This is a genomic window from Microbacterium songi (genome assembly GCF_042747925.1).
In the GTDB taxonomy this organism is placed as follows: Bacteria; Actinomycetota; Actinomycetes; order Actinomycetales; family Microbacteriaceae; genus Microbacterium.
Window position 1 is genome coordinate 1 of record NZ_JBHZIE010000010.1, and the last position, 230,686, is coordinate 230,686.

Consider the following 230,686-nt stretch of genomic DNA (forward strand, 5'->3'; position numbering starts at 1 on the left):
TGCGCCGTCAGTCACACCGAACCGCGCAGCAGTACCCGCGATCGTCCACGCACCACCCTGATCCGCCGTGCCCCAACCACTGACAACCGTCCGATCGAACACATCACGAGCCAACACATTCGACACCGACAGATCGACCTGTGACGTCGTCGTTGCGACGCCGCCGCGGTTGTCTGTGACAGTGAGGGTCACTGTATAGATGCCCGGGGCCGAGTAGGCATGGGTTGCCAGCGCGCCGGACGCGGAGGCACCATCACCGAAGTTCCACGCATAGGACGCGATCGTCCCGTCCGCGTCTGCGCTGCCTGCGCCGTTCACGGAAAGCGTCAGATTCGACACCGTCTTCGTGAATGCCGCAGTCGGCAGCACGTTGGGCGCCAATGTCACCGTGACATTCTTCGAGACGGTCGCGACGCCGCCTCGGTCGTCGGTGACGGTCAGCACGACCGTGTATGTTCCGGCCGTCGAGAAGGAGTGCAGTGGCTGCGCGCCGGTGCCATTCGTCCCGTCGCCGAAGTTCCACGCGTAACCGGTGACGGCGCCGTCGGAATCTGTACTACCCGTCGCATCCAGCGCGACGCTCATGTTCGTCACCTGCGACGTGAACGCCGCGGTAGGCAGGACGTTCGCGGGCAGCGTGACGCTCACATCCTTCGAAGAAACGGCGGAGCCTCCGCGATCATCAGTCACCGTGAGGGTCACCGTGTAGGTCCCTGCCGCGGCGTAGGTGTGCTCCGCGGTGGAGCCGGAGCCGGTCGTTCCATCGCCATACGCCCACGAGTACGACGCGATCGCGCCGTCCGCGTCGGAGCTCGTGCGGCCATCGACTGACAGCTTCAACTTGTCGGCGGCGGTCGTGAATGCTGCGGTGGGCGCCGTGTTCGGTGCCAGGACGACGACTTCCTGCGTCAGGCTCGCACTCGCACCGAGCTGGTCGACGGTCTTCAAGGTGACCTCGTACGTTCCTGGCGTCGCGTACGTGTGAGAAGGGGTCGCTCCGGTCGCGCTCGCGCCGTCACCGAAGTTCCAGGTGAACGAGGCGATGGCGCCCTCAGGATCCGTCGACGGCGTGCCGTCGAAGCTCACAGCCAAGTCGTTGACGATGCTGCTGAAGGCCGGCGTGGGCGACTGGTTGACGAATCCCAGGCTTCCCTGCTGGAAGTGAGCGAGCACCTGAGAGGCGCTGAGCGGGGCCGCGTAGACGGCGACCTCGTCGATGCTGCCCTTCCAGTACGTGTCGCCGTCCCAGCCGCTGTCGCCGCCGACACGCCAGTACCCGTTGTAGGCATTCACCGTGGTGTTCGCGTTGGAACCGGCGAGCACTCCGTCGATGTAGAGCTGCATCCCGGAGGACGACATCTGACCGACGACATAGTGCCACTGGTTGTTGTTGTATGCCGTCGGGCTCGTGATGACGACCCTGTTGCCGTTGTAGACGCCGAAGTTCACCTTCCCGTCCGCGGACATGTAGATGTGACGGTCATAGCTCGAGCTCGTGCCCGTACGAGCATTACCGAAGCCGATGAGCTTTCCGCCGGTGGTGGTGTTCGTCTTGAACCACCCCTCGACCGCGAAAGTGGTCGGGTTGGTGTAGGCCTTGTCGCTCGTCACACCGGTTTGGTTCCACGTCGTTCCCGTCTTGGTCGGTGCCAGCGACGCGGCAGTGTTGGTCACTCCGGTGACGGCCCCGGCCGCTCCCTTCGTCACGCTGCCGAAATAAGTGCCGGTCTGTCCATCGAGTCCGGAGTCCGCCGCAGTCGAGCCAGCGCTCTCGCCCAGACGCCAGTAAAGAGTGGGCGCGAGATTGTAGATCGCCTTCCCGTATGCGTCCGCAGGAGCGGAAGGCAGAACGGATGTCCGCCCGGACGAGGTCCAGTGGGCGTCTACCTGCGCGCGGGTCAAGGCGGAGTTGTAGATCGCGACATCTGAGATGGACCCGTTCAGATACGCCGTGCTCGACGGGTTGGGCCAGCTGCCCACGGTGTCGCCCCCCACTCGCCAATACCCGGTGTAGGTCTGCGCGGATGTGGTGTCAGCGCGCGTGCCGACGCGGGTCCCGTCGACGTACATCGTCATTCCGGCTGAACTGAGAGTGCCCACCACGTAGTGCCATTGACCGTTGTTGAATCCTGTTGACGTGCTGATCGTGCGCGCGACGCCGGGGAACACGCCGAACGTGACGCGCCCGGCCCCGTCGATATAGATGTGACGGTCGTAGGTCGTCGAGCTGGTCGAGGTCTTGTTGCCGAAGCCGACGATCTTGCCGCCCGTCGTACTGCTGGTCTTGAACCAGGCCTCGATTGTCAACGTGTCACTGCCGCTCTCGCTGGCAGTGGTGGCGGCAAAGGATGTGGATCCGCCGAGGAACTGCGTCGCCGTGGTCGGAGTTGCGGCGTTCGGGCCCGCGACGCCGCGGGTGGTGTTGTTGACCGCGAGGTTGCTGCTTCCGCTCCAGTCCGTCCCCACCGTCCCACTTGTCTCGCTGAGCGGCCAGTAGTGCACCGCGCCGTCGTCGATGACGTTGAGGCTGTAGTCGGACGCAAGGTTGGTCGACGCAGCGGTGACGGCGGTCCACGAGCCCGTCACCTGGTTGCCCTGCGGATCGATCGCGCGCACGCGGTACTGGTACGCCTGACCGGGTACCGCCGTCTTGTCGACGTAGGTCATGCGCGGCTGGGTCCAGAAGTTCGAGTCGCCGGTGGTCGTGTAGATCGGCGTCGATCCCTTGTCTTGACGCAGCACCTGATACGTGAGCGTCGCGTTGTCGCGATCGGTGTTCGAGGTCCACGAGAGACGCACCTCGCCGGCTCGCAATGACGCCGCCGTGATCGGGAACGCCGTTCCGCTCCGCTCAGGGCCGGACTTGTTCGTGGCGACGCCCTTTTTGGCGAACCGCACGAGGCCCTGCTGACCCTTGTTGTTGACTTTGAGGAACTCACCGCCGTACACGACATAGTCGTCATTGGCTGCGATGTCCCATGTCGCCTGCCCCTTGCCGGTGTAGGTTCCGACCTGCCAGTCGGGGAACCAGTGCAACAGCGTAGGTGCGGGCTGCCCTGCGTAAGACTTGTAGCCGTAGATGTCGGGAGTGAGGACCGCTCCGTGATAGTCCTTCGCCAGCGCCAGCGCGTGGTGGAATGTCCAGCTCGGGCTCGTCTGCGGGAATCCGCCGATGTTGCCGCAATAGTGGTCGTGACTCGACGTGTATACCACGCCAGAGCTCACCGCCACCGAGTAGTTGTCACCGTGGCAATCTTCCATCCAGACGAGCGAGCCGTCGGACCAGTTCGCGCGGAAGGTGCCCTCGAATCCATCTTCCGCCGTTGCACCCGTGTAGGAGTACCCCGTGCCGTATACGCTGTCTCCGTCCGAGGTCAGCGCTGTCATCGCAGCCTTGTTGCCGGCGTCTCGGATGAGCGAATTCACAGCCCACGGAAGCGAGGCGCCCGTGGATGCGTCCAGAGCCGCCATTCCGCGACCAGGGTTGGTCGACCCGTTCACGCTGGTGAACGAGCCGGCCACGACGAGCTTGTTGCCCTCGGGGTTGACCACCATCGAGGTGACGCCGTATCCGCCGTCAATGGAGGCGGTCAGAGGCAGCAGCGCCCCGGTGGAAGCCGTGACGGCCGCGAGGCGGGTGCGCACAGCACCCCCGAGGCTTGTGAAGTTTCCAGCCAGGTAGACGGCATCACCGCTCGTGGCGATGGCCGACACCTGTGCGTTGGAGTACGGCGCCCACGGCAACAGCGCGCCGGTCGCGGCATCGAAGGCCGCTACGCGGGTACGTGCCTGACCGCCGATGGTCGTGAAGCTTCCACCCACGTAGATGCGGGAACCGTCCGGCGAAGCGACGATCGACTTGATGATCGCGTTCGCGCCGGGGTTCCAGGAGGTCATCTCTCCCGTAGTGAGGTTGTACGCCATCAGGTTCGCACGCGGCTGAGTGTCGACGCCCTCAGCCGCGCCGGCCGGGCGAGCCGTGGTGAACTCGCCACCGACAAAGACGGTGTTTCCGACGATCGCCTGTGTCCAGACGACGCCGTCGATCTGAGCGGTGGGGAGCGGGTCGGCCGTGACCGTCTCCTCCACACCCACGGGTGGCGTCGTATCGGCCTGCGCCGCCGGCGCCACGAGGGCTAGCCCGCCAACGGTGACCACGACCGACGTCGCAACAGCGACGACACCGCGCCATAGACGGCGCGCCCCCCGCTCCGAATCGGAACGAACCCCAAATGGACGGTTGAATGTGACAACCACGATTGATCCCCAGTCAGCTCGACCCCTCGAGCACAGTGATACGCATGAATGCGTACGTCTCCCCAGACTCTTCAGATGATAGGGCAGGGATACCTTCGACGCAAACTGAGGGTGCACCTGCGAACGAAAACGGCCCGGTTGCTGCGCCAGAGCGCTGCAACCGGGCCGACGTCATCGTCACATCAGGGGATCGTGGGGTCGATGACGCTGATGTTGTCGAACGTGACCAACACCGGATTGGAAGCGGCCGCTGAGGACGGAAGCCACGTGAAGAGTCCCACCGAACCGGAGGCCTGAAGCGTTGATGCGGCAGCAGCCGAGTCAACGCGCGTGAGCTGCCACGTTGCGGGCTCGGCGTCGCTGGACTTCCAGATCTTCGCCGAGAGGGTGGTAGGAGACGCGCCGGTGACCTCGAAGGACACCGAGTACTTTTCTCCCGCAGCCAATGTCATCCCGGGAACGAGGAAAGATGCCCCGAGCGCCGTGGTGTCGCGCAGCACGTAGAGGCGAACTCCGCCACCCGCCTCCGGCCGCGCTCGGAGGATGTACTGGCTGGCGCCGACCTGCCGGCCGACCACCGAGATGTACTGGCCCTCGACGAGTTTGTCCACAGAGAACTGCGCCGTCACGCGGGTGTTCGCGCTGGACACCCCGGCAAGGTTGATGTTCTGAGCCTGGCCGGTCGACACCGAGACAGTACCGACCCCACCTGCGACGGCGAAGCGCGAGGGAGTGCCCACCACGGTCCATGCCCCGCCTTGATCTGCGGTCCCCCACCCGCCCGCCGTAGTCCTCCCGAACGTGTCGGCGGCAAGAGTGCGTGCGCCGGCCGGCGGGGCGGCAGTGACGGTGACGGCTTGGGTCTTCGCGTTGGTCGCACCCTTGTCGTCCGTCACCGTCAACGTCACGTTGTACGTGCCCGCTGCCGGGAACGTGTACGACGCCGTCGCACCCGTCGCCGTACCACCACCCTGGAACGCCCACGCATACGACGCCACCGAACCATCCGAATCCGTACTCGACGAACCGTCCACCGACACCGTCAAACCCGACGGCGTCGACGTGAACGCCGCCACCGGAGCAGCATTCGGAGCAGGCTGTCCGGTGACAGTCGGGTCTGTGACGGTGATGTCACTGAACGACACCTTCACCGGGTAGGAGTTCGCGGATGTCGGCACGTAAGTGAAGACGCCTACCGATCCCGCCGCCTGGAGAGCTGACGTGGAGTCCGTGCGTGTCGTCTGCCATGCGACAGGCTCGGAATCCGTGGACTTCCAGATTTTGGCGGACAGGGATGTCGGAGACGTGCCCTTCACTTCGAAGGCCATGGTGTATCTCTGACCGGGGATCAGGACGAGGCCGGGAACCGGGTAAGACGCTCCCACGGCAACGCCGTTGCGGAGAGTGAACAGCGTGACGGCGCCGTCGGCACCGACCCGAGCCCGGAGGATGTACTGATCTGCACCGATCTGCCGGCCGACCAACGCGATGTACTGCGCGGCCGCGATCTTGTCGACGGAGAACGTCGCCGAGGTCCGTGTATTCGAGCTGGACACGGATTTGAGGTCCGCCGCCAGCGTCGTCGAATTCAGCAGTGTGATCGATCCGACACCACCGGAGACGGCGAAGCGGGCAGCGGAGCTGGAGAGTGTCCATGCGCCGCCCTTGTCTGCCGTGCCCCACCCGGAAGTCACGGAACGCGCAAAGGTGTCTTTGGCCAGAACGTTGGTCGCTGCGGCGGTGACGGTGACGGCTTGGGTCTTCGCGTTGGTCGCACCCTTGTCGTCCGTCACCGTCAACGTCACGTTGTACGTGCCCGCTGCCGGGAACGTGTACGACGCCGTCGCACCCGTCGCCGTACCACCACCCTGGAACGCCCACGCATACGACGCCACCGAACCATCCGAATCCGTACTCGACGAACCGTCCACCGACACCGTCAAACCCGACGGCGTCGACGTGAACGCCGCCACCGGAGCAGCATTCACCGGCGCCGTCACTGCTATGCCGCGGGTGACCGCGTTGGTGGCTCCCTTGTCATCGGTCACCGTGAGAGTCACGTTATACGTGCCCGCTGCCGGGAACGTGTACGACGCCGTCGCACCCGTCGCCGTACCACCACCCTGGAAAATCCACGAGTATGACGCGATAGAACCGTCGGAATCCGTGCTCGACGAACCGTTGACCGTGACTTTCAGCCCTGCTGTGGTCGACGTGAAGGCCGCCACCGGAGCCGCATTCGGAGCCGCGGAAACCGTGACTCTCTGGGTCGTCGAGGCCGAGCCTCCTCGGTTGTCGGTCACGGTGAGCGTCACGTCGTAGTCACCGGCCGCCGCGTAGGTGTGTGCAGCATTCACTCCGGCGCTCACTGCGCCGTCGCCGTAGGCCCAGGAGTAGTTCGAGATCGTTCCATCAGGGTCGGTGCTCGCAGAGCCGTCCGCTGTCAGCGAGAGGTTGGAAACCGCGGGGGTGAACGCGGCAGTCGGCAGCTGGTTGGCTGCGACCACGACCACCTCTTGCTCGAGCGACGCGCTGGCGCCGAGGTTGTCGGTCGCCGTCAGCGTCACCGCGTAGGTCCCCGCCGTCGCGTAGACGTGCGTCGGCGAGACGCCTGTGCCGGCCTGACCGTCTCCGAACGTCCAGGCGTACGAGGCGACGCTTCCATCACTGTCAGACGTCGTGGATCCGTCGAATGCGACGCTCAGGTCGGTGGCGATCGCAGAGAACGCGACAGTCGGCGCCTGGTTGACGAATCCCGCCGTGCCGAGCTGATAGTGCTCGTCCACCTGGGCTGTCGTCAAGGCCGCCGGGTAGATGGCGACCTCGTCGACGGATCCCCGCCAGTAGGTGTCGCCTTCCCATCCGTTGTCGCCGCCGACTCGCCAGTAGCCACTGTACGACTGAGCAGACGTGTTCGCGCTCGTCGCTTTGAGTGCGCCGTCGACGTAGAGCTGCATCCCCGATGACGACAACTGAGCGACGACGTGGTGCCACTTGTTGTCGTTGAATCCGGGATCGGTCTCGACGATCTGTGTCGAGCCGGTCCACACGCCGAACTTCACGCGGCCGTCACCCGACATATAGAGGTGCCGATCGTAATTGTTGCTCGTGCCCGTCTGCGCCTCACCGAAACCTATGATCTTGCCACCGCTGGTCGAGTCGGTCTTGAACCAGGACTCAAGGGCGAATGACGTCGGATTGTTGAAGGCGGCGTTGCTGACGATGCCTGTCTGGTCGCCGTTGTTCGGCCAAAGCGAGACGCCGGACGGCGACGAGCTCACCGCGCCCGCCGTCCCCTTCTGAACATTGCCGACGTACATCCCGGTGTTGGAATCCATCCCCGAATCGGCCGCGGTACTACCGGCCGTCTCGTCCAGGCGCCAGAAGAGTGTCGGCGCGAGGTTGTACACCGCTTGTCCGTAAGCGTCCGTGGGGGCGGGGTTGACGGTGGACGTCCGTCCCGAGTTGACCCAGTGCTGGTTGATCTGCGTGCGGGTCAGAACGTCGTCGTAGATTGCGACGTCCGAGATGGCGCCGACGATGTAATTACTGCTGCCCGCGTTGGGCCATCCACCGATGTTGTCACCACCGATTCGCCAAACGCCGTTGTAATCCTGGCCCGACGTCGTATCGCCTCGATTCGCCACGAGCTTGCCATCGATGTACAGCTTCATTCCATCCGCGCCGAGGGTCGCCGAGACGTAGTGCCACGCTCCGTCGTTGTACCCGGTGGCGGAGGTGATCGCCCGTACGTCGTTCGGATAGACACCGAAAGTGATCCGCCCGGAGCCGTCCATATAGACGTGACGGTCGTAGCTGCCGGAGTTGCCGGTGGTGGCGTTGCCGAAACCTACGATCTTGCCGCCCGCCGTGCTGGTGGTCTTGACCCACGCCTCGATCGACAGGGTGTTCTTGGCCGGCTCAGCCGTGCTGCTTGCGGCGAACGACGAGTCAGAACCCCCGAACTGCGTCGCCTTACTGGCCGTTGCCTGGTTCTGGCCGGCGACGCCACGTGTGGCGGAGTTCACCACCAGATCGTTGCCGTCGGCCCAATCGATCGCGGAGGTGCCGCTGTTCTCACCCAGCGGCCAGTAGTGCTCGGCTCCGTCATCCAGAACGCCGATGCTGTAACTGGATGCCGGTGTCGATGTCGCGGTCACGCTCGACCATGCGCCCGTGGCCTGGTTGCCGTTCGGGTCGATCGCCCGCACGCGGTACTGGTATGTCTGTCCGGCGCTGACGGTCTTGTCCGTGAACTTCAAGGAAGGCATGTTCCAGAAGTTCGAGTCGGCCGTGGTCGTGTAGATCGGCGTCGATCCCTTGTCCTGGCGATACAGCTCGTACGTGAGCGTGGCATTGTCGCGATCTCGATTCGCGCTCCACGAGAGTCGCACCTCACCGGCGCGGATCGACAATCCGTTCACCGGGAAGGCTGCGCCGCTGTCTTGAGGGCCGGATGCGTCGGGAACAGTGGCCTTCTTCGCGAACCGCACCAGACCCTGCTGCGAGACACCGTTGACGGCAAGGAATTCGCCACCGTACGCCACGTAATCGTCTGTCGTGGTGATGTCCCACGTTGCCTGGCTCTTGCCGGTGTAAGTGCCGACCTGCCAGTCCGGGTACCAGTGCAGAAGCGTCCCCGACGGCTGGCCGCCGAAGGAACGGTAGCCCAGCGGGTCGTTGCCGACCACAGCGCCCTTGTAGTCCTTCGCGAAGGCGAGGCTGTGATGGAACGTCCACTTCGGGGACGTCTGCGGGAAGCCGCCGACGTTTCCACAGTAGTGATCGTGTGACGCGGTGTAGACCACTCCTGCGCTGACGGCAACCGAGTAATTGTCGCCGTGACAGTCCTCCATCCAGACCATGGATCCGTCCGACCAGTTGGCGCGGAAGGTGCCCTCGAAGCCGTCCTCGTCCGTACCGTAATAGTCGTAGCCGACGCCGTAGACGCTGTCACCGTCGGACGTGAGCGAGTTGATTGCGGCGTTCTCGCCGCCATTGCGGATCAGGCTGTTGACCAGCCACGTCTCGGACGTTCCGGACACGGCGTTCAGCGCGGCCATGCCTCGCCCGGGATTGGTTGAGCCGTTGGTACTCGTGAACGAGCCGGCGATCACGATCTTGCTGCCGGTGGGGTTCACGACGACGGCCTTGATGCCGTAACCGCCGCTGACTGCCGCAGTGAAGGGCAGTAGGGCACCTGTTGTCGCGTTGACGGCCGCGATTCGCGTGCGCGCACCACCGGCGATGCTGCTGAAGTTGCCGGCGATCCACACCGTGTTGCCGAAGGCGGCGACATCCGTGACCGAGGAGTTGGCCCCGGGGTTCCACGCCAGGAGCGCGCCGGTTGCGGCGTTGAAGGCGGCGATGCGGTTGCGAGGCTGACCGGCAATAGTGGTGAACGAACCGCCGACGTAGATTCGAGAACCGTCGGCGGATGCCACCACGGTCTTGATCGCACCGTTGGCGCCGGGGTTCCACGACGTCATCACGCCTGTGCTGAGGCTGTACGCCATCAGGTTCTGCCGAGGCGACGTGTTCACGCCGGCAGCGGCTCCGGCGGGCCGCGCATTGGTGAACTCGCCGCCGACGTAGACCGTGTTGCCGGCGATCGCCTGCGACCACACCACACCATTGATCTGCGCGGTGGGGAGCGGATCACTGGTGACCGTCTCCGGCAGCCCTGCCGGCGGATTCGTGTCAGCAGTCGCGGGTGCCGCTGCGAACGCGAGACCCCCGGCGACCAGGCCCAGTGCCGCGGTGGATGCGACGAATGCTCTCAGCAGACGCCGACGGAAAGAGGCAGCGTCGATGCTGCCGGACGTACGACGTTCCCCAGATACCACAATGACTCCCCAGTCAGCTCGCCCCCGCGAGCACCACGATTTCGCGCACGACGTGCGCCGATCCCCAATAGCTGAACAATACGGGTCGGGTCGGCACCGACCAACCGCGTACAGGAAATTCTCAGGGTTACGGTCTCCCGGAGCCGATGTGCCTCAAACGCGCGTCACGGCACTTGACCCTGGAAGACGATCGCGCTCTTGCCGGGGTTGAAGTCGACGATGAAGGTGACGTCACCACGCTGATCTTCCGGGATGCGGAACAGATAAACGCCGGTTGCGGTGCCGCCCGCATCGAGGCTCCCGCTCACCGGCTGGCCCCCTGGCTGCTGATAAGTCTCCACCGGCGTCCGTTCTGGGCCAGTGAAAGCGTTCATGACGATCAGATCGAGGTTGAGCGGATCGTCCGTCTGGTTGGTGATCGACACCGTCACGCGCACCGCAGCACCGGCAACCTCTCCCGGTACGACCACCTCGCCCGTGACACTTTCGAAGTTCGTCAATGCGACTTCGATCCCCTCGCTGCTGACCGTCTCGGTCGGAGCGACAGGAGCGAGTTCGGGCAGCTGATCGGTCGGCGCGGTAGTGGTTCCAGAGGTCGAGTCACTCGTCTCGGCCGGCCCGGCGCTGCTCGAGGGATCGCTGCTCCCGCCAGGGGACGCCGACACTGACGTCGACGTCGGTGTCGAGGCGGACGATGAGGGCCTGGTGCTGACGGCGACGGCGATCACGATGGCGACCACTGCGACGACTGCCACGGCTCCGGCGATGATCCACCAGCGCCGGCGCGCCGTGGTCGACGCTCGCTCATCCGATGCCGCCGGTTCGTTCAGCTCGCTCATGATGCCCCCTTGACGCGATACCGCCCCCGGGCTGCGCGCCGAAGTGAGAGCTTATCCCCTCGCACCCGGCTGCGCGCTGTGATTTCGCCGGAAGACGGGAAAGGGCCTGCCGTGGTGCTCGGCTACGATGACAGCGGCAGGTGCGACACGGGGGGGGTGGGCAATGCATCGATCGTCGACGTCCGAGCGTCATTATCTCGTCGCTCACCCGGGCGCCGAGATGTACGGGTCGGACCGGGTGATGCTCGAAAGCGTGATCGGCATGGTCGAATCCGGCGCTCGGGTGACGGTGGTGCTGCCGCAGAGCGGACCATTGGTCGACGAGCTGCGGCGTGCGGGTGCGGATGTTGAGATCGTCCCCACGCTTGTTCTGCGGAAGAGCCTGCTCAAACCGCGGAATTGGGGCGCACTCGTCATCGGAACCGTTCGCGGATTGGGGGCGGCCCACCGCGTGCTCCGCTCGGATCGCCCGGACGCCGTCTATGTCAGCACGGTCACCCTGCCGCTCTGGTCGGTCAGTGCCAAGCTGCACCGCCTCCGATGCCTCGTGCATCTTCACGAGGGGGAACAGGGCGCTTCGCGACTTGTGAAGATGGGGATGTACGCTCCCGTACTTCTTGCCGACATAGTCATCGTCAACAGCGACTTCAGCCGTGGTGTGCTTCGGCAGGCGTTCCGTTCCGTTGCAGATCGGGCTGTTGTCATCTACAACGGTGTGGCGGGGCCAGAGTCGGTCGCACCCGCTCGCACCACCCTCACGGAGAACGTTCGACTCGTCTACGTAGGGCGGCTCTCCCCGCGGAAGGGACCCGACCTGATTGTGGAGGCGCTCGCCGAGCTTCCCGGAGACATTCCTGAAGTGCATCTCGACATCGTCGGAAATGTGTTTCCCGGGTACGAGTGGTTCGACGAACAGCTCCGCGATCGCATCAACGCCCTTGGTCTGAACGAGCGTGTGCGGATGCTCGGCTTCCGACCGGACATCTGGTCGACGGTGGAGGCCGCGGACGCGCTCGTTGTTCCGTCCCGGTTCGACGAGCCGTTCGGGAACACCGCGGTCGAGGGTGTGATCGCTGGCCGAGTCGTCCTGGTAAGTGATACGAGCGGATTGCGCGAAGCCACGGCCGACTGCGACACGGCTCTACGCTTCGTCCCCGACGATGCGTCGGCCATCGCCCGCACGATCCAGGACGCTGTGTCGCGGTGGGCCGAACTCGCCCCTCGCCTCGACAGGAATCGGACGCAAGCCGCTGAACGCTTCTCACCGCGGCGCTACCGCCTCGAGATCGCGTCCCAGATGGCCGCAGTCACGAACTCGAAGTGACCTGAGCCTGCGCGTCGACGTCTCGCATCTCACGAAACCATTTCACGGCCGCGAGCGCGAGGAATGCAGCGCAGGCAACGCCCACGAGACCGTAGACGGCGAGGAAGATCACGGGGAATCCCCACAGGACGAAGACGAGGCAGAGCAGACCGTAATCGGTGGGTAGCAGGACGAGCGAACGCAGCGCGCTTCCGCCCCCGCGCGAGTGGGTCGATGCGACCCCTCGCGCGCCTTTGAGGAGGTCATTCAAGAGCATCCCGAAGAATGTCACTGTCGCGACGACGCTGAAGGCGATGGGTACGAGCAGCCAGCCGGGTTCCAAATCAGTGAATCGGAAGAGTCCGATCAGTACGGCGAGGTGAAGAGAGGCGATCTTGAAGGCGTCGACGAAATGGTCCAGCCATTCTCCGGAAACGCTCCCGCCGCCGCGAAGACGAGCGAGCTGGCCGTCCGCCGAGTCCCATGCGTAGCCCAGAGCGAGAAGAAGGGCTACGGCGACCCCGAGCAACGGCGTCATCGGAATGGTTGCAATCAACGCGATACCGGCGAACGTGAAGAGTGCGCTCACGGCCGTGACACCGTTTGGCGTCATGCCCCAGACATAGGCAGTTGCGGCCAGGACGCGGCCGATCTTCCGGTTGACGTACACCGAATACGCCGGCGCCCCCCGGGCATGCCCCTTCTGCGCCGCTCCCAGTCGTCGCAGCGCGTCGCCCCAACTCTCAGCCATCAGACCCGCCCATCCCCGAAGCGCTCGCGATGTCGCCGAACATCCAGGCGTCCGCCGCGAGGCGTCCGTCCTGAGAAGGCAGCGACGCCAGAATCAGCTCTGACCGATCACCGGCGTCGAGCTGATTGATAATAGCCTGCGCCAGAGCCGAGGCATCGGAGGCTACCGGCACGACCCCGTGCCCGTGATCTGCGAGCCACGGAGCGAGACCGGTTTCGGTGGTGGTGACAATGGCGCAACCCTGCTCTAGGCCTTCGACGATCGGGAGCCCGACCTGCTCGCGCCACGTTGGTGAAGCCTGCGAGGGAAGCACAAGCACGAGCGACCGCGCGAGGGTCTCCCTGATCACCCCTCGTGGCGGATCCTCGACGAGGTCCACGGAGTCGTGAGCATGCGCGAATCGCCGGGCGTCATCGAGGAGCACACCCTTTCCCAGAAGCGCCAAAGTCGCTTCTGGTCGCGCGCGGAGAACCTCCGGCCATGCGTCGATCAGAAGCGGAAGACCCTTCCGGGCCACGAACGCTCCTAGGAATACGACTCGCAGCGCCCGATCCGTCTTGGGGGGTGCCGACCGTGCGGGCAGGGCCGGGATGAGCGTCTCGCGCACCCCCGGTCTGGGGGGAAGCGCATCGCGGTACACATCACGGGCACCCGGCGTGCCGTAGGCGACAGCATCCGTGCGCTTCCAGACGTAGCTCGCGAGCATCCGCTCGACCGCCCACCGCGCCCGGCGTTTCAGAGACGGGGAAGGCGCGGAGAACGGACTGGCATTGCCGATCACATAGGTCACGATGCGCGGGCGACGTCTGCGGGCGAATCGCACCGCGAAGACCGCGAGCGCCGATGCCGGCAGGCTGGACGCCATCAGGGGCTCATTGATCTCGAGGGCGTCCAAGCGCGCTCGCCGGAGCAGGAGTGCCGCCGCGAGGGGGTTCGCCTGGACGAGCTCGAGTCCGGCTGCGAGCGACTCGTCGAAGTCGTACCGTCGCACCCGATAGACGATGGCGGCGGGGACGAGCTCGCGCGCCCGCTCCAGGTGCGCGGTGCGGATCGACTCATATAACCGCGCGCGCCGTGAGACAAGTCGCATGAGCGGACCACTTCCCTTCCGGCGCCAGGAGTTCCATCCTGACAGACCGCCGCCGGTAAGCTCGCAACGCACCGATCGGGGGGATCATCGTGGTCGCGAAGGCTGTTCAGCTCGACGTCGGCGTCCCCGCGGAGAGGTCGATCGCGGAGTGGGAGCGTCGCCACGCCCTGGGAGAGGTGCCCGGCGTGTGGCCCTACGGGTTGGACGGCCTTCAAGCGTTCGCCCACACCCGGGCCATCGATCTCCCCGCGCCCGCGCGCGTGGATCGGCTCCGATCCCGCGCGGGGCTCGGTCCGCGCGTCGAACGCGGCGCCATCGGTATCACGTGGGATGAGAACGCCGCCCTGCGCATGGCGATCGCGAAGCCGCACGACCCCCACGTCAGCGGAGTCATCTGGCTGACGGATGCCGCGGCCCGCGGTCGCGATCTCGGCCGACTCCCCCGGATGCTCGAAAAGTGCCGCGCTCTCTGGGTCTTGAGCGAGGCGCAAGTTCAACCCCTCGGATTGCTCGCCCAGGGGGTTCCGGCTGAATACGTTCGATTCGGTATCGATCATCGGTTTTTCACGGAGCAGCCCTATCCCGCGCGACCTCGTGTCGTCAGCGTCGGGGGTGATCGGGATCGGGACACCGATACCCTTTTCCGGGCGATGTCTCTGATCCAGCGTCGGCGACCCGATGTGGAGCTCCTCGTCCAGACGACCTCCGAAATCCAGCCGCCCGCAGGCGTTCGGAAAGTACGTCACATACCGCATCTGGAGTTACGAGATCTGTACGCCTCGGCGAGCGTCGTGGCCATTGCCACACGTCCGAATCTGCATGTGTCAGGCATGACTGTTTCACTGGAATCGATGGCGACCGGGCGTCCGGTCGTGGCGACACGCACACCGGGAATGGACGATTACGTGGCCCACGGCGACACAGGCCTGCTGAGCGAACCCGGTGACCCGGACGCGCTCGCCGCCCACGTCCTCGAGCTCCTCGAGGACCCGGAGCGGGCGAGGGAGATGGGGCGATTCGCCCGCCGCACGGTGGAGACGCGATTCACCTCCGAGCAGATGACGGCAGCCATCTACGACATCGTGCAGCGCTTCTCCTGAACACTATTCGTCACCGGGCCGGTCCGGTCTCGCCACGGCGGCCGTCCCTGAGCCCCTTACGCAGTGCGCGCCACGGTGCGGCGGAGGTCAGAAGCTGCCTCCTCCCCCCCTGGAGGAGGATCCCCCACGAGACGGCGAGCGCCGAGCGACGCCACCGACGGACGTCGTCTGCGCCGAGGCGCATTCTGGCGAACAACAACCGGTTGCGGATGTTGTAGTAGTAGAACGTCTCCGACTTCGCCCGACCGGCCGCCCGGTCGTCGTGGGTACCGCCTTCGTCATGCACGGCGACAGCTTCCGACAGGACCGAGACCTGGCCTCCCACCTCCAGCACCTTGCGGGAGAGGTCTACGTCCTCCCAGTACAGGAAGTACTCGTCGTCGAATCCACCCACCCGATCCCAGAGCGAGCCGGACACGGCGAAGCATGCGCCCGACACCCACATCATCCGGGGGCGCCCCACATGCCGATGACGGTGTCGCACACCAGCCATCGTGCCGTTGTCGAGGTAGAGATCAGTGCCCTCAGTCCACAGCGAACCGTCGGGGCGGCGGATCAGCGGAGCGATCAGTCCCATCGGCTGAGCGGCGGCAGCAGCCACGAGCGCCCGCGCATCGGGGGCGGGGAGGATCGCATCAGGATTCAGGACCAGGAGGACCGATGCACCTCGGTCCCGTGCGACGGCGGCTCCGCGGTTGACACCCCCACCGAACCCGGCGTTGTCATCCAGCAGGATGGCCGTCCACCCGCGGCGTCCGCAGGCATCTCGCACCCGCTCGCGCTCTTCCACACTCGAGAAACAGTCGACGACGAGGATCTGCAACTCCGGCCACTCCGTGGCGAGTTGACTGACGTTGGCCTCGACAAGACCTGCCGAGCCGTATGACACGACGATGAGCGCAGCAGTCCCCGAGAATTCCACCCGCGCCTCCTTCCCTCGCTCCACCCTAGGCAATCAGCAGCCTCCCCGTTCGCTACTCTGGGAGCGTGGCCAGGGGAGCCGCGGAACCGGAGACGCGATGCCGAAGCGCCGACCACGCGTCATGCAATCGTTCAGGCCGCCACGGCCCACAACGAATCCGTACATCACGATGCTCGATCAGTCGCTCGCCGCGGAGCCGAGCATCGAGCACCTGCCCTTCTCCTGGCGCACTGCCCTCCTGACCCGCGTCGACGTGCTGCACCTGCACTGGCCGGAAGTCATGCTCGAGGGGAACGCACGGTGGAAGCGATGGGGTAAACGCGTTCTGATGCGCGCCCTGCTCGTGAAGCACCGCCTCACCGGCGGGGCGATCGTGAGGACCGTTCACAACATCGAATTGCCCCAGGATGTCGACCGCTCGACCCGTCGCATCCTGGTGTTCATCGAAGACCGCACCGATCACCGCATCGTGCTGAACGACTCGACGCCGACGACAGACCCTACGGCGACCTCCCTCATTCCGCACGGGCACTACCGCGACTGGTTCGCTCCGTATGAGCATGCGGATCGCGTCGCCGGCCAGATCGGGTACTTCGGCCTGATTCGCCGCTACAAGGGCATCGAAACCCTGCTCGCGGTCTACGAGGATGCACTTCACCAGGACGACACGCTCAGCCTGCGTGTCGGGGGGCGTCCCAGCAGCCAAGAACTGGCCGACGTCGTCACCGCAGCGTCCGCTCGGGTTCCTCGGATCTCGACGACACTCCGCTTCCTCGAGGACCCAGAGCTCGTGGAGATCGCAACCTCATCTCAGATGATGGTGCTTCCGTACCGATTCATGCACAACTCCGGTGGTGCTCTGGCGTCGCTGTCGCTGGACCGACCGGTGCTCCTTCCGCGGAACGACGTCAACGAGGCGCTCGGCGCTGAGGTGGGCACCGGCTGGGTGCACCTGTACGACGGCGAACTCACATCCGAAAGGCTCAGGGCGGCGTTAGACGCCACGCGCACCCTGACCGGCTCGCCGGATCTATCGCGACGCGAGTGGAGTCCCGTCGGACGGCTCCACGCCGACGTGTACCGGCGAGCGCTGGCGCACCGTGCGACGCCGATCGATCGACGTGGCCGTGGCTGAACCCCGCATCGTCGTCGCGGTCCCCACGTTCCGTCGCCCGAAGGCGCTCGACTCGCTGCTGACGGCGTTGCGCGATCAAACGCCTGCTCAGACCGCCCGCGTGCTCGTGATCGACAACGACCCCGCGGGATCCGCGGCCGAGGTCTGCGAACGACACTCGGTCGACTACGTCTGCGAGCCGTCGGCAGGGCTTGCCGCTGTGCGCAACCGCGCCCTGGATGAGAGCCGGAACGACGACGCCCTCGTCTTCATCGACGACGACGAATTGCCCGCGGCCGGGTGGCTCAGGGCATTGGTCGATCGGTGGGAGAGCAGCCGGGCGTCGGCTGTGTCGGGACGAGTCGAGTCTCGATTTCCGGAAGGCTTCTCCGATCCTTGGATTCGCGCCGGTGGCTTCTTCAGCAGAGTGGCCTTCGCGGACGGCGCTACTCAGCCGTTCGCGCCGACGAACAACCTCTTGCTGGACCTCTCGTTCACGAGGTCGAAAGGTTTGCGCTTCGACCCCGCCTTCGGGATGAGTGGCGGAGAGGACATCCTCTTCACGACGCAGATCGTCGCCGCGGGGGGCACGATCGTCTCCTGTCCAGCGGCTCTGGTCTACGACGACGTCGCCGCTGATCGGCTCAACCGCTCCTGGGTTCTGCGCCGCGCCTACCGCGTCGGCATCAGCACTGTCCGGGCCGATCTCGTCGATCGACACGGGCTAGCACGCCGTGCGCGTTGGATCGCTCGGGGTGCAGCGCGCCTCGCCGCCGGATCAGGTCGGTGGCTGTGGGGTTCGCTGTCCCGCTCCGACAAGCATGAGGCGCGCGGCGCTCGTGCCGCAGCACGTGGTGCGGGCATGGTGATGGCGGCGTTCGGAGCGGACTACGCCGAATACGCTCACCGTCGCTGAGCGGCAAGATTCCGCGCGCGAAGAGGCGGCGTCAAGACGTCACATCGGTGTAACACGTATTCGCGCTACACTGATGGTCTGGGAAGCGAGCTGGGGAGTTCGCTACTGATCTCTGGGGGATCAATTCATGACGCTTCGCGTTGGCTATGCCGCTGGTGCTTTCGACCTTTTTCACGTCGGGCACCTCAATATTCTTCGTCACGCCAAAGAGAACTGTGACGTGCTCATCGCGGGAGTGGTGAGCGACGAGATGCTCCGTGAGGTCAAGGGCGTTCAAGCCATGATCCCGACGCATGAACGCGCGGAGATCGTCCGGCACATCTCCTACGTCGACGCGGTGCACATCGAGACTGTGCCCGACAAGATGGACGCCTGGCGAGATGTGCATTTCACGCACTTCTTCAAGGGTGACGACTGGCGCGGCACCGAGAAGGGTCTGCGGCTCGAGCGCGAGTTCGCCGAGGTCGGTGTGGAAGTCGTCTACTTCCCCTACACCGCGCACACGTCGAGCACCCAGCTGCGGACCGCCATCGACATCTTGAGCCGCCCGATCGGCACTGAGCTGCGCGCCTGACTCCAGCGTGCCCTCTGAACGTCCCTACGTCGGCGAGATACCCCCGGTACACGACAGGGCCGACCCCTGATGGAGGTCGGCCCTGTCTGGGTGCCGGAGATCAGTCCGTAAGGAACGTAAGACCGGTGAGTGTCTTCTTGTCCAGAGTCGCCCCGTTTTCCGGTGCGTAGACGCGGGTGCTGATCGTCCCCGCCACGACATCGAACTCGGACAGTCTCACCGGGTTGTTGAAGTTGGAGTGCAACGTCTGAAGAAGGTAGGCGACCTTGTTGCCCTTGGCGGTCGTGACCACCTTCGACGCGACGCTGCCCACGTGGCCGCTCGTCACGACCTTCACGTTTGCGTATGGAGCGACCAGCCGGTCGTACAGATACTGGGGCGAGGCATCGCCGTAGTGCCAGCGCAACAGCGACTGTCCCGCACCATCGATGTCCCCCGCAGAGTTCAGGTACGAGTGGGTCTGGATGATCACGTTGTCACCGCTGTGAGAAGTGATCACCTTCTCCGCCCAGTCCACCACTCCGGCCCGCGGCCAGGTTTCGAGGTTCAGCACGAGCCACGTGGCACCCTCCGCAGAGAACACCGAGTAGGTGTTGTCGACCTTGCCGTTCTCGTACGCTCCCGCCACCGCGCCATAATCGGCGGCCTTCCAGAACTGATTGAATGTCGCCGTTGTGCGCAGGTATTCACGCGTCCTCTTCGAGTCGCGAGCACCCCCGCCAGGGCCCGTCGCCATCGCATCGTGGTTACCGATACTCAGCTGGTACGGAATCCCCGCCGCTTCCAGCGGGTCGAGGCCAGCCTCGGCCTTCACGAACTGCTCGTGCGCAGGGGTGTCCCAGTTCACGACGTCGCCCGTGTGGGCGACGAAGCGCAGATCGAGAGCATCCTTCTGCGACACCAACCATTTGGTCCGGTCGAGGAGACGGTTTCCCGACCAATTGAACACCTCCTGCTGCGTATCCGGATACGTGGCCAGGGTGAATCGGCCGTTCCCGTCACCCGGCTTCGGAACGGTGGGCTTCGGCGTCGCTGTCGGCGTAGGCGTGGCGGTCGGCGTCGGCGTCGCAGTGGGCGTCGGCGTCGCTGTCGGCGTGGGCGTCACAGCCGGCGTGGCAGTCGGCGTCGGCGTCACAGGCGGCGCCGCAGCCGCGACAGACGGTGCGTACCAGGAGTACTCCAGGCGGTAGCCGGCCGCCACATCGCTTCGCTCTTCGGTGTCGCCGAACGCCACGGTGTGCAACGCTCCCTTCACCGCTCGGGTCATCTTGAGCGCAGACGTGCAATCTGTCAGGGGTTTCGGCGACACGTAGCCGACCGCTCCACGGCCTTCCCAGCCGGCGGCCAGCACTCCGTCATATTCTGCCTGCCACAGCATCCACGCGTGGTTCTTCGAAGACCCCCGGTAGGCGTCGTACAGCGGTACCAAACCATTGGCGGGCTTGCTCGATGCTGCGAAGGCCTGACCCGTCGCAGCGAACCCCGCCGCCTTGGCCGCGGACTTCTGCTGGGCGGTCGAAGCGAACATGACCACGCCGCGATCGTCCTGCCAGCGCTCCACGGTGATGTCGGTGGCGAAGCAGCCGGTCGTGGCTGCCTGCGCGGAAGCACTCATGACGACCACCGACCCACTGGCCACGAGCGTCGTCGCAAGGAGGGCGGAAAGGTACCCCCGCCTGCGTCGGCTCTTCATTGCTTTGCGGGTCTCTGAACGTATGGTCATGGTCTCCCTCTCGCGGTTGGTAAGCACGCGTCAGGCACGCGTCGGGCGGTTGGTTCACCCGTGAACACGGTGAACGCCGGCCGATTCGGGTGGGCCGATGTTCCCGCAGGCTAAACCTTAGTTGCGGTGTGTTTCGACCTTGTACCCGGTGAGAGCATTCTCACGCATGCAAAGAACGCGCCAATAGAGCCGAAGGTCCCGTGGAGGCGCTTCGTCTCCCGCTCGACGATCGGGGCGGCCGGCCTACAGCTCGCCCGGCGAGATCGCCTGGGTGTCGAGATCCTCGACGAACTCGCGCAGCGGGCTCTTTCGGGCACCGGCGCGCTTGGGCGCGTAGACGACGAGCGCGTGGAACACGAAGCGCACGAAGAAGGCGATGACGAGGGTGATGGCCGCCGCGATCACGCTGGAGAAGTGCCACGAGTGCACCATGAGCGCGACCACGGGGATGCGGACGAGCAACTCGGCATTGTTGAAGGTGAACGACTTCGCGAAACGCGACCAGACGCCGGATGCCGCGCCCTTCATGTCTTGGAACACGAAGCGCTCGATGAGCACGAAGTTGCCGATGATCGTCAGCTCGGAGGCGATGATCATGCCGGCGATGTAGCCCATCCCGAAGTGGGTGAAGAGCCACAGCAGCGCCAGGTTCGCCAGCGCGCCGAGGCCGCCGATGATGGCGAAAAGCGACATCTTGCCGAAGCGCAATGCCGTCAGCTGCGCGATGAAGTTGAGCCCCTCGAGGAAGGACGCCTTCGACTCGCCCGCGTGACGGCCCGCGAACTCGAACGGCACTTCGCGCACGCGCAGCGTCTTGCGGGCGAGCATCTCGAGCAGGATCTTGAAGCCGCGCGGGGCGAGGCCCTCGATGTCGATCGCCCGACGATCCACGAGGAAGAACCCCGTCATCGGGTCGGTGACGTCCTTCAGACGAATGGGGAACATCGACTTCGTCAGCGCGGTCGAGGCCTTCGACACCAGCACTCGGGTGTTGTCGGCCAGGCCCGTGGCCCGTCCGTTCCCGACGTACCGCGACGCGACGACCATGTCCACACCCCCACGGACGTAGTCCGCGTAGAGCGCAGGGATCTCCTCGGGCGGATGCTGCAGGTCGCCGTCCATCACGATGCACACGTCGCTCTGAGCCGCGGTGATGCCTTCGACGACCGCGCCACCGAGTCCGCCGGCTCCGTGCGTGCGGTGGATCATACGGACGGGAAGGGACGCGGACTCTGCGACATCTGTGATCGTCTGGGGCGTGGCATCCGTGCTGTCATCGACGAAGATGATCTCAGCCTGGATGTCGCGCACCGCCTGCGTGACACGACGGACGAGCTCCGCGATGTTGGGAGCTTCGTTGTACGTCGGAACGACGATCGAGAGTTGCATCACAGAAGATGTTCCCACGCGGGAAACCCGGGAATCCAACCGTGGACGGATTCCATAGCGTACCCACAGCCATATTCACCTGCTGTTCAGGCTCCCACGCCTCACTCAGTCAGGATCTCGTAGCCTTGAACCATGTCTGATTCCACGATCACCCTGTTCGGCGCCGCCTGGTGCAGTGACTGCCGTCGCACCAAGAAGCAGCTCGACGGACTCGGTCTCGACTACGAGTACATCGACCTCGAAGCCGAGCCCGCCGCCGCCGATGTGGCGCGCGAGATCTCGGGTCGCACCCAGATCCCCGTGATCGTCTATCCCGACTCCACCCACCACGTCGAGCCCACCAACGCCGACGTCGAGTCGAAGCTGCGCGAACTCTCGCTCATCTGATCTCGCGATACGCCGGCCTCATGGGCTGGGTCTGGTGAGACTGATGTTGTCGAACGACGTCGTGACCGGCGATGTCGCTCCGCTGGACATGTAGCTCCATACAAGAGGTCGGCCGTTGGTCTGCATCGATGCCGTGGGGTCACTGGCGGTCACCTGCCAACCCGGCTCAGCAGCACCCGCCGGATACAGCTTCGCCGCGAGCTGCGTGGTCCCCGCAACGGTCACAGCGCGGACGACCACGGTGTAGGACGTACCCGGCGCGATCACGACAGCGGAGAGCACCGACGCGAGCGTGGTCTGGGCTCCGCTGGTCCGGCGGACGAGGTCGAGACGTGGCCTACCCGTCGAACCTGCGTAGAGAGTCAGGCGGTAGTCGTCAGCCGTGCTCGTCGCGCGCGGCGAGAATGCCGCGTAGAGCGCGCCCGGCCCGCTGTTCCGGCTCCACGCGACGTCGACGCGGAGTTCGGCGTCGCGAGCGGCGACGGCGTTCAGGGTCGCCTGCGCCGTGGCTCCGGGCGTCGTGAGGACCTGCAGACCCGACCCGGACTGTACGCGGTACATCGACGACGAGCCCGACGCCGTCCACGCACCGCCGGTCTCGGCTGCGCCCCATCCCGCCGAGGTCGTGCGGGTGAACGTGTCCGCCGCGAGCACGGACGGTGGCGGAGGCGGGGGTGCAGCCACGGTCACCGTCGTCGTCGCCACGTGGGTCGCACCATCGTCATCGGTCACGGTGAGGCGGATCGTGTAGGTGCCATCGACGGCATACACATGCGATGCGGTCGTGCCCGCACCCGTCGCGCCATCTCCGAAGTCCCACGCCCAACCGGTGACCGTCCCATCGGCATCCGTCGAACCCGACCCGCTCACCGACACGCTCCGGTCCACCTGCGAGGTCACCGAGATGACCGCCACCGGCGGTGTGTTCGGCGGAGGCAGGACGACGCCCCCGATCCGGGTGACGGCGAGGCGATCCACCGCCACGGTCGATGCGGACGCGGCGGCGCCCGAGACGTAGAAACTCAGCCCGACGCCGCCCGAGGCGACCTGCAGAGCCGGAGTCGAGTCCACGACCGTCCTCTGCCAGGCGGTGGGTTCGGCCGAACCCGTCCAGACCCTCGCGCGCAGCGTCGTCGGCGATGACCCGACTGCTTCGAATCGCAGCATGACGGACTCGCCCACACTCGGCGTCTGCGTCATCCGGTACGTGGCCATGACGGTCTCGATCGCGCCGACCTTGCGGTTCAGGGTGAGATCGGGCGCACCCGCCGCGCGGAAGGTGATCGTGGCGCGGTAGTCGCCGCCCGTCGAAGAGCGCATCCACGCGGAGGCATACGTGCCCGAGCCCGTGACCGCAGGCGTGACTGCGAACGACGCGGTGAGGCCGGCATCACCGGCGACCACGGCGTTCGGAACGACGTTGCGACGGGCGCCGGGCGCGACCGATACCTTTCCCGCGCTTCCGTCGACCGAGAACGACGTGACCGGGGCCGACGCGCCCCAGGACTGGCCGGAGGTCGCACTCCCCCAACCGGCGCTCGTCAACCGGGTGAAGTCGTCTCGCAGCAACTCGTCGTTCGTCGGCGTGCGTGTCGTCCAGGTCGCCGAGGTGATCGAGGTCGTCCCATCGCGGACGACGGCGCGCCACTCGTAGTCCTTGTCCCGGTCGAGCCCAGCCCACGTTGCGGATGCGACGGAGCCGGATGCCGCGGTGACCGTGGCGATCGGCTGGAACGGCGCCGGTTGTGGTGCCCCGATCGCAAACGGCACGGTGAAGGCCGAGTCCGCATCGGTCTCGAACCGGCCGAGATAAGGGGAGTAGGTCGATGCCGTCAGCGTGCCCGCCGCGGGATCGATTCGGTAGGACCGCAGCCATCCGTTTCCCCCGTTCGCACGGGCTTGATAGTCCGACATGATCTGTTGCACGGGCTTGCCGCACGCGTTGTCGTCGACCCGGCGTGATTCGCCGAGATCGCCGTTGTGCTCGTGTCCGTTCAGGACCAGCCGGATCTGGCAGTGTGTGCGCACGAAGCTCTGCCAGGTCGTCTCGGGCGGGGTCCCGCCTGGGCGCTGGGCGACGGTCCGGCGGGATCCGGACAGATTCACGAAGGCATGCGTGAACATGACCACCTGCCTGTCGGGGTGGGCAGCGAGAACACGGTCGGCCCACGCCAGCACGTCAGCCGACGCCTCCCACTCGAGCCCGAGCACCAGCCAGTCCTGACCGCCCGCCGTGAAGAGGGAGTAGTTGTTCATATTCTGACGGTCGGCAGCATCCTGCCCGAACTGGTTCTGACCCATGTAGCCGCCGTATCGCGCGGAAGACGGCGTCCACGTCGCGTCGGCGTAGCGACTCGGCGGGAACCACGTGTCGTATGCAACGTGCGCACCCGTGGCGTTGTCGAAATCGTGATTTCCGGGCACCACGGCGTTGGGCACGTGATTGTCGTCCAGCACCTTGAGGCCGGCAGATGCATAGGGCCAGTGCCCCGCGAACGCCCAGTCGCTCACGAGGTCGCCGAGCTGCACCACGAACTGCGTGTTCATGGCGGCCCGGTTGTCGACCACCCACTGGGCCTGCTGCGCGATGATCGGCGCCCGCGCTGCCGACGTGTAGTTCTGGATGTCCGGCAGTGCGACGATCGTGAATGGTTCTGCTGCCGCCGGGCCGGCTACGGTCGCGCCCTTGACCCGGCCCTCGAAGGTCACGGCGAGCGGGTCTCCGTCGGGGTCGCTGACCCGTACGCTCAGCCTCGGATCCGCATCCGGTGAGACGGTCCCATCCACCGGGCTGAGCAACGTCGCAGGATCTGGTGGCGCCGCATTCGCCGGAACAGCGCCGGCCAGCGGCACGATCATGGCCATCGCTGCGACCGCCGCGACGAGCATCGTTCGACGGCCTCGGCGAGCAGTCATCGTCGACCGACGCATGGCACCTCCCAGTTGGTGCGTTATAGGGCGGAGTATTCCACCGGAACCCCGGCTCGACAAGAGGGGTCGCCGCCGTCGTGCCGGTCAACGGCTCGCGTGCAGCCCTAGGGTGAACGGGTGGAGTCAGGACGAGCACTCGAGCGGATGCCGCGGCCCGAGCTCGTCCACCTCGCGGCGATGCTCGAACCGGACGCGAGGCTGTGCCGTCGCGCGCTGACCGGCGAGACCGGGGTCGCCCTGCCGCCGTTCACGGATCACCATGTGCACCTCCACCTGATCGATGAGCGCGCCCTTGCCGCGCACGGGATCGCCGGCGTGGTCGATCTCGGGGGCGATCCCGAGTCGTTCGCGCGTCGGCCGGCCGCGGGCCTCCCTCATGTCAGGTATGCCGGCGCCTTCCTCACGGCGCCGGGTGGCTACCCGGTGGGCCGCTCATGGGCGCCCGCGACGATCACCCGCGAGGTGCGGAGCGCGTCACGAGCTCCGGGCGATCACGCGGGTGCGGCCACAGCGGTCGACGAGCAGGCGGAGTGTGGAGCATCCGTCATCAAAGTGGCGCTGAACGCGGACGCCGGGCCGGTCTTCGACGCCGACGTGCTGGGTGCGATCGTCGCCGCCGCCGTGGCGCGGGGGCTGCCGGTCGTCGCGCACGCGCAGGGTGCGGGCATGGTCGAAGCCTCACTTGACGCCGGGGTCGCCGCACTCGCGCACACGCCTTTCACGACCGAGCTGCCGGATGCGGTGATCGAGCGCGCAGCCCGCTCGCAGGCGTGGATCTCGACGCTGGCGATCCACCGCGGAAGAGCTCATGATGCGGCCCTGGACAACCTCCGCCGCTTCGCCGCCGCGGGCGGGCGCGTGCTCTACGGCACCGACCTCGGCAACGGCGACCTCCCGGTGGGCGTGAACGCCGATGAGTTGGCCGGCCTCCACTCGGCGGGAGTGCGCGGCGGCGCGCTGGTGGCAGCGCTCACGGACCCCTGGCCCGGGGCGGACCCCGGCGTCGACGCCGGGGCGGTCGGCACGTTCATCGCGGGCGATCCGCCGTCCGCGGTCGACGACCTCGCGAGATGGCTGGCCGGGGCGACCGTCGTCACCGCCGAGGAGCTCGTCCACGACGACGGGTGAGGTGCGGGGGCCGGCGCCCGGGGCGGGCGAGGGCGCCGGGGGCGGGGGTGACAGTCAGACCGCGGCTGACGGGCGAGGCATCCGTCTCCAACTCCGCAAGATCGCGCGACAAACGCAGCGTTCGGAGACCTGACTGCGAAGTACGCGCGAATCTGCGGAGTTCCGGGCGGAGCAGACCTCAGGCCTCGTCGAAGAAGGCCACCGCGCTCTCGCGGAACACGCGCGAGCCCGGAGTGTTGAAGTGATGCCTTCCGGGGATCTCCTCGAACCGGCCCTTCGGAACAGCGGCGGCCAGCTGACGCGAGGCCTCGAGGATCGCGTCGTCGGCGCCGGTCGCGAACAGCACAGGCTGCTGGGGCGGATGCTGGGGGTCGGGGTCGGCATCCCCTATCCGCATGCCCTCGGCGAGCGCGATGATCGCCCGCAGATCGTTGCCGGGCACGCGCTCCGCGAGGGTCACGTAGTTGCGGGTCACCTTGTCTTCCACCGGGATGCCGCGCTCGGCGTAATCCCGCGCCTGGTCGATCTGCAGCCGGGCGAGGGGTCGACCATCGGGGATGCCACCGAGCACCGCCCGCGAGACATGCTCGGGGAAGTCGACGAGGAACTGCCAGCCGACCCGGGCGCCGAGCGAATAGCCGGCCAGCATCACGTCATCGAGCAGATAGGTGTCCAGCACGATGAGGAGGTTCTCGACCAGAGCCTTCATCGAGTAGGCGACGGCGTCGTGGGGCTTGTCGCTCGCGCCGTGACCCAGCTGGTCGACGCCGACCACACGGAAGCCCGCCCGGAGCAGGTCGCGGACCCAGCCCGTGTCCACCCAGTTGTCCCGGCAGCTCGACGCGAAGCCGTGCACGCACAGCACGGTCTCGGCATCGGGGTCCCCCCACGAGTACGTCGCGAGCCGGTGCCCCTCGGGCGACATCACGAACTGCGGGGCGGGCATCTCGGTGCGCACCGAGGGCGTGACATCCATGCGCTCCATTATGGGCGGAGCGCGATCCGATGCCGAGGCGCGCTTCCGTCGTCGGGGCGCCGGGTCAGTCGCCGGGGCGCGGAGTCAGTCCTCGAGGTCACGGCCGATCGCCGAGGCGCGGAGTCAGCCGACGCAGCGCCGGGTCAGCGACGCAGCGCCGGGTCAGCGACGCCGCACCGAGTCAGTCGTCGAGATCGCGGTCGAGCTCGTCCTCGGTGAGGCGGTCGCCCGGCTGCGGCGTGCGGAACGCGGGCTTCGTATCGGACTCGTACGGCGCGTCGGTCGACTCGGCATCTTCCGGGTCGACGATCACGTCGGCGTCGTGATCGATGTCACGATCTGCGGCACCCGACGGCGACGGCGATTCGTGAGCGGGCATGAACGGCTCGGCGGAGGACATGCGCGCATTATGCCGCACGAGAGTGAACGCCGAAGGAACCGTCTACGTCAGCGCGACCTCGGCGGCGGTGGCGACCTCGGCGGTCTTCCCCGGCGCCGACTGGAACCCCCAGTAGAGATTCGTGTGCGCGATCACCGCGGGGGCCGGCGGGGCACCCCACTCAGACTTGTCCATGGCCGTGTGCGCGTCGCTGACCAGGACCGTGTCGTAGCCGCGCGCGAACGCGCCGTGGATCGTCGACCTGATGCAGGCGTCGGTCTCGGCGCCCGCCACCACCAGCCGGTCGACGCCCAGGCCGGCGAGCACCTCGTGGAGGTCGGTGCCCTCGAACGAGTCGCCGTGCTTCTTCTGCACACGCGCCTCCCCTTCCGCGGGCACCAGGTCATCGACGAGCTGCCAGACGTCGCTGTCGATCGGCATGCCCTCATCGGAGTGCTGAACCCACACGACGGGGACCGCCTCCGCCCGGGCGCGCTCCACGAGCGCGACGATGCGGTCGATCACCGGCTGCGGCTCCCACGCGGCAGCCATCACGTCCTTCTGCACGTCGACAACCAGCAGGGCCGTTCCGCGTCGATCTTCGAGAGTGGCCATCGGATGCTCCTATCCTGTCGTTGCCCGGAACGGTACTCCGCTCCTCGGACATCGGCGACGGGCATCCGCTCGACGTGGCGAGTCAACCCCCAGGCCCTCCGCGCGACCCCGTCCTACGCTGAAGGCATGACCACTCCCTCCGTTCCGAACGTCACCCTGAACAACGGCATCGAGATGCCGCAGCTCGGGTTCGGCGTCTTCCAGATCCCCGACGACGAGACCACCGCCGCCGTCACCACCGCCCTCGAGGCCGGCTACCGCAGCATCGACACGGCCGCGGTGTATCGCAACGAAGCCGGCGTCGGCCAGGCCATCGCCGACTCGGGCCTCGCCCGCGATGAGCTCTTCGTCACCTCCAAGGTGTGGAACTCCGAGCAGGGCTACGACAGCACTCTGCGCGCCTTCGACGAGAGCCTCGGCAAGCTCGGACTCGATCAGCTCGACCTTTACCTGATTCATTGGCCGAGCCCGGCGCGCGACCTCTACGTCGAGACCTGGCGTGCGCTCGAGAAGCTCTACAGCGAAGGCCGCATCCGCTCGATCGGTGTCTCGAACTTCGAGCCCGACCACCTCGACCGCTTGATCGCGGAGAGCTCCGTCGTGCCCGCGGTCAACCAGATCGAGGTGCACCCCGCGCTGCAGAACCGAGCCGCCGTCGCAGCGAACGCGCAGCACGGCATCATCACCGAGGCGTGGAGCCCGCTCGCACAGGGCGGAGTGCTCGGCGAGCAGGCCATCGTCGACATCGCGGAGCGCCACGACAAGACGCCCGCGCAGGTCGTGCTGCGCTGGCACCTGCAGCAGGGCCGCGTCGTCATCCCCAAGTCGGTGACGCCCGCGCGCATCGCCGAGAACCTCGACGTGTTCGACTTCGACCTCACCGCCGACGAGCTCGCCGCCGTCGATGGGCTCGAGAGCGACGGCCGCACCGGCCCCCACCCGGCCGAGTTCAACCGCTGATCGCTCCGCGCGGCCCCGGGTTACCGAACGCGATGACGAAAGAACGAGGGACGGATGCCGCGGCATCCGTCCCTCGTTCTTCGTCAGCACCCTGATGGGGCGCGGTGTGTGGCGCCCGTTGTCCCGAAGTTCTGCAGACAACGACGCGCACCGCGGTCGCGGCCCGGATTCCTGCGACCGACCCCGCAGGGATCGCCCGCTCTGCAGAAGCTGGGGACGCCGAAGCGGCCCGCGCCCGTCGGGCGCGGGCCGGACGCCCTACGGCGTGGGCATCCCGCCGTTGACGTTGAGGGTCTCGCCGGCGATATAGCTGGACTCGGGAGAGGCCAGGAAGACGAAGGCCGGGGCGAGTTCGGCGGGCTGGCCCATGCGACCGAGGGGCGTCTCCTCGCCGAACTCGGCCAGCTTGTCCTTCGGCTGGCCGTCGGAGACCTGGAGCGGCGTCCAGATCGGTCCGGGGGCGACCGCGTTCACTCGGATGCCCTTCGGCGCGAGCTGCTGCGCGAGCGCCTTTGTGAACGTGTTGATCGTCGCCTTCGTGGACGCGTAGTCGACGAGGTTCTCGGACGGCGAGTACGCCTGCACCGACGTCGTGTTGATGATCGTCGAACCCGGCTTCAGGTGGGGCAGCGCGGCCTTCGTGATCCAGAACATCGCGTACACGTTGGTCTTGAACGTGTCGTCGAACTGCTCGTCCGTAAGGGTGGTCAGGTCTTCGTTGAAGATCTGCTTGCCGCCGTTGTTGACGAGGATGTCGATGCTGCCGAGCTCGTCGACGGCCTTGGCGACGAGCGCCTGGCAGTAGTCCTTGTCGCGGAGGTCGCCCGGGAAGGCCACGGCCGTGCGACCGGCTTCCTCGATGAACCCGACGATGCGCTTCGCATCGACCTCTTCCTCGGGGAGGTAGGACAGGACGACGTCTGCTCCTTCGCGCGCGAACGCGATCGCGGTGGCCGCTCCGATGCCCGAGTCGGCGCCCGTGATGAGCGCCTTGCGGCCGCTCAGACGGCCGGTGCCGCGGTAGGTCTCCTCGCCGAGGTCGGCCTTCGGGTCGAGCTTCGCGTCGAGGCCGGGCTCGGGCTGGTCCTGCTTCTCGGGCTCGATGTCGCTGTAGAGCTTGGTCGGGTCGGCGAGCGTGTACTGGTCTTTCGACATAGGGGTCTCCTTCTCGTTTCGGGGAGCGAGGGCCGCGTCGACGCCGGTGGCAGGTCCGGTGCGGCGATCGGCTCGCTCGTGCTCTTCACGCTACGGGCGTGCCCCCTGGAGACGAGGGGGTTGCGCTGGCGCGGGTTGTCTGCGACGCGTGTGCCGCCCGCCGACTGCGAGACCGCTGCGGCGCGCTGCAACCCACGTCGTCCGCCAGGGTCTCGACGCCGGTCGAGGGTCTCGAGCTCCGCAGAGGTTGCGCGCCACCGAGAGCGCGGCACCCGCGATCAGGTCGCGGAGTGGGCCTCGAGGATCGCGCGGATACGCCCGAGACCCGCGGAGAGGTTCGAGCGCAGTCCCTCGGTGATCATGGGCTCGACGAACCGCATCATGCCCGCGGGGGTCGCCTCGATGGTCGCGCGGAGCTCGGTTCGGTCGCCGGCCGCGGTGAGCGCGAAGATCGACGTCGTCTCCAGCGGCCCGTCGGTGCTGGAGACCACCATGCGACGGGGCGGATCGAACGCCGTCACCCGCCAGTCGAAGTCGATGTCCCGGCCGATGACGTGCAGCCGCGAATGGATGGTGCTGCCGACCCGGACGGGCGGCTCGCTCGTGAGCTCCTCCGAGACGACCGTCGTGTCCCACCGCCCGCGGTTGCCCGACTCGGCGATGAACGCGAAGACGTCCTCGATCGGGTGGGCGATCGACACGGACTCGGTGACGGTGATCATGGGACTCCTCGCAGGCGCGGTCACCACAAGCGTCACACAGGATTCGTGCGTGGGCTCGGGTACACGCGCCCATCTCGTCCACACTGGACACATGTCCCACGCGCCGACGACAGCACACGCCCGGAGGGGTCCGCTCGGACCGGTCGCCGCGGAGCGGGTGAGCGCCGGATGCTACGGCTCGCTCGTCGCGGCATCCACCCTCATCGGGCTGGGCGAGGCCGAGATCGGGTGGCTGATCGCCGTCGTCATCCTGACGAATGCGATCTACTACGCCACCCACGTCTTCGCCTACACGGTCGGCGACAGCAGCGGCGACAGCCCGCTGAAGGTCGCCCGCCACCACCTCCGGGTGAGCGCCCCGATGATCTCCGCCACGTTCGGACCGCTGATCGTGGTGCTGCTCCTCCTGCTGATGGGCGTCGGACAGGAGGTCGCGGTGTCGATCGGTGCGGGCGCCGGACTGGCGACGCTCGCCGCCGTCGCGACGACCGGCGCGGTCCTCCGCGGCGCGCGCATGTGGGAGGGCGTCGCCGTGGCCGCGGTCACCGTCGCCCTCGGGACGGCCTTGATCATCTTCAAGTTCGAGCTGCACTGACGGTCCGACGCCTCGCCGGGCAACCCACGACCCGCGGATAGTCTGAAGGGACCAGCATCCCTCGACGTCGGACACCCGTGACCACTCCCGCACCGCCCGCACCGTCGTGGCGCGCCTGGGTGATCTGGGGCGTCGGCGCCGCGGCCTACATCCTCGCGATCACGAATCGCACGTCGCTCGCTGCGGTGGGCGTCGACACCGCCGACCGATTCGATGCGGATGCCTCGACCCTGTCGATGTTTGCGGTGCTGCAGCTCGGCGTCTACGGGTTCATGCAGATCCCCGTCGGCGTGCTGCTCGACCGCTACGGGGCACGCCCGATCATCACGATCGGCATGGTGCTGATGGCCGTGGGGCAGCTGGTGATGGCGTTCTCGCCGACGGTGGGGATCGCGATCGCGGCCCGCATGCTCATCGGCGCCGGCGACGCAGCGGTCTTCCCGAGCGTCCTGCGCCTGATCGCGACCTGGTTCCCCGCCCAGCGCGCACCGGTGATGGTGCAGCTGACCGGGATCTTCGGGCAGTTCGGACAGATCATCGCGATCATCCCGCTGGCGGCCCTGTTGAAGGCGACGACCTGGTCGATCACCTTCGGCAGCATCGCGGGACTCGGGGTGCTGTTCGCGGTGCTGGTGTTCGCGGTGATCCGCAACCATCCGCCCGACCGCGCCGCCGACGTGTCGGTCAACACCGACACGGGGGCGATCACGGTGGTCACGTCGGCGATCGACAACCGTGTCGGCATCCGCGCGGCGTGGTCGCATCCCGGCACCCGGCTCGCCTTCTGGTCGCACTTCACCACCCCCTTCGCGGGAACGGCGTTCATCATGCTGTGGGGAATCCCGTTCCTCACCGCCGGGGAGGGCCGCACCCGCGCCGAAGCCGCCGGCATCACGACGGTGCTCGTCCTCGCCGGCATCCTGATCGGCCCGTTCATGGGCGCCCTGTCGAGCCGCCTGCCGCACCTGCGATCGCGGGCGCTCGTGCTGCCGACGATCGCCGTGCAGATGGTGGCGTGGCTCGTCGTGATCGTCTGGCCTCAGCCCGCGCCGCTCTGGCTGCTGCTCCTGCTCGTGATCGCCCTGGCGACCGGCGGACCGGCGTCGATGATCGCGTTCGACCATGCCCGCACGCACAACCCCCGTCATCGGCTCAGCACCGCGACGGGAATCACGAACTCCGGCGGCTTCCTGGCCGGCCTGCTCGCGATCTTCCTGATCGGTCTGGCCCTCGACCTCCAGGGCGCGGGCACGCCTGCCACCTTCACGCTCGAGGCATTCCGCCTCGCATTCCTCACCCAGGTGCCGCTCTGGCTCGTGGGTGCGTTCTTCATCGCCTATGAACGCAAGCGCATCCGCATCCACATCGGCCTCGACCAGCCGAAGCGACCACAGCGGGGCTGAGGACGCGGCATCCGCTCCCGTCGCCGACCGGTCGGGACCTAGGCTCCCTGGTCGGGGTCGATCTGCGGTCCGCCGACGACACCGATACCGACCGCTTCATGGTCGGGCTTGGGGTCATCCGGCTTCTTCGCCTTCGGCTCCTCGCCCGGGTCGGCCTCCGTGCTGGGGGCGACCAGGTCGTCGTCGTCGGGCATCCGCTCGTCCTGCTCGCGGCCCTTGTCCTGTGCATCGCTCATGCTGAATCCTCCGTCTGCTCGTCGGTGTCCCCCCAGCGTCGTCCACCATCCGGGGTGCCGCCAAGGGCTTGACCCCCGTGGCGATCCGGCGTACTCGGCGGGGTCGTCACGGGCCGCTCTGCTCCTGGGGAACCTCGATCCGGACGATGCGGTCGTCTCCGGGCCGGGGGTCGGCGCGGCCGTTCGTGTTGTTGGTCAGCACCCAGAGGCCGCCGTCGGGCGAGGCGATCACCGTGCGCAGCCTGCCGAAGTCTCCGGTGAGGTAGTCGGTGTAGGTCGAGGTGTCGGCCACCGGCACCGCCCGCAGACGTTCGCCACGGAGGTTCGCGATGTAGACCGTCTCGTCGACGACCGCGATGCCGCTGGGGCTCGCCTCGCCGGGCGACCACTGCTGAACCGGGTCGGTGAAGCCGTCACGCTGAGCCTTCCCCTCGACCGTCGGCCATCCGTAGTTGGCGCCGGGTTCGATGACGTTGAGCTCGTCCCACGTGTCCTGCCCGAATTCGCTCGCGAACATGGTGCCGTCCGCCGCCCATGCCAGGCCCTGCACGTTGCGGTGGCCGTAGCTGTAGACCGCCGATCCGGGGAACGGATTGTCGGCCGGGATCCCGCCGTCAGGTGTGAGCCGCAGGATCTTGCCGCTCAGCGCGTCCAGATCCTGCGACGACGACCGGTCACCGGCGTCACCCACCCCGGCGTAGAGCATTCCGTCAGGACCGAACGCGAGCCTGCCGCCGTTGTGGAAGCTGGCCTTCGGAAGGCCGTCGATGAGCGTCGCGACCTCGCCCAGCCCGTAGGAGCCGGCGGCGCCGGTGAGATCGATCCGCTGGATGCGGTTGCCGTCCGCGCCGGTCGAATAGGCGTACAACCGATCCTGGTCGTCGACCGCGAGGCCGAGCAGACCGCCCTCGCCGGCCGGCGTCACGCCTCGGACGACGCCCACCTCGCGCGCGCTGCCGGCGGCGTCGAGTTCGAGGATCCGCCCGGTGTCTCGTTCACTGACGAGCGCCGTCTCTCCCACGAACGCGATCGACCAGGGCAGTGCGAGGCCGGTGGTGACGTCGCGCAGGTCCTGCGCAGGAACATCGGATGCTGCGGACGACGTCGCGGGCGAGGCATCCGGCGTCACCCCCGCGGTGGGGGCGCACCCGGCGAGGACCGCGATGACGCCGAGCGCGGACGTGAACGCCACCGGCCCGCGGCGACTCTTCACAGCCGCACCTCCCGGCGCCCGACGGCGGTCAAGAGATCTCCTTCTGCGCTTCGGCCTCGGCGCGCGGAGCGGTCGTCACGCCGGTCTCGTCGGCATCCGGGCCGGCCTCCTCGGCGGGCGCGCCGACGGACGTCACGCCACGGTCTCCGCGGGTCTTGAGCAGGCTCGCGACCGTCGCGACCGCGATCGTCGTCCCGATGAACAGGAGTGAGAACCAGATCGGGATCTCGGGTGCCCACAGCATGGGCTCGCCGCCGTTGATGAACGGGAGCTCGTTGACGTGCATGGCGTGCAGAACGAGCTTGACGCCGATGAAGGCGAGGATGACGGCCAGGCCCTGCGCGAGGTAGACCAGACGCTCCAGCAGTCCGCCGATGAGGAAGTACAGCTGACGAAGACCCATGAGGGCGAAGGCGTTCGCGGTGAACACGATGTACGCCTCGTTGGTGAGGCCGTAGATCGCGGGGATCGAGTCGACCGCGAAGATGAGGTCGATGAAGCCGATCGCGACGATCACGAGGAACATCGGCGTGACGAAGCGCTTGCCGCTCTTCTTCACGGTGAGCTTGTCGCCGTTGTACTCGTCGCTCACGGGAAGGTGCCGACGCACGAAGCGCATGAACTTCCCGTCGGCGGGGTTCGAGTCGCCGTGAGCGAATGCCTGGCGGTATGCCAGGAACAGCAGGAGCGCGCCGAAGATGTAGAACACCCACGAGAAGTTCTCGATCAGCCCGGCGCCGATCGCGATGAACGCGCCACGCAGGATCAGCGCGATCACGATGCCGATCATCAGCACCTTCTGCTGGTAGATCTTCGGGACCGCGAAGCCGGTCATCAGGAGCAGGAACACGAAGAGGTTGTCGATCGACAGCGCCTTCTCCGTCAGGTAGCCGGCGAAGTACTCACCGCCGAAGGTCCACCCCGACACCATGCCGATACCGACGCCGAAGAGCAGCGCCAGACCGATGTAGAAGGCCGACCAGCGGGCGGACTCGCCGACGGTCGGCTCGTGCGGTTTGCGGACGTGGGCGAAGAACTCGTACACGAAGAACAGGATCGTGATGGCGATCGTGATGATCCAGATGAGGGGCGTGACCTGCAACGGAGACTCCAAGGGTGGCGTGATGAACATCGACGTCAAGGTCTTCTCCATTCCAGCTGCGCTGGAACCGGTGGCCCGGGATGCGATGCATCCGTGATGACGAGCCGGCCGTACCGGAGTACTCCCCTTGGTGGGTTCCGATCTTATTCATTCGAATGCGTGCAACCTGAGAGATCGCCCCATCGGGTGCGTCCGGCGCCCCGTGGCTCACGAGTCCCCGGGTGTGCATCCGGGGGGCTCGGAGTTGCCGCTGATGACGAAGTCGCCGCAGGTGAGGAAATGCTCCTGGTTCACGCCCAGCGCGTACGACCCGATCACCACGCCGAGAACGACGAAGATGATGAGCCACTTGGTGCGCGGAAGCGTTTTGTCGGCGAAGTCCGGCCACATGATCCGCACCAGCACCCAGAGCGTGAAGGGGATGCCGACCAGTACGGCCAGCAGCGCGGCCAGATCGAGCAGGGCTATTCGGAGGTCGGTCGTGTCGTCGTCGGCGACGAAGTTGAGCAGCAGCCACACCGAGGGCAGGAGCAGCACGAGCGCACGCGCAAGACGCGCGCCCACGGGGCGACGCTCGACCAGCACGTAGACCAGCGCCGCGGTCGACGCCGCCCAGAGCGCCAGGATGTCGTCGAAGAAGATCTCCCCCCACGCTCCGAGCGTGAAGGCCGGCCACCACGCGACCACGACCATGCCGACCATGATCACTCCGATGGGCACCTCGCGGCGTCGGCGCTCGTCATCTGATGTCGCATCTCTGAAGTCGCTCACCCTTGCACGCTAACGGCGCTCGCACGCTCGGCGGTAGCGCGCAGACGAGTCGCCTTCGGCCGAAGCCCCTTTCCCCGGCGTCCACTAGCGTGGCGAAAGGATGTGTCGTGCGAAGGAGCCCTGTGGCTGATCGAGTGGCGTTCGTGCTCGGCGGCGGCGGCCTGCGCGGCGCCGTGCAGATCGGCATGCTGCGGGCGCTCCTGGAGCGGGGGATCACCCCGGACCTGATCGTCGGGACCTCGATCGGTGCCATCAACGGCGCCATCGTCGCGCAGACACCGACGGTGGACGCTCTGGATGATCTCCTAACGGCCTGGATCTCGCCCGAAGCCGCCTCCGTCTACGGGGATTCGTTCGTCACGCAGTTCTCACGGCTGATCCGCACCCGCACGCACCTGAACTCCCCCGCCCCGCTCCGGCGACTGTTCGAGCAGATCCTCGGCGCCGACACACGGTTCGAGGATCTGGCCGTCCCGCTGCTCGTCGTCGCCGCGAGCATCGAGCAGGCCGCCGAGCGCATCTTCGATTCCGGACTGCTGGTGCCTGCGGTTCTCGCGTCCTCCTCGGTGCCGGGCCTCCTGCCGCCGACCAGGATCGGCGACGAGACGTTCATCGACGGCGGCATCGTCAATTCGATCCCCATCAGCCCGGCTCTCGCGGCAGGTGCGACCGTCGTCTACGTGCTGCAGGTCGGTCGTGTCGAACAACCGCTCGCCCCTCCGCGTACGGCGATCCAGACGGCCCAGGTGGCGTTCGAGGTGGCTCGCCGACATCGGTTCGCCCATGATGTGGCGAGCATTCCCGCCGGTGTGAGCCTGCACGTGCTGCCCAGCGGAGGTGCGCTCGAGGGTGACGCGTCCCTGTTGTCGTACCGCCGCGCCGACACCGTGCGCACCCGCATCGACCTCGCCTACCAGGCATCCGTCGACTATCTCGACGGCCTCTCGCAGACCAGGGACGTTCGCGCATGACCCGTCTGCCTCCGGTGTGGGTGCGGCGCGTGCTCCTGGCTCCGCTGGTCGCCGTCGGCGGACCGCTCCTGATCGGATTCACGCCGCTGATCCTGATCGCCTTCGTCATCATCGCGTCGGCCATCCCGCGTCGATTCCGCTGGCCACGTGCTGTGCTGATGCTTCTCGTCTACGTGCTGTGGGACGCCCTGCTGCTCATCGTCCTGTTCGCGCTGTGGATCGGTTCGGGATTCGGCTGGAAGGTGCGCTCCCCGGCCTTCGTGCGGGCCCACTACGCCGTGGCAGCCTTCGCGCTGCGAGCGCTGTTCTGGGTGAGTCGCGGGGTGCTCAAGGTGCGCATCGCGACGGAGGCCGCCGAGGAGACCGGAGCTGGCACCGCCCCTGCGTCGTTCGAGCGGATGTTCCGGCCGGGGCAGCCGCTGGTCGTGGCGAGCAGACACGCCGGCCCCGGGGATTCGTTCATCCTTATGCACGCGCTGCTGAACCACGTGAAGCGGATGCCGCGGGTGGTGGTGAAGGACACGATGCAGTGGGACCCCGCCATCGACGTCCTCCTGAACCGGCTGCCCACCCGTTTCATCACACCGACCGGCTTCGCCGCCCCGCCCGGCGCGGCCCCCCGGACCGGATCTGCACACCCCGCGACCGAGATGATCTCCGACCTCGCCAAGGGACTCGGGCCGGCCGACGCCTTCGTCATCTTCCCCGAGGGCGGCAACTACACCGAGGCCCGCCGCACCAGCCGCATCGACCGGCTGCGTCAGGGCGGCAACGAGCCTCTCGCCGCCCGCGCGGAGGCGCTGCAGCATGTGCTCGCTCCGCAGCCCGGCGGACTTTATGCCGCTCTCGATTCGGCCCCCGATGCGGACGTCGTGTTCATCGCCCATTCCGGGCTCGACGAACTCGCCACGGCCGGCGACCTGTGGCGGGCGCTACCGACCGAGAAGCGGATCGTGCTCCACGCCTGGCGGGTGCCGCGCGCAGAGGTGCCCACCGACCGCGAGGACCAGGTGATCTGGCTGTTCGAATGGTTCGCCCGCATCGACGCCTGGGTGGGAGGGCGTTCCTCGCTACCATGATCTCGTCGTCCCCTCGTCACTTCGGAAGGCCACCCATGCGCGTCACCCCTCGACCGTGGATGGCCTTCGTCATCTGGTTCGGCTATTGCGTCGTCATCGTGACGGTGACACTGCTGAGCGGGATCCCCTTTCCTGAGGTCGGGACGACAGCGGATGCCACGTGGCGGGGCGCCGTCATGGATCTCGCGGTCGCCGCCGCGCTGCTCGTCATCGTCACCTCTCTGCTGGGATGGTGGCGGCCCGCTCTCTTCGAGCAGAAACGGGCGCAGCGCACGTGGCCGGTCTTCGTGCCGATCGTCATGGCGATCGCGGCCGTCCTCAACCTGGCGAACACGGACTGGTCGCAGTTCGACACCTCCTTCCTGCTGTCACTGATCGCCCTCGGTGTGCTGGTCGGATTCAGCGAGGAGATGATGGCCCGAGGCCTGGTGCTCACCTCGCTCCGGTCGCGGCTGAGCGAGGGATGGGTGTGGTTCATCTCGAGCGCCCTCTTCGGGCTCATGCACTTGTCGAACGTGATCCTCGGGGCTCCGGTCTCCGCGTCGGTCCTTCAGGCGGTGCTCGCGTTCGCCTCGGGCACCGCGTTCTACATCCTGCGCCGCGTCACGGGCTCGCTGGTCTGGGCGATGGTGCTCCACGGACTGTGGGACGTCTCGGTCTTCGCCGTCGGCCACGCGCCGATCGGCATCCCGCTCGGAGCCGTTCTCGGACCGGTCGTCGGGGTGCTGGCGCTCGCGACCGTCTTCTGGGTCATCAAGGGCACGGACGAGAAGCCCGCCGTCCGAGTTGCGGCGCGCTGACCGGGCGGAATCAGCCGCGGTCGTGACGCAGTGATCTCCGGGTGCGCGGTGCGTCGACGAAGGTATCGCGTCGAAGAGTGGTCGGCGCGACGGTCGGCACCATCGCCGGCGTCGGTCGGCGGCGTGCCGCGAAGACCAGCAGGAGGAGTCCCCCGCCGAGAAGCATTGCGGCGACGACCGGAGTGACGCCCACGTCCACGCCGCTGGCCGCCAGGCTCGGACCCTCGGGCACGATCGCCCTCGGTGCGATCACGACGGGAACCTCGGCGACTACGACCGCCGGCGAGATCACGATGCGGTACGCCACCGTGACGTCGGGCAGGATGCCGTTGCTCACGGTGATCTCGACATCGTAGGCGCCTTCCGCCGTGGGCTGACCGGTGATGGCGCCCGTGGCCGAGTCGAGACCGGTACCGGTCGGCAGCGTTCCCCCGGTCACCGCGTACGTCGGAGTGGGTGTGCCCGAAGCAGTGATCGTGTGCGAGTAGCTCTCGCCGATGCGGCCGGCCGGGGGCGCGCTCGACGTGATCTCAGGACTCGACGTGACCGTGCCGGGCGTCGATTCGCACCCGACCGGGGCGGTGATCGTGTTGGTGTCGAGGGTCACGGCGGCGGTGCGGGCGAGCAGTCGTCCCGTCACGGTCGCGCCGGTCTTGGCGCTGACCGACTCGTTGGCCATCACGGTGCCGACGAACTGCGCGCCGGGGTCGAGCGTGGCGGAACTGCCGACCTGCCAGAAGACGTTGCACGCGCTCGCTCCACCGGTGACAGTGATGATGGCGCTCGAGCCGACGGTCAGGGTGGACGCGGCCTGGAAGACCCAGACCGACTGCGCCGTGCCCTCGAGGGTCAGCGCGCCGGTGACCGACAATTCGCCACCCGAGTACACGCCCGGCGTCAGAGACAGTCCCGTCAGGTCTTCCAGTCCGCTCTGCTGGGGCGTCAGGCTGGCCGCCACCCCGTATGCCGTCGTGAGATCGTTCTGGGCCGTGGCGGCCACCGTGTCCGTGGCGTGAATCACGCCGTTGATGACGCCCGGCGGGAAACCGGTGATCGACGTGCCCGGGCTCAAACCGACGTCGCCGTTCAGGACCGACAGTCCGGTGTTCGTCACGGTCGACGCTGCCAGCACCGAGAACGGCGCGGCCGTTCCCAAGTCGATGGGGCCGTCGATGGAGGTGGCCGCGGATGCTGCCGACAGCGGCATCACCGCCAGGGCGAGAGCAGCGGAGGCTGTGGCGAGGGTGACGACGACAGAGCGGACACGTGCGGATTGCTGGACCAAAGTTCGATCCCCTTCATTAGGGAGGAACAAGGATTGCGACCGAGAGTCGACAGCAGCTGCGCCTGTTGCCAGTACTAGCACGCCGCGGGTGACTGCAGTCCGTTCTCTCCGAAGCGTGTACCCAACCGTGACCTACGGGTGGCGGATGAGTCGCGGTACGAGCGCGACCATCATCACCATCGCGACGAGCTCGACGAGTGTCTGGGTCACCACCACCAGGGGAGTGAGGGCGAAGGATGATGCCGGGAGCGCCAGGGCGAGCGGGAGGACGACGAGCGAGTTTCGGGTCACCCCGCTGAAGATCACGGCGCGACGGCCGGGGGCGTCCATTCGGATGGCTCCTCCGACCAGCATGCCGAGCACGGCGGCGATCGGGACGAACACGACGAACAGCGGCACCGCCCGCAGCAGTTCAGGCAGGGAGCCGGCGACGGCCGAGATCTGCGAAGCGATCACGATGGCGAGGGTGACCATCATGAGAGGCACCATGACCGCCGTCGATCCCCGTGCGACGCGGCGCCCGACCTCGGCCCGTTCCGCCAGCACCTGGGTGCCCACGGCGAGGACGAGGGGCACCACGATCAGCAGCAGGAACGCGTCGACAAACGGTCGCGCGTCGAATGCCGCCACGACCTCGCCGCCCGCGATCACCCAGAGGAAGAGCGGGAGCAGCGCCACCTGCACCAGCATCAGCAGGGGCGTCGCCGCCAGGAGCCGGTCGCGGGCGCCGCCGGCCAGCCCCGCGAACACGATGACGTAATCGACGCACGGAGTGAGCAGCACCAGGAGTACACCGACGAGGACGGCCTGATCGTCGGTGACGAAACGGGTGAGAACGAAGACCACGGCGGGGACCAGCACGAAGGTCACGACGATCACCGCGCCGAGGAAGCGACCGTCGCGGAACCCGCGGAGCATCGACGGGAAAGGCACGCCGAGGAACGTCGCGTAGAGGAGGAGGCCCAGGGCGGGGGTGATCGCGAGCTCCAGCGGATGCGCCCATGCGGGTGCGATCAGTCCCAGCCCGGCGCCGGCGGCGATCGCGGCCAGATAGAGCGCGATCTGATGGCGCTCGCCCCACTCCACCGCTCTGCCCATGCCATCCAGCATGGGCGCTGCGGGCGCCACCCGCTTCATCTGTCGCGGTCGCCGCGGATCATCGACCTTCGGGCTGACACGACGGGCACCACCAGGTGCGCCGCTGCTCGGGATCGAGGGGCCGCTCCGCGCGCACCCGGATGACCGTGCCGCATCGCAGACACGGCCGACCCGCGCGGCCGACGACCCAGTGCGATGAGCCCTTACCGGATCGGCCGGTCGTCACCTGGTAGAGACCCGGCGTGGTGGCCGACAGGCGCAGCGCCCGCGCAGCCGTGCCGACCAGGGGATCGAGGTCGACCTCGCCGATCGGCCGGAACGGGTGGATGCCGCGTAGGAACGCCACCTCGTTGACCCACAGGTTTCCGAGACCCGCCATGTTCCGCTGATCGAGGAGCGCGGCGACGAGCGGGCGGGTGGGATCCTCTGCCAGCCTGCGCACGGCCTCTTCCGCGTCCCAATCGGATCGGAGCGGATCGGGTCCGAGATGACCGATCACATCGGACTCGCTCGCGGTCGGAACGCGTTCGACGACGGGAAGGTCGATTCCCCACAGAGTGACCCCGCTCGTCAGCTGCAGGCGCACCCGCACGGAGGGCTGAACGGCACGCGGGAGGGCCTTGCCGCGGCCCGTGATGCTCCAGCTGCCCTGCATCCGCAGATGCGTGTGCACCGTGGTGGCGTCGCTCAGCCGCATCAGCAGGTGCTTGCCGTGCGTCGCGTACTCCTCTATCCGCAGCCCGGCCAGTGAAGCGCCCGCGGCATTGCCCGAGCGGAGTTCTCCGGCGACGATGACCGCGCCGTCGGACGCACGGCGCAGCCGCTCCGCGAGGCGATACACACTGTCGCCTTCGGGCATACCGTGATCGTAAGCGTGGCCGCCGACACGGTGGCGCCCGTCTGCGCAGGCCTCAGCCGTGCCGCTCGTAATGGCGCACGCGCTCGTCTCGAGTCAGGAGGAATCGGTCGTCTTCGGGATAGAAGACCGCGGTGTCGACGTCCTCCCCCGCGAACGCCGCAACCGCTTCGAACGATCGCCATCGTGACACCGTGGTGATCTCCGTGGTGCCGTCGCCGACGTCTCGCGTCAGCAGCCAGGCATCGAGATTGCCCGGCGTCCGCCGGTACTGCGCCATCCCGGTGCGCTCGACATACTCCGCGTACACATCTCGATCCCGGGTGCGCACGGTGCCCGACCACATGCGGACCACCTCGTGATGATCATCCATAAACTGCTCCTGTCTGTGAGAGTGAGGCATCCGTCGCCCCCGTCGTCGGCGCTCGATCGAGGGCGATGTCATCGAGCCGCCGCACCGTGCGCAGGGGTGACAGCGCAACCCAGGCGATCGTCGACAAGCAGAGGACGGCGCCGACGAGGATGCCGAGACGGGCGCCCAGGACGTCGCCGACCAGCCCGCCGGCGAGGGCTCCCAGGGGAATGGTGCCGTAGGTCACGCAGCGCATCGTCGCATTGACGCGGCCCAGGAGCTCGTTCGGGGTTCGCAGCTGCCGGATCGTGATCAGCAGGACGCTGGAGAGCGCGGTGCCCATGCCGTTGACCGCCATGAGGACCGAGAGGACCGCGACGCTGGCGAACGCTTCCCACGCAGGATCCACGACGGGGATCAGCAGCAGGGCAGCGCACTCGACCGTCGCGCACATCACCATCACCGCTCCGACCCGCGATGAGAGCCGTGACGCCAGCGAGGCGCCGGCGAGCGCTCCCACCGCTCCGGCGGAGAAGACGATGCCGACCTGAGCGGCAGATAGGCCGAGCTCCCGGACCGCGTAGAGGGTGAGCAGGAGGGTGACCCACTGTGCAAAGGGGTTGTAGATGGCCGAGAAGCCGACGTTCGCCCGGAGGAACGGATCGCGCATGACGTGCCGAGCGCCCGCCCGCAGTTCGGAGAGGAAGTTGCGCCGATCGGCGATCGGCGCGACCTCGCTCGAACGCATCGCGATGAGCGCCACCGCAGATAGCACATAGGTGACGGCGTTGACCGCGAGCGTCGCCGTGACTCCGAAGACCTGCAGCAGCAGCCCGCCGAGTCCGGGACCCCCCACCTCGCCGGCAGCCGCCGTGGCCTGGATCCGCGAGTTCGCGACCCCGAGCCGTTCCCGCGGTACGAGAGCGGGGATCGCTGACTGATGACCGATCTCGTAGACGACGGTGAAGGTGCCCAGCACGATCACCGCCACCAGGAGCATCGGAAATCCCAGCACGCCGGTCGCGGCGGCAACAACGAGTCCGATCGTGAGGATGCCGCGGCTGAGCTCGGAGACGATCAGCATCGTCCGCCGCCGGTGCCGGTCGATCACCACGCCGAGCGGGAGCGAGAGAAGGAGGAACGGGAGCCACTGAGCGGCGCCGAGCACGCCGAGATCTATGGATGAGACATGCAGAACCGAGACGGCGATCAACGGGACGGCGAATTCCCTGATCTGGTCGCCGGTCACCGACGCTCCCTGCGCGAACCAGAACAGCCTGAAGTCGCGACGCCACCCGCGAGGCGGGCTGCTTGTAACGCGTAATCGGTTGTTCATGCATTAGACCTTCGCGCATCTCTAATGCGATAGCAAGTCGTAGACCATTAGACTGATGACATGGATGGCGAGGCGGAGACGGCGGGGAAGGCCGGCCATCGACGCGAGTTCTCCCGGATCGCCGGGCACCGCGCCCTCGACTTCGTCAACACGGTCGAGTGGCGGCTTTCGCCGTCTCGATTCGAGGAGGACCTCAACGAGTACGCCGATGTCCTCCGGTGGTCGACGCAGCTCGATCTGATCGGCGAGCGTGACGCCGACGACCTGCGGCGTGCTGCGGAGGCCTCCGTGGCTCCGTCATCCGGACCCGGTACCGGCGCCGATCCTGGAGCGGAGACGGCCCGTGTGCGACGACTTCGTGAGGCGATCTATCGCGTCCTGTACGCGGCCGCCGACCCGGAGCCGATCATCGCCGAGTACCGGGAGGCGCTCGACCGCGGACGCCTCGAGTGGGTCGGCGGGCGCTGGTCCTGGCAGTTCCCGATCGACCTGGCACTGCCCCGTCGGCGGATCGCGCTGGAGGCGTTCGATCTCCTGTCCCGCGACGATCTCGCGCAGCTCGCGCAGTGTCAGGACGCCGACTGCGGATGGGTGTTCCTCGATACCTCCCCCCGGCACAATCGACGTTGGTGCGTCTCGGCGGACTGCGGGAACCGCAACCGGGTGCGGGAGTTCTACGAGCGGACGAAGTCGACCACCTGAGAACGTGACCCAGGTCCCGCAGACCTGAGCATTCACGGGGCGACCGGACCTTCTCCGTGGAGTTCGCCGGTGTCATACTCATCGCATGCGCAGCCTCCCCGCCGCGGCCGCGCTCGCCGCGGCATCCGTTCTCCTCGTCGCGTGCACGGCCTCCACTCCGCCGCCGACGTCCACGGTGTCGGCGGCCGGTTCCGTCGCCGATGTGCCCGACGACCGCTTCACCCCCGTGATCGGCGAGGTGATAAGCGTTCCCCGGGGCGTTCCCACGACCGACGGTCGCGTGCACATCGCCTACGAGCTTCATCTCCGCAACGTGACGAGTCAGACCGCCACGATCGCCTCGGTCGACGTGCTCGATCAAACCGGATCGTCACTCGAGCGTCTCGATGGGGACGACGTCCTGCCGTGGGTGCATGTCTCCGGTGCCACCGCGGCGACGAGGACCCTCGGGCCCGGCCAGGGGGCGCTGGTGTGGCTCGACGTCGTCGTCGATTCGATGGACGCGCTGCCCACGACGCTCGCACACGATGTGACGCTCCGGTTCGACCCCGGCGCGCTGCCGATCATTCCGAACGAGATGACCGAGCGTCTGGCGGTGACGACGGTGGATGCCGCGCCGGCGGTCGTCATCGGCCCGCCGCTGGAAGGAGCCGGCTGGTTGAACGGGAACAGCTGCTGCACGGTCACCCCGCACCGGGCGGCCGTCAATCCGATCAACGGATCGCTGCACGCACCGGAGCGGTACGCCATCGACTACGTCAGACTCGATGATGAGGGTTCTTTCCGTGACGGACCGGCGGATGACCTGAGCAGCTATCCGTACTACGGCGCGAGCATCCTCGCCGTCGGGGACGGACCGATCGTGTCGATGCGGTTCGATCTCCCCGAGCAGACGCCCGGCGCGAATCCCTCCGGCCTGACCCTCGACGAGTACGGCGGCAATCACATCGTGCAGGATCTCGGGAACGGCGTGTACGCGTTCTACGCCCACCTGCAGACCGGCAATCCCGTTCAGGTGGAGGTCGGTCAGCAGTTGAAGAAGGGGGAGGAGATCGCCCTGCTCGGCAACACCGGCAACACCGACTCGCCCCACTTGCACTTCCACCTCATGGACTCCCCCAGTCCCCTCGGGTCGAACGGCATCCCCTTCGTGTACGACTCCTTCACCCTGCAGGGATCCATCACCGCCGACGACCTCGATGCCGGCATCGACGAGGGCGGCCCCTTCACCATCGACTTCGGCGACGCGGGATCGGAGACGGACCTGTATCCGATCTGGCTGAGCGTGACAGATTATCCGACGCCGGCGAAGTGATCCCGACCTCCCGTGGATGCCGTCCACCAGACTGAAGGCATGAGCGACGAAACCCGCCGGTGGGTGCTGCACGTCGACATGGACCAGTTCATCGCGGCCGTCGAGGTTCTTCGGCATCCTGAGCTGGCGGGCCTTCCGCTCATCGTCGGCGGGCGAGGGGATCCGACCGAGCGCGCCGTCGTCTCCACGGCGTCCTACGAGGCGAGGAAGTTCGGTGTCGGGTCGGGAATGCCGCTGAGGATCGCCGCGCGCAAGGCGCCGGACGCGGTGATCCTCCCGGTCGATGCCCCGGCGTACACGGCCGTGTCGATTGAAGTGATGGAAACCCTGCGCGAGCAGCCCGGAGCTGTCGTGCAGGTACTCGGGTGGGACGAGGCGTTCGTCGGGATCGAGGCATCCGATCCCGAATCGTATGCGGCACATCTTCAGAGCGCGGTGCTCGCACGAACCTCGCTGCACTGCAGCGTGGGCATCGGCGACACCCTGGTGAGGGCGAAAGTGGCGACCGGTTTCGGAAAGCCTCGAGGCTCCTTCCGCCTGACCGCGTCGAACTGGCTCGAGGTGATGGGACCACGCCCGACGATCGAGCTGTGGGGCGTCGGCACCAAGATCTCGCGGCGACTCGAAGGCCTCGGCGTCCGCACCATCGCAGAGTTGGCCGCCGCCGACGACGCGAAGCTCGCGGGGGAGTTCGGCCCGCGAATGGGTCCGTGGTACGCCCAACTGGGGCGTGGCGAGGGCTCGTCGGTCGTCGATGACACTCCCTGGGTGGCCCGCGGACACGCGCACGAGACGACGTTCCCGCGGGACCTGACGACACCGGAGCAGATCGACGACGCGATCCGCGATCTGCTCTCGCAGGTGCTCGCCGATGTGGCCGCCGAGGGGCGACCCGTCGTCGGCCTCGCGCTGAAGGTTCGCTACGCCCCGTTCTCCACCAAGACCTTCACGAAGAAAGTGCCGCCCACGGATGACGGGCGGGAGGTGCTCGCCCACGTGATGGCGCTCGTGGCGAAGATGGAGCCCGACCGGCCCGTCCGCCTCCTCGGTGTGCGCGCCGAGATGGCGATGCCCGACGACGCCCGCGAGGGGCACACGCCGACGCGCGGGGGGTGGTGACGCCGCGCGATCGCCCCGCGCGTGTCGGCGAACCCCATCGTCACGCATGCCTCGGAGCAGGGCACCTCGGCCCGTGCGAGCATGGGGCCGTGAAACCGTACTCAGACTTCGCGCCGCGCCGAACCCGGCAGGTCCTCGCCGATGTGATCGCCCTCGTGCTCATCGCCTGCTGGATCTGGCTGGGGGTCGCGGTTCACGCGCTGATCAGCGACCTGGCGGCGTACGGCGAGCAGATCGAGGACGCCGGGGCGGACTTCCGCCAGAGCATGACCGAGGTGGGCGAGACCCTCGGCGGTGTTCCGCTCATCGGTCAGGGCATCCGGGCGCCGTTCACCGGGGCGAGCGACGCGGGCGGGGTGCTCGAGGCAGCGGGTCAGAGTCAGCAGGAGTTGGTCGACCAGCTGGCGGTCACGCTCGGCGTCGGCATCGCGACCCTGCCCGTCATCATGATCCTCGTGGTCTGGCTGGTGCCGCGACTCCGTTTCGCCGTGCGCGCCGGTCGCGCGCGGTCGATGGTCCGCGCCGGGGTGGGCATCGATCTCCTGGCCCTCCGTGCGCTGACCAACCTGAAGATCTCGACGATCGCCCGGGTCGACCGCGATGCCATGGGCGCCTGGCGTCGGGGCGACGAGGTCGTCATGCGCGCGCTGGCGGCGCAGGAGCTCGAGCGTTCAGGCATCCGTCTGAGTCGGTGAGTCCCGCGCGAACCCTGTCGCGGCGACCGGCGGTTCGTGTCGGCAACGCGCCCGGCGCGCGTCAGTCGGGGACGATCACGACCGTCTCGATGAGATCGCCGCGCAGGGTGAAGCGGAACGGGCTGGTGCCGTTGAACCCCGCACCGGTCACCGTCAGATGCACCAGGTAGGTGTCGGGTCCGTCTTCCGCGATGTCGACGAGCTCGAAATGGGACTGCTTGCCGATGTTGTCGGTGCGATCCCACTCCCGGATGCCGCGGTGGCCCCGCGCCACACGGCCCCAGTCGTCGAGCGACCCGTCTTCCGCGAAGGCCGCGACGAAGGCGTCGGAGTCTCCGGCATTCGTCGCATCGATGAAGGCGGAGATGGGGGCGGGGATGTCGGTCATGCCCCGATCCTTCCGCGTGGGCGCGGCCGCGTCCAGGCTCGGGTCCGCTCAGCGTGCGGGCAACCACCCGTAGTTCAATTCGTAAGTCTTCGCTATCGATAGCAGCCGGTCATCTTCGAAGTGCTTCGCGACGAGCATGACCCCGACGGGTAGGCCCTCGTACTCCGCCGCCGGCATGGAGAGGGCGGGATGCCCTGTCACGTTGTGGATCGGAGTGTTGCCCGTCATCGTCCATCCGCGGCGACCGACTTGTGCGCGAGTGGCGTCCGGGTCGATCTTGTGCGCATAATGCGTCGCTGTCGGCATCGCGACGACGTCGACATCCGCCAGAGCTGCGTCGTAGGCCGCCCGCAGCACCACGGTCGCGTTCCGAGCCTCCCCGTAAACAGCGCCGTCGAAGCGGTCTTTGACGAGTTCACCCGCGGTCACCATCGCCTGATAGGTAATGGGGGCCAAAGCCCCACGCTCCTTGAAGCCGCGCGACATCGCCTGCGCGAACTCGGGGTTGTACGTGCCCGTCCAGTTGTGCGCCTCACCGTTGGACCAGTGGTTAGCCGCAATGCCCTCGATGAGCGCGGCGAACATGACGTCGCCGGCCAGCACCTGCTCGGGAATCGAGATGTCGACAACCTCCGCCCCCAGGTCGGCGAGACGGCCGATGGCTTCGAGGAACGCCGAGACGGTCTCGGCGCGACCCTCGTGTCCGTCGTCCTCGATCTGCAGGGCCTCGGCCACAATGCCGATGCGAACGCCGTCCAGTCGGGTCGGCGCCCCAGCGACTGCCGCTGCGAAGTCGATGACAGGCTGGTCGACCGCCTGACGCGGGTCCGAGGGATCCGGTCCCTCCATGACATCCATCATCAGCGCCATGTCTTGGACGTTCTGGGTCATCGGACCCGCGTGGTCCACCGAACGGTCGAGCGACGCGATGCCGGTGTACGGCACGAGCCCGAAGGTCGGCTTCAGGCCCAGGTAACCGCACCAGGCGGCCGGCAGCCGCACCGACCCGCCCTGGTCGGTGCCGATGGCGATGTCCACACCGTCATACGACAGGGATGCAGCGGAACCGCCGGACGAGCCGGACGCCGCACGCGTGGGGTCGAACGGATTTCGCACCGGCCCGAACGCGCTCGTTTCGCCGCCGCCGGAAAGCGCCAGGTTCTCGAGGTTGGTCATCGCGACGATCGTCGCGCCCGCGGCGAGGAGGCGCGCGATCACCACAGCGTCTTTCGACGGTGCGTAACCGGAGGGGATCTCGGAGCCCAAGGTCATCGGCACCCCTGCGACGGAGAACAGGTCCTTCACCGCGAGGCGCTTGCCCGCGAGAGGGCCTTGGGCCGCGCCCTTCACATCGACCCAGCGGACTACCGCGTTCAGCGGATCGTCCTCGCGGGTGGCGAGCCGACCGGGTTGCCGCGGTGCGATCGTTTCACCGACGGGTGCGGCGAGGAGCTCGGAATTGGCCCGGAATCGCTCGACGCTCTCGTACACGAACCCGACGAGCTCGTGGAGCTCGTCGATGTCGATCTCCTGGACGGGGAAACCGGCGCGTGCGGCGTAGTCGACGATGTCGTCTCGGGTGACAGGGGCGGTGGATGTCGCTACAGTCGTCATCTTTTCCTCCATAAGGTCATGCGGGTGCGGTTCACAGTGCGGGCCTTACGACGTCGTACACAGGCGGGTCGGCAGGCAACCATCCCCGGGACATCTCCCATGTGCGCGCGTAGGCGATGAGTTCGTGATCGTGGAAGTGCTTGCCGACGATCATGATTCCGAGCGGCATTCCATCCACTTCCGCAGCCGGAATCGACAGAGCCGGGTGACCGGTGGCATTGTGCGTGGCGGTGTCGATCGCCATCGAGAACGAGTGCACCTGGGTGTCGTACATGGATGCCTCGGGGGTGCGGAGCATCGCGGTGGTGGGCGTCGTGGGCATGACGATCGCGTCGACGTGCTGCAGCGCGGCGTCGTACGCGGCCCGCACGGCGGGGATGGCATTCTGCGCCTGGGCGTAGACGGTGCCGTAGTAGCGCTGGCGCAAGAGTTCCCCTAGCGCTGCCGACACCCGGTAGGCGGGCGGCATCTCCGCACCGAAGGCCGCCAGACCCTTACCCACGGCGAGTCTGGTCTCGACCGAGTGCGCACCCGCCCAGTGGTAGCCGTCGCCGAACGACGTGAGGGTCGTCGCTACGGACTCGACCATCGCCCCGAAGATGATGGATCCGCCGACCAAATGCTCCGGGATCGAGATCTCGATCACTGTGGCGCCGAGGTCCTCGAGCCCCGCCACGGTGTCGTGGAAGGCGGCGAGCGCGGCCTCACGCTCCGGCGTACCGTCGGAGTAGTCGATCGCCTCCTTGAGAACACCGAAGGTGACACCGTCGAAGCGGGTCGGTGCAGTGGCCCACGCATCGACGAACGGAAGATCAGGCGTGCCGGCGACCTGGCGGGGGTCACCGATCGACCGCCCCGAAACCGCGGACATGGCGAGCGCCAGATCCTCGGTGTTGCGCGTCATCGGTCCGACATGATCGAACGTGAATTCATGGGAAGCGATGCCCTGGTACGGAACGAGGGCATGCGTGGGTTTGAGGCCGAGCACCCCGCACCACGATGCGGGGAGGCGGATGGACCCGCCCTGGTCGGTCCCGAAAGTGATGTCGATGCCGTCATAGAAGAGGGCCGCCCCCGAGCCTCCGGAAGAGCCGCCGGTCGAACGCGCAGGGTCCCACGGATTCTCGACGGCCCCCCACCGGCCCGATTCGCTACCGCCGCCCCACGCCATACCCTCCAGGTTGGTCATCGCGACGATCTGCGCTCCGGCTTCGAGTAGCCGTCGTGTGACCGGGGCATCCTCGCGCGGGACGAAGCCGTCGAAGATTTTATTGGCGGCGCTCAGTGGCACGCCGGCGACACTGATGAGGTCCTTGAGGCCGATCCGCTTGCCAGCCAGCAGATCGCTGGTGACGGCATCCGCGACCGCTTCCACATCGACCCACCGCACGATCGCGTTGAGCGGGTCGGTATCCACCGCAGCCTCAGGGCCCGAGACACGCACGGCGCGGACCGCGTCGAGCGAGGGTTGAAGGGGGGCAGCCACGATGAGAAACTCGTCGACCTGCGCCGCCATCCACTCCGCCAGCCGGGTGATGTCGACTCGCTCGAAATCTCCGAAATCGGTGCCGATACGCTGAGCCGCGGCGCGGAGTTCGTCGTACTCGAATTCGATCATGTTCGTCCGTCCTTCTTTCAGTCTTTGCCGGACCGGAACACCGGCGCGTTCGCGGGAAGCCAGCCATAAGCCTTCTCCCAGGTGCGGGCAAGGGCGATCAGACGGGCATCGTCGAAGAAGCGCCCAACGAACGTCACACCCAACGGGAGGCCCTCCGACTCCGCCCCCGGGAGCGAGAGGGCAGGGTGACCAGTGGCGTTGTGCGCGGGCGTGTCCTGTGTCATCGAAAAGCTCCGACGGTGCATCTCGTAGACGGATGCCTCGGGCTTGAGCCGCATCGCCGGAGTTCGTGTCGTCGCCATCAACACGACGTCCACTTCCTCGAACGCGCGATCGTAAGCGGCTCGCAGGACGGGGATGACGGTCTGGGCGGTCGCGTACACCGTGCCGAAGTATTTCGATCGCAGGTGCTCGCCGAGAACGGCGGCCGTCTTGTAGGCCGCCTGCAGCTCGTCACCGTGCGCGAGCAGGCCCTTGCCTACGGCGCGACGGACGTCCACCGAATGACCGCCACCGCGGTGGTATCCCTCGCCGTTGCCGTGGAGGGTTGCCGCTACGCCTTCCAGCATCGCTCCGAAGAGGATCGAAGCCGCCATGTCATGCTCCGGAATCGAGACCTCGACGACCTCGCCGCCGAGCGCCCGGATCTTCTCGACCGCGTCGGCGAACCCTGCGAGCGCGGCCTCGCGCTCAGGCGTGCCGTCAGATGCGAGTGCCTCGGTCAACAGCCCGAATCTCACGCCTTTGTAGGTGTCCGGGGCATCGGCCCAAGCCTGTACGAAAGGAAGATCGGCGGGCGTCGCAGAATCCTGGCGCACGTCGCTGATGTGCGGACCTGAGATCGCCGCCATTGCGAGCGCCATGTTCTCGGTCGTCCGCGTCATAGGCCCGACATGGTCGAAGGTGAGGTCGTGGGACGCGATCCCCGTGTAGGGGACGAGCGAATGCGTCGGCTTGAGGCCGAGCACTCCGCACCACGACGCCGGCAGGCGGACGGACCCTCCTTGATCTGTACCGAACGTGATGTCGATCCCGTCGTAGAAGAGCGATGCCGCCGATCCGCCGGACGAGCCGGATGTGGACCGAGTGAGGTCGAATGGGTTCAGGGTTGCGCCGTAGATGCCCGACTCGCCTCCGCCCCCGAACGCAACGCCCTCCATGTTCGTCATGGCGACGATGTGCCCTCCGGCACGCAGCACGCGTTCCGTGACCACAGCATCCTCCCGAGGAACGAAGCCCTCCAACAGCAGAGAGGCCGCGCTGATCGGGATGCCGGCCACGGCAATCAGGTCCTTCATGCCGATCTTCTTGCCGGCGAGCAGATCGCTCTGGACTTCGCTCGCGACGGCGACCACGTCGACCCAGCGGACGATCGCATTCAGCGGGTCCTCCGCGTGAGCCGGCGTGGCTCCCGAAACGCGGACCGCGGGCACAGCTGAGGGCGCGGGGACGAGGGCGCGGCTCACCTCGAGGAATTCATCGATGGTGGAGGCCATCCACTCTGCGAGCTGTACGACGTCGTCGCGCTCGTAGTCGTGGATGTGGGTGCCGACGCGATGCGCAGAGTTCTGCAGGTCATCGAAGTCGAACTGGATCATGGTGTCTTCTCTCTCGATGTGGTCAGGACCCTGAGCGGGAGCTCCCTATCAATTGGTAGCACCGAATGCAGTTCACTGGGTGTCTGGCCCGTTGCTCTCGTATTAGGGGCATGTAACCGAGCACACGCCTTGCGCGCATGATTTTGCCTCGCAAATACCTGATCAAAAGGAGAAACATCGCTCACAGGCCTCGTTTCGTGTTTGTAAAGTCTTCCAATTCGTTTGCATACGACCCCTGTGTGTGCCCCAATCTGGACCTACCAATTTGCTCCACAGACCCAATGGCGGCTGCACCCGGCGGACGCCACCCATTCCCGCACCAGGAGGATCCACAATGAGAACTTCTTCGGCAACATCACGGCGGCGCGTCGCCCTCGCCTCCCTCACCGTGCTCTCGATCGCCGCGGCGACTGGATGTGCGGCCACCCGCGAGGCCACTCCGGCGGCGCTCTCGTCCGCGGGCGCTGCTCGGACATCCTGCGACGAGAGCGGCAATTCGCAGGGCATCACCGCGACCACGATCAAGCTCGGATCCTTCACGCCGCTGACCGGTCCGGTCGCGGACCCAGGTACCAGCGGCCTCGCGGGCCTTCAGTACGCCATCGACGAAGCGAACGCGGCAGGTGGCATCGACGGCCATCAGGTCCAGCTCGTCGTCGAGGACGATCAGTACGACGCATCCGTCGCGTTGCAGGCGGCACGACGACTCAATGAGAGCGACGAGGTGTTCGCTTTCGCCGGCGGCATCGGCACGCCGAACTTCGTGGGCGTCCTGCCCTATATCAAGGAGAACGCGATCCCTGCGGTCGGTCCGTATGCACCCTCCAACCAGGTCGGCGTGATGGAGAACCCCGACGTCTTCATGATCTGGCCCAACTTCATCGACGAGTTCGACGTCGCCGTGTCGTGGATGATGGAGAACGAGCCGGTTGAGTCGATTTCGCTCGTCCAGCAGGTCGGCGACGTGGGTGACGACGCTCTCGCGGGTATCGAGAAAGCGCTCGACGGCACTGGCGTCGACCTGACCACGATTCAGACCGTCGAGCCCACCACCACCGACTTCTCCGCCATCGCTCAGGCGCTCCGCAATGCGGACACCGAGATGGTCATGTTCATCGCCGGACCCGTCGTCGTAGGCCAGGTCATCCAGGCAATGGCCCAGATCGGCTACACGCCGCGTCTTCTCGGACAATCAGACATGACGGACGAGTCCTGGCTGAGCGAGTTCGGCGGTATCGGCGAGGGCATGATCGTCGCGACCAAGGTCGCTCCGTTCGGATCGGAAGACCCGCTCGTTCAGCAGTTCGTGGATGAGTGGACCGCCTCCGAGGGCTCGGCTCCCAGTATGTGGAATGCCGCAGGCTACACACAGGGCCTCGTGACCCTCGAGGCGCTCCGCACCGCTCCCGCCTTGACGCGCGACTGCTTCGAGTACGCGCTTGAGACGATGTCGGGCTTCGAGACCGGGCTCATCCCGCCAGTCTCGTTCTCGTTCGATTCGCGTCAGGGTACGAACGCGGTGGGCGTGGCGAAGATCGAGGACAGCAAGGTCGTTCAGGTCGCCCCGTTCCAGCTCGTTTCAGGCGAGTGACCTGAGCTACCAGGAGAAAGTCGGCGATCGTGAATCTCAACGGCCTCACCCAGATCATCGCGAGCGCCATCGCGACGGGTGCGCTCTACGCCTTGCTGTTGTTCGGCATCCTGATCGTGTATCGGGTCAGCAAAGCTGTCAACTTCGCACACGGCGCGCTCGGAATGATCGCTGCGCTGATGACCTACACCCTTGCGGGTGAATCCGGGCTGCCGGTGTGGCTCGCGATCGCCGCCGGACTCGTCGTTGCAGCTTTCATCTCCTTCGCGACGGATCGGTTCATCCTCGAGCCGATCAGTCGCAAGGCAGGACGAGAAGGTCTCGACCTGGTTGTGACGCTCGGCATACTTCTCTTCCTCACCGCGGGGGCGGAGGCGCTCTTCGGAACCTCGACGAAGTCCTTCCTCCCCCTTGGCACGGATGTGCCGGTGGTGATCGGCGACCTGTACCTGAACATGAACCAGATCGTCGTCACTGTCGGGGTCCTGCTGCTCTTGGCCGGCTTCGCCTGGTTCCTCAACAAGACGCCGTCCGGCCTCGCGATGCGCGCCGTCGCCTCCGACCACTCGCTGGCTTCCAGCGTGGGGCTGAACGTCAGCACCGTGCGCGCTCTGACGTGGGGCTTTGCAGGTCTCACGGCCGGAATCGTCGGCATCGTCGTGGCCAGCCGGCTCTCGCTCGACGCCTACTACATGACGCCATTTCTGATCAAGGCGGTCATCGCCGGCATCATCGGAGGACTCGACCGCTTCGTCGCTCCGCTACTGGTCTGCTTCGCCCTCGCAATCTTCGAGGGGTGCGCGGCCTTCTTCCTCGGCACGAACTTCGCCGTTCCGGCGGTGTTCGTGCTCGTCATCCTGCTCCTGGCAATCCTGCCGAAGCGGTTCCTTTCCGAGAGAGGCGTGGTACGCGCATGACCGCTACGACACTCGAGACGTCGAACCCGACGCCTGCACGCGACAGCTGGGTGCTGCCCTTCACCGAACGCGCCAAGACCCTCGTCCGCCGCTCGCAGTTCGTCTCGCGTCGGCAGACCCTGATCGTCTCAATCGTCACCGGCGGTGTACTGCTGGCCGGGCCTTTCGTCCTCAACAACTATTGGCTCTATCAGGCCTCGATCCTCGTCGCGTACTCGATTGCCGTGATGGGCGCTCGGGTGCTGTTCGGCATGGCAGGAATCCTCTCGCTCGCGCAGGCGACATTCGTCGGCATCGGCGCTTATACCGCAGCGATCGCGGCGAGCGTGTACCAGCTGATCGGCATCTACGAGCTTCTGCTCGTCATCGCTGTGTCGATGCTCGCGGCGCTGATCGTCGGCATCCCCGCTCTCAGGGTAAGCGGTCTGCGTCTCGCCCTGCTGACACTGGCGGTCGGCGAACTCTTTCAATGGCTGCTCGTCCAGGGCCGTTCGATCACCGGAGGCGCCCAGGGAATTCCAGTCGCCTCGTTCTATATTCCCGGGGTCGATACCACCGACCCGGTGTTCCTGTACGGCATGTGCGCGGTCTTCGCCGTGGTCGCCACCGCCACGCTCGGACATCTGCCTTTCACTCAGCTCGGACGCAATATGGCGGCGGTCCGCGAATCGCTTTTCGCGGCGCGAAGCGTCGGTGTTGCGGTCAACCAGACGAAGCTGATCGCGTTCGTGATCGCCGGGCTCTGCGCCGGCATCTCTGGATTTCTGGTGGCTCACACCTCGCAATCCGTAACACCGACGAACTACGACATGTTTTCGTCGGTCTACATCCTCATCGGGGTGATCCTCGGCGGAACGAGCTCGACCTATGGAGCGTGGCTGGGTGCGGCATACGTGTCGATCGTTCCGCCGATCTTCGCCGCGATGAACGCCGACCGTGTGTATGTCCTCCTTTCCGGCGCCCTGCTCGTCGCCCTGATCTACGTACTGCCCGGCGGACTCGTGCAGCTCGGGCACCTGACGCGAAGGTGGGTGACGGCCGCTCGCGGGCGCGGGCGCAGAGAGACCGTCGCTGTGGCGGCGGCCACTCCGAGCGGAGTAGACCGATGAGCGCGGTCATGGAGGTTACGTCGCTCGGTATGCGCTTCGGCGGTCTCGTTGCACTCCATGACGTGTCTGTCACGCTCGAGGGCCAGCAGGTCATCGGGCTGATCGGACCCAACGGGGCGGGGAAGAGCACACTGCTGAACGCCCTCTCGGGGTTCGGCACCCCTACGGAAGGCTTCGTGCGTCTGGACGGCGAGGAGACGACGAAGTTCACGCCACAGCAGTACGCAAAAGCCGGGCTCGTTCGCAGTTTTCAGACGGCTCAGCTGCTCGAAGACGAAACGGTCGTGAGCAACCTGCTGCTGGGCCGCCAGCGCTTCACGAAGGCCGGGCCGCTCCGGCAGATGTTCGGGTGGCCGACCCACGCGAGAGCGGAGCGGGCTTGGCTCGACCAGGCGTACGCCACGCTCGATCTGCTGGATCTCCTCGAATTCGCCGAGGCCAAGGCATCGTCGCTCTCTTCGGCGACGCGGCGCCTGGTCGAGATCGGTCGCGTACTGATGGCCGAGCCGCGAATCGTCTTCCTCGACGAGCCGGCGGCAGGGCTGGATGCATCGAGCCGTGAGCAACTCGCCGAGGTACTCCGCAGCCTGCCCGAACGAGCCGGGTGCTTGATCGTGCTCGTCGAACACGATGTGAACATCGTACGAAAGGCCTGCGGTCGCTGCATCGCCTTGTCAGCCGGTCACATCCTCGCCGACGGGCCCACCGAGGAGGTCCTTGATCGTCACGACGTACGCGTCGCCTACTTTGGAGAGTCGAATGCTGTCGCTTGAGCATGTTCAGGCCTGGTACGGCCGCACCCAGGCACTGTTCGACGTGTCACTCGAGGTGGTTCCCGGCGAAGTGCTCGCGCTCGTCGGCACAAACGGTGCCGGCAAATCGAGTACGATCCGTGCGACTCTGGGCTTGATCCGCTCCAAGGGTACGGTGACGATGTACGGCACCGACGTAACGGCCTGGTCGACGCATCGACGGGTGCGCGAATTCAGCATCGGCGTTGTGCCCGAATCCAAGAGCCTCTTCCCTGCCATGACCGTGCGCGAGAACATGCTTGTTGGTCAGACGCGCACGAACGCGCGCAACCTCGACAGAGCGATCGGAGTCTTTCCGATGTTGGAATCGCGGCTGTCGACAGATGTCGGCGCTCTCTCCGGGGGACAACGACAGATGGTCGCCCTAGCGCGAACTCTCATGCGTACGCCGCGGATCCTGCTGCTGGATGAGCCGGGGCTGGGACTCGCGCCGGTGATCGTCGACGACATATACGCGCGGATCCGACAGCTGCTGAACCCGGACCTGGCCGTCGTGCTCGTCGAACAGAGTGCTGCGCGGGTTGCGAGTCTCGCCGACCAGGTGCGCCTGATCTCCATCGGCCGCAGCGGTGATCAGGTGGCCGCCTCGGACGCAGAAGGACTCCGGCGCCTGGAAGCGATCGCGTTCGGCGGGTGATCACCTATTGCCCGGATCTGCGGTGAATGGTGTTACCATTTTGCCACTCCACCTGACTGCAAGGACCACGTGATCGAAGAGGATGCGTCTATGGCTCCCACCACCGTCGACTCCGCAATCACTGGCAGTGCCGACGCTTCGCTTCCAGAATTAGACAAGCCCGCGGCGTCGACGTCTCGTCCAGACGATGAAGGTGCCAACCCCGGCCGCTTCGACGATGAGATCTCGTCGGCACTGCGGGAGTTGGTCAACGCGCTGGAGCCTGGCGCGCGTCTGCCGAACGAGCGCGAACTCGCCGAAGATCTCGGCGTGAGCCGCAACGCCCTCCGCGATCGCGTGCGCCTTCTGGAGGCGGTCGGCGTGCTATCGCGACGACAGGGCTCGGGGACGTATGTCGAGAAATCGTTCAATCCTGATGGGCTCGTCTTCGCGATGGATCTTCTGGTCACGACGGGGCAGCTGAAGCACGCCGACCTGCAGTCCGTGCGTGTCGCACTCGAGCGTCAGGCGGCAGTGCAGGCCGCGAGCGGCGCGGCGGCACCCGAACTGATCGCCGAGATGCGCTCGGCTATCGCGGCACTCTCTGACAAGTACGACACGCCTGAGATGGTGCCGGAAGACGTACGCTTCCACCGCGCGCTCGTCCGCTCGGCGAACAACCCGGCGCTCTCCTTTTTCGCGGATGCCCTACGCGGCGTGCTGGTGCGCGCCACAGAACAGGGCTCGATCAATTGGCGCGAGCAGCGGATCGGCAGGCGACTGCTCGTCGCTGTGCACGAAGACATCATTGACGCGATCGAGGAACGCGATCCCGTCGCAGCATCCAATGCCGTCGACGAGCATTTCGCACTGCACGAGCGCGTCGTCGGTCGAGCGGGCTTCGGCACCTAGATCAGCGCCCACAGCTGCAGCCTTGCGATCAGGCGGGATGAGGGGGCGCGCTCGTTCGATGCACGCGGCGATGACTCGTGACCAAGGATGCCGCCAGCATGAGTGCCATCTCGCAGAGGAGGCTTCCCAGGGCAGGCACAACCGCCAGAGGGCCAGCAACCTGCAGAGCCGTGGATGCCGCCAGCGCGTCATTCTTATAGCCCGCGGCCAGCGCCGCCGCGGGCCGCAGCGAACGCGCACGCCCGACGAACAGCACCCCCAGCCCGACACTCAAAGGCACCCGCGACGCGCCGGCCAGTAGGGCCAACAGGATCACGCCCGCTGACACGACCCCACCCGTCAGCGCGGCGTTGATCGCGCTGCCGAAGACGTACGTGGTGATGGTCATGCTCACCGCGACGATCGCCGTACGAACGTGCGCGGGTACGCGCCGGATGAGGCGTCCGAATACTATTCCCAGCGTGCCAGGAATGATGAGTCCCACGAGCATCGCGACGATCAGGCGCCCGATGTCGGTCGCTCCGCCGAAAATCACCACAGCGAGCACAGGGGTGATGATGAGACCGCACAGGTAAGCCAGAAGAGCGAAAGCCGTGATGGTCGACGGAGCCGTGCGGGCCGCCGTCGCATAGGCGGGCAGCCCCGCAGCGGTTGGCACGATGGCGAGCCAGATGAGCCCGATCGCCAGCGGGGTGGACTTCACTGAGTCGGGAAGGAAGATCCACGCTGCCAGGTAAGGAACCGTCGCTGCCGCGTGATGAACCACCAGCAGCCTCACGGCATCGGAGCGCTTCTTCGTATTAGTGAGCCAATCCGGGCTGAGGCCGCCGACAGCGGCCAGCGTCTGCGCGAATATGGCCGGCCAGAGGATCAGATTCGTGTCGAATCCGGCGGGGATGACGAGTCCGGAGCCGAGCCCCATCACCATTGCTGCAAGCAAGATGAACGTCGCCATGAGGCTTTTCACCAAAGACATGCGACCCCCGAGTGGTAGTACCAATCACTCTAGAGCCTCGGTAGCGAGAATGCTATTCGGCGATCAGCTCGACGGACACGTCCCACAGCCGAGCCGCGGCGACGGGGTCGAGAGCGTGCGGCACGACCCCGTGCAGGCCATCGACGATCTGCGTGACGATCGCGGCGGGGTGGCAGTCCTCGAAGTAGACCGGAGCGCCCGGGGTCAGCGGTGCCCGGGTGGCGACGAACACCGACGTCGCAGCCCCCTGCGCCGCCGATTTCGTCGGATAGCGTCGCTTCATGTCGGCGAGCACCGCCGGATCCCAGTGCCGCTGGAGGTTCGTCCAGATTCCGCCGGGCATGACGGCAGCGGCCGTGATGCCGTGAAGCGCCCATCGCTTCGTCACCTCGAGTGCGAAGAGGACGTTGGCCGTCTTCGACTGCCCGTAGGCGAGTCCGGCGTCATAAGGATCTCTGTCGAAGAACATGTCGTCGAAACGGATGCCGCTGGAGGCGTGACCGCTCGAGCTGACGGAGACGATCCGGGCGTCTCCGGCCTCGATCAGAGCCGGGAGCAGAGCCGTCGCGAGCGCGAAGTGACCCAGGTGGTTGACCGCCATGTGCATCTCCCAACCCCTCTCGGTCCGGAGTTCGGGGACGTGCATGATTCCGGCGTTGTTCACCAGCAGACCCAGCGGTCCGGACCATCCTGCGGCGAAGTCGCGCACGGAGACGAGATCTGCCAGGTCGAGTTCCGCGACGCGCACATCGCGGTTACCGGTCGACGCGCGGATGGACTCTGCGGTGCGCTCTCCTGCCGAGATGTCCCTCACCGCAAGGGTGACGGTCGCGCCTGCGGAGGCCAGCGCTCGTGCGGTCTCGACGCCGATTCCTGAACTGGCACCGGTGACGATGGCGGTCCTGTCGCGCAGATCGAGCCCGTCGACCACTTCCATCGCCGTGGAGTCAGCCCCGTAGGCAGCGGACATCAGCCGACTCGCGTGCTGGCGATCCCGCCATCGACGTCGAGGACCGTGCCGTGCACGAACGCCGCCTCGTCCGATACGAGGTAGCGGACGCCGAAGGCGATGTCCACCGGTCGGACGGGCTGTCCCGCGACCGTGACGGCGGTCATTGCGGCCAGTACGTCTGCGCTTCCGGCGTTCCCCGGCGTGCTCGTCACGCCGGGCGCCACCGTGTTCACACGCACCCCGCTGGGGCCGAATTCCGCCGCCCAGGTGCGGGTCATCTGCTCGATCGCGGCCTTCGACCCGGTGTACATGGCTCCGAACGGAACGCCGACCCGCGACATCCACGAGCCGATGTTGACGATCCACCCGGCTCCCCGGCCGGCCATCGCGGGCGCCAGTTCCCCGACGAGCACGTGGGGCGCGCGCACATTGATCGCCAGCACGGCGTCGAGGTCGGCATCGCCCAGTTCCGCGGTCGGTGTCGCGGGGTAGATGCCGGCGTTGTTGACGAGGATGTCGACGCGGCCACCGAGCAGTCGCGTCGCTGTGGCAGCGAACTCGCGCACTTCCTCGTAGCTGCCGCCGAGATCGACGGTCACGGCGTGAGCGACGCCACCCGAAGCGGTGATCCGGTCCGCCACGGCCCGGGAGCGAACCGCATCGCGGCCGCTGATGATCACGGCGGCGCCCGACGCCGCCAGCATCCTGGCGATCGCCTCGCCGATCCCGCTGCTCGAACCGGTGACGATCGCCGTTCGCCCGGACAGGCGATGGTCGGTGGGGAGGGACGCGAGGACTTCTTCGTTGGACTGCATGGTCCATTCCTATCACACGCTGGACCGAACGGTCCATTCGTCTAGAGTGGGGTGATGGACGGGACGAAGATCACCGAGCGGGGCCGCCTGACCCGCCAGCGGATCATCGAGGCCACAGGCGAGCAGATCCTCGCTTCGGGAATCGGTGGCACCACGTTGGACACGGTGCGGGCTGCGACGCTGACCAGCAAGAGCCAGCTGTTCCATTACTTCCCCCACGGCAAAGCCGAACTGGTGCGCGAGGTCGCCGAATGGGAAGGGCGGCAACTCTGGGAAGCCCAGGAACCCGAGATCGACGATCTCGGCTCATGGGCGTCGTGGGAGCGATGGCGCAGCAGGCTCGTGGACTACTACATCGGCCGCGGCCGCTGGGCGTGCCCCATCGGATCACTCGCGACCCAGGCCGCCTTGACCGACCCCGACCTGGAGCGCGCGATCGCCGCAAGCATGCAGGCCTGGCGCGAAGCGCTGGCCGCCGGGGTGCGCCGCATGCAGGAGGCCGGCACAGTCGACAAGACCGCCGATCCCGACCGGATCGCGACGGTCATCCTCGCGGCGATCCAAGGCGGGCTCATCCTGAGTCAGCCCGAGCGGTCGGCCTGGCCCCTGGAGGCGGCTCTCGACAGCGCCCTCGCGCCGCTCCACATGGCGATCAACCACGAAAATCGGTGAACCGCCGCTGACCCGACGACCTCACTCGCGATGGAAGCGGCGATCGTCGTTCGCGTAAGCGTAGTAGAGGCCGATCAGGAGCCCTCCGCCGACGTAGTTGCCGAGCAGGACGATGCCGAGGTTGCCGAGGGCGGGTCCGACGTCGATACCCTCCTGCAGCCCCACGATCGAGAACAGGACGGTGTTGGCCACCGAGTGCTCGAAGCCCACGAACGCGAAGACGAAGACGCTGGCGATCATCACGAGCATCTTGCCGACATCGCTCTTGATCAGCCCGTTGTAGACGAGCAGCATCGCGAGATTGATCATGAAGTTGCAGAAGATCGCGCGCACGAACAGGTCGCCCCATCCCGCGACGCCTTCGGCGAGATACGACAGCTTGTGGTCGACGGCTTGCATCATCTCGACGCCGACCTCGCCGTCGCCCAGCGTCGAGAACCTGACCAGGACCGCGACGAACAGACCACCGACGATGTTGCCGGCGTAGCAGAGCACCAGGATGCGCATGAGGCGCCACCACGCCGCACTCCGGTAGTACGCACCCACCGTGACGATCATCATGTTCGACGTCAGCAGTTCGGATTTGCTGTAGTAGATGAACACCAGCGCGAACCCGAACACCACCGCGCCGACCATGTGACCGATGCCGTCGAGCTCCCCTCGCGCAATGTCGTCGAAGGCCGCGAGGACCGCGTAGTAGGTCAGGTACATCACGCCGATGATCGCGCCGGCCATGGCCGCACGCATCAGGTAGATCCGGATCAGGGCACCACTCATGACCGTCTTGGTGTCGAGCGCGGTCAGCACGGTCGAAATGAACTGCTTGCCGGGGAACAGCTGACTCTGGTCGGTCATGCGGCTAGGTTGTCACGGATCCGGAGACGCCTGCGGGTGTTCCTGAATCGGGAGAAGACGGGATCGTCGTTCGGGGCGGCGGTCGAGGCGGTAGTGGCGCGTCAGGTCACGCCGTTGCGTGCGCGGGCCGATAACGCAGGGCGATCGCACCTGACCGGAACTCCCGTCGATCCACCAGCTCGAGCTGGACACGTTCCTGCAGACCGGCGAGCAGAGTCGGCCCGTGTCCAGCGAGGACCGGCTGCACGACGAACTCGTACTCGTCGATGAGGCCCCGCTCCGCCAGCGCGAGGGGGAGTGTCACTCCCCCTACCCACAGACCCGCGCCGGGCTCCTGCTTGAGCTGCCTCACTGCTTCACCCACATCGCCTCGGAGCAGGTCGGCGTTCCAATCCGGTGCCTCCAAGGTGCTCGACACGACGTACTTCTTCGCCCGGTCGATGGCCTCGGCGAACGGGACCTCCGACTCCTTCATCCAGTCGGGCCACACGCCCGTCGGCGGCTTCCGCCACGCCGACTCCATCATCCCGTAGGTCACACGGCCGAAGAGAAGAGCATCCGCCCGTTCCATCTCCGTCGTCCAGTGGCGCATCGACTCCGCGTCCGGGGAAAGACCCGCCTCGTGGTGGACGCAGCCGTCGAGAGTCACGTTGATCGAGTATCGAAGCGGTCTCATCCCGTTACCCCGTTCCACGGACGGTCGCGTGCCATGGCGAAAGATTATCCCCGCAACGGAGCGTTCGAGCCGCCAGATGAATAGGTACGCCTGCGGGCTGAGCACGGAACCGCCGAGTGGCAAGCGGGCCTGTCAGCAATCAGGTCACCGTTTGGACGGGTCGGTCGCCGAGCGGCGCGGCTTCTTCGCCGCGCGGTGCCGAGCGGAGCGCCCTGCTCTCGTGAGCCACAGCTGCAGCAGTTCATCGTCGTCGATGTCGGATGGCGCCAGCGTGACGTAGGTCTTGCTGGGCGGGTCGGTGGGGGTGTGCCGCATGGGTTGAGCGCCGGGCCGAGCGAGGAGTTCATCTCTTTCTGCACCCTCGACCTTTATCCCGAACCCGCCCGGCGACAGGGAGACGAAGGGCAGTTCGTCGGCGTACCCGATGAAACCGCCCATCATCGCCCGCGTTCGTACGGGGAACGGCAGAGTGTCGCTGATCTCGATGAGACGCCTGCGGAGCGCGTCTACGGAAGGGTCGGTCACCGGCCCGGGCCGTCATCCGTGTCGAGCGGCGCAGACACGTGTTCGTATGTGGGGTTCTCGATCACGCCGAAGATGGAACCCCCGACTTCGGTCACCGTCGCGACCCGGATACCTCCTCCGACATCGGTTGCCCCCTCGCGCACCTTCGCTCCCTGCTCGAGCAATTGCCGCAGTGCGATGCCGACGTTCGCGACCCCCCAGTATGTGATCGGGCCATCCTCAGCCGATGCTGCCGGACGGAGGGCGAGTTCGTATCCCTGAACGAGGAAGCCGACATAGAAGGACTCGTCGAAGTACGGGTCGTAGCCCAGCAGCGCCGACCACCACTTCTTCGACTCAGCCAAGTCCGGCGCAGGGTAGATGACCGTTCGAAGGCCGAGAAGCTTCATGACAGCCTTCCTCTTGCAATGACATGATCGGCGAAGCGAAGTCAGTCGAACTGTAACGCCGCGGACCGACATCGGCCGCGCCTCCGAATACTCATCTCAGTGATCGGGCTACCGCGGTAACGAGAGCGGTCGCCCGTGAACATCCGCTGCGTAAACGGCAGGCGACGCCGGCTCACACGTGTTGTAGGGATCGCTCGATGATGTCTATCGCCTGGCGATGATTCCGGCATCTCGACGACGAAATGTCCGCGGCGACTAACGGCGGGCCGCGGGGGAAATGTCCAACGAGGGGCCATTGCCACCGACCACGCGCAGATTCAACAATGGTCGGCGGCAACCAGCGAACTCATCCGACAGCGATCACGTTCCACTGCACCCCGAGATCGCGCGCGATGGTGGCGAGTTCTAGCGACGCGCGAACCGCCGCGCGCTCTCTAGTTGGAACTCTCTTCAAATCTTGTTCCATCGCTCTGTCTTCGACGTCAGCGCTAGCTCGATCTCGAGCACCAAGTTTGGACTTCCGCGAATCGACGATGGTGCGGACGCTCTGCACCTCCGTCGCCTCACGCAGTACAGCTTGCGCGTAATCCTCAGATCTTGGCGCGTGGAGAGCGGCTGCTTCGGCGCGGTCCATGAAGTCCTCACCGCCCTCTGCAGGTGTGAGGGTGCCGCTTGGGTTTGGCTTGCCGGCGTCGGGGCGACTCCGTTGGAATGTCCATCGACGGTGGTAGGGGTCGACTCCGCTCGGGTCAACCAGCTTCTTTGGTTCCACAAAGACTGAGTTCTCCAGTAGCCGGTCAGCGCCGAACACTCCGTACAAATCGGACTTAGTCCAGACCGTCGGGCATGCGTAGCGCACGAGCGCGCTCAGGCCAAGAGACGTCGCCAGGTCATCAAGGGCGGTGATCTGATCAAAGTGATAACCACCGCCCTTGACGTTGCTCTCGGAGACGGTGAAGCGAAGGAACTCCTCTTTTCGCGGCCACAGCGAGGATCGGTGGCCGGGTTTGAAGTGTTCAGGACGTTTGTACTGCAGGAACGTGTTCAGAAGTCGAGTCGACGGAGCGAGAGGCATCTTTAGTTGGGCTAACTGGGCAGGCGTCGCTCCCGGTGCGCCAGGTGTCGCGCCGAATAGCCTCCTGTGGAGGCGGGTGTGCGGCCCGACGTGGGTCGCAAAGTCGAATCCGAGTGTCTTCTCTAGGACTTGCCCGGGGCTGAACACTTGGACACTGCGCCTGCGAACGATTTGCTCGGTAACAAGGGCGACGTTCGCAAGCGTCTCGAACTCTTTCTCCTCAAACTCCGACCACACTGCCATTCGCGCGCCACTCCCTCGGGCGGGGATGCCCGCGAGAGCACGCTATCGCGCGGGAACCGTCCGGAACGCCAGTCAGAGGCTACGAGACGCCACCCGGTACGTTGCTAGAGAAGCAAAAGCATCGGAGGGGTCATGGCGCGATTCGGCGGGAACTCTGACACGAGACTTCGACTCGAGATCTCATCCGGGGGCCCGGGCCAGCTGCAGTACGTCGCGTTCCCGCTGAGAAGAACCCAGGTCTCACCCACAGAGTACGTCGAGACGACAGCTCGGCACGTCCTGCTCGAGCGGTCAGCATCGGAGGGACTAGTCACGACCTACCCGCTGAATACCCTCGAAGGTAGCGAGCGCTTTTTCCAACCGAAGTACTCCAAGCTCGAAAGGATCACCTTCGAGCATTCGTCGGCCGGGTCGGTCGATAACCCGTTTGAGGAACCGGGTGAACCGAATCTGTTCGGCCCTGAGACCTTTGACGTTGACGACTTCTTGGAGTCGCTCCCGCCTGGGTTTGTGAAGGACCCTCAGTACGGCCTGGGGCTGCTCAAAGACAACAATCGGCTAGTGCGACTGATGGAAGATCACAGTCAGTGCACGGAGCTGAGGATTGTGCCCGGGGCAGCCATGAAGGTCGATGGGCACGTGTTCCGCATGGGGCAAGATGCGTGGGACAGCCTCTGGTCCGAGATCGTTCGGATCAATAGTCGAGGCAACGTTGCGGCGAGTCGCGTCAAGGACTCTTTCGTCAATAACCATCTTGCGGATGCCCTCGGGCTTAAGCTGTCCAGACCGAGCCTCGGGCGACTTGCAATGACCAAGCTGATGACCAGAGCGGCGAACGGTGAAGACACCCTGTCTGATGAGGATCAGGTAGAGCTTCTGGCAGTGATGCAGACTCAAGCGCGCGTGGCGGCCGAGGTAGCGCCAGATACCGTAGTCGCCCTTCAACGCGATCTCGAATTGGTGAACCTCGACCGCCTAATCGAGCGCTTCGAAGTTGATCTCGAGAAGAAGTACGGCGAGGAACATTGGCAAGTGTTCTTCGAAGCGAACGCCTTCGCGCTCCAACAGGTCTTCGGCTCCCCGGTAGTCAGTGTGGTATCGAAGGCATCCGTCGGTGGGACCAAGCTCGACGGCACAGGAAACAAGATCGCTGACTACCTCGTCAAGAATCCGTTGACGGCGAACGTCGCGCTAGTTGAGATCAAAACCCCCGCGACGAAGATCGTGAAATCCACCGCCTACCGGGACGGTGTCTTCGGCATCACTGCCGAGCTGTCGCAAGCCGTCACCCAAGTCTTGGACCAGGCGCATCAACTGAAGTTGCACTTCGCGAACGTGAAGAGCGATTCACGCCAGTACGACCTCGAGGCTTACTCGATAAGGTGTTTCGTTATCGCTGGGCGTCTGCCGTCGTCAGATCAACCCGACAGAACGAAGTCTCTTGAGCTTTTCCGGGGGAACTCGAGGGCTGTGAGCATCGTCACCTTCGATGAAGTGCTCGCGAGCCTCAAGCTCTTGCGGGATCTGCTCACTGAAGAATCTCCCGAACCACAGCCGGACGCCCCGGCAGCCTGACAGAACGTCGTTTCTGTCTGGCGGAAGTACGCGCACTCGACGAGGGCGCAAAGCCTCCGCCCGAAGCGCGGCGAGGGCTTCTCACCTAACCGCACATCATTGACCGAGCTGAATCACGACTGCGCTCCTGCCAGCGTTGTCGGGGCAGTTTCGGTTCTCGAATCGCCAGGGTTGAGAGCGCGGACTGTTGGCACCTCAGCTTCTGGGAGGCGCATGAAGCTCGCCACGAGCTCCGCCATCTGGTTAGCCGCTTCGCGGGCCTCGCCATTTTTAGCCCACGAAGAGAACTTCAGGGTGAGGTCGGAGTCCTTAGTGATCACGTCCACGGTTGGCGCTTTATCTCCTCGGTCAGGCCGCCGAACGTATCGAATGTCGTCGACATCGAGCTCGATGTCGATCGCGCCCACTCGGCGCAGAGAATCCTGCTTGGTGACCAGCACCCGGCGATCCGTAATCGCCACCCAGCCAGCGCCGAGGCCAGGCACGTTCCAGCGATCGCACGTTGCGTCCGCAAGGGCGAGTACCCGCTCGCCGTCCTCAAGCCGCAAGGGCAGGATCCGAGTCAGCTCGTCGGGGATGTTGTCCTCGAAGACGGTAATTGCCGGTAGCACCAGCGGAAGGGGCTCGCTCGGGGCCTCCTGACCACGGATTGCCGCCAGCGCCTGCTGCAGCTGACGCACCATCCTTGTTGCGTCCTTCGCCGCGCGCGCGGTGCCGCCGATCTTGAAGGTTCTCTTGCCCGGCAACTCGTCGATGACCGCGAATTCGCGAGCGAGCTGATCAAGGAGCCAGTCGGTCTCATCGAGAGTCTTTTCATGAAGAGCCTGTGTGTTTGCGACCAGATTCTTCAGCAGCTGCGCGTCCTGCGGATCGGACCTCGCACTCTTCAGCAGGTGTCCCGCGCGCAGGGCTTGGTAAACAAACCACGACGTCTGTGCGAGCAGGAGCGCCTGTACGTCCGCGATGATTGCCTGCCCATTGTCGGTCAGGTACTGCTGACGTTCCTTGTGCCCAACCTTCGACCGCAACTCCGCGACGTGTTGGCGGGCCGCCTTCTCGAACACATCCCACTGAGTCGACAGCTCCCCTTGGTAGCCCCGGACCTCGGTGAAGACGGCATCTGTGACCTCACCGATCTGGCGCGCGTGGTCAAGCTCTCTCATCAGAGTGTTGTGATAACCCGTCACCGCCGACCACTGCTCCTGCCGGACTACCTGCAGCACCTTCGATGTGAGCTCGAGGTTGTGCTTCGCGACGTTGGCGATCTGATTGAGCTGAACCTGGATCACCATAAGCGTGATCGCAGGTCCCATCGCAGCCACGACTGACGCGGTAGTCGCCGCGGTCGCAGGTAGCCATCTCACCTGAGCGGCGAACTTGCCTCCGCTGGCCAGGGTGCCCAGGTTCCACCCGTCCTTGACTATTGGGGCGGCCGTCTTTAGCGCCTGAAGTGTCTGCGGAGCCAACCGGACGAGTCCTTGTGCTTGCATCGCGGCGTTGACTCCCTGCGCGGCGATGTTCCCGAAGCCAACGGCGGTCCCGGCAGCGGTTGACACGGCACTGCGCGTTGCGGGATCCATGAATGAGAAGGGAATCAGATCGACACCGACAGGCACGTGGTCACCGAAAAGCACGGCGAGGCCGGCTTCGAATTCGATGAGGGCCGTCGACGGCAAGTTCTCCGCGGAGGGCTCCTGTTTGCCCTCGACGTCCGACCGCACAACGACTTCGTCACTCATATGTGTCCCGCTCCGCTCGCCCATTGATAGCGCCATCGTCTCAGACTCTTCAGACAATGACGGCAGCCGGCAACTGAGTGCGCCGGGCTGCCTCATCAACACTGGTGCGACCGAGCAATCTCGTGGGTGCCATGCCGCGCCGGTCTTCTCAGGACGCTTGCAAGGTCAGGGCGTACCGTCAGTCTTGAGCGGAGGCAGTCAGCTCCATCATCTTCCGCGAGTACGTCTCGCCATCGATCTCACCCTCGTTGTATTGACGCATGAGTTCGTCAATCTTCGACTTGAGCTCTGCTCGTTCCATCTCTGACTCCGGGTTCCTTAGATTCTTTCGACCGTCAACGTAGAGCAAACCCTGTCTCCTTGGCACGCGAGTATTGCGCTCCGCGTCGGATCTGGACTAGTCGTTCATCTCGTCCTCTTGCTCGCACCAGTGTTCGCCGTCATGGCCAACCCCCAGCCGGCAAAACACTCCGCCATACTTCTTGCGGCCTTGCGGGAAATACAAGGCGTTGCACCAGTCGTCTGAACCAACCACGGATACTCCCATCTGCTCCAGCTCGGGGTCTACGACAGCATCCGGGCTTCTTGCAGTAGCGATGGCCCCGGTCCAAGCAGAGCCGAGCCTATTCCACTCAGTGGATTCGATAGGTCCGGCGGGGGCCGCCAACCATCGACGGCGCAGGCGAAGTCGGCAAGATGAGTTCCTACGCGGGTATTCGTGCATAGCGAACCAGCGGGGACTGCCATACCAACTAGGCCATATTGAAGTGGGATTCTGGCGACGGCGAAGCGCACCAGACCAGAGGACGCCTCCTGAAGCGACTGAGCGGGTTAGCTATCCACGAACCTGGGGCTGGCCCGGGCGGCTTGTCACCTTCTAGTCTTTCTTCCGCCGCGGAATCAGAGCGTTCCACTCTCGACCATCCACAGTCCCGCTCAAAGCGAGTGCGGTGAGCGTGACTGTCGGAGTGTTGTAAGAGTTGGTAAGTAGGAGCGCATAACCGCCGTATCCGAGTAGGCGCTCTTCGATGAGCTCGGGCTTGGTGTCGTCGGGCAACAACTGCCGACCGATTCGTCTGCATTCTTCGACGAACGCTTCGACCTCGTCGTTCTCGACCCCGTCGAGTGCACTCCAGACTGTGGGAAGCGACTCTGCTCTCGTTCGAATGTAGGTCGTGACGTCCGAGATCCCGAGCTCTCGGAGAACATCGGCCGTGGCGGTCGCACCAGCTTCGAATCCGGTCTCCCAAACCAACGCCACCTTGCGCGCCTTCAGAATCTCGCGCTCGTCCTCGGTGAGCGTGACTGTGCGCCTCTCATTCGTCTCTTTGCCGCCGTCCAACCCCATATAAGACTGGAAGATCCCCTTGGATGAGCGACCCAGCCCGACGAAGTCATCAACGAAGACGATCGGCTCCGCCGAGCGAAGCGCGTTGACGATGTCACTCAACTCGTAGCCGGTGTCGGGTTCGGAGTCCCGCTGGAAGTAGCCGAGAACGGCGGATCCGTCTTTGTTCTCACCCATCGGGACGTAATGCGCGCCGGCGAATTCGGGATGAGCTTCTTCAAACTCTCGCAGTGCTTCATTTGCGGCATCTCGATCGATCATTCGGATGCTCTCCGCAACTCGCAGAGCGTTCATGTGGTGTCGCTCGGGGAACTGCGCCGCCCAGCCGAGGATCCGCGTCTCATTGAGAGTCGAACCGCTGGGACCGGGCGACGTGACTCGATGCGTCGGCCCCATGTACCCGCGAAGATTGGTCAGGGTGCGTGCGACCCGCTGCTTGGCTTCGGCAAGCCCGAAGATCGTCGGTAGCGGTGCGAGATCCCTCGGGAGGTCTTCGAAATAGCCTTGGGCCTCGAGCTGGCGCCTCGTGTTGGCAAGCGCTTCCCCGCCCATCTTCGCGTAGTTGTGCATCTGCTGCGGGATGCGAACGTCGTAAAGCATCCTCGCCGTCACCTCTGCCGCGATGTGAACGAGACTGGCGATCTCGCGTGGGGCGAATACGTAACCCACGTCCTTGGTATTGACGTAGGCGTCCGCCCACGGACGGTTTTCAGAGCGTTCTTTCTCCACCGGAATGAGATGGTTGCTCTCGTCCACGAGGTACGCACGCGATTGGTCGTACTGAGACCCGCGCCCCGCTGTTGAGGGCGGGTCGACTCGAATGTAATGGTGCAGGTTTCCCACGCCGATCAGGTCGATCTGTTGCCGATCGTTCAACAGGGTCCCAATCTTGTCGACCTGCTTCACCGTCGCCGCGACGAACGCCGCACGTTTCTCGGGCTTCTGATCGAGTTCCCTAATGAATTGTTCTCTTGCTGCCTCATGAACGGTGTCGTCACGATACGCATCACCCGGCATCGTCGCGGCGAATGCGAATGCGCGACTAAAGAGGTGTCGATCGCGGATGCGGCCGAGGATATCCCTGGCCACATCCAGATCGGGACCACCGACCGGGTCGCCCGCGTCCCGGTTCAGGCGTTCGAGGTCCTCGAGTGTGAGTTCGACGAATTGGTCGTCCATCATCTTCAGCGGCATCAGTGCGACATCAGGACCCCAGACTGGGAGGAGAATCTGCACGGTCGCACCGACCATGGCTTCCACGGCGCGTACCTTGTGGTGACGGTAGACCTTATCGAACATAAGGCTCCTGTTGAGCGAGACTTCATCGAGCGCGCTGGCCCCCGACCGTGCGATGCCGAATACGTTATGGCCGCCAGCAGACTCACGAATTCCGGATGCCCGCGCCATTTGCTCGGGGAGCTTGTCGGTGGAAACTGTGACGGAACGAACCTTTTGTGTGAGCCGAACGACGTCGGTCACTACCGGAACGCCACACATTCGGGCGTCCCGGGGCATGTAGTCGAGCTTGTCCGCATCAAATGGTCCGCTGATGAGCTCGTGCAAGATGGGCAGCGAGTTGCTGACCCTCTTGCCCGCGACGATTCGGGCGATCGTCCCGCCAAGGTTGGTCGGCGGCTGCTTTGACGTTGCGCCGTAGGCGGCTGACAGCAGTTCTTCTACGGCGGGACTGGCGATCATGAAGTAGGCCGCCATCTCGGAAAGTTGAGGCTTTGATGACCGTCGGATCTGCTTACCAAACTGAACACGAAGGTCTTCCGTTGAGTCCTCTCCCCAGAGCGCGTTCTCAACCACGTGCGACATCAGCCCATGTCCGACGTCATGAAGGAGGCCTGCAAGTCGCAACGTGTCCGTCTCGTCTCCACCAATGACCGACTGGCCGTCCTCGGACCGGTTGATGCTACCTACAAGCTGAGAAACCTGGTGCATCACTCCGAGGCTGTGTTCGAAGCGCGAGTGGTTTGCGCCGGCGTACACCAAGTGGACAACTCCAAGTTGCCTAATGCGCCTAAGCCGTTGCACTAGCGGACTATCTAGGACCACGACCTCTTGTGGCTGAACGACGATCGTTCCCCACACGGCATCGTTGAACTGCTTGGCTGACCGGCGACCTGACCCAGGGCCTTGCAGCCAATTGAGGTAGGGCCGCAGGAGTTGTTCCGACCACTGCTCGATAGCGCATTGGTATTCAGCTACGTTGCCGCTGAAATCGATGGTCTCGTCGGAATCGAACGACGTCATCGGGACTACGCGTATGCGTGATAGAGCTTCTTAAACCGCGCAGCGAGACGCAGGTATAGGTCTGGCCCTCCTGGGAGTGACTCCAGATATGGTGCGGCCTCTTGTGGAGTCGACAACTTCATCCGCATGTTCTCGAACGTTGGGTTGTCCAAGCTGATGAGTCGTCTCTGCTGAGCGCTGGTAATGCTGTCCCTGATGTCCGGTGAGTCGCCGTGCAGCTCATCGACCATCAGCCAAAATCTCACGTCCACGTTGCCCTGGTCCGCGGCCCACTGCTCGAGGTCGCCGAACACGGCAACAACTGCCTCGTAGAAGTCCGTGTCAGTGATCGTGACAACGTGGATGCCCTCGGCGGCGAGCCCAGACAGCAGCCCGGTCATGAAGTCATCCAAAGTGATGCGGACCCGTGCCGCGGGACGTTCGAGGGTGTTAGGCATGGTCACCGTTCTTCCAGTCGAGCCACATCAACGAGGCTTCTACGAGATGGGTGGAGGGCACCGCGGAGCGTCGTTCTTGCCACCGTAGCTTCTCCTCCCGACAATGCATAGCGTCCATCCATGGAACTAAGACGCTCTCTTCTGCGCGGACTCCGTGCCGCGGTCTGGCAGCGGAACCACCTCACCGAGCAGCTCCTCAGCCCAGGCATCCACGGGCAAGGTCACCATCCGAAACGCCTGCTGGCCAGGGTTCCGAACGATCGCCTGAAGATCGTCCCACTCCCCGATCCTGAACAGCTCCGCGCCGTCCCAGAACAGGTGGTTAGTGCCAAGAAGGGGGCGCCACTCGCTGTCCAGAAATGCCTTCGCTCGACGTAGCACCGAGACCGGGCACCCCGCGTCACGCAGCACCTTGATGGCGCGCGCGAGTACGGCGTCTTCGATCGTCCAGAGGCGAGAACGCCGTCGCCCCGGGTTGTCGCGGACCGTCGGTGTAACCAAGCCTGTGCGCACCCAGTAATCCACGGTCGACTTCGGCACGCCCGCGATCCGGCAGATCACGGCGGTCTCGATACAACCATCGGGACGAATCTGGGACACACTCCAGTGTAAAGGCTAAGCCAGGTTTAGTGATATAGCCCCGCCGAACAAGCGCGATGGGCGCCGGCGGAAAGGAGCGCACAGCGGTGAATTCCGATAGCTCGACTCCGATCTGGGGCGGTGTCGGAGTCTTCTGCCACTCGGCACTGAAACGAGGCAGTTCTCACCCCGCGCTGATCTGGGGCTATGCAGCTGAGTGGAGGACTGATCGATTGGGGCCAGCATGAGCAGCATCGTTGGTGAGCGAGGAAATGCCATCACCGTCGCGAGCGCGAGTACGCCGGCGGGACCCGTGCCTCGCTAGCAGAAGCTGCGGTGTTACCCACTGGGCGGGAGGCGCCGTGCTTCAGACGCGTAGAGCAAGGACGCATCCCGCTCGAGGAGGCCGACGCGGAACTTTACCTGCGCTGTGGAGTGCCTCGAGGATAAATCGATCTGTTCGTCAACTTTGATCCCAGGCCTCCACGAGATACCAGGCTTCGTCCTCCAAGGCCGAGATTGCTTGGACTCCAGCCCCGGCAAAGTTGGTCTTGATCTCCGCCCCCTGAGCGTAGAACCGATACGGATAGCCGCCATCCTGCAACATCCGTGCCCGCCCTTCCTCCGAAGCGGTGAGCAGATGATCAACCCAGGTTCGGTACGGAACGTGCGCAATCTGCCGAGACGTCAGCGTGCTGACGAAGTTTTCGCGCTCCTTGAATGGGAGATTGCCGATCCGTTGAAGGTCTGCCTTGCTGACGTTGGGGGCGAGTTCGTACACGCGTGCGTCGTATCCAAGCATCAGCCGATCCTCTCCGATCGATATAACGGTACCGACCGACGGGGAGGACATGGCTTGTCGTTGGAGATGACCAAATAACCGCTAGTACGCGTGGCTACGGCGACATGAGCCGCGAACATGATCCGGCTTAATCGCGCATCGCCTCAAGCGCGCCATTGATCGCGTGGGTCGCAGCGACGAGCTGCGCAACAGATTGATCGGGCGCCTTCACGTATCGATAGATGAAAGACGGAGCGAAGTGACCGAATCGGTCACGCGGCATGATTCGCCCGTCGGAGGACGCCAGGATGTCATACAGGGGCGCGAAGTCGAACAGCTCCGGGTGTGCGGTAGCGAACGCTTCTCGGGCGCTCTTCCGCTCATCAGAGCGTCCCTCCAGATGCGGCAAAACCGCGCAAAGCCGGAACTGGCCCTCCTGGTATTGCCACCCGGCTTCGATCTGAACGTCTGCGACTCTAACGTGACGTCGCCATCCGACAAGGGGCTGGCTATGGCTAATGTCCGACTCAGTCCATCCCACCCCCGGTCCCTCGTCTTCGAGCACGGTCTGCACGCGCCGCGCTCGGAGCTTTCGCAACGCGGTGCGGGTCTGGTTCGAATCGATCTCGGCCAGCTGTGAGCTGTCCAGCCATGCGGATTCCTCACGGGAGTGCACAACTGTGGTGTCAAGCAGCGCGCTCAGCAGTCTCACCACCCGCGAGTAGCGCCTGACCGTCTCGACCTCGTATGCGCTGTCGTCGACCTCAGCGAGCGCGAGATCGATGCGTTCGGCGAGCTCTTGATAGCTCAGGTAGGTCCAACCTTCGACATCCTCCCGCGGTGGGGACATGCTGAGCAGCACATGCTGGGCCGTGGCGCCCTTCCAACGTGCCGTCTTGACGCGGTACTCATCAAGCTGTGCTCGTTGAGGGAGTGAGAACACCTTGTTCTCAATCACCAATGGGGCCGCGCTCGGCCACCGGAGGACGAGGTCGAGATTCTCGCTCTCTCGCTCGACGGTCCGCGCGACCCCGTCAGCAGTGGCATCCGTGACGGTGAGATCCCGGAACACCGGATCGGCGAGGTCCGGAAGCGCGTCAAAGAACCAAGCAAGAAAGTTGCTGTGAAACAACTCGCGCTGGCCGTACATGATTCGGGCAAGCGGCTCAAGATTCAGCTCGCGCGCGATTGCTCGGACCGGCTTTTCCTGAGTCGGCGGAATCCCACCGAGGTAGAGACGTACCGGATTCGCCGCGCCCCGTGGCGGGGCAAGTCGCTCAATGCTCGTGCCGACGACGCCGAGGTCCGGCGCTGGGGCCCCAGTGAAGCCCCAGCGCCCGTCGTCACCGCCCGGGTGCCAGCTCTCGATTCGATACGCGCCGCGGACCACTCCGCCTGCTACGCCGAGCGCATAGACCGCGCGCGATCGGGTCTCAGCGCCAACACGCCAATTCTTTCGGGTGGCTTCATATGTTGCCTGTTCAGCAGCACCCGGCGACCATGCTCGGTTGATCACAAAGATCACCGTCGGTTCGAAGATTGCGGGAATCGGATCGAGGGCTCGCACGATCGAAATCTAACTGCTCGAAGCGATGACGCGCCGCGCAGGCGTACGCACGGAGTACAGCGCGTGGCTCGCCCATGCTCGCGCCTCCGTAGTCCGTTGCGTGTACGTGCGGTAGTTGCGACGCTTGAAACCAAGGACGACGCTGTGGACATGCGGTTCAAAGTGGTGGTGACACGCGTTGAGACGGTAGAGCGGTGGGTACCCGCGGCTGACGAGGACAGCGCGATGCGGAAGGTGGAGGAAGAGTTGCGTCGCCCTTTCGCTTTCGTTGGGCAGTGGGAAACGCAGGCCGCTGAGGTTCGTGTCGTGGAGGCTGCGCAGACCGCGGCAATCCAGCCGATTGATCCAGCCGACCCGCCAGCCCGCTTGCTTGCGCTCAAGGACGCTGCGCGATCGCTCGGGATCAGTTATTCGACGCTGTACAACCTGGTCAGACGAGGAGAGGTAGAGCATACGAAGGTCGGCTCGCGATATTTCATGTCACGTGAATCTATTGACTTGTTCATCCGGACGAACACGACCAGCAGATGACGATCGGATAGTCTGCCGGTAGGACGGAGCTGCTCGGGCCTCGGGGTTATCCCCGGGGCCCACTCTCTTTCCCGGGCAGTCTTGATCCACCCGTAGAATTGGATTAGCTGGCCTCTGTAGCTCAGTGGAAGAGCCACTCCGTCCTAAGGAGAGGGTCGGGGGTTCGAATCCCTCCAGGGGCACAAAATCTGGTGCGGATCAGGGCTTTAATCGGTCGACTAACCGCGGGACCTGCGCTTCAGTTACGTCCCCTTTTCCATGGTTCGCTGGGCCACGGTGTGTCAGCCATCGCCTCGTTGAGTCTTGTCGCGACCATGTCTAGATCGTCATCGAACAAGTCGGCGTAGGTGTCGAGGGTCATCGCCGCGGAGGCGTGCCCGAGCATGCGTTGCACGGCCTTGACGTTCGCTCCGGCGCTGATCGCGAGGGATGCCGCCGTGTGACGCAGATCATGCGGGGTCAGCCGAGGCATAGACGGATCCATAATGTGCGCACGGCGAACCGCTGTCGCAAACCAGCTACGTTCGCCACTCTCCTTCTTCATATGCGTGATGCCGTTGCCAAACAGGAGCCCTTCAGGCCCTTTTCCCGCGCACGCGGCATTGATCATCGGATCGAGCTTCGCGGGATAGGGAACCAAACGGCGTTCGTGCGACTTGGGAGTGCCGACATGAATCTCCCAGCGCACCAACACGGCGTTTTCCTCGACGTTGAGCCGGCGGCGCGAGGCGTTCACACTACGGACTCGCAATGCCGTTGCCTCACCCCATCTCAAGCCGGTGTAGGCGAGCACGCGGACAAGGGTCGGATGCGCCGAGCATTCCGCGAGGATGCTCACCTGTTCGTGCGTGAGATAGACGCGGCGCTTCCCCTGCGTGCGTCGCGGCAGGTTGCGCACATTGCGCGCGGGATTGCCGCGGAGCCGGTGGTCGTCCACGGCGACATCGAGGATGCCTGCCAAGACCCCGAGCGCGCGGAGCACAACTGCCCGCGACCGGCGAGATGCCAGTTCAGCGACCCACGACTGCACCTCCGACCGCTGAATGGAGCCGAGCTCGCGGTGAGCCCAGACCGGGGCGACGTGGGTTCTCCACGACTGCTCGAGCCCTGCGAAGGAAGAGGGCTTCAGCATCGGCGGTCGCTTCGACCTCAACCAGCCATCCGCGAGGTACCCCACGGCCAGCTTCGCCGCCGCCGGATCGATGTAGTCGCCCCTTGCCTTCGACACCGTTACGGAGGCGAGGTAAAGCTGGGCGTCAGCTATCCTCGCGAACCCACGCCTTTCAGTTCGCGTGCCATCAGGCCTGGTGTAGCGAACACGGTAGCGGCGTCCGTGGGTCGACTCGTACGGGGAGATGAAACCCATCATGAACCTCGCTCAACAGTGCGTTTCGTCAACACCGATCCCCCACATTAGCCATACCGATTAGGCCATACCAGAGAGGCCGTTTCGGAACGCTTATGTGGTGGCAAAGCGCACGGGAGCAGAGGGCGACGCGTGGACCGGCTACGCCAAAGATCTCGCTGCCAACCTTCGACGTCTCCGCGAGGAGGCTGGACTGAGCCAAGAGGACGTCGCATACCGCTCCGGCCTTACCCGCTACACGTACCAGAAGTATGAGAAAGGCGAATCGAAGCCAGGGGCGCCGGCGAACCCGACGATTCGAACGCTGCTTGCGTTGTCGCAGACGTTGGGCGTATCTCTCTTGGATGTTCTGCCGGCGAAGGTTCCGGATCTTCGCCTGCGCTGATCGTTACGTCGACTCGTCGAACGCTTGCTTCAGCTCGCGACGCACCTCGGCGCCAAGTTTGGTGAGCGTCAGCGGCTGAGCCCTCATCGCCCGCGTGATTAACGGGCCGCCCGCGTCGGCACCGAGTCGCTTCATTTGAGAGGCAAGGATGCTGAGGGTCACGCCGATCTCTCGAGCGGCGGCCGTTATCGTGTCATGACGGGCGACAACGAGGAAGCGCTCCGCGCGCTGCAAGGAGTCCTGGCCAACGAGGATCCGACGCAACAGCGGCGAGTTTCCCGCGCGCGGATCAACGCGGATGGCTGTCGCTCGACTTGCGGCTCCGCGGGCACGTCGCGGGATGCCGGCGGCCTCGAGGTGACGATTGATGGTCGTCATCGTCACTCCCACTTCTGCGGCGATCTCGGGGATCGTGTGGTGCTCGATGAGGTATCGCTGACGCAACCATTCCGGGTCAATTGCCGCCCTCTGCCGCCCTGTGCGTGTTTCCACTCCCTCGTCGGAAAGCACGCGACCGACGGTCTGCCGCGCAACGCCGTGCTCGAGTGCGATCTCGCGCACCGACCGGCCAGCCGAGTACGCGGCGACCACTCGGGCAGGCTTCACCATGGCTCGGGCCGGTCGCGCGGTCGGCCAACGACCAATAGTGGCGTCGGCGGCAACGGGCAGATCGCCGACAACGTCGAGGCCAGGCAACCACGCGACGGGCTCGTCCACGCCTCGGTCCCGGATGAAATGAGCTGCGGCTGAAGCAAGTGCGTCCGCGACGTTCCCTGGCAATCCCGACCGGAAGTGAGCGACCTCTACGAAGGAGGGGAACCCGGGATCATCTGCGAAAGGCGCGAGAGACAACCTGTTGCCGCTGACGAGCGCATAGAGATGTGCGCGAGCGGCCTGCCACCGCCGATCACCGCCCGACAGCACGTTCGCAACCCGACAGATCTCTACCCACTCGTCACGCGGCAACATGGCGGCATAGTCGAGCGACCTGCGGCGCGCGAAGTCGATTGGCGTGGACCGCCCGTCCAGGAACGAGGCGAGTCGAGCGATCGCGCGGATGGTGTCCGCCTCAGGTGCGTTGCGCCCGAGGGAGCGCATCACGTGACTGACCTGACGGCCACGAGCATCGGGGTCGAGAAGCTTGATCGCGGAACCGTGCGTGAGTTGCGTGCCGACGAAGACTACGGCTGCCGAAAGCGCACCGCCGGCGATCTCAGCATCCAATCGACGCGGAGCGAGCCGCGCGGTCACCTCGGGCCAGAGCACCGCCGGTAGCTTCGCCGCGCGAGCTTCCGGATCTGCAGCTGACAACTTCAGTGATTGGAGCGTTGCCGTCGGTCGTCTGACCCGGCCGAGCGCCCGACTCACGTGATCGCGAAGCGGCGGCGAGTAGTGGTCGAGCGCGGTGTGGACGCTGACTCGACCGCGCAGCAGGTCTGCGACTCGTTCATCTGTCTGTAGCGCTTCGAACGCGATCGTGTTGCCGAGTGCGACCTCCGCAGCGTTGCTCGGCCTTAGATCGACTTTGCCGGTGCGCGGGTGCGCTGCAATCACGCTGCGGTCGATCGAGCCCACCTGCAGCCACTCGAATCGCTGATCATCAACAAGTGCTTGTCTCGCTGCTCGGGACAGCAGCGACATGTCGGAAAGGACCTGGATGGTGCTCGGCCTGCCGTCGGCGTAGATGCCGAACTCACCGACGCCGGATGCTACGACCCTCAGAATTGCTCGCTGCGCTTCTCGCGTTGCGTCGTCCGCGGAGACAAGCTCGCCAGTGGCGGTGAGGTCGGCTCCACAGCGCGAGCGGATGGCCGACGCCTCTGTCGTGGGTCGATTGTGGCAATGGCCCGGCTCGGGCACGAGTGTGATGGGATGCCCGATGAGGCGGGGTGGTTGCCCGCACGTCGGGCACGCGTCGACGAGCAACCTCTTGTGGCGGAGACAGGCGAAGCCGAAGGGGAACTGCCACGACAGCCGCCACCTGCCGCCCGAGTCGGCGAGGCAGTCGGGGCAGTACCGCGCAGCGACTCCTGTGCTCGGGCAAGACGCGCTGATCCGGCCCTGTGGGGTGAGGCGGATCGCGCTGGCCGCGAACGTCGTCCGCGTCATCGCCCGATACTCCTCGCCCCTCCTCCCGGTCGCTACTTCGAGGTTGTGAAGCTGTTGCGGCTCCAGCGCGGTCGACCACGCGCGACCCGACTGCGGCGCTGCGGACGGAACTCCGTCGCTGTCGATCAAGCCGAGCGCCCGTGCCATCTCGCCGACAGTGGCCCCGTAGTCGTGAGCCATGAACTCAACCCAGGAGTCGAAGGGCTCATCCGGGAGGGGCATCACGACATGGGGCAGCCGCCGCAGTCTCACTCGTCTTCCCCGTCGCGCCACAACTCGACTTCGTCCTCATCTTGCGCTTCGTCAAAGTTCGGCGTCGCACGTCGAGCCTTCCTTCGCTTTTCAGCGGCACGCTTCTTCTCATCGAGTTCCTGAGCAGTGATTTCCCGCGCACTCTCAGCCGCCGCGTCGATCTCGATGTCATCCAGCAGTTCGCGAGTCAAGACCTCTGTCCCCGTACGGATCGCACGCGCTGATCCTCGGATGATGAGCTCGAAGAGCGACCCGATCATTCCGGTCGATCGCGTGTAAAGGTAGTCAGCCTGACCACGGAGCATCGCGGGTCTCGCGTTCGCCAGCACGAGACGCGACTCAATGCTGCCAAGCAGCGATATCCATGACCTCCTGTCTCGGCCGACCGGGTGCGCGAAGGGCGGCAAAGTGAGCAACGTCCAGCGCCGCGCGGTCTGGGACATCGCCATCTGGTCGGACTGCTTGCTCTCGCTCAGCAGGCCCGTCCCCATCATGTTGACTCCGGTGAACAGGAACGTGGCGGGGTATTCGTTGGCGAGCCATTTGAGCTCGTTGGCGACTGCGACGCCTTCGTCCGTGTGGATCTTCAAGAAGTGCACATCGTCGACGATGATCAAGCGCGTGCCGTGACGCATCACGGACTCGGCAGCGAGTGCCGCCAAGTTGCGGTTGCGTAGGTATCTGCTCTTTGACGCATCGGCCGACGGGTGATTGTAGAAGTTCAGGATGGCCTCGTTGAGCGCACGTGTCGTCATGTTCCCGGCGAAGCCGACGCGGCACACGGGGATGTGGAGCGTCTGTCCGTCGTCGAGGTCTCTGCCGTGCCGCGCGATCTGCTTGAGGTGGAATGCCCGTCCGAATGCGTTGACAGCGGTGGACTTCCCCAATCCCGGTGGGGCATCGATGACCGCGGCGCCTTTCACCCGGTCGGGGCCCTGCTGATTTGCATCGGCCACGTCCCACAGACGAACGTTAAGCCGCTCGTTCTGGGGAGTCTTCACGAGGAAGCTCGAGTGAAACTCCCCTCGGCGAAACTCATACTCCTCGCGCGCTTGGTCCCCGAGCGCGCGCACCTGCTTCAGAGAGAGTCGCTCAGGTGGTTCGAGAGCAGGCGTCTCGGCGAACTGCCGCCAACCCTCGTAGCGTGAGAGAAGCTCTCTCCGCGAGAGCAGGAGGGTCACAGGTCCTCCAACAGGTCGAAGTCGTCGAGGTCGTCTTCGACGACTTCTTCAGCGGAGAGCGCGAATGCAGCATCATCGCCCGTCGCGGGCGTGACTGCTATGAAGCCGAGCTCCGCACTGAGATCCGGACCTGACACTTGCTCGGCGAGTTGCCGCGCGACGTGCGGGAAGAACGGGCTATCCGGCCCCTCAGTGGTCTCAGCGAGCTGGGCCGCGAGTCGAGCACTGATCCGCTTCTCCGCCATCGTGCTCGCCCGGCCGGCGCCCCACCGTTCGAGCAACGCTCCGAGCGCTTCGGCGACGTTCACGCCGTTTCGACGATCAAGCGCAATGCCCTTCGCGTAGTCGAGCGCATCGAGACTGAATGGCGTAGGCACCTTTGGTGCGTGCTCCCAACGCAGCACGTGCCAGGAGTTGTCGTCGGGGTCGTTGAAGTAGATTTGGGAGAAATCGTCAGGGTTGACCGAGAATTGCCACTTTCGCTTTCCCTTTGCCATGGAACGGGATCGGTCGTAGTACTTCCCCACGATCTCGCCGTTGTAGCGGAGCGTGCCGACCTCGACGCCGTAGTGGTTGAACTTGCGCTTCACGACGGGGAGCATCTCGAGAAGCAGGTTGGGGTTCGCCGGGACGCGAATGCGGCCCGCCACCGCGATTCCCTGCTCGAACTTCTGCGCAGGGCTCATTTTCCCGGCAGGAAGCTGGGGATCTACGAGACCGCCATGAGGGCGAACGTGGTAGACCGCCGCGATCCACTCACGGATGATCTGCTCGAGTTGCGGGATTGTGTAGACGGCTTCAGTCTCGGGTGCCTCACCGCGGGATGCGATGTCCTTCCCCTTGTAACCCGGCAACTCCTTGAGCATCTCGTCGATCGTTCGAAACCACCGCTCCACCCATGCTTTGTCTGTGCCGGTATAGACGTGGGCAGGCTGGAGGGAGATTCCCAGGCGTTGGCAGACGCTTGCGACATGGATGGACATGAACGGCTTGCCGTGGTCGATGATGATGGTCTCCGGGAGGATGCCGGGACGACGGAATCGCAGTACGCGAAGGTTCTCCACGTCGATCACGATGTTCTCCGGTACTCCGTGAAATGGCCAGGTGGCCTTATCGCCCCACTCGGGAGGAAGCGCCCGCGGGGAGAGAGCTTCCATCAGCACGCCGGCGACGTCGACGGACTTGGTCGAGATCGGCGCGAGCCGGATCCCAAGAATGGAGCGGTCGTAGAGGTCAAGCGCGACAGTCAGCTCTGCGCGCATCCATTTGCCGGTGATCGGTGCGACGCCGAACACATTCAGCGGAGTCGTATCGAGGACGACGTACTCCCCGGGCCGCGTCGCGACGAGGCGTCCGTATGGCACCGGGGGGCGCGTTGCGATCGAGCGTTGCGCGCGCATGCTGGCGCCGAACGTGCCTTTTCCGCGGGTGAGTTCTTCCACGGCCGCACGAGCTGCGGACTCGGAGGGGATACGAACTTCCTCATCGGGGTGTTCTCGCCGAATGCGTGCTTGGACGATCGCAAGCGTCGCTGCGATCGTGCGCTTGGCGCCGTTGGTGTTCTCCTCCACGATGCGTCGGCACGTGTCGACCCATCGCGGATCCAGTCCCGAGAGCGCCGGCTTCCACGCCGTCTTTCGAAAGTCGAGCAGACCGAGGTCCTCCCCATCGTCGAAGCGTTCCTCCCAACGCTTCACGGTCTTGACGTTCGTGCCGAGCTCATCGGACTTGGCCCGGCGACGGTCGTGAATGGTGGTCAGGTTCGGGTTGTACTGAGGTCGCGGCTCCCCCGGAAGGGGCAGCGTGGCAACACCTGAGACAAATCCGGTGCGCATTTCGCGAACGTGCGCGGCCTTCCGTTGAGCTTCGTCGCGTTGCGCGTCAGTGGCGTCTGCCCAGATCAGTGCCAGTGGAGTCACCGCCGGCTCCGCGTACGACAGCCCGAACGCATCCGAGGTGTCACGAAGCAGCTCGATGATCCGCACGCGACGGACCTTCTTCGACCCATCAATGAGTACGACCGCATCGCCGGCGAGCTCAATGACAGTGCAGTGGCATCCTTCGAACGAGATGATGCTGCCAATGCGGATGTCGAACGTGTGTTTCACGGGGACTCCAGTGCGGTGTGCTGGGCGAGCGGTTGGGTGAGGTCACAGCTGCGGACGTGGTTCCACAGCAGATGAAGAACGACGGTCCGCGCGTAGGCCGAGTCGCCTACAGCGGCGCTTCCGCGGCGAAATGCCTCTCCGAGCGTTCGCGCACCGTGCGCTGCGGTCTCGACAGCTCGAATATCGCGTTCTTCAAACTGCGAGCTGCGCCGGTAGCCGGCGAGGAATCGGATGTTGGACAACAGGACCGGATCCGGCTCGCTGACGATCCGGTACTTCCAACCGCGCGACTGGATGATGTCTCCGGCCCAGCCGAGCGCATCGGCGATCTCTGGCTTCTCCAGTCGTTGGGCTGGCTTGACATCGATGACCGCGAAGCTGCTGTCGCTGTACTCGACCATGAAGTCCGCGACATGACTTCCGGGGCGTCCGGCCCGCTCTGCGATCAGCTCGAAGGGCTGCGAAGCAATGCGCACAACACGGGGATCGAAGTCCTCCAAGAGCAGCGCGGACAACTCCAGCCGACTCTCATACCCGACGAACGAGCCCATAGTCGCTGCCCAGTAGCGCCCGGGGTAGTGCCGCTGGCCCCGATGCCATCGGAACGTGCGGCGCGGCTCAGCGGAGAAAACGTCACGCGCGTCGAGTTCGCCGAGCACCCCACCAACCAGTTTCTGGTCATTGGTGCGAAGCGTGTAACGGGCTCCAGTCGCGGACACTTGACCCTCCAGTCCAAAACGTTAACCGTGATCCCCGGATACCGTATCGCACGACGGCACGCCCTGGTCAATGCGTGAGGGATGATCGAGACGGCCTCTCCCATGGGCTCGCGCTCCATCGAGGGCGCCTCCACCCGGCCGTATGATGAATGCCACATTCACTAGTTGTGTAGGTGAGTTGCACAACACCCGGAGCCGGTCGAGCGAGTGCGGCGCGAATGTCGCCTCACCTAATGCGCGCCGCTCGTGAGAAAATCTGGCAATGGACGTCATGACGACTGAGCAAAACGAGGAGATGTCGAAGATCGTCTTCGGCAGCAACCACATGCTCGCGCTCATGGCCGAGATCGCACGCGCCGAAGACGGCCGGTTCTCGACGCCTGCGCTGGTCGCGGCAACCGGGCTACCAACCAGCACCGTGCACACACTCCTCATGCGTTTGAAGCGAGGCGGATTCGTGCGACGTACCGGCGAACTTGCACCCGACCGGGTCGCCATTTACGAACGCCGAGTCCATCCGACGTGGGAGTACGCGCTGCGACTCGAAGCGGATGCCGACGCGAAGGCGGCCGGCACGCTCGCGCTGCAGTGGGCCACGGAGCCGCGTACCGCCTAGCGAGGCGCATAAAATTCAGACAGTCCCCCTCGGAATGCCTATTTCGTATGGCATTCTTCGTTTATGGCCGCTGGAGTAGATCATTACGAGTCGTTTACGACGGCGGCGGAAGATCCATATCTGGGCGCCCTTCTCGGAACAATCGATGAGCCCGGCGGCACCTCGACGGCCAACCGCGCCGGCCTGTTGACGCTCGCCTGGTGGGACCAGCACCGAACCGGACCGTCCCGCATTGAGCTTCTCGACGCGATGTTCGACAATCCCGATTGGGATGCCGCCATCGCCGACACCGGACGAACGCTCCTCGAACGCAACGAGCAACTCGACCTATTGCAGCGCTGGCTGATCAGCTACTGGAGCCGCCTCGGAACGATCGCCTACATTCCGGGGCACGACGACGTCATCAGGCCTGGCCGCGTGATCGTGACAGTCGACGCCGAAGGGAGCGAGCCTCGCTAAGCTGGCGGGCTCAGATCGACGAGGACGCATGCGCGAGATCGTCATAGGCGGCCGCTCCGTCAGGGTCACGCACGTGGGTGCGGAGACGACCGCGTACGGCGACATCCAGCGCTACCGCATTGACGTCTCCGGTTCGGATGCCACGACCCACCTATCGAGTCTTCGCACGTCCCCCGACGTCGACGCACGCGTCATGACCTCTGCGATCGACGCAGAACTGATCCTCGAATACGAGGGAAGCGCGGAATCGGGCCTTCTGCGAGATCCCGCGATCCGGACATGGCGCGATCAGAACCGTCAAGCCATCGAAGACGCACTGGTCTGCCTCCGCAACGAAGCCGCAAATCTCCTTCCCGAGCCCGTGAGCGACATTGAACGGACGCTTGACCGCGCCTTCGGGGTGGGCGAGGAAGACGACCGTGCCTGAGTACCCAACCTTCAACTTCGACCAGATCGACTTCGTCACCTCCGACACCCACTTCAGCCACGCTCGTATCAGCGAACTCGCGGAACGCCCCTTCGACACTGTCGCCGAGATGGATGTTGAGCTGATCCGCCGGTGGAACGACACCGTCGCGCCTGACAGTGAGGTTCTGCACCTCGGCGACCTCGCGCTTGGTCGCATCGCGGAATCCCTGCCGATCACCGCGCAGCTGCACGGCAGGCGGTTCCTGGTGCCCGGAAACCACGACCGAGTCTCGCCCGCGACGCAGAGCAAGCGTGCCATCGAACGGTTCACGCCGCTGTATGAAGACGCGGGGTGGGAGATCCTTCCCGAGGTCATTGCCGGCACCCGAGAGGGACACCACATCATCGCGTCTCACTATCCGTACTCCGGCGACACTCAGGACGAGGACCGACACTCGTCGCACCGCCCAATGGATCAGGGGCTGCCTCTCCTGCACGGACACACGCATGATCACAAGAACGGACCCGTCGGCCGTCAGTTTCATGTCTGCGTCGACGCCTTCGACTATGCCCCGATCGCGTTCACACGCATCGACGCATGGCTCGAAGATCTACACCGTGAGGCGGGCGCGGAACAGGCCCAACGCAAGGGGACGAGCGGTTGTGTGTTCGATCAAGAAGATCCCGGGAACCTCGTTCGTGAAGGGTTTCAGCGCGACAGGGCGGCCGTGCGCGAGGCCCTGCGCGCAGTATGGATCGATCCCGTGATCGACCGGTGGCTTCAGAGCTCCAACGCCTTTCTGGACGGCGCGCGTCCGATTGACGTCCTCATGGCGAACGAGCTCGAGGCCGTCATGGATGCCGTTAGCCAAGAAGTCGGCGGCGGTTATCGGTAAGTGTCCGCAAGCGCGCGGACGGACTAGACGCTGAATGAGAAAACGACTCGCGTCATTGCTCTCCAGCTCGGCAAAGGGCCACGGATGCCGCCCTGCAGGTCGCGATGAGATTCGGCCTGCATGTCGTCGATGAGTTCCCGCGCACGCCCACATACGGCACCGAAGTGTGAATCGCCCAACTAAGTACTCCTCGTGTGAATATTATTCACTTGCACTCTGCCACGATCTGCCATACGGTGGAGTCACCACCCGGACATGGGAATCGGATTCACAAGCAGATTGGTAGATATGCTGTACACAATAAAGTCGACGCAGAGCCGTCGCATCGTCCTTATCGACATAGAGAACATCGTGGGAGGCGGAGTGTCAGTGCCCGGACAGGTTCACGGAGCACAGGCTGCGATCGCGGCCGCAATCGTTCCTCGTGCCGACGACCAAATCGTGGTCGCATGCGGCCGGTTCAGCATCGATGTTGTCGGATTCGAGTGGCAGGGCGCCCGCCGGCTCGTGTTTCGCGCAGGCACCAACGGCGCCGACCTGGAGCTCCTCGACATCCTTGAGAACGAACAGGTCAACGATCGGTTTAGTGAGATCGTCATCGTCTCGGGCGATGGCATCTTTGCGGATGTCGTTTCGCGCTTGGCGCTTCGTGCCGATGTCACGGTCGTGACGCGCGCTGAGGCTTGCTCTCGCAGACTTCGTATGGCTGCAATGACCGTGCTTACCCTCGACTACGACCCGAATGTATCTATGGAGGCAGCATGAACGTTCACGCAGGCGAGGGCCTTCTTGCACCGAGCGACATCGCCGACCTGGCGGGAGTCTCCCGCGCGGCTGTTAGCAACTGGCGCAAGCGCATCCAGGACTTTCCTCAGCCCGCTGGCGGAAGTGCGAGCAAGCCTCTCTTCGCCGCAAGCGACATCGAGGCCTGGCTGGTGGCTCACCCTGAGAAGCGGAAGCCCGGCAACTCCGCCGACTCCGACGCGAGGGTTTGGGAGTCGCATCTATGGGGGGTGGCGAACCTTTTCCGAGGTCACATCGCGGTCCACGAGTTTGCGGAGCTCTTCGTCCAGGCCGCAGTGGACCTGGTCGAAGGACGCCCCTCGCATGCATCCCGCGACGTTAGCCAGAGATCGCTCGATGAGCTGCGCGACGTGCTCGAGAGCATCCCACGTGCTGAACTAGCCGAGGCGATCGACGGGATCCTCGAACGGACTTCTCGAGCACTAGGGAAGTCTGCCGGCGAGACTGGGTTCGTCGGTTCGCGCACGAGTACTCTGCTCGCTTCACTTGCGGCAGGCGTCAACGGCGGAACTCTGTACGACCCTGCGTGCGGAATCGGTGTCGCGTTGCTTCAGGCACGCCAGTTGGGCGCTCGTCCAGACCGCATCGTCGGCCATGAGATCAACGCGACGGCCGTAGATATCGCACGCGGTCGCGCGGCATTGCGTGGCACCGAACTCGAGCTTCGAGTCGCTGACGTGCTCGACCACGATCCGGACCCCGACTTGCGTGCCGACGTGGTCATTGCTGAGCCCCCGTTCGGGCTGCGTGTCGACCGAAACACCACGATGCTGGATCCGCGATTGCGTTACGGGATTCCTCCACGCTCCAGCGGTGACTCATTCTGGCTTCAACACGTCGTCGCGCACCTAGCTCCGGGCGGTGCCGGCTACGTCCTGACGTCACCTGGCATGCTCTTCCGTGGCGGATCTGAAGCCGAGATTCGACGTAATCTCCTGCTCAGCGGGTGCGTTCGAGCTGTTGTCGCACTCCCGGGTCGGCTGCTGCCTCAAACGTCGATTGCGCTCGCGCTATGGGTGCTCACCGAGCCGTCATCCACTTCCCGCGCGGATGTCCTGCTCATCGATGCCTCCTCAATCGAGGGGCCTGAACACGAGATTGCACGCTGGCTCACCGAACGGGAGTCCCTCACAGAAGTCCCACACGCTCTTGTGCCCATCGATGAACTGGCGGCTGGCAATGCAGACCTCAGTCCGGCACGCTGGGTGCTTGCCGATGCGATCGACGACGCACAAATTGTCGACGCCTTCGAGCAAGCGAAAACACAACTGCAGCACGCAGTCTCTGCACTCCCGGCGACCCTTGGCGGCATGCTCCCCCCAAACTTCGCCGGTGGGCCGACGACATTGACGGTCACCAAACTTGTCGAAGCCGGGGCAGTTGAGGTCTCCGCAGTGAGACCGCAACGAGTCGAGGACGATCCCGAGTTCGAGGATCGAAGGGTATCGACGAGCGATGTCCGCAGCGGTCGCCTTCCGTCGGTAGCCAACCTCTCACCGGCCGACACCTCGGGTTTACTAACTCAACCGGGTGACGTGCTCCTCACGACTGTGCATGGCATTCGAGCAGTCGTCGACGAAGCAGGCGGTCACTTTCCCGTGGGCCATGGCATCTTTCGCATCAGGGTCATCGATCGCACGAGCCTTGATCCTTACTACTTGGCTGACGTCCTCGCTGGCGAGTGGAACCTCCGTTTCGCCGTGGGGACAGCCATCCAACGGGTTCCGGTGCGGGAGATCGAAATCCCCGTACCACCGCTTGAGGACCAACGCGCAATTCATGCCACCCTCAACAGCGCACGCGAAGCGAAGCAGCTCGCAACGCAAGCATCGGAAGCCGCCGATAGCCTGGCAACAGCGATCCTCAATGCTGTCCGTCACGGCGCTTCTCTCACTACGACCCCGACCGAAGGACTTCCTAGATGACTGCACAGCTCACGCTTCCCGAGCTGGAGCAGTATCTTGCGAAGGCCGCTGACCTCCTCCGCGGCAGCATCGACCAGGCTGATTTCAAGGCCTACATTTTTCCGCTGATGTTCTTCAAGCGAATCAGTGACGTCTACCTCGAGGAGTTCGAGCAGGCGCTGTATGAGTCGTCCGGCGATCACGAGTTCGCCGCGTTCACAGAGAATCACCGCTTCGCGATCCCCGACGGCAATCTCTGGTCGGACGTCCGCAAGAAGACCGAGAACATCGGAACCGCACTGCAGACTGCGTTCCGCGAGATAGAGAAAGCGAACCCCGAGACCCTCTATGGCATCTTCGGCAATGCAAACTGGACGAACAAAGACAAGCTGCCAGACCGCAAGCTCGCCGATCTCATCGAGCTTTTCTCCACGAAGACGCTAGGTAACGCGAACGTCGCCCCCGATGTGTTCGGCAACGCGTACGAGTACCTCATCAAGCGGTTCGCCGACCAATCGAATAAGAAGGCCGGCGAGTACTACACACCGCGTTCGGTCGTGAGCCTGCTCGTGAACATCCTCGACCCGCAAGAGGGTGAGAGCGTCTACGATCCCGCGTGCGGGACAGGAGGCATGCTCATCGAGGTCATCGAGCATGTGAAGGATGCCGGAGGCAGCCCAAAGACGCTCTGGGGAAAGCTCTACGGCCAGGAGAAGGTGCTCGCCACATCGGCGATCGCGCGCATGAACCTGCTGCTGCACGGTGTCGAGGATTTCAAGGTCGTGCGCGAAGACACGCTCCGCAACCCCGCCTTCTACACGGGTAACCATCTCGCGCGATTCGACACCGTTCTCGCAAACCCACCCTTCTCGCTCAAGGCATGGGGCGATGTCGAGTGGGCCTCCGACAGGTGGGGTCGCAACCAGCTCGGCGGAGTGCCACCGAAGGGCTACGCGGACTGGGCGTGGGTGCAGCACATGCTCACCTCGGCCGACCCAAAGACCGGCCGCGTCGCGGTTGTGCTACCGCAGGGTGCCCTGTTCCGGCAAGGCGCTGAAGCACGCATCCGCACACACATCCTGAAGGCCAACAAGGTGGAAGCCGTGATCGGCCTGGCGCCCAACCTGTTCTACGGCACCGGTCTCGCGGCCTGCGTCCTGATCCTGCGCCATCAGCGATCGGCCGATCAACAAGACAAGGTGCTGTTCATCAACGGCGAGGACCTGATGAAGAAGGGTCGCAACCAGAACACCCTTGAAACCGAACACGCGACCAAGCTGTTTGACGCCTATCGCGGGTTCGCCGACATCAATGGCCGCGCGCACGTCGCCGATCTCACTGATATCGAGAGAAACGACTTTAACCTCAACATTCCGCTGTACGTCGCCCCCGCCGACATAGGCGAGAAGGTCACACTTTCCGACGCGTTATCCAACCTCGATGCCGCGCACGAGCGCGCGAAGGAAACTCGGGCAGCGTTGGAAGCCGAGCTTGCAAAGTGGGGATTGAGCGCGTGACCGGCCAGATCAGCCAACGCGAGCTGGAGAACTATCTCTGGGGCGCCGCCGTCATCCTGCGCGGACTTATCGACGCCGGAGACTACAAGCAGTACATCTTTCCGCTCGTCTTCCTCAAACGCATTTCGGACGTCTACGACGAGGAACACGCATTCGCAGTCCATACGTACGGCGACGAAGAATACGCCGACCTTCCCGAGAATCACCGCTTCGCGATTCCGAATGGATGCCGCTGGAGTGACGTACGCACAGTGACCGAGAACATCGGCGCGACGGTTCTGCGGGCGATGCGCGCCATTGAGTCCGCCAACCCGGACACCCTGCCGGGCGTGTTCGGGGACGGCGACTGGGGCAACAAGAACCTGCTGCCAGACTCCACACTGGCCGACCTCATTGAGCATTTCTCGACGCAAACACTGTCGATCGCGAACCTGCCCGAAGATGAACTCGGCAATGGCTACGAGTACCTCATCAAGAAGTTCGCGGACGACTCCGGTCACACTGCTCAGGAGTTCTATACGAACCGCACTCTCGTCCGCCTGATGACCCTCATGCTCGAACCACAGCCGGGCGAATCAGTGTACGACCCGACCTGCGGCACTGGCGGCATGCTCATCTCCGCCGCCGCCGAGGTGAAGCGGCAGGGCAAGGAATGGCGCAACCTCCGGCTTTACGGCCAGGAGCTAAACCACGGAACCTCTGCCATCGCCCGAATGAATCTGTTCCTGCACGGCATCGCCGACGGACACATCGCACATGGCGACACTCTCGCTCGGCCCTCGTTTATGGACAACAAGGGTGGGCTGCGGACCTTCGACGTCGTGCTCGCCAACCCGCCGTACTCAATTAAAGCCTGGAGCAGGGATGCCTTCGCAAAGGACCCGTACGGTCGCAACATGTGGGGGGTGCCACCACAAGGACGCGCCGACTACGCCTTCTTCCAACACATCGCCAAGAGCCTCGATCCCAGGACTGGACGCGCAGCGATCCTTTTCCCGCATGGCGTGCTGTTCCGTCGAGAAGAGGCCGCGCTGCGCGAAGCGCTCGTGAAGTCCGACCTGATCGAGTGCGTGCTTGGACTGGGTGCGGGGCTCTTTTACAACTCTCCGATGGAGGCGGTCGTCATCACACTCCGCGCCACCAAGTCAGCCGAGCACCGCGGCAAGGTGCTGTTCATCAACGCCGTCAACGAGGTCGCGCGTGAACAAGCCCAGTCGTTCCTGCGCGATACGCACCAGACGAAGATTCTCGAGGCGTACCGCAGCTTCACCGATGCCCCCGGGTTCGCGACCGTGGCCAACCTCGACCAGATCGCCGACAAGGGTTACAGCCTCGCGCTGCCGCTCTATGTGGCCGGTGCGAAGGCGGCGTCTGCAGGCCAACAAATCGACCTGGTCGACGCTCTCGCGGACTGGCGTCAGGCGGCGCAAGCCTCGGACGATGGGATCACAAGGGCACTGTCGCTGCTACGCAGGGAGGTAGGCGCGTGAGCCTAAAGCTTGACAAGTCGACCTGGAAACGAGTCGCGTTCGGCGATGTCGTGCGCAACCATAATGAGACCCTCAAGGATGCCACGGCGAACGGCATCGACCGCGTCATCGCAATGGAGCACATGGACCCCGGGGAACTCGAGGTGCCACGCTGGGGAAACATCTCCGACGGAACAACATTTACCCGCCGCGTGCGGCCAGGGCAGACGCTCTTCGGCAAACGACGCGCCTACCAACGCAAGGTTGCCTACGCCGAGTTCGACGCGATCTGCTCTGGTGACATTTACACATTCGAAGCCGACCAGACGCAGATTCTGCCGGAGCTTCTGCCCTTCCTTGTGCAGTCCGATCCGTTCTTCGATCACGCGATCGACACCTCGGCCGGTTCCTTGTCGCCGCGTACGAACTGGCGAGACCTAGCCGACTTCGAGTTCGACGTCGCGCCGCTCGATGAGCAGAAGCGGATCGCCGACCTTCTCTGGGCTGTCGAACGACACCAGCGCGGCCTAACGGAACAGCAGTCAACAGCGCTCGCAACGATGGGGCACCTCTTGCGCGAGCGATTCGCCGCCAACGCTGGGGACATTGCCAAGATCAGTGATCTCGCTGCCGCGGTGGTCGGCGGAGTATGGGGCTCGCCCGAGGGCGAGGACGAGGTCGATGTCCTGGCGCTTGGGCCTCGTGTTTATGCGAATGGGGCGACTCGACTCTCGACAGATGGCTCACCCACTCGTTCCATCTCACGAAGGCAAGCAGCGACGCGGGTGGTCGAGTCGGGCGACATCATCCTGGAGCGATCCGGTGGTTCGCCCGATCAGCCAGTCGGCCGAGTGGTAATCGCCGATGGGGACCTTCCGGCGTGCATTCCGACGGACTTCCAACGCCTCATCAGGCCGGATAGCAAGGCTGTTGAACCGCTGTTTCTCTTCTGGAAGCTTCGATCGGACTGGCTCGAAGGAGCAACACGGGACTACTCGAAGCGCACGACGAACATCGCCAACTTGTCGGTTCCCGCCTACCTCGATCGGACGATACGGGTTCCTTCGCGCGCCGAGCAGCTCCGGCTCGTTGCCGACGCTGACGCAATCGAGCGCGCGCTGTCGAGCATCTCAACCGAGCTCGCTGCTACCAAGCGTATGCGGACCACCCTGTTGACTGAAACATTCGGAGACAACTAATGGCGCAGTTCAACGAGGCAAATTCCGTCCGAGACTTCGTCCGTGATCTGATCACGTCACCGGACGTGCAGTTCGTGCCGGGGAGTCAGCTTCCGCGGCTCCTTGGCGACGTGCTGCTCGAGGGTCTCGTCATCGACGCGCTGATCCGTTTGAACCCTGAAATCGCGGCCGATACGCGCAAAGCCGACGAGGTCATCCACGTGCTGCGCGCCATCCTGATCACGGCACGCAACAACCCTCATCCGGTGGTCGCGAACGAAGAGTTCATGGCTTGGTTGACGGGACAGAAGTCCATGCCGTTTGGGCCGAACGGCGAGCACACCACGGTGCGTCTGATCGACTTCGATCACCCGGGCGATGACTCTTCGAACCAATGGATCGTGTCGACCGAGGTGACGTTCCAGTTAGGCCGGCTTGGCAAGCGTTTCGACGTAGTGCTCTGGTGCAATGGGTTTCCGCTCGTCGTTGGCGAGGCGAAGACACCGATCCGTGCGGCGTACTCGTGGATTGACGCGGCAGCGCAGATTCATGACGACTACGAAGCCAGCGTGCCGCAGTTCTTCGTGCCGAACGTGCTGGTCTTCGGGACCGAAGGCAAGGACTTCCGATACGGCTCCGTCGGGATGCCGGTAGAGCTCTGGGGACCGTGGCGCGACGAAGAGGCCAATCTTGGCGCCCCGGCAAAGGTGGGTCTCGAGATCGTGAGGGGCGCAGTGGACGGAGTCCTGTCGCCGGCATCCGTTCTCGACTTTCTGAGGTTCTTCACGGTCTTCGCGACCGACGCGAAGCACCGCAAGATCAAGGTCATCGCGCGGTTCCAGCAGTTCCAGGCTACGAACCTCATCGTGGAGCGCGTGCTACACGGGCACATCAAGCAGGGGCTCATCTGGCACTTCCAAGGCTCCGGTAAGTCGCTGCTGATGCTGTTCTCGGCACTCAAGTTGCGCGCCATGGCTGAGCTGACCAACCCGACGATTCTGATCGTCGTTGACCGCATCGACCTGGACACGCAGATCACAGGCACCTTCAACGCGTCGGACGTGCCGGGTTTGGTGTCGACCGATTCACGCAAAGAGCTGCAGACCCTGCTCAGCCAGGGCGCACGCAGGATCATCATCACGACCATCCACAAGTTCGGCGAGGTCGACGGTGTGCTCGACGACCGGCAAAACATCATCGCGATGGTCGACGAGGCCCACCGCTCGCAGGAAGGTGACTACGGACAGCGAATGCGCGAGGCCCTGCCGAACGCGTTCCTGTTCGGACTCACCGGTACCCCGATCAACAAGCGGGATCACAACACGTTCATGTGGTTCGGGTCGGCCGAGGACGAGGGCGGGTATCTGTCGCGCTATTCATTCCAGGACTCGATCCGCGACGGGGCGACCCTCCCGCTGCACTTCGAGCCCCGCCTGAGCGAGATCCACCTCGACCAAGAGAAGATCGACACCGCCTTCGAAGAACTCGCCGCGGAGCGCAACCTCAGCGAAGGCGAGAAGATCACGCTGTCGAAGAAGGCGGCATCCATCGAGGTACTCATCAAGGCGCCCGACCGCATCCGACAGATCGCCGACGACATCGTCACGCACTTCACTACGAAGGTCGAGCCCGAAGGCTTCAAGGCGCAGCTGGTGGCGTACGACAGGGCATCCTGCGTCGCTTACAAGGAAGCGCTCGACACGATGCTGCCGCCGGAGGCATCGACCATCGTGATGTCGAAGTCGCGCACTGATCCCACGTCGTGGGCACAGTGGGCGCCCGGTGCCGATGAGCTGGAGCAGATTGTCGCGCGGTTCAACGACCCGTCCGACCCGCTGAAGATCATCATCGTCACCGCCAAGCTACTCACAGGGTTCGATGCACCGATCCTGCAGACGCAGTATCTCGACAAGCCTCTAAAGGAGCACACGCTCCTCCAAGCAATAACCCGAACAAACCGTGTCTACCCGCCGAGCAAGACGCACGGCCTTATCGTCGACTACCTTGGCATTTTTGATGACGTCGCCAAGTCGCTCGCCTTCGACGATGCCGCCGTGCAACAGGTCATCTCAAACATCGAAGAGCTCAAGGATCAGCTCGCGCCGGCCATGGCTGCCGCGCTCGTCTTTTTCCCCGGGGTCGACCGCTCTATCGGTGGCTACGAGGGGCTGATACAGGCGCAGGCCGCGATCGCCGTCGATACGGTGAAGGACGCGTTCGGCCTCGCCTACAGTGTTGTGTCGCAGTTGTGGGAGGCGCTCAGTCCTGACCCGATGCTGAGAGACTTCCGCGACGACTACAAGTGGCTCACCGACGTGTACGAGTCCGTTCGGCCCGCGGACATCACCGGCCGGCTGGTGTGGCACGCGCTCGGTGCGAAGACGATCGATCTGATCAACGAGAGCATCCACGTCGAAATCCCGCAGGGCGACGAGACGATCGTTCTTGACGCGCAGACGATCGAAGACCTGATGACCGGCAAGCGCAAGGACGTGCCGACCGACGAGATTGAGAAGCAGATTACAGCGCGTATCGCCCGTCACCTCAACAATCCGGTCTTCATCGAACTCGGTCAGCGCCTTAACGCGCTGCGCGAGAAGTACGCCGACATCCAGCAGTCGAGCCTCGACTTTCTGCGCGACTTGCTCGAGCTCGCGAAGGATACGGTCGCAGCGGAGAAGGCGGAGAACGAGATCCCGCGCGAAGAGAAGGGCAAGGCCGCACTCACCGAACTGTTCGAGGCGCTCAAGGGTGATGAGACGCCGATAATCGTGTCGAACGTCGTCGACCGCATCGACGAGGTCGTTCGAGCGGTGCGGTTCGACGGGTGGCAGTCGACCCTCGAAGGCGACCGCGAAGTGCGAAAGGCCCTGCGACAGACGCTGTACGTCCAGTTCAAGATCCGTGAGAACGATGTCTTTGAGAAGGCCCTGGGGTATGTGCAGGAGTACTACTGAGCGAGGCAGATCACTATGGACCGACCGCCCAGGCGCTCGGTCCAGCCACGCGTTGACGCCGTGGCAAAGGGTGTGTCGATAACCATCCGCCTGAGCGAGCGTCCCCAAGCAGTGTTAGGCCGCAACGCCCGCCTCGGCGCCAGCCGCCGGGATGGTGACGAACTTGTGGCGTGTTCCGGCGGCAGCGTGAGGCAACGCGATCAGGTGAACGCCGACGGTGTCTGAGCTTGCGGCGAGGTGGGCACCAAGCAAGCTCGTCAGGACTCCTGCGACCGCGGTGAGATCGGCGGCGGAGCCATGGAATGTCGGGACGGAGCATCCACGGGTGGGCACAAGTTCGTCGCCGGCGAGTGGGTCTCTCCACAGCCCGTGATACAGCTCAAGGTCTGGATCGCCTTTCGCGAGCCGGCCCACAATCTCATCCAATCGCGACGGCGCGAGACTACTGTCGGGCGTGCTCACAGCAAGCATCCCGAGAGTTCCCGATGCGACGTCGGTCGCGACCTGCGCGATGACGGCACGCCGGCCCGGATTGTGCGCGATCGCGTCGAGTGCGGCGGTCACTGCGTTACTGACGGTCGCGTCGATTACAACATCTGACTCGAGCACCGCAGCAATGTCGTCCGGGATGGGGCCGTCAGCCACGTGGACCGTGATGTCATCGCGGATCTCGCGAAGCCGCCTCGCAAGTGCCTGCGCCTTCGTATCTCCAATCCCGGCCTCGGTGTAGTTCTGGCGTACCAGCAGGCCGCCTGTCACGATGCCGGGGTCGCAGACCGTAATCTCTCGCGCGCCGGCGCGAACCACGAACTCGGCGATCCAAGAGCCGAGACCGCCACAACCCCACACTTGCACGGATTTGCCCAGGAAGCCGTTCACTGGGCGACTGATATCGCGGCGAGTAGTCACCGCTTCGCGTTCGTCAGACATGTTGCACCATTCGATAGGAACGTCGATGTGGAGGAGGGCGGGATTCAGGTCCAGCGCTGTTCCTCGCTCGCGCCCCACCTTGCGGAGGGCGTCAGCCACGGGCGAGGGAATTCGTCCACACAGCAGGTGAGGAGTACCACCCGCTGGGTGTGGCACCGCGAGCACGAAGTACTGAGGCGACTCAGCGGGATTCCGAAGCGCCGCAGCGGTCAACAAGGTGGTCAGTGCCGGAATGAGCGACGGGTATCTTCGGACCGGACCGAATGCCCCTCTCTCGCCGAGGTCGGCCGTGGGATGGTCAAGAAGGACCATAAAGGGTAGCAAGGATTCCGACGCTCCCAAGGGAAGGTCGCTAGACAGTCGTACGATCGGAACGAACGCTCCGTCGCGGCAGCGGGACATGAGGTCAAGCCGGGACGATGTACGTTCTCGGAGTCGCCACATCGCGTGCCCCTGACTGGGCAGGCCTTCGCGGGCGACGATCGTCGGTGTGCCCGCTGTCCGATGAAGAACGCCACCGACTGCGTGGTACATGGCGCCCGAGGCATCGAACCGGCCCGCGGCGGCCTCGACGAGCCAATCCCACAGCCGGCTGAGCGTCGCCCAGATACCCGCACCTGGATGCCATTCACGGGAGGGGTCCAGATAGATGCACAGCCGCTGCCCCTGCAGGACATGCGCGAACCCGAGAAACCGGGTGTGGGCGACCTCGACAGAGGGAGGCACGAACGGGCTGGACGGGATCCGGAGTACGAAGGCTTCCCACTCCTGGAGGACGAGACCGCCCTCGAGGTGAGTGATGCCGCCCGTTCGCAACTCGATCTGCACGCAGACGTCGCCTTCTGCACCCTCACTCGCGACGCCGCACCGGATGTCTGCCGGACGCTCTCGGGCGATGCCCCGGAGTTCTTGCAGTTGCGATGTTTGCCAGGATGTCAGCGTTGGCGGCCGGCGCTTGGTCATCCCGCGCGACCCGACCTCCCCGACGTCGTAGCCGGGGTGGGCACCGTCGGCGCGAACTTGGCGGGGGCGCTACTGACGGGAGCCTTGAAACCGTCCCCGAACAGTTGCTGCCACTTCTTCACGCTGGCGTCCTTGTTCGGTTCGGTGTAAGCGTCCTCGATCTCGGCCGCGTGAGAATGGATCCGGTCGCGGAAATAGCTGTAGCTCTCGTCGTTCCACCGGTGATCGAAGGTGACTCCCGAACCCGACGGGTCTGCGATCGACGGCCTATTCGGGTGGGCTTGAAGCCAGTCGTCAAGGTCATTGATGATGGTTCGCAGCGACGTGGGTAGGTTGCTGTAGGCCCCGGGATCGATAATCTTGCTCAGCTCGGAGACCCGCTCCCCGAGCATGGTGGTGAGCAGGATCGACCTAGTGCCCGTGAACGAGCCCTTGTGGTCGCGGAGGTACTTGAGGAGACGGATCACCTTGCGGAGGTTGCCGCCGGCGATCTGGTCCTGCTTCTTCATCCAGTCCGTGAAGCCCTGAGGGTTCGTGTCCTCCCAAGTGTTCTGATCGCGGTTCACGATCACCTCACGCCAACCGGAGAGGATGACGTGGGGAACGATGTCCACGTGCATGTCGTTCGCGTACGAGACTCGCACGCATCGGCACTTGCGGGTGAGAGGCATCTGCCCGTAAATGGGATGCCGCTTCAGCGCGTAGTAGACCTCGTCGATGTAGGTCTTTGGACTGTCCGACCAGTCCGTGTTCTCCTCCATGTTCAGCATGAAGTCGGCGTCGAACTCCTTCCCCTTCTGGGGCTGGATGATGGTCCGGTGTGCCCACGACCCTTGCGGGGTCTTGCCGAGGATCGTCTGCCCGATGATCGCATCGGCAGTCAGCGCGGCGTAGATGGCGTTCACCCTCGTCTGGAGAAGCTCGAGCTTGAACTGGCTGAGGTTGACAGTGTCCTTGAGAAGGACGTCGAAATGGTCGGCGAGCTGCATCAGGTGACCTCCGGTCGATTCGCATGTGGTGATCCCGTGCGGGCAGGGATCGGGAAGGCGGGCGCGTACTCCTTCGCGCGGTGCGTGGCGAACTCCTGCTGATAGGTCGGACTGAGGGTTCGGCTGGCGGATGTCGCCAACCCGACCACATCGTCGCGATCCACCGCATCGAGCGCGAATGCACCCTCCGGCGTGCGCGCGTCGAACCGGAAATAACGTTGCTTGCCAACGAGGTGCTCGGCGATCCCCTGACCGCCGCGGCTACTTGCGTTGAGGATCGTCGATGCCGCCGGCCGCGCCCACCCGAGCAGCCCCGCGGTGTCCAGCTTCTTCGAATGTGATGCGTCCGGCTCCATCGTGCCGATGTTCAGCACCCGGACATCCGCCATCTCGGCACCAAGCATGCTGGTCGCTTCCGCGATCGCGATGACTGACGGATTGTTCGCCCACACCCCTCCGTCGATAAGGCGGAGGCCCCCGACCCGTGCGGCAGGGAAGTAGAGCGGTGCCGCAGCGGTGGCGTTCGCGACGTCCACCATCGAGTGGCGCCAGTCGCGCCGGAGTCGACCATGATGGGGCGTCTTGAAAACATGGACTCCTCCACGTTGGACATCCCAGGACGGCACAACCAGGCGCTTGCGGCTGTCTCCAACACGAAGGTCGCCGAACACGCCCGCAAGCGCGTCGCGCAGCGCGTCAGCGTCGTACATCGGCCGAAACAGTTGGCCAGTGCGACGCCACCAGCTGCGACGAGAAGCCGGGAACACCCGCTCTATGAGAGCCTCATAGTGCTCGACGATCTCCGCAGGACGCAAGCCGGCACCGAGAGCGAGCGCGATAACTCCTCCGGCAGAGGTTCCGGCGATCAGGTCGAACGAGTCAGCGATCACGACGCCGAGATCCTCCTCGAGCTGTGCCAGCACATGGGCCGTGAATAGCGCCTTCGCCCCACCGCCGTCCAGTGCCAGCACCTGCAACGGTCCCTGCCACAACACATCGACCTGGCCTCCAAGCGCACTCGCGTGCCTTGAAGCATCAGGTCCCTCTTCACCACCCATCGGCGTGGTGTTTTGCGAAATTACACCCATGTAATTAGGATACTCGCCCCCACCGACACGCTGGTTTGCGAAGGCGCTCAGCCACTTGAACGTCTCCTCAAATGTTTGAGATCGCAAGCCGTCCGGAAGCTCTGGCGGAGCTGCAACCCGCGCCGACCGTCCGCAGTTGTCGCGATGGCCTCGAGGCCGAAATTGTCCATTTGGACATCACGTGGACATTTCATCCGTGAAATGGACATTTCAAAAAAATCCCTACACGTGTGTCAGGCCCCGGCCGCCATGTCCGTGAAGCGCGAGAAGTGGCCCTGGAAGGCGACCGTGATCGTGTCGGTCGGCCCATTGCGGTGCTTCGCGACGATCAGGTCGGCCTCGCCGGCGCGCGGGCTGTCCTTCTCATACGCCGACTCGCGGTGCAGCAGCACGACCATGTCGGCATCCTGCTCGATGGAGCCCGACTCGCGCAGGTCTGACAGCGCGGGCTTCTTGTCGGCGCGCTGCTCGGCACCGCGGTTCAGCTGAGAGAGCGCGACGACGGGCACTCCGAGCTCCTTGGCGAGCAGCTTGAGGGCACGCGAGAACTCCGAGACCTCCTGCTGGCGCGACTCGACGCGCTTGCCCGAGGTCATGAGCTGCAGGTAGTCGATGACCACCATCTTCAGACCGACGCGCTGCTTGAGGCGCCGGCACTTCGCACGGATCTCGACGAGGGTCATGTTGGGACTGTCGTCGATGTACAGCGGTGCGTCATTGATGCGCCCGCGGACGGACGCGATCGTCGTCCAGTCGCGGGAGTCGAGCGTCCCCTTGCGCATGTTCTGCAGGGGCACCGATCCTTCGGCGCTCATCAGGCGCATCGCGATCTCGCTGCGCCCCATCTCGAGCGAGAAGAAGATCGTGGGCATGTCGTGCTTGATGGCAGCGGTGCGAGCGAAGTCCAGCGCGAGGGTGGACTTACCCATGGCGGGGCGGGCCGCGATGATGATCATCTGGCCGGGGTGCAACCCGTTGGTGAGCTGGTCGAGACCCGAGAAGCCGGTCGGGATGCCGGTCATCTGGCCGTCTCGCCCGCGGGCGGCCTCGATCTCCTCGACGGCGGCATCGACCGCCGTGAACAGCGGCACGTAGTCCTCGGCGGCATCCGCCCCCGTCACGCCGTAGATCTCGGCCTGCGCGTTGTTGACGAGGTCGAGCGCTTCGCCCTCGCCGGCGTAGCCCATCTGGACGATGCGGGTGCCCGCCTCGACGAGACGACGAAGCAGCGCGCGCTCCTGCACGATCGTCGCGTAGTAGCCGGCGTTCGCGGCCGTCGGCACGATCGAGGTGAGCGTGTGCAGGTAGTCGGCCCCGCCCGCGCGCTGCAGTTCGCCGCTCTTGATCAACTCGTCGGTCACGGCGACGACGTCGGTCGGCTCGCCGTGGGAGTAGAGCGTCATGATCGCGTCGAAGATCAGCTCGTGCTTCGGGACGTAGAAGTCCGCCCCGCGCAGCGTTTCGATGACGTCCGCGACCGCGTCCTTCGACAGAAGCATGCCGCCCAGCGCGCTCTGCTCCGCCAGCAGGTCATGAGGGGGGGTGCGCTCAGGGCGCCGGGGTCCACCCAGGCGCTCCTCAGAGATGTCGGCGATCGACATGCACTTCCCTCCTCGACCCATCGTGATCGGGACGCGCGCGTAGGCGCGCAGATGAATGCGGTGAACGGGATGCCGCGGCATCCGTTCTGCGTACCCTCAGCAGAGCACGTCCCTCCGACATCGTCTGCGACGACAATTCGGCACTGCCCCCGATGGGCCGAGCACCACGCTAGGCACGGGGTCGTGCCGGCGCAAATCACCCTGTGGATAACACTGTGGACAATCTGCGCGAAACGCCGTGCAGCTTGTGCATAACGTCTGTGGATAACTCCACGACACGGCTCGGAGTCAACTTTTATCCCGCCTCTGACCAGCCCTTTTCATGGACACCGTGTGTGGATTCTCGTGTGGTTGAAGTGCTTCTTGAGAGTTGCGGCGCGTGCCGAGTTGTGCACAGGCCGTCCGTCCGCGGAACGACGGGACGGCGTCCCCCAGACGGGGGACAAGCCCGGGAGCGGGACGGCGGCGGTCCCGCCGAAGTTCGAAACAGGTGCTGGACACCGTGGCCGCAGAGGAGTAACTTCGTGGCTCCAGGCACCCGCGAAGTCGTATTCCACTCGGAATGCGCGATTAATCGTCGTGGAGGTGAACGTGGAAACCGCAGAATCGCATGGCCGTCACCGGCTCGTGCTGATCGCACTCAGTGCCGTCGGCGTCGCGTTCGCCTGGCTGGTCATCTCCCTCTTCGGCGGAATCGGCGCGTCCGACGCCCGCGCCGATGACTCCGACCCCTCCGGCCTCCTCGGCGGCGTCACGTCGCTCGTGGACGAGGTGGCGAGCGGCGCCACCGCCACCACCACCCAGGCCCTCACCCAGGCCGTCACCGCCGTGGTGGAGCCCGCCGCGGCCACCGTGACGACCACGGTGGCGCCGGTCGCCGCTCCGGTCGTCCAGGTCGTTCAGCCCACCGTCGAGCCCGTCGTGGCTCCCGTGGCACAGGTCGTCGCCCCCGTCACCCAGGTCGTCGCCCCCGTCACCGAGGCCGTGGCCCCGGTCGTCACAGCGGTCGAGACCGTCGTCGCCGACGTATCGGTCGGCGCCGTCGCTGCGCCCGTCGTCGATGCGGTCGCATCGGTTCCCGTGGTCGGCGGCGTGATCTCCACGCTGGGTGTGGACACGGCGGTCACCTCGACCGCGTCGACCATCGACCGGATCGTGGACACACTCACCGGGTTCGTGCCGGACGCCGGACCGGTGCTCTCCGCACCGCCCGTCATCGGTTCGCCCGTCCTAGGAACGTCACCGCTCGCGGGACTGGCCGCCACCGGCCAGCCGATGTCGTCGATGCTCCGCGGCCTCGCCGACCCCGCCGCGGTCGCGCACACAACGGCGACTCGTCAGGCTCTCACGTCGACCGCATCGACGGCGCCGCTCGCCTCAGACGCGTCGGCGTCGGCATCCGCATCTGTCACGCCCGGCGGCGGCTCCGAGCCGGCCGCTCCCACCCTCTTCCCCGGCCCCTGCGGCGTCGGGGGCATGTCCTCCGCGGGATCCGGCTCGTCCGGTTCCGGCGGCGCAGCCCTGCTCGCCTTCGGTCCGCTCCTCGTACACCGTGCCTGGGTACGTCGACGCGCACCACGGGATGATCAGGTGCCGCCCGCGCCCGCGGCATCCACTGACGTCTCTCCTGACTGACTGACGCCCGGCCGTCCTCGACGGCACGCGTCAACGCGCATTCGCGCATCCATTTCAGTCATCTCAAGGAGAAACATCATCATGAACATCCAGCTCAAGCGAGCCCTGTGGGGCACGCTCATCGCCGGGGGCATCACGCTCCTGGGCGCGTCGGTCGCCAACGCGGCCGAGACCACCGGAGAAGACGGCCTGCTGTCCGGCACCCAAGCGGTGCTCAACGTCGCCGTGCCGGTCACGATCACCGACAGCGCGATCTCGATCGTCGGCGACTCATCGACCTCGTCGGCTCCCGCCCCCGCAGCACCTTCGGCGCCCGCGCCGTCGGTGGAGACGAGCGGCGCCGACGGTGTCGCCTCGGGTAGCCAGGCCGTCATCGACGTGCAGGTGCCGGTGACGGTCAGCGGAGTCGCCGTCTCGGTGCTCGGCGACTCGTCGAGCACCCAGACCGCGCCGGCGCCCACAGCGCCGGCGCCCGCGGCTCCTGCTGTTCCCGCGGCTCCCGCTCCGCAGCAGGCTCCGGAGGCCACCACCTCGGGCGCCGACGGGATCGGCTCGGGAACTCAGGTGATCGCGCCGGTTCAGGTGCCGATCACGGTGGAGAACACCGCGGTCTCGGTCATCGGCGACAGCACGACGACGGATGCCGCATCCCCGGCACCTGCCGCCGCTTCGATCGCCTCGGCCCCCGTCACGAACGGAGCCACGACGGACGGCTCCGACGGCATCCTCAGCGGCACCCAGGTGATCGCACCCATCACGGCACCCCTCACCGTCGCCGGAGACGCCGTCTCCGTCATCGGGGACGCCACCAGCACGGGCGGAAACGCACCCGCGGGGCCGACCGGCACCACCGGCGGCACCACCGGCGGCACCGCCACGACGGACGGCTCCGACGGCATCCTCAGCGGCACCCAGGTGATCGCACCCATCACGGCACCCCTCACCGTCGCCGGAGACGCCGTCTCCGTCATCGGGGACGCCACCAGCACCGGCGGCGCCGGTGTGCCGTCGACCACCGGGGGTGCCACGCCCACGGCCACCACGAGCGGGGCGGGCGGCATCCTCGGCGGCACGCAGTTGGTGATCCCCGTCACGGCGCCGATCACCGTCACGGGAACGGCCGTCTCGGTCATCGGTGACAGCACGACCGAGACCGGTACGACCCCGGTCACGCCGACGACACCCATCACGCCCACCACGCCGGTTACGCCGGTCACCCCGACGACGCCGGTCACCCCGACGAACCCGGTCACGCCGACGAACCCGGTCACCCCGGGCACGACGACCACGCCGGCCGCCACGACCGCTTCTGCGGTGGTGCGTGCGGCAGCCGCCCAGGGTGGCGCACGCACCGCCTTGGCGGCCACGGGCGGCTCGGACGGCTGGTTGCTCGGCCTGCTGGGCATCGGCCTGACGCTGGCCGGAGCGGGGGCGTTCGCCGCCCGCCGGCGCACCGCGTGAGACACGTCGGGGACTGCGGCGCCTGGCCGCAGTCCCCGACGAATCACCGTGGAGACAGCGGATGCCGCGGACCCTGGTGGGTCCGCGGCATCCGCGGTGCATCAAGGCTGCGCAGAACGCAGCTCGGCGGAACTACTTCGCAGCGACCACCGAGAGGGTGATCACGGCGGTCAGATCGTCGCGCAGACGGATCGTGGCCTCGTGCTCGCCCACCGACTTGATCGGCGACGTGATGTGGATCTTGCGCTTGTCGAGGTCACCCAGACCGGCGGCCTTGACCGCGTCGGCCACGTCACCGGTCTTGACGGAACCGAACAGACGCCCTTCGGCACCCGCCTTGACCGACAGCTTGACCTTGTTGGACTCGAGCGAGTCCTTCAGCGCCACAGCCTCTTCGTGGTCGTGGATCGCGCGGGAGTCGCGGGCGGCGCGGATCGACGCCACCTGCTTTTCGCCACCGCGGCTCCAGGCCACGGCGAAGCCCTGGGGGATGAGGTAGTTGCGGGCGTACCCGTTCTTGACCTCGATGACGTCACCGGCGCTTCCGAGCCCGGCGACCTCGTTCGTGAGAATCAGTTTTGCCATGTCGGTGCTCCTCAGCGGCCAGCGCCGGCGTACGGCAGGAGGGCCATCTCGCGAGCGTTCTTGATCGCCTTCGCGATCAGACGCTGCTCCTGCACCGACACTCCGGTGATACGACGGGCGCGGATCTTCCCACGCTCCGAGATGAACTTGCGAAGCGTGGCGACATCTTTGTAATCGATGAGTCCGACGCGGATCGCCTTCGCGGGGGCGGCGTTCTTGCCACCCTTGATGCGGGGCTTGCGGCGGTCGCCGCTCGACTTTCCAGCCATTGTCTTCCTTCAGTGAGTTGGTCGGATGCTGCGCTCAGCGCGTGACGCGGGAACGCGGCATCCGGAATCTGTAATCAGAACGGGGTGTCGTCGCCGTAAGAGCCCGGAGCGCTCCAGGCGTCGGCGCCGCTGTTGGCGTTACCGCCGGTGGAGGACCCGGGGGTCGACCACGGCTCGTCGGCGACCTGCTGGGGGCGGGACTGTTGTCCGCCTCCACCGCCGCCACCGCTCGCGGCACGCGTGATCTGCGCGGTCGCGTATCGCAGCGACGGGCCGATCTCGTCGACCTCGAGCTCGATGGAAGTGCGCTTCTCGCCTTCCTTCGTCTCGTAGGACCGCTGCTTCAGGCGACCGGTCGCGACGACGCGGGAGCCCTTCGTCAGCGAGCCGGCGACGTGCTCGGCGAACTCGCGCCACACCGACGCGCGGAGGAACAGCGCTTCGCCGTCCTTCCACTCGTTGCTGGCACGGTCGAAGTTGCGCGGCGTCGACGCGATCGTGAAGTTCGCGACGGGGAGTCCGCCCTGCGTGTAGCGCAGTTCGGGATCAGCCGTGAGGTTGCCCACGACGGTGATGATCGTCTCGCCGGCCAACGGGCTACGCGTCCTGCTTGACGGGCTTCACGGGACGAGCGGCCTTGCGGGCCGCCTTCTCGTCGGCGCGCTGCTTCTCGGACGCGATCATCGCGATCGCCTCTTCGGCGCGGAGCACCTTGGTGCGCATGATGGTCTCGTTCAGCTTCAGCTGACGGTCGAGCTCCTGCGTGGCTGCGCTGGTCGCCGTGAAGTTGACGACGGCATAGATGCCCTCGGTCTTCTTGTCGATCTCGTAGGCGAAGCGTCGCTTGCCCCACACGTCGACCTTCTCGATCGTGCCGCCATCGTTGGTGATGACCTTCAAGAACTTGTCGAGGCTCGGGGCGACGGTGCGCTCATCGATCTCGGGGCTCAGAATGACCATGAGTTCGTACTGGTGCGTCACTAACCCACCTCCTTCGGACTAGAACGGCTGCCGGGCATTTCCCGGCAGCAGGAGGGTGTGTGCACGTGTCACGGGCTTCTGCGGACTGGGCCGCCGCCGGACAACCTTCACATCGTACCGGATGTCGGGCATCCGCGCGATTCCGGCCGATTCGACCGTGTCAGGAGTCTTCGCCGGGCGTCGGGGCGGAGGGCTATCGGCCGGGCCCGCCGAGGCGGTAGAAGAGGAACGGGATCGCCGAGATCACGCAGCTCACCGCGGGCACCAGGGTGATCGCGATGAACACCGTGTTCTGCATCGGAGGCGTGATCTCGACGCCGGCCTCGTACCCGGCGAGCACGATGAAGACGCCGAAGACGAGAACGGCGAGCGCGCTCATGACCTTCGACACGAACGTCAGCGTCGAGAACGAGATGCCGTCGTTGCGCACACCCGTGCGCTGCTCGATGTCGTCGACGGCATCGGCGATCATCGTCGTCTGCACGACCACGAAGACGCCGAGCGTGAGTCCGGTCAGGAAGATGAAGACCATCATCCAGATGATGTCGTCGAAGCCGACGACATACATCAGCACGTAGAAGAGCGCCCCGGCGGCGGAGCTCCAGAGGATGAGCGACCGCCCGCTCATCCGACGGAGCATCAGCGGTGTCAGGAACGACGAGAGCACCATGCCCACGATGATGGCTGCGCCGATCAGCGTGAAGTACCCCTCGTCGCCGTACGCGATGACGACGAACACCGCGCCACCGGCCTGCACGATGTAGCGCCCGAAGCCGAGCACCGAACCCAGCAGCACCATCAGCAGCGGGGTGTTCTGGAACAGCGTCGAGAACAGCTCGCGGAACGTCGGGCGCCCCCGATCGCCGAGCGCCTTCTCGCGGGTGTTGACGAAGGCCAGCAGGTACATCCCCATTCCCAGGACGGATGCCGCGGCCACCGCCAGGGTCCATCCGGTCGCCGTCGTCTCGGGCGAGAAGCTCAGAGCCAGCGCGAGCCACGGCATGCCCAGGGTTGCGAGCCCCAAGGCGATCGCTCCGAAGGCGCGCACGTGGGAGATGACCCGGACGCGTTCGGACGAATCGGGGAACGCCGACCCGATGAGTCCCCAGAAGGGCACGTCGCACACCGTGTAGGCGAAGCCCCAGACGAAGTAGCAGATGCCGAAGAACAGCAGCTTGCCCGCCTCGGAGACGTCGGGAATCGCGAACAGCAGCGTCGAGAGCACGGCCACCGGGACCGCCGAGAAGAGCACATACGGGCGCATCTTGCCCCACCGACTGCGGGTCATGTCGACGATGCTGCCCATGACCGGGTCGCTGATCGCGTCGGCGAGCTTGGCGATCGTGATGATCGCGGTGACCACGACCATGCCCTCGACGCTGATGCGCGCGTACTGCAGCAGGTACACCAGCAGGAAGGTCGTCACCGTGGTCAGGACGATGTTCTGGCCGAAGCCGGCGACGACGATCGAGATGCGCTGGGTGCGCGGTCTCAGCACCCGCGCACCGCTCGGCGCGCGCACACCGGTCTCGGTCATCTCAGGCCTCCAACCGGATCGTCTTGATCTCGAACGGGCCGAACGTCACGTGCGCCAGGTCGATGACCTCGTCGCCGTCGACCGGTGCTTCGAGCAGGTCCGTCTCGGTCACGCGCCGGTGGGGAAGCGTCGTGCGCAGGGACGTCGTCGCACCCGTGCCGAGGCTCTCGTACAGTCGCAGGATCACGCCGCGTCCATCCTCGGCCGGCTTGATGGTCTCGACCAGAACCGCGCGCCCCTCGACCTCGACGGCGCTCGGGAAGGCGGGGGTGTCGCCGACCAGCAGCGGGTTGTTCAGCCGATATCCCTCGGCGATGACGGTCGCGAGGTCGCCTGGTTCGAAGGGCGTGAACGCGTATGTGAAGCGATGGCTGCCACGGTCGGCGGTCTTGTCGGGGAAGGTCGGCGAGCGCAGCAGGTTCAGACTCACCAGGCCGTTCTTCGCGCGGTGCCCGTACTTGCCGTCGTTCAGCAGGGCGAACCCGCCGCGGTCGTCCTGCACGGCCAGCCACTTGTGCGCGCACACCTCGAACTGCGCCCTCTCGACGGAGTCGCGCTCGGTGGTCGGGCGTGCGATGTGACCGAACTGGATCTCGCACAGCGCCTCGTCGCCGTAGCGCGCGGGGAAGAACTCCGCGCGCAGCATCCGGTGCTTCTCGTGCCAGTCGACGACCGTCTCGAACCGCACCACCGCGCTTTCGGCTTCGAGCACGATGCGCTGATGAATCGTGACCTTGGGCGCGCGATACACCTGATAGCGGACGACCCGGGGGCCCTCGAGGGCCGTGCGCACCTCGGCGGCGGCAAGGGTGACCGACGGCAGATCGCGGTAGCCCTGATCGATGTCCCAGGCGTCGAACGGGAACTGGAACGGATCACGGAACACGATCAGCCGGTTCAGTCCCGCGCCGGCGTGCTCGGCGCCCGCCGCATCCACGCACGATGCGATCTCGCCGGTCGCATCGAAGCGCAGGGTCAGCAGCCCGTTCGTCATCGTGTCCGTCGTGAATCCGAGCTGCGGGGCGGGCGGAGCAGGCAGGAGAGCGGATGCCGCGTACGGCCCGACCTCGGCGAGCAGCCATTCTCCGCCGACGGCCACGTACTCGCGCCGGGCGATCCCCGTGAGGTTCACCGCGGTGGGCGCAGGCGGGGCATCCGTCGCCGACCCCTCACCGAGCCGCGCGACCAGCCCGGCGGTGTGGGCGTCGAGCTCCGCGTCCACCGCGCGGTAAGCCTCGAGCGCCTCCGCATTGACCCGGGCGATGGAGGAGCCCGGGATGATGTCGTGGAACTGGTTGAGGAGCACCGTCTTCCAATGCGCGTCGAGGGCGCGGGCCGGAAGGGTGTGCGCCCCCTCCGATGCCAGGTCGGCGAGCACGGTGAGCGCCTCGGCGTCGAGCAGCTTGCGCTCGAGCACGCGGTTGTACTTCTTGATGGCGGCCTGCGTCGTGTACGTGCCCTGATGGGTCTCGAGGTAGAGCTCGCCGACGTGGGTGTGGGTGATCTCGCGCTGCTCGAGCGCCCGGAAGAAGCTGTCCGCGGTCGCGTACTTCACTTTCGGCAGTCCGTGCAGATCGCGCTCGCGCCGCGTGACCTCGAGGTGCACCTCGCCGGGTCCGCCACCGCCGTCGCCCGCACCGTAGACCAGGAGGGCCGTGTCGAGCTCGCGCTCCGGATACCGGCGCACACCCGCGAGCAGTCCGTCCGCGGCTCCGCGGCTGTTGTAATCGCCCTCGGGCGGCATGTGCACGAGCACGGTGGACCCGTCGATGCCCCGCCACCGGAAGGTGCGGTGCGGGAAGACGTTCACCTTGTTCCACGTGAGCTTGATCGTCTGGAACCAGTCCATGCCGCTCTTGCGGAGGATCTGCGGCAGGTTGCCGTTGTAACCGAACGTGTCGGGCAGCCAGCAGAGGCGCATGTCCTCGCGGGAGATGCCGAACTCCTCCTCGAGGAACCGCCGGCCGTGCAGGGCCTGTCGCACGAGCGACTCACCGCTCGGCAGGTTCGTGTCGGGCTCGATCCAGAACGCACCCTGGAGTTCCATGCGACCGGAGGCCACGGCATCCTGCATGCGGTCGAACAGCGCAGGATGCTCGAGCTTCATCCACTGCATCTGCTGCGGCTGACTCGTACCGTAGATGTAGTCGTCGGAGCCGTCGATGTTGCCCAGCGCACGCGTGTAGGTGCGGGCCGCCTTGCGACGCGTCTCGCGCAGCGGCCACAGCCACGCCATGTCGAGGTGGCCGTGCCCGATCGCGCTGTACAGGAAGGACTCCTCGCTCGGCGACGAGAGAGCGGGAGCGAGGGTCGCGCGAGCCGCGCGGGGGTCACCGCGGCGGAACTGCGCATATGCCGCGTGCAGCGTGCGGGTCAGCCGCGCCGCGAGGACGGTGTCTTCGGTCGCGTCGGCGAGCACGGCGAGCGTGAGGTAGTCGTAGTAGAGGTCGAACACGACGTCATCGCGGCGGGCCAGGCGCGCGCCGTGGAACACCGGCCGGCCGACGTCGTACAGCAGCCATCCGTTGTAGGTGACGTCGGCGTAGAAGTCGACGCGCCCGTCCTCGGCGGGAACACGCACCTCACGGTACTGTCCGCCGGCGTGCGGGAGATCGCCCTGGATCCACACGGTGCTCACGGAGTCGAGCACGTCGCCCCCGACGGAGTGGACGAGGCCCTCGCCGCGGATGCCGAGCATGACGACCGCGGGCGCAGCGTCGTCGGGCACGGCGCCGGTCACGTGAAGCCACGCGCAGTCGAACGTGGCGCCCCAGGCCGTTCCGGGCGTGATCGGCCGGAAAGCCGTGTGGTCGATGTCGGCGAACGCCACCGGCTCGTCGGAGGTCAGGATTTCGGCGCGCAGCGGCGCGATCGTCGTGTAGATGCCGTCGCGGATCCGCAGGATGCGCCGGTACTCGGCCGGCTGCCGGCCGGCATAGCCGAGAAGTTCCGCCACCAGACCGGGCATGCCCCATCCCTTCGACCCCGCACCGCCGTGGTGCGGGATCGAGGCTACACGGATGCCGATCCGACGGCCGGTGGGGGGTCCTCGAACGCGCACGGGTAGCGTGGCTGACATGGAGTGGACCTCGGATGTCGCGGCCGGAACCTGGATCCGCGAGAGTCTCGACCCGGGCCTGGGGACATCCATGCACGGAGTGGTCCCGAGGGGCTTCGCCGCCTACGCCCGCATCTTCCACCCTGCGCACGCCGGCCGGCTCCCCGGCCGGGCGATGCCGACGCCGGACGAATGGGTGCAGATGCGCGACGGCGAGCGCGAACGGCTCTCCGCGCTGATCCGGTACGAGCCCACGACGTGGGCCGAGACCGCGGCCGCGTTCGGCACGCGCATGCACCCCGAGGCGCAGTGGAACCGGCTCGTCCGCAGCCGCGACGATTGGCGGCGTGTCCGCGCACCCGACGGCCGCGAGTTCGACGCCCCACGGGAGGGCCACCTCGACCCCGACCTCCTCGCGACCATCGCCGGGCACCTCGCCGGGCACACGGGCACACCCGGCGACGGGTACTTCGGGGTCTGGAACGGGTGGGGCGGTTTGCTGGGGTTCTACGGCGAGACTCCTTCGCGCACGTTCCTCCAGGTGACCCGCGACGACACGTCCGATGCGCAGGGCGGGCAAGCGGATGCTGCGTCCGACGACGCCCTGCGACGCGCCGCCGAGTCGGCGCTGCTCAGTCAGCACAACGCGATGCTGGGGCGCAGCATCCACGATTCGTTCAACACGGTGCTGGGTCGTCCGTCCTGGCAGCCGGGCATCCTGCCCGACGCGATCTCGTCGGGCGCTCAGCTCGAGCTGCCCGGCCGCGCGCACATCCTGTTCCGCGGCGGGATATCCGAGCTGACTCGACCGGATTGGCCGTCGCACGTGCCGTGGCGCGATGTGGAGGCCGAGGTCCGCGGATTCGCGCCCGACCCGGAGTCGCCGAGTCTGATCTGGCCGGCCGACCGTGCGTGGGTGGTCGTGACCGAAGTCGACTTCGACTCGACCATCGTGGGGGGCAGCGCCGAGGTGATCGCCGAACTGTGCGGTGACCCTGCCCTGGAGGCCCTGCCCCTCGGCGCGGGCGCCGACCTCACCTGGGACGGCGACGAGGTGAACCGATGAGCGCCTTCGACCCGCGGCCGTTGACCGAGCCCATCGATCGCGCCGCCGTGCGTGAGTTCGTGCGCGCCGGACGGGCAGAGGGACGCCTGCCGGGTGCCTGGAGCTCGGCCACCGGCATCCTCGCGCTCGTCTTCTTCGGCGTGGTCGTCCTCGTCGTCGGAAGCTTCTTCCTCACCATCGTCGGCAGCGTGATGAGCTCGATGGCCTCCTCGAGCGGTGCGGGCTTCTCCCTCCTGTTCCTCATCCCGGTCCTCGCGGTCGGCGCGATCGCCGCGCTGATCGTCGTCTTCGCCGTGCGCGGTTCCCTCGGCGCGGGCGGGCGCTGGTACCGGATGTCGCGCTTCGCCCAGGCCAACGGCATGACCTACCTCCCCGCCGTCACGGCGCCCGGTCTGCCGGGGATGATCTTCTCCCTCGGCAGCTCCCGCGCGTCATCCGACGTCGTGCGCGGCGACCGCCCGCGCTTCGCCGAGTTCGCCAACTACCGGTACACGACCGGCTCGGGCAAGAACCGCACCACGCACAAGTGGGGGTACGTGGCCATCAAGCTCGACGTTCCGCTGCCGCACATCGTGCTCGACGCGCTCGGCAACAACGGACTCTTCGGCTCCAACCTCCCCGCGGCCTTCGATCGCGACCAGCGTCTGGGCCTCGAAGGCGACTTCGACAAGCACTTCGCGCTGTACTGCCCGGAGGGCTACGAACGCGACGCCCTCTACCTCTTCACACCCGACATCATGGCGCGGTTCATCGACAACGCTGCCGCACTCGACGTCGAGATCATCGACGACTGGCTGTTCCTCTACGCCAAGCGGGATTTCTCCACGCTCGACCCCGCCACCTGGGCGTGGCTCTTCTCCGTCGTGGGGGCGTTGTTGGACAAGCTGGCGCAGTGGGCGCGCTGGCGCGACGAGCGACTGACCACGGATGCATCGACCGCGGCGATCTCTGCGCCCGAGGTCGCCTCGGTGTCGGACGGCACCCCGGGCGCGGCATCCGCTCTGCCGTTCGCCCCACCCCCGCAGGTGCTGCGCCCGCCGCCGGGCGTCGCGATGCCGGGGCGCCGCCTGAAGCGACGGTTCCCCGTCGCCGCGATCGTCATCTTCGCGCTGTTCGGCATCTTCTGGTTCGCGATCCAGTCGGGTGTGCTGGCGGCCGTCTTCTCGCGCTGATTCCGCGCGGGGGCCTGCTCAGCGGTCCCGGGTGCGGCGGGACGTGAGGCGCTGGATCGGGGACGTCAGGAGCAGCAGGAACATGGCGTAGTAGCTCACCGCGGGCACCGCCACCGCCACGATCAGGGCGACGGCGAACAGCGCCACGAGGATCAGGTCGACGCGCAGTCCCGCGCGCAGCCGGTCGTCGGGGATGCGATGTACCTGCGGATGCCGCGTCAGGTAGAGCTGGATGAACAGCATCAGCAGGCTGGTGATGAGCATCGAGCCGATGTATAGGACTTTTTGGAGGGTGTCGGTCTCGAGCTGGCCGACCACCGCCGTCGCGATCGGGAGCCACACGATCGTGAGCATCCAGGCCATCGTCAGCCAGAGCAGCCCGTTCGTCACGGCCGTCACCCCGGCGAACTGGCGGTGGTGACTGACCCAGAAGTTCCCGATCACCGCGAAGCTGAGCACGAACGCGAACAGCGCCCCCGTGTTCTCGTTCCACCACTCCACGGTGCTCTGATCACTGGACGCCGCCTCGCCGACGCTCTCCATGAGCGGAAGGATCAGCAGCGTCATGGCGATGGCCACCACCGCGTCGATGAACGCCTTGGCCCGCTCGGCGCTGTAGAGCTGGCCGGCCTCCGTGTCCGCCTCATCCTTCGCCGTCATGGCTCAGATCCTCGCACACGGCGTGCGCGGCTCACCTGCCCCGCCGGCCCCGATCCTCAGAGCCCGCGCGTCGCCTGCCACTCCCGGCGGCGCACAGCCTGCTCGATCGGGTCGGGCACGGGCAGTGAGGTGAGCAGACGCTTGGTGTAGTCGTCCCTCGGGTCGGTCAGCACCTGCACCGTCGTGCCCTGTTCGCGGATCGTGCCCTGTCGCAGCACCACGATGCGGTCGGCGACCTGGTCGATGACGGCCAGGTCGTGACTGATGAACAGGCACGCGAAGCCGAACTCCGCCTGCAACGAGGCGAAGAGCTCGAGCACCCGCGCCTGCACGGACACGTCGAGCGCGCTGGTGGGCTCGTCGGCGATCAGCAGCTTGGGGTCGAGCGCGAGTGCCCGGGCGAGGGACGCGCGCTGGCGCTGGCCGCCCGACAGCTCGTGCGGATAGCGGTCGCCGAAGGTGACGGGCAGACGGACGGCGTCCAGCAGCTCGTCGACCTTGCGGCGGGCGGTGCGCGGATTGCCCGCCCGACCGTGGACGATCAGCGGCTCGGCGACGCACTCGGCGATCGTCAGGAGCGGGTTGAAGCTCGTGGCGGGGTCCTGGAAGACGAACCCGACGTCGGGTCGCAGCTTCTTGAGGTGCCTCGGCTTGGCGCCCCGCATCTCCACACCGAGCACCTTGAGCGATCCGTCGAGCACGTCGGTGAGGCCGACCATCGCCCGGCCGATCGTGGTCTTCCCCGACCCGGACTCGCCGACCAGGCCGAGCACCTCGCCCGGTCCGATCCAGAAGTCCACGCCCTTCACGGCCACGACGCCGGGTGATCCCAGTCGTCCGGGGTAGCCGATCTGCACGGCGGATGCCACGACCAGGCTGCCCTCGGGCGGCGATGTGGGCGCAGCATCCGTCAACGACTGCGTGGCGCTCTTGCCGCGGCCGACATGGGGCACCGCGGCCAGCAGCTCGCGCGTATAGGCCTGTGCGGGATGCGCGAACAGCTCGCGCACGGGCGCCTGCTCGACGATGTCGCCCTGGTACATCACGACCACGCGATCGGCGAGGTCGGCCACCACCCCCATGTTGTGGGTGATCAGCACGATCGTCGCCCCGAACTCGTCGCGGCACGCGCGCAGCAGCTCGAGGATCTCGGCCTGCACGGTGACGTCGAGCGCCGTCGTCGGCTCGTCGGCGATGATGAGACGCGCGTCGAGCACGAGCGCCATCGCGATCACGACGCGCTGCTTCTGCCCGCCCGAGAACTGGTGCGGGTAGTCATCGACGCGCTTCTCGGGATCGGGGATGCCGACCCGGCGGAGCACGTCGACCGCCCTCGTCCTCGCCTCGGCGGCCGAGAGCTTCTCGTGTGCGCGCAGCCCCTCGGCGATCTGCCATCCGACGGTGTAGACGGGGTTCAGCGCCGTCGACGGCTCCTGGAACACCATCGCCGCGTCGCGACCGCGCATCTCGCGCAGCTGCGCCGGCGTGGCGTGCACGATGTCGGTGTCGCCTTCGCGGCCGGTGATGATCACCGCGCCCGACAGGGTCGCCGTCTCGGGCAGCAGCCCGAGGAGCGTGTTCGCCGTCACGGTCTTGCCCGAGCCCGACTCTCCGACGATCGCCAGGACCTCGCCGGGGCGCGCCTCGAGCGAGATGCGCGAGACCGCGACCACCGGGTCGCCGTCGGTCGCGAACGTGACGGTGAGGTCGTCGACACGCGCGACGGGAGCCCCCGCCGATGGGGGGACGGATGCCGAGACAGCGGCGGCGCTCATGACACACCCTTCGCCCGGCGGCGTGTCCGCAGCCGGGGGTCGCTCAGGTCGTTGATGCTCTCGCCCATGAGGGTGATCCCGAGCACCACCAGGACGATCGCGATACCGGGCGGGATCGCGGTCCACCAGATGCCACTGGTGACGTCGGCGACGGCTCGGTTGAGGTCGTAACCCCACTCGGCCGCCACGGTCGCCTCGATGCCGAACCCGAGGAAGCCGAGCCCCGCCAGCGTCAGCAGCGCCTCGGAGGCGTTCAGTGTGATCACGACGGGCAGCGAGCGCGTGGAGTTGCGCAGCACGTGACGGATGAGGATGCGGCCGGTCGGCACGCCGATGACCCGCGCCGACTCCACGAACGGCTCGGCCTTGACCCGGACGACCTCGGCGCGGATGACGCGGAAGTACTGCGGGACGAAGACGACCGTGATCGAGAGGGCGGTGGCGAGGATGCCGCCCCACAGGGTGGACTGCCCGCGGCTGATCACGATCGACATGACGATCGCCAGGAGCAGCGAGGGCAGCGCGTAGATCGCGTCGCAGACGACGACGAGCACTCGATCGAGCCACCCGCCGAAGTAGCCGCTCACGAGTCCCAGGAAGATGCCGAGGAAGATGGAGAAGGCGATCGCGCAGATGATGACCAGCAGCGCGGTCTGCGCTCCCCAGATCACGCGCGAGAACACGTCGAACCCGCTCACGGTCGTGCCGAGGAGGTTGACGGAGTTCGGCGGCTGCTGGGTTCCGAACTTCACGCCGTCGACCGCCTGCTGGGCGAAGCTGTAGGGCGCGATCCACGGCGCGAAGATCGCGGTGAGCAGGAACACCACCATGATCACGAGCCCGATGACGAGCATCGTGCGCTGGAGGCCGACGCTGCGCCGCAGGTGCGAGACGATCGGCAGCCGGTCGCGGAGCGGGATCTTCCGGGAGGTGAGGACGGCGCCGGGGGTCGCGGCCGGGGTCGCGGCATCCTGCGCCTGCGGTCCTGTGGGCGTCTGCTCGGACATGTCAGTACCTCACTCGCGGGTCGATGACCGCCGCGATCACGTCGACGATGAAGTTGGTGAGGGCCACGACGACGGCGATCACGACCACGATGCCCTGCACGGCGACGAAGTCCCGGGCCTTGAGGTACTGCGACAGCATGAACCCGATGCCCTTCCACTCGAACACCGTCTCCGTCAGCACGGCGCCGGAGAGCAGCAGTGCGATCTGCAGGCCGATGACCGTGATGATCGGGATGAGCGCGGGCCGGTAGGCATGCTTGGTGACCAGGCGGTATTCCCCGACGCCGCGCGAGCGTGCCGAGGTCACGTACTGGGCGCCGAGGGTGCCGATGACGTTCGTGCGAACGAGTCGCAGGAAGATGCCGGCGGTGAGGATGCCGAGCGCGAGGCCAGGAAGGATCGCATGCGTGAGGACGTCGCCGATCGCGTTGCCGTCGCCGAGCCGGATCGCGTCGATCAGGTAGATGCCGGTAGGGGCATCCAGTCCCTGCAGCTTCAATTCGGTGCGCGTGGAGGCACGGCCGGCGACCGGGAGCACGCTCAGCCAGATGGCGAACACGAGCTTGAGCAGCAGGCCGACGAAGAAGATGGGTGTCGCGTAGCCGAGGATGGCGGCGATGCGCAGGACGGCATCTTGCCAGCGGTCGCGGCGGTAGGCGGCGATCAGGCCGAACGGGATGCCGATCAGGAACGCGACGATGAGGGCGTAGAAAGCGAGTTCGAGGGTCGCGGCACCGTATTGGAGGATGACGTGCGTGACCGCTTGGTTGTCGGTCAGGGTCGTCCCGAAGTCTCCGCGCAGGACCGCGCCGAGGTAGTCGAGGTACTGCACGATCAACGGGCGGTCGTAGCCGGCGGCGGCGACGCGCTCGGCCAGCTGATCGGGAGGAAGACGGCCGCCGAGCGCCGCCGTGATCGGATCCCCGGTGATGCGCATCAGGAAGAACACGACCGTCACGAGGATGAAGACCGTCGGGATGACGAGGAGAAGGCGGATGAGGATGTAGCGCCAGAGCCCGCCCGAGCGGGCTTTCACCGGCTGAGCGACGATATTGGCCGCATCGACGGCAGTGACCATGCGTGAACCTTACTGAGAGAACGATCCGGTACCGGACGCAACACGGGCCGGGGGGATCCCCCCGGCCCGTGTCGGTGCGCTACTTGTGCAGCGGTGCGTATCGGAACTTGAACGAGCCGTCGAGGGTCGCGCCCTCGACGTCGGCGCCCACGACCGCGACCTGCTTGCCCTGGAGCAGCGGCAGCGTCGAGAGGTCGGCGGCCACCAGATCCTGGATCTTGCCGATGTCGGCGGCGCGCGTGTCGGCGTCGGTCTCGGTCGCCTGGGTCGAGATGAGCTCCTGCACCTCGGCGTTGTCGTAGTGGTTCACGAGGAAGTTGTCCTTCGTGAAGAACGGCGACAGGTAATTGTCGGCGTCGGAGTAGTCCGGGAACCAGCCGAGCTGGTACGCGGGGTACACGTCCGCGGTGCGGTCCTTGGAGTACTGCACCCATTCGGTCTGCGCGAGGTTGACGGTGAACAGGCCGCCCTCCTCGAGCTGCGACTTGATCGCCGCGTACTCGTCACCCGACGACGGCCCGTAGTGGTCGCCGTTGTACTGCAGGTTGAGCACGACCGGGGTCGTGACGCCTGCGGCCTCGAGCGTCGCCTTCGCCTTGTCGGCATCCGGAGCGCCCGCGCCGTCGCCGTACAGGCCCTTGAGCGCTTCGTTCGCGCCCGTCAGGCCCTGCGGCACGTACGAGTACAGCGGGGAGTACGTGTCCTTGTACACGTCGGTCGCCAGCGCCTCGCGGTCGACGAGGTCGGCAGCGGCCTGACGGACGGCGAGCGCCTTGGCGGCGTCGGCGTCGGCCGTGGTCGCGCCGTACGGCATCGTGTCGAAGTTGAACGTGATGTAGCGGATCTCCCCGCCGGGACCATCGACGACCTTGACGGCGTCATCCGTGGCCAAGTCGGCGATGTCGGTCGCACTCAGGCTGCGGAATGCGGCGTCGATCGCCCCGCTCTGGATGTCGAGCTTGAGGTTGGACGCATCGGCGTAGTACTTCGCCGTGACCCCCGCGTTCTCGGCGGCGCCGAGCTCGCCCTGGTAGCCGTCGAACGGCACGTAGGAGATGAGCTCGTTGACCTTGTACGAGTCGATCTTGTACTGGCCCGCGAATGCCTCGCCGGCGACGATGTCGTCGTCGGACGTGACGGCTTCGGCCGAGAAGACCTCCTCGTCGACGATCGGGGCGGCGGGGCTGGACAGAATCTGGGGCCAGATCTGGTCGTCGCCGTTCTTCAGCGTGAAGACGACCGTCGTGTCGTCGGGCGCCTCGACCGAGTCGAGGTTCGACAGCAGCGACGACGGGCCGTTCTCGTCGGCGATCGCGACCTGGCGGTCGAACGAGAACTTCACGTCGGACGACGTGAGGTCGTGCCCGTTGGCGAACGTGAGTCCCGGCTTGAGCGTGACCGTGTATTCGGTCGGCGACGTGAACTCGGCCGTCTCGGCGATGTCGGGCGTGACATCCGCGGTGCCGTACTTGCTGTTGAGCAGGAACGGGTACACCTGGTTCATCACGGCGAACGAGCCGTTGTCGTACGAGCCCGCGGGGTCGATCGACGTGATCTTGTCGGTCGTGCCGACGATCAGTGGCTCGTCCGAGGACGCGCCGCCGCTGGCGTCGCCCCCACCGCCGCCGGAGCATCCGGCGAGAAGAAGGGCGGTGGCGCCGAAGGCGCCGATGGCGAGACCGAGACGGCCGCGCCCACTGTGGTGCAGTGACATAGTTCTACCTCTGCTGTGAAGGAAAGGGACCGCGACGGAGAGGCGCGGCCCTTGGGCTATCTTCAAGGTCGCGACCGTTCCCACCAAACACCCGGGCAATTCGTAACGAGACCGAAACCCGCGGACGATGACACCGGATGCCGCGACCGGCGTCCCTCCCAGGTGTCGCGACGCCTGCGCGCCTAGGGTGAGGACATGACGCCCGTGCATGCTTCCGACCTTTCGACGACGGAGGATGCCACGTCCCCTCCGATCCGCCTGCTGGTGGCCGACGGGCGGCCGTCGGCGCTCAGCGAGCTGTCGGCTCTCCTCGAGCAGGAGTCCGATATGGCCGTCGTGGCGGAAGTCGGACGCGGCGACGAGATCGTCGAAGCCGCCCTCCAGGCGCGCCCCGACGTGGCCGTCATCGCGATCGAGATGCCCGGAATGGACGGCATCACGGCGTCGGGGCAGCTGCGCTACGAGCTGCCCGACTGCCACGTCATCATCGTCACCGCGCTCGGCCGGATCGATGAGCTCGAGAGGGCGATGGATGCCGGGGCCACCGGTTTCCTCGTCGCGGACGCGACCTCGGCCGAGCTGGCCGCTGTCGTGCGCGACGTGCGGGATGGGCTGCGTGTCATCGACCCGCGGCTGACGGCGGAATCACGGGCGCAGGACGGCAGTCCGCTCACCGACCGCGAGACCGACGTGCTCTCCGTGGCGCGGGCGGGCGGATCGATCGCCGACCTGGCGCGCGTCATGCACCTGTCGGAGAGCCTGGTGCGCAACCACCTGTCGAACGCGATCGCCAAGACCGGCGGCCGCAACCGCGCCGATGCGATCCGCATCGCGCAGGAGGGCGGCTGGTTCTAGCAGCCGGTGCGGTCTGCTCCGACGGCGTCCGGCCGGGCACTCACGCCGGCGCGGTCGGTCCCAACCCGAAATATTCGAGTTCTGCGTCGTTGAGCATGCGCGAGCGGATGATGAACCGGAAGCCGGTCGGCCCCTCGACCGAGAATCCGGCACCCCGGCCGGGGACGGCGTCGATCGTGATGTGCGTGTATTTCCAGTACTCGAATTGCGCCTCCGAGATGAACACCTCGATCGGGTCGAGGTCGCGCACCTCCAGGGTGCCGAGGTGGACGTCGCTCGGACCGGTGATGAACATCCCGATCGGGTAGCACATCGGCGCGCTGCCGTCGCAGCAGCCGCCGGACTGGTGGAACATGAGCGGGCCGTGCGTCACCGTGAGCTCACGGAGGAGGTCGGATGCGGCATCCGTCACCGCCACCCGCTGATACGTGCCGATGCTGACCATGTTCTCTCCTCCGTGCAGGGTGGGCGTTTCGTCTCGCTGCGCCCGCTCGACGACCGTCGGGGGCCGGCCGTCGAGCGAGAGCGCAGTGACGAGACGAAACCTCTCGTCGGTTTAGAAGAAGCCCATCGGGCCCTCGGCGTACGAGACCAGCAGGTTCTTCGTCTGCTGGTAGTGATCCAGCATCTTGAGGTGGTTCTCGCGGCCGATACCGGACTGCTTGTATCCGCCGAACGCGGCGTGCGCGGGGTACTGGTGGTAGGTGTTCGTCCAGACACGACCGGCCTGGATGGCCCGCCCGGCGCGGTAGGCCGTGTTCATGTCGCGGCTCCACACACCGGCGCCGAGGCCGTACAGCGTGTCGTTGGCGATCGAGATCGCGTCGTCGAAGTCGGTGAAGGAGGTGACCGAGAGCACCGGCCCGAAGATCTCCTCCTGGAAGATCCGCATGTCGTTCGTGCCCTCGAAGATCGTCGGCTGCACGTAGTAGCCCTCCGACAGATCGCCCCCCAGATCAGCGCGTTCACCGCCGATGAGGACCTTGGCGCCGCCCTGCTTGCCGATGTCCATGTAGCTCATGATTTTCTCGAGCTGATCGTTCGAGGCCTGCGCGCCGATCATTGTCTCGGGGTCGAGCGGGTTGCCCTGCTTGATCGCCTTGACGCGCTCGATGCCGTCGCCGAGCAGCTGGTCGTAGATCGAGCGCTGGATGAGCGCACGAGAGGGGCAGGTGCAGACTTCGCCGTTGTTCAAGGCGAAGAATGAGAAGCCCTCGAGCGCCTTGTCGTAGAACGAGTCGTTCGCACGGGCGACGTCCTCGAAGAACACGTTCGGGCTCTTGCCGCCGAGCTCGAGGGTGACCGGGATGAGATTCTGCGACGCGTACTGCATGATCAGGCGTCCGGTGGTCGTCTCCCCCGTGAAGGCGATCTTGCGGATCTTCTTGTGCGAAGCCAGCGGCGCGCCCGCCTCGATGCCGAAGCCGTTCACGATGTTGAGCACTCCCGGCGGGATCAGGTCGCCGATGAGGTCGATCAGGAACAGGATCGACGCCGGCGTCTGCTCCGCCGGCTTCAGCACGATGCAGTTGCCCGCGGCGAGCGCCGGCGCGAGCTTCCACACGGCCATCAGGATGGGGAAGTTCCACGGGATGATCTGCCCGACCACTCCGAGCGGCTCCTGGAAGTGGTACGCGACGGTGTCCTCGTCGAGCTGTGAGATCCCGCCCTCCTGGGCACGCAGCACGCCGGCGAAGTAGCGGAAGTGGTCGATGGCGAGCGGGATGTCGGCGGCCAGCGTCTCGCGGACGGGCTTGCCGTTCTCCCACGTCTCGGCGACGGCGATCTTCTCGAGGTTCTGCTCGATGCGGTCGGCGATCTTGAGCAGCATGTTGCTGCGCTCGGTGGGGCTGGTCTTGCCCCACGTGGCGAAGGCCTTCCACGCGGCATCCACGGCCCGATCGATGTCTTCGACGGTACCCCGCCCGACCTCGCAGAACGGCTTGCCGTTGACGGGGCTGATGTTCTCGAAGTACTGGCCCTTCACCGGTTCGACGAACTCGCCGCCGATGTAGTGGCCGTAGCGGGATTTGTATTCGGCCAGCGAGCCGCGCTGGCCGGGCTGAGCGTAGGCGCTCGACACGCCCTCCTCGACGATGGTCATGTTCTGTCTCCTTCGACGGTCATGAGTCCGCGGCCATCCATTGCCGCGGTCGGATGCCTCACCCTAGGACGCGCAACGTTGCATTCCGTTGCGCCCGGTCCATCGACGAGCCCGCGCGTGCGGGTACCGCCCGGCGCGCTACGGGTGTCCGCGGCGCACGGCCACGTCGACGGCCCCCGTCAGGGATTCGAAGCGGGCGCTGAACGGCAGATCCTCCATCAGCACTGCGGCGCCCTGGGAGTCCGCGAGCGGCACCTGCCAATTCGGGTACTCCGTCGAAGTGCCGGGCTGGTTCTGCACGCGGCGCTCGCCGACGGCGTCGACCAGGGCGACTCCGAGCAGCTCGGACGGAGCGGCCACCAGATAGAGGTGCAGCGCTTCGACGATCTCCTCCTCCGTCGCATCGGCGCCCAGCAGACCGCGGTCGCGCAGGGCACCCAGCATCGCCGTGCGCTCGGCGTCCGCCTCGGCGCGAGCCTCTGCCACGGGTTGCGTGAGAAGGCCGAGCCGCGCGCGCAGGTCGACGTGCTCGTCGGCGAGATACCCCGCCGTGGGAGGCAGATCATGGGTGTTGACGGTGGCCAGCAGCGACCGGCGGTAGTGCTCCGGCGGTGTCGGGGCGCCGTCCTCCTGCTCGAACCAGAGCACGGAAGTGCCCAGGATGCCCCGCGCGGACAGGTACTCGCGCACCCAGGGTTCGACGTTCCCGAGGTCTTCGCCGATCAGCACGGCACCGGCGCGTTGCGCCTCGAGCGCGAGCACGCCGATCATCGCCTCGTGGTCGTAGCGCACGTAGGTGCCGGCCGCGGGGCCCAGGCCGGTCGGGATCCACCACAGGCGGAAGAAGCCGATGACATGGTCGATGCGCAGCGCGCCCGCGTGCCGGAGCAGCGTCCGGATCATGTCCCGCAGAGGCGCGTACGCGTGGGCGGCGAGCGCCTGCGGCAGCCACGGGGGCTGGTTCCAGTCCTGCCCCTGCTGGTTGTACATGTCGGGCGGCGCGCCCACCGTGATGCCGGAGGCGTACATGTCGCGCAGAGACCAGGCATCCGATCCGCGCGTGTGGACGCCGACCGCGAGGTCGTGCATGACCCCGATACGCATGCCCGACGCGAGCGCTTCGGCCTGCGCGGCCGCGACCTGTTCGTCGGCGATCCACTGCATCCACGTGTGGAAGGCGACGCGATCGGCGAGACGCGTGCGGAGGTCCGCGACGAGCGGAGAAGCGATGTCCCAGGCGTCTGCGGGACGTTCCTCGCCCGCCGCGAGGGTGTCGGCGAAGTGCTCCTCGAGCGCGCACCAGAGCGCGAAGTCGGCGAGCGGCCGACCCTCGCGTGCGGTGTACGCGTCCAGCAGAGCCTGACGGCCGGCCGACCGCGGGGCGGCGAAGACGCGCTCGAGCGCGGCACGCTTCGCCGCCCAGGATGCGTCGCGGTCGATGCGGGCGGCATCCGTGTTCTGCTTCGACACCGACGCGCGCGCCTGCTCGACGAAGGCGCGGTCGGCCGGCGGGAGGTAAGCCGCCTCGCGGATGTCCTCGGGACGCAGGTAGAGCGGCGCGAGGAATCGGCGCGTGGCGGGGAGGTACGGCGAGGGCTCGATCGGCGACGTGACCTCCGCCGCGTGGATCGGGTTGACGAGCAGGAAGTCCGCGCCGCGCGAGCCCGCGATCGACGCCAGATCACCGAGGTCGGCGAAGTCGCCCAGCCCCCACGAGCCGCGCGAGCGCACCGAATACAGCTGTGCCATCAGACCCCAGCCGCGTCCGCCGTTGCCGGGCCGGCTCGGCGGCGCGGGAAGTGTCGCCGGCGTGACGACGACCGCGCATGACGCGGCGCGATCGGGCTCGTCGCCGCCATGCGCGGTCTGTGCGGCGTCCACTCGGTGCCACCCGAGGGGCAGGTCGGCCGGAAGCGGCACCGCGAGGCGCCACACCGATCTGTCGTCCACCAGGCGACTCGAAGGGTCTTGCGGCGGAACGTCGAGCGGACGCGACGACCCGTCTTCGAGACTCAGCAGCAGAGTGACATCGTGCCCGTCCTCCACGTAGACGATCAGCTCTCCGGTGCCTGCGCGGGCGACGAGGGATGCCGGCACCAACGACCGCCACGGCAGCTCCGCGGTCTCGGCCAGCGCCGCATCGACCTCGGCCTCGGTCTGCGCACGGATGCCCATCGCCCGGAGGACCGCCCGCAGCGTGGCGGCCGGTACATGCACGCGGTCACCGAAGAACGACCAGTACTCGGTCGCGATGCCGTTCGCCTCGGCGAGTGCGACGAGGGCGTCGGAGGGGGCCGAATCCGGCTCCACCTCCGGCACGGCGGCCGCGCGGAGGTCGTCGTGAAGCGTGCTCGGCCCGGTGTCGTCCGTGTTCTTCACGCCGCCCATGTCGTTCTCGCCCACAGTCGCTCCCCGTCGCTTCGGTGTCAGGCCTCATCCTGCCAGAGCCTCGCGCGCCGGCCGGGTCGCGGCATCCGACCCGGGGCGTCGTGGAGTCAAGCGGCGGACTCGAGCCGTTCGATGCGCGCCACGAGCCCGGCCCGCTTCGGTGAGCGCGCCGGGAGGGTCTCCAGACAGAGGCGCAGCACGTCGACGTCTTCGCCGCCCTCGGCCGTATCGGCGTATGCCAGCAGGACGTCGACGCCCGCCTCGGCCATCAGGGCCTCGCGCAGCGCGGTGCGCACGCTCAGCCGCAGCTCCTCCACACCGGGAGCGACCGATTCCGGCAGCACAGGACCCCGATAGGCGGCCAGCGCCACCCGGTGCGCGCCCCGGTCCAGCAGCGACACGACGTGCTGCGCGTCGATCTCGAGCTCGGCGGTGAGGCGGTACGGACGGGATGCCGGCACCAGCTGTGGTGCGTGCGACTCGAGCACTTTCCGCAGACGCACGAGCTCTGGCCGCAGCGTGTCCGCGGCGTGCGCGTCGCCGTAGACGAGCTCGCCCAGGCGCTCCGCCGACAGACCCTGCCGGTGCGTCGCGAGCATGAGGAGGATCTCGGCATGGCGGGCGCTGAGCTCGACGACGGTCTCCAGTCCGCCGCTCGCCGACTCCAGCAGGGCGCGGTCGCGCCCGAGCACACGGAGGGTCGCACGGGCGGTCTCGGGGTGAGACGTTTCCGGCCGACGCCGAGGTGCGCGACGCGGTGCCGGCTGCGCCCGGGCCCGGAGCCGCGACACCAGGAGCTCTCCCTCGATGGCTCGGGCCGTGGCGTCCACCAGCAGCTGCGCCTGCGGAGTGACGGCTTCGAGGCCGCCCGTCACGTCGATGACGCCGAGGATGCCGCGGGTCTCGGGGTCGTGCACCGGGACGGCGGTGCACGACCAGGGCTGCACGAGACGGTTGTAGTGCTCGGCGCCATGGATCTGCACGGAGCGATCGAGCGCGATCGCTGTGCCGGGCGCGGCTGTTCCGACCGCACGTTCCGACCAATTCGCCCCGGCGACGAACCCCATCTCGCCGGTGAGACTGCGGATCCTCGCGTCACCCTCGACCCAGAGCAGACGCCCGGCCGCATCCCCGACCGCGACCACGACCCCCGACTCCTCCGGCTCCCCGGGCAGCAGAAGCGCGCGCACCATGTCCATCACGCCCGCGAGCGGATGGGCTCGGCGGTAGTCCTCGAGGTCGCGGGCGTTCAGATCGAGGGGTGGCGCACCCTCGGCGCCGACCATGCTCGCCCGCGATCGTCGCCACGAATCGCGTACGAGGGAGCGGATCTGCAGCAGTCGCTCGTCGTCGTCGTGGCCCGCGACCAGCTCTTCGTGCGCGCGCTCGATCAGCAGTCGCGAGGTCTCGGAAGAAACGTCGCGTCGTTGCGACCATGAGGAGGACACGCCACCCTCCGATCGTTCTGGGGACGTGATGGATCCAGTGTAGGCGCGGGATCGGCGCTGCGGCCGGGATCGTTTCGACTCGCTGCGCTCACCCGCCGATGGTGCGCGCCGCCCACCAGTCGCGCAGACGCTGCTCCGCGGCATCCGGCCCGATGAGTCCTTCGTCGAGGCGCACGTCCAACAGGTAGCGGTAGGCGTGGCCGACGTCGCGGCCCGGGCCGATGCCCAGCAGCTCCTGGATCCGGTTGCCGTCGAGCTCGGGGCGCATCGCGTCGAGCTGCTCCTGCTCGGCGAGCTCGGCGATGCGCCGCTCGATGTCGTCGTAGGCGCCGGCCAGGCGCGCAGCCTTGCGCTTGTTGCGCGTCGTGACGTCGGCACGGGTCAGGATGTGCAGCCGCTCGAGCTCGTCCCCCGCATCGCGCACGTACCGGCGGACGGCGGAGTCGGTCCAGGCGCCTTCGGAGTACCCGAAGAAGCGCAGGTGCAGCTCGATGAGCAGGCACACCGAGTCGGTCGTCGCGGCGTCGAACCGCAGCTCGCGCAGGCGCTTGCGGGCCATCCGCGCACCCTTGAGGTCGTGGTGGTGGAACGTGACGGCTCCACCCGGCTCGAGCTTGCGCGTCGACGGCTTGCCGATGTCGTGCAGCAGCGCCGCGAGTCTCAGGGCGACGTCGGGCGCAGCATCCGGGTGCCGCTGCGCATCGAGCTCGATGGCCTGCCGCAGCACCGTCAGGGAGTGCTCGTAGACGTCCTTGTGGTGGTGGTGCTCATCGACCTCGAGCCGCAGGGCGGGGATCTCGGGGAGGAACTCGGCCATCAGCCCGGTGTCCACCAGTATCCGGATGCCGCGCACCGGGTCGTCGGACTGCAGAAGCCGCACGAGCTCGCTCTGAATGCGCTCGGGGCTGACGATCGCGAGCGTCTCGCGCAGCGCCGCCATCGCGTCGAGGGTCTCGGCGTCGATGTCGAAGCCGAGCTGTGCGGCGAACCGGGCGCCGCGCATCATGCGCAGCGGGTCGTCGCCGAAGCTGACCTTCGGGTCGACGGGGGTGCGCAGGCGCTCCGCGAGCAGGTCCTCGACCCCCCCGCTCGGGTCGACGAGGGTGCGGGCGGGCAGCCGCAGTGCCATCGCGTTGACGGTGAAGTCGCGGCGGATCAGGTCGGCATCGAGCGTGTCTCCGAACTCGACGGTGGGCTTGCGGGTGACCCCGTCATAGCTGTCCGCCCGATAGGTCGTGATCTCGACCTGCTCGCCGGCGATGCGCGCGCCGATCGTGCCGAACGCGCGCCCGATGTCCCAGTGGGCGGTGGCGATCGGCTTCACGATGCGCAGGATGTCGTCGGGCCGCGCATCGGTGGTGAAGTCCAGATCGTGCGTTTCGCGGCCGAGGAGTGCGTCGCGCACGGGGCCGCCGACGACGGCCAGCTCGAACCCCGCCGCCGCGAAGGCCGTACCGAGCGTCGCGACCACCGGCATGCGGGTGAGGGCGTCCAGGCGCGCGAGACCCTCGGCCATGTTCAGCATGCTTCGAGCCTACCCAGCGCTTCCGACCCCGCCCCCGCCCTCTGACGGCACACCCTCCGAGGCGGCGAACACGAGGAACCCGCTGAAGAGCAGCTCGCGCACCTTCGGCAGCAGATCGGCGAGGAGAGCGTGCGGGTCGACGTCGAGCAGATGCGCGATCGCGTCACTCAGCACACCGACAGCGAGGTCGCCGTCGCAGGCGCCGACCAGTGCCGCGAGCCCCGGATCGACGGTGAGCGTTCGCGAGAACGCCCCGCCCTGACGCAGTTCGATGACGGTCGGCTCCTCTGCGCCCGGCACATGGTGGCGTGCCTCGGTCACGTCGGCGGTGACCAGGAGCACAGATGCCGCGAGCTGCGCGTCATCGAGCACGTCGAGCCGATCGTGCACGGCGAGCGCCTGGGCCAGGTGCCCGCCGAGGGCGCGGGACCCGAGGGACGTGCCCACCCGTTCGTATCGGGCGAGGGTCGGCGCGTCGCCGCTGGGCGGACGCCGCAGCAGCACGTAGCCGAAGCCGACGCCGGTCACACCGCGGTCCTCGAAGTCGTGCAGCCAGGCGTCGACGAGCGCCGCGAAGGCAGGCGATCCGGGCAGCGTGCCCCCGTCACGGATCCACAACTCCGCGTACGACAGCGGGTCGAGGGCCTCGCGTTCGATCACCCAGGCATCCAGCGGCACAGACGACGACTCGACCCAGTCGCGCACGCGCGCCAGTCCGTCCCGCCCATCGCGGGTCTCCCAGTTGCCCAGCAGCTGGGCCACGCCGCCGGACGCGAGGTGTGCGCCCACGCCTGACACGACGGCCTCCACGAGTGCGTCGCCGACCATCCCGCCGTCGCGGTACTCGTACGCGGGCACGCCGTCGACCCGCGGTGTGATCACGAACGGCGGGTTCGACACGATCCGGTCGAAGACCTCGCCCTCGACCGGGTCGAACAGGCTCCCGAACCGGGTCTCGATGCGATCGACACCGTTCAGGAGGGCGTTCAGACGCGTGAACCAGAGGGCGCGCTCCGAGATGTCGGTGGCGACGACGTGGTCGACGTTCCGCCGGGCACGCAGTGACTGGATCCCGCATCCCGCGCCGATGTCGAGGCCCGATGCCGCGTCCACCGGCAGCTGGAGCCCGGCGAGCGTCAGTGAGGCACCGCCGACGCCGAGCACGTGGCTCTCGGGGAGCGCGCCCTGCAGCGCGGTCTCGTCGAGGTCGCTCGCGATCCACCACTCGCCCTCGCCCGAATCGTCGACGAACGACTGCGGGCGCAGAAGCACCAGGGGGCGGATGCTGCGGCCTTCGTCGACGGCGAGACCCAGGTCGACCAGCCCCGTCACGCCGGCGCGCGGAAGCGCGGCGGCCACCGAGCCGGTGTCCTGTGCCAGGCCCAGCACGAAGAGTCGACCGAGGACGGCCAGGGGATCGGTGCGTCCCCCCAGGGCCCGCTCAGCCACGATCCGCATCCCTCGCGAGATCGCGTCGTCCGCGCTCACTCCCCACGCCTCACGGAGCCGGTCGGAGCGGTAGTCGGCGTCGCGGAGGTCGTCGGCGAGCGCCGCACACGCAACGGGATCGAGGGGCGCGAGCATCCGTCCATTCAACCCTCTTTGTCAGCGGGTTGCGGGCGCGCTCACCGAGCGCTCAGACGGGGCGACCGTAGAATCTCTCGTGATCGTGCGGTCATGCATCGCACAGGAGCAGATGCCTACATGACCTGGACCTTCCCCCTTCACTCCGCGCCCGGGCGGGGTGCGACGACGCCGCGCGCACACGCCTCGCCTGGTCGTGGGCGTCTCCGTGGCACCGGAGCGGGAGCGGTGACAGGGGCCGTCGTGGCCGTGCTGCTGAGTGCGCTGATGCTGCTGGGTCCCGGCGGCGCCGCGACGGCCCAGGCCGCGACACCGTCACCGACGCCCTCCCCCTCCGCGACGGTGGATACGGGGATCGTGGAGTTCACGCTCTCACCGAGCGGCAGCGGCGTCGTTCCCGTCGGAAGCGCACTCACGGTGTCGGTGACCATCCGCAACGGCACCGACCTCCCGGTCGACGGCGCCCGGGTCTCGCTCGGTGTCGGCGCCGGAGCCTTTCCCGACCGCGCTGCCCTCTCCGCCTGGCTCGAAGCCACCGGTCCCGACGCTCTCCAGGGTGTCGCCGAGGTGGGAGCCGCCGATCTGGCCTCCGTGTCCGCGCACTCCGTGCAGACCGGCGTCATCCAGGTGACGCCCGACAACCCCGCGCTCGCCGGCCGCGGCCCGGGCGTCTATCCCCTGGTGGCGTCGTACCCGACGACATCGGGAACGGTGACATCCACCAGCGCGCTGATCATCCCCGCCACCCCGACGTCCGCCACCCCCGTCGGCGTCGTCGTGCCGCTCACGGCGGGTCCGCTCTCCTCGGGACTGCTCACGACGGGGCAGCTGACCGCGCTGACCGCCGACGACGGCGCCCTCACCGCGCAACTGGATGCCGTCGCGGGCACGGCGGCGATCCTGGCTGTCGATCCGGCGATCCCCGCCTCGATCCGCGTGCTCGGCACCGCGGCCCCCCTGCGTGCGACCCAGTGGCTCGAGCGCCTCGAGGCTCTGCCCAACTCGCGCTTCGCGCTGCAGTTCGGCGACGCCGACGTCGCGGCCCAGCTGCAGACCGGCCGGGGCGAGCCGGCGCAGCCCACGTCGTTCTCGTCGTACCTCCAGCCCGCGAACTTCGCCGTGTCATCGTCACCGGCCCCCGACGACGCCACCGCGGCGCCCACCGAGACCCCTGCGTCGTCCGGCCCCACGAGCGCACCCTCTCCCAGTGCCGACCCCGTCGATCCGTCGGCGCCGGTGTACCCCACGACCGAAGAACTGGTGGCTGTGGGTGGCCGGGCGAACGTCTACTGGCCAGCCACGGGCACAGTGGGCTCGTCGGAGGTCACCGCGTTGGGCGCCATCGCCGCGGCAGACCAGGCGTCGCTGACGCTCGTGTCGTCCCGCTCGACTACGGCGGGCGGCACGGGATCGACCGTGGCGGCGCCGGGGTCCACCGGCGATGCGTCGGTCCTCGTCTACGACACCGACATCTCGGCAGCGCTCGGTGACGCCTCCTCCCGCGACGATCTCACCGAACGTGGCGCGGCACTGACCGCGGCGAGCGCGTACCTCGCCTTCGCCGCGACCGAGACCGGCGGCCGGCCGCTCCTGGTCACGATCGACCGCGTGGAATCCCGCTCCACCCTGGGCCTCCGGGCCGCGATCACCGCGGCGACTCAGGCCACCGGTGTGACCGCGGTCGACCTCGGGGCGTTGACGGATGCCGCATCCCAGCCCGTCCAGCTCGCGCAGGTCGTTCCAGACGAGACGCGGGTGGCCGCGGCATCCGCTCTGTTCGATTCCGAGCAGACACTGAGCCGGTTCGCCACCGTCCTGGAGGACCCCACTCTGCTGACCGGACGTGAACGCGCCGAACTGCTGCAGGTGCTCGGCAACGGCTGGTCGCCGCAGCCCGACGCGTGGCAGTCGGCGCTCACCGCGCACCGTGACGAGACCGCGAAGACGCTCGACTCGGTCGGGATCCTTCCGCCGGGCACGATCAACCTCATCAGCAAGGGCGCCGGCCTGCCGGTGTGGGTGCGCAACGATCTGCCGTGGCCCATCACCGTCGTGCTGGAGGCGTCGCCGAACGATCTGCGCCTCGAGGTGCAGCCGCAGGTCGAGGTCGCGGCCGGCGCCAGCAGCAATACGAGCGTGAAGGTGCCCGTCGAAGCGCGTGTCGGCAACGGCGAGGTCACCGTGGACTTCCAGTTGCGCAGCACCACCTACGAGCCGATCGGGAGTCCGCAGACGCTCGTGGTGAACGTCCACGCCGACTGGGAGGGCATCGGAGTGGTCGTGCTGGCGGTCCTGGCCGCCGCGTTCGTGATCTTCGGCCTCATCCGCACCGTGCTGCGACGACGCCGGGCGCGGAAGGCGTCGACGGATGCCCCGGCCGACGTTCCCGCCGACACCGGTGCGTCAGCGGACGGTGCTTCTGCCGATGGTCCCTCCGCGGACGAGGACTCCCGATGAGCGGGCTCGGCCGCGCCAGCCTCGTCATCGGCGCCGGCACGATCGCGTCGCGCCTCTCGGGTCTGCTCCGCACCATCGTCCTGGTCGGCGCGATCGGCGCGGTCGGCCGAGCGACGGACGCATTCACCGTCGCCAATACGCTGCCGAACACGATCTTCGCCATCATCTCGACCGGCATCCTGACGGCCGTGATCGTGCCGCAGATCGTCAAAGTCAGCGCAGACCCCGATGGCGGGCACGCCTTCATCTCGAAGCTGTTCACGCTCGGAACGGTCGTGCTTCTCCTGACGGCCGCCGTCGCCACGGCCGCCGCACCTCTGCTGGTGCGCTTGTACGCACCGGACTTCACGGATGCCCAACTGGCCCTTGCGACGGCATTCGCCTACTGGTGCATGCCGCAGATCTTCTTCTACGGCCTCTACGCCCTGATGGGCGAGACTCTCAACGCCCGTCGTGTGTTCGGACCGTTCACTTGGGCTCCGATCGTCAACAACGCGGTGTCGATCGCGGGCTTCCTGGTCTTCATCGCCCTCTTCGGCGGCCCGCGGTTCCAACTGGCGGGCTGGACGCCGGACATGGTCGCCGTCCTCGGCGGCACGGCAACCCTCGGAATCGTGCTGCAAGCCGGCATCCTCGGGATCTTCTGGCGACGAGCGGGGCTCCGTCTGCGGCCCGATTTCCGATGGAGAGGAGTGGGCCTCCGCCACATCGGACGGCTCGCCGGGTGGACGTTCCTGATGGTCATCGCCGGTCAGGTGGCGGGTCTCATCCAGTCCCGCGCGGTGTCCGCGGCATCCGGTGATTTCCCCGCTCAGACGGTCATGGCCAACGCCTGGCTCATCTTCATGCTCCCGTACTCCGTCATCGTGCTGTCGATCGGAACGCCCTACTTCACGAGACTCAGCGAGCACGCGGTGGCCGGCCGACACGATGACGTACGCCGTGACATCGAGAGCAGCATCCGCACGCTCGGCTTCTTCATCGTGATCGCAGCCGCCGCCCTCGCCGTCGCTGCCGTTCCCGCGTCGCGGATCTTCACCAACAACCCCGCCGACGCGGTGGCCGCGGCCCGGGTGCTGCTCTGCTACCTCGTCGCCCTCCTTCCCCTCGCTGTCCTCTTCGTGATCCAGCGGACGTTCTACGCCTACAACGACACCCGCACGCCCTTCTTCTTCACCCTCCTGCAGTGCGCTCTCGTCATCGCCGGCGCCCTCATCGCCACGGCCGTCCTCCCGGCCGAGTATCTGGCAGCGGGGGTGGCGCTCGGCCAATCCCTGGCGAGCATCGTGCAGGTCATCGTCGCGACGTGGCTGCTGCACCGACGTCGAGGAGGAATCGGCGTCGCGTCCTGGTCAGCAGCCCTCGCACGCTTCGTCGTGGCCGCGATACCGGCCGCCGCGGCCGGGTGGCTCGTGTACGTCCTGCTCGGCGGGGCCGACGGCTGGATACTGTCGGACAAACTGCCCGGCGCGATCGGGGCGGCCCTCATCGGCTCGACCTGCATCGTCGTGTACGTCGGGGTGCTCGCCGCCTTCCGGGCACCGGAGATCGCCGTCGCACAGCAGATCCTGCGGCGCTTCCTGCCGAAGAAGTGATCCACGAATTCCTCTTACACGCTGAGAGCCCCCCGGCCGCGGAATGCCGCGCGACTACCATGTGTTGAGGCATGAGTCGGGCAGAGAGCCTGGCGATGCGCGCGCCGCCCGAAAGGGCGGCACCGCGAGCCATCGAGGAGATCGAAGTGCGTCAGGTCATCATCATCGGATCCGGCCCCGCCGGGTACACCGCGGCTGTGTATGCGGCGCGCGCCAACCTCGAGCCGCTCGTCGTGGCGAGTTCGGTCGAGGCCGGTGGCGAACTCATGAACACGACCGAGGTCGAGAACTTCCCTGGTTTTCCGGACGGCATCCAAGGCCCCGAGCTCATGGAGAAGATGCAGGCGCAGGCCGAGAGGTTCGGTGCCGAGGTGCTGTACGACGACGTCGTGAACCTCGACCTGGACGGTCCTGTCAAGACCGTCACGCTCGGCTCCGGCGCCGTGCACGAGGCGTACGCGGTCATCTACGCCACGGGCTCCGCCTACCGCAAGCTGGGCCTGCCGGGCGAGGACCGGCTATCGGGTCGCGGCGTCTCCTGGTGCGCGACCTGCGACGGCTTCTTCTTCCGTGAGCGCACGATCGCGGTCGTCGGCGGCGGCGACTCGGCTATGGAAGAGGCGACATTCCTCACGCGCTTCGCGTCCAAGGTCTACGTGATCCACCGCAAGGACACCCTGCGTGCCTCGAAGATCATGCAGGAGCGGGCACACGCGAACGACAAGATCGAGTTCCTCTTCAACAGCGAGGTCATCGACGTCCTGGGCGAGGACGCCGTGAACGGTGTCGTCCTGCGCGACACCGTCAACGGTTCCACGCGCGAATTGCCCCTCGACGGGCTCTTCGTCGCGATCGGCAACGATCCGCGCACGCACCTGGTGCACGACAAGCTCGAGCTGACGCCGGAGGGCACCATCTGGGTCGACGGTCGCTCGTCGCGCACCTCGGTCCCGGGTGTCTTCGCCGCGGGTGACGTCATCGATCCCACGTACCGGCAGGCGGCCACCGCCGCCGGAAGCGGCACGGTGGCGGCGCTCGACGCCGAGCACTTCCTCGCCGCCCTCGGCGAGGCCGGGGCCCCCGAGGTGTTCGACGACCAGATCGAGAACCTCGCCGGCGCCGACGCCTGAGCAGCCCGCGGGAACATTTCCGCGGTGCCCGATGTTTCACGCAATGACAGTTTTCGACAGAAGGAGAAAGACATGACCGCCAAGGCAACAAGCTCGAGCACGTGGGATCAGGACGTCCTGCAGGCAGAAGGGCCTGTGCTGGTGGACTTCTGGGCTGCGTGGTGCGGTCCGTGTCGCATGGTGGCGCCCGTTCTGGACGAGATCCAGTCCGAGAACCCCGACAAGATCACGATCCTCAAGCTCAACGTCGACGAGAACCCCGATCTCGCCATGAAGTACCAGATCACGTCGATTCCGGCGATGAAGGTCTTCCAGGGTGGAGAGGTCAAGACGACCATCATCGGCGCGAAGCCGAAGTACGCCCTCGAGAAGGACCTCGCAGACTTCATCGCGTGACGCACGACGTCGACGTCATGCCGAGACACGGCTGACGCACAGAGCCCCGCGGTCCATTCGGACCGCGGGGCTTCCTCGTATCAGGGCGTGCGTGCGATGTTCACGAGACGTCGGCCCGCACGACGGCGTCCCATCGTCGGTGGGTGTTCGCGTCACCGAGGAGGCGCCAGACGGCAGGCGTCAGCGGCGGGTAGTCGAGGGAGATCTGCCGGAGCACCCGGTAATGGCGCGCGGCGTTCGGACGGGAGCCCCCGTTGGCGGCGATGTTCTCCGCGCGGAGGATGAACACGACGAGCTCGTCCACGCTCGGCAGATCTTCCATGAAATCCCAGGGATCCTCGCCTTCACGCAGGCGCTCTTCGATGAGGGATTCGCGTTCGTCGGATGCCTCTGCCCGCAGTACCTCCAGGCTCGCCCTCCTCGGGATCGAGTCTTCACGTGCGGACATACGACAAGCCTACGACGACCTCCGGCACAGGGCGCGCTCGTGCGCGGGAAGCGAACGAGCGTGCCGATCACTCCGGCGGTTCAGACGGCGCCGTAGCCTTCCTCACCCATCTCCGACAGGATCCGGTTCAGATCTTGAATGGTCGCGAAATCTATGTTGATCTGGCCTTTTCTCGCCGACAGTGAGATCTTTACGGTCGTGTTGAGGCGATCACCGAGGCGCTCCGCCACTTCGTCGAGGTGTCCCCGACGAGCGCCTGCCGTGGGCTTGGGCCGCCGCGTGCGTGGAGAACCCGTCCCCTTGGCGACGGCTTCCGCCGCACGGACGGAGAGGTCCTCGTTCACGATCTTGTCCGACAGGCGCTGCATGGCGTCCTCGTCCTCGAGGGACAGGATGGCACGGGCGTGACCCGCGCTGAGTACGCCGGCGGCAACGCGCTGCTGCACGGGGATCGGCAGCTTCAACAGACGGATGGTGTTGCTGATCTGCGGGCGGGAACGGCCGATCCGAGCGGCCAGGACTTCCTGTGTGATGCCGAAGTCCGCGAGCAGCTGCTCGTACGCGGAGGCCTCCTCCAGAGGATTGAGTTCCGACCGGTGGAGATTCTCCAGAAGTGCATCACGGAGAAGGTTCTCGTCGGCCGTCTCGCGGACGACCGCGGGTATCGAGCTCAACCCCGCTTCCCGCGCCGCCCGCGTCCGACGTTCCCCCATGATCAGCTCATACGCGCCTTCCTCGGTGAGGCGTACGACGACGGGCTGAAGGACGCCGAACTCGCGGACGCTATGCACCAACTCCGCGAGATCGTCCGCATCGAAGTTCGTCCGCGGCTGGCGCGGGTTGGGAACGATGTCGTTCGGATCGAGAGAGATCAGGCGCGCGCCCGGCACCTCCACGAGGCCTCCGGACGGCGGGGCCCCTGCATCATCAGCCGAATCGGCGGTGATCGTGGGACCGTCCCCTGATACCACCGACCCTCGTCGCGCGTCACGGCTGCGCGAGTCCTCATCGGCGGAAGAGACCTCTTGCACCGATGAGCGCGACCCTTCCGGGAAGAAGACATCGACGGGGCGCGCTTCGCTGGGCTCCGCGGTGGGGATGAGCGCTCCGATTCCCCGACCGAGGCCTGTTCTCTTCGCCATTACAGGCTCTCCTCGTCATTCATCTGCGCGGATGTCTCTCGAGAAACACGCGTCTCGTTCTCTCCGGGTGTCGATGTTTCACGTGAAACACTCGATTCATCTCCCGGCGGCAGTGATGTTTCACGTGAAACATCACTGTCCCGCTTCATCAGCTCCACGGCCGCTTCCCGGTAGGCGACAGCGCCCGCTGACTGGCCGTCGTAGGCGATCACCGTCTGGCCGAAGCTCGGAGCTTCCGACACCCGGACCGAACGGGGAATGACGGTACGCAGGACCTCCGCGGGAAAGTGGGTGCGGACCTCCTCGGCCACCTGCTGGGCGAGCTTGGTGCGACCGTCGTACATGGTCAAGAGGATCGTCGACAGGTGGAGACGGGGATTCAGATGCTTCTGGATCATCTTCACGGTGCCGAGCAGCTGGCTCAGCCCTTCCAGCGCGTAATACTCACACTGGATCGGGATGAGGAGCTCCTGCGCAGCCGCGAACGCGTTGATCGTCAGCAGACCGAGCGACGGCGGACAATCGATGATGATGAAGTCGAGGCGCTCGTCGAGGCTGGCGACGTACTCGTCCACCGCCGTCCTCAGGCGATACTCGCGCGCGACCTGCGTGACGAGCTCGATCTCTGCGCCCGCGAGGTGGATGGTGCTGGGCGCACACAGGAGGGAACGCGACTCCGGGCTTTCCTGAATGATGTCCACGAGGGGAAACTCGTCAATCAGGACATCGTACACACTCGGAGTGTCGGCGGTGTGCGTCACGCCCAACGCGGTGGAGGCGTTCCCTTGCGGATCGAGGTCGATCACAAGCACCCGAGCGCCGACGGACACCAGCGCGGCGGCCATATTCACGGCCGTCGTGGTCTTGCCGACACCGCCCTTCTGGTTCGACACCGTGATGATGCGCGTCCGGCCCGAGAACTCCACCTGCGCGCCCTGTAACGACTTCCGGCGAGCCGTGAGGTCAGCCAGCTCGCGAGCAAGCGGCGTGTCGAAGCTGTCCAGGGAGAAGGGGGCCGCGACGGGTGCGTCGTCGGATTGTTTCACGTGAAACACTCTCCCATTCCGTTGTGGTGCAACCGTCCCAGTCTACGGGGGACATCTCCGCGTCCCGAGAACGACCGAAGGGCGCTGCGGATGTTTCACGTGAAACATCCGCTCACCCACGCCTCATCCGTACGACAGGACACCGTCGACACGTCGGTCTTTCGGTGCTTACCTGCCGACGGTCGCCCGGAAGACGCGCGTCGGCTGCTCGAGGTGCGCGGCTCCGACCGCCTCCACACGGACCTCGGACAGTTTGTGTGCGCGAATCTGCTTCTGCGCCGCCTGAATCTCATTGTCGACGCTCGCGCCTTTGAGCAGAATCAGCTCGCCACCGGCGCGCACCAGGGGAGCGGTCAGCGGAATGAGTGTCTTCAAGGCGCTCACCGCACGCGCGGTGACCATATCGAGAACGGGCCCGAACGGCCACTCTTCGGCCCGCGCACGGACGATCTCCACGTTGGAGAGTCCGAGCGAAGCGACCTGCTCTTCGAGCCATGCCACACGGCGCTCCATGGGTTCGATGAGGACCAACGACACGTCCGGGCGGGCGATGGCGAGCACGAGACCGGGGAGTCCGGCGCCGGACCCCACGTCCCCGACGCGGCCTGCGAAGAGCGGAGCCACGATCGCACTGTTGATCACATGCCGCGACCACAAACGCGCCGGCTCGAGGGGGCCGATGAGACCACGTTCCTCGCCGTGCGCGGCGAGAGCCTCGACGAACTGACGAGCGGAATCGATCCGATCGCCGAACAGGTCGGCGGCGATCGACGGCTCGCGCTCCCACCGCGCGTCCGCGGACGTCGAATCGGGATCAGCCACGCCGGATGACGGTGTGTCGGTCGTTTCCCTCACCGTACGACTCGGATATAAACCCCCGGTCAGAGGCAATATCGTGCACGAGTTTGCGCTCATAGCTCGACATCGCGGGCAAGGACGCTTGCGTGGCGCCCTCGTCCAGACGCGATATCGCTCGATCCACCAGGGTCTCGAGCTCGCGCCGGCGCGTGTCACGCGAACCCCCGATGTCGAGGATCAGGCGGGAGAAGCGCCCCGTCTGGTTCTGCACGGCGATACGGGTGAGCTCCTGGAGCGCCTGCACGGTGTCGGGGGCGGAAAGCAGACGGAGGGAATCGGCGTCGTCGTTCTCGACCGACACGTAGGCGCGTCCAGCGCGGACGTCCATCGCGAGGTCTCCGTCGATGTCGGTGATGTCGAGAAGTCCCTCGAGATAATCGGCTGCGACATCACCTTCCTGCTCGAGCTGTTCGACCGTGGGGTCGGTGTGATCGGCCGGCGTGGCATCCGCGGGCTCGGTCGACGTCTGGTCAGAGGTGCTGGTCATGAAGATCCTCGAGGCTGTGAAACGGTCGTCGGGTCAGGTCAGCTGGTGGCGGGCTCGCCTGATGCGGCGTCGCCCGAGACTTTGGGCTCGGGCCGAGTGGCTGCGGTGGCGCCGTTCGGGGGCGACTTCGACGCATCTTTGCGCACCGGCTGCTGCTGCTTCTTCGCCCGCTGCTTCCCGACGGGCTGCTGCCGCTTCGGTGCTGCAGCCTTGGCCTTCTCGGCGATTTCGAGCAGGCGCTGCTGCTCGGCCTGGTACTTCTCGAGAGTCGTGATCTTGCCGTTCGAATCGATCGCCTTGCCCTTGCGAGCGAGACGTTCTTCCCGCAGTTTGGCTGCTTCCGAGCCGGGCGTCGGCATGTTCCTGATGACCAGGAACTGCTGCACCATCGTCCAGATGTTGCTGGTGAACCAGTAGATGACGACGCCGAGCGGGAAGAAGACACCCGAGAAGATGAAGGCGAACGGCAGGACGTACAGCATGATCTTCTGCATCTGGTACGCCTGGCCGGTCTTGGCCTCGGGCGACAGATTCTTCGAGATGATCTGCAGCTGCGTGAGGAACTGCGACGTGATCATGAGGATGACGAGCACCACGAGGATCCCTACCGTCACCTCCCAGCCGTCCGGGCGGGTCTCCCATGCGCCGACGAGGGTGTCGTGCAGTGACGCGACTCCGAAGAGCTTCGCTTCGTAGAACTCCTGCGTCAATGCGGGCGTCAGAGGCCCGACGCCACCGTCGCCTGCCTGGGCGTGCACCTGGATCGAGCTGAGAGTGCTGTACAGCGAGAAGAACACGGGCATCTGCACCAGCAGAGGCAGACAGCCCGAAACCGGTGACGTGCCGTGCTTCTTGTACAGCGCCATGGTTTCGCGACTCATGGCTTCGCGAGAGAGCTGGTCTTTCTTGCCCTTGTACTTCTCTTGAACTTTCCGCAGTTCAGGAGCGATTTCCATCATCTTTCGCTGGCTCTTGATCTGCTTGACGAACAGCGGGATCAGAGCAGAGCGCACGACGACGACGAGTCCGACGATGGAGAGCACCCATGTGATGCCGGCCGCGGGATCCATCCCGAAGAACGTGAAGACCGAGTGGAAGGCGACGAGGACGAGCTCCACCACCCACTTGAGTGGCCAGAGGATGATTCCCAACAGATCCGGCACGGGATCAGTCCTTTCTCGGGGGCACGACGAAACCGTGCGGCGTCAGATCGTGGCGGAAACTGCGGTGTGCAGGCACATCGTCGATTCCGCCTTCCGCCCAGGGGTGGCAACGGGCGATGCGTGCAGCCGACAGCGCGGAACCTTTGACGGCACCGTGCTGCTGCACGGCGCCGACAGCGTAGGCAGAACACGAAGGGTAGTACTTGCACACATCGCCATAGGTATGAGAAATCGTCGCACGATAACCATGGAGAAAGGCGAGAACGGCGTTACGCGGCAGAAGCGGCAGAGAAGTCCAGAGGCCGGATGCCTCGAAACGGCCTTCTCCCGTGGCCGACACCGGCAGAGTGGTCGCGCTCATGCGGCTCTCGCCATCAGGCAGCGCGACACTTCATCGCGAAGTTCCGCGTAGGAAGCGGTGGAGGCACCGGGAAGGACACGGATCACCACGTCCGCTCCCGGTTTGATCACGGGGAGAGCTTCAGCGCAGACGGCCTTGAGTCGGCGGCGTAGGGTGTTGCGCATCACCGCGGAACCGACCTTCTTGCTGACGATGAAACCGAAACGCGGAACGCGCAGCTCATCGGTCATGGTGACGTACGTCACCGTGCGCGCCCCGGCACACCGACCGCCCCTGCGGACGACGGCCTTGTAATCCGTCCCGCGAGTGAGTCGGTTCGCCCGGGGCAGCACAACTCGATCTCAGGCTGAGAGCTCGGTGCGCCCCTTGGAGCGACGAGCCGAGAGGATCGCACGGCCGGCACGCGTGTGCATACGGGCGCGGAAGCCGTGCTTCTTGGCACGACGACGGTTGTTGGGCTGAAAAGTGCGCTTGGTCATTGGGGATCACTTCCGGATCAGGTGTCACCGGGATGCTCGAGCCGGAGACGAAGGAGTCGGGACAGCCCACGAAGGGCATAAGTCAACCGATTCAGATTACGTCGTGACGGGCCATAACTCAAACTGGAGCGCTGCAGCGGCATTATCCACAGTGGGTGGGCACGAGCCGGTCAGGACACGCGACCGCATCTACAGTGGAGTTTGCTCCCGTGGCGCCTGCTGACTAGCGTAGCTCCGGCAGTTATCCACAGGTTCGATGCGATCTCGTCGCTCGCCTGCCGCCACCGAACGTCCCGGGGGGGCAATGTCTCAGCACGATATTCCGGATGTTCCCATCTGGTCCAAAGTGCTCGACGAGCTCTCCGGTGACGACCGCGTCACTCCGCAGCTGCAGGGCTTCCTGAGCCTGGCAGCGCCGCAGGGCGTGATGGGGGGAACGCTGTATCTCGACGTCCCCAACGATCTGACGGCGGCGCAGATCAACAAACGCATGCGCGCGCCCATCATGGAGGCGCTCGCTGTCCTCGATGAAGGCGTCGCCACCTTTCGCGTGGTCGTCAACCCCGAACTGGTGGACGCACATCTGACCGCACCCATCACCGTGCAGCCGATCGAGACTCCGACGCCGATCGCCATGTCGCGACCCACGACCGACGACGGCACCGACACGGTCGCATCCGTCTCGCGCAGCGACACCCGCCTGAATCCGAAGTACACGTTCGACAATTTCGTGATCGGGCAGTCCAACCGTTTCGCCCACGCGGCTGCCGTCGCGGTCGCGGAGGCCCCTGCCAAGGCGTACAACCCGCTCTTCATCTACGGCGACTCCGGTCTCGGCAAGACCCACCTCCTGCACGCCATCGGCGACTACGCCGTCAGCATGTACCCGGGTGTGCGCGTGCGATACGTCTCCAGCGAAGAGTTCACGAACGACTTCATCAACTCGATCGCGAACAACCGCGGCTCGGCCTTCCAGGCGCGCTACCGAGATGTCGACATCCTGCTGATCGACGACATCCAGTTCCTGCAGGGGCGCGCCGAGACGCAGGAAGCGTTCTTCCACACGTTCAACACACTTCACGATCACGACAAGCAGGTCGTGATCACGAGCGATGTCCCCCCCAAGCACCTGACCGGATTCGAAGACCGCATGCGCAGCCGCTTCGAGTGGGGTCTCATCACCGACGTGCAGGCGCCCGACCTGGAAACCCGCATCGCGATCCTCCGCAAGAAGGCGCAGAGCGAGCGACTGCAGATCCCCCCGGAGGTCATGGAGTACATCGCCTCGGTGGTCTCCTCGAACATCCGCGAGCTCGAGGGTGCGCTCATCCGAGTGTCCGCATTCGCCAGCTTGAACCGGTCGACCCTCGACATGTCGCTCGCGCAGACGGTCCTCCGGGACATCATCGAGCAGGACGACGCGAACGTGATCTCCCCGACGGACATCATCACCGCGACCGCGCAGTACTTCAAACTGTCGGTCGACGACCTCTACGGATCGAGCCGCTCACAGGCCGTCGCAACGGCGCGACAGATCGCGATGTACCTCTGCAGGGAGCGGACCAGCCTCTCCCTGCCCAAGATCGGCCAGCTGTTCGGCAACAGAGACCACACCACGGTCATGTACGCCTACAAGAAGATCAGCGACCTGATGAAGGAGCGGCGCTCGCTCTACAACCAGGTCACCGAGATCACGGCCCAGCTCGGCCGCGTCGGTCGCTGACGGCATCCGTCGACCTCGCCGGCGGATGCCGTGCACATCGTCTCGCGTCGAGCCCTGACATTCCCCGAGACGTTCTTGACACCTCGCTTCGCATCCGCCATTATCGCGGTTCTGCACAGTGTGGATAACCTGTGGATAACTTCGATTTCGCGAGGCAACCCTGTGTACGCAGAAGGACATCCTGTGGATGAACGGGGGACAGCCGGTGACGCGACCGAGAACGACAACCAACTCCTCCTCAGCCGTTCCACATCTCACACGCGTGTAGTTCCGGTGAGCCGACAGGGATCGCTCGAGTTGTCCACACTTTCCACAGGCGTTAACAAGATGACACTTAACTCTCTCTATGAATCCTCGTCCGATCACCTCAAGGGCAGCCCACGGGCGAACAGCAGCGCTCGACGGCGGGCACTAACATGAAAGAGCCATACGCGACGTCAAGGGAGCGCCAGTGAAGTTTCACGTCAACCGAGATGTGTTCAGCGAGGCCGTTTCGTTCGTGGTCAAGCTCCTGCCACAGCGCAATCCTCAGCCGATCCTCGCCGGTGTGCTGATCGAGGCGTCCGAGGCCGGGCTGTCCCTTGCCGCTTTCGACTACGAGGCATCCGCTCGCACCACGATCGAGGCGACCGTCGACGAACCGGGCACGATCCTCGTGCACGGCCGTCTGCTGTCCGAGATCGCGAGCCGGCTGCCCAATGCCCCGATCCAGATCGAGGTCGACGACGACGGTGGCATCGTCCTCAGCTGTGGTTCTGCTCGCTTCACGCTCGCGTCGATGCCGGTGCAGGAATACCCGGCGATCCCCGAGGTGAGCGGAGATTCCGGACTGGTGCCGGCCGAAGACTTCGCGACGGCCATCGCCCAGGTCGCCTTCGCCGCGTCGCGCGACGACGTGACGCCTGTCCTCACGGGCGTGCAGCTCGAAGTCAGCGGAACGAGCTTGAGCCTCGTCGCCACCGACCGCTATCGCGTCGCGCTGCGTGAGATCCCGTGGGACGGCGGCTCCACAGCATCCGAGGAATCGACCACCGCACTCGTACCCGCTCGGACGTTGCAGGAGGTCGGTAAGACCTTCGCTCACGGCGGAGACATCACGATCGCGTTCTCGGGTGCCGGCGACCGCGAGATCATCGCCTTCACCGCAGGCAACAAGACGGTGACCTCGCTGCTGATCAAGGGAAACTTCCCTCCTGTCCGCCGCTTGTTCCCCGACGTCACCGAGCACCACGCGGTCGTCAACACCGCCGAGCTCGTCGAAGCGGTGCGTCGTGTGGCGCTCGTGCTGGATCGTTCCGCGCCGTTGCGGTTCACCTTCACCACCGACCGTGTGTCGATGGATGCCTCGGGCACTGAGCAGGCGCGCGCCACGGAGTCGGTGGACGCCAACCTGGTGGGCGACGACGTCACGCTCGGTCTGAACCCGCAGTACCTGCTCGAGTCGCTGTCGGCGGTCCGCAGTGAGTTCGCTCGCATCACGTTCACCTCGAGCGACAACGCCAACAAGCTCAGCCCGGTGCTCGTGACCCCGCAGACATCTGTCGACAAGGGCGGCGCCGAGTCCTTCAAGTACCTGCTGCAGCCGAACCTGCTCCTGCGCTGACGCGACGGGCTCCGTCTCGGGCGCCGCGCTCCCTGGCTCCACGGCCGGCGGGTAGGTTCGAACCCCGTGTGGGTGGGGCCGATTAGGGTGACAGGGTGATCGTCGAGCACCTGAACCTCATCGACTTCCGCAACTACGCGGTCGCCGATGTCGCTCTGGTGCCCGGCCCGAACGTGTTCGTCGGCCGCAACGGCCAGGGCAAGACCAACCTCGCGGAGGCGATCGCGTTCCTGGCCACGCTGGGTTCGCACCGCGTCTCGACCGATGCCCCGATGGTGCGCGACGGTGCTGATGCCGCCATCATCCGCGCACGACTCTCGCACGACACCCGGCGGGTGCAGCTCGAGGTGCAGGTGAATCGTCAGGGATCGAACAAGGCGAGGGTGAACGGCGCCGCGGCCAAGGTCGCCGAGTTGCCCCGGTACGCGCAGGTCGTGCTCTTCGCACCGGAGGATCTGCAGATCGTGCGCGGCGACCCCTCGGTGCGTCGTCGCTTCGCCGACCAGTTGCTGATTCAGCGCACGCCGCGCCTCGCGGGCGTGCTGTCGGACTACGACCGCGTCCTGCGGCAGCGCACCGCGCTGCTCAAGTCCGCCAAGGCGCGCGGCATCCGCGGCGACGCGCTGTCGACGCTCGATGTGTGGGACGACAAGCTCGTCGCGCTCGGCACGGAGGTGATCGAGGCACGTCAGTCACTCGCCGCCGATCTGCGCGAGCCTCTTGCGCGAGCGTATTCGTCCATCGCCGGCGCAGATCATATGCCTGAGATCGAATGGGCTCTCTCCGTCGGTGGAGCCGACCCCGAAGACGGGACGACGACGCCGGATGCCGCGGCCTCCGGCTCGCTGACCGAGCAGTTCCGGTCGGCTCTGGCAGCAAAACGCTCGGCGGAGCTCGACCGCGGTCTGACGCTCGTCGGACCGCATCGGGATGATCTCGTCCTCCGGGTGCGGGGCCTGCCGGTGAAGGGATACGCGTCGCACGGCGAGTCGTGGTCGGTGGCGCTGTCGCTGCGGTTGGCCTCGGCCGACCTGTTGCGTGCGGAATCCCGCCTCGGCGACCCCGTCCTGATCCTCGACGACGTCTTCGCCGAGCTCGACACGGATCGACGCACGCGGTTGGCGGAGCTCGCCGCGGACTACGAGCAGGTCATCGTGACCGCTGCCGTCGAGAACGATGTGCCGCCGGGATTGCGTGCGCGTGTCATCCGCGTCGAAGCCGGATCCATCCTGGAGGCGGCAGATGCCTGAACCTTCGGCTGATGAGATCCCCGAGACGATCGCCACGTACCTGCGCCTGCGTGGTCTCGCACCGACGGCGCGCGCACATCGCCGGCGCAGACGACGTGATGACGACGAGAACGCGCCCTTCACGGCGGGCCGCGACCCTCGTGGACTCGGTGACGTGATGGCGGATCTGACGCGGACGGCGGGCTGGGACGCCCAGCTCGCTCAGGAGGACCTGGTGTTGCAGTGGGCTGAGGTCGCGGGCGCGGACACCGCGCAGCACACCACGCTGGCCTCGTTCAACGACGGCCAGTTGACCGTCCAGGCCGACTCGACCGCGTGGGCCAAGCAGCTGCAGTTGATGCGGTCGCAGATCCTCTCGGAAGTGGTGAGGCGGTTCCCCGACGCGGGGGTGCGGAGCATCCGCTTCATCGGGCCGGACGTCCCCTCCTGGAAATGGGGCATGAGAGCCATTCCAGGCCGTGGTCCGCGCGATACCTACGGATAAGCCACGTCCCGTCCCCTCCCGACGCATTTCATCGCCTCACAGAGGCGTATAGCCGAATTTCGGCGCGATCTCTTGGTAGACTGATCACTGGCCGATCTATCGATGTGGAGCGCTCGAACCTATGACGTCTCTGACCCCTGACAGTGTTCCCGACGAACCCGAAACACCGCGAACCGAGAACACTCCGCACGAATACGGGGCCGACGAGATCCAGGTACTGGAGGGTCTCGAGGCCGTGCGCAAGCGGCCGGGCATGTACATCGGCTCGACAGGTCCGCGCGGTCTCCACCACCTCGTGCAGGAGATCGTCGACAACTCGGTCGACGAGGCGCTCGCCGGCTACTGCGACACCATCCTCGTGACGATCCTTCCCGACGGCGGAGTCCGGGTCATCGACAACGGCCGCGGCATCCCCGTCGACATCCACAAGACCGAAGGCAAATCCACCGTCGAGGTCGTCCTCACCGTGCTGCACGCCGGCGGCAAGTTCGGCGGCGGCGGCTACGCGGTCTCGGGTGGCCTGCACGGTGTGGGCTCCTCCGTGGTGAACGCGCTGTCGACGCGTCTCGACGTCGAGGTGCGACGCCAGGGCCACGTTTGGCGGCAGTCGTTCCACAACGGCGGTGTGCCGATCGCGCCGCTCGAGCGCGGTGAGCAGAGCTCCGAGACCGGCACCACGATCACCTTCTGGGCCGATGACACGATCTTCGAGTCGGTCGACTACGACTACGACACCCTCCGCACGCGCTTCCAGCAGATGGCGTTCCTCAACAAGGGACTGCGCATCGACCTCACGGACGAGCGTCCCTCCTCGGCGTACGAGGAAGAGGTGACGGCGGGCGAGGTCGTGCTGCAGCAGCCGAACGACAGCTTCCTGTACGAGCGCGGTCTCGTCGACTACGTCGAGTATCTGAACAAGGTGCGCAAGGCCGACCACGTGAACGACGAGGTCATCGACTTCGAGTCGGAGGACACCGAGCGCAAGATCGCCCTGGAAGTGGCGATGCAGTGGACCACCAGTTACACCGAGAACGTCTTCACGTACGCCAACACCATCAACACGCACGAGGGCGGCACGCACGAGGAAGGGTTCCGCGCGGCGCTGACCACCCTGGTCAACAAGTACGCGCGCGCCAACGGCCTCCTCAAGGAGAAGGACGACAACCTGTCCGGCGAAGACGTCCGCGAGGGACTGACCGCGGTGATCTCGGTGAAGCTCTCCGAGCCGCAGTTCGAGGGTCAGACGAAGACGAAGCTCGGCAACACGGAGGCGAAGGCCTTCGTCCAGAAGGTCGTGGGCGATCGGCTCGGCGACTGGTTCGATCGCAATCCCGCGCAGGCGAGGAACATCATCCGCAAGGCGATCGACGCGGCGACCGCGCGCATGGCCGCGCGGAAGGCGCGGGAGACCGCACGTCGCAAGAGCGTCTTCGAGTCGGCGGCGATGCCCGACAAACTCAAGGACTGCACGAGCAAGGATCCCTCGATCAGCGAGATCTTCCTCGTCGAGGGAGACTCGGCCGGCGGTTCTGCGGTGCAGGGACGAGACCCCCACACCCAGGCGATCCTGGCGCTGCGCGGCAAGATCCTGAACGTCGAGCGCGCGCGGCTGGACCGTGCGCTCGGCAACCGCGAGGTGCAGGCGATGATCCAGGCCTTCGGCACGGGTATCGGCGAAGACTTCGACATCACCAAGGCGCGCTATCACAAGATCGTCCTCATGGCCGATGCCGACGTCGACGGCCAGCACATCACCACGCTGCTGCTGACCCTGCTCTTCCGGTACATGCGCGGGCTCATCGAAGCCGGTTTCGTCTACCTCGCCCAGCCGCCGCTGTACCGCTTGAAGTGGTCGAACTCACCGCACGAGTACGTCTACAGCGACAAAGAGCGCGATGTGCTCCTCGAGGCGGGGATCGCAAGCGGCAAGCGCATCCCGAAAGACAACGCGATCCAGCGCTACAAGGGTCTCGGCGAGATGAACGACAAGGAGCTGTGGGACACCACGATGGATCCGCAGACGCGGACGCTCCGCCAGGTCACCATCGACGACGCGGCATCCGTCGATGAGATCTTCTCCATCCTGATGGGCGAGGACGTCGAGTCACGCCGAGGGTTCATCCAGCGCAACGCCAAAGACGTGCGCTTCCTCGACATCTGATCCGCACCGCCGATCCTCGCCCGCACACACGCAGAAACTGAGACACCATGGCTGACGACGAGCGCTCCGAGAATCTTCACGATCACGGCAAGATCGACCAGGTCGATCTGCAGCTGGAGATGCAGCGCAGTTACCTCGACTACGCGATGAGCGTCATCGTCGGGCGCGCGCTGCCCGATGTGCGTGACGGCCTCAAGCCCGTGCACCGTCGCGTGCTCTACGGGATGTACGACGGAGGCTACCGCCCCGACAAGTCGTTCTCGAAGTGCGCCCGCGTGGTGGGCGAGGTGATGGGTCAGTACCACCCGCACGGTGACACCGCGATCTATGACGCGCTCGTTCGTCTCGTCCAGCCGTGGTCGCTGCGCTACCCGCTGGCGCTCGGGCAGGGAAACTTCGGTTCGCCCGGCAACCAGGGCGCTGCGGCGCCCCGGTACACCGAGACGAAGATGGCCCCCCTCGCGCTCGAGATGGTGCGCGACATCGAAGAGGAGACCGTCGACTTCCAGGACAACTACGACGGTCAGACGCAGGAGCCCACGGTTCTCCCCGCGCGATTCCCCAACCTGCTGGTGAACGGGTCGGTCGGCATCGCGGTGGGTATGGCCACGAACATCCCGCCCCACAATCTGCGCGAAGTCTCGGCGGGCGCGCTGTGGGCACTGGAGAATCCGGATGCCTCGCGCGAGGAGCTGCTCGAGGCGCTCATGTCGCGCATCCCCGGGCCGGACTTCCCCACCGCCGCTCAGATCCTCGGGACGCGCGGCATCAAGGACGCCTACCTCACCGGCCGCGGCTCCATCACGATGCGCGCGGTGGTCGGGGTGGAAGAGATCCAAGGCCGCACGTGCCTGGTCATCACCGAACTGCCCTACCAGGTGAACCCCGACAATGTCGCCGTCAAGATCGCCGACCTCGCCCGCGAGGGCAAGATCACCGGCATCGCCGACATCCGGGACGAGACCTCCGGACGCACCGGTCAACGGCTCGTGATCGTGCTCAAGCGCGACGCCGTTGCCAAGGTCGTTCTGAACAACCTCTACAAGCACACCCAGCTGCAGGAGAACTTCGGCGCCAACATGCTGGCGATCGTCGACGGCGTGCCTCGGACGCTTCCCCTCGACGGCTTCATCACGCACTGGATCGATCACCAGATCGAGGTCATCGTCCGTCGCACGCGATACCGGCTGCGCAAAGCCGAAGAGCGCATGCACATCCTGCGCGGCTATCTGAAGGCCCTGGATGCGCTCGACGACGTGATCGCCCTCATCCGGCGATCCCCCACCGTGGACGACGCCCGGGCGGGACTGAAGGATCTGCTCGAGATCGACGACATCCAGGCGGATGCGATCCTCACGATGCAGCTGCGCCGTCTCGCCGCGCTCGAGCGCCAGAAGATCATCGACGAGGCCACCGAGCTCGAGGAGCAGATCCTCGACTTCCAGGCGATCCTGGCCGACCCGGTGCGGCAGCGTGTGATCGTGCGCGACGAGCTCACGGTCATCGTCGACAGGTTCGGAGATGACCGCCGCACGGAGATCCTCCACGGCTTCGACGGCGACATGTCGATCGAGGACCTCATCCCCGAAGAGGAGATGGTGCTGACGGTCACCCGCGATGGGTACATCAAGCGCACGCGCAGCGACAACTACCGTCAGCAGCACCGCGGCGGTAAAGGGGTGAAGGGCGCGCAACTGCGCGCCGACGACGTCGTTGAGCACTTCTTCGTCACCACGACGCACCACTGGCTCCTCTTCTTCACCAACAAGGGTCGCGTCTATCGCGCGAAGGCCTATGAAGTCCCCGAGGCCGGCCGCGATGCGAAGGGCCAGCACGTCGCGAACCTGCTGGCGCTCCAGCCCGACGAGGAGATCGCCCAGATCCTCGACATCCGCGATTACAGCGTTGCGACGTACCTGGTGCTCGCCACCCGTGGTGGTCTCGTGAAGAAGACGCGCCTGACCGAGTACGACACCAATCGTCAGGGCGGGGTGATCGCCATCAACCTCCGCGATGGTGACGAGCTCGTCAGCGCCCTCTTGGTGGAGGAAGGCGACGACATCCTCCTCATCAGCCGCCAGGGCATGTCCCTGCGCTTCACGGCGACCGACGACTCGCTCCGGCCGATGGGCCGTTCCACCGCCGGCGTGAAGGGGATGTCCTTCCGCGAAGGCGACAGCCTGCTGTCGGCGTCGGTGGCGGCGGAGGACGGATTCGTCTTCGTGGTGACCGAAGGCGGCTACGCCAAGCGCACCGAAGTGGGTCAGTATCGGCTGCAGAGCCGGGGCGGACTCGGCATCAAAGTCGCCCGTCTGAACGACGATCGCGGGGATCTCGCGGGCGGTCTCATCGTCTCGGCGGACGACGAGGTCCTTGTGGTTCTTGCCAGCGGCAAGGTGGTACGCTCTGCCGTGGCCGAGGTGCCTGCCAAGGGACGAGACACCATGGGTGTCGTCTTCGCTCGATCGGGCGGCGATGATCGCATCATCGCGATCGCCCGAAACGGCGAGCGGGGACTGACCGAAGCAGCGGAGGCCAGCGTCGATGAAGAGACGGGTGCCCCCGACGCCACCGCCCAGACCCCCGGAGAAAGCACTGACGTATGAGTACGGTAGCCGACAAGCTCGCGAAGAAGTCGACCCATAAGACCAGCTCCAAGCAGGTCCGGCTCCGCCTCGTGTACGTCGACTTCTGGTCGGCCGTCAAGCTGTCGTTCCTGGCGGCGGTCGCTCTCGCGATCGTCACGGTCGTGACCTTCTTCCTCGTGTACATGGTCGTGCAGACCACGGGATTGATCGGCAAGGTCGACGAGTTCTTCCAGAGCTTCTCCGACGGGGGCGTCTCGATCACCTCGTTCGTCGGCCTCCCCCAGGTGATGGCCTTCGCGGCGGTCGTGGCGATCCTCAACCTGATCGTGGTGACCGTGCTGGGCGCAGTGATGGCCGGGATCTACAACCTCGCGGTCAAGGTCACCGGCGGTCTGCTCGTGGGTTTCACGTCCAACTGACCGGCGCGTCGCCCCGATTCGAGAAAACGGTGCGCGTCAGGTAAAGTCTTGGAGGTTGACAGCGTTCGCGCGGTCTTCGAGACGGGGCTATAGCTCAGGCGGTTAGAGCGCTTCACTGATAATGAAGAGGTCCCAGGTTCAAGTCCTGGTAGCCCCACGTAAGCCCCAGGGGCCTTAGCTCAGTTGGTAGAGCGCCTGCTTTGCAAGCAGGATGTCAGGAGTTCGAATCTCCTAGGCTCCACATCTCGGCCCTCGGTTCGGCCTCTTCTACACTGTCGCCATGGCGCACCTCACCGAACCGGTTCCGTCACCCCTCGGGCGGCCGGTGTCTGCCCGCGTCGAGGGTCAGGCGGTCTACGCGGCCTACAGCGCCGGAGTGCTGGGTGCCGTCGTCGGTCTGATCATCGGGCTGACCGATGCCTCACTCCCCCTGTCGGGCAACAGTTCCTTCGGCACCCTCATCGCCCTGTTCGCCGGAGCCGCCGCCACCGTCGTCTCCGCCACCGGCTACTGGCGCTCGCGCACTGCGCCCGGACAGGAGTGGCGTCTCGCGCTGTCACCGGTCAAATTCGGGGTGAATGCCGTCTCCGTCGTCATCGTGCACACCGTGCTCGCCGTCCTCGCGACGCTGGTGCTGTTCGTGGTGCTCGGACGCGCGTTCATCGGACTGCCTGTGCAGCCCTTCTGGTCGACGGTCCTGTCGGCGGTGGTTCTGGGTCTCGTCGCCTACCTGGTGTTCCTGTCGGTGGCGCGCATGACCACGCAGCGCATGTCGTCCCTCCTCATGGTGTTCATCGTGCTCGGCAGCCTGACGGCGATGGTGACCACGCCCGATCCGAGATGGTGGCTGGTCCACTTCAGCCACCTCGGCACCTTCGACGACATCTCCAGCGTCGTCTTCAACGGCACCTTGATCGCCGGTGGCCTGCTCGTCACGACATTCGCCGTGTATCTCGCGAACGACATGCGCGCTCTCGGCGACGCGTTCCTCCATCCCCGCGCGGTGCCCGTCGTCTCGACGATGTTCGTCATCATGGGGGTGATGCTCGCCGGCGTCGGCGTCTTCCCCGTCGACGACCACCTGCTGCTGCACAACCTCTCCGCGATGGGGTTGGCCGTCGTCTACATCGGTCTTCTCGCAGCCGGACCCAGGGTGCTGCGCGGGATGCCCCGCGCTTACTTCCTCGCCTCGTGGGGGTTCCTGGCATCGGTCATCGTCTCGCTGGTGCTGTTCATCGTCGGATACTTCGGCCTGACGGCGTTCGAGATCATCGTGTTCGCCCTGATCTTCGGATGGATCGCCGTCTTCATCCGTTTCCTGGGTGTCACGGCCTCCGGTGTCGGCGAGACGAAGTCGCCGTCGCCGCGCTCGGTACAGTGACGGGATGGACATGCGCGTCGCCGCCTACGCGGTCATCATCGACGATGCCGGTCGGATGCTCCTCGCACACTGGAACGAGGGGCGCCGCGCCGCGTGGACCATCCCCGGTGGTGGGCTGGAGGATGGAGAAGATCCCGAGCACGCGGCGCGCCGGGAGGTCCGGGAGGAGACCGGCTATCGCGCGGCGATCGGCGACCTCCTCGGCATCCATTCCCGTGTCATCCCCGCCGGTCGTCGCCTGAACACCGATTCCGCAGGTCCCCTGCACACGCTGCGTATCGTCTACCGCGCGCGCATCACCGGCGGGCGATTGCGCAACGAGACCGATGGCTCGACCGACCGCGCCGAGTGGTTCACGCCGCAGGCGATCTCATCGCTGCAGCGGGTCAAGCTGGTCGACATCGCCCGCCACATGGCGGGGCTGATCTGACCCGCGCACGCGATCGGCGGCGTCAGCTCTGCGGCTGCGAGATGTCGGCGACGGTGGCGCCGTACGCCGAGATGAGGTCGTCGGCCTCGATGAAGAGGCTGTAGCCGTGGGCTCCGGCGCCCAAAGCGATGCGGCGGCCGACGATCGACGCGTCGGCGTAGATCGGCCACTCCGTGGTGCTTCCCAGCGGCACGATCGTGCCGCGTTCGTAGCCGGTCGCCGCGAGAGCGGCCTCCGGTGCGGGGAGCTGCAGTTTGTTCACACCGACGACGGCGCGCAGCTTCGGCCAGGAGATGGACTTGTCGCCGGGGATCAACGCGAAGAGGAATGTGTCGTCGCTGCGTTTGACGACGAGGGTCTTGATGATGCCGGATGCCGGAAGCCCGAGCAGCGCGGCCGCTTCGGCGAGACTCCCCGCCGCCGGCCGCTCGCGGATCTCCACCGACAGACCGCGCGCGTCCGCTGCGGAGCGGACGCGCGCGAGGCCGTCAGGTGTGGGGTCCGGCGAAGCCGGCGAACTCACGCGTCAGGTGCACGCAGCGGGTCGTCTGCCACCCAGAGCTCGTCGTCGGCACGCAGCGTCTGCCATGCGGCGTACGCGACACCGACGGCCGCAGCGACACCGAGGAGGATGGCGATGACGCCGCCGGCGCCGATGCCCTGGCGCTGAGGCTCGAGCGAGAGCTGCTTCGCGAACTTCTTCGACGCTTCTTTGCCGTACTTGTCGGCCTTCTTGGCATAGCTGGAGGCGTCCGGCATGCTGAAGCCCTTGCCGGCGGCCAGACGCGACCGGGTGTCGTTGGCGGCATCCCACACCGACAGCGCCGACCCGACGACAGCGCCCGCGGTGGGGACGACCTTGTCGGAGAGCACGTGGCGAGAGAAGTCGACGCTTCTGCCGTAGCCCTTCTGGACGGTCGGGACGACCTGCTCCTTGCCGTAGTTCCCGATCTGTCGACCGGCGTCACGGGCGATGCGCGAGGCTTCCTCGACGAGCACCTGCTGGGACTCCCAGAGATCGTTCGCCTTCGACTGGAGCTTGCGGATTTCTTTCTTGCGCTTGCGGCTGAGGCCCACGGGGCCCTCCTCATCACTGGGTGATCTGGTCTCCTTATCCTGCCAGACATGGGCGCAAGCGGGAGGCCTTGCACAGAACTCTGAAAGAATGTACGTATGCCTCAGCACACGGCCGTAGCCACCCTGCACACCAACCACGGCGACATCCTCGTCAACCTCTTCGGCGACCACGCCCCCCGCACCGTTCAGAACTTCATCGGCCTGTCGGACGGAACCGGCGAGTGGACCGACCCCGCCACCGGCAAGCCCGGTGAAGGCCCGCTCTACCGCGACGTCGTCTTCCACCGCATCATCCCCAATTTCATGATCCAGGGCGGCGACCCCCTGGGCCAGGGCACGGGTGGGCCCGGCTACAACTTCAACGACGAGATCAACGGCGAACTGAACTTCACTCAGCCCTACATGCTGGCGATGGCCAACGCGGGTCTGCGTCGCAACGCGATCACGGGTAAGCCCGAGGGCACCAACGGCTCGCAGTTCTTCATCACCACCGACCCCACGACGTGGCTGCAGGGCAAGCACACGATCTTCGGCGAGGTGGCGGACGCCGCGTCCCGCGAGGTCGTCGACGCGATCGCCGCCGTGCCGACGGGCGCCGGAGACCGGCCGATCGAGCCCGTCGTCCTGCAGTCCGTCGACATCGTCTCGGTCTAGCGGTCGCCGACCGCCTGTGACGGAACGCCCGTGACCACGGATGCGGCGTCGGAGGAATTCCGGCGCAATCGGGAGAACTTCTGCTACCGGCATCCCGACCGGCAGAGCTTCGTGCTGTGTCAGCGATGCCTACGGACGATCTGCCCGGAGTGCCAGACGCAGGCGGCGGTCGGTGTCATCTGCCCCGAGTGCCTCGTCGAGCAGCAGAAGTCGCGCACGCCCGCACAGGTGAAGGCGCAGCGGCGGTGGCGGCGCTCGGGCGCGTCCGCGCTCGCCGTCTCGGACTCGCGACCGCTGGTGACGTACGCCATCATCGCCCTCACCGCGCTGGTGTACGTGACCCAGATCATCCCCGGGTCACCCGTCCAGGACTGGCTCGCGTTCAACAGCGCCTACCTGGTGCCGTCGCTGCCGTACGGCTTCCAGCCCTGGCGGCTGCTGACAGTGCTCCTCGTGCACGGGAGTTTCCTGCACGTCGGGCTGAACATGCTCGCGCTGTTCATGATCGGCCGCAGTCTGGAGCCGCTCCTCGGCCGGTGGCGGTTCCTGTCGCTCTACCTGATCAGCGGGTTGGGCGGATCCGTCGCCGTGGCGCTGCTGGATCCGGGCCAGTGGGTGGTCGGGGCGTCCGGTGCCATCTTCGGGCTGTTCGGAGCTCTGCTGGTGATCGGCCGGCACATCGGCGCGAATGTCACGGGCATCGCCATCCTGATCGGCATCAACTTCGCCTTCCCCTTCATCCAGGGATTGATGGCGGGTTCGATGGCCGCGGTGCAGATCTCATGGCAGGCGCACCTGGGCGGGCTGGTCGTCGGTGCTGCGCTCGGACTCGTCTTCGCCCGTACCCGGTCGGTGCGGCGGCGCGGCCTGCAGGTCGCGCTCCTCGCCGTCGTGACCGTGGCGCTGTTGGGACTGCTCGTCATCCCCGCCGTGATCTACGTCTGATCAGCCGAGGAGTTATCCACAGGTTCATCCACACCTGGGGATGAATCACACCCGTGTAATTCGTGTGGTTCGCTATCTCCAGCGCGTCGTCATGAGGAAGCCGACGAACGCGATGCCGAAGCCGATGACGAGGTTCCAGGCGCCGATACCCGGGATCGGGAAAGCCTGGCTGCTCAGGTAGAAGACCAGCACCCAGACGAGTCCGACGAGCATGAGCCCGATCATGATGGGCTTGAACCACACCGGGTTGGGTGCGGCCTCTCCCTCACTGCGTTCGACGAGTGCGTCGTCTCTCTTACCTGCCATGCCAGCATCCTACCCGGGGAGGCTCCGTCCCACTCGGGCGGCTGCCAGGTTGACCTCAGGGTGAGGTCGATATGATCACCGTTGTGACGGGTGGGAGCGGGATCGCGACGGGTGGTGACCTGCGCGCGCGAGGCCGACGTCCGCGTGCTCGGACATCGTTCTTCGGCGTCGTCGGCGAGATCCTCATCACGGCGGGACTGATCACGCTGCTGTATGTCGTGTGGCAGCTCTGGATCGGCGATGTGATCTACGGAGCGGAGCGTAACGCGGCCGGTCACGAGCTCTCGGAGCAGTGGGCGGAGGAGTACGAGGCACCCCCCGCCGCAGCGACAGCGAGTCCCACCCCCGGTGTCGCCGCCGCACCCGCCCCGGTGACAGCCGACCCGATCGCGCTGCCCCAGCCGGCGGACGCCGAGATCTTCGGGATCATGCACATCCCCCGCTTCGGCGCCGACTACAGCGTCAACATGGCGGGCGGCGTGACCCGCGAGAACACCCTCGATCCGATCGGCATCGGGCATTACCCCGACACGAGCATGCCCGGCGATGTCGGCAACTTCGCCGTGGCGGCCCACCGCACCACCTGGGGCAAGCCCTTCAACCGCATCGCAGACCTGCACGTGGGCGACGCCATCGTCATCGAGACCCCCGACGGCTGGTACACGTACCGGTTCCGGACCCTCGAGTACGTCGAACCGTCCGCCGTGGACGTGCTGCTGCCCGTGCCCCAGGCCCCGGACGTGCCCAATGACGGGGGGCGGTACCTGACGATGACGAGCTGCAGTCCGATGTTCGCGATGACCGAGCGCATCGTCGGCTACAGCGTGTTCGACGCGTTCACCCCACGCGCGGCCGGAGCCCCGGCTTCGTTGACCGAAGGAGTGACCACCTGATGTACGCCGGTCTCTGGCGCGTCCTCCCCGGTCCGTGGTGGCTCAGGGTGATCTTCCTCCTCATCCTCGCCGCCGCCGTGATCTACGGACTCTTCTTCTACGTCTTCCCCTGGGTGAGCAGCTTCGTGAACCCGCAGGACGTCACGGTTCAGTGACCCTCGTCGACGATCCCGCGGCGGCGCCCCGCGCGTCCGAGGCGGGCAGGATCCTGGTCGTCGACAACCACGACAGCTTCGTCCACACCCTCGTCGGCTATCTGCACGAGCTCGGCGCGGAGTCCGACCTCGTCGAAGCCGATGCGATCGTCCGTCCCGACCCCACCGCCGGGCTCGAACGCGTCGCCGGTCTCGCCATCGCTCCGTACGCGGGCGTGCTCGTCTCGCCGGGTCCGGGAGCGCCGGTCGACGCGGGGGCGTCGATCCCCGTGGTGCGGGCGGCCGCGGCCCGCGGCATCCCCCTCCTGGGTGTGTGCTTGGGACATCAAGCGCTGGCGGAGGCGTTCGGGGCCGTCGTGGATCATGCGCCCGAGCTCATGCACGGCATGACCTCGCGGGTGACGCACGATGGCAGCGCCCTCTACGACGGCCTGCCGAGCCCGTTCGTCGCAACCCGGTACCACTCACTGGCGGTGGTGCCCGAGTCGTTGCCGTCCGAGCTGCGCGTCACCTCCCGGACGCAGAGCGGCGTGATCATGGGCGTCTCGCACCGCACGCTTCCGTTGCACGGCGTGCAGTTCCATCCGGAGGCGGTGCTCACCGAGGGTGGGTATCGACTGCTCGGCAATTGGCTCGAGAGTGTGGGCGTCACGGCTGCCGCGACCCGGGGCGCAGCGCTGCGACCGCATCGCTGACCGGGGCGTCGCCGGGGGCGGCTACGGCGCCCCGCAGTAGGTGAGCACGACCGTCGCATGCACCTCGGCCTCGCCGGGGGCGATCGACTGGGCGGTCACGACCGGCGGTTCGGTCGCGACGCAGTTGGGGTCGGGCTGCGTCTCGACCGTCAGCTGCGAGGTCGGACCCTCGAGCTCGCGCGTCGCGGCCTCCACCGTGTACCCGGTGACGTCGTTGATCAGCACGCGTCCGGTCGCGACGACGAGGTTCACGGTCGTGCCGACCGGAATCTGCTCACCGGCGGTCTGATCGGCCGAGATGACCACGCCGGCGGCGAGCCCGGGATCGTTCCGCTGCGTCACGACTCCGAGCGCGAGACCAGCGCTCTCGAGGGCACCCTGTACGGCCTCTTGTCCGATGCCCACCAGAGTCGGTACGGTCGCCAGCTCCTGCCCGGTCGACACGAAGACACGGATCTGCTGCTGCGGGGTGACCGAAGCGTCCGCCCCCGGGTCGGTGCGGATCACGTTGCCGGCGGCGACATCGGCGTTGGCCTCGTCGACGCGCGTCGACAGCAGATCCTGTTCGGCCAGAGCCTCGTTCGCCCGCTCGTACGTCATGCCGGCGACATCGGGCACGATGCGTGCGCTCGAGGGGACTTCGCTCGCGGGTCGGATCGTGACAACCCAGAAGAGCACGGAGATGAGGAGCACGGCGAGCACCGCGACACCGGCCCAGATCCACGCGACCGGGGGTCCGGTCTGCGTGCGCTTCATCGTGGTGTCGGTGCTCAGCTGACGCAGGGACCGGGCGGTCTCGGCCGCCTGGCGCGGGTTCGGTCCGTACAGCTCGCTCGTGAGCGCACCCACCTGGCGCTTCGTGGGCGCTTTGCCGTCGATCGTCGCGTCGAGGGCATCACGGAAGCCCGCGGCGTCCTGATAGCGCTGGAAGGGATCCTTTGCGAGCGCGCGCAGGACGACGGCGTCGAGCGCACGGGGAACGGTGTCGTTCACCTCCGACGGCGTGATCGGGGCTTCGCTCACGTGCTGATAGGCGACCGCGACCGGGGACTCGCCCCGGAACGGGGGGCGCCCCACGAGCAGCTCGTAGAGCACGACTCCTGCGGAATACAGATCGGCCCGCGCATCCACGGGCTCGCCCTTCGCCTGCTCGGGCGAGAAGTAGGCCGCGGTGCCGAGGATCGCGGTGGTCTCGGCGACCGTCGAGGACGAGTCCGAGACCGCGCGTGCGATGCCGAAATCCATGACCTTCACCTGGCCCGCGTCGGTGACCATGACGTTGCCGGGCTTGATGTCGCGGTGCACGACGCCGGCGCGGTGGGAGTACTCGAGAGCCTCGAGGATGCCGTCGCTGTAACGGAGCGCATCGTCGACGCTCACCGGACCGGCGGAGATGATGTCCTTGAGGAGATCACCGTGGACGAGCTCCATGATGATGTACGGCACCGGATGCGCGACGCCGTCCGTGCCGACCTCGGTGTCTTCGCCCGCGTCGTACACGCGCACGATCGCGGGATGCGCCATGCGTGACGCCGCCTGGGCTTCCAGGCGGAACCGGGTGCGGAAGGAGTTGTCGTTCGCGAGATCGCGGCCGAGGATCTTGATGGCGACCTGGCGGCCCAGAGTGACGTCGTATCCGCGGTAGACCGTCGCCATTCCGCCGCGCCCGATGAGCTCGTCGACTCGATATCGGCCCGAAAGCACCCGCGGCTCGACTGTCACGTTAACTCCCTGGCGTGGAACACAGCCAGCCTAACCGACGTCCGCCCCGCGCCCCGCATCAGCGGGAGCAAGGCGGACGTGGACTACGGCGTGGTGCCCGGCGTCGGCGTGCTGGCCGGAGAGATGGACGCCGTGCCGTCGGCCGAGGCGCCCGTCGTGCGATCTCCGCCGCTTCCGCCCGAGCAGGTGACGGTGTAGGTCACGACGACGGACCCTGTCGCCGTGGCGGGCACGGTCACGGCGACGGGCTGCTCCGCGAGCGTGAAGGCCCGCTTCTGGGAACCGTCGCTGAACGTGCCGTTGGTGACGGTGAGGTCGTACTTGCTCGCGGTGCCGGTGCCGGAGGCGCACTGGTACCCGCTCCAGCCGACGGTCGCCGTGCCACCCGCGGTGACGGGGTTCGGCGTGATCGTGGGCGCCGTCGGCGTCTCGAGTGGGGTCTGATCAGCGTACGTCGTGAGGGCGATGGTCGTGCCCTCTTCGACGCGTCCCGTGGGGTTGACGGCGTAGACGAAGCCCACCTGGTCGGGCGCGGGCGCCGCGTTGCCCGGGACGCAGTTGGCGACGAGGTTCGCTCCCTCGAGGATTCCCCGGGCCTCATCGCAGGAGACGCCCACCAGCCCCAACGAGCTGACGTCGACGCGGTCGGAGGTCGGTGACGGCGAAGGACTGCTCGGGACGGGCGACGGTGCCGTCGAGGTCGTCGACTGCGATGGCGCAGGCGCGGGCGTCTGGTTGGACAGGACCGCCCACACGGTACCGCCGATCACGAGGAGGAGCAGCACGATGAGCGCGATGAGCGGCCACGTCCACGGGCTGCGCTTCTTCTTGACGGGCTCGTCGTCGACGGGCACGGGCATCGGCAGGAGGCGGGTGGTGTCTTCGCCCGAAGTCAGCAGCTGGGTCGCGTCATCGGGCACGACGCCGGTCGCGATCGCCGGGATGGCTGCGGCCGCAGCGGCAACATCGCCTCGGCGGAGCGCGGTGGCTGCGCGGGCGATGATGGCCGTCGAGGCCGGTCGGTCTTCGGGCTTCTTGGCGATCATCGCCATGATGAGGTTCTGCACCGGGGTGGCGACCGTCGGCGGCAGCGGCGGGGGCTGCTCGTTGATCTGCGCCATCGCGATGGCGACCTGCGACTCGCCCGTGAAGGGACGCTTGCCGGCGAGGCACTCATAGGCGACGATGCCGAGCGAGTAGATGTCGGTGGAGGGCGACGCCGAATGACCCGACGCCTGCTCCGGGGAGAGGTACTGCACGGTGCCCATCACCTGGCCGGTGGCGGTGAGCGGCACCTGGTCGGCGATGCGCGCGATGCCGAAGTCGGTGATCTTCACACGGCCGTCGGGCGTGATCAGGAGGTTGCCGGGCTTGATGTCGCGGTGCACGAGACCGGCGGCATGCGCAGCCTGCAGCGCGGCGGCCGTCTGCGCCACGATGTCGAGCGTCTTGTCAGTCGACAGCGAGCCTTCGCGCTCGAGAATTGTCGACAGCGCCTCGCCGGGGACGAGCTCCATCACGAGGAAGGCGCTGCCGGCCTCCTCGCCGTAGTCGAAGACGCTCGCGATGCCCTCGTGGTTGACGAGTGCGGCGTGGCGGGCTTCGGCGCGGAAGCGCTCGAGGAACCCGGGATCGCCCATGTACTCGTCTTTGAGGATCTTGATGGCGACGGTGCGTCCGATCACGTGGTCGGTCGCCTCCCAGACCTCGCCCATGCCGCCGATGGCGATGCGCGAGTCCAGCTCATAGCGTCCGCCGAAAGTCACTCCCTGTGTCGGTCTCATTTCCCCAGCACCGCCTCCATGACTTTCTTCGCGATAGGCGCGGCGATGGTGTTTCCGCTGCCCGATTGTCCCTGCCCGCCGCCGTCTTCGACGACCACGGCGACGGCGACTCGTGGGTTGTCGGCCGGTGCGAAACCGGTGAACCACAGCGAGTACGGCTTGGTGTTGCCGTTCTCTGCGGTGCCTGTCTTCCCGCCCACGTCGACTCCGTCTATTCTTGCACCCGAGGCCGCTCCGTCATTGACATTGGCGACCATCATCGTGGCCATCTGCTGCGCGAGCTCGGGGTCCAGCGCCTGCCCGAACTCGGTGTCGTCGAAGGTCTGCTGCACCGAGAGGTCGGGCGCGATGACCTGGTCGACCATGCGCGGGTTCATCACCGTGCCGCCGTCGGCGATCGCCGCGGACACCATCGCCATCTGCAGCGGCGTGGCGCGCACGTCGCCCTGGCCGAAGCCGGTCAGGGCGGTCTTGTCGTCGCTGAGCGCCCGCGGGTACGTCGACGGGGTGGAGGTGAGCGGCATCGTGAAGGACGAGTTGAAGCCGTACTTCTCCGCCTCCTCGCGGATGGCGTCGTCGCCCAGGGCGACCGCCAGTTCGGCCATCGGGATGTTGCAGCTCAGGCGGAGCGCATCGGCGAGGGTGACCGTGTCACCGGGACCGCACGCGCCGCCCCCGGCATTGCTGATGCTGGTGCTGGTGCCGGGAAGGGTGTACGAGGCGACGTTCGGGAACGTCGAGGCCGGCGTGTAGTTGCCGGATGCGAGCGCTGCGGACGCCACGACGAGTTTGAAGGTCGACCCGGGCGGGTTGAGGTCGCCCGAGATGGCGCGGTTGTAGAGGGGATGCGTCGGGTTGGTGTTGAGCATGTCGTAGGCGTCGTTGACGACCGAAGCGTCGTGGACGGCGAGTGTGTTGGTGTCGTAGCTCGGGCTCGTGACCATCGCCAGGATGCGCCCGGTGGAGGGCTCGATCGCGACGACCGCGCCCTGCAGATCGCCGAGTGCGTCGTAAGCCGCCTTCTGCACGACGGAGTCGAGGCTCAGCACGACGTTGGAGCCCTGCGGGTTCTGACCGGTGATGACGCGCTCCATCCGGGTGAGGAACTGAGAGCCTGCGGTACCGCTGAGTTCCTGGTTCATCGACTGCTCCAGGCCGGTCGCCGAACCCAGGGCGGGATTGATGTAACCGGTGACGGGCGCCCACATCGCGGCATCCTGATACACGCGCTGCCACGAGAAGACGTCGTCGGACGCGACCGACGAGGCGATCGCCGCGCCGCTCGCGATGATCGACCCGCGCTGCACCTGGTACGAGTCGTACAGGGCACGCGTGTTGCGGGAGTTCTCCGCGAGACTCTCGGACTGTGCGACCTGGATCCAGCTGGTCGAGGCGAAGAGGGCAATGAACATCAGGAGCATCAGGATGCTCAGACGCTTGAGTTCTTTCGTCATCTCAGCCGATCACCACCCGCGGGCGACTGCGCACCGCGTCGGAGATGCGCAGGAGCAGCGCGACGATCAGCCAGTTCGCCACGAGTGATGAGCCGCCGGCGGCGAGGAAGGGGGTCGTGAGTCCGGTCAGCGGGATCAGACGCGTCACTCCGCCGACCATGATGAACACCTGCAGCGCGATCGTGAACGACAGGCCCGTTGCCAGGAGCTTGCCGAAGTCGTCCTGACCGGTGAGGCCGATGCGGATGCCGCGGCTGGTGAACACCATGTACAGGCACAGGATGGCGAAGACCCCGATCAGCCCGATCTCTTCGCCGAGACTCGAGAAGATGTAGTCGCTCTGCGACAGCGGCGTGAGGTAGGGACGGCCCTGCCCGAGTCCGGTGCCGATGAGGCCCCCGTGCGCGAGACCGAAGATGCCCTGCACGAGCTGGTAGCTGCCACCGGTGCGGTCGATGATCTCGGGATTGAACGCGTCGAGCCAGTTGGCGAACCGGCCCTGCACGTACGGAAGCACACGAGAGGCGAAGAAGGCTCCGACGGCCGCCAGGACGACACCGATGAGCACCCAGCTGGTCTTGCCCGTGGCGACGTACAGCATCGCGACGAACATCCCGAAGATCAGCAGGCCCGTCCCGAGGTCTCGCTGCAGCACGATGGTGCCGAGCGAGACGAGCCAGACCACCAGGAGCGGACCGAGCTCACGGGCGCGCGGCCAGGTCATGCCGAGGAACCTCGTGCCGACCGAAGTGAGCGCCTCACGGGTGCGGACGAGGTAGCCGGCGAAGAAGACCGCGAGGGAGATCTTGGCCAGCTCTCCCGGCTGAAAGGAGAAGAAGCCCAGCGAGACCCAGACGTCGGCGTTGGCGTCGGTGCCGAGGCCGGGGACGAACGGCAGCAGCAGGAGGCCGACACCGATGAATCCCGCGACGTAGGTGTAGCGGAACAGCACGCGGTAGTTCTTCAGCAGCACGACCACCAGCAGGGCGCCGATCGTGGCGATCCCCGCCCACGCCAACTGCCTCGTGGAGTAGGCGCCCCATCCGTGCAGCTTCAAGGCGATGTCGATGCGGTAGATCATCGCCAGTCCGACGCCGGTGAGCACCGTGGCGATGGGCAGGACGAACGGATCGGCGGCACTCGCGCGCAGTCGCAGCACGATGTGCAGCGCGATCACGAGCGCGGTGAGCCCGACGCAGTAGATGAGGAACTTCGCGTCGATCACGCCGGTCGCGCCGAGCTGGACCAGGGCGACAGCCGAGCCGTTGATCAGGAAGGCGAACAGCAGCAGGACGAGCTCGCGGTTGCGCTGCGTCTGCGGCACGCGGATGCGGCGCAGTGCCCGGAGCACCGACGTGTCCGTCGAGACCTGCTGTGTGTCGGGGGACGAGGTCATCCGCTGGCCTCCGCGGTGTTGCGCAGCCGCTCGACGATCTGCTCGGCGTCGTCGAGCGATGCCGCCGAGATCGTCTCCTGCACAGTGGCGAGCGCGAAGTCGGGCAGGTCGACGAGTTGCAGTCCGGTGTCCTGGTAGGGCTCCGACAGGGTGATCGGTCCGATGTTCTGCTGGATGCCCCGGTAGATCACGACCGAATCCTGATCGACGCCGACGTAGTACCGGGTCTGAGTGAACTGGTAGCCGCCGAAGAGTGCGGCGGCGATCAGGGCGATCACCACCACGAAGCCGATGATCCACCCGAGGCGTCGTCGACGCGCTCTGCGACGATCCTCCTCGATGAGCTCCTCGAGGAACCCGGCGGCGGGCTCGAAGTGGGTCGGCTCGTTCGCGGCCTGACGGTTGGGGTGCAGCCAGCCGCTTCGGCCCGATCGTGCGGCCGGCACCACGACGCCGGTCGGTGTCGAGGCGGATCCGACGACCGTGGGGGTTCCCGAGAAGAGCGGATGCTGCCCGCCGACGTCGACGATCACGATCGTGATGTTGTCGGGGGCGCCGGCGTCCAGTGCCTGCTTCAGCAGGCTGTCGGCGGTGCGCCCGGGAGCATTGCCCTGCGCCATCGCCTTGGCGGTGTGCGCGTCGTCGACCACGCCGCACAGCCCGTCGGAGCACAGCAGCCAGCGGTCGCCGGGCTGCGTCGGCATGATGAACGTGTCGACCTCGGGGTCGGGGTCCATGTCGCCGAGCACCCGCATGAGGACGGAACGGCGGGGGTGGTAGCGGGCTTCTTCGGGCGTGATGCGCCCCGAATCGACCAGGCGCTGCACGAACGTGTGGTCGGTCGTGATCTGGGTGAGCGCGTCGTCGCGGTACAGATAGACGCGCGAGTCGCCGATGTGGGCGATCACGGCGTAGTCGTCCACCATGATCAGCGCACTCACCGTGGTGCCCATGCCGGTGAGCTCGGGGCGGGCCGCGACCGTGTCGATCAGCTCGGCGGCGGTGTCCGAGATCGCGTCGCGCAGTTCACGCTCGGCCTCCGCGGTGGACGCCATCGGGTGATCGAGCACCTCCAGCCGACCGATCGCGATGCTGGAGGCGACATCCCCACCCGCGTGTCCGCCCATGCCGTCGGCGACGGCGAAGAGGTTCGACCCGGCATAGCCGGAGTCCTGATTGTTGGAGCGCACCTTGCCGGTGTGCGAGATGGCGACGCTCGAGCCCTGGAAGACCATGGATGCGGCTCGCCGCTACTTCCGCAGCTCGAAGGTGGTGGCGCCGACCTTGATCGGAGCGCCCACCTTGATCGGCACGGGGGCCGCGACCCGGACGCCGTCGTGCCACGTGCCGTTCGTCGAATCGAGGTCTTGGATCATCCACTGCTGGCCCCACAGCACGAGGCGCGCGTGGTGGCTGGAGGTGTAGTCGTCGCGGATGACGAGCCCGGATTCGCTGGACCGGCCGATCGTGAGCGGTTCGGAGCCGAGCGGAAGTTCCAACCCGGTCTTGGGCCCGCTCGTGATGACGATCCGGGACACGGCGGCAGTCGTCGCCAGTCCGCCGGCGGAGGGTTTCGACGGCGACGCCTTCATCACCGGGACGGTGGCGTCCGACGGCGACCCCGCCTTGGCCGGGGTCGCCACGGCGGGCGCCGGTTCCGGCATCCGCCGTACCTTCACACCGAACAGGTCAGCCCGCAGCGAGTAGACGAGGGCGAACACGAAGAACCACATCAGCAGCAGGAAGCCGATGCGCAGCAGCAGGAGGGTCAGTTCACTCACGATCGCGGTCCGCGGGAGACGTCGTCGCCGATCGTGAACGCGCGGGTGGCGTCGGCGGCGGGCATGGGCGGACGCGCGGGGGTGGTCTGCGCCACCACGTGGAAGACGATGTTCGTGCGTCCGATCGTGACGGTGGCGTCGGGCGGCAGCGGCGCTTCCGTGACGGGGCGCCCGTCGAGCTTCGTCCCGTTCGTGGACTGCAGGTCGCGGACCATGGCGCGCTCGCCGTCCCACAGGATCTCGACGTGCTTGCGACTCGTGCCCGCGTCGGGAATCGTGATGTCGGCATCGCTGCCGCGGCCGATGACGGTACGCGCCCGGGTGAGCGGGTGCCGAGTGCCGTCGATGTCGACCACTCCGCGCCAGGCGACGCGGCCCTGGGCCGTGGCCGACTGCACCCGCAGGGTGCCGGTCGAGAGCTGGTCGTCGCGGACGAGTGAGATCGTCACGGGGCCGGCGAAGCTGTACCCCTGGGCTTTGGCGTGCTTCTGCACGAGGGCGTCGAGCTCGTCACCCAGTGCGCTGCCGAGGGTGCGCATGCGGTCATCGTCCGCGGGGGCCAGGAGGACCGTGAACGTGTTCGGCGCGAGGATGCGGTCGCGGCTGACCACCGCCGCCTTCGTGTCGAGCTCGCTGCGGAGCGCCGAGGCGATCTCGACCGGCTGAATGCCGCTGCGGAAGGTCTTCGCGAAGGCGCTGTTGACGGCGCGCTCGAGTCCCTTCTCGAAGCTGTCCAGTAGTCCCACGGGGCTCCTCTAGCCGGGCGAACAAGTCGCGTACATGTTAGTTGGCTCGCCTGGGTACCGCGTAGACGGCGCGATTTCAGCCGGACATCCGGCGGAGGGGCGAGGCGATGCCCGCACCGGTTCGGATGCGGACCGGGCACCGTGATATCCTCGGCAGGTTGAGTTCATGCGATCTCGCATGCGCGATTCGCGCGAGTGGCGGAATAGGTAGACGCGCTGGCTTCAGGTGCCAGTGCCCGCAAGGGCGTGGGGGTTCAAGTCCCCCCTCGCGCACGAAATGAGAAAGACCCCCCATGTTCTTCGGGGGGTCTTTCTCATTTCCTGACGGGGGTCGCGATGTGAACACCCTCTGGGGGTGGGCCCCTGCCGCCAGAGGCTCCGCGCGCCGCGAAGCGGCGTGTGGAGAGGCGGTAGGGACAAGTCCCCCTCGCGCACGACATGAGAAAGACCCCCCATGTTCTTCGGGGGGTCTTTCTCATCTCGGTGGCGTTCCTCATTCGAGCGTGGGCATCAGCGTGTAGACGATCTCTTCGACATCCCGCCCCGCACCGGGAGCGAACGCCGTGACGCGTTCGACCTCGGTGAAGCCGACGCGTTCGAGAACCGCGACGGATGCCGCGTTGTGCGCGGCGACGCGGGCGTAGAGGGGCCGCTCTGCTTCGCGGGCCACCATGAGCCGGAGCGCGGCCGTGCCCACGCCTCGGCCCCAGGCGTGGCGGGCCACCCAATACGTCACCTCGCGATGGCCGTCCAGGGAGAAGACCGCGGCCGTCCCCGCGAAACCGCCGTCCTCGGTGATGACCCATTGCGCGGCATCCGGCGCCTGTCGGTTGCGGTCGCTCCACGCGTCGAAGGCGGCGCGGTCATCGGGATCGGATGCGGTGAACGCCGCCATCGCCACCGCTTCCGGGTCGCGCATCATCTCGAACACGGCGTCGAGGTCGTCGTCGGACAGGTCGCGCAGATCGATGTGGGCCACGCAGCAACGGTACGCCGGGATGCCACCCGGAGCACGGGCTCAGCCGAGCAGATTCACTTCGAGGAGTTCCTGGTGCGCCGCCGCACCGTCACGTGCGGCCACGGCCGCCCGCAGGCGCCGATACGACGCGCCTCGCCTCGCGGCGTCTTCGATGTCGGGTGTCCACCCCTTGAGGTTGCGCTGCAGGGCGAGGCCCGATTCGCGCATGATCGAGATGAACACGGCGTTGCCGGTGGCGCGGATCACCTGCTGGAAGAACATCACGGTCCCCGCCACCATCGCCGCGGCGTCTTCGACGTCGGAGGCCGCGATCACGGCGTCGGCGGCTTCGAGGATGAGCGACAGCTGCTCGTCCGAGCAGCGCACGAGGGCCGTGCGGAAGGCGCCGCCCACCACGAAGACCATGAACTCGGTCGTGTCGCGCAACGCGTTCTCGCCGGGCGTGGACACGCGCGTCCACCGGTTCGCCGACACCTCGACGAGCCCGAAGCGCTCGAGGCGCTGGAGCGCCTCCCGGACGGGGGTCCGTGACACCTGGAGCCGTTCGGCGAGATCGACGTCGCGCAGCCGCTCGCCCGGCTGAAGCGTCCCGTCGAGGATCGCACGACCCAGGATGGAGTACACCTCGTCGCCGAGGATCGCTCCGCGGGGATTCACGGGAGCGAAGCGGTCTTCCCGCGGTTCGAGCGGCTCGTCGTCGGTCATGGCGGTGGACAGTTTACGTCCGCGGCCACCGGAGAATCGACGGAAACCGTCTTCCGGGTCTCACAGCTCCCGCCGATATATCAGTAGAGTGGAGCCCGTCACGCTCTGCGTGGCTCATCCGGGGGGATCCGTCGGCGCCCGGACCTTGAGTATCTGCTCGGTCCGGGCGCCGTATGGGCGCCGCACGCGGCGAACATGTCGGGCGCGCAACGTTTCTGTCACCATCCGTGACGACGCCTGCCGGTCACGGGCTCGGGTGGCTACCGTGGAACCGCCGCGCAGGACGCGCGGTTTCGACAGCAGAATGGCACGCAATGAGCACGCAGGGCACGGTCAAGTGGTTCAACTCGGAAAAAGGCTTCGGCTTCATCGCTCCCGATGACGGCGGCGCGGACGTCTTCGCGCACTACTCCGCCATCGAGGCGAGCGGCTACCGCTCCCTCGAGGAGAATCAGCGCGTCGAGTTCGATGTCGCCCAGGGCCCGAAGGGCCTGCAGGCGGAGAACATCCGACCCGTCTGACGAACGAGATGGGCGGGATGCTGCATCCCGCCCATCCCGTCGGCACCCGCGTGCGCCGTCAGCTCTTGTCGCCCCGCACCAGTTCCAAACCTGCCCCGGCGAATTGCTTGATCGTGGCATCGGGCAGGAACGCCCTCGTCAGCGCGAGCCCGATCCTCGTCAGATCGGCCTCGTCGCGGAAGAGCAGGTACATCGTCTCGTAGCGCGGGTTGAATTTCATCTTGAACTTGTGCAGCGACTGGAACCCGTAGACGGGCTCGAGGGATTCGGCGAGCTTCTCGCTGAGGTCGGCGATGATCCCCGCCCCGGGCGGATAGTCGTGCGCCAGCGGCGCGCCGGAGAGCGACATGACCTCCGCGCCCTCTTCGGAGAAGAACTGCGCGCTCGAGCCGATCAGGAACTCCATCACCGGCCCGAACCCGCCGTCGCGTCGACGCATCAGGTCGAGGGTCCACCCGCGCACCGCGCCGTTCTCGCCGTAGACGGGAAGCCAGGACAGGAAGCCGTCGACGTCGCCGTTCGGCGACATCGCGATCGCCAGCCGAACCTCGGGGTCTTCCGCTTCGGTCAGGGTCCCGAGCGTGAAGCCCATCTCGGGCAGGCCCTTGTCACCGACCCACATCTCGGAGATCGCGCGGAGCTGTGCGCGGGTGCCCCATGACTCGTCCTTCATGCGGGTCATCTTGAAGGCGATGTTCTCGCGTCCCGCCTTGTTGATCGCCGTGCGTACGGATGCCCACGGCTTGCCGGTGAACTTCAGGCCGGGGAGGTCGACGATCGTGTCGTCGGCGACGACCATGCTGCGCCAGCCCGGGGGGAGCGCGGCGCGGGTCGACTCGGCCGCGCTGAAGAAGCAGGGAATGAGCCCGGCGTGCTCGGACTGATCGATGAACTCGCGTACGGACTGCGCCCGGCCGTCCTCCGGTCCCAGTGGATCGGCGAGGACCAGCGCGACCCCGGCGCGACGCTGGTAGACGATGACGCCCGTCGAGGTGCGCGCGTAGCTGTTGCCGTCCCATGTGCTCATCCATGACAGGGTGCCGCCGCCGTAGCGGTGGATGTCTTCCTTCACCTCGTCGAGGGTCGGGGGCGCGGTCGAGCCGATCGGGGACTTGCGGCGGGAGGCGAACGCGCGGCGCACCCAGACCACGTAGACGAGCAGCAGAAGCCAGAGGGTCGCGGTGGCGAACGTGGCGCTCGGGTCGCCGTCGAGGTCGACGTCGGGCATGTTGAGCGAGCGGGTGATCAGCAGCAGAACCAGCAGCAGGATGCCGACGAGCACGTTGAGGGCCGAGAGGAGGACGGTGACCACCCACGACCAGCGACGACCGCGTCGGAGGCCGGTGGCGACGAGCAGGATCACGACGGTGTCGATACCGACGTCGACGAAACCGCCGGAGACGGCGTCGGTCGACCCGAACGGCCCGTTCGTGGGCACCAGTGTCGTCACGATCTGGATCGCGCCCAGCACGAGGAGGGCGAAGAAGGCCACGAGACGCTGCTCCCGCACGGTGGTGCGCTGAACCCGGAGCGAGCGGTCGACGAACAGCACGAGAAGCACGGCCAGGGCGTGCTCGACGTCGGCGAGAGCACCCCAGAACAGCAACGAGACGACGGTGAAGCCGATGATGACGAGCCAGACGCGCACCCGCCAGGGTGCCACCAGCAGTCCCGCCGCCGCGGCGATGCACGCCATCGTGCCGCCGGAGGGGCCGACGTCGATCATGAGCGACTGCACCTGCGCCCACGGCCACGGCAGCAACGCGCCCAGCCACAGCAGCATGGCGGCCGCGAAGATGGCGAACAGCTGGCCGATCCAGAAGTAGGCCAGCGCGACCCGTGTTCCCCGCATGAACTCGAGGTAAGCCATGCCCGCGAAGCTCGCGATCGTGAGGATGTACACCCATGGCAGGTTGACGAAGAATGTGCCGGTGAGGGGCGTCCACCACAGACCCTGCGTCAGCTGCGGCAGGCCGTAGGCGACGCTGGGGAAGAGCTCGTTGTCTTCGAAAGGACTCCACAGGCCGCCCCAGATCACTCCGGCCAGGAGGATGAGGGCGACCAGCACGAGGGTGGCGGGGATGCGTGCGATCACGCGGACCAAGACGGGGCGACGAGAGACGGTGGCGTCGGTCATGCGCCTCACGATACTGGTCGGCTCGGTCGCCCGGGAGAACTCAGTCGCGGGCGAGACGGTCGTGGTCGGCCAGGGCCTTCGCGTCCTCCGCCTTGCGCACGGCCCTCCGCGCCTCGTCGAGGGCTTTCACCGGATCGGTCCCGGCCCGTGCGGCTGCCAGATCGGTCTGGGCGTCGGCCAGCCGCACGCGGGCATCCGCCCCGGCGTGCGCCTGTGAGAGCGCCCGTTCGGCCTGGGCGATCGCGTTCCGCGCCGCGGCGAGGGTTCCCGGCAGGGCGGTACGTGCGCCGCGGAGGCGCTGCTGTGCACTCCGGGCATCGCCCAGCGCCATGTCGAGGCGGTCGCGCAGGCGCGCAAGCGAATCCGTGGTGTGCGTCGGTCGACGGGTGGCATCCGGCGTGAGGGCTTGAAGCGCCGCGTCGGCTGCTCGGATGGCCTCGCCGAGACGCTCGGCATCCTCCGGCTCCAGCCCCTCCCGCACGGTGACGGCCTGTCGGATCGCCGCGCGGGCTTCGGCGAGTTCACCGGGGACCGCGGCCGCGGCCTGCATCACGAGGCGGTGTCGCTCCTCGACCATTCGGGTCTCGCTCATGGCTCTGCGCAGGTCGCGCTCCGCCCCTGCGAGGTCGGTCAGCGCCGACCGTGACGGGTCGGCCGCGGCATCCCGGGCATTCGTCAAGTGCTGCTCGGCCGACGCCGCGGCGTCGACGGCCGCCCGTGCGGCGTCCCGGGCTTCCGCCCACTCGGCCTCATCGAAGCGGTCCGAAAGCGACCGCACCAGTGCGACAGGATCACCCATGCTCGCGCGCATGTCCACGAGACGAGCGGATGCCGCGGCGATCTGCGCGCTCGCCGAAAGGTTCTCGCGGACCCAGGCGTCGTTCTCGGCTCGTGCGCGGGCGATGACGGCGAGCGCCTGGCCGGTGCGCAACCGGATCGCCCGTGCGGCGCGGGCGACCTGCGCCGGCTGTGCATCCCCATCGGAGATGCTGCGGTAGTCGTCGAAGGCGTTGTCGCGCGCGTGCTGAGCCGTCATGCGCGCACGCCGGAGAGTCGCGGGCGTCCCGCCGCCGTAGAGCGCACCCGACAGGGCGAGTTCGAGGTCGATCTCTTCGATCGCGTCATCCAGGGCGACGAGATCGGCACCGGTGCGTGCCCGTTCCGCCTCGGCGGCGGCGCGCGCCCGTGGGGAGCGCCGGCGGCGGCGCACCGCCCAGACGGCGACGGCGGCGAGCACCGCGGCGACGGCGAAGACCACGACCGCGGGGACGACCCATCGAAGGATGTCAGGCATCGGCGTCCGGGAGCAGGAGAAGGGAGCGGAGTTCGCCGACATCGTCGACGGCCGCCTGGGCGCCCTCCGACTCGTGCGGCCAGCTGAAACCCCAGCGGACGAAGATGACCGGCACGCCGTGGGCCGAGGCGCCTTCGACGTCGTGGTGACGGTCGCCGATCAGCACGGGACGGCTCGTGTCGACGCCGGCGTGCTCGAGGCGTCGGAGGGCCTCGGCGACGATGTCGGCCTTCGCGCTGAGCCTGCGTTCGTCCAGCGTCGCTCCGACGATCGCGGTGAAGCACTCGGAGAGATCGAAATGGTCCATCAGGGCCTGCACCTGCACCTCGGGCTTCGAGCTCGCCGTCGCCTGCGGAACACCCGCGCGGTGCATCTCGCGAAGCAGGTCGGCGATCTGCGGATAGAGCTGCGCACCCGTGGTGTAGCCGTCCTGCTTGCCGAGGGTCCGGTAGAACGACACGGCGTCCGTCGCCTCGTCGGGGCTCATGCCGAGTTGCTTCTGGAACGTCTCGTGCATCGGTGGGCCAATCCAATGCACGAGTTCGGCGCGCGTGACGTCGGGGTGCCCGAAGTGGCGCATCGCGATGCCCAGCCGGCGGAGGATTCCCGAGGACGCATCCACGATCGTGCCGTCGACGTCCCACAGAACACAGGACCAGGGAGAGCGGCGGGGCATGGGCTCCACGCTACCGGGCGGGCTCAGAACAAGCGCGGGGCGCCGGAGTCGATGCCCTTCATGTGGTCGTAGTCGAGGGTCACGCACCTGATGCCGCGATCCGTCGCGAGCACACGGGCCTGCGGTTTGATCTCCTGCGCGGCGAACACACCGGTGACGGGTGCGAGGTGCGGGTCGCGACCGAGCAGCTCGAGGTAGCGGGTGAGCTGCTCGACGCCGTCGATGTCGCCGCGACGCTTCACCTCGACGGCGATCGTGCCGCCCGCGGGGTTGCGCAGCAGGAGGTCGACGGGGCCGATCGCCGTGGGGAACTCGCGCCGGACCAGAGTGAGGCCGTCGCCGATGACGCCGACCTGATCGGCCAGCAGGCGCTGCAAGTCGGCCTCCACACCGTCTTTGATGAGGCCCGGGTCGACACCGAGCTCGTGCGCGCTGTCGTGGAGGATCTCGTGGATGTGGACCAGCAGGGCGTCGCCGGTCTTGGAATGAGTGACCCGCCACTGCTCGATCACTCCGTCTTCGATGGCCGCGGCATCCGGAGTCTGCACCGTCAGGGTGCAGGGCGGGCTCATCCAGTTCAGCGGCTTGTAGGAGCCGCCGTCGGAGTGCACCAGCAGGCTGCCGTCGCCCTTGTGCACGAGCAGCCGGGTGGCCAGCGGCAGGTGGGCGTTGAGCCGGCCGGAGTAGTCCACCGCACAGCGGGCAATGACGAGACGCACTCCGTCAGGGTAGTCGCTGGCGGTCCCCGTCGACGCCGGTCGACGGGGACGGCCTCCAGCCCTCTTCGTCACGGATCGCGCTCATGATCCGCCGGCTGATGAGGTGGAGCTGTCTGGTCTGAGCGCGCGTCAGCGGGTCGAGGACGAGTCGCTGCACGGTCTGCACATGACCCGGGGAGGCGGATCGGTAGGTCGTGAGTCCTGACTCGGTGAGCGTGGCGAGGGTGGATCGACCGTCGACGGGGTCGGGGCTGCGGAGCACCCACCCCCTCCGGTCCAGCCGGGACACCGCGCGAGACAGTCGCGAGAGCGAGCTGTTCGCAAAGCCGGCGAGCTCCGACATGCGGAGGCGGTGATCCGGCGCATCGGCCAGGGCGAACAGGATCCCGTACTCGAAGTGCGTCATGTCGGAGTCGCGCTGGAGCGATGCGTCGAGCGCGGCGGGGAGCCACTCCAGAACCGTGGCCAGGGCGGACCAGGTTTCGAGCTCTTCACCGCTCAGACCCGCGGCGCCTTCGGTTTCCGGCATCTCTGCACACTACGCGAGCCGAGCACGGCGTGCGCGCGGATTCACTTGCCTGATCAAGTAATGTGAGGGGAAAGTCACGTGCGTGGGCAAGCGAATGGAGAGTTGTGGACCTGAAATTGACGGGACGACGGGCGTTCGTGAGCGGTTCGACGCAGGGCATCGGCTTCGCGATAGCGAGGGCGCTGCTGGCGGAGGGAGCGACGGTCGTCATCAACGGACGGACCGCAGATCGTGTCGGGAGCGCGGTCGCGCGCCTGGCCGAGCTCGTCCCCGGCGCGGACGTCTCCGGCCTCGCCGCCGACTTCGAAGACCCGAAGCAGGTTCAGCGCCTACTGGTGGCGCTGGGGCAGGTGGACATCCTGGTCAACAACATCGGCCTGTTCGAGCTCGCGCCCTTCGCCGAGCTCGTCGATGACGACTGGGAGCGCTACTTCCAGGTCAACGTGATGAGCGGTGTGCGGCTCTCGCGGCATGTCCTGGACGGGATGCTGGCGAACGGATGGGGTCGGATCATCTTCATCGGGAGCGAGTCGGGAGCGAACATCCCCGCAGACATGCTGCACTACGGCGTGACGAAGGCGGGGATGACGGCCCTCGCGAACGGTCTGTCGAAGCTCACTCGGGGAACAGAGGTGACCGTGAACACCATCCTCGGGGGCCCGACGTATTCGGACGGTGTCGCCCGTACGGTCGAGCAGCTCGCGCATGCGCAGGCGATGGGAGCGGACGAACTGAAGGCCGCGGTGATCGCCGGCAACCGGACGAGCCTCCTCGAAAGATTCATCGAGCCCGACGAGATCGCCCATCTGGCGACGTATCTGGCGAGTCCGCTCTCATCGGCGACGAACGGCGCGGCCGTCCGGGCGGACGGCGGCGTGCTCACGACGATGTTCTAGACCGCGTTCTCGCGGCGGGGGGTGCGCCGTCGTGGACCGTGCCGAGGTTCTCCTCCGACGCTGCCGTCTCGGGTCCGCGTCGGGCGTGGCCGCCGCCCACCGTCGAGCCTGCGATCGGGCGTGCGGCTCCCGAGGCGAGACCCGACATCACGATCAGGACCACGATGATCCAGAGGGTCGGGAGGATCCCGATCTGGTGGCTGATCCAGCCGAGCACGGGCGGGCCGCCGAGGAAGGCGAGGTAGCCGATGGTCGCGGCGGCCGAGACGGATGCCGCAGCCTTCGTCGGATCGTCTGCGGCGGCCGACATCCCGAGCGGGAACCCCAGCGACGCACCGGCTCCCCAGAGCGCCACGCCGATGAAGGCGATCGGCAGGGTGGGCGCGAGGATGAACATGACGAGGCCGACCGCCGCGGCGATGGACAGGATCCGCAGCGTCCACACCCGCCCGATGCGGTCGACCATCGGGCCGCCCAGCACCCGGAACAGCGTCATCGCGACGGAGAAGACCGTCAGTGCGACCGCGCCGACCGCTTCGGTCTGACCGTGACCGTCGACGACCGCGATCGCGAGCCAGTCGTTGGCACTGCCCTCGGCGAAGGCCATGCCCAGCATGATGAGGCCGATCGCATACGTGCGCGGATCGCGCCAGACCGCGGCCATCTCGGCGAATCGCTCGCGCCGCGTCGGCGCGGGGGCGTCCTCCGTGACCGCGGGCATGCGCTCGGGCACGAAGCGGAGGGCCGCCCAGCCCGCGGCGAGGACGACGATGCCGACCACGCCGAAGTGCCACCCGACGCCGACGCTCCAGCCGGCCATCGCGATGCCGGCGCCCGCGCCCGCGACGGTGCCGACGCTGAAGAATGCGTGGAAGAGGGGCATGAGCGTGCGCCCGAACGCCTGCTCCACGGAGGCCGCCTCGACATTCATCATGACGTCGGTCGAACTCATGCCGAGCCCCATCAGTCCGAGGCCGACGGCGGTGAGCGCATACGACTCCGCGACCTGCACGCCCAGTCCTGTGACGATCACGCCCGACGCGAAGGCCGCGATCGTGAAGACCATTCCGCGGCGGGCGCCCCAGCGGGCGACGATGACGTTGGCCAGCGACAGCCCGACGATCGAGGCGGCGCCCGAGACGAACAGCAGCACGCCCACGCCGAAGTCGTCGATCCCCAGGATCTGCTTGACGGCCGGCAGCCTCGAGGCCCACGACGCGAAGCCCAGGCCCATGACAAAGAAGATCACGAAGATGGCCGTCCGCCAGTGCACGAGTCGGGGGCGGGAGATCGTGGCGCTCATGGAGACAGCGTACCGAATCGATTCGACGGCGCCCAGCCGGCGAGGTACGATCGTCGGCGATGAGCACCCGCCGAGCCACGATCGCCGACGTCGCCCGCGAGGCGGGCGTCTCGGGGTCGACGGCGTCGGTCGTCTTCAGTGGCAAGACACCGGTGTCGGATGCCACGCGCCGGCGCGTCCTGGACGCCGCCGCGTTGCTCGGCTACACCGGGCCCGATCCGCGGGCCGCGTCGCTGCGCAGCGGGCGCTCGGGCATCGTCGGTGTCGTGTTCGAAGAACACCTGGGCACGGCCTTCCAGGATCCGGTCAAGATCCTCATGATGGACGGGCTCACCGACGGCGTCGCGCCCCTCGGCGCCGGCCTCCTCCTGCTGCGCGACCAGGCCGCGGTGGGCGACACCCCCGCCGCTCTCGCGCCCACGCTCACCACCGCTCCGTTGGATGCCGCCGTCCTGATCGGCTGCAGCGGGCTGCTGCGCGAATCGCTCGCCGTCGTCAAGGCACGCGGCATCCCGGTCGTCGTCATCGAGGGGGACGCCGGCGAAGGGGTGCCGCAGATCAGGCTCGACAACGGGGTGGCCCAGAAGCACGCGGCGCTGCACCTGCGCGGACTCGGGCACACCGACGTCGTCGTCCTCACGCTGCCGATCGACAAGCGGCGGACGCGGGGGTGGATCGCTCCGGACGCCGAGATCACCGTGGACGTCACGCGGGACCGGCTCGAGGGAGCCCGCGACGTGTATCCGGAAGCCCCGGCCTATGCCGCGGCCGGCAGTTCGATCGACGAAGGCCTCGCGGCAGGCCGCATCCTCTTCTCCCGGGGGACCACGCCGCCGACCGCGGTCATCGCGCAGAGCGACCTGCTCGCGGCCGGCGTGATCCGTGCCGCGGAAGAAGCCGGCCTGCGCGTGCCGCAGGACGTCAGCGTGACCGGGTTCGACGGCATCGTCGTCGACGGGCTCGCTCCGTATCTGCTCACGACGCTCGTCCAGGAGCCCGCCGACAAGGGGCGCGCGGCCGGTCGGGCGATCGCGGCGATGCTCGAAGGGCGCCCCGCAGCCTCGATGCTGTTCACCTGCGTCTTCCGCGCCGGCAACACCACCGCCGAGGCATCCGCCCGCCGATAGGCGTGAGGGTCGGCGGGTAGACTGGCCTCCAGACCCCGATCGCCCGCGCAGCTTTCTGCCCCGCGCTGCCGACGACCTTGAGGAGGCCGCGCATGCTGGCGTTCCTCGCTGCCTTCACCGTCGTCCCGATCCTCCTGCCGTGGCTCGTCCATCGCATCGGCGCGCGGACGTTCTACGTCGCCGCGCTTCTGCCCGCGGCCGCTTTCGTCTCGACCGCGATGTACACGCCCGCCGTGATGAGCGGTCAGGTGCCGTTCGAGGAGTACGACTGGATCCCCGCGCTCGGCATCCGCCTCTCGATGCGCATGGACACGCTGGGGTGGGTCATGGCTCTCATCGTCACGGGCGTCGGCGCGCTCGTGATGCTCTACTGCCGCTGGTACTTCCGCGGCAAGGACCAGGGGCTCGGACAATTCTCCGCCGTTCTCCTCGCCTTCGCCGGCGCGATGTACGGTCTCGTGCTCACCGACGACCTCGTCGTCCTGGTGATGTTCTGGGAGATCACCAGCATCCTCTCCTACCTTCTGATCGGCTTCTACCACCGCCGCGGCGTGAGCCGGCGCTCGGCGCTGCAGGCCCTGCTGGTCACCACGATCGGCGGCCTCGTCATGCTGATCGGCGTCGTCCTGCTGGTGGTCGACACCGGCACCTCGAGCTTGTCGTCGATCCTCGACGCCGCGCCGACCGGACCCGTGGTCGACGCCGCGCTCGTCCTGCTGCTGGTGGGGGCGCTGAGCAAGTCCGCGATCTTCCCGTTCCACTTCTGGCTGCCCGGAGCGATGGCCGCTCCGACGCCGGTGAGCGCGTACCTGCACGCCGCCGCGATGGTCAAGGCCGGCATCTACCTGATCGCCCGCCTCGCGCCCGTGTTCGCCCTCTCGGCGCCGTGGCGTCCGGTCGTCATCAGCCTCGGAATCTTCACGATGCTGCTCGGCGGAGTGCAGGCTCTGCGCGAATACGACCTCAAGCGCATCCTGGCGTTCGGCACGGTCAGCCAGCTCGGCTTCCTGACCGTCGTGATCGGCTACGGCACGCGGGATGCCGCCCTCGCAGGGCTTGCACTCCTGATCGGACACGCGCTGTTCAAGTCAGCGCTCTTCCTGGTGGTGGGCGTGATCGACCGCCAGCTCTCCACCCGAGACATCACGGAACTCAGCGGCGTGGGCAGGCAGGCGCCCGTCATCACCACGGTGTCGTTCATCGCCATCGCGTCCATGGCGGGCTTCGCGCCGACCCTGGGCTTCGTCGCCAAAGAAGGCGCCCTCACCGCGCTCCTCGAAGAGGCCGCGGGGGGATCCGCGTGGGGTCTGATCGCCCTCATCGGGGTCATCCTCGGGTCCATACTCACTGCGGCATATGGGGCTCGCTTCCTCTGGGGTGCATTCTGGACGAAGAAGGACCGTGACGGCGAGCGCCTCCCGCGCACCGAGTGGCCCGACCCTCCGATCGGCTTCCTCAGTGCGCCGACCCTGCTGGCTCTGCTCACGCTCGCCGGCGGGATCGCCGCCCCGTTGCTCGACACCGCACTGCAGCCCTACGCCGAGACGTCGCCGGCGTCGAGTCCCGGCGTTCCGGCGCCGGAGTACGCGTACCACCTGGCTCTCTGGCACGGCCTCGAGCCGGCGCTCGGGATCTCCCTCGGCTCGATCGTCCTCGGCCTCGCCCTCTTCGTGCTGACGCGCTCCTGGAATCCCCGCATGCGCGTGCTGCCCTTCACCGCGGGCGACGTCTACAACGTCACGCTGCGGGGCATCGCCCGGCTCTCGGTGGTCACCACGACTTTCACGCAGCGCGGGTCGCTGCCGCTCTATGTCGGCACGATCTTCTTCGTGTTCGTCATCGGTGAGGGCACCGCGCTGTTGCTCGGCGGGGACTGGGCCATGAAGCTCGATCTCTACCAGGCACCGATGCAGCTCGTGGTCGCACCGATCATGATCATCGCCGGCATCATCGCCGTGCGGGCACGGAAGCGCTACACCGGGGTCGTGCTGGTCTCCGTCACCGGGCTCGGCATGGTCGTGCTGTTCGCGACGAGCGGCGCGCCCGACCTCGCGCTCACACAGATCCTCGTCGAGACGGTGACCCTCGTCGCGTTCGCCCTGGTGCTGCGGCGCATCCCGGCGCGCATGGGGGAGCACAACGCATCGGTGTGGCCGATCGCCCGCGCGCTCATCGCCGTCGCGGTCGGCGCGACGATGGCCGTCATCGCCGTCGTGGCGACGGCCTCCCGCACCGCTGTCCCGATCTCGGAGCGGTTCCCCGAGCTCGCCTACGACCTCGGGCACGGGCGCAACGTGGTTAACGTCGCCCTCGTCGATCTGCGCGGGTGGGACACGATGGGCGAGCTGTCGGTGCTCATCCTCGCGGCGACGGGCGTCGCATCCCTCGTCTTCGTCACTCACCGCGCCGACACGCTGTCGACCCTCACCGCTCCGTTGCCGCGCACCGCGGCGGGCAACCGTCGCCCGATGGTCGAGACGCTGGACGGCGCGCGGCCGCGGACGGCCGGCACCCGCCATCAGCCGCAGGCGTGGCTGGTCGGCGGCCAGCGCGTGCGGCCGGAGAACCGTTCGCTGATGCTCGAAGTCATCGTGCGGGTGCTGTTCCACTCGATCATCCTGGTGTCGCTGTACCTGCTCTTCGCCGGTCACAACCTGCCCGGCGGCGGCTTCGCCGGGGGCCTCGTCGCCGGCATGGCGCTCGTCATGCGCTACGTCGCCGGCGGGCGCTACGAACTGGGCGCTGCCGCACCCACCGACGCCGGACGGCTGCTGGGCGTCGGGATGACGCTGGCCGTCGGCTGCGCCGTGGTGCCTCTGTTCTTCGGTGCCGCGCCGCTCACGAGCGCGTTCTGGGAAGCCACCCTGCCCGTCGTCGGGCACGTCGAATTCGTCACATCGACGATCTTCGACGTCGGCGTCTACCTCGTGGTGATCGGTCTCGTGCTCGACGTGCTGCGCAGCCTCGGCGCCGAGGTCGACCGTCAGGCGCAGGAGCTGCGCTCCTCGGCCCCCCGACGGGGCGAGGTGGTGAGCTGATGGATGTCTCGGCCGTCCTGATCGTCGTGATGGCGGTGCTGTTCGCGTGCGGCGTGTACGCGATGCTCGAGCGCAGTCTCACGCGCGTGCTCATCGGATTCCTGCTGCTCGGCAACGCCGCCAACCTCCTGCTCCTCATCGTGATGGGACGGCCCGGTGTCGCCCCGTTCTACGGCGCAGCCGAATCGGAGGAGATGTCGGATCCGCTCCCGCAGGCCCTCACTCTGACGGCGATCGTCATCACGTTCGCCGTCTCGGCCTTCCTCCTCGCCCTGATCTATCGCTCGTGGCAGCTCGGACAGGCCGACACCGTCGAGGACGACGCCGAAGACCTCGCCGTGCGCACGCGCGGCATCGACGAGGACGACTCGTTCGAGGATGATGTCGACGACCAGTCGGATGACGCGGCGACCGACTTCGTCGGCGTGCAGAAGTCGCCCATCACCCTCCTCGACAGTCGCGACCACACGGCCCTCCGCGATGATGCGCCGAGCGACAGGCCCCGCACGAGGCGTCGGCAGGACGACGCCACCGCCACCCACACCGACCCGGACACCGATACCGACACCGGAGGGGGCGAACGATGAGCTACCTCGTGCCGCTCCTGGTGACCCTGCCCCTCATCGGCGCGGCGATCGCCCTGATCGCCGGTCGCCACCGCCGTACGCAGGTCGGTGTCTCGATCGTCACGCTCACCCTCGTGCTCGTCATCGCGTCCGTGCTGCTCTACGCGGTCGACGTGGGCGGGGCCCCGATCGCGGTCTCGGTCGGGGGGTGGCCGATCCCGTTCGGCATCGTCCTCTACGTCGACCGGCTGGCGGCGCTGCTGGTGGTCGTGTCGAGCATCGTGCTGCTCGCCGTGCTCCTCTTCTCGGTGGGCCAGGGTGCGGCGGACGGCGACGACGACACCCCCATCTCGATCTTCCACCCGTCGTACCTGATCCTCTCGGCGGGCATCTTCAACGCCTTCATCGCCGGCGACCTCTTCAACCTCTACGTCGGCTTCGAGATCCTCCTCGTCGCCTCCTACGTGCTGATCACCCTCGGCAGCACGGAGTCGCGCATCCGGGCGGGGGTCGTCTACATCGTCGTCTCGCTCGTGTCGTCGATCCTGTTCCTCGCCGCGATCGCCATGATCTACGGCGCACTCGGCACGGTCAACATGGTGCAGATCTCCGAGCGCATGACGGAACTGCCGCAGCAGACGCAGCTGCTGCTGCACATCATGCTGCTGCTCGCGTTCAGCATCAAGGCGGCCGTCTTCCCCCTGTCGTTCTGGCTGCCCGACTCGTACCCGACCGCGCCCGCACCGGTCACGGCAGTCTTCGCAGGCCTCCTGACCAAGGTCGGCGTGTACGCGATGATCCGCACCGAGACCGAGATCTTCCGCGACAACGACGTGAACACGCTGCTGCTGATCGTGGCGCTGGCCACGATGGTGGTGGGCGTCCTCGGCGCCATCGCCCAGGCCGAACTCAAGCGCATCCTGTCGTTCACGCTGGTCAGCCACATCGGCTACATGGTCTTCGGGCTGGCGATCGCCACTCCGGCGGCGATCGGCGCGACGATCTACTACATGGTGCACCACATCGTGGTGCAGACCACGCTGTTCCTTGCCGTCGGGCTGATCGAGCGTCGCGCGGGCAGCACGTCGATCCTCAAGGTGAAGGGCCTCATGAGGGCCGCCCCCGTGATCGCCGTCCTGTACTTCATCCCGGCAGTGAACCTCGGCGGCCTGCCCCCGTTCTCGGGCTTCATCGGGAAGTTCGCGCTCTTCGATGCGGCGGCCGAAGTGGGCACGCCGCTCATGATGACGCTCATCGTGGCCGGCATCGTCACCTCGCTCCTGACCCTGTACGCACTCATGCGGGCCTGGAACCTCTCGTTCTGGCGCGAGGAAGACGACCAGGCTGAGACCGAGTCGCGCATCTCCTACCTCGACGACGCCCCCGCGGCCGAGGTGCAGACCGAGCGGCGTGTGATCCCGCGCATCATGACGGCCGCGACCACCGGCATGGTCGTCGTCACGGTGGCGCTGACCGTGTTCGCGGGACCGCTCTACGACGTCTGCGCCCGTATCGGCGCGTCGCTGCTGGAACCGGTCAGCCTCATCCAGCTCCAAGAGGAGGCCGGACAGTGAGCCCCCGCGCCACCCTGACCCAGTTCTGGCGCCAGATCCCGTTCTTCGTGTGGCTGGTCGCCCTGTGGATGCTGCTCTGGGGCCAGTTCACCGTGCTCGCGTTCCTCACCGGGGTGATCGTCGCGATCTTCGTGACCCGGGTGTTCCGCCTGCCGCCGGTCGAGCTGTCCGGTCGGGTGAACCTCTGGTACGGCCTCGTCTTCGTCGTGAGGTTCCTGGCGGACTTGATCCTCGGGTCGCTCACGGTGGCCTGGCAGGTGCTCGATGCCCGTCGACAGCCCGGTGCGGGGGTGATCGCCGTCCCGCTGGTCACCGACGACGACCTCATCATGACCCACACCGCGGTCACGGCATCTCTCATCCCCGGCTCGCTCGTGCTCGAGACCGACCGCGAGCGTCGCATCCTGTACCTGCACGTCATCGGTCTGCGCACGATGGCCGACGTCGAGAAGCAGCGCAAGGCCGTGCGGAGCTGGGAGCGCCGCATCGTCATGGCTGTCGGTTCGCGCGCGCAGGTGGCGCAGATCCGCGATGCCGCGGCCGCATCCTCGCGCCCGGTGGAGGTCGGCGAATGACCACGATCCTGCTCACGATCGCCTATGTCGTGTTCGCGGTGGCGGCGATCCTCACGCTCATCAAGATCGTGATCGGTCCGTCGATCCTCGATCGGGCGATCGCCTCCGACGTGCTGCTCACCGAGATCATGTGCGTCCTCGGTGCCGAGATGGCCATCAACCACCACACGCGGACGCTGCCGGTGCTGCTGGTGATCGCCGCCGTGGGGGTGTTCGGCTCGATCTCGATCGCCCGGTTCGTCGCCCGGAAGGACGTGCAGCGATGAGCGCCCTGTTGCGGATGGCCGCGGTGGCGCCGGTGCTCTCGAACGATGTGACCGTGTCGATCTCCACCGGCGACGCATGGCTGGATGTGACGGCCGTCCTGCTCATTCTCATCGGCGCACTGCTCTGCCTCACCGCCGCGATCGGCCTGCTGCGCTTCCGCGACGTACCCACACGGCTGCACGCGGCGACCAAGCCGCAGGTGCTCGGCCTGCTGCTCATCTGCGTCGCGATCGCCCTGTCGCTGCGTTCGTGGCCGGTGGTCGCCTTCCTCGTGCCGGTGGTCTTGATCCAGCTGGCGACCGCGCCGCTCTCGGCGCACATGGTGGGCCGTCAGGCCTACCGGAACGGCACCATGGCGGAGTCGTCGATGATCGTCGACGAGCTCGCGGCGACGCGCGAGACGCCGCCTGCCGCCGGCGGCTGAGCGCCGACGGAACGATGGCTCCCGCTCAGTACCAGTTGACGGACTGCGAGTGGCCCCACGCGCTGCACGGGGCGCCGTACACGGCGGAGATGTAGCCGAGGCCCCAGGCGATCTGGGTCGTGGCGTTCGTCGCCCAGTCCGATCCAGACGAGGCCATCTTCGACCCGGGGAGCGCCTGCGGGATGCCTGTGGCTCCGCTGGGGTTGTAGGCCTCGTAGTTCCAGCCCGACTCCTTCTGCCAGAGCGAGTTCAGGCAGGAGAACTGGTCGTCGCCCCAGCCGTACTGGCTCGCCGCCATCGCGCGTGCCGTGGCGCGGGCGCCATCGGGCGTGTTGGCAGCGGCGAGGGCCTCCGCGGCAGCAGCCGCGGCGGCGTCTGCAGCGGCCTGAGCGGCGGCGGCCTCCGCCGCGACGCGGGCGTTGTAGGCGGCGACCGCCGCGACGAGGTCGCCCGCGGAGGTGCGCACGAGGCGGGTGAGCGCGCTCACCGACGATTCCGGCAGGGCGGCGGAGTTGTCGAGGTTCGAGATCTGGAGGTCGAGCAGCGACGTGTCGACCTTGCCGACGGCCGACTGCCGGACGGCTCGGGCCGCGCTGACGTAGAACGCGGCGTCCTGGTCGACCGACCGCTGCACCTGGAGTGCTGCCGCCGCGTCGCTGGGCGACGGCGAGGGAGTGGTGGCGGCGAGGGCGGTGGAGGCCGTCGCAACGGGGATGCCGATCGCGGCCACGACGGCGAGGGCGACGGTGAGCGCGAGGGGGCTCTTCCGCCGGTCCGCGCGGCGTTCGGCTCGCGCGGCGGCTCTGGTGGTGGGGTCGGTGGCGGGGCGGATGGTAGGGGACTCGACGGCGTTTCCGCGCGCGGGTGTGGTGGTGCGAAGGCGCACGGTACTCCTCTGTCGGGGCTTCCCCGCCCGTCCGCGCGCACACAGCGCAGCGGACGGGTGGCACGACGAGTCGTCCCACCCGGGCGGGTTGATCGCCCCGGTGACCTGCACCGCGAGGCGGACAGAGCACGGGGTTCGTCCACCGCACCCGACAGGAGAGGCCGAGGCATCCGTCGTCTCATCCTCGGGTGGATGCGGCGCCGGACCGGTACACCGTAGGCAAGGTTTCTGGACGGATCATGCGAGAACCCTCGCCGTGGGGTGGACGCGCCGGGAGCCCGCACCTTCACACCGACTTCGCAGTTCGGTGCGAAGTCCGCAGATCTCCTGTCGGATGCTGCGGAGTACGTGCCGATCTGCGAGTGCGGCGTCGCTCGGGGTCGCGCTCGCCGTGCGCTCGGCCGATCTCCGACGCGGGGAGCGGTGCGCTCAGCCGATCAGGCTCGGCTGGAGGTCGCGGAGGGTGCGGAAGTGCGTCTGACGGGTCACACCGATCGCGGCGAGCACGAGCGCCCCGAGCAGCCACGTGAGGAGGATCACGACGTCACCGCCGACGCGCGCGATGTCGCCGCCGTACATGAGCTGACGCATCGCGTCGACGACGTACCCCATCGGGAGGACATGGTGCAGGGCCGCGAGCGGAGCGGGCAGCGTCTGCCACGGGAACGTGCCGCCGGCTGTCACGAGCTGCAGCACCATCAGCACGAGGCCCATGAACTGTCCGACCGATCCGAGCCACACGTTGAGCGCCAGGATGATCGCCGCGTAGGTGAAGGAGGCGAGCACCATGATCCCGAGCGTGCCCAGCGGGTTGGCGAACCCGAAACCCAGCGCGAGGGCGAGCACGCCGAACAGTCCCGCCATCTGCAGGCCTCCGAGGACCGCCGGCGTGAGCCATCCGGCGAGGGTGATGCGGAACGGGGAGTGCAGCGCGGTCACCGCGCGGCGCGAGATCGGCTTGACGATGAGGAAGAGCGCGTAGATGCCGATCCACCCCGCGAGCGCGGCGAAGAAGGGGGCAAGGCCCGCGCCGTAGTCGCCGGCGGCGGCGACCTTGCTCGACTCCACCTCGACGGGGTCGGAGATCGTCTGAGCCTGCGCGGCGCGCAGGTCGGCCGACGAGTCGGGGATCGCGTCGACACCCGACTCGAGCCCGTCGCGCAGGGTCCCGGCGCCGGTGTCGAGGGTGCCGAGGCCGCTTGCGAGCGAAGCCGAGCCGTCGCGGAGCTGCGAGGCACCGGATGCCGCGGCATCCGCCCCGCTCGAGAGCTGCGCTGTTCCCGCCGCGAGCAGGGCCGCGCCGTCGGCGACCTGCGAGGCGCCGGCGGCGACCTGCGACGCGCCCGCCGCGAGTTGATCGACTTTCGCGACGGCGCTCTGCACCGTGGCGTTGCCGTCGGTGATCCGCTGGCCGAGCGGGTCGAGGGCGGCGAGCACGCGCGCGATCTGGGCAGGATCGAGACCCTGCGCGGCGAGCTCGGCGGCGATGTCTGCACGAGCCTGCGGAACGGCGTCGGCGATCGCCGTGGCCGCGGCACCTGCGCGATCGGCGTAGCCGGCGAGTTCCTGGTCACCGGCAGCGACCTGCTGAGCTCCGTCCGACACCTGTCGCGCTCCTTCCGAGACCTGCTGCGCTCCCGAAGCCGCCTGTTGCGCTCCGGTGGCCAGCGTCCCCGTGCCCGTCGCCAGCGCGTCGGCGCCGCTCGCGAGCTGCTGTGCGCCGGAGAGCGCGGTGGCCGTGCCGTCCGCGAGCTGCGTCGCACCGTCTGCCGCCTCGACGAGTTTGCCGCGGATGTCAGAGATCGCCGTCAACAGGCGCGTCGCGGCCTCCTTGCCCACCAGTTGCGCGACCGAGCGACGGATCTGCTCCACCGCCTGCGTGCCGATGGTCGATGCGAGGTAGTTGTTGGCGTCGTTGGTCTCGAGCGAGATCTGCGCCTGGCGGGGGCTGTCGCCGGCGACCGAGGTGAGAGCGTCCGAGAAGTCGGACGGCAGCGTCACGACGAAGTCGACGGCGCCGTCCGACAGGGCAGCCGAGGCATCCGTCGCCGACAGCAGCTGCCAGTCGAAGGCCCTGCCCTCGAGCAGCTGGTCGGCGACCTGATCGCCGTAATCGACGGCCTCTTGACCGTCGGATGCCGGGACCCCCTCATCGTCGGACACCAGCGCGACCGGGATCTCGCTGAACTGCCCGTACGGGTCCTGATTGGCCCACAGGTAGAGACCGCCGTAGAGGACGGGGACGAGCAGCAGCGCGATCAGCGCGATCACCGACATGCGCGTCGCGGTGAGGCGCCGCAGTTCGGCGGCGATCATGGCGGGGATTCTCATCGCGCGCCCTCCTCGGGGTGGGTGTACTGCTGCGGTGCCGGCTCGGCGGCCGGTGCGGGTGCGGGTGCGGGTGCGGGTGCAGGTGCCTGTTCGGGTTCGGGTGCGGGCTCGGGTGCGGGCTCGGGCTCCGGTGCTGAAGCAGGTGCAGGTGCAGGTGCCTGTTCGGTTTCGGGCTCGGCTGCCGGTTCGGGTGTGTCCGCGGGGGGGATCTCGATGTCGGCCTCGTCGTCGGCCCCATCGGCGCTTCCCGCATCCGGCTCTCCGGGGGCCACACTGCCCGGAGACACGGCGGCGTCCGCGCGCTCGCGGGGGTCCGCGGCATCCCTCGCCCCGTGCTCGGCGCGCAGCGCGCGGCCGTCGAGCACGGTGGCCGACGCCTCTCCGGCGATGACCAGCATCGCGAAGCCACGTCCGGAGAAGTCCTCGGCGAGCCGCCACCACTCGAGCGGGTCGCCGCCGTGGCGGTCGGGTGCGACGAGCACGATGCCGTCGACCCCCGCGCGCAGTGCGGTCAACTCGAGCAGCAGCGAGATGCGCTCGCGCGGCTCCACATCGGCGATGGGGGTGCGCCAGAGCGCGCCGAAGCCGGCTTCGTCGAGCCACCGGCGGACGGCCAGCGGGTGGGCCGGCCTGCCCGCGAACATCAGCTCTTCGGCTGTGACGCCAGATACCCAGACGTTGGGTGCGGGGTCGCTGACGTCGGGCGCGTCCACCAGCGAGACGCGGCGCCGCAGGGCCCGGCGGTCGTCGGTTCCGTCGATCAGAACGCGGCCGGCGTCGGGCTTCATCCTTCCCGAGGCGATCAGGCCGAGCACGGTGGGACGCTGTTCGGTCTCGGCGTGCGCGATGCGCGGGCCGCTGTCATCGAATGCCAGAGAGGTGGCGGGCAGCGCCGCTCCGCGCCGGCCCTTCACGACGTCGTGCAGCTCGACACGCATCAGTCCTCCTCCAGGAGTGCGGGATGCGCGTCGAGCAGATCGACGGCTTCCCTCCACGACAGGCCCGCGATGCTCAGCACCGCGCGGATCGCCAGGGAACGGGCCTCGGGGGATGCCGCGTCCATACGCGTCACGACGGTGCGGGCCGTCTCTTCGACGAGTCGGGCGAGGGTGTGCGGGGTGACGTCGGTGCGCAGCATCCGCTCGTCCTGCCCTCGGCGGACGATCGCGAGCACCTGGCGACGGAGGGGAGCCAGCGCGTCGGCCGTCTCACCCACGTGGATCTCGTCGAGCGCGATGGCGGCGGCGACCTGGACGATGGCCGCCTCGCGCCAGAGCAGCGAGGTGAGTCGGGCCAGAGCGAGGCGTGCATCGGTGTCGTCAACCGCCAGCGCGATCGCGTTGAACCGCTGTGCGCCGGCGGCGACGATCTCGCGGATCAGGGTGTCCCGGTCGTCGAAATGCCCGTACAGGGCACGTCGCGACAGACCGGCACCCCGCGCGATGGCGTCGATCGACGCGTGCGGATCGTGTGCGATCGCGTGGGTCGCGGCGGCCAGGATGCCCGCGCGGTTCTCGACGGCGTCGCGTCGGGTCCGGCGTGCGGCGGTGGCGTCGGCCGGGGAGGTCGGGGGAGCGGTCACCACCCCAGGATACTAAAGTGCACAAGAGTGTGCAAGTAATTCTCACGCGCAGAAGGTGAGGTCTCCACTCGCCGCGCTCACTCGACGACCGGCTTGTCAGTCGGTGCCGAAGTCGAAGGCCGAGCCCTCGGATGCCTCGTCGACCGCGTCGGCCAGGGCTTCGCGCTTCGCATCGTACGGGGTCGCGTGCTCGGTGATCTCGCTCGCCCCGCCCGCGGTCACGCTGCCGACCAGGTCGCCGGTGGCTCCGCCGATCAGACCCATCGCGGCGTACTGCTCGAGGCGGGAGCGGGAATCGGCGATGTCGAGGTTGCGCATCGTCAGCTGCCCGATGCGATCGGTGGGGCCGAACGCGGCGTCGCCGACACGCTCCATCGAGAGCTTGTCGGGGGAGTAGGAGAGCGTCGTTCCGCGGGTGTCGAGGATCGTGTAGTCCTCGCCGCGACGCAGGCGCAGGGTCACCGACCCCGTCACCGTCGAGCCGACCCACTTCTGGATGGACTCGCGCAGCATGAGCGACTGCGGTTCGAGCCAGCGCCCCTCGTACATCAGCCGACCGAGGCGACGGCCCTGCTCGTGATAGGTGGCGAGGGTGTCCTCGTTGAGGATGCCGTTGATGAGTCGCTCGTAGGCGATGAACAGGAGCGCCATGCCGGGGGCCTCGTAGATGCCGCGGCTCTTCGCCTCGATGATGCGGTTCTCGATCTGGTCGCTCATGCCCAGGCCGTGCCGGCCGCCGATCGCGTTCGCCTCGAGGACGAGCGCGACGGGGTCGGAGTACTCCACGCCGTTGAGGGCGACGGGCCGGCCGCCGTCGAACGAGATCGTGACGTCTTCGGTGGCGATCTCGACCGAATCGTCCCAGAACTTCACGCCCATGATCGGCTCGACCGTCTCGAGCGACACGTTCAGGTGCTCGAGCGTCTTGGCCTCGTGCGTCGCGCCCCAGATGTTCGCGTCGGTCGAATACGCCTTCTCGACGGAGTCGCGGTAGGGGAAGCCGTGGGCCTGCAGCCACTCGCTCATCTCCTTGCGGCCGCCGAGCTCCGTGACGAAGTCGGCGTCGAGCCAGGGCTTGTACACGCGCAGCGCGGGGTTCGCGAGCAGTCCGTAGCGGTAGAACCGCTCGATGTCGTTGCCCTTGTACGTCGAGCCGTCGCCCCAGATGTCGACGCCGTCCTCTTTCATGGCGCGCACGAGCAGCGTCCCGGTGACCGCGCGGCCGAGGGGAGTGGTGTTGAAGTAGGTGCGCCCGCCGGAGCGGATGTGGAAGGCGCCGCAGGCGAGGGCGACGAAGCCCTCCTCGACGAGGGCGCTCTTCGCATCGACGATGCGTGCGATCTCGGCGCCGTACTCGAGCGCCCGATCGGGGATCGCATCGATGTCGTCCTCGTCGGGCTGGCCGAGGTCGCCCGTGTAGGTGCAGGGGATCGCGCCCTTGTCACGCATCCAGGCGACCGCCACGGACGTGTCCAGCCCCCCGGAGAAGGCGATGCCGACGCGCTCGCCGACGGGCAGGGACTGAAGGACCTTCGACATGCGCTCAAGTCTAGTGAGCGGCATCCGGATGCCTCGGCCGCTGCGGTTCGGTGGCCGGGCGCCGGGGGGTATACGTGAACGGAAGGTAACGGGAACCTCACGATTCACTCGCGCATCCTCTCGTCACTCTGGTGCCGCGCTGCGCGCCGTCGCTAGGCTGACCCCACGGTGCCCTCGCCGATATATCGGCATCGTCTGATCCAGGGGGAACTGTGTCGAAAGCTGTCTGGAAGCGCGTATCAGCGACGATCGCCGCCATCGCCACGATCGTCGCATTGACCGCTCCGACCGCTGCCGTCGCACTCGCCGACCCGCCCGCCGCGGACATCACCGCCGTCGCCTCGCTCGCCAAGGAGGCGAGTGTGACAGAGGTCGCGCCGGGCGAGACCTTCACCTACACCCTCACCGTGGGCTGTTCGGCGATCACCGACCTGGGTTGTCGTGGCGCGGTCCTGAGCGACGTCGTCCCCGCGCCGTTCGTCGTCGTGGATGCCGTCGTGGGCGCGGGCGTCAACACCGCGGGCGACCCCGTGATCTCGGGCAACACCGTCACGGTGGACTGGACGACACCGCTCGGCGACGGCACGCTCGGCGTGCTCGATGCGACCACCGCGATCGTCTCGATCAGCGCACGACTGCCGGTGGACGCGTCGTACGACACGAACGGCATCCCCGTCATCAACGACGCGACCATCGAGGGCGTGAACTTCGCCGATGCGGATGCCAACGCCGAGGTGACGCCCGTCATCCCGCTCGGCCTGCAGACGACGGCATCGAAGGCATTCACCCCCACCGAGGCCGTCGCCACCCCGGGCGCACCCGTCTCCGCGGCGTTGAGCGGCACGAACACGTCGAACGCCACGGTGTCGTCGCTGTCGATCCAGGATCCGGTCGATCCGGATGCCGCGCCCAATCCGTTCGACTCGCTCGCATTCGCGAGCTTCGGCGCGGTGACACCGCCCGCCGGCGCGACGTCCACGTCGTATGAGGTCTACGTCGGGGGCGCATGGGTCGCGGCGACCGCGAGCGGCCCCCCGGCCGGTGTCACGGCCGATCAGGTGAAGGGCACGCGCGTGACCTTCGGCGGCCTGATCCCCGCGGGCGCCTCCGGCTCGGTCACGCTGGGTCTGACCGTGACGGATGCCGCGGCCACCGCCCCGGACGGCGCGGTCGTGTCCAACGACGTGCGGTCCGCCGTCGCTCTCGGCGCAGCCACGGCCACCGGCGACGCGCTGGCGGGTTTCACCCTGCGACGGAACGCCGTGTCGGTCGCGGCCACGAAGTCCTTCGCCCCCGACCTCGTGATCGCCGGCGAGTCGAGCATCGTGACGATCGGAGGACGCAGCAGCTCCAGCATCCCGATCGACACGCTGACGATCACCGAGCCGTCGACCGGCGAGTTCCCCGACGTCTACCTCTTCGACGGGTTCACCGGCCCCGTGGACTGGCCGGCCGGAGCGACGGCGGGAGCGGTCGTCTACACGATCTCCGACGGATCGACGTCGACCGTGCCGTTCGCGGCGAACACGACTCCCGGGTTGGCGACCGGGGTCGTCGCCGCAGACGTGGTGTCGTTCCAGCTCGTCTTCACCGGGGCCATCGTCCCCGGTGGCGAGACGTCGGCGCCGTTCCGCGTGCAGACCGCCGCCGACCTGACCGGCCTTCCCCTGACGGTGCCGAACGTGGTGGGCGTGGAAGGCGAGAACGCCGGAGCCATCGGCTCGGCGACGGCGACCGACGACCTGTACGTCTACGACGAGCGGCTCGAGCCCTACATCTCCAAGCAGATCCGTCCGACGCCGATCCTCGCGGCCCCCGGACAGGTCACCACGGTCACCCTCAACGGCGGTCTGACCGAGCGCCCGACGCCACCGGATGTCACGACCGGGACGACCGGGCGCGCTGCGCAGATCGTGCTCCAGGACCCGGAGACACCGGTCGACGGCGACGGGTGGTGGAACGCCTTCGACGTCACGGGCATCGCGCAGACGCCCGTTCCGGGCGACTCGACTCTGACGGTCGAGTATTACGACACCACGAGCGACCAGTGGGTGGCTTTCGCCGGGCCGATCGTCGGGCCGACCATCTACTCGTCCGTGGTGCCGGCGGACGTGCGTGCGGACGCGGGCGGCGTGCGGTTCGTCTACGACTACACCGGCGACGACGGCGGGTTCGCACCGGGAACCGACCTGGCGCCCAGCTTCACATCGACCTTGCGGGCCGACGGACGCTACGTGCCCGGCGCACCGTTCGACACCGTCGCCGACACCGTCATCCCCAACTGCGCGCAGACGGATGCCTCGAGCCCGACGCCGGGCGTCCCGGATGGTCAGGCCGTGCTCCCTGCCGACGAGTGCCCCACGATCACGCTGATCCCGCCCGACCCGGGTAACGCCGACCTCATCGACAAGAGCTTCGGCACGTCCAGCTCCGGCGGCGTGAAGTCGGTCATCGCGCGCTCGTCGGACACGATCCCGTCGACGCTGCGCTGGTCGACCGGCGGGTACTCCGCCCTGGACAGGGTCGAGCTCACCGATGTCGCATCGCCCGAGACCACGCCGCTCGCGGCATCCGTCTACAACTCGTTCGATCTGACCCGCGTGCAGCCCATCACTCCGGCGACGGACCCGCTGATCGCATACGACGCGATCCGGGCCGTCGAGCTCTACAACGGCACGTCATGGGTGACCGCGGCGAACAACCCCTGCACCCCGCTGTGCATCGGTCGATTCCCCGGGATGAACCTCACCACCGCGGAGCGTGCGTCCACTCAGGGCGTGCGACTCATCGTGGTGGAGAGCCCGGCGCGCGCAGCGGCATCCGCGGGCGACCCGACTGCTCCCCCGGTCGGATCGGGAGTGGCGCGCTCGTTCACGAACGACCGCCCGGTCACGCTCACGTGGCAGGTGCGCGACACGCGTCGCGCCGAGGGCACGCCCGTGCTGGGGGACGAGCTCTACAACCTCGGCACCGAGGGCGTGGTGCGCAACACCGCCGCGGCCACCGGGTTCCCGGCCGACGGCAGCACGCCGTTGGCGGCGACGGACCAGGACGACGTCATCCTCATCGACGTGCCGCTGACCACCACGACCGACAAGAACTGGGCGAACGGGCCGCTCGCCACTCCCACCGACCCGACGATCCCCGCGAACCAGTTCCCGCTCAGCCGCGTGACGGTGACCACCCGCAACACGACGCCGGCCAAGGTCGACGCGATGCAGATCACCGACACCACCCCGGGGTCGGCGACGACGCGACGCGACGATCCCTTCCAGGCATTCACGCTCAACGGCTTCCCGCGCATCGTCGTGCCGTCGGGGGCCACCGACACGCAGGTCACCTTGTCGTGCTTCGACGGCGCTCCGGTCGTGCTCACCCGGACGGCGGCGCTGGCGCTCACGGGCGCCACGCTGCCCTGCGAGGTGTCCGGCGTCCAGGTGACCTACACCGGCCGGATCGCGGCGAACGCGGCGGGCGTCGTCGAGTTCGACCTTCGGCTGCGGGCGTACTGGCGTGGCACGACGGAGCGCGTGTCGCCGGCGGATTCACCCCTCGGCAACAGCGCCCAGGGCGTCATCGCCGACGTCGATCCGCTGGCCCCGTGCCCGACGGCGACCGGGACGCGCGGCGCGTGCGACCAGGACAGCGCGACGATCGAGGTCCAGGAACCCACCTTCTCGGTGTCGGCGGGCAAGACGATCTCGCCCGCTCAGCAGAAAGAGAACGACTTCGCCCCGGTGACCGTCACCCTGTCGGGTCAGCCGGCGGGTTCGACGCGCATCGTGACGATGACGCTGTCGGATGACGACCCGTCGTTCTGGAACGCGGTCGACTTCGTCGGCGTCCCCGACTCGTGGCAGCTGCCGGCGCCGCTCGCGAAGGTGCAGGTCTGCTATCTGGACGGGGGCACCTTCACCGACCAGACCGTGGCCGACGACACCGTCGACGGCACGCAGACGTGCATGGACCGCGGGGGCGATCTCTCGGTCGCTGCGGCGAAGGAGTTCCTCGCCGCGGCGCCCGCGACGCTTCATGGACTCAGCTTCCAGTTCTGGACCGCGGTCGAGCTGGGCTGGCTCAACCCCGTCAACCCGGTCGTCTCGGTGCCGTTCCAGGTCGAGCGTCGCGCCGACCTGCGCACCGGGGAGCCCACTCCGACGACGCGGAGCGATCAGGTGCCCGCGCCCGGCGAGCAGGACGCCGGAATCTTCGTCGACACGATGACGGCCACGGGTCTCTCGTCAGAGATCGCCCCCGGCGTCCGCCTCGCCGACGCCCAGACGGCCGAGGCCGAATACCGCAACGTCCACCTTCAGGCATCCGTGAGCGTCAGCAAGTCGCCGACCGGTGATGTGCGACCGGGCGTCGAGATCCCGTTCACGCTCACCTTCTCCAACCAGGGCGAGTCCGCGCTGACGAACGTCGTCTTCTCCGACCAGCTGCCGCTGGCAGCGGACGGCAGTCCTCAGCTGATCTTCAACCCCGACCGCGATCCGAGCGTGCCGCCCTGGTCGTTCGCGCTCGTCGGCGCGGCACCGAACCCGCCGAGCGGCGAACCGCTGCCGGTGGATCCCGATCTCGTCGACGTGCAGAACCTCGGGACGAGCATCGTCTTCACGATGCCGACCGACGCGGTGCTCGAACCCGGCCAGAGCTACACCATCACCCTGCGCATGCAGCTGCGTCCCGGCCTCACCCCGAATGACGTCATCACCAACACCGCGGCCATCGACGTCACCGAGCCCCTGGATGACTGCGTGCCGAGCTACGACGCGGCGACAGGGCTGTGCTCCGACTCCGCCGCCGTGCGTCCGCTCGCCGTGCCCGCGCTCAGCACGGTCAAGCTCGTCAAGGCCGACACCCCTCCCGGCCTCCCGGGCGTCCCCGATGTGCGCAGCGACGTGAACGGATACGAGTGCGACGGCACGGCCAACGCCGACGGCTTCTACCGCTACCCCTGCGTCCCGCTCACGCTCCCCGGCGACACGGAGACCTGGCGCGTCCAGATCACCAACGCCGGCACGCTGCCGATCACCCGCCTGGTGTCCGTCGACACCCTGCCCACCCCCGGCGACCGCGGCATCATCGTGCCCCTCCCGCGCGGAAGCCAATGGGAGCCGACCTTCGCCGACGGGCTGTCGCTCATCGTCGGCCCCAACACGCCTCCCGGTGCAGCGATCACTCTGTTCTCCTCGACCAGCGCGACCCCCTGCACCGCCGACCTCAATCCCGTCGGCGTCGGATGCGCCGCCGGAACGTGGCTGCCCTGGACCGGGTCGACCGACCCGGATGTCCTCGCCAGCGTCCGCAGCCTGAAGTTCCAGGTCGATTTCCCGACCGCGGAGAAGTTCGATCCCGGCGACTCGCTCACCCTGCAGTTCCGCACCCGGACCACTCCCTCGACGGCGGTGGACGCCGACCAGCCGACCGCCTACAACACCGTCGCCACCGGCGGAGCAGCACTCAACGGCACGGTCGTGCAGAACGTGCCGACGACCGAGGGGCGGCGCGTGGGCGTCTCGTATCCCACGGGTGACATCGCCCTCCAGAAGATCGTGTCGGGCCCGGCATCCGACTTCGCTCCCGAGGTCTTCCCCGTTCAGCTGGCCTGCACGATCGACGGCACGCCCCTCACCGGACTGCCGATCGTCCCCCTGCAACGGGGAGCCGCACCGACCGTTGTGGCGGGTCTGCCGCTCGGTGCCGAGTGCACCGCCGTGGAGTCGGACTTCGGGCAGTCCGACCAGGTGATCGGCTCGGCGACCGTCGCGCTGGAGACCGCCGACCTCGGCCTGATCGGCGTCGAGAACGTCTACGACGTCGCCGACCTCGAGGTGACCAAGACGGTGGCCTCCGCCGCCGTCGACCAGGCGGGCGAACCGATCGCGTACGGCCCGTTCCCGGTCGAGGTGAGCTGCACCTTCCTCGATCAGCCTGCCTATGCCGACGGCTACAGCGCCGCCGTGCCCATGACGCGGAGCCTGTCGGACGGCGACTCCTGGACGCTGAGCGGTCTGCCCGTGAACGCCACGTGCGATGTGGAGGAGACGGATGCCGCCGGCGCGGCCTCCACCACCATCACGGTGTCTGCCGACGGCGGGCCGGGCGTGGTCACCCCGGGCGCCTCCGCGGCGGCCACGGTCGGCGCCGGCGGCGCCGCGCTGGTCACGGCGGCGATCGAGAACAGCTTCGCTGCCGGCGCCGTGTCCATCACGAAGGTGATCGACGGCACGGGTGCAGACGCGTGGGGCGACGCCGACTTCGAGGTGCAGCTGACCTGCACCCTCGACACCGCCGAACCGGCCACCGTCTTCGACGGCACCCGCACGCTCAACAGGGCCGATCCGACCTGGACGGTCGAGAACCTCGCGTCCGGGGCGTCATGCGAGGTCGCCGAGATCGCCAGCGGCGGCGCAAACGTGTCGGGCGTGATCTCGCCGACAGGTCCGATCGTCGTCGGCGACGACAACGCGGCCCCCACCGCGGTGACGGTCACCAACACCTTCACCGTCGGTTCCGTCACCGTCTCGAAGGCGCTCGCCGGCGAACCCGCCGCGAGCCTGGCGCCCGCCACCACTGGCAGCTACACGGTGCTGCTCGCGTGCACCCGCGTCGTCAACGGGGCGACGGTCGCCGTGTCCATCCCGGGCGGGGCGACACGCGTGATCACCGGGGCCTCGTCTGTGACCTACGGCGGACTGCCGACCGGCGCGCTCTGCGAGGTCACCGAGTCGGCGAGTGACCCCGTGTCGCAATCCGTCGCGATCGATCCGATCGACGGGTTCGCCGTCGGCGAGGGCGACACCGCCGTGCAGGTCACCGTCACGAACACGTTCGAGAACGGCTCGATCGCGGTGCGGAAGGTCGTCACCGGCGACGGGGCGGCTTTCGCCCCCGACACGTTCGGGGCCACCGTCACCTGCCTCTGGGAGGGCGCGAACGTGCCGCTCCCCGATGACGGCGCCATCGTTCTCGACGGCAACGGCGACGCCGTGACCATCGACGACATCCCGACCGGCTCGGTCTGCGACGTCGTCGAGAGGGGCGACTCGGGGGCGACGACCGTCACCGAGCCCGCCCCCGTGACGATCGCCGAGGGCGCGACCGCCGAGGTGCAGATCGTCAACGACTACGAGGTGACCGGGTTCACCGTCACGAAGGCCGTCGACGCGAGCGGCGCCGTCGACCAGGACGGCGAGCCGATCCTCTACACGACCACCTTCGACTTCGCCGCCACGTGCCTCTTCCTCGGAGACGAGGTCGTCCCGGAGGGCGACCGGACGTTCACGCTGGCCGACGGCGACGAGAAGATCTTCGCCGGCCTCCCGGTCGGCGCGGACTGCACCGTCACCGAGACCGACACCGGGGACGCGGCATCCACCACCGTCAACGGGGTCGCGCAGACCGCAGCGCCCGCGCTGGACTTCACGCTCGAGCCCGGCCCCGACGCCCAGGTCACCGCCGCATTCGTCAACGTCTTCACCGTGGGCGCGGTGCAGGTCACGAAGAACGTCACGGGCGCCGGAGCGGATGCCTGGGGAAACGGGCGATTCACCGTGCAGCTGGTCTGCACCTTCGGTGAGGCCGCGAGCGACCCGGTCTACTCGGCCACGCACGAGCTGTCGAAACTCGACGACACGTGGCTCGTGGAGAACCTGCCCACCGGTTCCGCGTGCGTCGTGAGCGAGCTCGATGACGCCGGGGCCACCGGTGAGCCGACCCTCCTGCCCGAGGACGGGACCGTCACCGTCGGCGTCACCGGTCAAGAGGGCGGCACGCAGGTCGTCACCGTGACCAACGACTTCCGCGTCGGAGGCCTGAACGTCTTCAAGGAGCTCACCGGTCCCGGCTCGCCGCTGTTCAGCGACGGCCCGTTCGTCTTCTCGGTCTCGTGCACTTACGAGGGCGACGACGTCTACACCGGCGAGCTGACCGTGACCGGGGACGGGTCGGGAGACCCCCTCACCTCAGATACCGTCACCGGCATCCCCGTCGACGCCGAGTGCATCGTGACAGAGACCGATGACGGCGGCGCCGACGAGGTGCCGGCTCCTGTCACCGTCACCATCCCCGATGAGGATGAAGGCGTCGCGGGAGTCGTGACGGCGGGCTTCGTCAACACGTTCTCCGCCGGCGGCCTCACGCTCACGAAGAACCTCGAGGGCCCAGGCGCCGAGGCGGACTACGCCACCACGGCCGTTTTCACGGTCCTGGTGACCTGCCAGATCGCGGGCCCGGACGACACGCTGCTGACGCTGCTCTCGCGGTCGTACCCGATCGCCGGTGGCGAGACGATCGAACTGACGGACGCCGCGGGCAGCCCGGTGCGCGTGCCCCTGGGCAGCCGCTGCTTCGGCGAAGAGACGGTGACGGGTGGCGCGACCGCCTCGGTGCTCAACGCAGACTCCTACGAGACCGGCCTCGTCGTGACGACCGGCACCGGACTGCAGACGCTCGCTCTGGTCGCGACGAACACCTTCGACGTGGGCAGCCTCGAGCTGTCGAAGGTCGTGACCGGCAGCAACGCCGCCGCGCACGCGTCGCAGTCGTTCCTCTTCGAGCTCAGCTGCGCGTTCGACCAGGGTCAGAGCGAACCCACGATCCTCATGGACCGCGAGGTGGTGTCGGTCGAGGCCGGCCAGACCCTGACCGTCGACGAGCTGCCGCTCGGCGCGTACTGCTGGGTCGCCGAGCCGGACTCCGGCGGCGCCGACCGGGTGCAGATCACCCATTCGACGTCGGCCCTTCCGGCCGTCGTCGGGTCGGATGACGCGACGATCGTCGTGACGAACACCTTCACCGCCCCGCTCCCTGCGACGGGCGTCGACGGCCGGACCGTCGCGATCGTCGGAGGCATCGCGGGAATCCTCGTGCTGGGTGGAGCCCTGGTGCTCTTCCTCTCGCGCCGCCGCCGCAACAACTGAACCGAACTGATCCGACACCTGAGTGAGAGCGAAGAATACGTGACAGCGAACGACGTGACGGCGAGCAACAGCACCGCGGCCACCATCACGAAGAAGCCGCGCCGGAAGCGACGCGGCGGCCTCAGCATCCAATCGAAGCTGTTGATCATGCTGCTGGCGGTGAGCCTCATCGCCTCCGTGATCGTCGGCGTGATCGGGTTCATCAGCGGCCGTGAATCCCTGCGGGCGGCGGCGATCGATCAACTCACGACGATCCGCGAGTTGCGCGTGAGCGAGATCGAGACCGCCATGCAAGGTGCGCAGGACGGTGTCGCGCTCGACTCGCGCAACCTCAGCGCGCAGACGGCGTCGATCGCGATCAATGCCGGGTGGGACGACCTGCAGAACCGCACGCTCACGCCCGCACAGGAGGCTGAGCTCGAGGCCTACTACGCCGATACGTTCAACCCGCAGCTGACGGAGCGCACCGGTGATCCGTACAGCGATACGGCGTTCCTCCCCACCTCGAACGCCGGTAAATGGGCGCAGTACCATCTGACGTCGAAGTTCACCGACTTCGATGAAGCGCTCAATGTCAACGACGGCGGCGACGGCACCCCCTACTCGGCGGCCACCGAGCAGTACGGCGACTACCTCTCTCGTCTCGTGACGCAGGTCGGCTACGAGGATCTGCTGATGATGAACCTCGACGGCGATGTCGTGTACTCCGCCTACAAAGGGGTGGACCTCGGAACCAATCTCAACGAGGGCCCGTTCCAGGACTCCAAGCTCGCTGATGCGTACCGCGAAGTCGTGGCGACGAACTCGGTGAACGCCGTCATGACCACCGACTTCGAGCGCTATATCCCCTCTCTGAACGTCCCCACCCTGTGGGTCGTCTCGCCGATCGGCAACGATTCGCAAGTGACGGGCGTGCTCGCCGCGCAGTTGCCGCTCAGCACCATCAATGACGTCATGACCGGAAAGGAGCGGTGGGCGGAACAGGGCCTGGGCGAGACGGGCGAGGTCTACCTCGTCGGCCGGGATCACCTGATGCGCAGCATCTCGCGCGAGCTCGTGGAGAACCCCGAGGACTACGCCGCCGAGGTGATCGCGAACGGCACGCCGCCATCGATCGCCGAGCGCGTCGTCCAGGTCAACGGGACCGTGCTGCTCCAGCCCATCAACACCGTCTCGGTCGAGAAGGCGCTGCAGGGTGAAACGGGCACTTCGATATCGCAGTCGTATCTGGGCGGCGAGAACATCACGGCGTACAGTCCGGTCGAGATCGATGGGCTGGACTGGGTGGCGGTGGCACGCATCGACACGGCCGAGGCATTCAACCCCGTGAACGACTTCACGCGCAACCTCATCCTGTCGCTGCTGGGCATCATGCTGGCCGTCAGCGTCCTGTCCCTGCTCCTCGCGCAGGTGTTCACCCGGCCCATCCGCCAGCTGGTGGAGGCGGTACGGGGCGTCGCGGCCGGCAACCTCGCGGTCGAGGTGCCACAGGGGTCGCGCGACGAGATCGGCGATCTGGGCACGGCGTTCAACGACATGGCCTCGAGTCTGCGCATCAAACAGGAGCTCATCGACGCTCAGCAGGAGGAGAACCAGAAGCTGCTGCTGACCCTCATGCCCGAGACGGTGGCCGCGCGCTACAAGAAGGGCGAGGAGACGATCGCGGAGGAGCACGACAATGTGTCGGTCGTGTTCGCCGAGCTCGTGGGTTTCGACGAGTACACGCAGACGCTTTCGGGCGATCAGGAGATCACGCAGCTGAACCTGCTGATGCGAGGCTTCGACGAGGCGGCGGCGAAGACCGGGGTGGAGAAGGTCAGAACCCTCCGGGGCGGATATCTGGCCAGCTCCGGCCTGATCGTGCCCCGCGTCGACAACGTCCGTCGCGCCGTCGACTTCGCCAAGGAGATGCGTGCGGTGGTCGAGCGCTTCAATTCGCAGCACGGGACGCAGATCGACCTGCGCGCGGGTGTCGACACCGGTACGGTGACAAGCGGTCTCGTCGGCCGCACGAGTCTCGCGTACGACCTGTGGGGCGACGCGGTCAGCCTGGCATACCGGGTTCGCAGCGTCACGGATGTGCCCGGCATCTACGTGAGCCAGGGTGTCCGCGACCGACTGCAGGATTCCGTGGGATTCACGGAGGCGGGCACCGTCGACCTCCGCGGCAAGCGGCAGAGCGTCTGGCGGGTGGGCTGATGGACTTCTTCGCCCAGCCATGGGTCTGGTGGGCCATCGGCATCGCCGTCGGCGTGCCGATCATCATCGTCATCCTCACCGAGGTGCTCGGCGCGCTCACGCGGGCGGGCAGCCCGGTCGCGAAGCCGATCAAACTGCTGCGAAACGCCGTCATCCCGGTCGCGGCACTGTTCGCGCTGCTGGTGTTCGCGTTCCAGTCCCCCGCCGACCAGGTGTGGGCGCGGGTCGTGGCCACCGTGCTCGGCTTCCTCGTGATCCTGCTGGTGCTCTCCGCCCTCAACGTCGCGCTTTTCGCGCAGGCGAAGGAGGGAACGTGGCGCGAGCGGATCCCCACGATCTTCGTCGAGATCGCACGGTTGATCCTCGTCGTGGTGGGTCTCGCGATCCTCTTCCAGTGGGTCTGGGATGCCGACGTGGGTGGTCTCATCGCCACGCTGGGCGTCACCTCCATCGTGATCGGCCTCGCTCTGCAGGGTGCCGTCGGCGGCGTCATCTCCGGCTTGCTGCTGCTGTTCGAGCAGCCGTTCAAGATCGGCGACTGGCTCTCGGTGGCCGGTGTCGAAGGCCGAGTCGTCGAGGTCAACTGGCGCGCCGTGCACATCGACACCGGGTCGGGCATCCAGATCGTTCCGAACTCGACACTGTCGGGAGCATCCTTCACGAACAAGAGCCAGCCGGCAGGGCCGTTCTACGCGACCGCGACGCTGAAGTTCACGACCGACGACCCGCCGCACGAGGTCATCGGGCTGCTGACGGATGTCGCGGACTCGCTGCCGATGCTCATGCCCGGCGAGCGTGCCACGGCCGAGTACACCGGCGCGGGCGCGTACAACGTCTCGCTGCCCATCTCGGGTCCAGCGGCGGTCCAGCAGTCGCTCAGCCTCTACCTCGCGTGGCTCTGGTACGCCGCGCGTCGGCGCGGCCTCGCCCTCGACGGAGACGCGACCGATCCGATCGCCGAGCCCGGCCGCCTCGAAGCAGCCCTGGAGGTCGTCGGTCCGACGCTGCACCTGGGCGACGGTGAGCGCGAAGCCGTGCTCGCCAGCTCGCGGCTGGAGCGCTATGGTACGGGCGAGATCGTCCTCCCCACGGGGGTGGTCCCCGATGAGATCCGCTTCATCGTGCACGGACACGCGCGCTTGGCGGTCGAATCGCCGGATGGCCGTATCGACTTCGCGACCGCCGAACCCGGCGACTACCTCGGGCAGACAGCGCTAACCCGCGAGAAGACATTGACCACCGCGGTGGCCGCCGACATCCTCACCGTGATGGTCGTCCCCCTGCGCACGATCGACGATCTGGTGCGCGCGCGTCCGCTGCTGGCCGCCGAGATCGGCCAGTCGATCGAGCTGAAGCGCAAACTGGCGGCTGAGGCCCTTGCGTCGGTGAAGGCGCTGCGCGGGGTCGTCGAGGCCGGGTGACGAGCGGACCCTGCAGGCGGGAGCGTGTCAGAGGACGGAGGCGGGGCGCAGGCGGGCTCGACGCCCCGCGCGGTAGCGCCCGACCCACACCACCAGCAGGGCGACCGCGATGATGCCCACGGCGATCAGCACGGTGAAGAACACCGCGCTGGGAACGCCGCCCGGCCCGTTCGGGTCGAGGAACGGATACGGGTACCAGTACGGCGCACCCGTCGCGGGGTTGGTGGTGAGCGGGCCGCGGACGAATGTGTACGCGACCCAGGCCAGGGGGAAGAGCAGGACGGCGAGGGACGCCCGCCACGGGAGTGCTCGGCGGAGGGGTCCCAGGAACAGGTCGAGCAGCAGGAAGAGCGGCGCCACGACGTGGAGGACCTCGTTCGACCACGGGAGCGTGGTGCCCTGCGGGAGCGCGACGCCCCGCAGCAGGGTGTTGTAGACCACTCCGGTGATGATCATGTAGGTCGTCACCGAGGTGAGTGCGAGCGCCAGGCCGCGTGGTTCGGTGTCCTCGGCGCGGCGGTTGGTCCAGAACCACGTCGCCGCCCACACGAGCACCGCCGCAGAGCCGACGTTGGACAGGATCGTGAAGAAGCTCAGGAAGTTCGCGATCGTCGTCGGCACATCCCGGGCGTTGTCGATGGCCGAGGTGATCGACAACCACAGCTGCCCGATCACGGCGGCGACGATGAGGCCGGCGATCGCGAGACGCAGGATGGTCCAGACCTGCGCCCAGCGGGGGGAATCCGTCATGAGTTCAGATTATCGGCGTCCTCGCCAGGCGGAACCGTACGCCACGGCCCGGCCGACCGTCCCGCCGACCGCCTCGGCGGAGCCTCCTCGATAGGATGGGGTGTAACCGTCCGATAACGGGGGAGTGGGCCATGCCAGGCATCGTGATCGTCGGGGTTCAGTGGGGGGACGAGGGCAAAGGCAAAGCCACCGACCTCCTCGGGGAACGCACCGACTGGGTCGTCAAGTTCAACGGCGGCAACAACGCCGGTCACACCGTGGTGATCGGGGACGAGAAGTACGCGCTGCACCTGCTGCCTTCCGGCATCCTCTCGCCCGGCGTGATCCCGGTCATCGGCAACGGCGTCGTGGTCGACCTCGAGGTCCTCTTCGCCGAACTCGAGGCGCTGAACGCGCGCGGTGTCGACACGTCCCGGCTCAAGATCAGCGCGAACGCGCACATCATCACGCAGTACCACCGCACCCTCGACAAGGTGACCGAACGGTTCCTCGGCAAGCGGATGATCGGCACGACCGGGCGCGGGATCGGCCCCGCCTACGCCGACAAGATCAATCGCGTGGGTCTGCGCATGCAGGACCTCTTCGATGAGAACATCCTGCGGCAGAAGGTCGAGGGGGCGCTCGACCAGAAGAACCACCTGCTCGTGAAGGTCTTCAACCGTCGCGCGATCGCCGTCGAGGAGGTCGTGGAAGACCTGCTCTCGTACGCCGATCGGCTGCGCGGCATGGTGTGCGACACCTCACTGCTGCTCAACGACGCCCTCGACGCCGGTGACGTGGTCGTGTTCGAGGGCGGCCAGGCCACGATGCTCGACATCGACCACGGCACGTACCCGTTCGTGACGTCATCATCGGCGACGGCCGGCGGCGCCGCGACGGGTTCCGGTGTCGGACCGAACCGCCTCGACCGGATCGTCGGCATCGTGAAGGCGTACACGACCCGCGTCGGCTCCGGACCGTTCCCCACCGAGCTGTTCGACGAGCAGGGCGAGTGGCTGCGTTCCCGCGGCTTCGAATTCGGCACCACGACCGGCCGCCCGCGTCGTGTCGGCTGGTACGACGCGCCCATCACCCGGTATGCCACGCGCATCAACGGCATCACCGACCTGCTGCTCACCAAGCTCGACATCCTCACCGGTCTCGATGAGATCCCGGTGTGCGTCGCATACGACGTCGACGGCCGGCGCTTCGACGAGGTGCCCGTGAACCAGTCCGACTTCCACCACGCGACGCCGATCCTCGAGTACTTCCCGGGGTGGAAGCAGGACATCTCCGGTGCGCGCACCTTCGATGAGCTGCCGCTCGAGGCGCAGGACTACGTGCTCGCGCTCGAACAGCTCAGCGGCACCCGCATCTCGGTCATCGGGGTGGGTGCGTCGCGCGACGCCGTCATCGTGCGCCACGACCTCGTGAACTGATGCGATTCTGGCTCGGCGGGTACACCGCCGACATGGAGGGCCGCGCCCGCGGGATCGGAACGATGCTCGCCGGTTCCGCAGACGGCTCGTCGGCGGGCGGGTCGCTGGCCTTCGCCGGGGATGCCGCGACCGCCGCCTCGCCGTCGTGGCTCGCGCGGCATCCGACCCTCGACGTGGTCTACGCGACGCTCGAAGCCGAGGGCACGGTCGCCGCGTTCCGCCGGACGGGCGAGGACAGCTTCGTGCCGCTCGGGCAGCCGGTCGCCGCCGGCGCCGCCGTCTGCCATGCCGCGGTCGCGCCCGACGGTGGGTCGCTGATCGCCAGCTGCTGGGCGGATGGCCGGGTGGTGAGGATCGTGCTGGATGCCGCGGGCCGCCCGTCGTCGCCGCAGATCGCCGTCGCGGCCCGAGACCCGCACGGCGGTCCGCTCGACCCCTTCGCGCTGACCGACGAAGTGGCCGGCGAAGCGCTCGCGAGCCTGACCGCCGCCGGATCGGCCCTGGATGATGAACTCGCGGCGGCCGCGAGGTCGCTCCGGGCGGCGGTCGGGGACGAGTTCGCGCAGTTCGTCCCGGGGTACGACGAGGTGCAGGCGCCCCCCGCGGGCGCGGCGGGGGTCTTCTCTTCGCCGGCCGGGGACACCGGGGACGCGCCGGCCGACGGTGCGGCATCCGTGCCCGCACGCGAATCGAGGGCGCACTCGGCGGTGTTCCTTCCGGACGGCCGGATCGCCACGACCGATCTCGGATTCGACCTCGTGCGCATCTGGCGGCCGACGACCGCCGGCCTGAAGCTCGACCACGAGGTGGTGCTGCCGTTCGGGACGGGGCCCCGGCACATGGTGCTGCATCCCAGTGGGCACCTGCACGTGCTGACGGAGTACTCGTGCGAGGTGTTCACGCTCGACCGGGGGCGTGAAGGGCGCTGGCACCTGCGGGGTGGCGTGGCCGCCACGTCGACGCCCGGCATCGGCGACACGGCGGCCGAGATCACGCGCTCCCACGACGGCGAATTCCTCTCCGCGGGGCTCCGAGGCAGCAACACGATCGCCACGCTCCGTGTGCGCGGCGCGGGCGAACGACTCGAGCAGGTCGCCTTGGTCGACGCGGGGGTCGACTGGCCGCGTCATCACACGGTGGTCCGCGACATCCTGCTCGTGGCCGGTCAGCGCTCCGATGACATCGTCTCGCTCACGCTCGACCTGCGCACGGGCGTGCCGGGTCGGGTGCGCCACCGCGCGGAGGCGCCGACGCCGACCTGCATCGTCCCCGCGCGGGACTGACCCCGCGAACCCGGCCAGAGCCGCGGGTCAGACCTTCGCGTCCTGCTTGGGGATGAAGACCTGCTTGATGATCAGCAGGATGGATGCCGTCACGGGCACCGCGATGAGCGCGCCCAGGAGTCCGAGCAGCGTGCCGCCGATGAGTGCGCCGATGACGACGAGCGAGCCGGGAATCGAGATGGCCTTCGACATCACCCGAGGGGTGATCACGTACGCCTCGATCTGGATGTAGATCAGATAGGCGATCGCGAAGATCAGGGCCGACAGCGGGCTCGAGAACACGGCCAGCACGGACGCGACGATCCAATAGAGCACCGGACCCACCAGCGGGATGATCGTGATCGCGAAGGCGATCACCCCCATCAGCAGAGGGAACGGCAGCCCGAGGACGAGGTGCAGCACGAAGGCGATGATCGAGTTGAAGAAGGCCAGCACCACCATGCCCATCAGGTAGCTGCCCACCGAGTCGGTGATCTGGTCGGTCAGGTTGCGCACCTTCGCGCGGTTGCGTGCGGGAGCGAGCTGGATCATCGACTGCTTGATCGAGGGGAGCGAAGCGGTGAAGTACAGGGTCAGCACCACGATGATCAGTCCGCCCGAGATCGCGGTGGCGATGCCCGCGCCCACCTTCAGCAGTCCGCCCGAGATCGCGGCGATGTTGGCCGGGTTCGTGATGAACGTCTGCAGGTCGGTGACCAGCGTGCTGAGGCCGTCGCCGAAGATGCCCTCGAGCCAGTGGAAGAAGTCGGTTCGGATGAAGGCCGAGATGGTCGAGGGGATGCTGGTGAAGAACTGGGTGAGCTGATCGACGAGAGTCGGCACGACCAGGAGAAGCAGTCCGACGAGCAGGACGCCGAACGTCGCGAAAACGATCAGGATCGCCCATGCGCGCTTGACGTTGTGACGCTCGAACCATTTGAGCACCGGGTCGAGCCCGAGCGCGGCGAACATCGCGAAGGCGATGTAGATGATGACCGTCGAGATGTTCGTGAGCGCGAGGCCGAGGAGCGCCGCGGCGAGGCCGCCCAGCGTCAGGAGGAATCCGGCGCCGAACGGCGAGTCCAGCCGTGCCCAGAAGGGCTTGGCGTGGCCGTCGACGGCGCCCCCCGCTGCGAGGGCCGTCGTCCCGACGTCGGCGATGACGACCGGCGCGGAGGCGGGCGCGGTGGCGGGTGCCGCGGCCGGCGCGGCATCCGTCCCTGCAGCAGGATTCGAGGCCAGCGGCGCGGAGCCGGGGATGCTGTCGGTCATGGTCACACTCTAGAACCGCGGGCTCGCGCCGCGCGGCGCGACATGAGCGGGCGCGCTATCGTCGAGGCGTGGACGACACGACGAAGGAAGCGCACGCCGACGAAGACCCGATCGCAACCCTGGCGCGGTTGCGCAGCAGCATCGACAACATCGACGCGGCGCTCGTCTACATGCTCGCCGAGCGCTTCCGCTGCACGCAGCAGGTCGGTGTGCTGAAGGCCGAGCACGGCATGGCCGCGTCCGACCCGCACCGCGAGCAGCAGCAGATCGCCCGGCTGCGCAGTCTCTCGTCCGAGGCGGACCTCGATCCGGAGTTCGCGCAGAAATGGTTCACGTTCGTCGTGGCCGAGGTCATCCATCACCACGAGCGCGCCGCAGAAGGGCGCTGAGCCTCGATGAGCGGAGACCTCGCGATCGGCACTCTTCTGGAGTCCGAGGATGCCGCGCCCGCCCGACTGCTCGCCTCGAAGCTCAACCGGCACACGTTCTGGTGCGGGCAGAGCGGGTCGGGCAAGACGTACGCCCTCGGGGTGCTGCTCGAGCAGGTGATGCTCCACACCCGGCTGCCGCTGGTGATCCTCGATCCGAACTCGGACTTCGTCCGGCTGGGCGAGCTGCGCGACGACGCCGACCCGGCCATGGCCGCCGAGTTGGCGAGCCGCGACATCCGTGTCTTCGGCCGGGGTCAGGCTCCCGTGAAGGCGCGGTACGTGGACATGACGCTGCGGGCGCGCGCGGCGATCGTCAACACCGATCCGATCCTCGATCCCGAGGACTACAACCTCATGCTGCATCTCGAGGAGGAGATCGCTCAGATCGGGGAGGGCAACCTCGTCGACTACCTCCAGGGGAGCACCGACCCCGCCCGACGGCGGCTCGGCATGCGCCTCGACAACCTGGGCGTGGCGGACTGGGATCTGTGGGCGTGGGGCGAGCGCTCGATCACCGACGACATCGACGAGCAGCCCGACGCCACGGTCGTCGACCTCGGCGGCTTCCCGACTCCGCCGCAATCGCGTGCCGCCGCCTTGGCCGTGCTGGATCACCTCTGGGAGCGCCGCGAAGACCGCATCGGCCGGTTGATCGTGATCGACGAGGCACACAACCTCTGCCCGCCCGATCCGGCCACGCCGTTGCAGGCACGGCTCACGGAGCGGATCGTGCAGATCGCCGCGGAGGGCCGCAAGTACGGCCTGTGGCTGCTGCTCTCGACCCAGCGGCCCTCCAAAGTGCACATCAACGCGCTCTCGCAGTGCGACAACCTCGCCCTCATGCGCATGAGCTCGCCGCGGGATCTCGCCGAATTGGCCGAGGTCTTCGGCTACGCGCCCGAGTCGCTGCTCGAGCGCTCACCGGGCTTCGCTCAGGGGCAGGCGCTCTTCGCGGGCGGCTTCGCCCCGACGCCCGCCCTCGTGCAGATGGGCTCCCGGCTCACGCACGAAGGCGGCTCGGACGTCGCCATTCCACTCCGCTGAAGCCACGCACGAAGAACGGATGCCTCGGCCGCAGCAGCGGGCGAGGCATCCGTTCTTCGACGCGTGCGTCGACGCTCAGGGCACCGCGCGCCGCAGCGTGAGGAACGAGACCGCGGCGAGAACCGCCCCGACCAGCACACCCCAGAGGGCCAGCCCGAGAGCGCCTTGATCGACGAACCACAGGGCGACGTCGACCCAGGCATTCATGCGACCGACCAGCCAGAGCAGCCCCACGAGCACGAGTCCGAGCGACAGGAGCACGATCGTGAGCCACATCGTGCCGAATCGCTTGTAGATCGTGGCTCCCCAGAACCCGACGATGAACAGCAGCATGCTGACGACGAAGTACACCGCGAACGCCGCCGCCGGACCACCGACCCAGACCCAGTCCAGGAAGAAGAAGTAGCCGTTGATCCCCCAGCCGTTCGTGGCCTGCTCGATCAGCCCGCCGATGACGAAGATCACCGACAGCATCGCCGACGTGACGGCCGCCGCGAACAGCGTGCCGGTATAGAACTCGCGTCGGGTGATGCTCATCGCCTGCGAGAACGGGAACGTCATGGTGAGCGACTGCACGCCGACGAACAGGAAGTACCACAGTGGCGCCTGCGATCCTCCGCCGACCTTCACGCCGTCGTAGGGAATCAGCGCGAACACGAGCAGGCTCAGCGCGAACGAGCCCGCAAGGATCAGCGCCGGCACCCAGATGTAGGTCTGCTTGTTCACGAACTGCATGCGGACGACGTTCATCGTGCGGTTCATCGGAGTGCTCCTTCGTCGAGAGCGGATGCTTCGGGGTCGCTGCCGGCGGCGTGGTGCGCGTGCTGCGTGGTGCGGACGATCAGCTGCTGCAGCGAGACCGGTGCCACATCGAGTCCGGCGGCGGTCAGGCGATCGTGGTCGCCGGGAGTCAGGGCGCCGAGTACCGTCACGGAGGACACGTGGCCGAGGCTCTCGCGGTGGATGACCTCCCGGCCCGCGACGAAGGCGTCGACAGCAGTGCTGTCGCCGACGATGGTGGCTGCCCGGTCGCGCACGGCATCCGTGTCGTCGTCCATGATGATGCGCCCGCGGTCGATGACGATGACTTTCTCGATCAGGTTGGACACCTCGTCGATGAGATGGCTCGAGAGGATCACGGTGCGTGGGTGTTCCGAGTAGTCCTCGAGGAGCCGATCGTAGAAGATCTGGCGGGCGACGGCGTCGAGTCCGAGGTAGGGCTCGTCGAAGAACGTCACTTCGGCGCGGGCGGCGAGGCCGATGACGACGCCCACCGCCGAGAGCTGGCCGCGGGAGAGTTTCTTGATGGTCTTCTTGAGCGGGAGCTGGAACTCGTCGACCAGTGCGTCGGCGAGGTCCTGGTTCCAGCGGGGGAAGAACAGGCGCGCGGCGCGGAAGGCATGTCTCGGGGTCGCGTCGTCGGGATACTTCTGACTCTCCCGCACGAAGCAGAGGCGTCGCAGCACGCGTGCGTTCTCGTACGGCCGCTCTCCGAACACGCGGACGTCCCCCGAGGTGGCGAAGTTCTGCGCTGTCAGGATCGACATCGCGGTGGTCTTGCCCGCACCGTTGCGACCGAGCAGGCCGTAGATCGTGTTCTCCTCGATCGCGAAGCTCACGTCGTCGAGGGCGACGGTATCGCGGTAGCGCTTGGTGAGGTGGCTTGCCTCGATGACGGCGGTCATCGTGCTGTCCTTTCGTCGATACCGGGCGCGGTCTGGTCTGAGCTCGGACGGGTGCGCTCGGTGATCACCCGGGTGAGGTCGTCGGTCGTGAGACCGAGCGTGCGCGCCTCGGCGAGCAGCGGCTCGACGAAACGGTCTGCGAAACGGGAACGGCGCTCGGCGAGCAGCAGAGCGCGCGATCCGGGAGCGACGAACATGCCGATCCCTCGGCGCTTGTAGAGCACGCCCTTCTCGACGAGCATGGCGATTCCCTTCGCGGCGGTCGCGGGGTTGATGCGATAGAACGCCGCAAGCTCGTTCGTCGACGGAGCCTGGCCTTCTTCGGGCAGGCTGCCGGTGACGATCGAGTCCTCGACGCTCTCCGAGATCTGGAGGAAGAGCGCTCGGCCTTCTTCGATCACATCACCCTCGTTTACTGGTTAGTTACTTGACTGACTAACCATGCAACGCGAAAGGGGGTCGTGTCAAGCCCTCCCGCGATGTCGTGCACTCGCCGAGCAACCGCCGCGTACGACCGGGCCGGGGTGGCGGACGGAGCGCCGTCGTGTCGCCGGCGGTCAGCGGGGGGACTTGGGGTGGGTGACGCGGCCGGTGCCGGTGTCCGGGCGCGAAGGGACGGGCCACGGGCCGGTCTTGGGCTCGCGTGCAGGAGCCGAAGGAGCCGGCGTGGTGCCGGAAGGGAGGCGAACGGGCAGCGGAGGTGTCGACGAGTCGGCGGGCGAGGCATCCGGTGTCTCGTCCGCCGTCGACGGTGCCGGCGGCGCCGGAGTGGTCTCGCGCCCGGCCGTGAGCTCGAGCGCGACCTGGGCTTCGAGCACCTCGATCGCGCCGTCCGACAGCGAGATGAGTCCGTCGAGTTCTTCGCGCACGCGCTTGTACGCGAGCTGGCGCTCGGCCGGGGTCGCGGCTTCGTCGATCGCGACGGTGATCAGCTGCTTGGCCGTGTCGAGGCGTTTGCGCTCGACGGGCGTGAAGGACGAATCGCGGATGCGACGGGCATCCCGCTCCGCGACGTCGAACGCCACCTCGTAGTCGGCGACGGCATTGCGGTAGTCGGTCAGCTGGTCGCGCGACACCTTGGCCTTCGCCGAGGCGGGGCGCAGACCGTCGGCCAGCTTCTTCGCGCGGAGGAACGCGGCCGTCAGGGGTTGCCGGCCGTCGCTCATCGCCGGGAACGCGATGAGCTTCGCGACGTCGAGCTCGTACTCGAGCCAGCGCGCGGTGACGCCGTCATGATCGGCGAAGAGCCGCGTGAGCAGCGATGAGGTGCTCGTGTCTGCGGCGTCCACGGGCGGCGACGCCGCGACGACGGGCTGCGCGCCCGTCGGCAGGACCTGTCCGCGTGCTGCGGCCTTGAGCTCGGCCTTCGCCCGGATGACTTCGAGTCGTCGTTTGTGCCGCTGGCGCGAGCTGCGCTCCCACGCACGACCGGCTCCGCCGAGCACGCCCATGAGCGGGAAGACGACCCACCAGTAGTGACCGAGGAACTGAAGGATCTCGTTCATTCGGCGCGCCCCGCGGGCGGCGCGGTGGGCCGCGCGGAGGGGGGTGGGGTGGGCGCGTTCTTGGGCTTCCGCGCAGCCATCGCCTCTCCGGCGATCGTGAACACCTCACCCGCCTGAGTGAGTACCTCGACCGAACGGTTGATCATGTCCTGCGCCCGCGGCATCCATCCACTGGCCGCCGCGCCCGGTGGGCGGCTTCCGGAGGGCGCCGACCCGTCACCCCGTGCGCGTCGCCACGCTTCGTGCTCGGCGGTGTCGAAGGCGTGCTGCAGGCGGGCGACCGCATCGCGGTAGGCGGCGAACTGCGGCGGTGTCATCGGCGAGCGAGGGGTGGCCGGGCGCAGCTGCTGCGTCTCGGCGTACACCCGCAGGTACGCGGCCGTCGACGGGACGCGCGGGTCGGTCATGGCGGGGAACGAGATGAGTTTCGCGGGGTCGGTCTCGTAGTCCATCCATCGGGCGATGACGGCATCGTGCTCGGCGACGAGTTTTGCGAGCGGCAGGGCCGCGGCATCCGTCGTCGACGGCAGCGCCGCCCGCGCCGCGGTGACCTGCAGACGACGGGTGCGCACCGCGGCGGTCGCCGACCGGGCGTTCGCCTGCGCGGTCTGCAGGAGCCGCCTGGCCGTGGCGACGTCGGTGCTCGTGGCGCGCGAGGCCGCCTTCTCGCCCTGCGTCTGAGCCAGCTCCGCGCGTGCGATGCGGACGGCCACACGCTTGCCCGCGGCATCCGCGCGCGCTTCACGCAGCTGGTGTTTGGCGGCCTGGTAGCCGAGGCGACGTTCGTTCACGGAGCGCTGCCCGCGCAGACCGAACCAGCCGAGGGTGCCCGCACCCACCGCAGTAGGTGCAATCCACCAGAACTCGGCGATCGACGCCCAGAGCGGATCCACATCCCCATGCTAGCCGCGGGCCGCGCGGTGAGGCTGTGAAGTCAACCGAACAACAGCGCGATGACGGTGGCGCCACCGCCGACGAGGATAAGCGAGATGATCACGACCCAGGCCACGATCTTGACGCGCTTCTGCCGGGTCTCGCCGTAGGCGCTGTACTCGTCGTCGCTCGTCATGGATCCAGTCTAAAGTGCGCAGTCCCGAAGTGCGGGGTCTCTATCGCGCCGGCTCGGTGACGGTCGGCCCGAACACGCCGGGGAGCGTGCCGGTGGACAGATCTCGGAGCTCGGTGAGCGACAGCGTGAAGACGTCCTGCACTTCGAGGGAGGGATCGGCTCCTTCGGCGGGCATGTCGGTCACTCCGATGCGCAGCACCGGGTAGCCGCGTCCGTCGCAGAGGCCGCGGAATTTCACGTCGTCTTCGCGCGGCACCGTCACGATGACCCGACCGGTCGATTCCGAGAAGAGAGCGGATGCCGCATCCACGCCGTCGCGTTCCATGATCTCGCGCAGCCAGACGCGGGCGCCGACCCCGAAGCGCAGGACGCCCTCGGCGAGCGCCTGTGCGAGACCGCCCTCGGACAGGTCGTGCGCACTCGCGATGAGGGACTGCTGGGAGCCGGCGTGCAGGAGCTCGGCGAGCCGGCGCTCCTGGGCGAGGTCCACCGCCGGCGGGCGTCCGCCGAGGTGGCCGTGGATGGTTCCCGCCCACTGCGATCCGCTGAGTTCGGTGGAGGTGACTCCGAGCAGGTAGATGTTGTCGCCCACGTCCTGCCAGCCGCTGGGGATGCGGCGCGCGACGTCGTCGATGATGCCGAGCACGCCGACCACCGGGGTCGGGTGGATCGGCACATCGCCGGTCTGGTTGTAGAAGCTGACGTTGCCCCCGGTGACGGGGATGCCGAGTTCGAGGCATCCGTCGCTCAATCCTGCGACCGCCTGAGAGAACTGCCACATGACCTCCGGGTTCTCGGGGCTGCCGAAGTTGAGGCAATCCGTGACGGCGGTCGGGACCGCGCCCGTGACGGCGACGTTGCGATACGCCTCGGCGAGCGCGAGTTTCGCGCCCTGGTACGGGTCGAGCTGGCAGAACCGGCCGTTGCAGTCGGTCGCGATGGCGAAGCCGAGGCCGGACTCCTCGTCGACGCGGATCATGCCGGCGTCGTCCGGGAACGACAGAGCGGTGTTGCCCATCACGTAGTAGTCGTACTGGTTGGTCACCCACGACGTGTCGGCCAGGTTCGGGCTGGCGACGAGCCGGACGAACTGGTCGCGGAGGGCGGCGGCATCGGTCGGGCGCGGCAGGGAGACGGCGGAATCGTCGCGGAGCGTGTCGAGCCACGCGGGATAGGCGACGGGGCGTTCGTACACGGGGCCGTCGACGGCGACCGTGGAGGGATCGACGTTGACGATCTCCTGGCCGTGCCAGTCGATGACGAGTCGTCCGTCGCCGGTGACCTCGCCGAGGACGCTCGTCTCGACGTCCCACTTCTGCACGACCGCGAGGAACGCGTCGAGCTTCTCGGGAGCGACGATCGCCATCATGCGCTCCTGCGATTCGCTCATCAGGATCTCTTCGGCCGTCAGCGACGGGTCGCGCAGCAGCACGTTGTCGAGGGAGACCTTCATGCCGCTGTTGCCGTTGGCGGCAAGTTCGCTCGTCGCGCACGAGATGCCGGCGGCACCGAGGTCCTGGATCGCCTCCACGAGGTCGTCGCGGTAGAGCTCGAGGCAGCACTCGATGAGCACCTTCTCGGCGAAGGGGTCGCCGACCTGCACCGCGGGACGCTTCGTGGGGCCGCCCGCCGAGAAGGTGTCGGACGCGAGGATGGATGCTCCGCCGATGCCGTCGCCGCCAGTGCGGGCTCCGAACAGCACGACCTGGTTGCCCGCACCCGTCGCATTGGCGAGCTTGATGTCTTCGTGGCGCATCACGCCCACCGCGAGGGCGTTCACGAGCGGATTGCCCTGGTAGACGGCGTCGAACACGGTCTCACCGCCGATGTTCGGAAGGCCGAGGCAGTTGCCGTAGAACGAGATCCCGCTCACGACCCCGTGGACGACGCGGGCGGTGTCGGGGTGGTCGATCGCCCCGAAGCGCAGCTGGTCCATGACCGCGACGGGACGCGCGCCCATCGAGATGATGTCGCGGACGATGCCGCCGACGCCGGTGGCGGCGCCCTGGAACGGCTCGATGTAGCTGGGGTGGTTGTGGGACTCGACCTTGAAGGTCACCGCCCACCCCTCGCCGACGTCGACCACGCCGGCGTTCTGCCCCATGCCGACCATGAGGCGGGTCTTCATCTCGTCGGAGACCTTCTCGCCGAACTGGCGGAGGTAGATCTTGCTCGACTTGTAGGAGCAGTGCTCCGACCACATCACCGAGTACATCGCCAGCTCGCCGCTGGTGGGGCGGCGGCCCAGGATCTCGCGGATCTTCGCGTACTCGTCGGCCTTGAGTCCGAGGGCGGCGTAGGGCTGCTCCCTCTCGGGGGTGGCTGCGGCGTTCGCCACGGTGTCGATCATCGGACTGTCGGTTGCTCGGACATCGATCGAGGGGGTGCTCACGCGGCTGGGCTCCAAAGAATTCGAGGGACGCCGGACACTGTCCAGTCTAGTTCTGTCGTGCGGCGAGCGACCGAGCGCGCTCGAGGGCCCGCGTGAGGGTCGCGGTTCCCGGCGGGGGGTGTGGTCGTCGTCGGTGTTGACAACCCCCGCACGCGGGTCTAACGTACAACCAAATGGTTGTAGAAACAGAACTCGAGCTCGATGACGGCGGGATGGATCGGATATTCCGGGCACTCGCCGACGCCACGCGGCGTGACATCCTCCGGCGCACGATGGCAGCGGAGCAGTCCGTCTCGCTGCTGGCCGCAGCGTACGACATGTCGTTCGCCGCGGTGCAGAAGCACGTCGCGGTGCTCGAGACGGCGCACTTGATCGTCAAGCGCGCGGAGGGAAGGGAGCGGCTCGTGCGTGCGAATCCCGCCACCATCGCCCGCGCCCGACAGCTGCTCGGGCGATACGAGGAGCTCTGGCGATCGCGGGTCGACCGACTGGACGCGCTTCTCGCCGAGGGCGCCCGCGATCGCGTCGCCCCCGATGAACGCCCGGCCCACACCCGGCCCGCCGACACCGGCACCGACACCGACACCGGTTCCACCGATACCCGCTCCACCGACCCTGGCTTCACCGACTCCTGAGGAGGATGTCATGCCCGTCACCCGCGTGAACATAGACCCCGAGAACCTGACGATGACGCTCGTCGCCGAGTTCGAGGCATCCGCCGATCGCCTGTGGGAGGTGTTCACCGACCCTCGGCAGCTCGAGCGGTTCTGGGGACCTCCCGGGTGGCCGGCGACGTTCACGGCGTTCGACTTCCAGCCCGGAGGTCGCGCGCTGTATGAGATGACCAGCCCGACGGGCGAGACGACCGGCGGGTCGTGGGAGTTCCTGCGCATCTCGGCCCCGACCGGGTTCGACGTGCTCGACGGATTCGCCGACGCGAGCGGCGAGCCGGTTGCGGGCATGCCGTCGATGCGCATGACCCTGTCTTTCGAGCCGTTGGGCGACCGATCGAGGCTGGTCACCGTGACGACGTTCGAGTCGAACGAGGCGCTCGAGCAGCTGACGGCGATGGGCATGGTCGAGGGTTCGACGACGGCGATGAACCAGCTCGATGCCGTGCTGCAGAGTCTGCGCGAGTACGCGCTCGGCAAGGGTACACGCACCGAGATCCTGGATGACGTGCACGTGCGGATCACCCGGTTGATCGACGGTCCGCGCGAGCTGGTGTGGCGCGCCCACCACGAGCCCGAGCTGCTGCAGCGGTGGCTGCTCGGCCCGGACGGATGGCGCATGACGGTCTGCGAGGTCGACGCTCGGCCCGGCGGACGCTACCGATACGCGTGGGAGCCCGAGGAGGGCACCGAAGGTTCGGGCTTCGGGTTCGACGGCGAAACCCTGCTGGTCGAGGCGCCACGACGGTCGGTGACGACGGAGCACATGACCGACACCGACTTCCCCTCCACGACGAATGATCTGTCGCTGTACGAAGAGGACGGGATGACGCTGCTTACGCTGCTCATCACCTACCCCGACCTGCAGACGCGGGACATGGTGCTCGCGACGGGCATGACCGAGGGCATGGAGACGAGTTACGCGCGGCTGGAGAGCGTGCTCGTCAGCTGAAGGGCGGATGGCCCTTCGTTCGTTCGCTCAGAAGGGCGGAGGCTCGAGGTCATCGGCGAGCGCGAAGGACGGGACCTTCCGTTCGGGGTCGACGCGATACAGCCGACCCGTCGGCGAAGTCCATCGCACGGCGCCGCCGCTGTCAGGAATGTGGTCGATCTTCCATCCCCCGTGGTGCTTCACCGTATGGTGGCCCTGGCAGAACGGCGTCAGGTTGGTGAGCGCCGTCTGCCCGCCGTGCTCCCACGCCACGTTGTGATCGATCTGACAGCGCGCCGCGGGGATGCTGCACCCCGGCGCCATGCATGCGTCGGCCCGCCACCGCACCAGCCGACGAAGAGATGGCGGCGGTCGATACCGGTCCCGTCCGACGGAGAGCACCATGCCTGTCTCAGGATGGGTGAGGATGCGCATCCACCCGTCGGTGCCACCGCACAACTCGCGGGCGCGGTCCATCGGGATGGGCCCCACACCCTCCACCGATGCGTACCCGCCGCCTGTGCAGGAATGCGCGCCTACGGCCTGTTCTCCGACTCCGTCGTCTGGGTCGAGCAGAGCGAGCGCAGGCACGGTTACGGCCACCGTCGCGCGGATTCCACGAGCCTCGACCGGCGTGTGCTCCGTCGTCCCGTCGATCAGTAGATCGCCGAGGACGTCGGCCCGGAGCTGATCGAGCGTGCGGTGCTCGTCGGGCTGTGCCGCCAGCACTTTCGCGACAGCGGTCGCCCGACCGTGGATTGCGTGCGCCTCGACGGCGGGCAGGAACACGTGCAGCCATGCCATGGCGTCGTCGGCGTTCTCGAGGATCACGCGGCGATCGAGCACCGCCCGACCGTAGCGCTCCGGCAGTGTGGTGACGCGCGCGGTCTCGATCAGCACACGCATGCGTCGCCGAAAGGTGCCCACGGGCTGAGTCTCGGCAAGAAGCACCAGAGCCGGAAGGAGGTCGTCGCGCAGCTCCGGTTCGACCGCATCCAGTGCGTCGACCAGGGCGTTCGCGTGGCCCGCGGTCATGCGCGCACCGCCGAGCGAGTCGAGGGCCGCCGGATAACGGTGCACCAGTGCCTCCGCATGGGCGAGCAGCATGTCGGCGGCGGCCTCGGTCATGCCCATCGCAAGAGCCAACTCGAGCCGGATCGACCGCTCCACGACGTCGGTATGGGCATAGCCGTTCGCGGCCGCATCGGCGAGGAGTTCGCCGCGCATCGCGTCGACGCGTGCATACTGTTGCGCCGCGAGCACCGACATCACCGACTGCGTCTCGATCACGAGATCCACGGCGTCGGGGATGGGGGGAACCCACTCGTCATCGTCCTGAGAAGCCTCATCGGGCGGTGACTCCGCGTTCCAGAACATGCCCTCAGTTTAGAACATACCTACGACATTCGCCGTCGGTGTCGCGGCCGGGCGACCGTGCGCTGCGCGCGCTCCACGACCGGCGGAGAGACCGGCGCTCAGGCCCGCGCGAGCGCGTCCTCGAACGCGACCCACGCGAGCATCGCGCACTTCACCCGCGCGACGTACTTGCCGACGCCCGACAGGGCCGCCGCATCTCCGAACTCGTCCTCGTCCAGGACGACGGCGCCGCGGGAGCGCAGCGCCTCGCGGAAATGATCGACGAGCACGGATGCCTCGGCCCGCGGCATCCCGTCGACCAGCTCCGCGAGCATCGATGCGGAGGCCTGCGAGATGGAGCACCCCGCACCCTCCCACGTCACGTCGTCCACCGTCGCTCCGTCGTCGGACACCCGCACCCGCAGGGTGATGTCGTCGCCGCACACCGGATTGTGCTGATGCGATGTCGCCGCGCGCGGCCCGTCCTCGGCCAGTCCCACCCCGCGGGGGCGCTTGGAGTGATCGAGGATGAGCTCCTGGTAGAGCGACTCGAGCGGGTTCACCGGTCGACTCCGAAGAACGCGCGCACCTCGGAGACACCCTCGACCAGGGCGTCGATGTCGGCCTCCGTCGTGAACACCGACGCGGAGGCCCGCACGGAGGCGGTGATGCCGAACCGGCGATGCAGCGGCTGCGCGCAGTGATGGCCGACGCGCACGGCGATGCCCCGGGCATCCAGGACTTGACCCACATCATGGGCGTGCACCCCGTCGACGTCGAAGGCGCTCAAGGCGACGCGCGCCACGCCGTCGGCATCGCCGAGCAGCCGGACCCCGGGGATCGCCCGCAGCCCGTCGCGCATGCGACGCTCGAGCAGCGTCTCGTGCGCCCGGACCGCGTCCATGCCGATCCCGTCGAGATAGCGGACGGCCGCGGCCAGGCCGATCGCCTGCGACACCGGCTGCGTGCCGGCCTCGAAGCGCTGCGGCGGCGGCAGGTAGCTCGCCTCGTCGAGGGTGACGGTGGTGATCATCGACCCGCCCGTGAGGAACGGTGGCATCGCGTCGAGCACCTCGGCGCGCCCGTAGAGCCCGCCGATGCCGTAGGGACCGAGCATCTTGTGGCCGGAGAAGACGGCGAGATCGACCCCCAGCGCCGGCAGATCCAGCGGCAGGTGCGGGGCCGACTGGCAGGCGTCGAGAACCGTCAGGGCACCCGCAGCGCGGCCGAGAGCCACGAGCTCGGCGACCGGGTTGACGATCCCCAGAACGTTCGAGACGTGCGGGAACGAGAGCACGCGCGTGCGCGAGGAGACGACGGTTGCCGCGGCCTCGGCGTCGAGAGTCCCATCGTCTCGCACGGGAATGTGACGCAGCACCGCGCCCGTGCGGGCGGCGAGCTCCTGCCACGGGATGAGGTTGGCGTGGTGCTCGGACTCGGTGACGACGATCTCGTCGCCCGGACGCAGCGCGAGCGCCTGCGACGCGACGCCCCCGCGCCCCGCGGTGGCGTTGCCGAGCGAGTAGGCGATGAGGTTGAGACCCGCCGTCGCGCCGGCGGTCCAGGCGAGCTGCTCGGGTGCGGCGCCCACGAAGCCCGCCACGGCGGCGCGCGCGTCCTCGAACAGTTCGGTCGCCTCGCCCGCCAGCGTGTGCGCACCCCGATGCACCGCGGAGTTGGCCCGGGTCAGGAAACCGACCTCGGCGTCGATCACCGCGCGCGGCTTCTGGCTCGTCGCCGCCGAGTCGAGATAGATCAGCGGATTCCCGTCGACCTGCTGCCCGAGGATCGGGAAGTCGGCGCGCAGCGCCGCGGCATCGAGCGCGGTCGGCGGCGCGGACGTGTGCAGAGCGGTCGAGGAACCCATCCGTCCAGGCTACGCCGCGCGTCTGAACGGCGGGCGGGCACCCCCCACGGGCCCCGACGCCATAGCATGGCGCCGTGGACTTCTCCTTCGCTTTCACCCCCGACCTGATCGCCGTGTTCCTGACGCTCTTCGTCCTGGAGATCGTGCTGGGCGTCGACAACGTCATCTTCATCTCGATCCTCGCCAGCAAGCTCCCCATGGAGCAGCAGGCGAAGGCCCGCAACCTCGGCCTGACGCTCGCGATGCTGATCCGCGTGATCCTGGTGTTCTTCGCCGGCTGGATCATCACGCTGAAAGAGGACGTCGTGGTCCTGTTCGGCATGGGGTTCTCCTGGAAGGACTTCATCCTGATCGCCGGTGGACTGTTCCTCGTCTACAAGGCGGTCACCGAGATCCACCACAAGCTCGAGGGTGCCGAGGAGGATCACGGGCCGGGAACGAAGGTCGCGCAGGTCACGTTCGCCTCGGTCATCTCGCAGATCCTGCTGCTCGACATCGTCTTCTCGCTCGACTCGGTCATCACGGCCGTCGGCATGACCGAGAACCTCCTCGTCATCATCACGGTGGTCGTCCTGTCGTTCGGCATCATGCTGTTCGCCTCGCGCTTCATCTTCACCTTCGTCAACAAGCACCCGACGGTGAAGATGCTCGCGCTGTCGTTCCTCCTGCTGATCGGCGTGTTCCTCATCGCCGAGGGGTTCGGGGTGAAGATCGACAAGGCGCTCATCTACGCGCCGATGGCGTTCGCGATCCTCGTCGAGGCCCTCAATCTCACGTACTCGGCCCGCAAGGCCAAGCTTGAGCACAAGCGGCTGCAGGCGGTGCAGCTGCGGCCGCAATATCCGGACGTCGACGAGTCGGTGGCGGTGGACGCGGCGCTGTCGAAGGGGACGGATGCCGGTTCTGTCGGCCTTTCGCGCAAGCCGGTGTCGGGCGCCGCACACGAGGAGGACCGCTCGGGCCTGGGCTGACCCGGCCGCCGGACCGCGGCGCTACTTCGGAGCGTCGAAGGTGCCGAACAGTCCGTTCCCGTAGCGATAGATCGCCTCGTAGGCCTCCCCGTAGGACGTGGGTGCCTTGCCCCCGGGGCTGAAGCGCGCGAGAAGGAGGCCCATCAGACCCCGAGCGGGCGCGGTCAGCGGACGTGCCTTGTGCTTGTGGGCGGATGCCGAGGCATCCTGCTCCTCGGGGTTGGTCGGCACGTACAGCGCCGTCGGCTGCGGCCACGTGTAGGGCTGCCGGGGCTGGGTGAGGTTCACCGCGTTGAAGATCGGGTTCGCGCTCTGGTCGCGGAGCGTCAGCGGCTTGAGGCCGTGCTGCCGGCACAGGGTGTTGATGACCGACCCGTGGTGCATCTCGTCATGGATCACGGTGTTCTTCGCGGTGTACGCGCTGACGATGATCGAGGGGACGCGGCATCCGAGTCGATCGAAGGTGAAGCCCATCTCGCCGGGGCCGCTGCGGTCGGGGGGAGTGGCCGACGGCGGGGGCACGTGGTCGTAGGTGCCGCCGTGCTCGTCGAACGTGATCATCAGCGCGGTGTTCATCGCGTTGGATCCCTTGACGGAGCGACTCGTGCGGATGGCGTCGTACACCTGCTGCACCAAGGCGTCGCCGGCGCGTACGTCGGACAGCGCGCTGTTGTAGACGGCGAGCGTCTCGCCGCCGACCTTGATGTCGGTCTCGTGCACGGTCTCGCCCCACGGCGGGTGCATGTCGTTGTGGTTGAACACCATGCGCGGTTCGATGAACGAGTACGCGGGCAGATCGCCGTTCTCGGCATCCGTGTAGAACTGCCCCATCTCGCGGAAGTGGGTCTTCCAGTACTGCTGCAGCACGGGCGCGTGCAGCATGCCCGTCAGCGAGACCAGCTGCGAGCCGTCGTAGTAGATGCGCCAGGGGATGCCGGCCTCTTCGAGCCGATTGAAGATCGTGGGAGCGGCAGGGCCGTTGATCCACTTGTAGTAGCTGTCGCCGCCGTGGTTCGTGACGTAGCCGTTCGATGTGGAGGCGTGGAAGAACAGCCGATTGCAGAAGGTCTGCGACGGCACGCCGGCGAACCACCGGTCGTAGACGCCGAACTCGCGTGCCAGGCTGGAGAGCACCGGCATCATGGCCGGGCTGAAGCCGCCCATCGCGACCCGGTACTCCTCGGCGGTGGGCTTGCGCCCCTTCTCCCGCCGGAAGTTGATCGCGAAGTCCTTCACGAACCCCGACATGTCGGGGGTCGCGCCCGCCGGCGGGGTGTTGAAGGGCGATGTCTGCCCGTTCTTGCGGATGTTCGCGTTGCCCGGCGGGTCGACGGTGCCGAAGAGCTGCGTGTTGACGTGCGGGTAGTGCTCGCCGGGGTCGGGCTGCGGCGACTGCATGATCGCGTCGGTCGGGCCCTCGTAGATGTAGGCGGGCACTGCCTCCCCGTCGAGGCCCGGATTGGAGTACTGCCCCTGCAGCAGGCCGTCGAACTGGTCGATGTTCTTCTCGGCTGCGGTGTAGAGGTTGCCCAGCATGTTGTCGAAGCTGCGGTTCTCGAACATGAGCACGACGATGTGGTCGAAGCCGGGTGTGTTGCGCAGCGGCAGCGGGTCGAACTCGGGCGGATGCGCGGTGGCCGCGGCCGTGATGGCCGCGCCCGCAGACCCGCCGATCGCCACTCCCGCCGCTCCGATGCCGAATCGGCGGAGGAAGTCGCGCCGGGAATTGCTGCGGGGAGCATCGGAGCCGCTCGGCGCGGCCGGTGCGTTCTCGTCCACCCTCGTCTCCTGTCGTCGGCGGCCCGTGGCGGGTGCACGCCGGGCTTCATCTCTCGGAGAGCCGCAGTCTATCGGCCCGCCGGGCACCCGAGGGCGGCGGCGGGATCATCCGGCCACTAGGGTCGGTCCCATGTCCGAGCACCTCGCCTTCGACCGCAACGCCCGCTACGGGGCTGCGCTGATCGGGGTGGCGTTCGCCGCCTACCTCTGCATCTCGACCGACTTCAACGCGTTCATCCAGGCATCGAATTACGCGGGGGCGCTCGGCACCGACGTGCCCCTCGTCGACTTCGTCGAGTTCGTGCTGATCTACCTCCTGTTCGTGGGCTCGTTCGTGCTCATCCCGGCGAGTGGCGCGCGGCGGCTCGCGGCGGTCACCACCACCTCGGTGGCGCTGTTCCTCTGGGCCGTGATCGGCATCGAGCGCGGCGTCGGCAACATCGATCAGCCCGAAGCGCTCTGGACCGTGCTCACCAACCAGGGGTTCGTGACGCTGCTCGTGGCACTCACCGGGTGGCTCCTCGTGCGGGCGCGGCATCCGCTCGCCTTCGTCGTCGTGCTGTTGGCGTTCATCCCGCCGGTGATCAGCCGGATCCTGATCGACCGTGCGTTCACGTCGGGCGCCTACACGCTGATCATCGAGGGAACCGTGATCGCGCTCGGCCTCGGCGGCGTGTGGCTCGCCGTGTGGATCGATCGCCTGGTGCGCGGGCGCGGGACGGCTCGCTCGCGCTCTACTCCCGCGGCGGATGCTGCGCCGGGTCGATGACGAGCCGGTAGCCCATCCCCGACTCGGTGAGCAGGTGCACGGGCCGGGAGGGGTCGACCTCGAGCTTCTTGCGCAGCTGCGACATGTACAGCCGCAGATAGCCGGAGTCGCTGACCTGTTCGCTCGCCCAGATCTCCTTCAGCAGGGTCTGGCGCGTGACGAGGACGCCGGGGTGGCGGGCGAGATACTCGAGCATCCGCCACTCGGTGGGGGTGAGGTGCACGCGCTCGCCGCCGCGGGTGACGTCGCGCGCGGCCAGGTCGATGGTGACATCGCCCCAGCTGACCACCGGCTCGGCGGCGCCCGGAACGCTCCGGCGCCCGAGGGCCCGCAGACGCGCCAGCAGCTCGTCGATCTGGAACGGCTTGGTGACGTAGTCGTCGGCCCCCGCGTCGAGCGCCTCGACCTTGTCTGCCGAGCCCGTGCGGCCCGACACCACGATGATCGGCGCCGTCGTCCAGCCGCGGAGCGCCTCGATCACCTGCACGCCGTCGAGGTGCGGCATGCCCAGATCGAGCAGCACGATGTCGGGGTGCGCCTGCGCGGCGAGGGTGATGGCCGCGGCCCCGTCGGCGGCCGCGACCACGTCGTAGCCGTGCGCGGCGAGAGTGATGCGCAGCGCACGTACCAGCTGCGGATCGTCGTCGGCGATGAGCACCTTCATGAGGCACGTCCAAGAGGACGGACGACGGATGCCTCGTCCTGCGGAGTGGGGGCGGGCATGCTCGTCGCAGTGATGACGGGGAGCGCGAGCACCATGGTGAGGCCGCCGCCGGGGGTGTCCTCGATCGTGAGGTGACCGCCCATACCGTCCATGAACCCCTTCGAGAGGGCGAGGCCCAAGCCGAGTCCTGTGCTGTTGTCGGTGTCGCCGAGGCGATGGAACGGAGCGAAGATGTCTTCGCGCCGGTCGGCGTCGACACCCGGACCGTGGTCGACGACGCGGATCTCGGCGACATCGCCCAGTCGGCTGGTCGCCACCCGCACTCGCGTTCCGTCCGGGGTGTAGCGCTGCGCATTGGCGAGGACGTTCACGAGCACGCGCTGCAGCAGCACGGGGTCGGCGCGGAGCGCCGGGAGCGTCGGATCGAGGTCGAGCTCCGCTTCGTCGGGGCCGATCCCGAGTTCGTCGGCGGCGCTCAGGATGACGTCGGTGGCATCGGTCGCGACGAGCGACACCGCCAGGACGCCCGCTTCGATGCGACTGACGTCCAGCAGGTCGGTCATCAGGGCGCTGAGGGCGGCGAGGCTCTCATCGGCGGTCGCGAGCAGTTCGGAGCGATCGTCGAGCGAGAGCGCGTCGCCGCTCGCGCGAAGTCCGCCGACGGCGGCGACCGCCGCGGCGAGCGGGCGGCGCAGGTCATGGCTGACGGCCGACAGCAGCGCCGTACGGACGTGATCGGTCTCGGCGAGTACGGCGGCCTGCCGCGCGGTCTCGCTCAATGCGGTGTGCTCGAGGGCGCCGGCGAGCTGCGCGACGATCACGTCGAGCAGGCGCCGCTCCGAAGCATCCAACTCACCGCCGTGCAGTTCGAGCGTGGCGCGAGGGGGTACCGCCGTACCGACCGGCAGCCGGATCACGCGTCCATCGGGCACGGGTTCGCCGTCGGTGGCGAGCACCTCGCCGTCGGGTCCGATCAGGCGCACCCCGGTCATGGCGAACGCCTCGCGCGTGCGACCGATGAGCGCGGGCAGCGCGGACTCGCCCCGCAGGACGCTGCCGGCGACCACGGCGATCAACTCGGACTCGGCGGCCGAGCGCCGGGCGGCCCGGGTGCGTCGCGCGGCCTGGTCGACGATCCAGCTGACCAGGATCGCGATCACGACGTACAGGCTCAGCGCGAGGGCATGGAGCGGATCGGCGATGGTCACCGCGTACAGCGGCGCGACGAACAGGAAGTCGAGCGTGATGCCCGACAGCACGGCCGCGAAGAGGGCGGGCCAGATGCCGCCGACGAGCGCGACGACGACGACGAGCAGCTGGTACGCGAGCACGTCGGAGGTGATGGATGCCTCGCTGCGCAGCGCGACGAGCAGCCAGGACAGCAGCGGCCCACCCACGAGCGCCAGCACGAATCCGAGGACGCGACGGGTGCGGCTGAGCGCGCCGCCCGTGACCCGCGGCAGCGCGAAGCGGCCGCCCGCGGCGGCGTGGGTGACGATGTGCACGTCGATGTCGCCCGACTCGCGGACGACGGTGGAGCCGATGCCCGGTCCGGTCAGTGCGGCGGCGAGGCGTCCGCGCCGGCTGACGCCGATCACCAGCTGGGTCGCGTCGACGCTGCGGGCGAACTCCACGAGGGTGCGGGAGACGTCGTCGCCGACCACTTGATGCCACGTGCCGCCGAGCGTCTCGACGAGCGTGCGCTGGGCGGCGAGCGCACCGGGCGCGGCCGAGCGCAGACCGTCCTGCGTGGACACGTGCACCGCCAGCAGCTCGCCGCCGGCCGCGCGAGCGGCGATGCGCGCACCGCGGCGAAGCAGGGTCTCGCCCTCGGGGCCGCCCGTGAGTGCGACGACCACACGCTCGCGGGCCCGCCACGTGCCGTCGATCCGGTGCTCGGCGCGGTAGGTCTTCAGGGCGCTGTCGACCTCGTCGGCCAACCACAGGAGGGCGAGCTCGCGCAGGGCGGTGAGGTTCCCCAGCCGGAAGTAGTTCGACAGCGCGGCGTCGATGCGCTCCGCCGGGTAGACCAGGCCCGCCCCGAGGCGGTCGCGCAGGGACTGGGGGGCGAGGTCCACGACCTCGATCTGATCGGCGTCGCGCACGACCGCGTCGGGGACGGTCTCGCGCTGCGCGATCCCGGTGATCTGCTCGACCACCTCGTTCAACGACTCGATGTGCTGCACGTTGACGGTCGTGATGACGTCGATGCCGGCATCCCGGAGCGTCTCGACGTCCTGCCACCTCTTGTCGTGCAGGCCGCCCGGGGCGTTCGTGTGCGCGAACTCGTCGACGAGGGCGATCTGCGGGGCGCGGGCCAGCACCGCCTCGAGGTCCATCTCGCTGAGCTCCACGCCGCGATGCTGGACCCGCCTGCGCGGCACCTCCGGGAGGCCTTCGGTCTGACTCTGGGTGGCGGCTCGCCCGTGGGTCTCGACGATCGCGATGACGACGTCGCGGCCGTCCCCCCGCAGGCGGCGCCCCTCCTCGAGCATCTCGTAGGTCTTGCCGACGCCGGGGGCCGCCCCCAGCAGCACCCGCAGCCGCCCCCGCTTCATCTCCCCGCCTTCCGTGGATCCGCGCGCCGCGCGCTCAGCCCTGCAGGGCGTCGAGCGCCAGGTTCAGCTGCAGCACGTTCACGCGGGGTTCGCCGAGGAACCCGAGATCTCTCGCCTGAATCCTAGACTCCACGAGATCGCGGACCTCTGCGACGGGGAGCCCGCGCGCCTCGGCGATGCGCTCGACCTGCAGCCGCGCGTAGGCGGGGCTGATGTCGGGATCGAGACCCGATGCGGAAGCCGTCAGGGCATCGGGGGGCACGGCCGCGGGATCGACGCCCTCGAACGCGGCGATCGCATCGCGTCGCTCGCTGATCGAGGCGATGAGGTCGGCGTTCTCGGGGCCGAGGTTGCTGCCGCTGGAGGCGCCGCCGTCGTAGCCGTCGCCCGCGGCCGAGGGACGCGACTGGAAGTACTCGGGGAGCGGGTTGCCGTCGGCGTCGACGAACGACTGGCCGATGAGGGCGGAACCGGTCGCGGTGCCTGCCGAGGTGGTGATCAGCGAGCCGTTCGCCTGCCAGGGCAGGGCGAGCTGGCCGATGGCCGTGATCAGCAGCGTGTAGCCGACGCCGAGCACGAGCGTGAAGACGAGCATGGCGCGGATGGCGACGCCGGTGGTGCGCAGGGTAACGCGTGCGGTGGACATGGTGTTTCTCCTTGCTGACCGGGTCAGAAGCCCGGGATGAGACTCACGACGAGGTCGATGAGCTTGATGCCGATGAAGGGGGCGATCACTCCGCCGAGACCGTAGACGAGCAGGTTGCGGCTGAGGATCTGCGACGCGCTCGCCGCGCGGTATTTGACTCCGCGGAGGGCGAGGGGGATCAGGACGACGATCACGATCGCGTTGAAGATGATCGCGCTCGTCACGGCCGATGCGGGCGAGTGCAGCTGCATGATGTTCAGCGCCGCGAGCCCGGGGAAGACCGCCATGAACATCGCGGGGATGATCGCGAAGTACTTCGCGATGTCGTTGGCCAGCGAGAAGGTGGTGAGGGCGCCGCGCGTGATGAGCAGCTGCTTGCCGATGCGCACGATGTCGATCAGCTTGGTCGGGTCGCTGTCGAGGTCGACCATGTTGCCGGCCTCCTTCGCGGCCGAGGTGCCCGTGTTCATGGCGACGCCGACGTCGGCCTGCGCGAGGGCGGGCGCGTCGTTCGTGCCGTCTCCGGTCATGGCGACGAGATTGCCGCCCTCCTGCTCGCGGGCGATGAGGGCCAGCTTGTCTTCGGGTGTGGCTTCGGCGAGATAGTCGTCGACGCCCGCCTCGGCGGCGATCGCCTTGGCGGTGAGCGGGTTGTCGCCCGTGATCATCACCGTGCGGATGCCCATGCTGCGGAGCTCTGCGAATCGTTCGCGCAGTCCCTCTTTGACGACGTCCTTGAGGTGGATCACCCCGAGCACCCGGCCTTCTCCGTTCGCGGCCAGGGTCGCGACGACGAGCGGCGTGCCGCCGCTCTGCGCGATGGCTTCGGTCTCGGTCGTGACCTGGGCGCGCGTGGCGGGGGCGAGGGTGACACCGGATGCCTCGAGCCAGGCGGCGACCGCCGAGCCGGCACCCTTGCGCACCTGGGTGCCGTCCGGCAGATCGAGTCCGCTCATGCGGGTCTGCGCGGTGAACGGCACGAAGACGGCGCCGGGGATGCGCTCGGGGACGATGCCGCGCGAGGCGGCCAGTTCGACGACCGACGTGCCCTCGGGGGTGGGGTCGGCCAGGGACGAGAGCGCCGCGGCGCGGGCCAGTTCGTCTTCGCCGACACCGTCGAGGCGCACGAAGTCGGTCGCCCGACGGTTGCCGTACGTGATCGTGCCCGTCTTGTCGAGCAGCAGGGTCGTGACGTCGCCGGCGGCCTCGACCGCGCGGCCCGACATCGCCAGCACGTTGCGCTGCACGAG

General features: G+C 67.2%; 197 protein-coding genes, 4 tRNA genes and 1 pseudogene (1 of these 202 cut by a window edge). 85 read left to right on the forward strand and 117 right to left on the reverse strand.

From position 1 onward, the window contains the following. From ACFM35_RS11175 to ACFM35_RS11185, 3 genes are all read right to left on the reverse strand, one after another. Positions 1-4,158, reverse strand: a 4,158-nt coding sequence (locus tag ACFM35_RS11175; RefSeq protein ID WP_378841999.1) for a PKD domain-containing protein, incomplete at its 3' end; no start/stop codon positions are given. A 281-nt stretch (positions 4,159-4,439) separates the two neighbouring features. After that, on the reverse strand, positions 4,440-10,103 hold the full coding sequence (locus tag ACFM35_RS11180) for a PKD domain-containing protein (RefSeq protein ID WP_378842001.1): 5,664 nt from the start codon (positions 10,101-10,103) through the stop codon (positions 4,440-4,442). A gap of 164 nt (positions 10,104-10,267) precedes the next feature. Continuing rightward, a complete protein-coding gene (locus ACFM35_RS11185) occupies positions 10,268-10,603 on the reverse strand; it encodes a hypothetical protein (protein ID WP_378842003.1) in 336 nt (111 codons plus the stop codon). Positions 10,604-10,685: 82 nt separating this feature from the next. Here ACFM35_RS11185 and ACFM35_RS11190 point away from each other — a divergent pair, with 82 nt between their 5' ends. Together ACFM35_RS11190 and ACFM35_RS11195 are read left to right on the forward strand one after the other, a co-directional pair. Then, entirely contained in the window at positions 10,686-10,955 is a 270-nt protein-coding gene (locus ACFM35_RS11190; RefSeq protein WP_378842005.1) for a hypothetical protein, read from the forward strand. Between the two features lie 207 nt (positions 10,956-11,162). Continuing rightward, positions 11,163-12,266, forward strand: coding sequence for a glycosyltransferase (locus ACFM35_RS11195; RefSeq protein WP_378843004.1), 1,104 nt, complete (start codon positions 11,163-11,165; stop codon positions 12,264-12,266). Here ACFM35_RS11195 and ACFM35_RS11200 read toward each other — a convergent pair. Together ACFM35_RS11200 and ACFM35_RS11205 are read right to left on the reverse strand one after the other, a co-directional pair. Continuing rightward, positions 12,250-12,996: a CDP-alcohol phosphatidyltransferase family protein gene (locus ACFM35_RS11200; protein ID WP_378842007.1), complete on the reverse strand. Its 747-nt coding sequence runs from the start codon at positions 12,994-12,996 to the stop codon at positions 12,250-12,252. The genes ACFM35_RS11195 and ACFM35_RS11200 overlap by 17 nt on opposite strands. Beyond that, on the reverse strand, positions 12,989-14,086 hold the full coding sequence (locus ACFM35_RS11205; RefSeq protein WP_378842009.1) for a glycosyltransferase family 4 protein: 1,098 nt from the start codon (positions 14,084-14,086) through the stop codon (positions 12,989-12,991). The genes ACFM35_RS11200 and ACFM35_RS11205 overlap by 8 nt, the downstream gene beginning before the upstream one ends. 89 nt (positions 14,087-14,175) lie before the next feature. On the opposite strand from ACFM35_RS11205, the gene ACFM35_RS11210 reads away from it, so the two are divergent. After that, complete coding sequence (locus ACFM35_RS11210) at positions 14,176-15,186, forward strand: glycosyltransferase family 4 protein (protein ID WP_378842011.1); 1,011 nt, start codon at positions 14,176-14,178, stop codon at positions 15,184-15,186. A 10-nt stretch (positions 15,187-15,196) separates the two neighbouring features. Here ACFM35_RS11210 and ACFM35_RS11215 read toward each other — a convergent pair whose 3' ends face one another. After that, complete coding sequence (locus ACFM35_RS11215; RefSeq protein ID WP_378842013.1) at positions 15,197-16,108, reverse strand: glycosyltransferase family 2 protein; 912 nt, start codon at positions 16,106-16,108, stop codon at positions 15,197-15,199. A gap of 169 nt (positions 16,109-16,277) precedes the next feature. On the opposite strand from ACFM35_RS11215, the gene ACFM35_RS11220 reads away from it, so the two are divergent. From ACFM35_RS11220 to ACFM35_RS11230, 3 genes are all read left to right on the forward strand, one after another. Continuing rightward, complete coding sequence (locus ACFM35_RS11220) at positions 16,278-17,243, forward strand: glycosyltransferase family protein (RefSeq protein ID WP_378842015.1); 966 nt, start codon at positions 16,278-16,280, stop codon at positions 17,241-17,243. Next, positions 17,236-18,138, forward strand: a complete 903-nt coding sequence (locus ACFM35_RS11225; RefSeq protein ID WP_378842017.1) for a glycosyltransferase family 2 protein — start codon at positions 17,236-17,238, stop codon at positions 18,136-18,138. The genes ACFM35_RS11220 and ACFM35_RS11225 overlap by 8 nt, the downstream gene beginning before the upstream one ends. Before the next feature lie 127 nt (positions 18,139-18,265). Further along, the gene (locus ACFM35_RS11230; RefSeq protein ID WP_378842019.1) at positions 18,266-18,712 is read left to right on the forward strand and encodes an FAD synthase family protein; all 447 of its coding nucleotides are present in this window, start codon (positions 18,266-18,268) and stop codon (positions 18,710-18,712) included. Positions 18,713-18,812: 100 nt separating this feature from the next. Here the strand turns inward: ACFM35_RS11230 and ACFM35_RS11235 are convergent, their stop codons facing one another. Next, on the reverse strand, positions 18,813-20,435 hold the full coding sequence (locus ACFM35_RS11235; protein ID WP_378842021.1) for a metallophosphoesterase: 1,623 nt from the start codon (positions 20,433-20,435) through the stop codon (positions 18,813-18,815). A 243-nt stretch (positions 20,436-20,678) separates the two neighbouring features. Next, complete coding sequence (locus ACFM35_RS11240) at positions 20,679-21,824, reverse strand: glycosyltransferase (RefSeq protein ID WP_378842023.1); 1,146 nt, start codon at positions 21,822-21,824, stop codon at positions 20,679-20,681. 132 nt (positions 21,825-21,956) lie between these two features. On the opposite strand from ACFM35_RS11240, the gene ACFM35_RS11245 reads away from it, so the two are divergent. Next, a complete protein-coding gene (locus ACFM35_RS11245; protein WP_378842025.1) occupies positions 21,957-22,211 on the forward strand; it encodes a glutaredoxin family protein in 255 nt (84 codons plus the stop codon). Between the two features lie 18 nt (positions 22,212-22,229). Here the strand turns inward: ACFM35_RS11245 and ACFM35_RS11250 are convergent, their stop codons facing one another. After that, positions 22,230-25,127: a PKD domain-containing protein gene (locus ACFM35_RS11250; RefSeq protein WP_378842027.1), complete on the reverse strand. Its 2,898-nt coding sequence runs from the start codon at positions 25,125-25,127 to the stop codon at positions 22,230-22,232. Positions 25,128-25,259: 132 nt separating this feature from the next. Between ACFM35_RS11250 and ACFM35_RS11255 the strand changes: the two genes are divergently transcribed. Further along, positions 25,260-26,270 carry a hypothetical protein gene (locus tag ACFM35_RS11255; protein ID WP_378842029.1) on the forward strand — a complete coding sequence of 337 codons (1,011 nt, stop codon included), beginning with the start codon at positions 25,260-25,262 and terminating at the stop codon, positions 26,268-26,270. 178 nt (positions 26,271-26,448) lie between these two features. Here ACFM35_RS11255 and ACFM35_RS11260 read toward each other — a convergent pair whose 3' ends face one another. From ACFM35_RS11260 to ACFM35_RS11270, 3 genes are all read right to left on the reverse strand, one after another. Further along, the gene (locus ACFM35_RS11260) at positions 26,449-27,246 is read right to left on the reverse strand and encodes an alpha/beta fold hydrolase (RefSeq protein WP_378842031.1); all 798 of its coding nucleotides are present in this window, start codon (positions 27,244-27,246) and stop codon (positions 26,449-26,451) included. Positions 27,247-27,427: 181 nt separating this feature from the next. Further along, positions 27,428-27,646, reverse strand: a complete 219-nt coding sequence (locus ACFM35_RS11265) for a hypothetical protein (RefSeq protein WP_378842033.1) — start codon at positions 27,644-27,646, stop codon at positions 27,428-27,430. 42 nt (positions 27,647-27,688) lie between these two features. Further along, positions 27,689-28,240 carry an isochorismatase family protein gene (locus tag ACFM35_RS11270; protein ID WP_378842035.1) on the reverse strand — a complete coding sequence of 184 codons (552 nt, stop codon included), beginning with the start codon at positions 28,238-28,240 and terminating at the stop codon, positions 27,689-27,691. Positions 28,241-28,366: 126 nt separating this feature from the next. Between ACFM35_RS11270 and ACFM35_RS11275 the strand changes: the two genes are divergently transcribed. Continuing rightward, the gene (locus tag ACFM35_RS11275; RefSeq protein ID WP_378842037.1) at positions 28,367-29,200 is read left to right on the forward strand and encodes an aldo/keto reductase; all 834 of its coding nucleotides are present in this window, start codon (positions 28,367-28,369) and stop codon (positions 29,198-29,200) included. A 258-nt stretch (positions 29,201-29,458) separates the two neighbouring features. Here ACFM35_RS11275 and ACFM35_RS11280 read toward each other — a convergent pair whose 3' ends face one another. Next, positions 29,459-30,355, reverse strand: a complete 897-nt coding sequence (locus ACFM35_RS11280; protein ID WP_378842039.1) for a glucose 1-dehydrogenase — start codon at positions 30,353-30,355, stop codon at positions 29,459-29,461. Between the two features lie 278 nt (positions 30,356-30,633). Then, complete coding sequence (locus tag ACFM35_RS11285; RefSeq protein ID WP_378842041.1) at positions 30,634-31,077, reverse strand: SRPBCC family protein; 444 nt, start codon at positions 31,075-31,077, stop codon at positions 30,634-30,636. Between the two features lie 91 nt (positions 31,078-31,168). Here ACFM35_RS11285 and ACFM35_RS11290 point away from each other — a divergent pair, with 91 nt between their 5' ends. Next, positions 31,169-31,672, forward strand: a complete 504-nt coding sequence (locus ACFM35_RS11290) for a hypothetical protein (protein ID WP_378842043.1) — start codon at positions 31,169-31,171, stop codon at positions 31,670-31,672. Positions 31,673-31,749: 77 nt separating this feature from the next. After that, positions 31,750-33,075 carry an MFS transporter gene (locus ACFM35_RS11295; RefSeq protein WP_378842045.1) on the forward strand — a complete coding sequence of 442 codons (1,326 nt, stop codon included), beginning with the start codon at positions 31,750-31,752 and terminating at the stop codon, positions 33,073-33,075. A 38-nt stretch (positions 33,076-33,113) separates the two neighbouring features. On the opposite strand, the gene ACFM35_RS11300 is transcribed toward ACFM35_RS11295, so the two are convergent. From ACFM35_RS11300 to ACFM35_RS11315, 4 genes are all read right to left on the reverse strand, one after another. Beyond that, positions 33,114-33,311, reverse strand: coding sequence for a hypothetical protein (locus ACFM35_RS11300; RefSeq protein ID WP_378842047.1), 198 nt, complete (start codon positions 33,309-33,311; stop codon positions 33,114-33,116). 106 nt (positions 33,312-33,417) lie between these two features. Next, entirely contained in the window at positions 33,418-34,524 is a 1,107-nt protein-coding gene (locus ACFM35_RS11305; RefSeq protein WP_378842049.1) for a PQQ-dependent sugar dehydrogenase, read from the reverse strand. Positions 34,525-34,552: 28 nt separating this feature from the next. Next, positions 34,553-35,626 (reverse strand): TerC family protein, encoded by a 1,074-nt coding sequence (locus ACFM35_RS11310; RefSeq protein ID WP_378843006.1) that lies wholly within the window; start codon positions 35,624-35,626, stop codon positions 34,553-34,555. 207 nt (positions 35,627-35,833) lie between these two features. Then, on the reverse strand, positions 35,834-36,397 hold the full coding sequence (locus tag ACFM35_RS11315; protein ID WP_378842051.1) for a hypothetical protein: 564 nt from the start codon (positions 36,395-36,397) through the stop codon (positions 35,834-35,836). Positions 36,398-36,519: 122 nt separating this feature from the next. Between ACFM35_RS11315 and ACFM35_RS11320 the strand changes: the two genes are divergently transcribed. From ACFM35_RS11320 to ACFM35_RS11330, 3 genes are read left to right on the forward strand one after another with little or no spacing between them, the layout of a single operon-like run. Next, on the forward strand, positions 36,520-37,368 hold the full coding sequence (locus ACFM35_RS11320; RefSeq protein WP_378842053.1) for a patatin-like phospholipase family protein: 849 nt from the start codon (positions 36,520-36,522) through the stop codon (positions 37,366-37,368). Next, positions 37,365-38,447 (forward strand): 1-acyl-sn-glycerol-3-phosphate acyltransferase, encoded by a 1,083-nt coding sequence (locus ACFM35_RS11325; RefSeq protein WP_378842055.1) that lies wholly within the window; start codon positions 37,365-37,367, stop codon positions 38,445-38,447. Before ACFM35_RS11320 ends, ACFM35_RS11325 begins: the two co-directional genes overlap by 4 nt. A 35-nt stretch (positions 38,448-38,482) precedes the next feature. Beyond that, complete coding sequence (locus tag ACFM35_RS11330; RefSeq protein WP_378842057.1) at positions 38,483-39,247, forward strand: CPBP family intramembrane glutamic endopeptidase; 765 nt, start codon at positions 38,483-38,485, stop codon at positions 39,245-39,247. Between the two features lie 10 nt (positions 39,248-39,257). Here the strand turns inward: ACFM35_RS11330 and ACFM35_RS11335 are convergent, their stop codons facing one another. The 5 genes from ACFM35_RS11335 to ACFM35_RS11355 all read right to left on the reverse strand — a co-directional run bounded on the left by ACFM35_RS11335 (position 39,258) and on the right by ACFM35_RS11355 (position 44,174). Then, positions 39,258-40,532 (reverse strand): ice-binding family protein, encoded by a 1,275-nt coding sequence (locus tag ACFM35_RS11335; protein WP_378842059.1) that lies wholly within the window; start codon positions 40,530-40,532, stop codon positions 39,258-39,260. Between the two features lie 132 nt (positions 40,533-40,664). Beyond that, positions 40,665-41,630: an arsenic resistance protein gene (locus tag ACFM35_RS11340; protein ID WP_378842061.1), complete on the reverse strand. Its 966-nt coding sequence runs from the start codon at positions 41,628-41,630 to the stop codon at positions 40,665-40,667. Between the two features lie 58 nt (positions 41,631-41,688). Continuing rightward, on the reverse strand, positions 41,689-42,489 hold the full coding sequence (locus ACFM35_RS11345) for a DNA-formamidopyrimidine glycosylase family protein (protein ID WP_378842063.1): 801 nt from the start codon (positions 42,487-42,489) through the stop codon (positions 41,689-41,691). A 52-nt stretch (positions 42,490-42,541) separates the two neighbouring features. Beyond that, a complete protein-coding gene (locus ACFM35_RS11350; protein ID WP_378842065.1) occupies positions 42,542-42,859 on the reverse strand; it encodes a hypothetical protein in 318 nt (105 codons plus the stop codon). Continuing rightward, a complete protein-coding gene (locus ACFM35_RS11355; RefSeq protein ID WP_378842067.1) occupies positions 42,852-44,174 on the reverse strand; it encodes an MFS transporter in 1,323 nt (440 codons plus the stop codon). Before ACFM35_RS11355 ends, ACFM35_RS11350 begins: the two co-directional genes overlap by 8 nt. 60 nt (positions 44,175-44,234) lie before the next feature. Here ACFM35_RS11355 and ACFM35_RS11360 point away from each other — a divergent pair, with 60 nt between their 5' ends. From ACFM35_RS11360 to ACFM35_RS11375, 4 genes are all read left to right on the forward strand, one after another. Continuing rightward, positions 44,235-44,876, forward strand: a complete 642-nt coding sequence (locus ACFM35_RS11360) for a CGNR zinc finger domain-containing protein (protein ID WP_378842069.1) — start codon at positions 44,235-44,237, stop codon at positions 44,874-44,876. Positions 44,877-44,961: 85 nt separating this feature from the next. Then, positions 44,962-46,191 carry a M23 family metallopeptidase gene (locus ACFM35_RS11365; RefSeq protein ID WP_378842071.1) on the forward strand — a complete coding sequence of 410 codons (1,230 nt, stop codon included), beginning with the start codon at positions 44,962-44,964 and terminating at the stop codon, positions 46,189-46,191. Between the two features lie 39 nt (positions 46,192-46,230). Further along, a complete protein-coding gene (locus ACFM35_RS11370) occupies positions 46,231-47,310 on the forward strand; it encodes a DNA polymerase IV (RefSeq protein WP_378842073.1) in 1,080 nt (359 codons plus the stop codon). An 89-nt stretch (positions 47,311-47,399) separates the two neighbouring features. After that, positions 47,400-48,005: a hypothetical protein gene (locus tag ACFM35_RS11375; protein ID WP_378842075.1), complete on the forward strand. Its 606-nt coding sequence runs from the start codon at positions 47,400-47,402 to the stop codon at positions 48,003-48,005. Between the two features lie 61 nt (positions 48,006-48,066). Here the strand turns inward: ACFM35_RS11375 and ACFM35_RS11380 are convergent, their stop codons facing one another. From ACFM35_RS11380 to ACFM35_RS11395, 4 genes are read right to left on the reverse strand one after another with little or no spacing between them, the layout of a single operon-like run. Further along, complete coding sequence (locus ACFM35_RS11380; RefSeq protein WP_378842077.1) at positions 48,067-48,393, reverse strand: nuclear transport factor 2 family protein; 327 nt, start codon at positions 48,391-48,393, stop codon at positions 48,067-48,069. A 48-nt stretch (positions 48,394-48,441) separates the two neighbouring features. Continuing rightward, entirely contained in the window at positions 48,442-50,007 is a 1,566-nt protein-coding gene (locus ACFM35_RS11385) for an amidase family protein (protein ID WP_378842079.1), read from the reverse strand. Positions 50,008-50,038: 31 nt separating this feature from the next. Further along, the gene (locus tag ACFM35_RS11390) at positions 50,039-51,625 is read right to left on the reverse strand and encodes an amidase family protein (RefSeq protein ID WP_378842081.1); all 1,587 of its coding nucleotides are present in this window, start codon (positions 51,623-51,625) and stop codon (positions 50,039-50,041) included. 17 nt (positions 51,626-51,642) lie between these two features. After that, on the reverse strand, positions 51,643-53,223 hold the full coding sequence (locus tag ACFM35_RS11395; protein WP_378842083.1) for an amidase family protein: 1,581 nt from the start codon (positions 53,221-53,223) through the stop codon (positions 51,643-51,645). A 334-nt stretch (positions 53,224-53,557) separates the two neighbouring features. On the opposite strand from ACFM35_RS11395, the gene ACFM35_RS11400 reads away from it, so the two are divergent. From ACFM35_RS11400 to ACFM35_RS11425, 6 genes are all read left to right on the forward strand, one after another. Continuing rightward, positions 53,558-54,814: an ABC transporter substrate-binding protein gene (locus ACFM35_RS11400; RefSeq protein ID WP_378842085.1), complete on the forward strand. Its 1,257-nt coding sequence runs from the start codon at positions 53,558-53,560 to the stop codon at positions 54,812-54,814. Between the two features lie 29 nt (positions 54,815-54,843). After that, positions 54,844-55,731, forward strand: coding sequence for a branched-chain amino acid ABC transporter permease (locus ACFM35_RS11405; RefSeq protein ID WP_378842087.1), 888 nt, complete (start codon positions 54,844-54,846; stop codon positions 55,729-55,731). Next, positions 55,728-56,840, forward strand: coding sequence for a branched-chain amino acid ABC transporter permease (locus ACFM35_RS11410; protein ID WP_378842089.1), 1,113 nt, complete (start codon positions 55,728-55,730; stop codon positions 56,838-56,840). The genes ACFM35_RS11405 and ACFM35_RS11410 overlap by 4 nt, the downstream gene beginning before the upstream one ends. 62 nt (positions 56,841-56,902) lie before the next feature. Beyond that, entirely contained in the window at positions 56,903-57,613 is a 711-nt protein-coding gene (locus ACFM35_RS11415; protein ID WP_378842091.1) for an ABC transporter ATP-binding protein, read from the forward strand. Then, a complete protein-coding gene (locus ACFM35_RS11420; protein ID WP_378842093.1) occupies positions 57,600-58,289 on the forward strand; it encodes an ABC transporter ATP-binding protein in 690 nt (229 codons plus the stop codon). The genes ACFM35_RS11415 and ACFM35_RS11420 overlap by 14 nt, the downstream gene beginning before the upstream one ends. Before the next feature lie 90 nt (positions 58,290-58,379). Next, entirely contained in the window at positions 58,380-59,180 is an 801-nt protein-coding gene (locus tag ACFM35_RS11425; protein WP_378842095.1) for a FadR/GntR family transcriptional regulator, read from the forward strand. A gap of 28 nt (positions 59,181-59,208) precedes the next feature. On the opposite strand, the gene ACFM35_RS11430 is transcribed toward ACFM35_RS11425, so the two are convergent. From ACFM35_RS11430 to ACFM35_RS11440, 3 genes are all read right to left on the reverse strand, one after another. Further along, positions 59,209-60,135, reverse strand: coding sequence for a hypothetical protein (locus ACFM35_RS11430; protein WP_378842097.1), 927 nt, complete (start codon positions 60,133-60,135; stop codon positions 59,209-59,211). Positions 60,136-60,208: 73 nt separating this feature from the next. Continuing rightward, on the reverse strand, positions 60,209-61,126 hold the full coding sequence (locus ACFM35_RS11435; RefSeq protein ID WP_378842099.1) for an SDR family NAD(P)-dependent oxidoreductase: 918 nt from the start codon (positions 61,124-61,126) through the stop codon (positions 60,209-60,211). After that, complete coding sequence (locus ACFM35_RS11440) at positions 61,126-61,923, reverse strand: SDR family NAD(P)-dependent oxidoreductase (RefSeq protein ID WP_378842101.1); 798 nt, start codon at positions 61,921-61,923, stop codon at positions 61,126-61,128. The genes ACFM35_RS11435 and ACFM35_RS11440 overlap by 1 nt, the downstream gene beginning before the upstream one ends. A 54-nt stretch (positions 61,924-61,977) precedes the next feature. On the opposite strand from ACFM35_RS11440, the gene ACFM35_RS11445 reads away from it, so the two are divergent. Beyond that, on the forward strand, positions 61,978-62,595 hold the full coding sequence (locus tag ACFM35_RS11445) for a TetR/AcrR family transcriptional regulator (RefSeq protein ID WP_378842103.1): 618 nt from the start codon (positions 61,978-61,980) through the stop codon (positions 62,593-62,595). A gap of 21 nt (positions 62,596-62,616) precedes the next feature. Here the strand turns inward: ACFM35_RS11445 and ACFM35_RS11450 are convergent, their stop codons facing one another. The 5 genes from ACFM35_RS11450 to ACFM35_RS11470 form a co-directional block, all read right to left on the reverse strand. After that, positions 62,617-63,450: a formate/nitrite transporter family protein gene (locus ACFM35_RS11450; protein ID WP_378842106.1), complete on the reverse strand. Its 834-nt coding sequence runs from the start codon at positions 63,448-63,450 to the stop codon at positions 62,617-62,619. Positions 63,451-63,556: 106 nt separating this feature from the next. After that, positions 63,557-64,126: a dihydrofolate reductase family protein gene (locus ACFM35_RS11455; protein WP_378842108.1), complete on the reverse strand. Its 570-nt coding sequence runs from the start codon at positions 64,124-64,126 to the stop codon at positions 63,557-63,559. Between the two features lie 144 nt (positions 64,127-64,270). Beyond that, positions 64,271-64,651, reverse strand: coding sequence for a TfoX/Sxy family protein (locus ACFM35_RS11460; RefSeq protein WP_378842110.1), 381 nt, complete (start codon positions 64,649-64,651; stop codon positions 64,271-64,273). Then, the gene (locus ACFM35_RS11465; RefSeq protein WP_378842112.1) at positions 64,648-65,040 is read right to left on the reverse strand and encodes a VOC family protein; all 393 of its coding nucleotides are present in this window, start codon (positions 65,038-65,040) and stop codon (positions 64,648-64,650) included. The genes ACFM35_RS11460 and ACFM35_RS11465 overlap by 4 nt, the downstream gene beginning before the upstream one ends. Before the next feature lie 346 nt (positions 65,041-65,386). Beyond that, positions 65,387-66,358, reverse strand: coding sequence for a hypothetical protein (locus ACFM35_RS11470; protein ID WP_378842114.1), 972 nt, complete (start codon positions 66,356-66,358; stop codon positions 65,387-65,389). A gap of 132 nt (positions 66,359-66,490) precedes the next feature. Between ACFM35_RS11470 and ACFM35_RS11475 the strand changes: the two genes are divergently transcribed. Next, positions 66,491-67,933, forward strand: a complete 1,443-nt coding sequence (locus ACFM35_RS11475) for a Shedu immune nuclease family protein (protein WP_378842116.1) — start codon at positions 66,491-66,493, stop codon at positions 67,931-67,933. 113 nt (positions 67,934-68,046) lie between these two features. On the opposite strand, the gene ACFM35_RS11480 is transcribed toward ACFM35_RS11475, so the two are convergent. From ACFM35_RS11480 to ACFM35_RS11505, 6 genes are all read right to left on the reverse strand, one after another. Continuing rightward, positions 68,047-69,672 (reverse strand): hypothetical protein, encoded by a 1,626-nt coding sequence (locus ACFM35_RS11480; RefSeq protein ID WP_378842118.1) that lies wholly within the window; start codon positions 69,670-69,672, stop codon positions 68,047-68,049. 877 nt (positions 69,673-70,549) lie between these two features. Then, positions 70,550-73,279 carry an HD domain-containing protein gene (locus tag ACFM35_RS11485; protein WP_378842120.1) on the reverse strand — a complete coding sequence of 910 codons (2,730 nt, stop codon included), beginning with the start codon at positions 73,277-73,279 and terminating at the stop codon, positions 70,550-70,552. A 5-nt stretch (positions 73,280-73,284) separates the two neighbouring features. Next, positions 73,285-73,659, reverse strand: coding sequence for a hypothetical protein (locus ACFM35_RS11490; RefSeq protein WP_378842122.1), 375 nt, complete (start codon positions 73,657-73,659; stop codon positions 73,285-73,287). Between the two features lie 183 nt (positions 73,660-73,842). After that, positions 73,843-74,316 (reverse strand): helix-turn-helix domain-containing protein, encoded by a 474-nt coding sequence (locus ACFM35_RS11495; RefSeq protein WP_378842124.1) that lies wholly within the window; start codon positions 74,314-74,316, stop codon positions 73,843-73,845. A gap of 442 nt (positions 74,317-74,758) precedes the next feature. Continuing rightward, a complete protein-coding gene (locus ACFM35_RS11500) occupies positions 74,759-75,097 on the reverse strand; it encodes a hypothetical protein (RefSeq protein WP_378842126.1) in 339 nt (112 codons plus the stop codon). A gap of 127 nt (positions 75,098-75,224) precedes the next feature. Continuing rightward, positions 75,225-76,643 carry a PD-(D/E)XK nuclease family protein gene (locus ACFM35_RS11505; protein ID WP_378842128.1) on the reverse strand — a complete coding sequence of 473 codons (1,419 nt, stop codon included), beginning with the start codon at positions 76,641-76,643 and terminating at the stop codon, positions 75,225-75,227. Between the two features lie 150 nt (positions 76,644-76,793). Between ACFM35_RS11505 and ACFM35_RS11510 the strand changes: the two genes are divergently transcribed. Both ACFM35_RS11510 and ACFM35_RS11515 read left to right on the forward strand, forming a co-directional pair. After that, entirely contained in the window at positions 76,794-77,174 is a 381-nt protein-coding gene (locus ACFM35_RS11510; protein ID WP_378843008.1) for a helix-turn-helix domain-containing protein, read from the forward strand. A gap of 110 nt (positions 77,175-77,284) precedes the next feature. Beyond that, positions 77,285-77,356 (forward strand) — tRNA-Arg (locus ACFM35_RS11515). Between the two features lie 56 nt (positions 77,357-77,412). Here the strand turns inward: ACFM35_RS11515 and ACFM35_RS11520 are convergent. Next, positions 77,413-78,540, reverse strand: a complete 1,128-nt coding sequence (locus tag ACFM35_RS11520) for a tyrosine-type recombinase/integrase (RefSeq protein ID WP_489672264.1) — start codon at positions 78,538-78,540, stop codon at positions 77,413-77,415. 100 nt (positions 78,541-78,640) lie between these two features. Here ACFM35_RS11520 and ACFM35_RS11525 point away from each other — a divergent pair, with 100 nt between their 5' ends. Beyond that, positions 78,641-78,925, forward strand: a complete 285-nt coding sequence (locus ACFM35_RS11525; protein ID WP_378842132.1) for a helix-turn-helix domain-containing protein — start codon at positions 78,641-78,643, stop codon at positions 78,923-78,925. A gap of 3 nt (positions 78,926-78,928) precedes the next feature. On the opposite strand, the gene ACFM35_RS11530 is transcribed toward ACFM35_RS11525, so the two are convergent. The 5 genes and pseudogenes from ACFM35_RS11530 to ACFM35_RS11550 form a co-directional block, all read right to left on the reverse strand. After that, positions 78,929-80,785, reverse strand: coding sequence for a LysR family transcriptional regulator (locus ACFM35_RS11530; protein WP_378843010.1), 1,857 nt, complete (start codon positions 80,783-80,785; stop codon positions 78,929-78,931). 72 nt (positions 80,786-80,857) lie between these two features. Further along, positions 80,858-81,256: pseudogene (locus ACFM35_RS11535) on the reverse strand (TniQ family protein); the annotation flags it as partial. Positions 81,257-81,282: 26 nt separating this feature from the next. Further along, positions 81,283-82,467: an ATP-binding protein gene (locus ACFM35_RS11540; RefSeq protein ID WP_378842134.1), complete on the reverse strand. Its 1,185-nt coding sequence runs from the start codon at positions 82,465-82,467 to the stop codon at positions 81,283-81,285. Continuing rightward, positions 82,464-84,575, reverse strand: coding sequence for a hypothetical protein (locus ACFM35_RS11545; protein ID WP_378842136.1), 2,112 nt, complete (start codon positions 84,573-84,575; stop codon positions 82,464-82,466). The genes ACFM35_RS11540 and ACFM35_RS11545 overlap by 4 nt, the downstream gene beginning before the upstream one ends. After that, positions 84,572-85,294 carry a TnsA-like heteromeric transposase endonuclease subunit gene (locus ACFM35_RS11550; RefSeq protein ID WP_378842138.1) on the reverse strand — a complete coding sequence of 241 codons (723 nt, stop codon included), beginning with the start codon at positions 85,292-85,294 and terminating at the stop codon, positions 84,572-84,574. The genes ACFM35_RS11545 and ACFM35_RS11550 overlap by 4 nt, the downstream gene beginning before the upstream one ends. Positions 85,295-85,565: 271 nt before the next feature. Here ACFM35_RS11550 and ACFM35_RS11555 point away from each other — a divergent pair, with 271 nt between their 5' ends. From ACFM35_RS11555 to ACFM35_RS11600, 10 genes are all read left to right on the forward strand, one after another. Next, on the forward strand, positions 85,566-85,910 hold the full coding sequence (locus tag ACFM35_RS11555; RefSeq protein ID WP_378842140.1) for a helix-turn-helix domain-containing protein: 345 nt from the start codon (positions 85,566-85,568) through the stop codon (positions 85,908-85,910). Between the two features lie 63 nt (positions 85,911-85,973). Further along, the gene (locus tag ACFM35_RS11560) at positions 85,974-86,369 is read left to right on the forward strand and encodes a hypothetical protein (protein WP_378842142.1); all 396 of its coding nucleotides are present in this window, start codon (positions 85,974-85,976) and stop codon (positions 86,367-86,369) included. A gap of 28 nt (positions 86,370-86,397) precedes the next feature. Then, on the forward strand, positions 86,398-86,796 hold the full coding sequence (locus ACFM35_RS11565; protein ID WP_378842144.1) for a hypothetical protein: 399 nt from the start codon (positions 86,398-86,400) through the stop codon (positions 86,794-86,796). Further along, positions 86,753-87,673, forward strand: coding sequence for a hypothetical protein (locus ACFM35_RS11570; protein ID WP_378842146.1), 921 nt, complete (start codon positions 86,753-86,755; stop codon positions 87,671-87,673). Before ACFM35_RS11565 ends, ACFM35_RS11570 begins: the two co-directional genes overlap by 44 nt. Before the next feature lie 255 nt (positions 87,674-87,928). Beyond that, complete coding sequence (locus tag ACFM35_RS11575; protein ID WP_378842148.1) at positions 87,929-88,438, forward strand: PIN domain-containing protein; 510 nt, start codon at positions 87,929-87,931, stop codon at positions 88,436-88,438. Next, the gene (locus ACFM35_RS11580; RefSeq protein WP_378842150.1) at positions 88,435-90,402 is read left to right on the forward strand and encodes an N-6 DNA methylase; all 1,968 of its coding nucleotides are present in this window, start codon (positions 88,435-88,437) and stop codon (positions 90,400-90,402) included. Before ACFM35_RS11575 ends, ACFM35_RS11580 begins: the two co-directional genes overlap by 4 nt. Next, positions 90,399-91,898 carry a type I restriction-modification system subunit M gene (locus ACFM35_RS11585; protein WP_378842152.1) on the forward strand — a complete coding sequence of 500 codons (1,500 nt, stop codon included), beginning with the start codon at positions 90,399-90,401 and terminating at the stop codon, positions 91,896-91,898. Before ACFM35_RS11580 ends, ACFM35_RS11585 begins: the two co-directional genes overlap by 4 nt. Beyond that, the gene (locus ACFM35_RS11590; protein WP_378842154.1) at positions 91,895-93,388 is read left to right on the forward strand and encodes a type I restriction-modification system subunit M; all 1,494 of its coding nucleotides are present in this window, start codon (positions 91,895-91,897) and stop codon (positions 93,386-93,388) included. Before ACFM35_RS11585 ends, ACFM35_RS11590 begins: the two co-directional genes overlap by 4 nt. Beyond that, on the forward strand, positions 93,385-94,566 hold the full coding sequence (locus ACFM35_RS11595; protein ID WP_378842156.1) for a restriction endonuclease subunit S: 1,182 nt from the start codon (positions 93,385-93,387) through the stop codon (positions 94,564-94,566). The genes ACFM35_RS11590 and ACFM35_RS11595 overlap by 4 nt, the downstream gene beginning before the upstream one ends. Then, positions 94,566-97,502, forward strand: a complete 2,937-nt coding sequence (locus ACFM35_RS11600; protein ID WP_378842158.1) for a type I restriction endonuclease subunit R — start codon at positions 94,566-94,568, stop codon at positions 97,500-97,502. Before ACFM35_RS11595 ends, ACFM35_RS11600 begins: the two co-directional genes overlap by 1 nt. 114 nt (positions 97,503-97,616) lie before the next feature. On the opposite strand, the gene ACFM35_RS11605 is transcribed toward ACFM35_RS11600, so the two are convergent. From ACFM35_RS11605 to dnaB, 4 genes are all read right to left on the reverse strand, one after another. Continuing rightward, on the reverse strand, positions 97,617-99,395 hold the full coding sequence (locus ACFM35_RS11605; RefSeq protein ID WP_378842160.1) for a ThiF family adenylyltransferase: 1,779 nt from the start codon (positions 99,393-99,395) through the stop codon (positions 97,617-97,619). Next, positions 99,392-100,384: an SMODS domain-containing nucleotidyltransferase gene (locus tag ACFM35_RS11610; protein ID WP_378842162.1), complete on the reverse strand. Its 993-nt coding sequence runs from the start codon at positions 100,382-100,384 to the stop codon at positions 99,392-99,394. The genes ACFM35_RS11605 and ACFM35_RS11610 overlap by 4 nt, the downstream gene beginning before the upstream one ends. Further along, positions 100,384-101,472 (reverse strand): CBASS cGAMP-activated phospholipase, encoded by a 1,089-nt coding sequence (locus ACFM35_RS11615; protein WP_378842164.1) that lies wholly within the window; start codon positions 101,470-101,472, stop codon positions 100,384-100,386. The genes ACFM35_RS11610 and ACFM35_RS11615 overlap by 1 nt, the downstream gene beginning before the upstream one ends. A 233-nt stretch (positions 101,473-101,705) precedes the next feature. Then, the gene (gene dnaB / locus ACFM35_RS11620; protein WP_378842166.1) at positions 101,706-103,073 is read right to left on the reverse strand and encodes a replicative DNA helicase; all 1,368 of its coding nucleotides are present in this window, start codon (positions 103,071-103,073) and stop codon (positions 101,706-101,708) included. Between the two features lie 591 nt (positions 103,074-103,664). On the opposite strand from dnaB, the gene ACFM35_RS11625 reads away from it, so the two are divergent. Both ACFM35_RS11625 and ACFM35_RS11630 read left to right on the forward strand, forming a co-directional pair. Next, complete coding sequence (locus ACFM35_RS11625; RefSeq protein ID WP_378842168.1) at positions 103,665-104,708, forward strand: hypothetical protein; 1,044 nt, start codon at positions 103,665-103,667, stop codon at positions 104,706-104,708. Positions 104,709-104,789: 81 nt separating this feature from the next. Continuing rightward, entirely contained in the window at positions 104,790-106,169 is a 1,380-nt protein-coding gene (locus ACFM35_RS11630) for a chaplin family protein (protein WP_378842170.1), read from the forward strand. A 132-nt stretch (positions 106,170-106,301) separates the two neighbouring features. Here the strand turns inward: ACFM35_RS11630 and rplI are convergent, their stop codons facing one another. The 6 genes from rplI to ACFM35_RS11660 form a co-directional block, all read right to left on the reverse strand. Beyond that, a complete protein-coding gene (rplI, locus tag ACFM35_RS11635) occupies positions 106,302-106,754 on the reverse strand; it encodes a 50S ribosomal protein L9 (RefSeq protein ID WP_378842172.1) in 453 nt (150 codons plus the stop codon). An 11-nt stretch (positions 106,755-106,765) separates the two neighbouring features. Beyond that, positions 106,766-107,023 (reverse strand): 30S ribosomal protein S18, encoded by a 258-nt coding sequence (gene rpsR / locus ACFM35_RS11640; protein ID WP_378842174.1) that lies wholly within the window; start codon positions 107,021-107,023, stop codon positions 106,766-106,768. A gap of 74 nt (positions 107,024-107,097) precedes the next feature. Then, a complete protein-coding gene (locus ACFM35_RS11645; RefSeq protein ID WP_378842176.1) occupies positions 107,098-107,616 on the reverse strand; it encodes a single-stranded DNA-binding protein in 519 nt (172 codons plus the stop codon). A 4-nt stretch (positions 107,617-107,620) separates the two neighbouring features. Further along, on the reverse strand, positions 107,621-108,004 hold the full coding sequence (gene rpsF / locus ACFM35_RS11650) for a 30S ribosomal protein S6 (RefSeq protein WP_378842178.1): 384 nt from the start codon (positions 108,002-108,004) through the stop codon (positions 107,621-107,623). Between the two features lie 193 nt (positions 108,005-108,197). After that, positions 108,198-109,541, reverse strand: a complete 1,344-nt coding sequence (locus tag ACFM35_RS11655) for an MFS transporter (RefSeq protein ID WP_378842180.1) — start codon at positions 109,539-109,541, stop codon at positions 108,198-108,200. A gap of 1 nt (position 109,542) precedes the next feature. Continuing rightward, on the reverse strand, positions 109,543-112,509 hold the full coding sequence (locus ACFM35_RS11660) for an alpha-mannosidase (protein ID WP_378842182.1): 2,967 nt from the start codon (positions 112,507-112,509) through the stop codon (positions 109,543-109,545). 109 nt (positions 112,510-112,618) lie between these two features. Between ACFM35_RS11660 and ACFM35_RS11665 the strand changes: the two genes are divergently transcribed. Together ACFM35_RS11665 and ACFM35_RS11670 are read left to right on the forward strand one after the other, a co-directional pair. Then, positions 112,619-113,665, forward strand: coding sequence for a hypothetical protein (locus ACFM35_RS11665; RefSeq protein WP_378842183.1), 1,047 nt, complete (start codon positions 112,619-112,621; stop codon positions 113,663-113,665). Then, positions 113,662-114,837 carry a hypothetical protein gene (locus ACFM35_RS11670; protein ID WP_378842185.1) on the forward strand — a complete coding sequence of 392 codons (1,176 nt, stop codon included), beginning with the start codon at positions 113,662-113,664 and terminating at the stop codon, positions 114,835-114,837. Before ACFM35_RS11665 ends, ACFM35_RS11670 begins: the two co-directional genes overlap by 4 nt. Before the next feature lie 18 nt (positions 114,838-114,855). Here ACFM35_RS11670 and ACFM35_RS11675 read toward each other — a convergent pair whose 3' ends face one another. From ACFM35_RS11675 to ACFM35_RS11695, 5 genes are all read right to left on the reverse strand, one after another. Then, complete coding sequence (locus ACFM35_RS11675; protein WP_378842187.1) at positions 114,856-115,497, reverse strand: TMEM175 family protein; 642 nt, start codon at positions 115,495-115,497, stop codon at positions 114,856-114,858. Between the two features lie 56 nt (positions 115,498-115,553). Continuing rightward, positions 115,554-117,272 carry a dipeptide ABC transporter ATP-binding protein gene (locus ACFM35_RS11680; RefSeq protein ID WP_378842189.1) on the reverse strand — a complete coding sequence of 573 codons (1,719 nt, stop codon included), beginning with the start codon at positions 117,270-117,272 and terminating at the stop codon, positions 115,554-115,556. Next, complete coding sequence (locus ACFM35_RS11685) at positions 117,269-118,279, reverse strand: ABC transporter permease (protein ID WP_378842191.1); 1,011 nt, start codon at positions 118,277-118,279, stop codon at positions 117,269-117,271. Before ACFM35_RS11685 ends, ACFM35_RS11680 begins: the two co-directional genes overlap by 4 nt. Position 118,280: 1 nt before the next feature. Continuing rightward, positions 118,281-119,357 carry an ABC transporter permease gene (locus ACFM35_RS11690; RefSeq protein ID WP_378842193.1) on the reverse strand — a complete coding sequence of 359 codons (1,077 nt, stop codon included), beginning with the start codon at positions 119,355-119,357 and terminating at the stop codon, positions 118,281-118,283. Between the two features lie 79 nt (positions 119,358-119,436). After that, entirely contained in the window at positions 119,437-121,071 is a 1,635-nt protein-coding gene (locus ACFM35_RS11695; protein WP_378842194.1) for an ABC transporter substrate-binding protein, read from the reverse strand. A 195-nt stretch (positions 121,072-121,266) separates the two neighbouring features. Between ACFM35_RS11695 and ACFM35_RS11700 the strand changes: the two genes are divergently transcribed. Next, positions 121,267-121,926, forward strand: a complete 660-nt coding sequence (locus ACFM35_RS11700; RefSeq protein WP_378842196.1) for a response regulator transcription factor — start codon at positions 121,267-121,269, stop codon at positions 121,924-121,926. Between the two features lie 40 nt (positions 121,927-121,966). Here the strand turns inward: ACFM35_RS11700 and ACFM35_RS11705 are convergent, their stop codons facing one another. From ACFM35_RS11705 to ACFM35_RS11730, 6 genes are all read right to left on the reverse strand, one after another. Beyond that, positions 121,967-122,371 (reverse strand): DUF779 domain-containing protein, encoded by a 405-nt coding sequence (locus tag ACFM35_RS11705; RefSeq protein ID WP_378842198.1) that lies wholly within the window; start codon positions 122,369-122,371, stop codon positions 121,967-121,969. Positions 122,372-122,482: 111 nt separating this feature from the next. Further along, complete coding sequence (exaC, locus tag ACFM35_RS11710; protein ID WP_378842200.1) at positions 122,483-124,030, reverse strand: acetaldehyde dehydrogenase ExaC; 1,548 nt, start codon at positions 124,028-124,030, stop codon at positions 122,483-122,485. Between the two features lie 138 nt (positions 124,031-124,168). After that, positions 124,169-126,433, reverse strand: a complete 2,265-nt coding sequence (gene malQ / locus ACFM35_RS11715; protein WP_378842201.1) for a 4-alpha-glucanotransferase — start codon at positions 126,431-126,433, stop codon at positions 124,169-124,171. A gap of 92 nt (positions 126,434-126,525) precedes the next feature. Then, complete coding sequence (locus ACFM35_RS11720; protein WP_378842203.1) at positions 126,526-127,866, reverse strand: transcriptional regulator; 1,341 nt, start codon at positions 127,864-127,866, stop codon at positions 126,526-126,528. An 88-nt stretch (positions 127,867-127,954) separates the two neighbouring features. Beyond that, positions 127,955-129,391 carry a CCA tRNA nucleotidyltransferase gene (locus ACFM35_RS11725; protein WP_378842205.1) on the reverse strand — a complete coding sequence of 479 codons (1,437 nt, stop codon included), beginning with the start codon at positions 129,389-129,391 and terminating at the stop codon, positions 127,955-127,957. A 9-nt stretch (positions 129,392-129,400) separates the two neighbouring features. Further along, on the reverse strand, positions 129,401-130,975 hold the full coding sequence (locus tag ACFM35_RS11730; protein ID WP_378842207.1) for a DUF7059 domain-containing protein: 1,575 nt from the start codon (positions 130,973-130,975) through the stop codon (positions 129,401-129,403). A 228-nt stretch (positions 130,976-131,203) separates the two neighbouring features. Between ACFM35_RS11730 and ACFM35_RS11735 the strand changes: the two genes are divergently transcribed. The 4 genes from ACFM35_RS11735 to trxA all read left to right on the forward strand — a co-directional run bounded on the left by ACFM35_RS11735 (position 131,204) and on the right by trxA (position 136,553). Beyond that, a complete protein-coding gene (locus ACFM35_RS11735) occupies positions 131,204-133,432 on the forward strand; it encodes a DUF6049 family protein (protein WP_378842209.1) in 2,229 nt (742 codons plus the stop codon). Further along, positions 133,429-135,027 carry a murein biosynthesis integral membrane protein MurJ gene (murJ, locus tag ACFM35_RS11740; protein WP_378842211.1) on the forward strand — a complete coding sequence of 533 codons (1,599 nt, stop codon included), beginning with the start codon at positions 133,429-133,431 and terminating at the stop codon, positions 135,025-135,027. The genes ACFM35_RS11735 and murJ overlap by 4 nt, the downstream gene beginning before the upstream one ends. Positions 135,028-135,173: 146 nt before the next feature. After that, positions 135,174-136,157, forward strand: a complete 984-nt coding sequence (gene trxB / locus ACFM35_RS11745; protein WP_378843012.1) for a thioredoxin-disulfide reductase — start codon at positions 135,174-135,176, stop codon at positions 136,155-136,157. Positions 136,158-136,229: 72 nt separating this feature from the next. Beyond that, complete coding sequence (gene trxA, locus ACFM35_RS11750) at positions 136,230-136,553, forward strand: thioredoxin (protein ID WP_378842213.1); 324 nt, start codon at positions 136,230-136,232, stop codon at positions 136,551-136,553. 100 nt (positions 136,554-136,653) lie between these two features. On the opposite strand, the gene ACFM35_RS11755 is transcribed toward trxA, so the two are convergent. The 9 genes from ACFM35_RS11755 to rpmH form a co-directional block, all read right to left on the reverse strand. Continuing rightward, positions 136,654-137,001: a tryptophan synthase subunit alpha gene (locus ACFM35_RS11755; RefSeq protein WP_378842215.1), complete on the reverse strand. Its 348-nt coding sequence runs from the start codon at positions 136,999-137,001 to the stop codon at positions 136,654-136,656. Between the two features lie 80 nt (positions 137,002-137,081). After that, positions 137,082-138,143, reverse strand: a complete 1,062-nt coding sequence (locus tag ACFM35_RS11760; RefSeq protein WP_378842217.1) for a ParB/RepB/Spo0J family partition protein — start codon at positions 138,141-138,143, stop codon at positions 137,082-137,084. Next, positions 138,143-139,189 (reverse strand): ParA family protein, encoded by a 1,047-nt coding sequence (locus ACFM35_RS11765; protein WP_378842219.1) that lies wholly within the window; start codon positions 139,187-139,189, stop codon positions 138,143-138,145. The genes ACFM35_RS11760 and ACFM35_RS11765 overlap by 1 nt, the downstream gene beginning before the upstream one ends. 168 nt (positions 139,190-139,357) lie before the next feature. Next, a complete protein-coding gene (gene rsmG / locus ACFM35_RS11770) occupies positions 139,358-140,011 on the reverse strand; it encodes a 16S rRNA (guanine(527)-N(7))-methyltransferase RsmG (protein WP_378842221.1) in 654 nt (217 codons plus the stop codon). Then, positions 140,004-140,534: a Jag family protein gene (locus ACFM35_RS11775; RefSeq protein WP_378842223.1), complete on the reverse strand. Its 531-nt coding sequence runs from the start codon at positions 140,532-140,534 to the stop codon at positions 140,004-140,006. Before ACFM35_RS11775 ends, rsmG begins: the two co-directional genes overlap by 8 nt. A gap of 38 nt (positions 140,535-140,572) precedes the next feature. After that, positions 140,573-141,697, reverse strand: coding sequence for a membrane protein insertase YidC (gene yidC / locus ACFM35_RS11780; RefSeq protein WP_378842225.1), 1,125 nt, complete (start codon positions 141,695-141,697; stop codon positions 140,573-140,575). A gap of 4 nt (positions 141,698-141,701) precedes the next feature. Then, positions 141,702-142,058 (reverse strand): membrane protein insertion efficiency factor YidD, encoded by a 357-nt coding sequence (gene yidD / locus ACFM35_RS11785; RefSeq protein ID WP_378842227.1) that lies wholly within the window; start codon positions 142,056-142,058, stop codon positions 141,702-141,704. Next, on the reverse strand, positions 142,055-142,390 hold the full coding sequence (gene rnpA, locus ACFM35_RS11790; RefSeq protein WP_378842229.1) for a ribonuclease P protein component: 336 nt from the start codon (positions 142,388-142,390) through the stop codon (positions 142,055-142,057). The genes yidD and rnpA overlap by 4 nt, the downstream gene beginning before the upstream one ends. A gap of 9 nt (positions 142,391-142,399) precedes the next feature. Then, the gene (gene rpmH / locus ACFM35_RS11795; RefSeq protein ID WP_378842231.1) at positions 142,400-142,537 is read right to left on the reverse strand and encodes a 50S ribosomal protein L34; all 138 of its coding nucleotides are present in this window, start codon (positions 142,535-142,537) and stop codon (positions 142,400-142,402) included. A gap of 304 nt (positions 142,538-142,841) precedes the next feature. On the opposite strand from rpmH, the gene dnaA reads away from it, so the two are divergent. The 11 genes from dnaA (at position 142,842) to ACFM35_RS11850 (ending at position 154,576) form a co-directional block, all read left to right on the forward strand. Next, positions 142,842-144,260, forward strand: coding sequence for a chromosomal replication initiator protein DnaA (gene dnaA / locus ACFM35_RS11800; RefSeq protein WP_378842233.1), 1,419 nt, complete (start codon positions 142,842-142,844; stop codon positions 144,258-144,260). A gap of 451 nt (positions 144,261-144,711) precedes the next feature. Further along, complete coding sequence (dnaN, locus tag ACFM35_RS11805) at positions 144,712-145,863, forward strand: DNA polymerase III subunit beta (RefSeq protein WP_378842235.1); 1,152 nt, start codon at positions 144,712-144,714, stop codon at positions 145,861-145,863. A gap of 95 nt (positions 145,864-145,958) precedes the next feature. Beyond that, positions 145,959-147,113, forward strand: coding sequence for a DNA replication/repair protein RecF (gene recF, locus ACFM35_RS11810; RefSeq protein ID WP_378842237.1), 1,155 nt, complete (start codon positions 145,959-145,961; stop codon positions 147,111-147,113). Beyond that, positions 147,106-147,597, forward strand: a complete 492-nt coding sequence (locus ACFM35_RS11815; RefSeq protein ID WP_378842239.1) for a DciA family protein — start codon at positions 147,106-147,108, stop codon at positions 147,595-147,597. Before recF ends, ACFM35_RS11815 begins: the two co-directional genes overlap by 8 nt. A gap of 121 nt (positions 147,598-147,718) precedes the next feature. Continuing rightward, a complete protein-coding gene (gyrB, locus tag ACFM35_RS11820; protein ID WP_378842241.1) occupies positions 147,719-149,758 on the forward strand; it encodes a DNA topoisomerase (ATP-hydrolyzing) subunit B in 2,040 nt (679 codons plus the stop codon). 47 nt (positions 149,759-149,805) lie between these two features. Then, entirely contained in the window at positions 149,806-152,364 is a 2,559-nt protein-coding gene (gene gyrA / locus ACFM35_RS11825; protein WP_378842243.1) for a DNA gyrase subunit A, read from the forward strand. After that, positions 152,361-152,765 carry a DUF3566 domain-containing protein gene (locus ACFM35_RS11830; protein ID WP_378842245.1) on the forward strand — a complete coding sequence of 135 codons (405 nt, stop codon included), beginning with the start codon at positions 152,361-152,363 and terminating at the stop codon, positions 152,763-152,765. The genes gyrA and ACFM35_RS11830 overlap by 4 nt, the downstream gene beginning before the upstream one ends. Positions 152,766-152,848: 83 nt before the next feature. Then, positions 152,849-152,922 (forward strand) — tRNA-Ile (locus ACFM35_RS11835). Positions 152,923-152,933: 11 nt separating this feature from the next. Next, a tRNA-Ala gene (locus tag ACFM35_RS11840) sits at positions 152,934-153,006 on the forward strand. Positions 153,007-153,045: 39 nt separating this feature from the next. Beyond that, complete coding sequence (locus tag ACFM35_RS11845; RefSeq protein WP_378842247.1) at positions 153,046-154,146, forward strand: DUF998 domain-containing protein; 1,101 nt, start codon at positions 153,046-153,048, stop codon at positions 154,144-154,146. Between the two features lie 4 nt (positions 154,147-154,150). After that, complete coding sequence (locus tag ACFM35_RS11850) at positions 154,151-154,576, forward strand: NUDIX hydrolase (protein ID WP_378842249.1); 426 nt, start codon at positions 154,151-154,153, stop codon at positions 154,574-154,576. A gap of 22 nt (positions 154,577-154,598) precedes the next feature. Here the strand turns inward: ACFM35_RS11850 and ACFM35_RS11855 are convergent, their stop codons facing one another. After that, positions 154,599-155,018, reverse strand: coding sequence for an aminoacyl-tRNA deacylase (locus ACFM35_RS11855; protein ID WP_378843014.1), 420 nt, complete (start codon positions 155,016-155,018; stop codon positions 154,599-154,601). A 77-nt stretch (positions 155,019-155,095) separates the two neighbouring features. Then, a complete protein-coding gene (locus ACFM35_RS11860) occupies positions 155,096-155,653 on the reverse strand; it encodes a DNA helicase (RefSeq protein WP_378842251.1) in 558 nt (185 codons plus the stop codon). Positions 155,654-155,749: 96 nt separating this feature from the next. Here ACFM35_RS11860 and ACFM35_RS11865 point away from each other — a divergent pair, with 96 nt between their 5' ends. Both ACFM35_RS11865 and ACFM35_RS11870 read left to right on the forward strand, forming a co-directional pair. Then, positions 155,750-156,307 (forward strand): peptidylprolyl isomerase, encoded by a 558-nt coding sequence (locus tag ACFM35_RS11865; RefSeq protein ID WP_378842253.1) that lies wholly within the window; start codon positions 155,750-155,752, stop codon positions 156,305-156,307. 30 nt (positions 156,308-156,337) lie between these two features. After that, positions 156,338-157,252 carry a rhomboid family intramembrane serine protease gene (locus ACFM35_RS11870; protein ID WP_378842255.1) on the forward strand — a complete coding sequence of 305 codons (915 nt, stop codon included), beginning with the start codon at positions 156,338-156,340 and terminating at the stop codon, positions 157,250-157,252. Between the two features lie 72 nt (positions 157,253-157,324). Here the strand turns inward: ACFM35_RS11870 and ACFM35_RS11875 are convergent, their stop codons facing one another. Beyond that, the gene (locus ACFM35_RS11875) at positions 157,325-157,558 is read right to left on the reverse strand and encodes a cell division protein CrgA (RefSeq protein WP_378842257.1); all 234 of its coding nucleotides are present in this window, start codon (positions 157,556-157,558) and stop codon (positions 157,325-157,327) included. A 71-nt stretch (positions 157,559-157,629) separates the two neighbouring features. Here ACFM35_RS11875 and ACFM35_RS11880 point away from each other — a divergent pair, with 71 nt between their 5' ends. The 3 genes from ACFM35_RS11880 to ACFM35_RS11890 are packed head-to-tail and all read left to right on the forward strand — an operon-like array spanning position 157,630 to position 159,301. After that, positions 157,630-158,451, forward strand: a complete 822-nt coding sequence (locus ACFM35_RS11880; protein ID WP_378842259.1) for a class E sortase — start codon at positions 157,630-157,632, stop codon at positions 158,449-158,451. Beyond that, complete coding sequence (locus ACFM35_RS11885) at positions 158,451-158,606, forward strand: hypothetical protein (RefSeq protein WP_378842261.1); 156 nt, start codon at positions 158,451-158,453, stop codon at positions 158,604-158,606. The genes ACFM35_RS11880 and ACFM35_RS11885 overlap by 1 nt, the downstream gene beginning before the upstream one ends. Beyond that, a complete protein-coding gene (locus tag ACFM35_RS11890) occupies positions 158,603-159,301 on the forward strand; it encodes an anthranilate synthase component II (protein WP_378842263.1) in 699 nt (232 codons plus the stop codon). The genes ACFM35_RS11885 and ACFM35_RS11890 overlap by 4 nt, the downstream gene beginning before the upstream one ends. A gap of 21 nt (positions 159,302-159,322) precedes the next feature. Here ACFM35_RS11890 and pknB read toward each other — a convergent pair whose 3' ends face one another. The 7 genes from pknB to ACFM35_RS11925 all read right to left on the reverse strand — a co-directional run bounded on the left by pknB (position 159,323) and on the right by ACFM35_RS11925 (position 168,184). Next, entirely contained in the window at positions 159,323-161,023 is a 1,701-nt protein-coding gene (gene pknB / locus ACFM35_RS11895) for a Stk1 family PASTA domain-containing Ser/Thr kinase (protein ID WP_378842265.1), read from the reverse strand. Positions 161,024-161,106: 83 nt separating this feature from the next. Beyond that, positions 161,107-162,807, reverse strand: coding sequence for a protein kinase domain-containing protein (locus tag ACFM35_RS11900; RefSeq protein ID WP_378842267.1), 1,701 nt, complete (start codon positions 162,805-162,807; stop codon positions 161,107-161,109). Beyond that, positions 162,804-164,261 (reverse strand): peptidoglycan D,D-transpeptidase FtsI family protein, encoded by a 1,458-nt coding sequence (locus tag ACFM35_RS11905; protein WP_378842269.1) that lies wholly within the window; start codon positions 164,259-164,261, stop codon positions 162,804-162,806. The genes ACFM35_RS11900 and ACFM35_RS11905 overlap by 4 nt, the downstream gene beginning before the upstream one ends. Position 164,262: 1 nt before the next feature. Then, positions 164,263-165,657, reverse strand: a complete 1,395-nt coding sequence (locus ACFM35_RS11910) for an FtsW/RodA/SpoVE family cell cycle protein (RefSeq protein WP_378842271.1) — start codon at positions 165,655-165,657, stop codon at positions 164,263-164,265. Next, the gene (locus ACFM35_RS11915) at positions 165,654-166,892 is read right to left on the reverse strand and encodes a PP2C family protein-serine/threonine phosphatase (RefSeq protein ID WP_378842273.1); all 1,239 of its coding nucleotides are present in this window, start codon (positions 166,890-166,892) and stop codon (positions 165,654-165,656) included. Before ACFM35_RS11915 ends, ACFM35_RS11910 begins: the two co-directional genes overlap by 4 nt. Positions 166,893-166,907: 15 nt before the next feature. After that, the gene (locus ACFM35_RS11920) at positions 166,908-167,438 is read right to left on the reverse strand and encodes an FHA domain-containing protein FhaB/FipA (protein ID WP_378842275.1); all 531 of its coding nucleotides are present in this window, start codon (positions 167,436-167,438) and stop codon (positions 166,908-166,910) included. Beyond that, positions 167,435-168,184 carry an FHA domain-containing protein gene (locus ACFM35_RS11925; RefSeq protein WP_378842277.1) on the reverse strand — a complete coding sequence of 250 codons (750 nt, stop codon included), beginning with the start codon at positions 168,182-168,184 and terminating at the stop codon, positions 167,435-167,437. Before ACFM35_RS11925 ends, ACFM35_RS11920 begins: the two co-directional genes overlap by 4 nt. 189 nt (positions 168,185-168,373) lie before the next feature. Here ACFM35_RS11925 and ACFM35_RS11930 point away from each other — a divergent pair. Then, positions 168,374-168,457 (forward strand) — tRNA-Leu (locus tag ACFM35_RS11930). A gap of 220 nt (positions 168,458-168,677) precedes the next feature. Here ACFM35_RS11930 and ACFM35_RS11935 read toward each other — a convergent pair. Together ACFM35_RS11935 and ACFM35_RS11940 are read right to left on the reverse strand one after the other, a co-directional pair. Further along, positions 168,678-169,163, reverse strand: a complete 486-nt coding sequence (locus ACFM35_RS11935; RefSeq protein WP_378842278.1) for a GNAT family N-acetyltransferase — start codon at positions 169,161-169,163, stop codon at positions 168,678-168,680. Positions 169,164-169,202: 39 nt separating this feature from the next. Then, on the reverse strand, positions 169,203-169,868 hold the full coding sequence (locus ACFM35_RS11940) for a GntR family transcriptional regulator (protein WP_378842279.1): 666 nt from the start codon (positions 169,866-169,868) through the stop codon (positions 169,203-169,205). 314 nt (positions 169,869-170,182) lie between these two features. On the opposite strand from ACFM35_RS11940, the gene ACFM35_RS11945 reads away from it, so the two are divergent. Next, the gene (locus tag ACFM35_RS11945; RefSeq protein ID WP_378842280.1) at positions 170,183-170,389 is read left to right on the forward strand and encodes a cold-shock protein; all 207 of its coding nucleotides are present in this window, start codon (positions 170,183-170,185) and stop codon (positions 170,387-170,389) included. Between the two features lie 58 nt (positions 170,390-170,447). Here the strand turns inward: ACFM35_RS11945 and ACFM35_RS11950 are convergent, their stop codons facing one another. The 5 genes from ACFM35_RS11950 to ACFM35_RS11970 are packed head-to-tail and all read right to left on the reverse strand — an operon-like array spanning position 170,448 to position 175,744. Next, a complete protein-coding gene (locus ACFM35_RS11950; protein WP_378842282.1) occupies positions 170,448-172,526 on the reverse strand; it encodes a bifunctional lysylphosphatidylglycerol flippase/synthetase MprF in 2,079 nt (692 codons plus the stop codon). A 40-nt stretch (positions 172,527-172,566) separates the two neighbouring features. Further along, on the reverse strand, positions 172,567-173,820 hold the full coding sequence (locus ACFM35_RS11955; RefSeq protein WP_378842284.1) for a hypothetical protein: 1,254 nt from the start codon (positions 173,818-173,820) through the stop codon (positions 172,567-172,569). Beyond that, a complete protein-coding gene (locus ACFM35_RS11960) occupies positions 173,813-174,496 on the reverse strand; it encodes an HAD hydrolase-like protein (protein WP_378842286.1) in 684 nt (227 codons plus the stop codon). Before ACFM35_RS11960 ends, ACFM35_RS11955 begins: the two co-directional genes overlap by 8 nt. Before the next feature lie 23 nt (positions 174,497-174,519). After that, on the reverse strand, positions 174,520-175,215 hold the full coding sequence (gene nucS, locus ACFM35_RS11965) for an endonuclease NucS (RefSeq protein WP_378842288.1): 696 nt from the start codon (positions 175,213-175,215) through the stop codon (positions 174,520-174,522). 4 nt (positions 175,216-175,219) lie between these two features. After that, a complete protein-coding gene (locus tag ACFM35_RS11970) occupies positions 175,220-175,744 on the reverse strand; it encodes a MarR family winged helix-turn-helix transcriptional regulator (RefSeq protein ID WP_378842290.1) in 525 nt (174 codons plus the stop codon). 137 nt (positions 175,745-175,881) lie between these two features. On the opposite strand from ACFM35_RS11970, the gene ACFM35_RS11975 reads away from it, so the two are divergent. After that, positions 175,882-176,640 (forward strand): SDR family NAD(P)-dependent oxidoreductase, encoded by a 759-nt coding sequence (locus ACFM35_RS11975; protein ID WP_378842292.1) that lies wholly within the window; start codon positions 175,882-175,884, stop codon positions 176,638-176,640. On the opposite strand, the gene ACFM35_RS11980 is transcribed toward ACFM35_RS11975, so the two are convergent. Further along, positions 176,624-177,943 carry an MFS transporter gene (locus tag ACFM35_RS11980; protein ID WP_378842294.1) on the reverse strand — a complete coding sequence of 440 codons (1,320 nt, stop codon included), beginning with the start codon at positions 177,941-177,943 and terminating at the stop codon, positions 176,624-176,626. The two genes, ACFM35_RS11975 and ACFM35_RS11980, sit on opposite strands and share 17 nt — an antisense overlap. Before the next feature lie 59 nt (positions 177,944-178,002). On the opposite strand from ACFM35_RS11980, the gene ACFM35_RS11985 reads away from it, so the two are divergent. The 7 genes from ACFM35_RS11985 (at position 178,003) to mnhG (ending at position 185,514) form a co-directional block, all read left to right on the forward strand. Beyond that, positions 178,003-179,070: a LacI family DNA-binding transcriptional regulator gene (locus tag ACFM35_RS11985; RefSeq protein WP_378842296.1), complete on the forward strand. Its 1,068-nt coding sequence runs from the start codon at positions 178,003-178,005 to the stop codon at positions 179,068-179,070. A 92-nt stretch (positions 179,071-179,162) separates the two neighbouring features. Then, positions 179,163-182,108, forward strand: a complete 2,946-nt coding sequence (locus ACFM35_RS11990; RefSeq protein ID WP_378842298.1) for a Na+/H+ antiporter subunit A — start codon at positions 179,163-179,165, stop codon at positions 182,106-182,108. Beyond that, positions 182,108-182,695: a Na(+)/H(+) antiporter subunit C gene (locus ACFM35_RS11995; RefSeq protein ID WP_378842300.1), complete on the forward strand. Its 588-nt coding sequence runs from the start codon at positions 182,108-182,110 to the stop codon at positions 182,693-182,695. Before ACFM35_RS11990 ends, ACFM35_RS11995 begins: the two co-directional genes overlap by 1 nt. Further along, on the forward strand, positions 182,692-184,248 hold the full coding sequence (locus tag ACFM35_RS12000; RefSeq protein ID WP_378842302.1) for a Na+/H+ antiporter subunit D: 1,557 nt from the start codon (positions 182,692-182,694) through the stop codon (positions 184,246-184,248). The genes ACFM35_RS11995 and ACFM35_RS12000 overlap by 4 nt, the downstream gene beginning before the upstream one ends. Beyond that, on the forward strand, positions 184,245-184,823 hold the full coding sequence (locus ACFM35_RS12005) for a Na+/H+ antiporter subunit E (RefSeq protein WP_378842304.1): 579 nt from the start codon (positions 184,245-184,247) through the stop codon (positions 184,821-184,823). Before ACFM35_RS12000 ends, ACFM35_RS12005 begins: the two co-directional genes overlap by 4 nt. After that, entirely contained in the window at positions 184,820-185,089 is a 270-nt protein-coding gene (locus tag ACFM35_RS12010) for an MrpF/PhaF family protein (protein WP_378842306.1), read from the forward strand. Before ACFM35_RS12005 ends, ACFM35_RS12010 begins: the two co-directional genes overlap by 4 nt. Before the next feature lie 14 nt (positions 185,090-185,103). After that, positions 185,104-185,514: a monovalent cation/H(+) antiporter subunit G gene (gene mnhG / locus ACFM35_RS12015; RefSeq protein WP_378843016.1), complete on the forward strand. Its 411-nt coding sequence runs from the start codon at positions 185,104-185,106 to the stop codon at positions 185,512-185,514. Positions 185,515-185,539: 25 nt separating this feature from the next. Here the strand turns inward: mnhG and ACFM35_RS12020 are convergent, their stop codons facing one another. The 5 genes from ACFM35_RS12020 to argG form a co-directional block, all read right to left on the reverse strand. Continuing rightward, entirely contained in the window at positions 185,540-186,400 is an 861-nt protein-coding gene (locus ACFM35_RS12020) for an aggregation-promoting factor C-terminal-like domain-containing protein (RefSeq protein ID WP_378842308.1), read from the reverse strand. Positions 186,401-186,829: 429 nt separating this feature from the next. Next, positions 186,830-188,731: a YhgE/Pip family protein gene (locus ACFM35_RS12025; RefSeq protein WP_378842310.1), complete on the reverse strand. Its 1,902-nt coding sequence runs from the start codon at positions 188,729-188,731 to the stop codon at positions 186,830-186,832. Beyond that, positions 188,728-189,669 (reverse strand): hypothetical protein, encoded by a 942-nt coding sequence (locus ACFM35_RS12030; RefSeq protein WP_378842312.1) that lies wholly within the window; start codon positions 189,667-189,669, stop codon positions 188,728-188,730. Before ACFM35_RS12030 ends, ACFM35_RS12025 begins: the two co-directional genes overlap by 4 nt. Continuing rightward, on the reverse strand, positions 189,669-190,313 hold the full coding sequence (locus ACFM35_RS12035; RefSeq protein WP_378842314.1) for a TetR/AcrR family transcriptional regulator: 645 nt from the start codon (positions 190,311-190,313) through the stop codon (positions 189,669-189,671). The genes ACFM35_RS12030 and ACFM35_RS12035 overlap by 1 nt, the downstream gene beginning before the upstream one ends. Positions 190,314-190,409: 96 nt before the next feature. Further along, positions 190,410-191,852, reverse strand: a complete 1,443-nt coding sequence (gene argG, locus ACFM35_RS12040) for an argininosuccinate synthase (protein ID WP_378842316.1) — start codon at positions 191,850-191,852, stop codon at positions 190,410-190,412. A 212-nt stretch (positions 191,853-192,064) separates the two neighbouring features. Between argG and ACFM35_RS12045 the strand changes: the two genes are divergently transcribed. Genes ACFM35_RS12045 through ACFM35_RS12055 form a run of 3 tightly spaced genes read left to right on the forward strand, consistent with a single transcriptional unit; the run spans position 192,065 to position 204,396 of the window. Beyond that, the gene (locus tag ACFM35_RS12045) at positions 192,065-200,776 is read left to right on the forward strand and encodes a DUF5979 domain-containing protein (RefSeq protein WP_378842318.1); all 8,712 of its coding nucleotides are present in this window, start codon (positions 192,065-192,067) and stop codon (positions 200,774-200,776) included. A gap of 39 nt (positions 200,777-200,815) precedes the next feature. After that, positions 200,816-202,975: an adenylate/guanylate cyclase domain-containing protein gene (locus ACFM35_RS12050; RefSeq protein ID WP_378842320.1), complete on the forward strand. Its 2,160-nt coding sequence runs from the start codon at positions 200,816-200,818 to the stop codon at positions 202,973-202,975. After that, positions 202,975-204,396, forward strand: coding sequence for a mechanosensitive ion channel domain-containing protein (locus ACFM35_RS12055; RefSeq protein ID WP_378842322.1), 1,422 nt, complete (start codon positions 202,975-202,977; stop codon positions 204,394-204,396). The genes ACFM35_RS12050 and ACFM35_RS12055 overlap by 1 nt, the downstream gene beginning before the upstream one ends. 27 nt (positions 204,397-204,423) lie before the next feature. Here the strand turns inward: ACFM35_RS12055 and ACFM35_RS12060 are convergent, their stop codons facing one another. Beyond that, complete coding sequence (locus ACFM35_RS12060; protein ID WP_378842324.1) at positions 204,424-205,146, reverse strand: Pr6Pr family membrane protein; 723 nt, start codon at positions 205,144-205,146, stop codon at positions 204,424-204,426. A 131-nt stretch (positions 205,147-205,277) separates the two neighbouring features. Here ACFM35_RS12060 and ACFM35_RS12065 point away from each other — a divergent pair, with 131 nt between their 5' ends. Both ACFM35_RS12065 and ACFM35_RS12070 read left to right on the forward strand, forming a co-directional pair. Then, positions 205,278-206,564 (forward strand): adenylosuccinate synthase, encoded by a 1,287-nt coding sequence (locus ACFM35_RS12065; protein WP_378842326.1) that lies wholly within the window; start codon positions 205,278-205,280, stop codon positions 206,562-206,564. Then, on the forward strand, positions 206,564-207,847 hold the full coding sequence (locus ACFM35_RS12070) for a lactonase family protein (protein ID WP_378842328.1): 1,284 nt from the start codon (positions 206,564-206,566) through the stop codon (positions 207,845-207,847). Before ACFM35_RS12065 ends, ACFM35_RS12070 begins: the two co-directional genes overlap by 1 nt. Before the next feature lie 27 nt (positions 207,848-207,874). Here the strand turns inward: ACFM35_RS12070 and ACFM35_RS12075 are convergent, their stop codons facing one another. Further along, positions 207,875-209,098, reverse strand: a complete 1,224-nt coding sequence (locus tag ACFM35_RS12075) for an AI-2E family transporter (RefSeq protein WP_378842330.1) — start codon at positions 209,096-209,098, stop codon at positions 207,875-207,877. 68 nt (positions 209,099-209,166) lie between these two features. Between ACFM35_RS12075 and ACFM35_RS12080 the strand changes: the two genes are divergently transcribed. Both ACFM35_RS12080 and ACFM35_RS12085 read left to right on the forward strand, forming a co-directional pair. Further along, entirely contained in the window at positions 209,167-209,487 is a 321-nt protein-coding gene (locus ACFM35_RS12080) for a chorismate mutase (protein ID WP_378842332.1), read from the forward strand. A 6-nt stretch (positions 209,488-209,493) separates the two neighbouring features. Then, the gene (locus tag ACFM35_RS12085; protein WP_378842334.1) at positions 209,494-210,573 is read left to right on the forward strand and encodes an ATP-binding protein; all 1,080 of its coding nucleotides are present in this window, start codon (positions 209,494-209,496) and stop codon (positions 210,571-210,573) included. Between the two features lie 75 nt (positions 210,574-210,648). Here ACFM35_RS12085 and ACFM35_RS12090 read toward each other — a convergent pair whose 3' ends face one another. The 7 genes from ACFM35_RS12090 to purL all read right to left on the reverse strand — a co-directional run bounded on the left by ACFM35_RS12090 (position 210,649) and on the right by purL (position 217,182). Continuing rightward, positions 210,649-211,335 carry a hypothetical protein gene (locus ACFM35_RS12090; protein WP_378842337.1) on the reverse strand — a complete coding sequence of 229 codons (687 nt, stop codon included), beginning with the start codon at positions 211,333-211,335 and terminating at the stop codon, positions 210,649-210,651. Beyond that, positions 211,332-212,258 (reverse strand): ABC transporter ATP-binding protein, encoded by a 927-nt coding sequence (locus ACFM35_RS12095; protein WP_378842338.1) that lies wholly within the window; start codon positions 212,256-212,258, stop codon positions 211,332-211,334. The genes ACFM35_RS12090 and ACFM35_RS12095 overlap by 4 nt, the downstream gene beginning before the upstream one ends. Beyond that, positions 212,255-212,659, reverse strand: coding sequence for a GntR family transcriptional regulator (locus tag ACFM35_RS12100; RefSeq protein ID WP_378842340.1), 405 nt, complete (start codon positions 212,657-212,659; stop codon positions 212,255-212,257). The genes ACFM35_RS12095 and ACFM35_RS12100 overlap by 4 nt, the downstream gene beginning before the upstream one ends. Before the next feature lie 156 nt (positions 212,660-212,815). Beyond that, positions 212,816-213,763, reverse strand: a complete 948-nt coding sequence (locus ACFM35_RS12105) for a hypothetical protein (RefSeq protein WP_378842342.1) — start codon at positions 213,761-213,763, stop codon at positions 212,816-212,818. After that, positions 213,760-214,656 (reverse strand): efflux RND transporter periplasmic adaptor subunit, encoded by an 897-nt coding sequence (locus ACFM35_RS12110; RefSeq protein ID WP_378842344.1) that lies wholly within the window; start codon positions 214,654-214,656, stop codon positions 213,760-213,762. Before ACFM35_RS12110 ends, ACFM35_RS12105 begins: the two co-directional genes overlap by 4 nt. Positions 214,657-214,697: 41 nt before the next feature. After that, positions 214,698-214,832 carry a hypothetical protein gene (locus ACFM35_RS12115; protein WP_378842346.1) on the reverse strand — a complete coding sequence of 45 codons (135 nt, stop codon included), beginning with the start codon at positions 214,830-214,832 and terminating at the stop codon, positions 214,698-214,700. Between the two features lie 40 nt (positions 214,833-214,872). Further along, complete coding sequence (purL, locus tag ACFM35_RS12120; RefSeq protein WP_378843018.1) at positions 214,873-217,182, reverse strand: phosphoribosylformylglycinamidine synthase subunit PurL; 2,310 nt, start codon at positions 217,180-217,182, stop codon at positions 214,873-214,875. Between the two features lie 215 nt (positions 217,183-217,397). Between purL and ACFM35_RS12125 the strand changes: the two genes are divergently transcribed. Both ACFM35_RS12125 and ACFM35_RS12130 read left to right on the forward strand, forming a co-directional pair. Next, complete coding sequence (locus ACFM35_RS12125; protein ID WP_378842348.1) at positions 217,398-217,859, forward strand: ArsR/SmtB family transcription factor; 462 nt, start codon at positions 217,398-217,400, stop codon at positions 217,857-217,859. A 10-nt stretch (positions 217,860-217,869) separates the two neighbouring features. Further along, positions 217,870-218,847: an SRPBCC family protein gene (locus tag ACFM35_RS12130; RefSeq protein WP_378842350.1), complete on the forward strand. Its 978-nt coding sequence runs from the start codon at positions 217,870-217,872 to the stop codon at positions 218,845-218,847. A 27-nt stretch (positions 218,848-218,874) separates the two neighbouring features. On the opposite strand, the gene ACFM35_RS12135 is transcribed toward ACFM35_RS12130, so the two are convergent. The 3 genes from ACFM35_RS12135 to ACFM35_RS12145 all read right to left on the reverse strand — a co-directional run bounded on the left by ACFM35_RS12135 (position 218,875) and on the right by ACFM35_RS12145 (position 222,049). After that, positions 218,875-220,203 carry an HNH endonuclease signature motif containing protein gene (locus ACFM35_RS12135; protein WP_378842352.1) on the reverse strand — a complete coding sequence of 443 codons (1,329 nt, stop codon included), beginning with the start codon at positions 220,201-220,203 and terminating at the stop codon, positions 218,875-218,877. A 98-nt stretch (positions 220,204-220,301) separates the two neighbouring features. After that, entirely contained in the window at positions 220,302-220,745 is a 444-nt protein-coding gene (gene sufU / locus ACFM35_RS12140; RefSeq protein WP_378842354.1) for a Fe-S cluster assembly sulfur transfer protein SufU, read from the reverse strand. Continuing rightward, entirely contained in the window at positions 220,742-222,049 is a 1,308-nt protein-coding gene (locus ACFM35_RS12145; protein ID WP_378842356.1) for a SufS family cysteine desulfurase, read from the reverse strand. The genes sufU and ACFM35_RS12145 overlap by 4 nt, the downstream gene beginning before the upstream one ends. A 74-nt stretch (positions 222,050-222,123) precedes the next feature. Here ACFM35_RS12145 and ACFM35_RS12150 point away from each other — a divergent pair, with 74 nt between their 5' ends. Next, complete coding sequence (locus ACFM35_RS12150) at positions 222,124-223,020, forward strand: TerC family protein (RefSeq protein ID WP_378842358.1); 897 nt, start codon at positions 222,124-222,126, stop codon at positions 223,018-223,020. A gap of 21 nt (positions 223,021-223,041) precedes the next feature. Here ACFM35_RS12150 and ACFM35_RS12155 read toward each other — a convergent pair whose 3' ends face one another. Beyond that, on the reverse strand, positions 223,042-224,799 hold the full coding sequence (locus tag ACFM35_RS12155; protein ID WP_378842360.1) for an alkaline phosphatase family protein: 1,758 nt from the start codon (positions 224,797-224,799) through the stop codon (positions 223,042-223,044). Positions 224,800-224,929: 130 nt separating this feature from the next. Between ACFM35_RS12155 and ACFM35_RS12160 the strand changes: the two genes are divergently transcribed. Next, entirely contained in the window at positions 224,930-225,568 is a 639-nt protein-coding gene (locus ACFM35_RS12160) for a hypothetical protein (protein ID WP_378842362.1), read from the forward strand. Here ACFM35_RS12160 and ACFM35_RS12165 read toward each other — a convergent pair. The 4 genes in view from ACFM35_RS12165 to kdpB are tightly spaced (at most 34 nt apart) and all read right to left on the reverse strand, a layout consistent with a single transcriptional unit that may run on beyond the window. Beyond that, positions 225,534-226,232, reverse strand: coding sequence for a response regulator (locus ACFM35_RS12165; protein WP_378842364.1), 699 nt, complete (start codon positions 226,230-226,232; stop codon positions 225,534-225,536). The genes ACFM35_RS12160 and ACFM35_RS12165 overlap by 35 nt on opposite strands. Further along, positions 226,229-228,790 (reverse strand): sensor histidine kinase, encoded by a 2,562-nt coding sequence (locus tag ACFM35_RS12170; RefSeq protein ID WP_378842366.1) that lies wholly within the window; start codon positions 228,788-228,790, stop codon positions 226,229-226,231. Before ACFM35_RS12170 ends, ACFM35_RS12165 begins: the two co-directional genes overlap by 4 nt. 34 nt (positions 228,791-228,824) lie before the next feature. Then, positions 228,825-229,436 carry a potassium-transporting ATPase subunit KdpC gene (kdpC, locus tag ACFM35_RS12175; RefSeq protein WP_378842368.1) on the reverse strand — a complete coding sequence of 204 codons (612 nt, stop codon included), beginning with the start codon at positions 229,434-229,436 and terminating at the stop codon, positions 228,825-228,827. A 23-nt stretch (positions 229,437-229,459) separates the two neighbouring features. Continuing rightward, on the reverse strand, positions 229,460-230,686 hold the 3' portion of the coding sequence (gene kdpB, locus ACFM35_RS12180) for a potassium-transporting ATPase subunit KdpB (protein WP_378842370.1). Its footprint extends 918 nt past the window's final position; 1,227 of the gene's 2,145 nt are visible here — the last part of the coding sequence; its start codon lies beyond the right edge, outside the window — the gene reads right to left on this strand; its stop codon occupies positions 229,460-229,462.

Bases quoted from the DNA above. Each gene is read 5' to 3' on its own strand.
- ACFM35_RS12070 (WP_378842328.1), top strand. From the start codon at position 206,564: ATGCGATTCTGGCTCGGCGGGTACACCGCCGACATGGAGGGCCGCGCC.
- ACFM35_RS11690 (WP_378842193.1), bottom strand. From the start codon at position 119,357: ATGGTCACTGCCGTCGATGCGGCCAATATCGTCGCTCAGCCGGTGAAA.
- ACFM35_RS11475 (WP_378842116.1), top strand. From the start codon at position 66,491: ATGGCGCGATTCGGCGGGAACTCTGACACGAGACTTCGACTCGAGATC.
- ACFM35_RS11880 (WP_378842259.1), top strand. From the start codon at position 157,630: ATGATCACCGTTGTGACGGGTGGGAGCGGGATCGCGACGGGTGGTGAC.
- ACFM35_RS11410 (WP_378842089.1), top strand. From the start codon at position 55,728: ATGACCGCTACGACACTCGAGACGTCGAACCCGACGCCTGCACGCGAC.
- ACFM35_RS11455 (WP_378842108.1), bottom strand. From the start codon at position 64,126: ATGAGACCGCTTCGATACTCGATCAACGTGACTCTCGACGGCTGCGTC.
- ACFM35_RS11730 (WP_378842207.1), bottom strand. From the start codon at position 130,975: ATGCTCGCGCCCCTCGATCCCGTTGCGTGTGCGGCGCTCGCCGACGAC.
- ACFM35_RS11700 (WP_378842196.1), top strand. From the start codon at position 121,267: ATGACGCCCGTGCATGCTTCCGACCTTTCGACGACGGAGGATGCCACG.
- ACFM35_RS11755 (WP_378842215.1), bottom strand. From the start codon at position 137,001: ATGTCCGCACGTGAAGACTCGATCCCGAGGAGGGCGAGCCTGGAGGTA.
- ACFM35_RS11380 (WP_378842077.1), bottom strand. From the start codon at position 48,393: ATGACCGACATCCCCGCCCCCATCTCCGCCTTCATCGATGCGACGAAT.
- ACFM35_RS11260 (WP_378842031.1), bottom strand. From the start codon at position 27,246: ATGGATGTCACGCCCTCGGTGCGCACCGAGATGCCCGCCCCGCAGTTC.
- ACFM35_RS11520 (WP_489672264.1), bottom strand. From the start codon at position 78,540: ATGGGTTTCATCTCCCCGTACGAGTCGACCCACGGACGCCGCTACCGT.
- ACFM35_RS11970 (WP_378842290.1), bottom strand. From the start codon at position 175,744: ATGCCGGAAACCGAAGGCGCCGCGGGTCTGAGCGGTGAAGAGCTCGAA.
- ACFM35_RS12145 (WP_378842356.1), bottom strand. From the start codon at position 222,049: ATGGGTTCCTCGACCGCTCTGCACACGTCCGCGCCGCCGACCGCGCTC.
- ACFM35_RS11945 (WP_378842280.1), top strand. From the start codon at position 170,183: ATGAGCACGCAGGGCACGGTCAAGTGGTTCAACTCGGAAAAAGGCTTC.
- ACFM35_RS12090 (WP_378842337.1), bottom strand. From the start codon at position 211,335: ATGAACCGCACGATGAACGTCGTCCGCATGCAGTTCGTGAACAAGCAG.
- ACFM35_RS11580 (WP_378842150.1), top strand. From the start codon at position 88,435: ATGAACGTTCACGCAGGCGAGGGCCTTCTTGCACCGAGCGACATCGCC.
- ACFM35_RS11420 (WP_378842093.1), top strand. From the start codon at position 57,600: ATGCTGTCGCTTGAGCATGTTCAGGCCTGGTACGGCCGCACCCAGGCA.
- ACFM35_RS11875 (WP_378842257.1), bottom strand. From the start codon at position 157,558: ATGGCAGGTAAGAGAGACGACGCACTCGTCGAACGCAGTGAGGGAGAG.
- ACFM35_RS11815 (WP_378842239.1), top strand. From the start codon at position 147,106: ATGCCTGAACCTTCGGCTGATGAGATCCCCGAGACGATCGCCACGTAC.
- ACFM35_RS12075 (WP_378842330.1), bottom strand. From the start codon at position 209,098: ATGACCGACAGCATCCCCGGCTCCGCGCCGCTGGCCTCGAATCCTGCT.
- ACFM35_RS11995 (WP_378842300.1), top strand. From the start codon at position 182,108: ATGGATGTCTCGGCCGTCCTGATCGTCGTGATGGCGGTGCTGTTCGCG.
- ACFM35_RS12060 (WP_378842324.1), bottom strand. From the start codon at position 205,146: ATGACGGATTCCCCCCGCTGGGCGCAGGTCTGGACCATCCTGCGTCTC.
- ACFM35_RS11250 (WP_378842027.1), bottom strand. From the start codon at position 25,127: ATGACTGCTCGCCGAGGCCGTCGAACGATGCTCGTCGCGGCGGTCGCA.
- ACFM35_RS11265 (WP_378842033.1), bottom strand. From the start codon at position 27,646: ATGTCCTCCGCCGAGCCGTTCATGCCCGCTCACGAATCGCCGTCGCCG.
- ACFM35_RS12130 (WP_378842350.1), top strand. From the start codon at position 217,870: ATGCCCGTCACCCGCGTGAACATAGACCCCGAGAACCTGACGATGACG.
- ACFM35_RS11665 (WP_378842183.1), top strand. From the start codon at position 112,619: ATGGAGTGGACCTCGGATGTCGCGGCCGGAACCTGGATCCGCGAGAGT.
- ACFM35_RS11325 (WP_378842055.1), top strand. From the start codon at position 37,365: ATGACCCGTCTGCCTCCGGTGTGGGTGCGGCGCGTGCTCCTGGCTCCG.
- ACFM35_RS11230 (WP_378842019.1), top strand. From the start codon at position 18,266: ATGACGCTTCGCGTTGGCTATGCCGCTGGTGCTTTCGACCTTTTTCAC.
- ACFM35_RS11245 (WP_378842025.1), top strand. From the start codon at position 21,957: ATGTCTGATTCCACGATCACCCTGTTCGGCGCCGCCTGGTGCAGTGAC.
- exaC (WP_378842200.1), bottom strand. From the start codon at position 124,030: ATGACCATCGTCGAGGAGGGCGTGTCGAGCGCCTACGCTCAGCCCGGC.
- ACFM35_RS12160 (WP_378842362.1), top strand. From the start codon at position 224,930: ATGTCCGAGCACCTCGCCTTCGACCGCAACGCCCGCTACGGGGCTGCG.
- ACFM35_RS11385 (WP_378842079.1), bottom strand. From the start codon at position 50,007: ATGACGACTGTAGCGACATCCACCGCCCCTGTCACCCGAGACGACATC.
- ACFM35_RS11990 (WP_378842298.1), top strand. From the start codon at position 179,163: ATGCTGGCGTTCCTCGCTGCCTTCACCGTCGTCCCGATCCTCCTGCCG.
- ACFM35_RS11330 (WP_378842057.1), top strand. From the start codon at position 38,483: ATGCGCGTCACCCCTCGACCGTGGATGGCCTTCGTCATCTGGTTCGGC.
- ACFM35_RS11445 (WP_378842103.1), top strand. From the start codon at position 61,978: ATGGACGGGACGAAGATCACCGAGCGGGGCCGCCTGACCCGCCAGCGG.
- ACFM35_RS11395 (WP_378842083.1), bottom strand. From the start codon at position 53,223: ATGATCCAGTTCGACTTCGATGACCTGCAGAACTCTGCGCATCGCGTC.
- ACFM35_RS11280 (WP_378842039.1), bottom strand. From the start codon at position 30,355: ATGTCGAAAGACCAGTACACGCTCGCCGACCCGACCAAGCTCTACAGC.
- ACFM35_RS11680 (WP_378842189.1), bottom strand. From the start codon at position 117,272: ATGAGCGCCGCCGCTGTCTCGGCATCCGTCCCCCCATCGGCGGGGGCT.
- kdpC (WP_378842368.1), bottom strand. From the start codon at position 229,436: ATGTCCACCGCACGCGTTACCCTGCGCACCACCGGCGTCGCCATCCGC.
- ACFM35_RS12010 (WP_378842306.1), top strand. From the start codon at position 184,820: ATGACCACGATCCTGCTCACGATCGCCTATGTCGTGTTCGCGGTGGCG.
- ACFM35_RS11500 (WP_378842126.1), bottom strand. From the start codon at position 75,097: ATGCTTGGATACGACGCACGCGTGTACGAACTCGCCCCCAACGTCAGC.
- ACFM35_RS11775 (WP_378842223.1), bottom strand. From the start codon at position 140,534: ATGACCAGCACCTCTGACCAGACGTCGACCGAGCCCGCGGATGCCACG.
- ACFM35_RS11675 (WP_378842187.1), bottom strand. From the start codon at position 115,497: ATGACGGCGAAGGATGAGGCGGACACGGAGGCCGGCCAGCTCTACAGC.
- ACFM35_RS12085 (WP_378842334.1), top strand. From the start codon at position 209,494: ATGAGCGGAGACCTCGCGATCGGCACTCTTCTGGAGTCCGAGGATGCC.
- ACFM35_RS11560 (WP_378842142.1), top strand. From the start codon at position 85,974: ATGGCCGCTGGAGTAGATCATTACGAGTCGTTTACGACGGCGGCGGAA.
- ACFM35_RS12095 (WP_378842338.1), bottom strand. From the start codon at position 212,258: ATGACCGCCGTCATCGAGGCAAGCCACCTCACCAAGCGCTACCGCGAT.
- ACFM35_RS11350 (WP_378842065.1), bottom strand. From the start codon at position 42,859: ATGGATGATCATCACGAGGTGGTCCGCATGTGGTCGGGCACCGTGCGC.
- ACFM35_RS11285 (WP_378842041.1), bottom strand. From the start codon at position 31,077: ATGATCACCGTCACCGAGTCCGTGTCGATCGCCCACCCGATCGAGGAC.
- ACFM35_RS11270 (WP_378842035.1), bottom strand. From the start codon at position 28,240: ATGGCCACTCTCGAAGATCGACGCGGAACGGCCCTGCTGGTTGTCGAC.
- ACFM35_RS12170 (WP_378842366.1), bottom strand. From the start codon at position 228,790: ATGAAGCGGGGGCGGCTGCGGGTGCTGCTGGGGGCGGCCCCCGGCGTC.
- ACFM35_RS12065 (WP_378842326.1), top strand. From the start codon at position 205,278: ATGCCAGGCATCGTGATCGTCGGGGTTCAGTGGGGGGACGAGGGCAAA.
- ACFM35_RS11605 (WP_378842160.1), bottom strand. From the start codon at position 99,395: ATGACCAAGCGCCGGCCGCCAACGCTGACATCCTGGCAAACATCGCAA.
- ACFM35_RS11485 (WP_378842120.1), bottom strand. From the start codon at position 73,279: ATGACGTCGTTCGATTCCGACGAGACCATCGATTTCAGCGGCAACGTA.
- ACFM35_RS12055 (WP_378842322.1), top strand. From the start codon at position 202,975: ATGGACTTCTTCGCCCAGCCATGGGTCTGGTGGGCCATCGGCATCGCC.
- ACFM35_RS11615 (WP_378842164.1), bottom strand. From the start codon at position 101,472: ATGGGTGTAATTTCGCAAAACACCACGCCGATGGGTGGTGAAGAGGGA.
- ACFM35_RS11345 (WP_378842063.1), bottom strand. From the start codon at position 42,489: ATGCCCGAAGGCGACAGTGTGTATCGCCTCGCGGAGCGGCTGCGCCGT.
- rpsR (WP_378842174.1), bottom strand. From the start codon at position 107,023: ATGGCTGGAAAGTCGAGCGGCGACCGCCGCAAGCCCCGCATCAAGGGT.
- ACFM35_RS12000 (WP_378842302.1), top strand. From the start codon at position 182,692: ATGAGCTACCTCGTGCCGCTCCTGGTGACCCTGCCCCTCATCGGCGCG.
- ACFM35_RS11915 (WP_378842273.1), bottom strand. From the start codon at position 166,892: ATGGTCTTCCAGGGCTCGAGCGTCGCCATCTCGCACACCGGCAAGGTG.
- ACFM35_RS11655 (WP_378842180.1), bottom strand. From the start codon at position 109,541: ATGACCGAGACCGGTGTGCGCGCGCCGAGCGGTGCGCGGGTGCTGAGA.
- murJ (WP_378842211.1), top strand. From the start codon at position 133,429: ATGAGCGGGCTCGGCCGCGCCAGCCTCGTCATCGGCGCCGGCACGATC.
- ACFM35_RS11290 (WP_378842043.1), top strand. From the start codon at position 31,169: ATGTCCCACGCGCCGACGACAGCACACGCCCGGAGGGGTCCGCTCGGA.
- trxA (WP_378842213.1), top strand. From the start codon at position 136,230: ATGACCGCCAAGGCAACAAGCTCGAGCACGTGGGATCAGGACGTCCTG.
- ACFM35_RS11910 (WP_378842271.1), bottom strand. From the start codon at position 165,657: ATGACCTCGTCCCCCGACACACAGCAGGTCTCGACGGACACGTCGGTG.
- ACFM35_RS11400 (WP_378842085.1), top strand. From the start codon at position 53,558: ATGAGAACTTCTTCGGCAACATCACGGCGGCGCGTCGCCCTCGCCTCC.
- mnhG (WP_378843016.1), top strand. From the start codon at position 185,104: ATGGCCGCGGTGGCGCCGGTGCTCTCGAACGATGTGACCGTGTCGATC.
- ACFM35_RS11980 (WP_378842294.1), bottom strand. From the start codon at position 177,943: ATGAGCGCCACGATCTCCCGCCCCCGACTCGTGCACTGGCGGACGGCC.
- ACFM35_RS11450 (WP_378842106.1), bottom strand. From the start codon at position 63,450: ATGACCGACCAGAGTCAGCTGTTCCCCGGCAAGCAGTTCATTTCGACC.
- ACFM35_RS11845 (WP_378842247.1), top strand. From the start codon at position 153,046: ATGGCGCACCTCACCGAACCGGTTCCGTCACCCCTCGGGCGGCCGGTG.
- ACFM35_RS12125 (WP_378842348.1), top strand. From the start codon at position 217,398: ATGGTTGTAGAAACAGAACTCGAGCTCGATGACGGCGGGATGGATCGG.
- ACFM35_RS11465 (WP_378842112.1), bottom strand. From the start codon at position 65,040: ATGAAGCTTCTCGGCCTTCGAACGGTCATCTACCCTGCGCCGGACTTG.
- ACFM35_RS11695 (WP_378842194.1), bottom strand. From the start codon at position 121,071: ATGTCACTGCACCACAGTGGGCGCGGCCGTCTCGGTCTCGCCATCGGC.
- ACFM35_RS11575 (WP_378842148.1), top strand. From the start codon at position 87,929: ATGGGAATCGGATTCACAAGCAGATTGGTAGATATGCTGTACACAATA.
- ACFM35_RS11670 (WP_378842185.1), top strand. From the start codon at position 113,662: ATGAGCGCCTTCGACCCGCGGCCGTTGACCGAGCCCATCGATCGCGCC.
- dnaA (WP_378842233.1), top strand. From the start codon at position 142,842: ATGTCTCAGCACGATATTCCGGATGTTCCCATCTGGTCCAAAGTGCTC.
- ACFM35_RS11205 (WP_378842009.1), bottom strand. From the start codon at position 14,086: ATGCGACTTGTCTCACGGCGCGCGCGGTTATATGAGTCGATCCGCACC.
- ACFM35_RS11435 (WP_378842099.1), bottom strand. From the start codon at position 61,126: ATGTCCGCTGCCTACGGGGCTGACTCCACGGCGATGGAAGTGGTCGAC.
- dnaB (WP_378842166.1), bottom strand. From the start codon at position 103,073: ATGTCGATCGCCGACATCTCTGAGGAGCGCCTGGGTGGACCCCGGCGC.
- ACFM35_RS11425 (WP_378842095.1), top strand. From the start codon at position 58,380: ATGGCTCCCACCACCGTCGACTCCGCAATCACTGGCAGTGCCGACGCT.
- yidD (WP_378842227.1), bottom strand. From the start codon at position 142,058: ATGAGCGCGACCACTCTGCCGGTGTCGGCCACGGGAGAAGGCCGTTTC.
- argG (WP_378842316.1), bottom strand. From the start codon at position 191,852: ATGTCGAAGGTCCTTCAGTCCCTGCCCGTCGGCGAGCGCGTCGGCATC.
- ACFM35_RS11610 (WP_378842162.1), bottom strand. From the start codon at position 100,384: ATGCAGCTCGCCGACCATTTCGACGTCCTTCTCAAGGACACTGTCAAC.
- ACFM35_RS11220 (WP_378842015.1), top strand. From the start codon at position 16,278: ATGCTCGATCAGTCGCTCGCCGCGGAGCCGAGCATCGAGCACCTGCCC.
- ACFM35_RS11340 (WP_378842061.1), bottom strand. From the start codon at position 41,630: ATGGGCAGAGCGGTGGAGTGGGGCGAGCGCCATCAGATCGCGCTCTAT.
- rpmH (WP_378842231.1), bottom strand. From the start codon at position 142,537: ATGACCAAGCGCACTTTTCAGCCCAACAACCGTCGTCGTGCCAAGAAG.
- ACFM35_RS11355 (WP_378842067.1), bottom strand. From the start codon at position 44,174: ATGAACAACCGATTACGCGTTACAAGCAGCCCGCCTCGCGGGTGGCGT.
- ACFM35_RS11705 (WP_378842198.1), bottom strand. From the start codon at position 122,371: ATGGTCAGCATCGGCACGTATCAGCGGGTGGCGGTGACGGATGCCGCA.
- ACFM35_RS11850 (WP_378842249.1), top strand. From the start codon at position 154,151: ATGGACATGCGCGTCGCCGCCTACGCGGTCATCATCGACGATGCCGGT.
- ACFM35_RS11905 (WP_378842269.1), bottom strand. From the start codon at position 164,261: ATGACGAAAGAACTCAAGCGTCTGAGCATCCTGATGCTCCTGATGTTC.
- rplI (WP_378842172.1), bottom strand. From the start codon at position 106,754: ATGGCAAAACTGATTCTCACGAACGAGGTCGCCGGGCTCGGAAGCGCC.
- ACFM35_RS11600 (WP_378842158.1), top strand. From the start codon at position 94,566: ATGGCGCAGTTCAACGAGGCAAATTCCGTCCGAGACTTCGTCCGTGAT.
- ACFM35_RS11985 (WP_378842296.1), top strand. From the start codon at position 178,003: ATGAGCACCCGCCGAGCCACGATCGCCGACGTCGCCCGCGAGGCGGGC.
- ACFM35_RS11195 (WP_378843004.1), top strand. From the start codon at position 11,163: ATGTACGGGTCGGACCGGGTGATGCTCGAAAGCGTGATCGGCATGGTC.
- ACFM35_RS11585 (WP_378842152.1), top strand. From the start codon at position 90,399: ATGACTGCACAGCTCACGCTTCCCGAGCTGGAGCAGTATCTTGCGAAG.
- ACFM35_RS11685 (WP_378842191.1), bottom strand. From the start codon at position 118,279: ATGTCCGAGCAGACGCCCACAGGACCGCAGGCGCAGGATGCCGCGACC.
- ACFM35_RS11480 (WP_378842118.1), bottom strand. From the start codon at position 69,672: ATGAGTGACGAAGTCGTTGTGCGGTCGGACGTCGAGGGCAAACAGGAG.
- ACFM35_RS11275 (WP_378842037.1), top strand. From the start codon at position 28,367: ATGACCACTCCCTCCGTTCCGAACGTCACCCTGAACAACGGCATCGAG.
- ACFM35_RS11955 (WP_378842284.1), bottom strand. From the start codon at position 173,820: ATGCCTGACATCCTTCGATGGGTCGTCCCCGCGGTCGTGGTCTTCGCC.
- ACFM35_RS11725 (WP_378842205.1), bottom strand. From the start codon at position 129,391: ATGCTGAACATGGCCGAGGGTCTCGCGCGCCTGGACGCCCTCACCCGC.
- ACFM35_RS11490 (WP_378842122.1), bottom strand. From the start codon at position 73,659: ATGACCGGGCTGCTGTCTGGGCTCGCCGCCGAGGGCATCCACGTTGTC.
- gyrB (WP_378842241.1), top strand. From the start codon at position 147,719: ATGACGTCTCTGACCCCTGACAGTGTTCCCGACGAACCCGAAACACCG.
- ACFM35_RS11565 (WP_378842144.1), top strand. From the start codon at position 86,398: ATGCGCGAGATCGTCATAGGCGGCCGCTCCGTCAGGGTCACGCACGTG.
- ACFM35_RS11885 (WP_378842261.1), top strand. From the start codon at position 158,451: ATGTACGCCGGTCTCTGGCGCGTCCTCCCCGGTCCGTGGTGGCTCAGG.
- ACFM35_RS11950 (WP_378842282.1), bottom strand. From the start codon at position 172,526: ATGACCGACGCCACCGTCTCTCGTCGCCCCGTCTTGGTCCGCGTGATC.
- ACFM35_RS12115 (WP_378842346.1), bottom strand. From the start codon at position 214,832: ATGACGAGCGACGACGAGTACAGCGCCTACGGCGAGACCCGGCAGAAG.
- purL (WP_378843018.1), bottom strand. From the start codon at position 217,182: ATGATCGACACCGTGGCGAACGCCGCAGCCACCCCCGAGAGGGAGCAG.
- ACFM35_RS11390 (WP_378842081.1), bottom strand. From the start codon at position 51,625: ATGATCGAATTCGAGTACGACGAACTCCGCGCCGCGGCTCAGCGTATC.
- ACFM35_RS11630 (WP_378842170.1), top strand. From the start codon at position 104,790: ATGAACATCCAGCTCAAGCGAGCCCTGTGGGGCACGCTCATCGCCGGG.
- ACFM35_RS12105 (WP_378842342.1), bottom strand. From the start codon at position 213,763: ATGAACGAGATCCTTCAGTTCCTCGGTCACTACTGGTGGGTCGTCTTC.
- ACFM35_RS11900 (WP_378842267.1), bottom strand. From the start codon at position 162,807: ATGAGACCGACACAGGGAGTGACTTTCGGCGGACGCTATGAGCTGGAC.
- ACFM35_RS12165 (WP_378842364.1), bottom strand. From the start codon at position 226,232: ATGAAGGTGCTCATCGCCGACGACGATCCGCAGCTGGTACGTGCGCTG.
- ACFM35_RS11865 (WP_378842253.1), top strand. From the start codon at position 155,750: ATGCCTCAGCACACGGCCGTAGCCACCCTGCACACCAACCACGGCGAC.
- ACFM35_RS11660 (WP_378842182.1), bottom strand. From the start codon at position 112,509: ATGCCCGGTCTGGTGGCGGAACTTCTCGGCTATGCCGGCCGGCAGCCG.
- ACFM35_RS11470 (WP_378842114.1), bottom strand. From the start codon at position 66,358: ATGGCAGTGTGGTCGGAGTTTGAGGAGAAAGAGTTCGAGACGCTTGCG.
- ACFM35_RS11370 (WP_378842073.1), top strand. From the start codon at position 46,231: ATGAGCGACGAAACCCGCCGGTGGGTGCTGCACGTCGACATGGACCAG.
- gyrA (WP_378842243.1), top strand. From the start codon at position 149,806: ATGGCTGACGACGAGCGCTCCGAGAATCTTCACGATCACGGCAAGATC.
- ACFM35_RS11830 (WP_378842245.1), top strand. From the start codon at position 152,361: ATGAGTACGGTAGCCGACAAGCTCGCGAAGAAGTCGACCCATAAGACC.
- ACFM35_RS11360 (WP_378842069.1), top strand. From the start codon at position 44,235: ATGGATGGCGAGGCGGAGACGGCGGGGAAGGCCGGCCATCGACGCGAG.
- ACFM35_RS11440 (WP_378842101.1), bottom strand. From the start codon at position 61,923: ATGCAGTCCAACGAAGAAGTCCTCGCGTCCCTCCCCACCGACCATCGC.
- ACFM35_RS12025 (WP_378842310.1), bottom strand. From the start codon at position 188,731: ATGAGAATCCCCGCCATGATCGCCGCCGAACTGCGGCGCCTCACCGCG.
- ACFM35_RS11365 (WP_378842071.1), top strand. From the start codon at position 44,962: ATGCGCAGCCTCCCCGCCGCGGCCGCGCTCGCCGCGGCATCCGTTCTC.
- ACFM35_RS11200 (WP_378842007.1), bottom strand. From the start codon at position 12,996: ATGGCTGAGAGTTGGGGCGACGCGCTGCGACGACTGGGAGCGGCGCAG.
- ACFM35_RS11555 (WP_378842140.1), top strand. From the start codon at position 85,566: ATGACGACTGAGCAAAACGAGGAGATGTCGAAGATCGTCTTCGGCAGC.
- ACFM35_RS12135 (WP_378842352.1), bottom strand. From the start codon at position 220,203: ATGTTCTGGAACGCGGAGTCACCGCCCGATGAGGCTTCTCAGGACGAT.
- ACFM35_RS11300 (WP_378842047.1), bottom strand. From the start codon at position 33,311: ATGAGCGATGCACAGGACAAGGGCCGCGAGCAGGACGAGCGGATGCCC.
- ACFM35_RS11940 (WP_378842279.1), bottom strand. From the start codon at position 169,868: ATGACCGACGACGAGCCGCTCGAACCGCGGGAAGACCGCTTCGCTCCC.
- ACFM35_RS11430 (WP_378842097.1), bottom strand. From the start codon at position 60,135: ATGGCGACGTTCATCTTGCTTGCAGCAATGGTGATGGGGCTCGGCTCC.
- ACFM35_RS12030 (WP_378842312.1), bottom strand. From the start codon at position 189,669: ATGCGTGTCGAGCTGCACGACGTCGTGAAGGGCCGGCGCGGAGCGGCG.
- ACFM35_RS11960 (WP_378842286.1), bottom strand. From the start codon at position 174,496: ATGCCCCGCCGCTCTCCCTGGTCCTGTGTTCTGTGGGACGTCGACGGC.
- ACFM35_RS11240 (WP_378842023.1), bottom strand. From the start codon at position 21,824: ATGCAACTCTCGATCGTCGTTCCGACGTACAACGAAGCTCCCAACATC.
- ACFM35_RS11510 (WP_378843008.1), top strand. From the start codon at position 76,794: ATGCGGTTCAAAGTGGTGGTGACACGCGTTGAGACGGTAGAGCGGTGG.
- ACFM35_RS11235 (WP_378842021.1), bottom strand. From the start codon at position 20,435: ATGACCATACGTTCAGAGACCCGCAAAGCAATGAAGAGCCGACGCAGG.
- ACFM35_RS11760 (WP_378842217.1), bottom strand. From the start codon at position 138,143: ATGGCGAAGAGAACAGGCCTCGGTCGGGGAATCGGAGCGCTCATCCCC.